General features: G+C 72.2%; 218 protein-coding genes and 2 pseudogenes (1 of these 220 only partly in view). 129 read left to right on the top strand and 91 right to left on the bottom strand.

What is annotated here, in order from left to right; genetic code table 11:
• Nucleotides 1–793: the 3' portion of a LysR family transcriptional regulator gene (locus tag ACIA6C_RS08385; protein ID WP_361129496.1), read on the top strand. 134 nt of this gene lie to the left of the window's left edge; 793 of the gene's 927 nt are visible here — the last part of the coding sequence; its start codon lies beyond the left edge, outside the window; the stop codon is at nt 791–793.
• Here ACIA6C_RS08385 and ACIA6C_RS08380 read toward each other — a convergent pair.
• From ACIA6C_RS08380 to ACIA6C_RS08370, 3 genes are all read right to left on the bottom strand, one after another.
• Complete coding sequence (locus ACIA6C_RS08380; protein ID WP_399273769.1) at nt 744–1,898, bottom strand: LuxR C-terminal-related transcriptional regulator; 1,155 nt, start codon at nt 1,896–1,898, stop codon at nt 744–746. The genes ACIA6C_RS08385 and ACIA6C_RS08380 overlap by 50 nt on opposite strands.
• Nucleotides 1,899–2,167: 269 nt before the next feature.
• A complete protein-coding gene (locus ACIA6C_RS08375) occupies nt 2,168–2,536 on the bottom strand; it encodes a cupin domain-containing protein (RefSeq protein WP_361129490.1) in 369 nt (122 codons plus the stop codon).
• A gap of 92 nt (nt 2,537–2,628) precedes the next feature.
• On the bottom strand, nt 2,629–3,342 hold the full coding sequence (locus ACIA6C_RS08370; RefSeq protein WP_399273767.1) for an alpha/beta hydrolase: 714 nt from the start codon (nt 3,340–3,342) through the stop codon (nt 2,629–2,631).
• Between the two features lie 114 nt (nt 3,343–3,456).
• Here ACIA6C_RS08370 and ACIA6C_RS08365 point away from each other — a divergent pair, with 114 nt between their 5' ends.
• The 3 genes from ACIA6C_RS08365 to ACIA6C_RS08355 all read left to right on the top strand — a co-directional run bounded on the left by ACIA6C_RS08365 (nt 3,457) and on the right by ACIA6C_RS08355 (nt 5,938).
• Nucleotides 3,457–4,605 carry an adenosine deaminase gene (locus ACIA6C_RS08365; protein ID WP_361129487.1) on the top strand — a complete coding sequence of 383 codons (1,149 nt, stop codon included), beginning with the start codon at nt 3,457–3,459 and terminating at the stop codon, nt 4,603–4,605.
• Between the two features lie 138 nt (nt 4,606–4,743).
• On the top strand, nt 4,744–5,007 hold the full coding sequence (locus ACIA6C_RS08360; RefSeq protein ID WP_361129484.1) for a hypothetical protein: 264 nt from the start codon (nt 4,744–4,746) through the stop codon (nt 5,005–5,007).
• Between the two features lie 154 nt (nt 5,008–5,161).
• Nucleotides 5,162–5,938 (top strand): hypothetical protein, encoded by a 777-nt coding sequence (locus tag ACIA6C_RS08355; RefSeq protein WP_361129482.1) that lies wholly within the window; start codon nt 5,162–5,164, stop codon nt 5,936–5,938.
• A 27-nt stretch (nt 5,939–5,965) separates the two neighbouring features.
• Here the strand turns inward: ACIA6C_RS08355 and ACIA6C_RS08350 are convergent, their stop codons facing one another.
• The 5 genes from ACIA6C_RS08350 to ACIA6C_RS08330 all read right to left on the bottom strand — a co-directional run bounded on the left by ACIA6C_RS08350 (nt 5,966) and on the right by ACIA6C_RS08330 (nt 9,195).
• On the bottom strand, nt 5,966–6,178 hold the full coding sequence (locus tag ACIA6C_RS08350) for a PspC domain-containing protein (protein WP_361129479.1): 213 nt from the start codon (nt 6,176–6,178) through the stop codon (nt 5,966–5,968).
• A 41-nt stretch (nt 6,179–6,219) separates the two neighbouring features.
• Nucleotides 6,220–6,780: a VanZ family protein gene (locus tag ACIA6C_RS08345; protein ID WP_366082936.1), complete on the bottom strand. Its 561-nt coding sequence runs from the start codon at nt 6,778–6,780 to the stop codon at nt 6,220–6,222.
• 63 nt (nt 6,781–6,843) lie between these two features.
• On the bottom strand, nt 6,844–7,470 hold the full coding sequence (locus ACIA6C_RS08340; protein WP_399273763.1) for a PH domain-containing protein: 627 nt from the start codon (nt 7,468–7,470) through the stop codon (nt 6,844–6,846).
• Nucleotides 7,471–7,495: 25 nt separating this feature from the next.
• The gene (locus ACIA6C_RS08335) at nt 7,496–8,101 is read right to left on the bottom strand and encodes a class F sortase (RefSeq protein ID WP_399273761.1); all 606 of its coding nucleotides are present in this window, start codon (nt 8,099–8,101) and stop codon (nt 7,496–7,498) included.
• An 83-nt stretch (nt 8,102–8,184) separates the two neighbouring features.
• Nucleotides 8,185–9,195 carry a hypothetical protein gene (locus ACIA6C_RS08330; RefSeq protein ID WP_399273759.1) on the bottom strand — a complete coding sequence of 337 codons (1,011 nt, stop codon included), beginning with the start codon at nt 9,193–9,195 and terminating at the stop codon, nt 8,185–8,187.
• Between the two features lie 307 nt (nt 9,196–9,502).
• Between ACIA6C_RS08330 and deoC the strand changes: the two genes are divergently transcribed.
• From deoC to ACIA6C_RS08315, 3 genes are read left to right on the top strand one after another with little or no spacing between them, the layout of a single operon-like run.
• Entirely contained in the window at nt 9,503–10,465 is a 963-nt protein-coding gene (gene deoC, locus ACIA6C_RS08325) for a deoxyribose-phosphate aldolase (RefSeq protein ID WP_329202401.1), read from the top strand.
• A gap of 5 nt (nt 10,466–10,470) precedes the next feature.
• Nucleotides 10,471–11,907, top strand: a complete 1,437-nt coding sequence (locus tag ACIA6C_RS08320) for an aldehyde dehydrogenase family protein (RefSeq protein ID WP_361129464.1) — start codon at nt 10,471–10,473, stop codon at nt 11,905–11,907.
• Nucleotides 11,900–12,811 carry an aldehyde dehydrogenase family protein gene (locus ACIA6C_RS08315; RefSeq protein ID WP_399273756.1) on the top strand — a complete coding sequence of 304 codons (912 nt, stop codon included), beginning with the start codon at nt 11,900–11,902 and terminating at the stop codon, nt 12,809–12,811. Before ACIA6C_RS08320 ends, ACIA6C_RS08315 begins: the two co-directional genes overlap by 8 nt.
• Nucleotides 12,812–12,931: 120 nt before the next feature.
• Here the strand turns inward: ACIA6C_RS08315 and ACIA6C_RS08310 are convergent, their stop codons facing one another.
• Nucleotides 12,932–13,258 (bottom strand): hypothetical protein, encoded by a 327-nt coding sequence (locus ACIA6C_RS08310; protein ID WP_399273754.1) that lies wholly within the window; start codon nt 13,256–13,258, stop codon nt 12,932–12,934.
• Between the two features lie 181 nt (nt 13,259–13,439).
• Here ACIA6C_RS08310 and ACIA6C_RS08305 point away from each other — a divergent pair, with 181 nt between their 5' ends.
• Complete coding sequence (locus ACIA6C_RS08305) at nt 13,440–14,072, top strand: uridine kinase (RefSeq protein ID WP_399273752.1); 633 nt, start codon at nt 13,440–13,442, stop codon at nt 14,070–14,072.
• 571 nt (nt 14,073–14,643) lie between these two features.
• Here the strand turns inward: ACIA6C_RS08305 and ACIA6C_RS08300 are convergent.
• Nucleotides 14,644–15,336 carry a SigE family RNA polymerase sigma factor gene (locus ACIA6C_RS08300; RefSeq protein ID WP_361129452.1) on the bottom strand — a complete coding sequence of 231 codons (693 nt, stop codon included), beginning with the start codon at nt 15,334–15,336 and terminating at the stop codon, nt 14,644–14,646.
• 171 nt (nt 15,337–15,507) lie between these two features.
• On the opposite strand from ACIA6C_RS08300, the gene afsQ1 reads away from it, so the two are divergent.
• The 3 genes from afsQ1 to ACIA6C_RS08285 are packed head-to-tail and all read left to right on the top strand — an operon-like array spanning nt 15,508 to nt 18,324.
• Nucleotides 15,508–16,185 carry a two-component system response regulator AfsQ1 gene (gene afsQ1 / locus ACIA6C_RS08295; protein ID WP_180291024.1) on the top strand — a complete coding sequence of 226 codons (678 nt, stop codon included), beginning with the start codon at nt 15,508–15,510 and terminating at the stop codon, nt 16,183–16,185.
• The gene (locus tag ACIA6C_RS08290; RefSeq protein ID WP_361129449.1) at nt 16,182–17,675 is read left to right on the top strand and encodes a HAMP domain-containing sensor histidine kinase; all 1,494 of its coding nucleotides are present in this window, start codon (nt 16,182–16,184) and stop codon (nt 17,673–17,675) included. Before afsQ1 ends, ACIA6C_RS08290 begins: the two co-directional genes overlap by 4 nt.
• Nucleotides 17,665–18,324: a hypothetical protein gene (locus ACIA6C_RS08285; RefSeq protein WP_399273749.1), complete on the top strand. Its 660-nt coding sequence runs from the start codon at nt 17,665–17,667 to the stop codon at nt 18,322–18,324. The genes ACIA6C_RS08290 and ACIA6C_RS08285 overlap by 11 nt, the downstream gene beginning before the upstream one ends.
• A gap of 258 nt (nt 18,325–18,582) precedes the next feature.
• Here the strand turns inward: ACIA6C_RS08285 and ACIA6C_RS08280 are convergent, their stop codons facing one another.
• The 3 genes from ACIA6C_RS08280 to ACIA6C_RS08270 all read right to left on the bottom strand — a co-directional run bounded on the left by ACIA6C_RS08280 (nt 18,583) and on the right by ACIA6C_RS08270 (nt 21,616).
• Complete coding sequence (locus ACIA6C_RS08280; RefSeq protein ID WP_361129844.1) at nt 18,583–20,223, bottom strand: phospho-sugar mutase; 1,641 nt, start codon at nt 20,221–20,223, stop codon at nt 18,583–18,585.
• A gap of 37 nt (nt 20,224–20,260) precedes the next feature.
• On the bottom strand, nt 20,261–21,067 hold the full coding sequence (locus ACIA6C_RS08275) for a purine-nucleoside phosphorylase (RefSeq protein ID WP_329197751.1): 807 nt from the start codon (nt 21,065–21,067) through the stop codon (nt 20,261–20,263).
• A gap of 111 nt (nt 21,068–21,178) precedes the next feature.
• Nucleotides 21,179–21,616 (bottom strand): gamma-glutamylcyclotransferase, encoded by a 438-nt coding sequence (locus ACIA6C_RS08270; protein ID WP_136217134.1) that lies wholly within the window; start codon nt 21,614–21,616, stop codon nt 21,179–21,181.
• 221 nt (nt 21,617–21,837) lie between these two features.
• On the opposite strand from ACIA6C_RS08270, the gene ACIA6C_RS08265 reads away from it, so the two are divergent.
• Nucleotides 21,838–23,277 (top strand): NAD(P)H-quinone dehydrogenase, encoded by a 1,440-nt coding sequence (locus tag ACIA6C_RS08265; protein ID WP_361129437.1) that lies wholly within the window; start codon nt 21,838–21,840, stop codon nt 23,275–23,277.
• Nucleotides 23,278–23,452: 175 nt separating this feature from the next.
• A complete protein-coding gene (locus tag ACIA6C_RS08260; RefSeq protein ID WP_361129434.1) occupies nt 23,453–24,406 on the top strand; it encodes a DeoR/GlpR family DNA-binding transcription regulator in 954 nt (317 codons plus the stop codon).
• Between the two features lie 242 nt (nt 24,407–24,648).
• Here ACIA6C_RS08260 and ACIA6C_RS08255 read toward each other — a convergent pair whose 3' ends face one another.
• Complete coding sequence (locus ACIA6C_RS08255; protein ID WP_399273746.1) at nt 24,649–26,412, bottom strand: acetyl/propionyl/methylcrotonyl-CoA carboxylase subunit alpha; 1,764 nt, start codon at nt 26,410–26,412, stop codon at nt 24,649–24,651.
• Nucleotides 26,413–26,802: 390 nt separating this feature from the next.
• Between ACIA6C_RS08255 and ACIA6C_RS08250 the strand changes: the two genes are divergently transcribed.
• Complete coding sequence (locus tag ACIA6C_RS08250) at nt 26,803–27,264, top strand: hypothetical protein (RefSeq protein WP_399273744.1); 462 nt, start codon at nt 26,803–26,805, stop codon at nt 27,262–27,264.
• Here the strand turns inward: ACIA6C_RS08250 and ACIA6C_RS08245 are convergent.
• The 4 genes from ACIA6C_RS08245 to ACIA6C_RS08230 form a co-directional block, all read right to left on the bottom strand.
• Nucleotides 27,245–27,853: a Maf family protein gene (locus ACIA6C_RS08245; protein WP_399273742.1), complete on the bottom strand. Its 609-nt coding sequence runs from the start codon at nt 27,851–27,853 to the stop codon at nt 27,245–27,247. The two genes, ACIA6C_RS08250 and ACIA6C_RS08245, sit on opposite strands and share 20 nt — an antisense overlap.
• A 64-nt stretch (nt 27,854–27,917) precedes the next feature.
• Nucleotides 27,918–28,052, bottom strand: a complete 135-nt coding sequence (mmpB, locus tag ACIA6C_RS08240) for a morphogenic membrane protein MmpB (RefSeq protein WP_361129422.1) — start codon at nt 28,050–28,052, stop codon at nt 27,918–27,920.
• Between the two features lie 149 nt (nt 28,053–28,201).
• Nucleotides 28,202–28,408, bottom strand: a complete 207-nt coding sequence (locus tag ACIA6C_RS08235; RefSeq protein WP_361129841.1) for an acyl-CoA carboxylase epsilon subunit — start codon at nt 28,406–28,408, stop codon at nt 28,202–28,204.
• A 15-nt stretch (nt 28,409–28,423) separates the two neighbouring features.
• The gene (locus tag ACIA6C_RS08230; RefSeq protein ID WP_361129419.1) at nt 28,424–30,019 is read right to left on the bottom strand and encodes an acyl-CoA carboxylase subunit beta; all 1,596 of its coding nucleotides are present in this window, start codon (nt 30,017–30,019) and stop codon (nt 28,424–28,426) included.
• Nucleotides 30,020–30,149: 130 nt separating this feature from the next.
• On the opposite strand from ACIA6C_RS08230, the gene ACIA6C_RS08225 reads away from it, so the two are divergent.
• The 5 genes from ACIA6C_RS08225 (at nt 30,150) to hutH (ending at nt 36,055) form a co-directional block, all read left to right on the top strand.
• Nucleotides 30,150–31,025: a biotin--[acetyl-CoA-carboxylase] ligase gene (locus ACIA6C_RS08225; RefSeq protein WP_399273740.1), complete on the top strand. Its 876-nt coding sequence runs from the start codon at nt 30,150–30,152 to the stop codon at nt 31,023–31,025.
• 166 nt (nt 31,026–31,191) lie between these two features.
• Nucleotides 31,192–32,367, top strand: coding sequence for an adenylate/guanylate cyclase domain-containing protein (locus tag ACIA6C_RS08220; protein WP_361129414.1), 1,176 nt, complete (start codon nt 31,192–31,194; stop codon nt 32,365–32,367).
• Nucleotides 32,368–32,408: 41 nt separating this feature from the next.
• Nucleotides 32,409–33,209 carry an enoyl-CoA hydratase-related protein gene (locus ACIA6C_RS08215; RefSeq protein WP_366081683.1) on the top strand — a complete coding sequence of 267 codons (801 nt, stop codon included), beginning with the start codon at nt 32,409–32,411 and terminating at the stop codon, nt 33,207–33,209.
• 117 nt (nt 33,210–33,326) lie between these two features.
• A complete protein-coding gene (locus tag ACIA6C_RS08210; RefSeq protein ID WP_330261700.1) occupies nt 33,327–34,439 on the top strand; it encodes a GGDEF domain-containing protein in 1,113 nt (370 codons plus the stop codon).
• A gap of 74 nt (nt 34,440–34,513) precedes the next feature.
• Nucleotides 34,514–36,055, top strand: a complete 1,542-nt coding sequence (gene hutH / locus ACIA6C_RS08205; RefSeq protein WP_399274528.1) for a histidine ammonia-lyase — start codon at nt 34,514–34,516, stop codon at nt 36,053–36,055.
• 114 nt (nt 36,056–36,169) lie between these two features.
• Here hutH and ACIA6C_RS08200 read toward each other — a convergent pair whose 3' ends face one another.
• Nucleotides 36,170–36,547 carry a hypothetical protein gene (locus ACIA6C_RS08200; protein WP_399273737.1) on the bottom strand — a complete coding sequence of 126 codons (378 nt, stop codon included), beginning with the start codon at nt 36,545–36,547 and terminating at the stop codon, nt 36,170–36,172.
• 165 nt (nt 36,548–36,712) lie between these two features.
• Here ACIA6C_RS08200 and ACIA6C_RS08195 point away from each other — a divergent pair, with 165 nt between their 5' ends.
• The 4 genes from ACIA6C_RS08195 to ACIA6C_RS08180 all read left to right on the top strand — a co-directional run bounded on the left by ACIA6C_RS08195 (nt 36,713) and on the right by ACIA6C_RS08180 (nt 40,849).
• Nucleotides 36,713–37,000 carry a hypothetical protein gene (locus tag ACIA6C_RS08195; RefSeq protein WP_361129408.1) on the top strand — a complete coding sequence of 96 codons (288 nt, stop codon included), beginning with the start codon at nt 36,713–36,715 and terminating at the stop codon, nt 36,998–37,000.
• A 146-nt stretch (nt 37,001–37,146) separates the two neighbouring features.
• The gene (locus tag ACIA6C_RS08190; RefSeq protein WP_399273735.1) at nt 37,147–38,418 is read left to right on the top strand and encodes an Ig-like domain-containing protein; all 1,272 of its coding nucleotides are present in this window, start codon (nt 37,147–37,149) and stop codon (nt 38,416–38,418) included.
• Between the two features lie 168 nt (nt 38,419–38,586).
• Complete coding sequence (locus tag ACIA6C_RS08185) at nt 38,587–40,074, top strand: ABC transporter permease (protein ID WP_399273733.1); 1,488 nt, start codon at nt 38,587–38,589, stop codon at nt 40,072–40,074.
• Between the two features lie 97 nt (nt 40,075–40,171).
• Nucleotides 40,172–40,849, top strand: a complete 678-nt coding sequence (locus tag ACIA6C_RS08180) for an ABC transporter ATP-binding protein (RefSeq protein ID WP_361129400.1) — start codon at nt 40,172–40,174, stop codon at nt 40,847–40,849.
• A 31-nt stretch (nt 40,850–40,880) separates the two neighbouring features.
• Here the strand turns inward: ACIA6C_RS08180 and ACIA6C_RS08175 are convergent, their stop codons facing one another.
• Nucleotides 40,881–41,777 carry a helix-turn-helix domain-containing protein gene (locus ACIA6C_RS08175; RefSeq protein ID WP_399273731.1) on the bottom strand — a complete coding sequence of 299 codons (897 nt, stop codon included), beginning with the start codon at nt 41,775–41,777 and terminating at the stop codon, nt 40,881–40,883.
• A gap of 148 nt (nt 41,778–41,925) precedes the next feature.
• Here ACIA6C_RS08175 and ACIA6C_RS08170 point away from each other — a divergent pair, with 148 nt between their 5' ends.
• Nucleotides 41,926–42,990 carry an NAD(P)-dependent alcohol dehydrogenase gene (locus ACIA6C_RS08170; RefSeq protein WP_399273729.1) on the top strand — a complete coding sequence of 355 codons (1,065 nt, stop codon included), beginning with the start codon at nt 41,926–41,928 and terminating at the stop codon, nt 42,988–42,990.
• Nucleotides 42,991–43,018: 28 nt separating this feature from the next.
• On the opposite strand, the gene msrA is transcribed toward ACIA6C_RS08170, so the two are convergent.
• Nucleotides 43,019–43,684, bottom strand: coding sequence for a peptide-methionine (S)-S-oxide reductase MsrA (gene msrA / locus ACIA6C_RS08165; protein ID WP_399273727.1), 666 nt, complete (start codon nt 43,682–43,684; stop codon nt 43,019–43,021).
• A 56-nt stretch (nt 43,685–43,740) separates the two neighbouring features.
• Nucleotides 43,741–44,847 (bottom strand): hypothetical protein, encoded by a 1,107-nt coding sequence (locus ACIA6C_RS08160; protein WP_399273725.1) that lies wholly within the window; start codon nt 44,845–44,847, stop codon nt 43,741–43,743.
• Between the two features lie 101 nt (nt 44,848–44,948).
• Here ACIA6C_RS08160 and ACIA6C_RS08155 point away from each other — a divergent pair, with 101 nt between their 5' ends.
• A complete protein-coding gene (locus tag ACIA6C_RS08155) occupies nt 44,949–46,106 on the top strand; it encodes a cystathionine gamma-synthase (protein WP_361129386.1) in 1,158 nt (385 codons plus the stop codon).
• Nucleotides 46,107–46,180: 74 nt separating this feature from the next.
• Here ACIA6C_RS08155 and ACIA6C_RS08150 read toward each other — a convergent pair whose 3' ends face one another.
• The 3 genes from ACIA6C_RS08150 to ACIA6C_RS08140 all read right to left on the bottom strand — a co-directional run bounded on the left by ACIA6C_RS08150 (nt 46,181) and on the right by ACIA6C_RS08140 (nt 47,483).
• Nucleotides 46,181–46,435: a hypothetical protein gene (locus ACIA6C_RS08150; protein ID WP_399273723.1), complete on the bottom strand. Its 255-nt coding sequence runs from the start codon at nt 46,433–46,435 to the stop codon at nt 46,181–46,183.
• Nucleotides 46,432–46,881, bottom strand: coding sequence for a sigma factor-like helix-turn-helix DNA-binding protein (locus ACIA6C_RS08145; protein WP_399273721.1), 450 nt, complete (start codon nt 46,879–46,881; stop codon nt 46,432–46,434). Before ACIA6C_RS08145 ends, ACIA6C_RS08150 begins: the two co-directional genes overlap by 4 nt.
• 80 nt (nt 46,882–46,961) lie before the next feature.
• The gene (locus ACIA6C_RS08140; RefSeq protein ID WP_361129378.1) at nt 46,962–47,483 is read right to left on the bottom strand and encodes a MarR family transcriptional regulator; all 522 of its coding nucleotides are present in this window, start codon (nt 47,481–47,483) and stop codon (nt 46,962–46,964) included.
• Nucleotides 47,484–47,705: 222 nt separating this feature from the next.
• On the opposite strand from ACIA6C_RS08140, the gene ilvA reads away from it, so the two are divergent.
• The 3 genes from ilvA to ACIA6C_RS08125 all read left to right on the top strand — a co-directional run bounded on the left by ilvA (nt 47,706) and on the right by ACIA6C_RS08125 (nt 50,976).
• A complete protein-coding gene (ilvA, locus tag ACIA6C_RS08135; protein ID WP_361129375.1) occupies nt 47,706–48,941 on the top strand; it encodes a threonine ammonia-lyase in 1,236 nt (411 codons plus the stop codon).
• A gap of 95 nt (nt 48,942–49,036) precedes the next feature.
• Complete coding sequence (locus ACIA6C_RS08130) at nt 49,037–50,119, top strand: ATP-binding cassette domain-containing protein (protein WP_399273718.1); 1,083 nt, start codon at nt 49,037–49,039, stop codon at nt 50,117–50,119.
• Nucleotides 50,116–50,976: an ABC transporter permease gene (locus ACIA6C_RS08125; protein ID WP_361129369.1), complete on the top strand. Its 861-nt coding sequence runs from the start codon at nt 50,116–50,118 to the stop codon at nt 50,974–50,976. Before ACIA6C_RS08130 ends, ACIA6C_RS08125 begins: the two co-directional genes overlap by 4 nt.
• Before the next feature lie 128 nt (nt 50,977–51,104).
• Here ACIA6C_RS08125 and greA read toward each other — a convergent pair whose 3' ends face one another.
• Both greA and ACIA6C_RS08115 read right to left on the bottom strand, forming a co-directional pair.
• Nucleotides 51,105–51,602 (bottom strand): transcription elongation factor GreA, encoded by a 498-nt coding sequence (gene greA, locus ACIA6C_RS08120; protein WP_329197808.1) that lies wholly within the window; start codon nt 51,600–51,602, stop codon nt 51,105–51,107.
• Between the two features lie 214 nt (nt 51,603–51,816).
• Entirely contained in the window at nt 51,817–52,227 is a 411-nt protein-coding gene (locus ACIA6C_RS08115; protein ID WP_399273716.1) for a DUF4307 domain-containing protein, read from the bottom strand.
• 133 nt (nt 52,228–52,360) lie between these two features.
• Here ACIA6C_RS08115 and mca point away from each other — a divergent pair, with 133 nt between their 5' ends.
• Nucleotides 52,361–53,242, top strand: coding sequence for a mycothiol conjugate amidase Mca (gene mca / locus ACIA6C_RS08110; protein WP_361129363.1), 882 nt, complete (start codon nt 52,361–52,363; stop codon nt 53,240–53,242).
• Between the two features lie 2 nt (nt 53,243–53,244).
• Nucleotides 53,245–53,469, top strand: coding sequence for a hypothetical protein (locus tag ACIA6C_RS08105; protein ID WP_361129360.1), 225 nt, complete (start codon nt 53,245–53,247; stop codon nt 53,467–53,469).
• A gap of 126 nt (nt 53,470–53,595) precedes the next feature.
• Here the strand turns inward: ACIA6C_RS08105 and ACIA6C_RS08100 are convergent, their stop codons facing one another.
• The 3 genes from ACIA6C_RS08100 to ACIA6C_RS08090 all read right to left on the bottom strand — a co-directional run bounded on the left by ACIA6C_RS08100 (nt 53,596) and on the right by ACIA6C_RS08090 (nt 57,794).
• Nucleotides 53,596–56,841: a tetratricopeptide repeat protein gene (locus ACIA6C_RS08100; protein WP_399273713.1), complete on the bottom strand. Its 3,246-nt coding sequence runs from the start codon at nt 56,839–56,841 to the stop codon at nt 53,596–53,598.
• Between the two features lie 276 nt (nt 56,842–57,117).
• Complete coding sequence (locus ACIA6C_RS08095; protein ID WP_399273711.1) at nt 57,118–57,525, bottom strand: PIN domain-containing protein; 408 nt, start codon at nt 57,523–57,525, stop codon at nt 57,118–57,120.
• Nucleotides 57,522–57,794, bottom strand: coding sequence for a hypothetical protein (locus ACIA6C_RS08090; protein ID WP_399273709.1), 273 nt, complete (start codon nt 57,792–57,794; stop codon nt 57,522–57,524). Before ACIA6C_RS08090 ends, ACIA6C_RS08095 begins: the two co-directional genes overlap by 4 nt.
• Before the next feature lie 411 nt (nt 57,795–58,205).
• Between ACIA6C_RS08090 and ACIA6C_RS08085 the strand changes: the two genes are divergently transcribed.
• Nucleotides 58,206–60,257, top strand: a complete 2,052-nt coding sequence (locus tag ACIA6C_RS08085) for a thioredoxin domain-containing protein (protein ID WP_399273707.1) — start codon at nt 58,206–58,208, stop codon at nt 60,255–60,257.
• A 129-nt stretch (nt 60,258–60,386) separates the two neighbouring features.
• On the opposite strand, the gene ACIA6C_RS08080 is transcribed toward ACIA6C_RS08085, so the two are convergent.
• Entirely contained in the window at nt 60,387–61,079 is a 693-nt protein-coding gene (locus tag ACIA6C_RS08080) for a hemolysin III family protein (RefSeq protein ID WP_399273705.1), read from the bottom strand.
• Between the two features lie 220 nt (nt 61,080–61,299).
• On the opposite strand from ACIA6C_RS08080, the gene ACIA6C_RS08075 reads away from it, so the two are divergent.
• From ACIA6C_RS08075 to ACIA6C_RS08065, 3 genes are all read left to right on the top strand, one after another.
• Entirely contained in the window at nt 61,300–63,129 is a 1,830-nt protein-coding gene (locus tag ACIA6C_RS08075) for a phosphoenolpyruvate carboxykinase (GTP) (RefSeq protein ID WP_399273703.1), read from the top strand.
• 262 nt (nt 63,130–63,391) lie between these two features.
• The gene (locus ACIA6C_RS08070) at nt 63,392–63,793 is read left to right on the top strand and encodes a hypothetical protein (RefSeq protein ID WP_399273701.1); all 402 of its coding nucleotides are present in this window, start codon (nt 63,392–63,394) and stop codon (nt 63,791–63,793) included.
• Between the two features lie 209 nt (nt 63,794–64,002).
• Entirely contained in the window at nt 64,003–64,599 is a 597-nt protein-coding gene (locus ACIA6C_RS08065) for a hypothetical protein (RefSeq protein WP_399273699.1), read from the top strand.
• Nucleotides 64,600–64,768: 169 nt separating this feature from the next.
• On the opposite strand, the gene ACIA6C_RS08060 is transcribed toward ACIA6C_RS08065, so the two are convergent.
• The 7 genes from ACIA6C_RS08060 to ACIA6C_RS08030 form a co-directional block, all read right to left on the bottom strand.
• Nucleotides 64,769–65,161 carry a hypothetical protein gene (locus ACIA6C_RS08060; protein ID WP_361129334.1) on the bottom strand — a complete coding sequence of 131 codons (393 nt, stop codon included), beginning with the start codon at nt 65,159–65,161 and terminating at the stop codon, nt 64,769–64,771.
• Nucleotides 65,162–65,317: 156 nt separating this feature from the next.
• The gene (locus tag ACIA6C_RS08055; protein WP_399273697.1) at nt 65,318–66,529 is read right to left on the bottom strand and encodes a pyridoxal phosphate-dependent aminotransferase; all 1,212 of its coding nucleotides are present in this window, start codon (nt 66,527–66,529) and stop codon (nt 65,318–65,320) included.
• Nucleotides 66,530–66,784: 255 nt separating this feature from the next.
• The gene (locus tag ACIA6C_RS08050; protein WP_399273695.1) at nt 66,785–67,267 is read right to left on the bottom strand and encodes a nitroreductase/quinone reductase family protein; all 483 of its coding nucleotides are present in this window, start codon (nt 67,265–67,267) and stop codon (nt 66,785–66,787) included.
• A 151-nt stretch (nt 67,268–67,418) separates the two neighbouring features.
• Nucleotides 67,419–67,613, bottom strand: coding sequence for a hypothetical protein (locus ACIA6C_RS08045; RefSeq protein WP_399273693.1), 195 nt, complete (start codon nt 67,611–67,613; stop codon nt 67,419–67,421).
• Between the two features lie 104 nt (nt 67,614–67,717).
• Nucleotides 67,718–68,728, bottom strand: a complete 1,011-nt coding sequence (locus ACIA6C_RS08040) for a YdcF family protein (RefSeq protein WP_366081371.1) — start codon at nt 68,726–68,728, stop codon at nt 67,718–67,720.
• 54 nt (nt 68,729–68,782) lie between these two features.
• On the bottom strand, nt 68,783–70,345 hold the full coding sequence (locus ACIA6C_RS08035) for an amidohydrolase family protein (RefSeq protein WP_399273691.1): 1,563 nt from the start codon (nt 70,343–70,345) through the stop codon (nt 68,783–68,785).
• 7 nt (nt 70,346–70,352) lie between these two features.
• Nucleotides 70,353–71,633, bottom strand: a complete 1,281-nt coding sequence (locus ACIA6C_RS08030; RefSeq protein ID WP_399273689.1) for an amino acid deaminase — start codon at nt 71,631–71,633, stop codon at nt 70,353–70,355.
• Nucleotides 71,634–71,827: 194 nt separating this feature from the next.
• Here ACIA6C_RS08030 and ACIA6C_RS08025 point away from each other — a divergent pair, with 194 nt between their 5' ends.
• Nucleotides 71,828–72,238, top strand: coding sequence for a RidA family protein (locus ACIA6C_RS08025; RefSeq protein ID WP_399273687.1), 411 nt, complete (start codon nt 71,828–71,830; stop codon nt 72,236–72,238).
• Nucleotides 72,239–72,328: 90 nt separating this feature from the next.
• Here the strand turns inward: ACIA6C_RS08025 and ACIA6C_RS08020 are convergent, their stop codons facing one another.
• Together ACIA6C_RS08020 and ACIA6C_RS08015 are read right to left on the bottom strand one after the other, a co-directional pair.
• On the bottom strand, nt 72,329–73,666 hold the full coding sequence (locus ACIA6C_RS08020; RefSeq protein WP_361129311.1) for a M14 family metallopeptidase: 1,338 nt from the start codon (nt 73,664–73,666) through the stop codon (nt 72,329–72,331).
• 138 nt (nt 73,667–73,804) lie between these two features.
• Nucleotides 73,805–75,499 carry a glycoside hydrolase family 18 protein gene (locus ACIA6C_RS08015; protein ID WP_366081376.1) on the bottom strand — a complete coding sequence of 565 codons (1,695 nt, stop codon included), beginning with the start codon at nt 75,497–75,499 and terminating at the stop codon, nt 73,805–73,807.
• A 359-nt stretch (nt 75,500–75,858) separates the two neighbouring features.
• Between ACIA6C_RS08015 and ACIA6C_RS08010 the strand changes: the two genes are divergently transcribed.
• The 15 genes from ACIA6C_RS08010 to ACIA6C_RS07940 all read left to right on the top strand — a co-directional run bounded on the left by ACIA6C_RS08010 (nt 75,859) and on the right by ACIA6C_RS07940 (nt 87,719).
• Nucleotides 75,859–76,770 (top strand): hypothetical protein, encoded by a 912-nt coding sequence (locus ACIA6C_RS08010; protein WP_399273684.1) that lies wholly within the window; start codon nt 75,859–75,861, stop codon nt 76,768–76,770.
• A 40-nt stretch (nt 76,771–76,810) separates the two neighbouring features.
• Nucleotides 76,811–77,512 carry a Flp pilus assembly protein CpaB gene (gene cpaB / locus ACIA6C_RS08005; RefSeq protein WP_366081378.1) on the top strand — a complete coding sequence of 234 codons (702 nt, stop codon included), beginning with the start codon at nt 76,811–76,813 and terminating at the stop codon, nt 77,510–77,512.
• A 7-nt stretch (nt 77,513–77,519) separates the two neighbouring features.
• Nucleotides 77,520–78,785: a CpaE family protein gene (locus tag ACIA6C_RS08000; protein ID WP_399273682.1), complete on the top strand. Its 1,266-nt coding sequence runs from the start codon at nt 77,520–77,522 to the stop codon at nt 78,783–78,785.
• A 34-nt stretch (nt 78,786–78,819) separates the two neighbouring features.
• Nucleotides 78,820–79,158: a TadE family protein gene (locus ACIA6C_RS07995; RefSeq protein WP_399273680.1), complete on the top strand. Its 339-nt coding sequence runs from the start codon at nt 78,820–78,822 to the stop codon at nt 79,156–79,158.
• A 1-nt stretch (nt 79,159) separates the two neighbouring features.
• Nucleotides 79,160–79,531: a TadE/TadG family type IV pilus assembly protein gene (locus ACIA6C_RS07990; protein WP_399273678.1), complete on the top strand. Its 372-nt coding sequence runs from the start codon at nt 79,160–79,162 to the stop codon at nt 79,529–79,531.
• A 1-nt stretch (nt 79,532) separates the two neighbouring features.
• A complete protein-coding gene (locus ACIA6C_RS07985) occupies nt 79,533–80,888 on the top strand; it encodes a CpaF family protein (protein WP_361129290.1) in 1,356 nt (451 codons plus the stop codon).
• On the top strand, nt 80,885–81,823 hold the full coding sequence (locus tag ACIA6C_RS07980; RefSeq protein ID WP_399273676.1) for a type II secretion system F family protein: 939 nt from the start codon (nt 80,885–80,887) through the stop codon (nt 81,821–81,823). The genes ACIA6C_RS07985 and ACIA6C_RS07980 overlap by 4 nt, the downstream gene beginning before the upstream one ends.
• Nucleotides 81,824–81,833: 10 nt before the next feature.
• Nucleotides 81,834–82,727 carry a DUF5936 domain-containing protein gene (locus tag ACIA6C_RS07975; RefSeq protein WP_399273674.1) on the top strand — a complete coding sequence of 298 codons (894 nt, stop codon included), beginning with the start codon at nt 81,834–81,836 and terminating at the stop codon, nt 82,725–82,727.
• A gap of 3 nt (nt 82,728–82,730) precedes the next feature.
• Nucleotides 82,731–83,948: a sensor histidine kinase gene (locus ACIA6C_RS07970; RefSeq protein WP_399273671.1), complete on the top strand. Its 1,218-nt coding sequence runs from the start codon at nt 82,731–82,733 to the stop codon at nt 83,946–83,948.
• On the top strand, nt 83,948–84,634 hold the full coding sequence (locus ACIA6C_RS07965; RefSeq protein ID WP_399273669.1) for a response regulator: 687 nt from the start codon (nt 83,948–83,950) through the stop codon (nt 84,632–84,634). The genes ACIA6C_RS07970 and ACIA6C_RS07965 overlap by 1 nt, the downstream gene beginning before the upstream one ends.
• A gap of 110 nt (nt 84,635–84,744) precedes the next feature.
• Nucleotides 84,745–84,945 carry a hypothetical protein gene (locus tag ACIA6C_RS07960; protein WP_399273667.1) on the top strand — a complete coding sequence of 67 codons (201 nt, stop codon included), beginning with the start codon at nt 84,745–84,747 and terminating at the stop codon, nt 84,943–84,945.
• Nucleotides 84,942–85,553 (top strand): pilus assembly protein TadG-related protein, encoded by a 612-nt coding sequence (locus tag ACIA6C_RS07955; protein ID WP_399273666.1) that lies wholly within the window; start codon nt 84,942–84,944, stop codon nt 85,551–85,553. Before ACIA6C_RS07960 ends, ACIA6C_RS07955 begins: the two co-directional genes overlap by 4 nt.
• A 483-nt stretch (nt 85,554–86,036) precedes the next feature.
• A complete protein-coding gene (locus tag ACIA6C_RS07950; RefSeq protein ID WP_399273664.1) occupies nt 86,037–86,165 on the top strand; it encodes a hypothetical protein in 129 nt (42 codons plus the stop codon).
• Nucleotides 86,166–86,169: 4 nt separating this feature from the next.
• On the top strand, nt 86,170–86,805 hold the full coding sequence (locus tag ACIA6C_RS07945) for an OmpA family protein (protein ID WP_399273662.1): 636 nt from the start codon (nt 86,170–86,172) through the stop codon (nt 86,803–86,805).
• Between the two features lie 113 nt (nt 86,806–86,918).
• A complete protein-coding gene (locus tag ACIA6C_RS07940; protein WP_399273660.1) occupies nt 86,919–87,719 on the top strand; it encodes an alpha/beta fold hydrolase in 801 nt (266 codons plus the stop codon).
• A 77-nt stretch (nt 87,720–87,796) separates the two neighbouring features.
• On the opposite strand, the gene ACIA6C_RS07935 is transcribed toward ACIA6C_RS07940, so the two are convergent.
• Complete coding sequence (locus ACIA6C_RS07935) at nt 87,797–88,378, bottom strand: TetR/AcrR family transcriptional regulator (RefSeq protein ID WP_399273658.1); 582 nt, start codon at nt 88,376–88,378, stop codon at nt 87,797–87,799.
• Nucleotides 88,379–88,500: 122 nt separating this feature from the next.
• On the opposite strand from ACIA6C_RS07935, the gene ACIA6C_RS07930 reads away from it, so the two are divergent.
• The 3 genes from ACIA6C_RS07930 (at nt 88,501) to ACIA6C_RS07920 (ending at nt 91,970) form a co-directional block, all read left to right on the top strand.
• Complete coding sequence (locus ACIA6C_RS07930; RefSeq protein ID WP_399273656.1) at nt 88,501–90,084, top strand: MDR family MFS transporter; 1,584 nt, start codon at nt 88,501–88,503, stop codon at nt 90,082–90,084.
• A 222-nt stretch (nt 90,085–90,306) separates the two neighbouring features.
• On the top strand, nt 90,307–91,125 hold the full coding sequence (locus tag ACIA6C_RS07925; RefSeq protein ID WP_399273654.1) for a polysaccharide deacetylase family protein: 819 nt from the start codon (nt 90,307–90,309) through the stop codon (nt 91,123–91,125).
• Nucleotides 91,126–91,343: 218 nt separating this feature from the next.
• Complete coding sequence (locus ACIA6C_RS07920) at nt 91,344–91,970, top strand: hypothetical protein (RefSeq protein WP_366081788.1); 627 nt, start codon at nt 91,344–91,346, stop codon at nt 91,968–91,970.
• A gap of 207 nt (nt 91,971–92,177) precedes the next feature.
• Here ACIA6C_RS07920 and ACIA6C_RS07915 read toward each other — a convergent pair whose 3' ends face one another.
• The 3 genes from ACIA6C_RS07915 to ACIA6C_RS07905 form a co-directional block, all read right to left on the bottom strand.
• A complete protein-coding gene (locus tag ACIA6C_RS07915) occupies nt 92,178–93,449 on the bottom strand; it encodes an extracellular solute-binding protein (protein WP_399274526.1) in 1,272 nt (423 codons plus the stop codon).
• Between the two features lie 290 nt (nt 93,450–93,739).
• Nucleotides 93,740–94,357, bottom strand: coding sequence for an SMI1/KNR4 family protein (locus ACIA6C_RS07910; RefSeq protein ID WP_361129244.1), 618 nt, complete (start codon nt 94,355–94,357; stop codon nt 93,740–93,742).
• A 59-nt stretch (nt 94,358–94,416) separates the two neighbouring features.
• The gene (locus ACIA6C_RS07905) at nt 94,417–94,725 is read right to left on the bottom strand and encodes a DUF192 domain-containing protein (RefSeq protein WP_399274524.1); all 309 of its coding nucleotides are present in this window, start codon (nt 94,723–94,725) and stop codon (nt 94,417–94,419) included.
• 296 nt (nt 94,726–95,021) lie between these two features.
• Here ACIA6C_RS07905 and ACIA6C_RS07900 point away from each other — a divergent pair, with 296 nt between their 5' ends.
• On the top strand, nt 95,022–96,053 hold the full coding sequence (locus ACIA6C_RS07900) for a prepilin peptidase (protein WP_399273651.1): 1,032 nt from the start codon (nt 95,022–95,024) through the stop codon (nt 96,051–96,053).
• Nucleotides 96,054–96,217: 164 nt separating this feature from the next.
• On the opposite strand, the gene mgrA is transcribed toward ACIA6C_RS07900, so the two are convergent.
• A complete protein-coding gene (gene mgrA, locus ACIA6C_RS07895) occupies nt 96,218–97,255 on the bottom strand; it encodes an L-glyceraldehyde 3-phosphate reductase (protein WP_399273649.1) in 1,038 nt (345 codons plus the stop codon).
• Between the two features lie 127 nt (nt 97,256–97,382).
• On the opposite strand from mgrA, the gene ACIA6C_RS07890 reads away from it, so the two are divergent.
• The 4 genes from ACIA6C_RS07890 (at nt 97,383) to ACIA6C_RS07875 (ending at nt 102,403) form a co-directional block, all read left to right on the top strand.
• Nucleotides 97,383–98,144, top strand: coding sequence for an isoprenyl transferase (locus ACIA6C_RS07890; RefSeq protein ID WP_361129235.1), 762 nt, complete (start codon nt 97,383–97,385; stop codon nt 98,142–98,144).
• A 328-nt stretch (nt 98,145–98,472) separates the two neighbouring features.
• Nucleotides 98,473–99,789, top strand: a complete 1,317-nt coding sequence (locus tag ACIA6C_RS07885; RefSeq protein ID WP_329197895.1) for a PhoH family protein — start codon at nt 98,473–98,475, stop codon at nt 99,787–99,789.
• A gap of 436 nt (nt 99,790–100,225) precedes the next feature.
• Entirely contained in the window at nt 100,226–100,933 is a 708-nt protein-coding gene (locus ACIA6C_RS07880) for a transglycosylase SLT domain-containing protein (protein WP_399273647.1), read from the top strand.
• A 132-nt stretch (nt 100,934–101,065) separates the two neighbouring features.
• Nucleotides 101,066–102,403, top strand: coding sequence for an AI-2E family transporter (locus ACIA6C_RS07875; RefSeq protein ID WP_399273645.1), 1,338 nt, complete (start codon nt 101,066–101,068; stop codon nt 102,401–102,403).
• Between the two features lie 59 nt (nt 102,404–102,462).
• Here ACIA6C_RS07875 and ACIA6C_RS07870 read toward each other — a convergent pair whose 3' ends face one another.
• Both ACIA6C_RS07870 and ACIA6C_RS07865 read right to left on the bottom strand, forming a co-directional pair.
• Entirely contained in the window at nt 102,463–102,999 is a 537-nt protein-coding gene (locus tag ACIA6C_RS07870; protein ID WP_366082467.1) for an alkyl hydroperoxide reductase, read from the bottom strand.
• A gap of 2 nt (nt 103,000–103,001) precedes the next feature.
• Nucleotides 103,002–103,556 carry a peroxiredoxin gene (locus tag ACIA6C_RS07865; protein WP_030159560.1) on the bottom strand — a complete coding sequence of 185 codons (555 nt, stop codon included), beginning with the start codon at nt 103,554–103,556 and terminating at the stop codon, nt 103,002–103,004.
• A gap of 135 nt (nt 103,557–103,691) precedes the next feature.
• Between ACIA6C_RS07865 and ACIA6C_RS07860 the strand changes: the two genes are divergently transcribed.
• Nucleotides 103,692–104,672 (top strand): hydrogen peroxide-inducible genes activator, encoded by a 981-nt coding sequence (locus ACIA6C_RS07860; RefSeq protein ID WP_399273642.1) that lies wholly within the window; start codon nt 103,692–103,694, stop codon nt 104,670–104,672.
• A gap of 26 nt (nt 104,673–104,698) precedes the next feature.
• Here ACIA6C_RS07860 and ACIA6C_RS07855 read toward each other — a convergent pair whose 3' ends face one another.
• Both ACIA6C_RS07855 and ACIA6C_RS07850 read right to left on the bottom strand, forming a co-directional pair.
• Nucleotides 104,699–104,977 (bottom strand): hypothetical protein, encoded by a 279-nt coding sequence (locus tag ACIA6C_RS07855; protein WP_361129222.1) that lies wholly within the window; start codon nt 104,975–104,977, stop codon nt 104,699–104,701.
• Complete coding sequence (locus tag ACIA6C_RS07850) at nt 104,974–105,906, bottom strand: SPFH domain-containing protein (RefSeq protein ID WP_399273640.1); 933 nt, start codon at nt 105,904–105,906, stop codon at nt 104,974–104,976. The genes ACIA6C_RS07855 and ACIA6C_RS07850 overlap by 4 nt, the downstream gene beginning before the upstream one ends.
• Nucleotides 105,907–106,148: 242 nt before the next feature.
• On the opposite strand from ACIA6C_RS07850, the gene ACIA6C_RS07845 reads away from it, so the two are divergent.
• Nucleotides 106,149–108,434, top strand: a complete 2,286-nt coding sequence (locus ACIA6C_RS07845; RefSeq protein ID WP_399273638.1) for a transglycosylase domain-containing protein — start codon at nt 106,149–106,151, stop codon at nt 108,432–108,434.
• A 79-nt stretch (nt 108,435–108,513) separates the two neighbouring features.
• Here ACIA6C_RS07845 and ACIA6C_RS07840 read toward each other — a convergent pair whose 3' ends face one another.
• The 3 genes from ACIA6C_RS07840 to ACIA6C_RS07830 all read right to left on the bottom strand — a co-directional run bounded on the left by ACIA6C_RS07840 (nt 108,514) and on the right by ACIA6C_RS07830 (nt 113,140).
• On the bottom strand, nt 108,514–110,673 hold the full coding sequence (locus ACIA6C_RS07840; RefSeq protein ID WP_399273636.1) for a SpoIIE family protein phosphatase: 2,160 nt from the start codon (nt 110,671–110,673) through the stop codon (nt 108,514–108,516).
• Between the two features lie 229 nt (nt 110,674–110,902).
• Nucleotides 110,903–111,622, bottom strand: a complete 720-nt coding sequence (locus tag ACIA6C_RS07835; protein WP_399273634.1) for a DUF402 domain-containing protein — start codon at nt 111,620–111,622, stop codon at nt 110,903–110,905.
• 102 nt (nt 111,623–111,724) lie between these two features.
• Complete coding sequence (locus ACIA6C_RS07830) at nt 111,725–113,140, bottom strand: class II fumarate hydratase (RefSeq protein ID WP_399273632.1); 1,416 nt, start codon at nt 113,138–113,140, stop codon at nt 111,725–111,727.
• A 107-nt stretch (nt 113,141–113,247) separates the two neighbouring features.
• Here ACIA6C_RS07830 and ACIA6C_RS07825 point away from each other — a divergent pair, with 107 nt between their 5' ends.
• A complete protein-coding gene (locus ACIA6C_RS07825) occupies nt 113,248–114,777 on the top strand; it encodes a ricin-type beta-trefoil lectin domain protein (protein WP_399273630.1) in 1,530 nt (509 codons plus the stop codon).
• Nucleotides 114,778–114,861: 84 nt separating this feature from the next.
• Here the strand turns inward: ACIA6C_RS07825 and ACIA6C_RS07820 are convergent, their stop codons facing one another.
• On the bottom strand, nt 114,862–115,644 hold the full coding sequence (locus tag ACIA6C_RS07820) for a glycerophosphodiester phosphodiesterase (RefSeq protein WP_399273628.1): 783 nt from the start codon (nt 115,642–115,644) through the stop codon (nt 114,862–114,864).
• A gap of 122 nt (nt 115,645–115,766) precedes the next feature.
• Complete coding sequence (locus ACIA6C_RS07815) at nt 115,767–117,434, bottom strand: fumarate hydratase (protein ID WP_361129198.1); 1,668 nt, start codon at nt 117,432–117,434, stop codon at nt 115,767–115,769.
• 171 nt (nt 117,435–117,605) lie between these two features.
• Between ACIA6C_RS07815 and ACIA6C_RS07810 the strand changes: the two genes are divergently transcribed.
• Nucleotides 117,606–118,292 (top strand): DUF1707 domain-containing protein, encoded by a 687-nt coding sequence (locus ACIA6C_RS07810; RefSeq protein ID WP_399273626.1) that lies wholly within the window; start codon nt 117,606–117,608, stop codon nt 118,290–118,292.
• Nucleotides 118,293–118,526: 234 nt separating this feature from the next.
• Nucleotides 118,527–118,925: a WhiB family transcriptional regulator gene (locus tag ACIA6C_RS07805; RefSeq protein WP_399273624.1), complete on the top strand. Its 399-nt coding sequence runs from the start codon at nt 118,527–118,529 to the stop codon at nt 118,923–118,925.
• 177 nt (nt 118,926–119,102) lie between these two features.
• On the opposite strand, the gene glpX is transcribed toward ACIA6C_RS07805, so the two are convergent.
• The gene (gene glpX / locus ACIA6C_RS07800) at nt 119,103–120,134 is read right to left on the bottom strand and encodes a class II fructose-bisphosphatase (protein WP_361129192.1); all 1,032 of its coding nucleotides are present in this window, start codon (nt 120,132–120,134) and stop codon (nt 119,103–119,105) included.
• Nucleotides 120,135–120,358: 224 nt separating this feature from the next.
• On the opposite strand from glpX, the gene ACIA6C_RS07795 reads away from it, so the two are divergent.
• Complete coding sequence (locus tag ACIA6C_RS07795; RefSeq protein ID WP_361129823.1) at nt 120,359–120,877, top strand: DUF4245 domain-containing protein; 519 nt, start codon at nt 120,359–120,361, stop codon at nt 120,875–120,877.
• Nucleotides 120,878–121,010: 133 nt separating this feature from the next.
• Here the strand turns inward: ACIA6C_RS07795 and ACIA6C_RS07790 are convergent, their stop codons facing one another.
• The 4 genes from ACIA6C_RS07790 to ACIA6C_RS07775 all read right to left on the bottom strand — a co-directional run bounded on the left by ACIA6C_RS07790 (nt 121,011) and on the right by ACIA6C_RS07775 (nt 124,678).
• Nucleotides 121,011–121,601, bottom strand: a complete 591-nt coding sequence (locus tag ACIA6C_RS07790) for a malonic semialdehyde reductase (protein WP_361129189.1) — start codon at nt 121,599–121,601, stop codon at nt 121,011–121,013.
• Between the two features lie 96 nt (nt 121,602–121,697).
• Nucleotides 121,698–121,922: an exodeoxyribonuclease VII small subunit gene (locus ACIA6C_RS07785; protein ID WP_361129186.1), complete on the bottom strand. Its 225-nt coding sequence runs from the start codon at nt 121,920–121,922 to the stop codon at nt 121,698–121,700.
• Between the two features lie 80 nt (nt 121,923–122,002).
• Entirely contained in the window at nt 122,003–123,250 is a 1,248-nt protein-coding gene (xseA, locus tag ACIA6C_RS07780) for an exodeoxyribonuclease VII large subunit (RefSeq protein WP_399273621.1), read from the bottom strand.
• A 9-nt stretch (nt 123,251–123,259) separates the two neighbouring features.
• Nucleotides 123,260–124,678: an APC family permease gene (locus ACIA6C_RS07775; RefSeq protein WP_399273619.1), complete on the bottom strand. Its 1,419-nt coding sequence runs from the start codon at nt 124,676–124,678 to the stop codon at nt 123,260–123,262.
• Between the two features lie 86 nt (nt 124,679–124,764).
• Between ACIA6C_RS07775 and ACIA6C_RS07770 the strand changes: the two genes are divergently transcribed.
• Nucleotides 124,765–125,796, top strand: a complete 1,032-nt coding sequence (locus ACIA6C_RS07770; protein ID WP_399273617.1) for a 4-hydroxy-3-methylbut-2-enyl diphosphate reductase — start codon at nt 124,765–124,767, stop codon at nt 125,794–125,796.
• A gap of 33 nt (nt 125,797–125,829) precedes the next feature.
• Nucleotides 125,830–126,582: a polyphosphate--glucose phosphotransferase gene (gene ppgK, locus ACIA6C_RS07765; protein ID WP_399273615.1), complete on the top strand. Its 753-nt coding sequence runs from the start codon at nt 125,830–125,832 to the stop codon at nt 126,580–126,582.
• A 32-nt stretch (nt 126,583–126,614) separates the two neighbouring features.
• On the opposite strand, the gene ACIA6C_RS07760 is transcribed toward ppgK, so the two are convergent.
• Nucleotides 126,615–127,133, bottom strand: coding sequence for a DUF6542 domain-containing protein (locus ACIA6C_RS07760; RefSeq protein WP_399273613.1), 519 nt, complete (start codon nt 127,131–127,133; stop codon nt 126,615–126,617).
• Nucleotides 127,134–127,268: 135 nt separating this feature from the next.
• Between ACIA6C_RS07760 and ychF the strand changes: the two genes are divergently transcribed.
• Nucleotides 127,269–128,357, top strand: coding sequence for a redox-regulated ATPase YchF (ychF, locus tag ACIA6C_RS07755; RefSeq protein WP_361129170.1), 1,089 nt, complete (start codon nt 127,269–127,271; stop codon nt 128,355–128,357).
• A 133-nt stretch (nt 128,358–128,490) separates the two neighbouring features.
• Here ychF and ACIA6C_RS07750 read toward each other — a convergent pair whose 3' ends face one another.
• Nucleotides 128,491–128,754: a type II toxin-antitoxin system RelE/ParE family toxin gene (locus tag ACIA6C_RS07750; RefSeq protein ID WP_399273610.1), complete on the bottom strand. Its 264-nt coding sequence runs from the start codon at nt 128,752–128,754 to the stop codon at nt 128,491–128,493.
• Nucleotides 128,747–129,016 carry a type II toxin-antitoxin system Phd/YefM family antitoxin gene (locus tag ACIA6C_RS07745; protein ID WP_399273608.1) on the bottom strand — a complete coding sequence of 90 codons (270 nt, stop codon included), beginning with the start codon at nt 129,014–129,016 and terminating at the stop codon, nt 128,747–128,749. The genes ACIA6C_RS07750 and ACIA6C_RS07745 overlap by 8 nt, the downstream gene beginning before the upstream one ends.
• A 121-nt stretch (nt 129,017–129,137) precedes the next feature.
• Here ACIA6C_RS07745 and ACIA6C_RS07740 point away from each other — a divergent pair.
• The 3 genes and pseudogenes from ACIA6C_RS07740 to ACIA6C_RS07730 form a co-directional block, all read left to right on the top strand.
• Nucleotides 129,138–129,308, top strand: a pseudogene (locus tag ACIA6C_RS07740) (type II toxin-antitoxin system Phd/YefM family antitoxin); the annotation flags it as partial.
• Entirely contained in the window at nt 129,305–129,559 is a 255-nt protein-coding gene (locus tag ACIA6C_RS07735; protein WP_399273606.1) for a Txe/YoeB family addiction module toxin, read from the top strand. The pseudogene ACIA6C_RS07740 and the gene ACIA6C_RS07735, both read left to right, overlap by 4 nt.
• 52 nt (nt 129,560–129,611) lie before the next feature.
• Entirely contained in the window at nt 129,612–130,307 is a 696-nt protein-coding gene (locus tag ACIA6C_RS07730) for a hypothetical protein (RefSeq protein ID WP_399273604.1), read from the top strand.
• Between the two features lie 45 nt (nt 130,308–130,352).
• Here the strand turns inward: ACIA6C_RS07730 and ACIA6C_RS07725 are convergent, their stop codons facing one another.
• Nucleotides 130,353–131,387, bottom strand: coding sequence for an SMP-30/gluconolactonase/LRE family protein (locus tag ACIA6C_RS07725; protein ID WP_399273602.1), 1,035 nt, complete (start codon nt 131,385–131,387; stop codon nt 130,353–130,355).
• Between the two features lie 94 nt (nt 131,388–131,481).
• On the opposite strand from ACIA6C_RS07725, the gene ACIA6C_RS07720 reads away from it, so the two are divergent.
• From ACIA6C_RS07720 to ACIA6C_RS07705, 4 genes are all read left to right on the top strand, one after another.
• Nucleotides 131,482–131,919 (top strand): MarR family winged helix-turn-helix transcriptional regulator, encoded by a 438-nt coding sequence (locus tag ACIA6C_RS07720; RefSeq protein WP_399273600.1) that lies wholly within the window; start codon nt 131,482–131,484, stop codon nt 131,917–131,919.
• 144 nt (nt 131,920–132,063) lie between these two features.
• Entirely contained in the window at nt 132,064–133,221 is a 1,158-nt protein-coding gene (locus ACIA6C_RS07715) for an alpha/beta hydrolase (RefSeq protein WP_399273599.1), read from the top strand.
• Between the two features lie 259 nt (nt 133,222–133,480).
• Nucleotides 133,481–134,668 carry an alpha/beta hydrolase gene (locus tag ACIA6C_RS07710; RefSeq protein ID WP_399273597.1) on the top strand — a complete coding sequence of 396 codons (1,188 nt, stop codon included), beginning with the start codon at nt 133,481–133,483 and terminating at the stop codon, nt 134,666–134,668.
• A gap of 8 nt (nt 134,669–134,676) precedes the next feature.
• Nucleotides 134,677–135,462, top strand: a complete 786-nt coding sequence (locus tag ACIA6C_RS07705) for a trypsin-like peptidase domain-containing protein (RefSeq protein ID WP_361129155.1) — start codon at nt 134,677–134,679, stop codon at nt 135,460–135,462.
• Nucleotides 135,463–135,470: 8 nt separating this feature from the next.
• On the opposite strand, the gene ACIA6C_RS07700 is transcribed toward ACIA6C_RS07705, so the two are convergent.
• The 3 genes from ACIA6C_RS07700 to ACIA6C_RS07690 form a co-directional block, all read right to left on the bottom strand.
• Entirely contained in the window at nt 135,471–136,364 is an 894-nt protein-coding gene (locus ACIA6C_RS07700) for an EamA family transporter (RefSeq protein WP_399273595.1), read from the bottom strand.
• Between the two features lie 30 nt (nt 136,365–136,394).
• Nucleotides 136,395–137,204, bottom strand: coding sequence for an isocitrate lyase/phosphoenolpyruvate mutase family protein (locus ACIA6C_RS07695; RefSeq protein ID WP_399273593.1), 810 nt, complete (start codon nt 137,202–137,204; stop codon nt 136,395–136,397).
• A 236-nt stretch (nt 137,205–137,440) separates the two neighbouring features.
• Entirely contained in the window at nt 137,441–138,559 is a 1,119-nt protein-coding gene (locus ACIA6C_RS07690; protein WP_399273591.1) for a pyridoxal-phosphate dependent enzyme, read from the bottom strand.
• 116 nt (nt 138,560–138,675) lie between these two features.
• Between ACIA6C_RS07690 and ACIA6C_RS07685 the strand changes: the two genes are divergently transcribed.
• The 6 genes from ACIA6C_RS07685 (at nt 138,676) to ACIA6C_RS07660 (ending at nt 145,067) form a co-directional block, all read left to right on the top strand.
• A complete protein-coding gene (locus ACIA6C_RS07685; RefSeq protein ID WP_399273589.1) occupies nt 138,676–139,845 on the top strand; it encodes a DUF4190 domain-containing protein in 1,170 nt (389 codons plus the stop codon).
• A gap of 141 nt (nt 139,846–139,986) precedes the next feature.
• Nucleotides 139,987–140,739 (top strand): GntR family transcriptional regulator, encoded by a 753-nt coding sequence (locus ACIA6C_RS07680; protein ID WP_361129140.1) that lies wholly within the window; start codon nt 139,987–139,989, stop codon nt 140,737–140,739.
• Nucleotides 140,740–140,976: 237 nt separating this feature from the next.
• Nucleotides 140,977–141,171, top strand: coding sequence for an SPOR domain-containing protein (locus ACIA6C_RS07675; protein WP_361129137.1), 195 nt, complete (start codon nt 140,977–140,979; stop codon nt 141,169–141,171).
• Between the two features lie 95 nt (nt 141,172–141,266).
• A complete protein-coding gene (locus tag ACIA6C_RS07670; RefSeq protein ID WP_366081299.1) occupies nt 141,267–141,671 on the top strand; it encodes a (deoxy)nucleoside triphosphate pyrophosphohydrolase in 405 nt (134 codons plus the stop codon).
• Between the two features lie 193 nt (nt 141,672–141,864).
• Nucleotides 141,865–142,293 (top strand): ATP-binding protein, encoded by a 429-nt coding sequence (locus ACIA6C_RS07665; protein WP_399273586.1) that lies wholly within the window; start codon nt 141,865–141,867, stop codon nt 142,291–142,293.
• 158 nt (nt 142,294–142,451) lie between these two features.
• Entirely contained in the window at nt 142,452–145,067 is a 2,616-nt protein-coding gene (locus ACIA6C_RS07660; RefSeq protein WP_399274522.1) for a SpoIIE family protein phosphatase, read from the top strand.
• A gap of 143 nt (nt 145,068–145,210) precedes the next feature.
• Here ACIA6C_RS07660 and ACIA6C_RS07655 read toward each other — a convergent pair whose 3' ends face one another.
• From ACIA6C_RS07655 to ACIA6C_RS07640, 4 genes are all read right to left on the bottom strand, one after another.
• Nucleotides 145,211–145,984, bottom strand: coding sequence for a succinate dehydrogenase/fumarate reductase iron-sulfur subunit (locus ACIA6C_RS07655; RefSeq protein WP_366082519.1), 774 nt, complete (start codon nt 145,982–145,984; stop codon nt 145,211–145,213).
• Nucleotides 145,981–147,909 (bottom strand): fumarate reductase/succinate dehydrogenase flavoprotein subunit, encoded by a 1,929-nt coding sequence (locus ACIA6C_RS07650; RefSeq protein ID WP_399273584.1) that lies wholly within the window; start codon nt 147,907–147,909, stop codon nt 145,981–145,983. Before ACIA6C_RS07650 ends, ACIA6C_RS07655 begins: the two co-directional genes overlap by 4 nt.
• 1 nt (nt 147,910) lies before the next feature.
• Nucleotides 147,911–148,747, bottom strand: coding sequence for a hypothetical protein (locus tag ACIA6C_RS07645; protein WP_366082517.1), 837 nt, complete (start codon nt 148,745–148,747; stop codon nt 147,911–147,913).
• A 103-nt stretch (nt 148,748–148,850) separates the two neighbouring features.
• Entirely contained in the window at nt 148,851–149,072 is a 222-nt protein-coding gene (locus ACIA6C_RS07640; RefSeq protein WP_361129119.1) for a hypothetical protein, read from the bottom strand.
• 379 nt (nt 149,073–149,451) lie between these two features.
• On the opposite strand from ACIA6C_RS07640, the gene ACIA6C_RS07635 reads away from it, so the two are divergent.
• The 21 genes from ACIA6C_RS07635 to ACIA6C_RS07535 all read left to right on the top strand — a co-directional run bounded on the left by ACIA6C_RS07635 (nt 149,452) and on the right by ACIA6C_RS07535 (nt 175,448).
• Complete coding sequence (locus ACIA6C_RS07635) at nt 149,452–151,920, top strand: ABC transporter substrate-binding protein (protein ID WP_399273581.1); 2,469 nt, start codon at nt 149,452–149,454, stop codon at nt 151,918–151,920.
• A 371-nt stretch (nt 151,921–152,291) separates the two neighbouring features.
• Entirely contained in the window at nt 152,292–154,196 is a 1,905-nt protein-coding gene (gene typA, locus ACIA6C_RS07630; protein ID WP_361129114.1) for a translational GTPase TypA, read from the top strand.
• 433 nt (nt 154,197–154,629) lie between these two features.
• A complete protein-coding gene (locus ACIA6C_RS07625) occupies nt 154,630–156,270 on the top strand; it encodes an ABC transporter substrate-binding protein (protein WP_399273579.1) in 1,641 nt (546 codons plus the stop codon).
• A 171-nt stretch (nt 156,271–156,441) separates the two neighbouring features.
• On the top strand, nt 156,442–157,365 hold the full coding sequence (locus ACIA6C_RS07620) for an ABC transporter permease (RefSeq protein ID WP_361129109.1): 924 nt from the start codon (nt 156,442–156,444) through the stop codon (nt 157,363–157,365).
• A 31-nt stretch (nt 157,366–157,396) separates the two neighbouring features.
• Nucleotides 157,397–158,317, top strand: coding sequence for an ABC transporter permease (locus ACIA6C_RS07615; RefSeq protein ID WP_361129107.1), 921 nt, complete (start codon nt 157,397–157,399; stop codon nt 158,315–158,317).
• Between the two features lie 17 nt (nt 158,318–158,334).
• The gene (locus tag ACIA6C_RS07610; RefSeq protein ID WP_399273576.1) at nt 158,335–159,390 is read left to right on the top strand and encodes an ABC transporter ATP-binding protein; all 1,056 of its coding nucleotides are present in this window, start codon (nt 158,335–158,337) and stop codon (nt 159,388–159,390) included.
• Nucleotides 159,383–160,528 carry a dipeptide ABC transporter ATP-binding protein gene (locus ACIA6C_RS07605; protein WP_366082512.1) on the top strand — a complete coding sequence of 382 codons (1,146 nt, stop codon included), beginning with the start codon at nt 159,383–159,385 and terminating at the stop codon, nt 160,526–160,528. Before ACIA6C_RS07610 ends, ACIA6C_RS07605 begins: the two co-directional genes overlap by 8 nt.
• Before the next feature lie 133 nt (nt 160,529–160,661).
• A complete protein-coding gene (locus ACIA6C_RS07600) occupies nt 160,662–161,600 on the top strand; it encodes a GNAT family N-acetyltransferase (protein WP_399273574.1) in 939 nt (312 codons plus the stop codon).
• 105 nt (nt 161,601–161,705) lie between these two features.
• Nucleotides 161,706–163,334 (top strand): ABC transporter substrate-binding protein, encoded by a 1,629-nt coding sequence (locus tag ACIA6C_RS07595; RefSeq protein WP_399273572.1) that lies wholly within the window; start codon nt 161,706–161,708, stop codon nt 163,332–163,334.
• 30 nt (nt 163,335–163,364) lie between these two features.
• Nucleotides 163,365–164,288: an ABC transporter permease gene (locus ACIA6C_RS07590; protein ID WP_361129092.1), complete on the top strand. Its 924-nt coding sequence runs from the start codon at nt 163,365–163,367 to the stop codon at nt 164,286–164,288.
• Nucleotides 164,281–165,282, top strand: coding sequence for an ABC transporter permease (locus tag ACIA6C_RS07585; RefSeq protein ID WP_366083272.1), 1,002 nt, complete (start codon nt 164,281–164,283; stop codon nt 165,280–165,282). The genes ACIA6C_RS07590 and ACIA6C_RS07585 overlap by 8 nt, the downstream gene beginning before the upstream one ends.
• Nucleotides 165,283–165,294: 12 nt before the next feature.
• On the top strand, nt 165,295–166,278 hold the full coding sequence (locus ACIA6C_RS07580; protein WP_399273569.1) for an ABC transporter ATP-binding protein: 984 nt from the start codon (nt 165,295–165,297) through the stop codon (nt 166,276–166,278).
• Entirely contained in the window at nt 166,271–167,368 is a 1,098-nt protein-coding gene (locus ACIA6C_RS07575; RefSeq protein WP_399273567.1) for an ABC transporter ATP-binding protein, read from the top strand. The genes ACIA6C_RS07580 and ACIA6C_RS07575 overlap by 8 nt, the downstream gene beginning before the upstream one ends.
• A gap of 336 nt (nt 167,369–167,704) precedes the next feature.
• On the top strand, nt 167,705–167,899 hold the full coding sequence (locus ACIA6C_RS07570) for a hypothetical protein (protein WP_030226073.1): 195 nt from the start codon (nt 167,705–167,707) through the stop codon (nt 167,897–167,899).
• A 23-nt stretch (nt 167,900–167,922) separates the two neighbouring features.
• Nucleotides 167,923–168,828, top strand: coding sequence for an N-acetyl-1-D-myo-inositol-2-amino-2-deoxy-alpha-D-glucopyranoside deacetylase (gene mshB, locus ACIA6C_RS07565; protein ID WP_399273565.1), 906 nt, complete (start codon nt 167,923–167,925; stop codon nt 168,826–168,828).
• On the top strand, nt 168,825–169,208 hold the full coding sequence (locus tag ACIA6C_RS07560; protein ID WP_366083530.1) for a DUF6113 family protein: 384 nt from the start codon (nt 168,825–168,827) through the stop codon (nt 169,206–169,208). The genes mshB and ACIA6C_RS07560 overlap by 4 nt, the downstream gene beginning before the upstream one ends.
• A 357-nt stretch (nt 169,209–169,565) precedes the next feature.
• Nucleotides 169,566–171,593, top strand: coding sequence for a hypothetical protein (locus ACIA6C_RS07555; RefSeq protein WP_399273562.1), 2,028 nt, complete (start codon nt 169,566–169,568; stop codon nt 171,591–171,593).
• Between the two features lie 178 nt (nt 171,594–171,771).
• Nucleotides 171,772–172,731, top strand: coding sequence for an ABC transporter ATP-binding protein (locus ACIA6C_RS07550; RefSeq protein WP_366082949.1), 960 nt, complete (start codon nt 171,772–171,774; stop codon nt 172,729–172,731).
• On the top strand, nt 172,728–173,480 hold the full coding sequence (locus ACIA6C_RS07545) for an ABC transporter permease (protein WP_399273560.1): 753 nt from the start codon (nt 172,728–172,730) through the stop codon (nt 173,478–173,480). The genes ACIA6C_RS07550 and ACIA6C_RS07545 overlap by 4 nt, the downstream gene beginning before the upstream one ends.
• Before the next feature lie 41 nt (nt 173,481–173,521).
• A complete protein-coding gene (locus ACIA6C_RS07540) occupies nt 173,522–174,667 on the top strand; it encodes a sensor histidine kinase (RefSeq protein WP_399274520.1) in 1,146 nt (381 codons plus the stop codon).
• 163 nt (nt 174,668–174,830) lie between these two features.
• Nucleotides 174,831–175,448, top strand: coding sequence for a response regulator transcription factor (locus ACIA6C_RS07535; RefSeq protein ID WP_361129063.1), 618 nt, complete (start codon nt 174,831–174,833; stop codon nt 175,446–175,448).
• Between the two features lie 34 nt (nt 175,449–175,482).
• Here ACIA6C_RS07535 and ACIA6C_RS07530 read toward each other — a convergent pair whose 3' ends face one another.
• Together ACIA6C_RS07530 and ACIA6C_RS07525 are read right to left on the bottom strand one after the other, a co-directional pair.
• Nucleotides 175,483–176,373: a transglutaminase-like domain-containing protein gene (locus tag ACIA6C_RS07530; protein ID WP_399273558.1), complete on the bottom strand. Its 891-nt coding sequence runs from the start codon at nt 176,371–176,373 to the stop codon at nt 175,483–175,485.
• Nucleotides 176,271–177,254, bottom strand: coding sequence for a GNAT family N-acetyltransferase (locus ACIA6C_RS07525; RefSeq protein WP_399273556.1), 984 nt, complete (start codon nt 177,252–177,254; stop codon nt 176,271–176,273). Before ACIA6C_RS07525 ends, ACIA6C_RS07530 begins: the two co-directional genes overlap by 103 nt.
• Nucleotides 177,255–177,371: 117 nt before the next feature.
• On the opposite strand from ACIA6C_RS07525, the gene fdxA reads away from it, so the two are divergent.
• A complete protein-coding gene (gene fdxA / locus ACIA6C_RS07520; protein WP_030291119.1) occupies nt 177,372–177,698 on the top strand; it encodes a ferredoxin in 327 nt (108 codons plus the stop codon).
• 178 nt (nt 177,699–177,876) lie between these two features.
• Nucleotides 177,877–178,974, top strand: coding sequence for a succinyldiaminopimelate transaminase (gene dapC / locus ACIA6C_RS07515; RefSeq protein WP_361129055.1), 1,098 nt, complete (start codon nt 177,877–177,879; stop codon nt 178,972–178,974).
• Nucleotides 178,975–179,077: 103 nt separating this feature from the next.
• On the opposite strand, the gene ACIA6C_RS07510 is transcribed toward dapC, so the two are convergent.
• Both ACIA6C_RS07510 and ACIA6C_RS07505 read right to left on the bottom strand, forming a co-directional pair.
• The gene (locus tag ACIA6C_RS07510; RefSeq protein ID WP_399273554.1) at nt 179,078–179,452 is read right to left on the bottom strand and encodes an ATP-binding protein; all 375 of its coding nucleotides are present in this window, start codon (nt 179,450–179,452) and stop codon (nt 179,078–179,080) included.
• 253 nt (nt 179,453–179,705) lie between these two features.
• Complete coding sequence (locus tag ACIA6C_RS07505) at nt 179,706–180,665, bottom strand: hypothetical protein (protein ID WP_399273552.1); 960 nt, start codon at nt 180,663–180,665, stop codon at nt 179,706–179,708.
• Between the two features lie 109 nt (nt 180,666–180,774).
• Between ACIA6C_RS07505 and dapE the strand changes: the two genes are divergently transcribed.
• Entirely contained in the window at nt 180,775–181,854 is a 1,080-nt protein-coding gene (gene dapE, locus ACIA6C_RS07500) for a succinyl-diaminopimelate desuccinylase (protein WP_361129046.1), read from the top strand.
• Nucleotides 181,855–181,918: 64 nt separating this feature from the next.
• Nucleotides 181,919–182,668 (top strand): annotated as a pseudogene (locus ACIA6C_RS07495) (TIGR00730 family Rossman fold protein); the annotation flags it as partial.
• Nucleotides 182,669–182,768: 100 nt separating this feature from the next.
• On the opposite strand, the gene folP reads toward ACIA6C_RS07495, so the two are convergent.
• On the bottom strand, nt 182,769–183,629 hold the full coding sequence (gene folP / locus ACIA6C_RS07490) for a dihydropteroate synthase (protein ID WP_361129043.1): 861 nt from the start codon (nt 183,627–183,629) through the stop codon (nt 182,769–182,771).
• Nucleotides 183,630–183,711: 82 nt separating this feature from the next.
• Here folP and ACIA6C_RS07485 point away from each other — a divergent pair, with 82 nt between their 5' ends.
• Both ACIA6C_RS07485 and ACIA6C_RS07480 read left to right on the top strand, forming a co-directional pair.
• On the top strand, nt 183,712–184,035 hold the full coding sequence (locus ACIA6C_RS07485; RefSeq protein WP_399273549.1) for a DivIVA domain-containing protein: 324 nt from the start codon (nt 183,712–183,714) through the stop codon (nt 184,033–184,035).
• Nucleotides 184,032–184,613 carry a DNA-3-methyladenine glycosylase I gene (locus ACIA6C_RS07480; protein ID WP_361129040.1) on the top strand — a complete coding sequence of 194 codons (582 nt, stop codon included), beginning with the start codon at nt 184,032–184,034 and terminating at the stop codon, nt 184,611–184,613. The genes ACIA6C_RS07485 and ACIA6C_RS07480 overlap by 4 nt, the downstream gene beginning before the upstream one ends.
• 73 nt (nt 184,614–184,686) lie before the next feature.
• Here ACIA6C_RS07480 and ACIA6C_RS07475 read toward each other — a convergent pair whose 3' ends face one another.
• Nucleotides 184,687–185,490 carry an enoyl-CoA hydratase/isomerase family protein gene (locus ACIA6C_RS07475; RefSeq protein WP_399273547.1) on the bottom strand — a complete coding sequence of 268 codons (804 nt, stop codon included), beginning with the start codon at nt 185,488–185,490 and terminating at the stop codon, nt 184,687–184,689.
• A gap of 331 nt (nt 185,491–185,821) precedes the next feature.
• Here ACIA6C_RS07475 and ACIA6C_RS07470 point away from each other — a divergent pair, with 331 nt between their 5' ends.
• Nucleotides 185,822–185,989, top strand: a complete 168-nt coding sequence (locus tag ACIA6C_RS07470; RefSeq protein ID WP_003966491.1) for a DUF3117 domain-containing protein — start codon at nt 185,822–185,824, stop codon at nt 185,987–185,989.
• 102 nt (nt 185,990–186,091) lie between these two features.
• On the opposite strand, the gene ACIA6C_RS07465 is transcribed toward ACIA6C_RS07470, so the two are convergent.
• A complete protein-coding gene (locus tag ACIA6C_RS07465) occupies nt 186,092–186,754 on the bottom strand; it encodes a class I SAM-dependent methyltransferase (RefSeq protein WP_329198019.1) in 663 nt (220 codons plus the stop codon).
• 189 nt (nt 186,755–186,943) lie between these two features.
• Between ACIA6C_RS07465 and sigE the strand changes: the two genes are divergently transcribed.
• The 5 genes from sigE to ACIA6C_RS07440 all read left to right on the top strand — a co-directional run bounded on the left by sigE (nt 186,944) and on the right by ACIA6C_RS07440 (nt 191,312).
• Nucleotides 186,944–187,723, top strand: a complete 780-nt coding sequence (sigE, locus tag ACIA6C_RS07460; protein ID WP_361129034.1) for an RNA polymerase sigma factor SigE — start codon at nt 186,944–186,946, stop codon at nt 187,721–187,723.
• Nucleotides 187,720–188,358 (top strand): anti-sigma factor family protein, encoded by a 639-nt coding sequence (locus tag ACIA6C_RS07455; protein WP_399273544.1) that lies wholly within the window; start codon nt 187,720–187,722, stop codon nt 188,356–188,358. The genes sigE and ACIA6C_RS07455 overlap by 4 nt, the downstream gene beginning before the upstream one ends.
• 111 nt (nt 188,359–188,469) lie before the next feature.
• Nucleotides 188,470–189,831, top strand: a complete 1,362-nt coding sequence (locus tag ACIA6C_RS07450) for a trypsin-like peptidase domain-containing protein (RefSeq protein ID WP_399273542.1) — start codon at nt 188,470–188,472, stop codon at nt 189,829–189,831.
• Nucleotides 189,832–189,981: 150 nt separating this feature from the next.
• Nucleotides 189,982–190,431, top strand: coding sequence for a sec-independent translocase (locus tag ACIA6C_RS07445; protein WP_399273540.1), 450 nt, complete (start codon nt 189,982–189,984; stop codon nt 190,429–190,431).
• Between the two features lie 146 nt (nt 190,432–190,577).
• Nucleotides 190,578–191,312: a hypothetical protein gene (locus tag ACIA6C_RS07440; protein WP_361129026.1), complete on the top strand. Its 735-nt coding sequence runs from the start codon at nt 190,578–190,580 to the stop codon at nt 191,310–191,312.
• Between the two features lie 128 nt (nt 191,313–191,440).
• Here the strand turns inward: ACIA6C_RS07440 and ACIA6C_RS07435 are convergent, their stop codons facing one another.
• The 3 genes from ACIA6C_RS07435 to ACIA6C_RS07425 all read right to left on the bottom strand — a co-directional run bounded on the left by ACIA6C_RS07435 (nt 191,441) and on the right by ACIA6C_RS07425 (nt 194,600).
• On the bottom strand, nt 191,441–192,556 hold the full coding sequence (locus ACIA6C_RS07435; protein WP_361129808.1) for a P-loop NTPase: 1,116 nt from the start codon (nt 192,554–192,556) through the stop codon (nt 191,441–191,443).
• A gap of 87 nt (nt 192,557–192,643) precedes the next feature.
• Nucleotides 192,644–193,195, bottom strand: a complete 552-nt coding sequence (locus ACIA6C_RS07430; protein ID WP_229873538.1) for a DUF1003 domain-containing protein — start codon at nt 193,193–193,195, stop codon at nt 192,644–192,646.
• A 133-nt stretch (nt 193,196–193,328) separates the two neighbouring features.
• On the bottom strand, nt 193,329–194,600 hold the full coding sequence (locus tag ACIA6C_RS07425) for a magnesium transporter MgtE N-terminal domain-containing protein (protein ID WP_361129023.1): 1,272 nt from the start codon (nt 194,598–194,600) through the stop codon (nt 193,329–193,331).
• Between the two features lie 212 nt (nt 194,601–194,812).
• On the opposite strand from ACIA6C_RS07425, the gene ACIA6C_RS07420 reads away from it, so the two are divergent.
• Nucleotides 194,813–195,607 (top strand): hypothetical protein, encoded by a 795-nt coding sequence (locus ACIA6C_RS07420; protein ID WP_399273538.1) that lies wholly within the window; start codon nt 194,813–194,815, stop codon nt 195,605–195,607.
• Between the two features lie 117 nt (nt 195,608–195,724).
• Here ACIA6C_RS07420 and ACIA6C_RS07415 read toward each other — a convergent pair whose 3' ends face one another.
• Together ACIA6C_RS07415 and ACIA6C_RS07410 are read right to left on the bottom strand one after the other, a co-directional pair.
• A complete protein-coding gene (locus tag ACIA6C_RS07415; protein ID WP_399273536.1) occupies nt 195,725–196,237 on the bottom strand; it encodes a hypothetical protein in 513 nt (170 codons plus the stop codon).
• A 31-nt stretch (nt 196,238–196,268) separates the two neighbouring features.
• On the bottom strand, nt 196,269–197,393 hold the full coding sequence (locus tag ACIA6C_RS07410) for a magnesium and cobalt transport protein CorA (RefSeq protein ID WP_399273534.1): 1,125 nt from the start codon (nt 197,391–197,393) through the stop codon (nt 196,269–196,271).
• 408 nt (nt 197,394–197,801) lie between these two features.
• Here ACIA6C_RS07410 and ACIA6C_RS07405 point away from each other — a divergent pair, with 408 nt between their 5' ends.
• The 4 genes from ACIA6C_RS07405 to ACIA6C_RS07390 all read left to right on the top strand — a co-directional run bounded on the left by ACIA6C_RS07405 (nt 197,802) and on the right by ACIA6C_RS07390 (nt 201,283).
• A complete protein-coding gene (locus ACIA6C_RS07405) occupies nt 197,802–198,386 on the top strand; it encodes a suppressor of fused domain protein (RefSeq protein WP_190183294.1) in 585 nt (194 codons plus the stop codon).
• Nucleotides 198,387–198,474: 88 nt separating this feature from the next.
• On the top strand, nt 198,475–199,116 hold the full coding sequence (locus tag ACIA6C_RS07400; protein WP_329198040.1) for a DUF6758 family protein: 642 nt from the start codon (nt 198,475–198,477) through the stop codon (nt 199,114–199,116).
• A gap of 637 nt (nt 199,117–199,753) precedes the next feature.
• Nucleotides 199,754–200,623 carry a PHP domain-containing protein gene (locus tag ACIA6C_RS07395; RefSeq protein WP_399273531.1) on the top strand — a complete coding sequence of 290 codons (870 nt, stop codon included), beginning with the start codon at nt 199,754–199,756 and terminating at the stop codon, nt 200,621–200,623.
• Nucleotides 200,624–200,680: 57 nt separating this feature from the next.
• Nucleotides 200,681–201,283: a MarC family protein gene (locus ACIA6C_RS07390; RefSeq protein ID WP_399273529.1), complete on the top strand. Its 603-nt coding sequence runs from the start codon at nt 200,681–200,683 to the stop codon at nt 201,281–201,283.
• Nucleotides 201,284–201,393: 110 nt separating this feature from the next.
• On the opposite strand, the gene ACIA6C_RS07385 is transcribed toward ACIA6C_RS07390, so the two are convergent.
• The 3 genes from ACIA6C_RS07385 to ACIA6C_RS07375 all read right to left on the bottom strand — a co-directional run bounded on the left by ACIA6C_RS07385 (nt 201,394) and on the right by ACIA6C_RS07375 (nt 204,713).
• Nucleotides 201,394–201,546 carry a hypothetical protein gene (locus ACIA6C_RS07385; protein WP_168714059.1) on the bottom strand — a complete coding sequence of 51 codons (153 nt, stop codon included), beginning with the start codon at nt 201,544–201,546 and terminating at the stop codon, nt 201,394–201,396.
• A 91-nt stretch (nt 201,547–201,637) separates the two neighbouring features.
• Entirely contained in the window at nt 201,638–202,510 is an 873-nt protein-coding gene (locus ACIA6C_RS07380) for an alpha/beta fold hydrolase (RefSeq protein ID WP_399273527.1), read from the bottom strand.
• A gap of 97 nt (nt 202,511–202,607) precedes the next feature.
• Nucleotides 202,608–204,713, bottom strand: a complete 2,106-nt coding sequence (locus ACIA6C_RS07375) for a DEAD/DEAH box helicase (RefSeq protein ID WP_399273525.1) — start codon at nt 204,711–204,713, stop codon at nt 202,608–202,610.
• 455 nt (nt 204,714–205,168) lie between these two features.
• Between ACIA6C_RS07375 and ACIA6C_RS07370 the strand changes: the two genes are divergently transcribed.
• On the top strand, nt 205,169–205,927 hold the full coding sequence (locus ACIA6C_RS07370; protein ID WP_329198047.1) for a ferritin-like fold-containing protein: 759 nt from the start codon (nt 205,169–205,171) through the stop codon (nt 205,925–205,927).
• A 147-nt stretch (nt 205,928–206,074) separates the two neighbouring features.
• On the opposite strand, the gene ACIA6C_RS07365 is transcribed toward ACIA6C_RS07370, so the two are convergent.
• The 4 genes from ACIA6C_RS07365 to ACIA6C_RS07350 all read right to left on the bottom strand — a co-directional run bounded on the left by ACIA6C_RS07365 (nt 206,075) and on the right by ACIA6C_RS07350 (nt 207,882).
• Complete coding sequence (locus tag ACIA6C_RS07365) at nt 206,075–206,377, bottom strand: hypothetical protein (RefSeq protein WP_366082794.1); 303 nt, start codon at nt 206,375–206,377, stop codon at nt 206,075–206,077.
• Nucleotides 206,378–206,517: 140 nt separating this feature from the next.
• A complete protein-coding gene (locus tag ACIA6C_RS07360) occupies nt 206,518–206,745 on the bottom strand; it encodes a DUF3107 domain-containing protein (protein ID WP_361128997.1) in 228 nt (75 codons plus the stop codon).
• Between the two features lie 146 nt (nt 206,746–206,891).
• Entirely contained in the window at nt 206,892–207,530 is a 639-nt protein-coding gene (locus tag ACIA6C_RS07355) for a TetR/AcrR family transcriptional regulator (RefSeq protein WP_361128994.1), read from the bottom strand.
• 136 nt (nt 207,531–207,666) lie between these two features.
• A complete protein-coding gene (locus ACIA6C_RS07350; RefSeq protein WP_329198055.1) occupies nt 207,667–207,882 on the bottom strand; it encodes a hypothetical protein in 216 nt (71 codons plus the stop codon).
• A 122-nt stretch (nt 207,883–208,004) separates the two neighbouring features.
• Here ACIA6C_RS07350 and ACIA6C_RS07345 point away from each other — a divergent pair, with 122 nt between their 5' ends.
• From ACIA6C_RS07345 to moeZ, 7 genes are all read left to right on the top strand, one after another.
• Nucleotides 208,005–209,114 carry an alpha/beta fold hydrolase gene (locus ACIA6C_RS07345; protein ID WP_399273521.1) on the top strand — a complete coding sequence of 370 codons (1,110 nt, stop codon included), beginning with the start codon at nt 208,005–208,007 and terminating at the stop codon, nt 209,112–209,114.
• 5 nt (nt 209,115–209,119) lie between these two features.
• Complete coding sequence (locus ACIA6C_RS07340) at nt 209,120–210,403, top strand: DUF3152 domain-containing protein (RefSeq protein WP_399273519.1); 1,284 nt, start codon at nt 209,120–209,122, stop codon at nt 210,401–210,403.
• A 208-nt stretch (nt 210,404–210,611) separates the two neighbouring features.
• Nucleotides 210,612–212,336: a DUF3492 domain-containing protein gene (locus tag ACIA6C_RS07335; RefSeq protein WP_399273517.1), complete on the top strand. Its 1,725-nt coding sequence runs from the start codon at nt 210,612–210,614 to the stop codon at nt 212,334–212,336.
• Nucleotides 212,333–213,229 (top strand): hypothetical protein, encoded by an 897-nt coding sequence (locus tag ACIA6C_RS07330; protein ID WP_399273515.1) that lies wholly within the window; start codon nt 212,333–212,335, stop codon nt 213,227–213,229. Before ACIA6C_RS07335 ends, ACIA6C_RS07330 begins: the two co-directional genes overlap by 4 nt.
• 102 nt (nt 213,230–213,331) lie before the next feature.
• Nucleotides 213,332–214,342, top strand: coding sequence for an NAD-dependent epimerase/dehydratase (locus ACIA6C_RS07325; RefSeq protein WP_361128979.1), 1,011 nt, complete (start codon nt 213,332–213,334; stop codon nt 214,340–214,342).
• Entirely contained in the window at nt 214,330–215,112 is a 783-nt protein-coding gene (locus tag ACIA6C_RS07320; protein WP_399273513.1) for a spherulation-specific family 4 protein, read from the top strand. Before ACIA6C_RS07325 ends, ACIA6C_RS07320 begins: the two co-directional genes overlap by 13 nt.
• 78 nt (nt 215,113–215,190) lie before the next feature.
• Nucleotides 215,191–216,369, top strand: a complete 1,179-nt coding sequence (moeZ, locus tag ACIA6C_RS07315; RefSeq protein ID WP_136213940.1) for an adenylyltransferase/sulfurtransferase MoeZ — start codon at nt 215,191–215,193, stop codon at nt 216,367–216,369.
• 107 nt (nt 216,370–216,476) lie between these two features.
• On the opposite strand, the gene ACIA6C_RS07310 is transcribed toward moeZ, so the two are convergent.
• On the bottom strand, nt 216,477–218,084 hold the full coding sequence (locus ACIA6C_RS07310) for an alpha/beta hydrolase (RefSeq protein WP_399273511.1): 1,608 nt from the start codon (nt 218,082–218,084) through the stop codon (nt 216,477–216,479).
• Nucleotides 218,085–218,177: 93 nt separating this feature from the next.
• On the opposite strand from ACIA6C_RS07310, the gene ACIA6C_RS07305 reads away from it, so the two are divergent.
• Complete coding sequence (locus ACIA6C_RS07305) at nt 218,178–218,888, top strand: MerR family transcriptional regulator (protein ID WP_399273509.1); 711 nt, start codon at nt 218,178–218,180, stop codon at nt 218,886–218,888.
• A gap of 271 nt (nt 218,889–219,159) precedes the next feature.
• On the opposite strand, the gene ACIA6C_RS07300 is transcribed toward ACIA6C_RS07305, so the two are convergent.
• Entirely contained in the window at nt 219,160–222,012 is a 2,853-nt protein-coding gene (locus ACIA6C_RS07300; protein WP_399273507.1) for a YbhN family protein, read from the bottom strand.
• 119 nt (nt 222,013–222,131) lie between these two features.
• On the opposite strand from ACIA6C_RS07300, the gene ACIA6C_RS07295 reads away from it, so the two are divergent.
• Complete coding sequence (locus ACIA6C_RS07295; protein WP_366082532.1) at nt 222,132–222,479, top strand: MGMT family protein; 348 nt, start codon at nt 222,132–222,134, stop codon at nt 222,477–222,479.
• Nucleotides 222,480–222,830: 351 nt separating this feature from the next.
• The coding region (locus ACIA6C_RS07290) for a UvrD-helicase domain-containing protein (RefSeq protein WP_399274518.1) at nt 222,831–224,550 on the top strand (1,720 nt) is incomplete at its 3' end.

Raw genomic sequence — 224,550 nt, 5'->3', positions numbered from 1 at the left:
CCGGGCCATGGTCCGCCTCGAACAGGACCTGGCCGTCACCCTGTTCGCCCGCAAGGGCCGCACCGTCGCCCTCACCACCGCCGGGCGCACCTTCCTCGCCTCCGCCCGGCGGGCGCTCGGTGAGATCGCCCGCGCCGCCGAATCCGTGCAGCAGGACGCCGACCCGGCCTCCGGCAAGGTCGCCTTCGGCTTCCTGCACACCCTGGGTTCCGAGACCGTTCCCGGCCTGATCCGCGCCTTCCGCGCCGACCACCCGAGGATCCGCTTCTCCCTCGTGCAGAACTACGGCGAGGCCATGCTGGAGCGGCTGCGGGCCGGGGAACTCGACCTCTGCCTGACCTCCCCGCTCCCCGACGCCCCCGACCTGGTGGCCCGCCGGCTCGACGAACAACGGCTGCGCCTGGTCGTGCCCGACGACCACCGCCTCGCGGGCCGCAAGCGCATCCGCCTCGCCGAGGCCGCCGAGGAAACCTTCGTCACCCTGGAGCCGGGCTACGGGCTGCGCCGCATCACCGACGACCTGTGCGCGGAAGCGGGGTTCACCCCGAGGGTCGCCTTCGAGGGCGAGGAGGCGGAGACCCTGCGCGGTCTCGTCGCCGCCGGTCTCGGCGTGGCCCTGCTGCCGCCGCCCGCCGTGGCCCGCCCCGGCGTGGTGGAGCTGACCGTGACGGCGCCCCGCGCGGTCCGTGAGATCGGCGTCGCGTGGCTCGACGGACACCCGGACACGCCTCCGGTGGCCGAGTTCAAGCGGTTCCTGCTGTCCCGTCGGGGCCGGCTGCTTCCCGAGCCGTGAAGGGGACGCCCGCGCCCGGAGGGGGCCCGGCCGTCGCGGCGGGCAGCCCGGCCACCGGTCCGGCGGACGGCCCGGCGGACGGCCCGGCCGACGGCCGCGTCGTCGTCCCGGTCGACAGCAAGTACCCGGCCTGGAAGCGGGACTTGGCGCCGACGGCCCGCATGATCCCGGCGATGTGCCGTTGGCAGGTCCGCTCCGACATGCCCAGCCGGCGCGCGATCACCTTGTCCTCCAGCCCCTCCGCCAGCAGCCGTACGATCGTCCGCCGCAGCTCGTCCGTCAGCGAGCGGGCCGCGTCCGGACCCACCGTCACGGGGAAGGGCTCGGCCGCCACCCAGGACCGTTCGAACGCCGCCTTCATGAAGTGCACGACGTTCGGCTCGCGCACCACCAGCGCCGCCCCGCTGCGGTCCGGCACCTCCATCAGCCCCGTGCGGCCGTCGAAGACCAGCATCCGCATCAGCCCGTCGCCGAGGGTGCGGACCTGCGCGCCCAGCGCCGTCACCCGTTCCACGTAGGCCGCGGTCGGGCGCGAGTAGCGGGCCGTGTGCTGGTAGACGGTCCGCATCCGCACCCCGCGCGCCAGCAGCGCCTCGTCCCGCCCGATCGCCTCCTCCAGCGACTCCGGCGGCCGGCCCCCGCCGGGCTGCGAGGTCAGCAGTTCGCACTCGGCGCCCGCCGCGAGCTCCGCGATCAGGCCCCGTACCGCCCCGAGGTCGGTCACCAGCTCCAGGTGACCCGACCCGCTCGGGTCCCGGCGCGCGGCCCCCGCCTCGTAGGCCGGGACCAGCTCCTCCAGCCGTCCGCGCAGCCGGTCCATCTCGTCGTGCGTCTCCCGCACGAGCAGCGCCAGGGGGGCCAGGGCCCGGGCCGCGGCCGCCCGGGGAGCCACCGCGCTCCACCGCTCCGGGCCCGGACCGGGAGCCCGTTGCAGCAGGTGGGCGGCGGACAGCTCGGTGAGGGCGGTACCCGCGCGCGCACCCAGGGCCGCGACGGCCTCCTCGGCCGCGAAGGCGCGCCGCTCCACGGCGTACGCGTACAGGCGCCGCGCGGCGGGACTCAGCCCGTCGCCCCGGGCGCTCCCTTCGAGGTCGTCGGCCGGCATGAACCCATTTCTCCCTGTGGGTGGGGTTTTGTAAACCCCTCGTATTCCCGCAAGGCGGCAAGACGATGCCTGGCCGTGGCCCTGGGGCGCATGCCGGAACGGCACAGTGGGGTGCGGCCCGAGGGGAAGGGCCAGGGGGAAAGCAGCGGAAGACGCGCCGGACCGGCCGTGGCCGTCCGACCGTGAGGGGGCGGATCGGCGGGCCCGGGCCGGGCCGGCGCGTCGCCCGTCGTCGTGGCAGGCCGTTGTCGCGGGCCTTGCGGTCGGTTTCAGCCGGACGGCTTCGCGTAGTCCTTGAAGCCGGTCCAGTCGACGGCGACCACCGGCTCGTCGCCCACGACCCAGGCGTCGTGCCCGGGCGCGATCTGCATGTAGTCGCCGGGGCCGTACTCCTCGCTCGCGCCGTCGTCCATGACGACCTTCATCCGGCCGCTCACCATGTACCCGGTGTGCGCGGCCTGGCAGCTGTCCGTGCCGGCGAGCGGCTTGATGTGCTCCGACCAGCGCCAGCCGGGCTCGAAGACGGCGCGGCCGACCGAGCCGCCCTCCGTCTGGATGACGTCCAGCCGGCCCTTGCCGTCCTGGAACGGACGCGTCTCGTCCGCGTCGTCGAAGTTCTTGCGCAGGATCTGGGCCATGCCAGGTCACCTCCCGTGGAAGAAACCCCCGAGGCCAACCACCCGAGTCCACTTCCCACTTTACGCGCGCACGGCGCCGCGGGCCGGGCGGATCAGCCCCGCAGCGAGCGCCCGAACCCCGAGGCCAGCGGCATCCGCAGGCCCAGCGGCGGAGGCGCGGCGAGCGCGTCCGTCACCGGCCGCGAGTACCGCCCCGAGAACATCGCGCCGAGGACGAAGTCGACGCCCAGGGCTACCACTTCCGCCTGGTGCTCGCGCAGCCGGTGCCCGTCCGAATGCACCTCGAACCGGCACGTGGAACGATTCGCCTTCTTCGCCCGCGCCGCCAGCAGGAAGGACGACTCCGGGTCGCAGCGCCCGTCGTCGGTCCCGTGCACGATCAGCACCTGCCGCCCGGCGAGCTGCTTCACCGGCTCGGGGGAGTCCGGGGCCCCGTCGGTGGAGGGGGCCAGCGCCAGCACCGCCTGCACGGCCTCGTGCCCGGCCGCCCGCAGCGCCGCCAGGCCGCCGGCGTCGTACCCCGCCAGGCAGACCGGCACGTCCCCGTACCTGCGTACCGCCTCGTCCGCCGCCCACCGGGCGTCGTCCTCGCGGGCGCCCGCCCCGTGCAGCACCGGGTGCGCGGCCAGGCCCTGCGCCCCGCCCGCCCGGGCCAGCGCCCGCGCGAGCGGACGCAGCGGACCGGGGGAGAATCTGGACCCCCCGGGGAGCAGGAGCACCACACCACTGACCGTCGAGACCGAGCCGTTCGCGCCGGCCGCCCGCCCGAGGCGGGCACCGCGCGCCGGCGGCGCATGCTGTGCCATGGCGGAACAGTCTCAGACTGACAGGTGTACGCCACCCCTCCGTACGGTCACTGTTACGTATCGACGGTTCACGCCGACCCCGCGCTCTACGCGCGTAGGAGCTAGAGTGCCCAGATGACGAGCGACACCCCGAACCTGCCCACCCCGGATCAGATCCGCCGTGCCCCCAAGGTGCTCCTCCACGACCACCTCGACGGTGGCCTGCGCCCCGGGACCATCATCGAGCTGGCCCGCGAGGTCGGCTACGAGAACCTCCCCGAGACCGACGCCGACAAGCTGGGCGTCTGGTTCCGGGAAGCCGCAGACTCCGGCTCCCTGCCGCGCTACCTGGAGACGTTCGCGCACACCTGCGCCGTCATGCAGACGAAGGCGGCGCTCTTCCGCGTCGCCGCCGAGTGCGCCGAGGACCTGGCCGAGGACGGCGTCGTGTACGCCGAGATCCGCTACGCCCCCGAGCAGCACCTGGAAGCCGGCCTGACCCTCGAAGAGGTCGTCGAGGCGGTGAACGACGGCTTCCGCGAGGGCGAGCGCCGTGCGAAGGCGAACGGCCACCGCATCCGCATCGGGGCCCTGCTGACCGCGATGCGCCACGCGGCCCGCGCGCTGGAGATCGCCGAGCTGGCCAACCGCTACCGCGACAACGGCGTGGTCGGCTTCGACATCGCCGGCGCCGAGGCCGGGTTCCCCCCCACCCGCCACCTCGACGCCTTCGAGTACCTCAAGCGCGAGAACAACCACTTCACGATCCACGCGGGCGAGGCCTTCGGCCTGCCGTCGATCTGGCAGGCCCTGCAGTGGTGCGGCGCCGACCGCCTGGGTCACGGCGTGAAGATCATCGACGACATCGAGGTCTCCGCCGACGGCTCCGTGAAGCTGGGCCGCCTGGCGTCCTACGTCCGGGACAAGCGCATCCCCCTGGAGATGTGCCCGACCTCGAACCTGCAGACGGCCGCCGCCGCCTCGTACGCCGAGCACCCGATCGGCCTGCTGCGCAAGCTGCACTTCCGCCTGACCGTCAACACCGACAACCGGCTGATGAGCGGTACCAGCATGAGCCGCGAGTTCGAGCACCTGGTCGAGACGTTCGGTTACACGCTGGAGGACATGCAGTGGTTCACCGTCAATGCGATGAAGTCCGCGTTCATTCCTTTCGATGAACGACTTGCGATGATCAACGACGTGATCAAGCCGGGCTACGCGGAGCTCAAGTCCGAATGGCTGTTCCGGCAGACCGCTTCGACCAGCGGTTCCGTCTCGGCTTAGGCCAGGGCGTGACATGAGCGGGGCGTCCGGGAAGAGTCATTCCCGGACGCTTTCTCATATCTAAGGATGTTTGCGGGTCGGGGTTTGAAGTGACTAGTTTGCGGAGCCGCTCAATTCCCCGTCGCAAGGACGATTTTGATGAAGAAGTCAGCTGCCAAGACGCTCGGTGTCGCCGCCCTGGGTGCCGCCTTCGCCGCCGTCGCCGCCGGTTCCGCCTCCGCCGCCGTCCCGGCCGTCGGCCTGACCGACGCGCTGGGCACCGCCACCGGCGCCGTCCAGGGGCTCACCAGCCAGCAGCACATGGGTGCCAAGGAAGGCCAGGACGCGAGCGACCCGGGCGAGGCGCTCGGCACGGTCACCAGCCTCCTCGGCGGTGTGCCGCTCAGCAACCTCGGCAGCTGACGCGCAGGCCCTGCCCGTACGCGTAATCCGCACGTGTGATCCGCACGGGCGCACCCGTGGCGCACACCCTTTCGACCAGGTGTGCGCCACGTCGCGCGGTGTGCCACGATCACCGGCAACTGCCCGCCGAAGCAAGGTGTTTGGGGACTCGGTCATGCGCATGAAGGCACGGTTCACGGCACGGCGGCGGACACGGACGGCGAGCGCCGTCCTACTGCCCGCCCTGCTCCTCGCCGCCACGGGTTGCGGCGGCGCCGCGGACGACCCCGGCGCGGCGCCCGACGCGAAGGGCTCCGCGGCCCCGCGCGCCACGGCCACGCCCCCCGCAGGCCCGGCCACGCCGGCCTCCCCGAAGGCCGCCGCGAGCAGGCTGGAGCGCGCCGCCCTGGAACCGGGCGACCTCGACGGCTACCAGATCTCCGCGCAGGGCAAGAACCCCAACGCCCCTTCCGGCCAGCCCCAGGCCGACCGGAAGGCGTGCCAGCCCCTCGCCGACGTCATGGGCGACAAGCCCGACCCGGCCGCACGGGAGACCGTCAACCGCGGCCTCGGCTCGCAGAAGCAGGTCGGCCTCGCCATCTCCGCCTCCGTCAGCTCCTATGCCGAAGCCGACGCCAAGCGGCTGATGGACCGGCTGCGCGACGCGGTGGCCGAATGCGGTACGGGTTTCTCCGCCACCGTCCAGAAGCAGACCGGCAGCTACCGCGACGTGAAGCCCGTCGCCTACAAGACCGGTGGCGACGAGAACGTCAGCTGGACCACCACCGCCGTCGCCGCGGGCGTCTCGGCGCAGGTCCACCTCGTCGTCGTGCGCCAGGGCGACACCGTCGTGCGGCTGATGGCCCTGAACGTGGCCGATGCCGCGAAGAAGGCGCAGCTGCCGCAAGAGGTGGCGGACAAGCAGCTCGAAAAGGTCCGCAAGGCCGGCTGAGCGGACGCGCGGGCGGCCGGGGGCCGGCTACCAGGCGGTCTGCGCCGAGCCCGCGCCCTGCTTGTCGTTCGGCAGCAGCAGCCACAGCGCCAGGTAGATCAGGAACTGCGGGCCGGGCAGCAGGCACGACAGGACGAAGATGATCCGCATCGTCCGGGCCCGCATTCCGAAGCGTCGCGCGAGACCGGCGCAGACGCCACCGATCATCCGTCCGTCACGGGGGCGGGTAATCGCGCTCATGGGTTTCTCCTCGTATCTCGGAACCGCTTTCTTGCGATGCCTCAATACTCGCGGGGAACCGCCGAAAGGACCTCGGTCCAGGGGCTCACCTCGACCCTGGTAATTCTCGGGGTGGGCCCCTGAGAGCGCCGCAGCCTGGCCCTGAGGGCCGGCACCACCGCCGCGTGCACGAGCAGTACACCGGCCGTGTTCAGCAGCACCGAGTCGACGTCGACGACCTGCCCCGGAACCCCGCTCTGGAGCATCGCGATGCTCAGCGAGATCAGCGCGGCCGCGGCTCCCGTACGGGCGAGCGAGGACCACGCCGCCAGCGGTGACCTCGCGAGCCGCCCGCCGGCCAGCGGCAGCAGCACCCCGAGCGGGGCCAGCAGGGCGAGTCCCCCGCCGATCCGCCGGGCCGCCTCCAGGGGTCCGTACGCCAGATCGGCGCGGATGCCCTCCAGCGGGGTCAGGTTCGCGGCCGCCGCCCACGGCACGTCCAGCGGCCGCAGGGTCAGCCAGCCGACGAGGAGGAGGTGGGCGGCCAGCAGGGCCCCGCCGAGGAGCCGGAGCCGGAGGTGGATGGCTGTGGCGGCGTTGTCGCCTGCCTCAAGACGCTGCACACCTGCGAGGACGCAGCCCCCGGTGGCTGCGGTTCCGCTCCGCTCCGGTGTGACGGGACCCACCTACCGCAGCGCCAGCAGCACGATCAGCAGCACCGCGCCCGCCGCCGCCGGCGCGATGACCTCGTACGACCACCGCACCTCGACCCCGCCCTGGGCGCCCTCGCGGGCCGCCCCGCGTTCGGCCAGCTCCTGCAGCTCGTCCACGACCTTGTCGGCGAGGGCCCGCTGCGGCCCCTGGGAGACCGCGCCCGCCGGCTGTGCGCCGCCGGCGGCCGTCTTGACGCCCCGGCCGTGCAGGCGCTGCGCCTTCTTGCGCTCCCGCAGGGACACCGGGACCGACCACAGCTGGTACTTCTCGCCCTCGGCCAGCACCTCCGCCGAATATCCGGCGCGCACCGCGTCCACGCGGGCCCAGGGCAGCTCGATGACCCGGAAGGGGTTGCGGACCCGCATCCGGTCGTCGTTGGCGAAGACGGCCGGCCGGATGGTGAACGCGACGGTCAGCGGCACGGCGCACAGCGCGACGGCCAGGCCGATCCAGCGCGTGCTGCCGTCCCCGTACACGACGGCGTCCCCGCACAGCCACACGATCAGCGCGAGGGTCAGGACCCCGGTCACGACGGCCATGGACGAGCGGTAGACGCGATCGGCGTAGACCGGCTCGTCAGGGGGCTGCTGGCTGCTCATGCGCCCGATTCTGCCTCACGCCGTCTCAGCCGACGAGATCGGCGTACAAGATGATGTTGTCGGGCCGGTGGCCGTCGGTGAGCTCGCCGCCGCAGGTGATGACGCGCAGCTCCGGACGGGTGGTGTTCCCGTACACCTTGGCGGTGGGGAAGGCCTTCTTGCCGACCTGCTCCAGCTCGCGCACCCGGAAGACCGCGGTGCTGCCGTCGGCCCGGCCGACGCTGATCAGGTCGCCGGTGCGGACGCGCGAGACGTCCTTGAGCACGCCGGGCCCGCGGGCGGTGTCGAAGTGCCCGATCAGCACGGCCGGACCGGTCTCGCCGGGGGTGACGCCCTTGGTGTACCAGCCGATCTTGTCCCCGTCGGAGACCGAGGGCACCTCGACGGTGCCGTCGGCGGCGAGGCCGAGCCGCAGCACGGGGGAGGCGTCCACCCCGGCCGAGGGGATGCGCACGCGTACGGGCGCGGAAGCCGGCAGGGGCGCGGCCGGTGCCCCCACCGCCGGGGCGGCCGCGGGGGTGATGGCCGGCGGCGCGGCCGGGACGGGGGCGGCGGTGGTGGCGCCGCCGCAACCGGTCAGGGCGGCGGCGAGGAGTGCGGCGGCCAGGAGCGGGCGTACGCGGTGGTTCATCGGGGCTCCGGGAAAACGAGGGCCGGCGGGCCACCGCGGAGGTGGCCCGCCGGAGGGCAGGACGAGGGGACGTGCCGTGCGCGTCAGCGCTGGGCGCGGCGGCGGATCAGGAAGGCGGCCCCGACCGCGGCCAGCACGGCGGCGAGTCCGGCGCCGACGGCCATGGTGGTGGTGTTGCCCGTGTCCTCGGCGGCGATCTCCGCTCCGGCGGCGACCCCGCCCTGGGGCACGACCACGGTCTGCGCCCCCGTCTGCGGCTTCACGTCGGCGACCGGCTCGACGCTGATCCGGGAGGCCGGCTTGGCGGCGGCCGTGGCGGTGGCGGTGGCGGACGGGGTGGCCTTCGGCGCGGGCTCGTCGGCGCCCTGGTCCTCGGTGACCTTGTAGTCCGGCTTGCAGCCCTTGGGCAGGGCCGGGAAGGAGGTGTGGCCGAGCGGCGTGTCGCCGCCCTGGGCCTTCCACTCGAAGGTGGGCGCGGCGCCGCTCGGGTTGACGATCCGGGCGATGATGCCGTCGGACGCGCGCAGCGCCGGGAAGGTGCGGTCCAGGTGGCGCCAGTTGTCGTCGACGTCCGTGCGGATGGTGACCGCCGGGCCCGCGGTGGACATCGACACGTCGGCGAAGAAGGCCCCGCCGAGGGCGACCGACTTGGCCGCGGTCCCGCAGACCGGGCCGGCCTTGCCCTTCGGCAGCGGGTAGGACTTGGCCACCCCGTCCGTGGTGACGACGAGCACCGGGGCGGCCGTGTCCGCCTTGCTGAGCGCCAGTTCCAGACCGTTGGCCGTCAGGGCCGGGTGCGCGCGGTCCACCACCGCCACCACGCGGAGGATGTAGTTGTCTCCCGGCTTCCAGTTCGGGCCGACCACGCGGATCCAGGCCTCGGGGCCCTCGGCCTTGTTGCGCAGCACCGCGACCAGACCCTTGCCGATGTAGACCGGCTCGCCCGTGTAGCGGCTGTCTTCCGACGCCGACCCGGTGGCCGCGGCCCCGGCAGGGGTCTGCGGGGCGGGCGCGGCGAGCGCCGTCGCGGCCGGCGCGAGCAGGGCGCCGGCGAGGGCGGCGGTGACGATCGAGGTGCGGACGGCGGAACGCATAACGACTCCAGGAAGCATTGTCGCGGGAAGGTGGAGAGTCGCATGCCCCTTTTTCTCTACGGGTTCTCTGCCGAGGCTTTCATCCGGTGAGGTCTGGCGGGCTGCTGAAGAGAAATTTACGGATCTTGTGCGACCGGATCGTGGGGTTCCTGTCCGCGCCGTGTAACAGGAAAAGCGGAGGTCAGCGGTCCGCTGGGCGGCCCGCGGCCGGACGCGTACCGCGCCCGGCTGCGGAGGGCCGCGCACAGAGGTGCACCGGCGGGGGGTGACAGGTCGCTACGCGCGTAGATATGCTCATCTGGTGACCATGCCCACCACCCTCACCGCATTCGCTGACGTGACGACGTCCGACAGCGCGCTGCGCCGCTTCCTGCACGGGCTGCCCGGCGTAGACGCAGTCGGACTGGAGGCCCGCGCGGCCTCCCTCGGCACCCGCTCGATCAAGACGACGGCCAAGGCGTACGCCATCGACCTGGCCATCTCGATGATCGACCTGACCACGCTTGAGGGTGCGGACACCCCGGGCAAGGTGCGGGCGCTCTCCGCCAAGGCCGTCAACCCCGACCCGACCGACCGGACGACGCCCATGACCGCCGCGGTCTGCGTCTACCCGGACATGGTGGCGACCGCCAAGGCCGCCCTGAACGGCGCCGACGTCAAGGTGGCGTCCGTCGCGACCGCCTTCCCGGCCGGCCGCGCCGCCCTGCCCGTCAAGCTCGCCGACACCCGGGACGCCGTCGCCGCCGGGGCAGACGAGATCGACATGGTCATCGACCGTGGCGCCTTCCTCGCCGGCCGCTACCTGGAGACGTACGAGCTGATCAAGGCCGTCAAGGAGGCGTGCGTCCGTGAGGACGGCAGCGCCGCCCGGCTGAAGGTCATCTTCGAGACCGGCGAGCTGTCGACCTACGACAACATCCGCCGCGCCTCCTGGATCGGCATGCTCGCGGGCGCCGACTTCATCAAGACCTCCACCGGCAAGGTCGGCGTCAACGCCACCCCCGCCAACACCCTGCTCATGCTCGAAGCCGTACGCGACTTCAAGGAGCAGACTGGAATCCAGATCGGCGTGAAGCCGGCCGGCGGCATCCGCACCACCAAGGACGCGATCAAGTTCCTGGTCCTGGTCAACGAGACCGTGGGCGAGGACTGGCTGAGCAACCACTGGTTCCGCTTCGGCGCCTCCAGCCTGCTCAACGACCTGCTGATGCAGCGCCAGAAGCTGAGCACCGGCCGTTACTCCGGTCCCGACTACGTGACGGTGGACTGATCACCATGGCATCCCTTTTCGAGTACGCACCGGCCCCCGAGTCGCGTTCCGTCGTGGACATCGCGCCCTCGTACGGGCTCTTCATCGACGGCGAGTTCACCGACGCCGCCGACGGCAAGGTCTTCAAGACCGTCTCGCCGTCGTCCGAGGAGGTCCTCTCCGAGGTCGCCCAGGCCGGCGCCGCCGATGTCGACCGCGCCGTCAAGGCCGCCCGCAAGGCCTTCGAGAAGTGGTCCGCGCTGCCGGGCTCCGAGCGCGCCAAGTACCTCTTCCGCATCGCCCGGATCATCCAGGAGCGCAGCCGCGAGCTGGCCGTCCTGGAGACCCTGGACAACGGCAAGCCGATCAAGGAGACCCGCGACGCGGACCTCCCCCTGGTCGCCGCGCACTTCTTCTACTACGCGGGCTGGGCCGACAAGCTCGACCACGCCGGCTACGGCGCGAACCCGCGCCCGCTCGGCGTCGCCGGCCAGGTCATCCCCTGGAACTTCCCGCTGCTGATGCTCGCGTGGAAGATCGCCCCCGCGCTCGCCACCGGCAACACGGTCGTCCTCAAGCCCGCCGAGACCACCCCGCTGTCCGCCCTGTTCTTCGCGGACATCTGCCGCCAGGCCGGACTGCCCAAGGGCGTCGTCAACATCCTCACCGGATACGGCGACGCGGGCGCGGCCCTCGTCGAGCACCCCGACGTCAACAAGGTCGCCTTCACCGGTTCCACGGCCGTGGGCAAGAAGATCGCCCGCCACGTCGCCGGCACCGACAAGAAGGTCACCCTGGAGCTGGGCGGCAAGGGCGCCAACATCGTCTTCGACGACGCCCCCATCGACCAGGCCGTCGAGGGCATCGTGACCGGCATCTTCTTCAACCAGGGCCAGGTCTGCTGCGCGGGCTCGCGCCTGCTGGTCCAGGAGTCGATCCACGACGAGCTGCTGGACTCCCTCAAGCGCCGCCTCTCGACGCTGCGCCTCGGCGACCCGCTCGACAAGAACACCGACATCGGCGCGATCAACTCCGCCGAGCAGCTGGCCCGGATCACCGCGCTCGCCGACACCGGCGAGGCCGAGGGCGCCGAGCGCTGGTCCCCGGCGTGCGAGCTGCCGTCCTCCGGCTACTGGTTCGCGCCGACGCTGTTCACCAACGTCACCCAGGCGCACACCGTCGCCCGCGACGAGATCTTCGGCCCGGTGCTGTCCGTGCTGACCTTCCGTACGCCCGACGAGGCCGTGGCGAAGGCCAACAACAGCCAGTACGGCCTGTCCGCCGGCATCTGGACGGAGAAGGGCTCCCGCATCCTCGCGGTCGCGAACAAGCTCCGCGCGGGTGTGGTGTGGGCCAACACGTTCAACAAGTTCGACCCGACCTCGCCCTTCGGCGGCTACAAGGAGTCGGGCTTCGGCCGCGAGGGCGGTCGCCACGGCCTGGAGGCTTACCTCGATGTCTGAGTCGACGACCCGTCTGAACGTCTTCAAGACCTACAAGCTGTACGTCGGGGGCAAGTTCCCCCGCTCCGAGAGCGGCCGGGTGTACGAAGTGACGGCGAAAACATCGTCGGGTGGCAAGGGCAAGTGGCTGGCCAACGCCCCCCTGTCCTCCCGCAAGGACGCGCGCGACGCGGTCGTCGCCGCCCGCAAGGCCTTCGGCGGCTGGTCGGGCGCGACCGCGTACAACCGCGGTCAGGTCCTCTACCGCATCGCCGAGATGCTGGAGGGCCGCCGGGAGCAGTTCGTCCGCGAGGTCGGCGAGGCCGAGGGGCTGTCCAAGTCCAAGGCCGCTGCCGTCGTGGACGCGGCCGTCGACCGCTGGGTCTGGTACGCGGGCTGGACCGACAAGATCGGCCAGGTCGTGGGCGCCGCCAACCCGGTCGCGGGTCCGTTCTTCAACCTGTCCACGCCGGAGCCGACCGGTGTCGTCACCGTCGTCGCGCCCCAGGACTCGTCGTTCCTGGGTCTGGTCTCGGTGGTCGCGCCGGTCATCGCGACGGGCAACACCGCCGTGGTGATCGCCTCGGAGGAGTCCCCGCTGCCCGCCCTGTCGCTGGGCGAGGTGCTGGCGACGTCCGACCTGCCGGGCGGTGTCGTGAACATCCTGTCCGGCAAGGCCGCCGAGATGGGCCCGCACCTGGCCTCCCACCAGGACGTCAACGCGATCGACCTGGCGGGCGCCGACCCGGCGCTGGCCAAGGAGCTGGAGATCGCCGCGGCCGACAACCTCAAGCGCGTCCTGCGTCCACAGCCTGTGGACGACTGGACCGCGGACCCGGGCACGTCGCGCATGACGGCGTTCCTGGAGACCAAGACGGTCTGGCACCCCACGGGTTCGCTGGGCGCGTCGGGCTCCTCGTACTAGGAGCACCAGGCGTACGAGGAGTACCGGGAACCCCAGGAGTACGGGGAGCACCGGGAGTACTCGGAGCGCCGCGCGAGAACCGGCCCCGGCAGCGTCCCCCGCGCTGCCGGGGCCTTTCCGTCACTCCCCTGCGGGCAGCAGCGGGCCCAGGAGCGAGCCCGCGGCGGCGGTGGGCAGTTCACCGACCGAGGGGCCCTGGGTCAGGACGCCGGTGACCATGGTCGTGCCGACGGCCGGGAAGTCCGCGACCTTGGTGCCCACGCCGTTGTCGAGTGGGTCCACGCCGGTGTGGGCGAGCGGGTTCACCTTCAGGTTCGCGATCGGGTCGGTGACGCCGGCCAGGGCCGCCGGGACGGAGAGTTCGCCCGCTTGAGCGCCGCCGGCGGCCATCGTCAGGGCCGCACCGGCCATCGAGAGGGTCAGGCCTGCGGTACGGAGTGCTGCCATGAGGATCCCGCCTTGGTCTGTCGTAGTCGCGTGCGCACGCAGCGTAGTGGAGGGCCGGGCCGGGTTTCCAACCGGCGGTCCGCGGGGGCCGGGTGTGCCGTGGGCCACCGCGTGTGAGAGTGCTCGCAGGACCCGTCACCGATGTACCGATACGACAGGTGATGGTTCACACTGGTGTCCCGTGAGCTCCTCCTCTCCCCTCCCCACCCGCGTCGTCCTGCTGACCGGACCCTCGGGCTCCGGCAAGTCCTCGCTCGCGGCCCGCTCGGGCCTGCCGGTGCTGCGCCTGGACGACTTCTACAAGGAGGGCGACGACCCGACGCTGCCGCTGGTGGAGGGCAGTACCGACATCGACTGGGACTCGCCGCTGTCGTGGGACGCGGAGGCGGCGGTGGCCGCGATCGAGGAACTGTGCGCGGCGGGGCGTACCGAGGTGCCGGTGTACTCCATCGCCACGTCCTCGCGGACGGGGTCGGAGACGCTGGACATCGCCCGGACGCCGCTGTTCATCGCGGAGGGGATCTTCGCCGCCGACATCGTGGCCCGGTGCCAGGAGCTGGGGCTGCTGGCGGACGCGATCTGCCTGCGGGGGCGGCCTTCGACGACGTTCCGCCGACGGCTGGCGCGGGACCTGCGGGAGGGGCGCAAGTCGGTTCCGTTCCTGCTGCGCAGGGGGTGGCGGCTGATGCGGGCGGAGCGGGGGATCGTGGCCCGGCACACCGCGCTCGGCGCGTACGCCTGCTCCCGCGACGAGGCCCTCGGCCGGCTGGCCGCCTCCGCGGCGGGCCGCCACCGCACCCCGACCCCGGCCTAGCACTGCCCCGGGGAACCACCCGGCCTCCCCCCGTCCGGATTCCGCCGCCGCCCCCTCCGCCCCCTCCGGGCCGGCGATCCCGCCCCGCCCGCGCGGCTCCGCCGCATCACCCCGGTTCTGCGCCTCGGTGCCTCGGCGTCTGCGCCGCGCCACCCCGGCCTCGCGGCTCCACCGCGGTGCGTTCTGGCGCCGGGGCGCATGTTTCAGCCTCGCCGGCGTTTGAGGCGCGGGGTCTGGGGCGGAGCCCCAGGGAACCCGGCTCCGCCGGGCACCGGGCTCTGCCCGGACCCGCGCCTCAGGCTCCCCCGGCCACCGCTGGGAGGCGCCCCGCGCGGCTGGAGTTGGCCGGCGGCCCGGGTTGGCCTGCGGGGCGGTCGGCCTGTGAGGCCGGAGGCTGCGGCCGTGCCGGGCAGAGCCGCGGGGCGGCGGGGTGGGGCTCGGACGCCGGCCAGGCGCACGGCATGCGAAGAGGCGGGATCATGCGGACCCCCGACCGCTTGATCCCGCCTCTTCCCCCCGCGGCCCCCGCCCCACCCCCGTGGGACGGGCCCCCTCGGCCCGATGGTCTTCGTCAGGCGACGAGTTCCCCGAAGGACTCCGCCTCGTCCCGGCCGAAGCTCAGGACGTCGTCCTCGCGCAGCCTCCGCAGCGACCGCCAGATGCTGGACTTCACCGTGCCGACGCTGATGCCGAGGATCTCCGCGATCTCCGGGTCCGTGCGGCCCTCGTAGTACCGCAGCACCAGCATCGTCCGCTGCGGCTCCGGGATCCGGGTCAGCGCCTGCCACAGCACCGCCCGCAGCTCCGTACCCCGCATCGCGTCCGTGTCCGAGGCCGTCTCCGGCAGCTCCTCCGTCGGGTACTCGTTCAGCTTCCGCCGACGCCACGCGCTGATGTGCAGGTTCGTCATCGTGCGCCGCAGGTACCCGCCGACCGCCGCCTTGTCGCTGATCCGGTCCCAGGCCCGGTACGTCGAGAACAGCGCGCTCTGCAGCAGGTCCTCCGCCTCGTACCGGTCGCCGGTGAGGTGGAACGCCGTCGCGAACAGCGCCGCGCGCCGTTCCTGGACGTACGCGGTGAATTCCGCCTCCGAGGAGGACGGCTTCGCCGGAGCGGGAACCGCCTGGTAGGTGTTCGCGTCAATGGCTACAGGATGCGTCGGCCGCTGACGGGCGACCGTCGCCGTACGGACACCCGCCCGGCGGTTCGCATCGTGCAGCCGCGTGACGACCGCGCTGGTCGTGGTGCTGTGCAGCGTGTTCATCTCGCGCCCCCCGTCGTGGAGTCTGCTTCGGTCCGTCTCTGGTGAGAAGCCTGCCCCGCCGACTTAACCGCGGTGTCCTGCGACTGTCACAGCCCTGTCACAGCGGCCCGCCGTCGCGTCCCCGTACGGCGGACGGTCGAGTCCCGACGGCTGATGGGACAGAATGAGCCCGTGCCTTTCCTGTTGCTGATCGAGGACGACGACGCCATCCGCACGGCCCTCGAACTCTCCCTGTCCCGCCAGGGCCACCGTGTGGCCACCGCGGCGACGGGCGAGGACGGCCTGAAACTGCTGCGCGAGCAGCGGCCGGACCTGATCGTGCTGGACGTGATGCTGCCCGGGATCGACGGCTTCGAGGTGTGCCGGCGGATCCGGCGCACCGACCAGCTGCCGATCATCCTGCTGACCGCGCGCAGCGACGACATCGACGTGGTGGTCGGGCTTGAGTCCGGAGCCGATGACTACGTTGTCAAACCCGTCCAGGGCCGGGTGCTCGACGCCCGCATCCGGGCCGTGCTGCGCCGCGGCGAACGCGAAGCCAGTGACTCCGCCGTGTTCGGGTCCCTGGTCATCGACCGCGCCGCCATGACGGTGACGAAGAACGGCGAGGACCTCCAACTCACCCCGACCGAGCTGCGCCTGCTGCTGGAGCTCAGCCGCAGGCCCGGCCAGGCGCTGTCGCGGCAGCAGTTGCTGCGCCTGGTCTGGGAGCACGACTACCTCGGTGACTCGCGCCTCGTCGACGCCTGCGTGCAGCGGCTGCGCGCGAAGGTCGAGGAGGTCCCCTCCTCGCCCACGCTGATCCGTACGGTCCGCGGCGTCGGCTACCGCCTGGACTCCCCGCAGTGACCAAGCAGTTCCTGCGGGGAGTGTTCGCGGGCCGGCGCTGGACCAGCCTGCGGCTGCGGCTCCTCGTGGTGTTCGCCCTCGTCGCGCTGACGGCCGCCGTGTCCGCCTCCGGGATCGCCTACTGGCTCAACCGCGAGGCGGTGCTCACCCGTACCCAGGACGCGGCCCTCGGCGACTTCCGCCAGGAGATGCAGAACCGGGCCGCTGCGCTGCCCGCCGACCCGACGCCGGACGAGTTGCAGCGCACCGCCGAGCTGATGGCGGGCAGCAGCCCCGGGTACAGCGTGCTGCTGGTGGAGGAGCGGAAAGACGGCCGCAAGGTGTTCGGCGCGGCGGGCCCCGACTCCTTCGGGCTGGGCGACGTACCCAAATCCCTCCAGAACGCCGTGAACGACCGGCAGAAGACGACGGCCGCCAACGACGCCGAGTACCACATGTACTGGCAGCGCACGAAGCCGCACGGCAACCCGTACCTGGTGGGCGGCACACGGATCGTGGGCGGCGGGCCGACGGGCTACATGTACAAGTCCCTCGCGCAGGAACGGGACGACCTCAACGCGCTCGGCTGGTCGCTGACCATCGCCACGGGTCTCGCGCTGCTCGGATCCGCGCTGCTGGCGCAGGCCGCGGCCCGGACCGTGCTCAAGCCCGTACAACGGCTGGGGGACGCGGCGCGCCGGCTCGGGGAGGGCGAACTGGACCACCGGCTCGACGTGTCGGGGACCGACGAACTCGCCGACCTGTCGCACACCTTCAACAAGACGGCGGAGGCGCTGGAGAAGAAGGTCGCCGACATGAGCGCCCGGGAGGAGGCCAGCCGGCGCTTCGTCGCGGACATGTCGCACGAACTGCGCACACCGCTCACGGCCTTGACGGCGGTCGCCGAGGTGCTGGAGGAGGAGGTCGACGACCTCGATCCGATGATCGCACCGGCGGTGGCGCTGGTGGTCAGCGAGACCCGGCGGCTGAACGACCTGGTGGAGAACCTGATGGAGGTCACCCGCTTCGACGCGGGGACGGCGCGCCTCGTACTGGACGACGTGGACGTCGCCGACCAGGTCACGGCCTGTATCGACGCGCGGGCGTGGCTGGACGCCGTGGAACTGGACGCGGAGCGCGGGATCGTGGTGCGGCTCGACCCGCGGCGGCTCGACGTGATCCTTGCCAACCTCATCGGCAACGCGCTCAAGCACGGCGGTTCGCCGGTGCGGGTGTCGGTGCGGGTGGAGGGGGAGTGGCTGCTGATCGTGGTCAAGGACAACGGCCCGGGCATTCCGGAGGAGGTGCTGCCGCACGTCTTCGACCGGTTCTACAAGGCGAGCGCGTCCCGGCCGAAGTCGGACGGGAGCGGGCTGGGCCTGTCCATCGCGATGGAGAACGCGCACATCCACGGCGGTGACATCACGGCCGCGAACGGCAGCGAGGGCGGGGCGATGTTCACGCTGCGGCTGCCGGTGGACGTGGGGAAGGTGATCGCCGGTGAGGCGTAGGACTGGGCGGGGTGCGGCGCGCGGCGCGGGGCGGACCGCGGGGCTGCTGCTGACGGCGGCCGTGACGGTGGCCGGCGTCGGCGGCTGCGGGATCCGGGCGACGACCGTGCCGGTGGACGTGGGCGCGGCGCCGTCGCGGGTGTCGTGCGACACCCCGGCGCAGCCGGGCGGGCAGCAGCCGAGCGGGGTGCCGGGGTTCCGGGCCACGGTGGAGCTGGTGTGCGGGTCCCAGCTGGTGGGCGTGGAACGGGTGGTCCCCGTGCCCGAGAAGCGGCCGGCGCGCGACCCGGTGGTGCTGGCGGCGCAGGCGCTGCTGGAGGCGCTGGAGCGGGAGCCGTCGGCGCAGGAGCGGGACGCCGGATTCTCGACCGGGGTCCCGAACGGGCTGTCGGCGGTGCCGACGCGGCCGGGCGACCCGGCGGGGACGGTGCGGCTGAGCCGGAAGCCGGAGGACCTGCCGCCGGTGGCGCTGTCGCAGGTCGTGTGCACGATGGCGGACAGCGAGGCGGTGTCGGCGGGGCCGGGGCCGGTGGTCCTGGGCGGGCCGGACGCGGATCCGCCGAGGGCGTGGGAGTGCAGTGACGCCGTCCGCTCCAGGCCGGAGTCGGTGCCGACGCTGGGGGACGTGGTCCGCCCGTCGCCTTCCTGACGCGCCGTGCCCCGGGACGCTCCGGCCCGCCGCCCCGGACCCTTCGGCTGACCCGCCGCGTCCCCGGGCCCGACGAGGCCGGGCGTGCGGCCGTGACGCCCGTCATCGTGCGACCCTGCCGCCGACGGCAAGGCCGACCCCGGCAGGCGGGGAGCCCGGTATGAAACGGCGACGGCCCCCCGGGCCGGGGAGGCGCGGGGGGCCGGGTGGGCGTGCGGGGACTGCCGGGGCGCCCGGGGGACGGGCGCGCCGGGCGGGTCAGATGCCCATGGCCGCCGAGAGGTCCTTCTTGATCGCATCCAGGATCTCCTGGCCGCGGGTGCGGGACGGAGCGAGGTCGGAGGCTTCGGAGACCGGGACCACGACCTCCAGGTAGCACTTGAGCTTCGGCTCCGTGCCCGACGGCCGGACGATCACACGGGCCCGGTAGTCGCCCTCCAGGTAGTAGCGCAGGCCGTCCGTGGGGGGCAGCGCCTGCGTGCCGTGGCTGAGGTCTTCGGCCGAGGTGACCCGCAGCCCCGCCAGGGACACCGGCGGCTGCGCGCGCAGGGCAGCCATCGCGGAGGCGATGACCGACAGGTCCGAGACCCGTACCGAGAGCTGGTCGGTGGCGTGCAGGCCGTGGGCCATCGCCAGGTCGTCCAGCAGGTCGCTCAGGGTGCGGCCCTGCTCCTTGAGCTCCGAGGCGAGTTCGGCGATCAGCAGGGCGGCGGTGATGCCGTCCTTGTCGCGGACGCCCTCGGGGTCCACGCAGTAGCCGAGCGCCTCCTCGTAGCCGTAGCGCAGGCCCTCGACGCGGGAGATCCACTTGAAGCCGGTGAGCGTCTCCTCGTAGGGGAGGCCCGCCGCGTCCGCGATCCGGCCCAGGAGGCTGGAGGAGACGATGGACTCGGCGAAGACGCCGCGGACGCCCTTGTGGACCAGGTGGGCGGCCAGGAGCGCGCCGACCTCGTCGCCGCGGAGCATCCGCCAGCCGCCGTCGTCCGGGACGGCCACCGCGCAGCGGTCGGCGTCCGGGTCGTTGGCGATGACGATGTCCGGGTTCACCTCGGCGGCCTTCGCGAAGGACAGGTCCATCGCGCCCGGCTCCTCCGGGTTGGGGAAGGCGACCGTCGGGAAGGCGGGGTCCGGTTCCGCCTGCTCGGCCACCAGCACCGGGGTGGGGAAGCCGTGCCGGGCGAAGGCGGCCGTCACGACGTCCTTGCCGACGCCGTGCATGGCCGTGTAGACGGTCCGCACGCCCCGGGGGGAGCCGGGGGTCAAGACGGCGTCCGTACGGGCCAGGTAGGCCTCCAGGACCTCGTCGCCGAGGTCCTCCCAGCCGGACTCGGGGCGCGGTACGGAGGCGAGGGTCGTGATCCGCCCGATCTCCGCCGCGATCTCGGCGTCCGCCGGGGAGACGATCTGGGAGCCGTCGCCGAGGTAGACCTTGTAGCCGTTGTCCCGGGGCGGGTTGTGGCTCGCGGTCACCTCGACGCCGGCGACGGCGCCCAGGTGCCTTATGGCGTACGCGAGGACGGGCGTCGGCAGGGGGCGGGGCAGGACGGCCGCCCGCAGACCGGCGCCGGTCATGACGGCCGCGGTGTCACGGGCGAAGTCCGCCGACTTGTAGCGCGCGTCGTAGCCGACGACGACCAGGCCGCCGGCGTGGCCCTGGGCCTTGAGGTAGGCCGCGAGGCCCGCCGCGGCCCGGATGACCACGGCGCGGTTCATCCGCATCGGGCCCGCGCCCAGCTCGCCGCGGAGCCCGGCGGTGCCGAACTGCAGCATGCCGGAGAAGCGGTCCGCGAGTTCCGCGGTGTCGCCCGCCTCGACGAGCTCGGCGAGTTCGGCCGCCGTCTGCGGGTCCGGGTCCTCGGCCAGCCACGCCCGGGCCCGGGTGATCAGGTCGTCCTGCACTTCCTGCACTACTTCCGCCTTACCTCTCGTACGGTCCTCAGATGCGGGCGAGGACCTGGGTCAGCAGCTTGCCCATGCGCGAGGCCGAGTCACGGCCGGCCTGGAGCACCTCTTCGTGGTTCAGCGGCTCGCCGGACAGGCCCGCCGCCAGGTTGGTGACCAGGGAGATGCCGAGCACCTCGGCGCCGGCCTCACGGGCGGCGATGGCCTCCAGGACGGTGGACATGCCGACCAGGTCCGCGCCCATGACGCGGATCATGTTGATCTCGGCCGGGGTCTCGTAGTGCGGGCCGGGGAACTGGACGTAGACGCCCTCTTCGAGGGTCTCGTCGATCTCCTTGCACAGCGCGCGCAGGCGCGGCGAGTAGAGGTCGGTGAGGTCCACGAAGTTGGCGCCGACGATCGGCGAGGTGGCCGTCAGGTTGAGGTGGTCGCTGATCAGGACCGGCTGGCCGGGCTTCATGCCCTCGCGCAGGCCGCCGCAGCCGTTGGTCAGCACGACGGTCTTGCAGCCGGCGGCGACGGCGGTACGGACGCCGTGGGCGACGGCGGCGACGCCGCGGCCCTCGTAGAAGTGGGTCCGGCCGAGGAAGAGCAGCGCGCGCTTGTCGCCGATCTTGTACGAGCGGATCTTGCCGCCGTGGCCCTCGACGGCGGGCGGCGGGAAGCCGGGCAGCTCGGTGACCGGGAACTCGGCCTCGGGCGCACCGAGCGCCTCTGCGGCGGGGGCCCAGCCGGAGCCCATGACGAGGGCGACATCGTGGGTTTCGGCGCCGGTCAGCTCGCGCAGGCGGGCGGCCGCGGCGGTGGCGTCGGCGAAGGGGTCGGTTACAGATGCGTTCACGCTGACGAGCGTAACCGTTCCTGGCCTACGCGCGTAGATGGCACAGGTCACGGTGTTCGGATCGTTGCCTTGTCGTTTCCACCGAAATGACACCCGGTGGCCGCAGGGGCCTCAGCAGGGGCGCTTGCGCAGTTCCATCACGTAGTCGTGCGGCGCGCCCGCCGACTCGGCCGCGTCCGCGATCTCGCCGAGGTAGCGCGCGGAGGGCAGGCCGCCCTCGTAGCCGTTCAGCACGTACACCCAGGCGGCCTCCTCGCCGTCCAGGGTGTGCACCCGGATCCGCATCCGGCGGTAGATGTCGAGCCCGACGCCCTCCCAGCGGTCCATCGAGTCCTCGTCGAGCGGCGCGATGTCGTACAGGGCGACGAAGACCTGCTGGCGGGGCGCTTCCACGATCGTGGCGAGGGCGCCCTCCCAGCCCATCTGCTCGCCGCCGAAGGTCAGCCGCCAGTCGTTGATCCAGCCCGTGCCGCGCAGCGGCGAATGCGGAGCGCGGCGCGTCATCAGCCGCGGGTCGAGGTTGCCGGCGTACGCGGCGTAGAGCGACATGAGGTCGAGGGTACGGGAGGGGCGGCCCGGGCGGCGTGCCCAGGCGGATGACCGGGGGCCGGCCACAGGATGACCGGTTCGGCGGAGCCGATGGCGGGACCGGGCGTGAAGCACCTTGAAGCGTGCGGGACAATGGGGCACGGAATGCATCCCCCGGGGAGACCCCCCGGAAGCCCCGGCCGGGGCGGCAGCCGGCCGGGTAGACGTGAGGCGGAGTTTTCGTGACCCGGATCGTGATCATCGGCGGCGGACCCGGCGGGTATGAGGCGGCCCTCGTAGGGGCTCAGCTCGGCGCGGAGGTGACCGTCGTGGACTGCGACGGACTCGGCGGCGCCTCGGTACTGACCGACTGCGTGCCCTCCAAGACCCTCATCGCGACCGCCGAGGTCATGACGACCTTCGACTCGTCGTACGAGGAGCTCGGCATCGTCGTCGCGGATGACACGCCGCACATCGAGCAGGCCGCGCGCGTCGTCGGCGTCGACCTCGGCAAGGTGAACCGGCGCGTCAAGCGCCTCGCGCTCGCCCAGTCGCACGACATCACGGCCTCCGTCACCCGGGCGGGCGCACGCGTCATGCGCGGCCGCGGCAAGCTCGGCGGCCCGCAGGGCATCGACGGCACCAGGGACGTCATCGTCACCGCGGCCGACGGCTCCGAGACGATCCTGACCGCCGACGCGGTGCTGATCGCGACCGGCGGCCACCCCCGCGAGATCCCCGACGCGATGCCCGACGGCGAGCGCATCCTCAACTGGACCCAGGTCTACGACCTCGACGAGCTCCCCGAAGAGCTCATCGTCGTCGGCTCCGGTGTGACCGGCGCCGAGTTCGCCGGCGCCTACCAGGCCCTCGGCTCCCGCGTGACCCTGGTGTCCTCGCGCGACCGGGTGCTGCCGGGCGAGGACCCCGACGCCGCCGCCGTCCTGGAGGACGTCTTCCGCCGCCGCGGCATGAACGTCATCGGCCGCTCCCGCGCCGAGTCCGCCAAGCGGGTCGGCGACCGGGTCGAGGTCACCCTCTCCGACGGCCGGGTCATCAGCGGCACCCACTGCCTGATGGCGGTCGGCGCCGTCCCCAACACCCAGGGCATGAACCTGGAGGAGTCCGGAGTCCGGCTCAAGGAGTCCGGGCACATCTGGACGGACAAGGTGTCGCGCACGTCCTCGCCGGGCGTGTACGCCGCCGGTGACGTGACCGGCGTCTTCGCGCTGGCGTCCGTCGCCGCCATGCAGGGCCGGATCGCGATGTACCACTTCCTCGGGGACGCGGTCGCCCCGCTGAACCTCAAGACGGTCTCCTCGAACGTCTTCACCGACCCCGAGATCGCCACCGTCGGCTACACCCAGGCCGACGTGGACGCCGGCAAGATCGACGCCCGCGTCGTGAAGCTCCCGCTGCTGCGCAACGCACGGGCGAAGATGCAGGGCATCCGGGACGGCTTCGTGAAGCTGTTCTGCCGCCCCGGCACCGGCATCGTGGTCGGCGGCGTGGTCGTCGCGCCGCGCGCCAGCGAGCTCATCCACCCCATCTCGATCGCGGTGGACAACAACCTGACGGTCGAGCAGATCGCAAACGCGTTCACGGTGTACCCCTCCCTGTCCGGCTCGATCGCCGAGGTGGCGCGCCAGTTGCACACCCGCAAGGTCGCCGGGGAGGCGTAACCGCCGCGAACCGCCCTGTTCCACAAGGGATTTGGGGCGACGGGAGGGGCCGGAGCGCACTGTTCACGCAACTGTCCGGCCGCGTATACCACTTGTCGCCCCACCTTATGGACAACTTCGGTATTCCGGCGGAAGGAGCTGAAAGCAGTCGGTCGTCCGGGTTACTGTCAGTTTCGTGTTCGCTGCAGAACGTCGCCAATTGATCCTCGAAATGGTGCGGGCCAACGGAGCGGTATCGCTCCGTGAGCTCGCCCGCGTCGTCCAGACCTCCGAAGTGACCGTACGGCGGGACGTGCGGGCACTGGAGGCAGAAGGACTCCTCGACCGCCGGCACGGCGGTGCGGTCTTGCCGGGCGGTTTCACGCGGGAGTCCGGCTTTCCGCAAAAGTCCCATCTCGCCACCGCGGAGAAGACAGCCATCGCGGACGTCGCGGCCGGCCTCGTCGAAGAGGGCGAGGCCGTCGTCGTCGGCGCGGGTACCACCACCCAGGAGCTGGCCCGCCGGCTCGCGCGGGTGCCCGGGCTGACCGTGGTCACCAACTCGCTGCTCGTCGCCCAGGCGCTGGCCCATGCCAACCGGGTCGAAGTGGTGATGACCGGCGGGACCCTGCGCGGCTCCAACTACGCGCTCGTAGGCAGCGGCGCCGAGCAGTCCCTCCAGGGGCTGCGGGTGTCGCGGGCCTTCCTGAGCGGGAGCGGCCTGACGGCCGAGCGCGGCCTGTCCACGTCCAACATGCTCTCCGCGAGCGTGGATCGGGCACTGGTGCAGGCGGCCGCGGAGGTGGTGGTCCTCGCCGACCACACCAAGCTGGGCACCGACACCATGTTCCAGACCGTGCCGACGGACGTCATGACACGGCTGGTGACCGACGAGCCGCCGCCGCACGACGACCGGGCCGCCACCGAACTCCAGGCGCTGGCCGACCAGGGCGTGCAGATCACGGTGGCGGGCGGCGCGACGGCCTCCGGCGGCGAGGGGATGGCGGGGCGCCGGCCCCGGCGCGAGTCGCCCCTCCCGGTGCAGCGGCGCGGCGGTCCGACGGCGCAGCTGCGCAGCGCGCCCGCCTCGATGCTGGAGCAGGCCGCTGCCGGGGACCGGCCCCGGGTCGCGGACATGCGCCGGCGCTGAGCGGGAGGCCGGCGGTGCGGTGGGCGCCTACCTCGCCGCTGTGCAAGGGCCTGCGGCCGCACCGGCGTTCGCGGGACCACGTCCCGCACGGCGCGCCCGGAACCCCGCCGACAGTCCCTGGGCGCCCCGGCGCGGCGTGATCTGCCCCGGGGCGGTGCCGGGGCACGTCCCGGGACCCGTACCCGGGCCCCGTGCACGCGAAGGCCCCCGCCCGACCGGACGGGGGCCTTCGCGATGGGGCGTCAGTCCTTGATCTCGCAGATCACCGCGCCCGAGGTGAGGCTGGCGCCCACCTCGGCGGACAGGCCGACGACCGTGCCGGAGCGGTGCGCGTTCAGCGGCTGCTCCATCTTCATGGCCTCCAGGACGACGATCAGGTCGCCCTCGTTGACCTGCTGGCCCTCTTCCACGGCGACCTTGACGATCGTGCCCTGCATCGGCGACGCCAGGGTGTCGCCCGAGGCGGCCGGCCCCGACTTCTTCGCGGCGCGGCGCTTCGGCTTGGCACCGCCCGCCGCGGCCGTGCGGGCCAGCGTCATGCCCAGCGAGGACGGGAGGGAGACCTCCAGCCGCTTGCCGCCGACCTCGACCACCACGGTCTCGCGGCCGGGCTCCTCGTCGGCCTCCTCGGCGGCGGGCGCCGTGAAGGCCGGGATCTCGTTGACGAACTCGGTCTCGATCCACCGCGTGTGGATCTTGAACGGGGTGCCGTCGGCCGGGGCGAACGCCGGGTCGGCGACGACCGCGCGGTGGAACGGGATGGCGGTGGCCATGCCCTCCACCTCGAACTCCGCCAGGGCGCGGGCGGCACGCTGGAGGGCCTGCTCGCGGGTGGCACCCGTGACGATCAGCTTGGCCAGCAGGGAGTCCCACGCCGGGCCGATGACCGAGCCGGACTCGACACCGGCGTCCAGGCGGACACCGGGGCCCGAGGGCGCGGCAAACTTCGTCACCGTGCCCGGGGCCGGCAGGAAGCCGCGGCCCGGGTCCTCGCCGTTGATGCGGAACTCGAAGGAGTGGCCGCGCAGCTGCGGGTCGTCGTAGCCGAGCGCCTCGCCGTCGGCGATGCGGAACATCTCGCGCACGAGGTCGATGCCGGCGACCTCCTCGGTGACCGGGTGCTCGACCTGGAGGCGGGTGTTGACCTCCAGGAAGGAGATGGTGCCGTCGGTCCCGACGAGGAACTCGACGGTGCCCGCACCCTGGTAGCCGGCCTCCTTGAGGATCGCCTTGGACGCCGCGTACAGCTCGGCGTTCTGCGCCTCGGTGAGGAACGGCGCGGGCGCCTCCTCGACGAGCTTCTGGTGGCGGCGCTGGAGCGAGCAGTCACGGGTGGAGACGACCACCACGTTGCCGTGCGAGTCGGCCAGGCACTGCGTCTCGACGTGGCGCGGCTTGTCGAGGTAGCGCTCCACGAAGCACTCGCCCCGGCCGAACGCGGCTACGGCCTCGCGCACGGCGGAGTCGTACAGCTCCGGGACCTCTTCGAGGGTGCGGGCGACCTTGAGACCGCGACCGCCGCCGCCGAAGGCGGCCTTGATCGCGATGGGCAGGCCGTGCTCCTTGGCGAAGGCCACGACCTCGTCGGCCCCGGACACCGGGTCCGGGGTGCCGGCCACCAGCGGGGCGCCGGCGCGCTGGGCGATGTGACGGGCGGCGACCTTGTCACCGAGGTCGCGGATGGCCTGCGGCGGCGGGCCGATCCAGGTCAGGCCCGCGTCGATGACGGCCTGGGCGAAGTCCGCGTTCTCGGACAGGAAGCCGTATCCGGGGTGGATGGCGTCAGCACCGGAGTCGGCTGCTGCCTGGAGGACCTTCTTGATGTCCAGGTAGCTGGCGGCCGGGGTGTCACCGCCCAACGCGAACGCTTCGTCTGCCGCGCGGACGTGCAGCGCGTCCCGGTCCGGGTCGGCGTAGACGGCTACGCTCGCGATCCCGGCATCCCGGCAGGCACGGGCAACGCGGACAGCGATTTCGCCACGGTTGGCGATGAGCACCTTGCGCACGATGGCTCCTCCTAGAAACAAGCTGAGTTTAGGGACAGCTGACACGGCCTTTCGACCCCTATCCGCAGGTGAGCTTCCCCACACAGAGCGTGATAGCGAGGCTTGCCCGAGCCCAGAAACCCTTGTGTCGCCCCAGGTCAGGGAGATCCCCGACTGCACAGTAACCCCGTCGCGCAGCCGAGGTCTCTGTTCACCGGGTCAGCGGCCCCTGGTGAATCTTTGTGGAGTCCCTACGAACGGCCTATGCATTCTTTGCGTGAGAGCCGTCACGCGGGCCCGTCCGCAACCAAGCTGCCCGCACCCCTTGTCCACACGTTTACCCATGAGTAGCCTCCAGGCGTCGAACAGGCTTCTGGATCCCGGCCTGTGGCTTCTGGGGATGGGGGCGTCGTGCTGCGCAGACTCGTGGCCGCACTGGCCGCGATCGTGCTCGTCGTGGAAGCGGCGGTGCTCGTACTCGTGCACGTCGTGCTGGCGAAGGCGACGCAGAACCAGTCGATGTCGATCGCCGGCAGCGACCCCGACCTCATGGCCCGGGCGACCTACGGCCTCGGGGCGGTGATGGGCGCCTTCCTGCTGCTCTGCGCCGTCCTGCTGGCCGTCACCGCCGTACGGGACCGGGCGCCCGGCCGCTTCGCCCGCGTCGTCCTGGTGGTCGCCGCCGTCACCCACGCGGTGCTCGGCGCCCTCGCCCTCGGACTGGTGGGCTGGGGCGCCTTCGCCGCCTTGATGGTGATCCTGTGCCTGCTCGTACTGGCGCTGGTGCTCTACGCCCTGCCGCCCGTGGGGGGCCAGGACGTCCAAGGCGCCCCGCCGGCCGGACCGGGGGAGCTCAGGCCCACAAATCCGTGATGGACACGCCCAGTTCGGCCAGCAGCGAGCGCAGCAGGGGCAGGGAGATCCCGATCACGTTGCCGTGGTCCCCGTCGATGCCGTCGATGAAGGGCGCCGACAGGCCGTCCAGGGTGAAGGCGCCCGCCACGTGCAGCGGCTCGCCGCTGGCCACGTACGCGGCCACCTCCGCGTCCGTCGGCTCGCCGAAGCGGACCGTCGTGGACGCCGTGGCCGAAACCTGACGGCCGCTCGCCGTGTCGATCACGCAGTGCCCGGTGCGCAGCACCCCGGCCCGGCCGCGCATCGACTTCCAGCGGGCCGTGGCCTCCTCGGCGTCGGCCGGCTTGCCGAGGGCCTCCCCGTCCAGCTCCAGTACGGAGTCGCAGCCGATCACCAGCGCCCCCGCGGCCTCGTCCAGGGCCGCCACCACGGCGGCCTTCGCCTCGGCCAGCGCCAGCGCCAGCTCGGACGGCGTGTCGGCGGAGAGGGCGTCCTCGTCGAAGCCGCTGACGATCACGTGCGGGGCGAGCCCGGCCTGGCGCAGCAGGTTCAGCCGGGCGGGCGAAGCGGAGGCGAGGACGACGGAGCGGGGCGCGGCAGCAGTCATGCCAGCCATCGTAGGGGCCTGCGGGCGGGCGCGCGGACGGCTCCCCAGGGGCCCGGGCCGGGCCTCAGAACGGGCCCACGCCGAGGACGTACACCACGACGATCATGGCGAGGGCGAGCACCACGATCAGCCGCCGCAGCATGTCTTGCGCGTCGCGCATGTCCTTCGGCGGCTCGTCCTTCGGGTCTGACCAGAGCATCCTCCGATCCTTGCCCCACGCAGGACGGTGGCGCCTGAGTACGCGTACTCAGGCGCCACCGTCCGTTCACGCCATCTTCGCGGCGGCGAACCCTGTGCGGACCCGCCCCCTGCGATCCGGCCCTCTGCGCGGGCTCTGCGACCCGTCCCTCACACGGGCCAGTACGTGCGCCCCCAGGCGCGCGGACCCGGCTGCGGCAGCGTCCGCCGCGCCACCCGCGCGGGCGCCGACCACTCGTCCGCGACCCCGGGCGCGCCCGACGGCGCGGAAGCCAGCGCCGCCGCGCGCGCTTGGACCACCGCCAGTGCGGCGGCCAGCTCCTCCGGCGTCGGATTCCCCTTGACGACCTTGATCACCACAGGACTGACCTCCTAGAGGGGGATGTTGCCGTGCTTCTTCGGGGGCAGGGACTCCCGCTTGGTCCGCAGCTGCCGCAGCCCCTTCACCACGTGTGCCCGGGTCTCCGACGGCATGGCCACCGCGTCGATGTACCCGCGCTCGGCGGCGGTGTACGGGTTCAGCAGGGTGTCCTCGTACTCGGCGATCAGCCGGGCCCGCGTCTCCTCCCCCTGTCCGGCGGCCTCGGCCTCGGCGATCGTGCGGCGGTGCAGGATGTTCACCGCGCCCTGCGCGCCCATGACGGCGATCTGCGCGGTCGGCCAGGCCAGGTTCAGGTCCGCGCCGAGGTGCTTGGAGCCCATGACGTCGTACGCGCCGCCGAACGCCTTGCGGGTGATGACGGTGATCAGGGGGACGGTGGCCTCGGCGTAGGCGTAGATCAGCTTCGCGCCGCGCCGGATGATTCCGTTGTACTCCTGGTCGGTGCCCGGCAGGAAGCCCGGTACGTCGACGAACGTCAGCACCGGGATGTTGAAGGCGTCGCAGGTCCGCACGAAGCGGGCGGCCTTCTCGGAGGCGTTGATGTCCAGGCAGCCGGCGAACTGCATCGGCTGGTTCGCGACGACGCCCACCGGGTGGCCCTCGACGCGGCCGAAGCCGGTGAGGATGTTCGGCGCGAACAGCGACTGCGTCTCCAGGAACTCGCCGTCGTCCACGACGTGCTCGATCACGGTGTGCATGTCGTACGGCTGGTTCGCGCTGTCCGGGATCAGTACGTCGAGTTCGCGGTCGAGGTCGCTGACCTCGGTGTCCGCCTCTTCCGGGAAGGCGGGCGCCTCGGAGAGGTTGTTGGACGGCAGGTAGGCGAGGAGGGACTTGACGTACTCGATGGCGTCCTTCTCGTCCCCGGCCATGTGGTGGGCGACACCCGAGGTGGAGTTGTGGGTGCGCGCGCCGCCGAGCTCCTCGAAGCCCACGTCCTCGCCGGTGACCGTCTTGATGACGTCCGGGCCGGTGATGAACATGTGCGAGGTCTGGTCGACCATCACGGTGAAGTCGGTGATGGCGGGGGAGTACACGGCGCCGCCGGCGCAGGGGCCCACGACGAGGCTGATCTGCGGGATGACGCCCGACGCGTGGACGTTGCGGCGGAAGATCTCGCCGTACATGCCGAGCGCGCTGACGCCCTCCTGGATGCGGGCGCCGCCGGAGTCGTTGATGCCGATGACCGGGCAGCCCGTCTTCAGCGCGAAGTCCATCACCTTGATGATCTTCTGGCCGTAGACCTCGCCGAGGGCCCCGCCGAAGACGGTGAAGTCCTGCGAGAACACGGCCACCGGCCGCCCGTCGACCGTGCCGTAGCCGGTCACGACGCCGTCGCCGTAGGGGCGGGTCTGCTCCAGTCCGAAGTTGGTCGAGCGGTGCCGGGCGAACTCGTCGAGCTCGACGAAGGACCCCTCGTCCAGCAGCAGACCGATCCGCTCACGGGCCGTCAGCTTCCCCTTGGCGTGCTGCTTCTCCACCGCCCGCGCGGACCCGGCGTGAGTGGCTTCGTCGATCCGGCGCTGCAGATCCGCGATCTTCCCCGCGGTCGTGTGCATGTCGATCGGCTCTGAGGGTTGTGACATCGGGGCGCGGCTCCCTGTGTGGTGTCAAGTGCCTGGTCAATTGATGGACTGCTGCTGGCTACTCGTGCGTAGCGTATCGGCGGGCATGGCGCTCGGCAGTGCGGCGTTTGACACACCTACTGTGGGTTGCATGACGCCAACAGATGCATCAGGAGGAACTCCCTCGGGAGCTTCCGCGGGACGTTGGTCCAGCCTGGACCGGCCGCCGTTGAACGCCGCCGTTTTGCGGCGCCATCTCGTGGGGGAGGGGTTGTGGCGTTCGCTGGAGGTGGTTTCGTCCACCGGGTCCACGAACACCGACCTCGCCGCGCGGGCCGCGGAGCTGGAGGAGGGGGCCGTGCTCGTCGCCGAGGAGCAGAGCGCCGGCCGGGGGCGGCTGGACCGGAGCTGGGTGGCGCCCGCCCGGTCCGGGCTGTTCTTCTCGGTGCTGCTCAAGCCCGGCCCCGGGGTCCCCGAGGAGCGGTGGGGGTGGCTGACCCTGCTCGCCGGGGTGGCCACCGCGACCGGGCTGTCGCGTGCGGCGGGCGTGGACACCGCCCTCAAGTGGCCCAACGACCTGCTGGTCACCATCGAGGGCGAGGAACGCAAGACGGGCGGCATCCTCTCCGAGCGCGTCGCTGACGGGGTCGTCGTCGGCATCGGGCTGAACGTCACCCTCACCGAGGACGAGCTGCCCGTCGACACCGCGGGCTCCCTCGCCCTGGCCAAGGCCACCGTCACCGACCGGGAACCGCTGCTCAAGGCCGTACTGCGCTCCCTGGAGCAGTGGTACGAGACCTGGCGCGCGGCCGGCGGCGACCCGGCGGCCAGCGGTCTGCAGGAGACGTACGCGGCGGGCTGCGCGACGCTGGGCCGGCACGTCCGGGCGGACCTGCCCGGCGGCCGCACGATCACCGGGACGGCCGAAGCGGTCGACGCGGACGGGCGGCTCGTGATCCGCACGGCGGAGGACGAGCGGCTGGCCGTGGGGGCCGGGGACGTGGTCCACCTGCGGTCGATCCGGTAGCGGCCCGGAGGCCCGGTCGGGCGCGCCGAGCGGGGAGTGAGCTACGGCACACCTGCCGTATGGTTTTGGGGGCAGCACCCAGCGGTAGCCGGCGGAGATCCCGGTCATGCGGTGATCAACCGGTTCGGTAGTCGGAATTGCGTACGGAATGGACAGGAGGCGGCCCTTGACCGTCGACGACCCTACGTCCGGCGCGTCCGGGTCCGGGTCCGGCGCGGGTGCGACCCAGGCCGGTTCGGGCGGCACCCCGATCGGGCGGGACCAGCACACTCCCCACCACGAGGTGGACCACACGGTCCAGCCGACGGCCGACCCGCTGGCCATCCGCCTGGAGCAGCTGATCCTGGGTGCCGAGCGCCGCTACACCCCCTTCCAGGCCGCCCGCAGCGCCGGGGTGTCGATGGAGCTCGCCTCCCGTTTCTGGCGGGCCATGGGCTTCGCGGACATCGGCCAGGCCAAGGCCCTCACCGAGGCGGACGTCCTGGCGCTGCGCCGGCTCGCCGGTCTGGTGGAGGCCGGGCTGCTGAGCGAGCCGATGGCGGTGCAGGTCGCGCGGTCCACCGGACAGACCACCGCCCGGCTGGCCGAATGGCAGATCGACTCCTTCCTGGAGGGGCTGACGGAGCCGCCGGAGCCGGGCATGACCCGGACGGAGGTCACGTACCCGCTGGTCGAGCTGCTGCTGCCGGAGCTGGAGGAGTTCCTCGTCTACGTGTGGCGGCGCCAGCTGGCGGCCGCGACCGGCCGCGTGGTGCAGGTGGCCGACGACGAGGAGATGGTCGACCGGCGCCTCGCGGTGGGCTTCGCGGACCTGGTGGGCTTCACCCGGCTGACCCGTCGGCTGGAGGAGGAGGAGCTCGGCGAGCTGGTCGAGGCCTTCGAGACGACGGCGGCGGACCTGATCGCCGCGCACGGCGGACGGCTGATCAAGACGCTGGGCGACGAGGTGCTGTACGCGGCGGACGACGCGGCGACGGCGGCGGAGATCGCGATGCGGCTGATCGAGACGATGGAGGCGGACCCGCAGATGCCCGAGCTGCGGGTGGGGATCGCCTTCGGGACGGTGACGACCCGGATGGGCGACGTCTTCGGGACGACGGTGAACCTGGCCAGCCGGCTGACGTCCATAGCCCCCAAGGACGCGGTGCTGGTGGACGGGGCCATGGCCGAGGAACTCGGCCGGACGGGCGCCGCGCCGGTCTCCGAGAAGGAGTCCGAGTCGGAGGAGGGCGGCGGGACCTATCGGTTCGCGCTCCAGCCGATGTGGCAGCGTCCGGTGCGCGGGCTCGGGGTCGTGGAGCCCTGGTCGCTGACGCGGCGGACCCCTAGGATCCCCGGGTAACGTTCGTTAACCGGGAGGGCTGTCCTGTGGCGTCGAAGAGCGTGGCGGCGGAGACCGTGGAGTCGGAGTTCCTGGCCGTGCGCCGGCATGAGGACGGGGTCGTGGAGTTGGTCCTGGACCGGCCCAAGGCGATGAACGCGGTGTCCACGGGCATGGCCCGGGCCATCGGGGACGCGTGCGCGCGGCTCGCGGCGGACGCCTCGGTACGGGTGGTCGTGCTGTCCTCGGCGGTGGACCGGGCGTTCTGCGTGGGCGCCGACCTCAAGGAGCGCAACGCGATGTCGGACGCCGAGCTGGTACGCCAGCGGCCGACGACCCGGGGTGCGTACGGGGGCGTGCTGGAGCTCCCGATGCCGACGATCGCGGCCGTGCACGGCTTCGCGCTCGGCGGCGGCTTCGAGCTGGCGCTGGCCTGTGACGTGATCGTGGCCGACGAGACCGCGGTGGTCGGCCTGCCGGAGGTGTCGGTCGGGGTGATCCCGGGCGGCGGCGGCACGCAGCTGCTGCCCCGGCGGGTCGGTGCGGCCCGCGCGGCGGAGCTCGTTTTCACGGCGCGCCGGGTGGAGGCCGCGGAGGCGCTGGAGCTGGGTCTGGTGGACTCGGTGGTCGCGGCGGGCACGGACCGCGCGGAGGCGCTGGCGCTGGCGGCCCGGATGGCGGCGAACTCGCCGGTCGGGCTGCGGGCGGCGAAGCGGGCGCTGCGGCTGGGTCACGGGATGGACCTGGCGGCCGGTCTGGAGATCGAGGACGCGGCGTGGCGGACGGTGGCCTTCTCCGGCGACCGGGCCGAGGGCGTGGCGGCGTTCAACGAGAAGCGCAAGCCGCAGTGGCCGGGCGTGTAGCCGGACGCGTGGGCGGCGGACGGGCCCGGACGGGGCCGGGCGGGCGCCGGGGCGTCGCCGGACAGGTAGATCGCGGCGATTGTCACCAAATCGGATAGAACTCCCTAACCTGTTGTGATGGGAGTTGACGGGCGGCTTCGGGCCGTCGTGGGCCTCGCGCAGGCGATGGCGGCGGCGTGCGCGCCACGGGACAGCGTGCGGGCGGCCGCGCGGGGCGCCCGGCTGGCCATGGACGGGTCGTTCGCCGCCATCTCCGCCTGGGAGCGCGAGCACGGCCGGCTGCGCGTCCTCGTGAACGAGGGCGAGCGGCGGGCGGGCGAGGAGGAGTTCCCCGAGGACGAGTCCTACCCCGTCCACGAGTTCCCCGAGATCACCGAGTTCCTGCACGAGCGCTGGGTCGGCGGCGCCGGCCCCCACGCCTGGGTCGAGGCCGCGGGCGGCGGCCGCCCGGGCCGGCGCGGCGAAGCGCTGCGCCGGCGCGGACGCGGCACCTGCGTGGTCGCGCCGATCGTGCTCAGCGGCCGGGCCTGGGGGGAGCTGTACGTCGCCCGGGACGAGGGCCTGCCCGACTTCGACGAGGACGACGCGGAGTTCGCGACCGTACTGGCCGCCGTCGTGGCCGCCGGGCTCGCGCAGAACGAACGCCTCGAAGAGGCCAGGCGCCTGGCGTTCACCGATCCGCTGACGGGACTGGCCAACCGGCGGGCCGTCGACATGCGGCTCGACGAGGCCCTGGAGGAGCACCGGCGCAGCGGGGCCGTGGTCAGCCTCGTCGTCTGCGACCTGAACGGGCTCAAGCGGGTCAATGACACCCTCGGGCACGCCATGGGCGACCGGCTGCTGGAGCGGTTCGGGTCCGTACTGAGCCTGTGCGGGGCCATACTGCCCGGCGCGCTCGTGGCCAGGCTCGGCGGAGACGAGTTCTGCCTGGTCAGCGTCGGTCCGTCGGCGGACGAGGTGGTGCGGGTCACCGAGGAGGTGTGCCTGCGCGCCGCCGAGCTGGAGCTGGGCGAGGGGGTGGCCTGCGGGGTCGCCTCGACGGGGGACCCGATCGGGCCGGTGAAGTCCTCGCGGCGGTTGTTCCGGCTCGCCGACGCGGCCCAGTACAAGGCCAAGGCCGCCCGCTCCCGGGGGCCCGTGGTGGCCGGCCGGGACAGCGCGGTGGTGCGTCTCGCCGACGCCGCCCAGGCGGGCAGGGGGGAGCGGCGCCGGTTCCGCGGCAGGGCGTAGCAGCCTGTGACGACTGGTCCACCAAGTCGCTAGTGACATGAAGAGATTCAGTCCGTAGGGTGCTGAATATGGATATGCACACTGTCGTGGTGGGAACGTCCGGGACCACCGCCGAGGACGTCATCGCCGTCGCCCGCGGCAACGCGCGGGTCGAGCTGTCCGGCGAGGCGCTGGACGCCCTGGCCCGCGCCCGCGAGATCGTCGACGCGCTCGCCGCCAAGCCCGAGCCGGTCTACGGGGTGTCGACCGGCTTCGGTGCCCTCGCCTCCCGGCACATCAGCCCCGAGCTGCGCGCCCAGCTCCAGCGCAACATCGTCCGCTCCCACGCCGCCGGCATGGGCCCGCGCGTCGAGCGCGAGGTCGTGCGCGCCCTGATGTTCCTGCGCCTCAAGACCGTGGCCTCCGGGTACACCGGCGTCCGGCCCTCCGTCGCGCAGACGATGGCCGACGTACTGAACGCCGGGATCACGCCGGTCGTGCACGAGTACGGCTCCCTCGGCTGCTCCGGCGACCTCGCCCCGCTCTCGCACTGCGCCCTCACCCTCATGGGCGAGGGCGACGCCGAGGGCCCCGACGGGGTCGTGCGCCCCGCGGGCGAGCTGCTCGCCGAAGCCGGGATCGAGCCGGTCGAGCTGCGCGAGAAGGAGGGCCTGGCCCTCCTCAACGGCACCGACGGCATGCTCGGCATGCTGATCATGGCCCTCGCCGACCTCGGCAAGCTGTACACCTCCGCCGACATCACCGCCGCGCTGACCCTGGAGGCGCTGCTCGGCACCGAGAAGGTGCTCGCGCCCGAGCTGCACGCCATCCGTCCGCACCCCGGCCAGGGCGCCTCCGCCGCCAACATGGCCGCCGTCCTGGAGGGCTCGGGCCTGGTCCGCCACTACCAGGAGGAGACCGCCCCGCGCGTCCAGGACGCCTACTCGGTGCGCTGCGCCCCGCAGGTCGCCGGCGCCGGACGCGACACCATGGCGCACGCCGCCCTGGTGGCCTCGCGCGAGCTCGCCTCGGCCGTCGACAACCCGGTGGTGCTGCCCGACGGGCGGGTCGAGTCCAACGGCAACTTCCACGGCGCGCCCGTGGCGTACGTACTGGACTTCCTGGCCATCGCCGCCGCCGACCTCGGCTCCATCGCCGAGCGCCGCACCGACCGGCTGCTCGACAAGAACCGCTCGCACGGCCTGCCGCCGTTCCTGGCGGACGACGCCGGTGTCGACTCCGGTCTGATGATCGCCCAGTACACGCAGGCCGCGCTGGTCAGCGAGATGAAGCGGCTCGCGGTCCCCGCCTCCGCCGACTCGATCCCCTCCTCCGCCATGCAGGAGGACCACGTCTCCATGGGCTGGTCGGGCGCGCGCAAGCTCCGTACCGCGATCGACAACCTGACCCGGATCGTCGCGATCGAGCTGTACGCGGCCACCCGCGCCATCGAGCTGCGCCACGGGCTCACCCCGTCCCCGGCCAGCCGGGCCGCCATCGCGGCGGTGCGGGAGGCGGGCGTCCAGGGCCCCGGGCCGGATCGTTTCCTCGCGCCCGACCTGGCCGCCGCCGAGGCGTTCGTGCGTTCCGGTGCCCTCGTCGACGCCGTGGAGGCGGTCACGGGTCCGCTCGCCTGAGCGTGACGTGACGTGACGTGACATGACATGACTGAAAGGGCCGCGCCCGGGGTTTCCCGGGCGCGGCCCTTTCACGTGCTCCGGCGTGCTCCGGCGGCCTGTCGCCCGCGCCGGCTACTGCGTGCGTGAGCGGCGTACGGAGAAGACCACGAAGCCGGCTCCCACGCCCAGGAAGAGCGTGCCGCCCAGCAGGTAGGGGCTGGTGTCGACGCTGCCGGTGTCGGCGAGCGAGAGGGGCAGGGCGGCGGCCTCCTGGGCCGTCGAGGTGTTGACGACCGCGGCGGCGGGCGTGAGCGTGGCCCGGTTCTCCTGGGCGGGCCGGGCTTCCTGGCCGGTCTGGCCGGGCTCGTCGGAAAGGCTCCGCTGGTAGGACGGGCCGGAACGGCTCGGCGCCTGGTCCGGTGCGGTGGCGTTCGCCGAGGGCACGAACCAGAGGGCGGCGAGGAGGGTGGTCGCTCCGAGAGCGGTGAGCAGCGATCGACGTGCGGACACGGTGCGATCCCCCTTGTGGCAGCAGCGAATTGGCCGTGTGCGCCGATGCTAGTGAAAGGGGCGGGTCGTGGGAAAGTCGGGACAGGTTCCGGGCTTACTCTCCGTCGTATGAACTCTTCTGACACCTCACGGTACGTACGACTTCGGGTGGATTTGGTCCTTGAAGTGACCGACACCACAGCGCTCACGGGTGCCGCCCTCGCGCACATCAAGGCCGACGAGTTCATGCCGGACGAGGAGCGCGGCCACGCCGAGTCGGCGGTGGGCGAGGACGAGTCGGAGGCCCTGGCCTACCTGGTCGACCCCACCGACCTGGTCGCGGAGATCCCCGGCGTGGATCTGGCGCAGGCCTCCTGGAGCAGTGAGCCCGTCGAATACGACCCCGAGTCCATGGAGTGGGACATGGACGAGGAAGATGGGGACTTCGACGAAGAGGTGACCGGCAACGCCTGACCGTGTGGTTGCACACATCCCAACGGAATGTGGAACCGAAACGGGTCATTCACGCGTTGTCACAACCGTGGGCAGGGGGCATGGCCCCCTGCCCGGTGGGTACCTTTCAGCGGCAGCTGGGAGGGAGCTCGGGGGTTCCGGCAACGATGGAGTGGCGTGTGAGGACGGACAGCAAGCGGCGGAAGAGGTCCCTGGTGGCCATTTCCGCCGTCCTCGGTGGCGTACTGGTGCTTTCGGCGTGTGACGACGGAGGTGACCAGCCAAAGGGCAGCGGCCAGGCCTCGGCCAAGTCGCAGGCCGATGTCGACGCCGCGGCGGCGAAGGACGCCTCGAAGGCCCGAATAGCCATCACGCCCAAGGACGGCGCCACCAACATCGGCCTGAACGACGCCACGAGCGTGACCGTCAGTGACGGCACCCTCACCAAGGTCGAGCTCAAGAGCTCCGACGGCGCGGACGTCCCGGGCAAGATAGCCGCCGACGGCAAGAGCTGGAAGCCGGACGCCGCCCTCAAGCGCTCCACCAAGTACGCCGTGTCGGCGAGCGCCAAGGACGAGGCGGGCCACGAGGCGCACGAGAACGCCTCCTTCACCACCGTCTCCCCGGAGAACAGCTTCATCGGCTCGTTCGTGCCGGACGAGGGCCAGACCGTCGGCGTGGGCATGCCGGTCTCGATCACCTTCAACAAGCCGATCAAGGACCAGAAGGCCGTCCAGGCCGCCATCAACGTCTCCTCCAGCAGCGGCCAGGAAGTCGTCGGCCACTGGTTCGACGCGCAGCGCCTGGACTTCCGCCCGGAGCAGTACTGGCAGGCGAACTCCACCGTGACGCTCAAGCTCGCGCTGGACGGCGTCCAGGGCGCCCCGGGCGTCAAGGGCGTCCAGAGCAAGACCGTCACCTTCAAGATCGGCCGGAGCCAGGTCTCCACGGTCGACGTGAAGACCAAGAAGATGACGGTCACCCGCGACGGCCAGGTCATCAAGACCATCCCGATCTCGGCCGGCTCCCCGGCGAACCCGACGTACAACGGCCAGATGGTCATCTCCGAGAAGTTCAAGGAGACCCGGATGGACGGCGCCACCGTCGGCTTCAAGAACGGCGAGGGCAAGGGCGAGTACGACATCAAGGACGTCCCGCACGCGATGCGGCTGTCGACCTCGGGCACGTTCATCCACGGCAACTACTGGGGATCGGACTCGATCTTCGGCAGCGTCAACACCAGCCACGGCTGCGTCGGTCTGAACGACACCCAGGGCGCCAACGACCCGAACACGGCGGGCGCGTGGTTCTTCGACAACTCGCTCATCGGCGACGTGGTCACCGTGGTCAACTCCCCGGACAAGACCATCAAGCCCGACAACGGCCTCAACGGCTGGAACATGAGCTGGGCGGAGTGGAAGGCCGGCTCCTCCTCCTGACGCGTCCGCGCGCATGCGCGGACGGCTGACGGACGGACGGACGGGCAGACGCCCTGGGCGTGTGTGAACGGCGGGGAACCCTGACGGGTTCCCCGCCGTTCGCCGTTCTCATCCGACTCTTACCTGCGGCTTACCCGGCCATCAGGGGCGCTGCCTACGTTCGGCGCCATGTTCTTCACCTACCTGCGGCGCGAGTTGCGCCGCCGCCGCAAGGCGGCGCTGGTCGTCGCGTCCGGCCTCGCCCTCGGCATCGCCCTCGTCATCGTCGTCAACTCCGTTTCGGCGGGCATGTCCCAGGCCCAGGGCAAGGTCCTGCAGTCCCTCTACGGACTGGGCACCGACATGACCGTCACCAAGGCCCAGCCGCCGCAGGGGCAGGGCGGCGACGCCGGCCGCCCGCGCTTCAAGTTCGACGCCCGCGGCGAGGGCGACGCGGACGCCGACGCCCAGCAGAGCCGTGACCTGGTCATGCCCCAGGGCTTCCAGACCCTCGACTCCGCGACCGTGGCCAAGGTGGCCGGACAGGACGGCGTCGCCCGGGCGGTCGGCGGCCTCAGCCTCCAGGTGATGAAGGTCAACGGGCAGTTCAAGCGCGGCGAGTTCCGCAGGGGCCAGGGTGGCGGGGCGGCGGGCGGTACGGCCGGCAAGCCGGGCGCGGGCGGTGGCGGGAACACCGTCGAGGGCGGTGGCGCCGACTTCGACGTCAACTCCTTCTCCGTGTACGGCACGGACGTCACCCAGCCGGAGCTGGGCCCGCTGACCACCTCCAAGATCACCTCAGGTCGCGGTTTCGCGGCGGGCGACAAGGACGCGGCCGTCACCGTCGTCGACAGCGCCTACGCCAAGAAGAACAACCTGGCCGTCGGCTCCGAACTCACCGTCAAGAACACCCCCTTCAAGGTCCTCGGCATCGCCACCGCCGACAGCGGGGACGCCACCGCCAACCTCTACGTGCCCCTGCACCAGGCCCAGACGCTCGCCGAGACCCCCGACAAGATCACCACGGTCTACGTCCAGGCCAAGGACTCCCAGGCCATCGGCTCCGTCAAGCAGGCCATCCAGAAGAACGTCCCCGACACCACCGTCACCACCTCCGCCGACCTGGCCGACACCGTCTCCGGCTCGCTGTCCACCGCCGCCTCGCTCGCCTCCACCGTCGGCAGCTGGCTCTCGTACGTCGTGCTCGCCGCCGCCTTCCTCGTCGCCGGGCTGCTCACCTCCTCCGCCGTCTCGCGGCGCGTGCGGGAGTTCGGCACCCTCAAGGCGCTCGGCTGGAAGAGCCGCCGCGTCACCCTCCAGGTCGCCGGGGAAGCCCTGGTCAACGGTCTGATCGGCGGGGTCCTCGGCATCGGGGTCGGCCTGGGCGCCGCCTACGCGATCACCGCGGCCAGCCCCACCCTCACCGCCCGGCTGGCGGGCGCCGCAGGCCGCGCGGGCATGCGGGCCGGCGGGCAGGGCGGATTCGGCGGCGGGATGCGCGCCGCCCGCCAGGGCGCCGGCAAGGCGCTCGACGTGGCCCTCACCGCGCCCGTGTCCCTGTCGGTCATCGGCCTGGCCGTTGCCCTCGCCGTGGCGGGCGGCCTGATCGCGGGCGGCTTCGGCGGCTGGCGGGCGTCGCGGCTGCGGCCGGCGGACGCGCTGCGCCGCGTCGAATAGCCCGCACGGCCCGCACGGCCCGCACAGCCCGCAGGCCCGACCTCCCCCCATTCCTGATCTTCCTGATCGAGTTTTCTGATCGAGCGAGGCAAACGAGATGTACCAGCTCAGCGGAGTCACCAAGCGCTACCGGCGCGGCAAGCAGAGCGTCGACGCGCTCGCCGGCGTGGACCTCACCATCGAGGACGGCGGCCGGCTCGTCATTCAAGGCCCCACCGGAGGCGGCAAGTCCACCCTGCTCCAGATGCTCGGCGCCCTCGACCGGCCGACCGAGGGCCAGGTCGTCCTCGACGGCCTGGACCTGGCGACCGTCTCCGAGGCCCGGCTCACCCGGGTCCGCGCCGAGACCATCGGCTTCGTCTTCCAGTCCTTCAACCTGATCCCGACACTGACGGCGCAGGAGAACGTCGAAACGGCCCTCGTCCCTCTCGGACTGGGGGCGCGCGAGCGGCGTGCGCGGGCGGCCGAGGCGCTGGAGTCGGTCGGTCTCGGCGAACGCACGGGCCACCTGCCCGGTGAGATGTCCGGCGGCCAGCAGCAGCGCGTGGCGATCGCGCGTGCCCTGGTCAAGCGGCCGAAGGTGCTGCTGGCCGACGAGCCGACCGGCAACCTGGACGAGTCGATGCGCGACGAGGTCATGGACCTGCTCGAAGGGCTGTGGAAGGAACACGGCCTGACCTTCGTCATGGTCACGCACGACAGCGCGCTCGCGAAGCGGGCGCCGCGCGTGGCGACGATCCGCAAGGGGCGGGTGACGGTGACGGAAAACCCCTGAGCACACCGACCGGGACGGGACCGGGCGGCCGCTACTGCCCTGCGGGCTCGGACGTCCCCACGGCCGGCGACGGGGCCGGGCCCGCCGCCGACCAGGACGACAGCAGGCGCAGCGCGTCCGCCGACGGGGAGCCCGGCGCGGCGTGGAAGGTGATCAGGGACTGCTCGGAGTCGTCCGGCAAGGCCAGCGTCTCGAACGCCAGGCTCAGGTCGCCCACCAGGGGGTGCCGCAGCCGCTTCACGCCGTGCGTCTTGTCGTCCGCCACCGTGTGCGCGGCCCACAGCCGCCGGAACTCCTCGCTCTTCACCGACAACTCCCCGACGAGCGCGGAGAGTTGCTCGTCCTCGGGGTGCCGGCCCGCGTACAGGCGCAGGTAGCTCACCACCTGGCAGGCCCGGCACTCCCACTCCGCGTACAGCTCGGCCGTCGCCGGATCGAGGAACACCATCCGGACCAGGTTCCGCTCCTGCGCGGGCAGCGCGCCGAAGTCGCCGAACACCGCGGTCGCCATCCGGTTCCAGGCCAGCACGTCCTGACGCCGGCCCACCAGGTACGCCGGTACGCCCTCCATCGCGTCCAGCAGCACGCGCAGCTCCGGGCGGACCTGCTCCGGGCGCCGCGAGGGGCGGCGCCGGCGCGGCCGCGGGCTTGCCAGACGGGTCAGGTGCGCCGACTCGGTGCCGTCCAGACGCAGGGCCCGCGCGATCGCGTCCAGTACGTCCGCCGACACGTTCTGCCCGTGGCCCTGCTCCAGGCGCGTGTAGTACGCCACCGACACGCCCGCCAGCTGCGCCAGTTCCTCCCGGCGCAGGCCGGGCACCCTGCGGTGGCGCCCGTAGTCCGGCAGGCCCACGTCCTCGGGGCGCAGGCGGGCCCGGCGGGAGCGGAGGAACTCGCCCAGTTCGGCGCGCTGATCAAGCTGGTCCATACCGCCAGTATCGCCGGGCGGCGGACCGCCAGGCTGACCCCGCCAGTGGTAGGACCAGCGGTCCTATGCTCCGCAGGGGGCTGGGTGGGCGCCGCGGCCCCGGGCATCGTGGAGCGCACCGCACCACGGAACTCAGGAGAAGCAGCGCATGTCCGCCACTCAGCACACCCCGCTCACCCAGGTCGCCGCGTACGCCGCCCCCGCACCCAAGGCTCCGCTGGAGCGCACCACCATCGCGCGCCGCGCGGTGGGCGAGCACGACGTGCTCATCGACATCAAGTACGCCGGCATCTGCCACTCCGACATCCACCAGGTCACCGACGGCTGGGGCGAGGGCATCTACCCCATGGTCCCCGGCCACGAGATCGCCGGCGTCGTCACCGAGGTCGGCGCGGGAGTCACCAGGTTCGCGGTCGGCGACCGTGTCGGCGTCGGCTGCTTCGTCGACTCCTGCCGCAGCTGCGAGTACTGCCTGCGCGGCCAGGAGCAGTACTGCGTCCAGGGGATGACCGGCACCTACAACGCCCTCGGCAAGGACGGGCAGCCCACCTACGGCGGTTACTCCACCCACATCGTGGTGGACGAGAACTACACCGTCCGCATCCCCGACGGTCTGGACCTCGACGTCGCCGCGCCGCTGCTGTGCGCGGGCATCACCCTCTATTCGCCGCTGCGGCACTGGCAGGCGGGCCCCGGCAAGAAGGTCGCGATCGTCGGCCTCGGCGGGCTGGGCCACATGGGCGTGAAGATCGCGCACGCGCTGGGCGCGGAGGTCACCGTCCTGTCCCAGTCCCTGCGCAAGAAGGAGGACGGCCTCAAGCTGGGCGCCGCCCACTACTACGCGACCAACGACGAGCGCACCTTCGAGGAGCTCGCCGGCACCTTCGACCTGATCGTCTCCACCGTCTCCGCCCCGCTGGCCCTCGACGGGTACCTCGCCCTGCTCAAGGTCGACGGCGCCTTCGTGAACGTCGGAGCCCCGGAGGAGCCGGTCTCGCTGAACCTGTTCTCGGTCATCGGCGGCCGCAAGACCGTCGCCGGCTCCATGATCGGCGGCATCGCCGAGACGCAGGAGATGCTCGACTTCTGCGCCGGGCACGGCCTCGGCGCAGAGATCGAAGTCATCGCTGCCGACGCGGTCAACGAGGCGTACGAGCGGGTCCGGGCCAGCGACGTCCGCTACCGCTTCGTGATCGACACCTCCACCATCTGACCGGCCGGGCCGCCGTCGGCCGCCTCACTCAGGCGTCGGCGGCGGCCACGCCGATGGGGCAGGACACGCCCGTGCCGCCGATCCCGCAGTAGCCGGACGGGTTCTTGTCGAGGTACTGCTGGTGGTGGGCTTCCGCGGGCCAGAAGGGGCGCTCCGACGCCGGGAGGACGGCCGTGGTGATCTCCCCGTGGCCGGCGGCGGTGAGGACGCGCTGGTAGGCGGCACGGGACGCCTCGGCCTCCGCCTGCTGGGCGGGGGAGTGGGTGTAGATCGCCGAGCGGTACTGGGTGCCGACGTCGTTGCCCTGGCGGAAGCCCTGGGTGGGGTCGTGGGACTCCCAGAACAGCTTGAGGAGCGCGGCGTAGGAGACCTGCGACGGGTCGAAGACGACCCGGACGACCTCGGTGTGGCCGGTCAGGCCCGAGCACACCTCCTCGTACGTCGGGTTCTGCGTGAAACCGCCCTGGTAGCCGGCCAGGGTCGTCCACACCCCGGGCGTCTGCCAGAACTTGCGCTCCGCACCCCAGAAACAGCCCAGCCCGAAGTCGGCCACGGCCAGGTGCCCGGGGTAGGGGCCGGAGAGCGGGTTGCCGAGCACCGTGTGCACGGCCGGCACGTCGAAGAGGGGCTCGGGACGGCCCTTGAGGGCCTCCTCGTGGGTGGGGAGCTCGGGCGTACGGCGGTACGAGAACATGGATTCCCTCCTAGTGGTCTCCGTTCAACGGCCGGGGGCGGGCCGGGATTCCCCGGTCAGTGGGGCAGGGTCGCCGGGGAGCCGCCGTTGGCCTCGTAGCCCGCGACCGCCAGGGCGCGGTGGATCGCGTACGCGGCCGCCGGGTCCGGCGAAGCCGACCAGGGAAGGGCGCCCACGCAGCCGTCCACGTGCCGCACCTGCTCCATCGCCTCCGCCCAGCGCTCCATCCGCACCAGGAACCACAGCAGCATGTGCCGTACGTGCGCCAGCACAGGGTCGTCCGGGCGCGCCGACCCCACCGCGTACAGCGCCCCCTCCACCGCCCGGGTCACCACCGCGCTGCGCCAGAACGTCGACACCATCTGCACCTCCGGCAGGTGCTCGTACACCGCGAACAGCGGCAGCGCCGCCAGCAGCGAGCCCTGCGGGGCGCGGGCCGCCGCCGCGTGCGCGAACGCGTCGGCCTTCTCCCGCGAGCCGTGCCACTTCTCGCACCAGTAGTTCAGCGCGGCCAGGTGCGCGCCCATGTGCGCCGGCGCCACGTCGATGACCTTCGCCCACAGCGCGTCGTACTCCGCCTCCGAGTACCCGAGCCCCCGGCCGACCGCCAGCTCCGTGATGAACGGGACCGGGTCGCCCGGCGCCAGCAGCGCCGCCCGGCCGCACGCCTCCCGGGCCTCCTCCAGGATGATCCGGTGGTCCCTGGAGCCCACCCCGCCCGAGTGCCGCCACGCCTGCTGCACCAGCAGCTCCGCGTGCACCTGCGCGCCGCCCGCGTCCTTCGGGGCGTCGAGCCGCCACGCCTTGAGCCACAGCGCGCCCTGCCCCGGACGCTCCGCGAGCTCCAGCGCGGCCGCGCCGCCGAAGGCCTGGACGCGCTGCCAGCGCAGCTCCCCGGCCGCCGGGGTGCCGGCCAGCAGCTGCGAGGCGGCCTGCCAGCCGCCGGTGCGGCCCACGTTCTCCAAGGCGTCCATCAGGTCCTCGTCGGGCCCGGGCACCCGTACGTCGAGGTCCTCCTGCCGGTCGAATCCGTAGTCCGCGGGGTCGGCGGCGTCGGGGCTCGCGGGCGAGACCAGCCGCACACCGCCCCGCCTGCGCCGGATGTACGGGCCGAGGGCGGCCACGACCAGCCCGACCGCGATCAGGAACCACAGAATCTCCATGACCCCAGCGAACCAGACGCACCCGCACCGGCGCGAATGCCCTCCCCGGGCCGCCCGGCCCGGCAGGACCCCGGGGCCGTGCGGGGCATAGCATCTGCCACATGAGCGACGACAGCCACGAGCACCAGAGCTTCGAGACCCGCGCGATCCACGCGGGCAACACGGCGGACCCGCTGACCGGCGCGGTCGTGCCCCCGATCTACCAGGTGTCCACGTACAAGCAGGACGGCGTCGGCGGCCTGCGCGGCGGCTACGAGTACAGCCGCAGCGCCAACCCGACCCGCACCGCCCTGGAGGAGAACCTCGCGGCACTGGAGGGCGGCCGGCGCGGCCTGGCCTTCGCGTCCGGGCTCGCCGCCGAGGACTGCCTCCTGCGTACGCTGCTGGCCCCGGGCGACCACGTGGTCATCCCCAACGACGCCTACGGCGGCACCTTCCGCCTCTTCGCGAAGGTCGTCTCCCGCTGGGGCGTCGAGTGGTCGGTGGCCGACACCTCCGACGCGGACTCCATCCGCGCGGCGCTGACCCCGAAGACCAAGGTCATCTGGGTCGAGACCCCCTCGAACCCGCTGCTCGGCATCACCGACATCGCCATGGTGGCCGACATCGCGCGCACCGCCGGGGCCAAGCTGGTCGTCGACAACACCTTCGCCTCGCCCTACCTGCAGCAGCCGCTGGCGCTGGGCGCCGACGTGGTCGTGCACTCCCTGACGAAGTACATGGGCGGCCACTCCGACGTCGTCGGCGGCGCGCTCGTCACCGCCGACGCGGCGCTGGGCGAGGAACTGGCCTACCACCAGAACGCGATGGGCGCCGTCGCGGGCCCCTTCGACTCCTGGATCGTGCTGCGCGGCATCAAGACCCTCGCCGTGCGCATGGACCGGCACGCCGAGAACGCCGCCAAGATCGTGGAGGTGCTCAAGCGGCACCCGAAGGTCACCAAGGTCCTCTACCCGGGCCTGCCCGAGCACCCGGGTCACGAGATCGCCGCCAAGCAGATGCGCAACTTCGGCGGCATGATCTCGTTCCAGGTCGAGGGCGGCGAGGAGGCGGCCGTCGCCGTCTGCAACCGGGCGAAGCTCTTCACCCTGGGCGAGTCCCTCGGCGGCGTCGAGTCCCTCATCGAGCACCCCGGCCGGATGACCCACGCCTCCGTCGTCGGATCGGCGCTGGAGGTCCCCTCGGACCTGATCCGCCTGTCGGTCGGCATCGAGAACGCCGACGACCTGGTCGCGGACCTGACGCAGGCCCTGGGCTAGGGCCTGTCGCCACAGTCCCTCCGGGGAGTCGCCGGGCGCGGCCACCCCTGGGTCACCGACGGCGCCGGGCGGTGCTACCAGCCCTCCAGGGGCGGGGAGACACCGCTCGGCGGCGTCACCCACGGACGGGTCACGACGGCCCACACCGTGAAGGCCGCGGCCGCCGCGAACAGCAGCGCCCAGCCGAACCGCCGCACCGCCCGGTAGCGGCGCAGCAGCCGGGCCCCGCGAGCCGCCGCGGCCGCCGCCAGCCCGGCCGGCACCGGCGGGTGCGGGCCCTCCAGCAGCTGCCTGACCTGCGCCTCCTTGGGATCGGGGAACCCGCTCACGCCGCGGTTCCCCCGCCGGCCGCGGCGGCGCGCAGCTTGGCCAGCGCCCCTGCGCGCAGCGCCTGCACCCGCTCGGCCGAGAGCCCCAGCTGCGCGGCCGTGACCTCCTCCGCGACGCCCTCGTAGACCCGCAGCACCAGCACGAGCCGCTCCTTCGGGCTCAGCGCCGCCAGGATCCCCGTGCCGGCGTCCTGCCGCCAGGCGGTGCGGGCGTACGCGGCGCACAACCGGCGGCGCGTGAACTCGTACGGGTCGTCCGCCCGCAGCCTGTGCCACTGCGCGTACGTACGGGCCAGCGCGCCCGCGAGGAGACGGCGCGCGGTGGGCGGATCGGTCTCGGGCTCGCCCGTCAGCAGGACCGCGACATGCAGGAGCCGGCCCGCCGCGCCCGCGACGAACGCCTCGAACTCCGTGAAGGTCCCCGTCCGGTGGTCCACAGCCCCCATGGCCACATGGTGCGGCCGGGGGGACCACCCCGGTCAAGGGGTGGGACGCGGCCGGATGCGCGGGCGCCCGGCCGGCGGGTTCAGGACGCGGGGCCCGCGTCCGCGACGGAGGCCATCAGCTCCGACAGCGACACGTTGAACCGGGTCAGCAGCCCGGTGAACGCCTCGCGTTCTTTCTCCGTCCAGTCCTGCGTCACCCGCGCCATCAGCTCCCGCCGCGAGGAACGCACCTCCTCCAGCCGCGCCAGCCCGCGCGGGGACAGCGCGAGCACCACGGCCCGGCCGTCCTCGGGGTGGGAGGTGCGCTTGACCAGGCCGGCGTCGACGAGCGGGGCGACCTGCCGGGTGACGGTGGAGGAGTCGATGCCCATGCCGCCCGCGAGCGCCTTGACGCCCATGGGCCCTTCCAGGTCCAGCCGGTTCAGCAGCAGGTAGGCGGCGCGGTCCATCGAGTTGCGGGCCTGGCCCACCCCACCGAGGCGGGTCTGCTCCGCCCGGCGGGCGAAGACCGCCACCTGGTGCTGGAGCGCGTCGAGGAGACCGGCTTCGGCGGGCGTTTCGGCCGGCGTGGACAGGTCGGAACTGGCCGGGATGGAGGGCATGGCCGTGGGCTCTCTTCGCGTGGGTCCGACAAGGATGGGGGACAGAGTACGCGGCCCCACGGCGGCCCGTACGCCCCGTCCGAGAACCGTGTTCCGGGGCTCGGTCCGGCTCCGGGACGCCCGCAGCCCGACTCACCGGTCCTACGTGCCCGTACCGCTCGTTCCTCCCGGTCTCCCGCGCGAAGGCAGGGCGCGCGGGCGGGGTGCTGCGAGACTGGCGGCATGAACTACCGCGTCCCCCAGCCCGTGCCGCAGGTCATCCTCGACGATGTGCGGGGCGCCCAGAAGATGCTGTCGGGCGTCTCGCGGGTGACCCCGATGGAGGGCAGCCGCCACCTGTCCGCCCTCACCGGCTCCCCCGTGCACTTCAAGTGCGAGAACCTCCAGCGGACGGGTTCCTTCAAGCTGCGCGGGGCGTACGTGCGCATCGCCGGGCTGCGCCCCGAGCAGCGGGCGGCGGGGGTCGTCGCGGCCAGTGCCGGCAACCACGCGCAGGGCGTGGCCCTGGCCTCCTCCCTGCTCGGGGTCCGCTCGACGGTGTTCATGCCCGTCGGCGCTCCCCTGCCGAAGGTCGCCGCGACCCAGGAGTACGGCGCCGAGGTACGGCTGCACGGACAGGTCGTCGACGAGACCCTCGCCGCCGCCCAGGAGTACGCGGACCGCACCGGGGCGGTGTTCATCCACCCCTTCGACCACCGCGACATCATCGCCGGCCAGGGCACGGTCGGTCTGGAGGTCCTGGAGCAGTGCCCGGAGGTGCGGACCATCCTGGTCGGCGTCGGCGGCGGCGGGCTGGCCGCGGGGATCGCGGTCGCGGTGAAGGCGCTGCGCCCGGACGTGCGGGTCGTCGGCGTACAGGCGGCGGGCGCGGCCGCGTACCCGCCCTCGCTCAAGGCCGGGCACCCCGTGTCGGTCGACAACCCGGTCACGATGGCGGACGGCATCAGGGTCGGCCGCCCCGGCGACGTCCCCTTCCACATCATCGGCGAACTGCTCGACGAGGTCCGCACGGTGTCGGAGGACGCACTCTCCAGCGCCCTGCTGCTGTGCCTGGAGCGGGCCAAGCTCGTCGTCGAGCCGGCAGGGTGCAGCCCGGTCGCCGCCCTGCTGAGCGAGCCCGAACTGTACGGCGGCGGCCCGGTCGTCGCCGTGCTGTCGGGCGGCAACATCGACCCGCTGCTGCTCCAGCGGATCCTGCGCCACGGCATGGCGGCGGCGGGCCGCTACCTGTCGCTGCGGTTGCGCGTCGCGGACCGGCCGGGGGCGTTGGCCGGGCTGCTGGGGGTGCTGTCGACGGTGGACGCGAACGTGCTGGACGTGAGCCACGTGCGGACCGACCCGCGTCTCGGTCTCACGGAGGTGGAGGTCGAACTGCACCTGGAGACCAAGGGACCCGAGCACTGCACGGAGGTCGCGCGGTCGCTGCACGCGGCGGGCTACACGGTCATCGGCGGCTGAGCCGGGGCGCCACTTGTGCGGAAGCCCGGGCGGCGACCGCGCCCCGACCATAGGATTTGCCGAGGAAACACCTGATCCGTACAGGGAGACTCCTTATGCCAGGCGCCATCTACGCCGAAGGCCTGGTGAAGACCTTCGGCGACGTACGGGCACTGGACGGCGTGGACCTCGATGTCCCGGAAGGAACCGTTCTGGGCCTCCTCGGTCCGAACGGCGCGGGCAAGACCACGGCCGTGCGCGTCCTCACCACGCTGCTCCGGCCCGACAGCGGCAAGGCCTTCGTCGCCGGGATCGACGTGCTCAAGCACCCCAACGAAGTGCGCCGCTCCATCGGCCTCTCCGGCCAGTTCGCGGCCGTCGACGAGTACCTCACCGGCCGCGAGAACCTCCAGATGGTGGGCCGGCTCTACCAGATGAGCTCCAGGGCGGCCAAGGCCCGCGCCGCCGAACTCCTCGACCGCTTCCACCTCGCCGACGCCGCCGACCGCACGGCCAAGACCTACTCCGGCGGCATGCGCAGGCGCCTGGACCTCGCCGCCGCACTCGTGGTCCGCCCGCCGGTGATGTTCATGGACGAGCCGACCACCGGCCTCGACCCCCGCAACCGCCAGCAGCTGTGGGACGTCATCCAGGAACTCGTGGCCGGCGGCACCACATTGCTGCTCACCACCCAGTACCTGGAAGAGGCCGACCACCTCGCGCACGACATCTGCGTGGTCGACCACGGCAAGGTCATCGCCCGCGGCACCTCCGACCAGCTCAAGGCGCAGACCGGCGGCGAACGCGTCGAGGTCGTGGTCCACGAACGGGACCACATGGCCGAGGCCCGCGCCGTCCTCGCCGGCTTCGGCAAGGGCGAGACCACCGTCGAGGAACACACCCGCAAGCTGACCGTCCCGGTCACCGGCGGAGCCAAGCTGCTCGCCGAGGTCATCCGCGAACTCGACGGACGCGGGATCGAGATCGACGACATCGGCCTGCGCCGCCCCACCCTGGACGACGTCTTCATCTCCCTCACCGGCCACGCGGCCCAGCCGGCGGACCCGGCGGACCCGGCGGACCCGGCGGACCCGGCGGACCCGGCGGACCCGGCGGCGAACGGCGCCGAACCGGCCGACGCGGACCCCGCCGACGCGAAGGGCCGCAAGGGCAAGGCACGCAAGGAGGCCGTGAAGTGAGCGCCACCACCTCCCCGGTTCCGCCGCTCGCGGCGCCCCGCCCGCGCGGCGGCATCGTCCAGGGCGTCAAGGACTCGCTGGTCATCGCCAAACGGAACCTCATCCGGATGTCCCGCATACCCGAGATGATCATCTTCGGTGTGATCCAGCCGGTCATGTTCGTCGTGCTGTTCAGCTACGTCTTCGGCGGATCGATCAGCGTCGGCGGCAGCACCTCGCCCGCCGCCTACCGCGAGTTCCTCATGGCCGGCATCTTCGCCCAGACCGTCACCTTCGCCACGGCCGGCGCCGGCGCGGGCATCGCCGACGACATGCACAAGGGCCTCATCGACCGGTTCCGCTCGCTGCCCATGGCCCGCGGCGCCGTCCTGACCGGCCGCACCCTCGCCGACCTCGTCCAGACCACCCTCACGGTGATCGTCCTCGCCGTGGTCGCCCTGATCGTCGGCTGGCGCACCCACGAGAACCTCGGCAAGGTCCTGGCCGGCTTCGGCCTGCTGCTCCTGCTCGGCTACGCCTTCTCCTGGATCGGCGCGCTCATCGGCCTGTCCGTGCGCACCCCGGAGGCGGCCACCTCCGGCGGGCTGATCTGGCTCTTCCCGCTCACGTTCATCTCGAACGCCTTCGTGCCCTCCGACAACATGCCGGCCTTCCTGCGGCACATCGCGGAGTGGAACCCGTTCAGCGCGACCGTCCAGGCGGCCCGCGAACTGTTCGGCAACCTGCCGCCCGGCTACCAGGCGCCCGCGGCGTGGCCGATGCAGCACGCGGTCCTCGCGTCCGTCCTGTGGTCGGTGCTGATCATCGTGGTGTTCCGCACGCTCGCCGTCCGCAAGTACCGCTCGGCGACGGCGTAGGCACGTACCGCTCGGCGACGGCGTGGGCACGCTCCCCGCCGGACGCGCGAACGCCCGGCCGGAATGTCCCGGCCGGGCGTCCACGCGTCTCCCGGGACCGAAACGTCCCGGATGAAGGCAGGGGGTGATCAGCCGCTGAACGGCTTGACGTCGAGGATCTTGACGGCCGCCTTCTTGCCGTTCGGCAGCTCGTACTCGGCGTTCTCGCCGATCGTCTTGCCCATCACGCCCATGCCCAGCGGCGACTGCGGGGAGTACGTCTCGAAGTCCGAGGACGCGTACTCGCGCGAGGCCAGCAGGAACTCCATGGTGTCGTCCTCGTCGCCGTCGAAGGCGATCTTGACGAGGGTGCCGGGGGCCACCACGCCGTCGGAGGCGGGCGCGGTGCCGACCTTGGCGTTCTCCAGCAGCTGCGTCAGCTGGCGCACGCGCAGCTCCTGCTTGCCCTGCTCCTCCTTGGCCGCGTGGTAGCCGCCGTTCTCCCGGAGGTCGCCCTCTTCGCGCGCGGCCGCGATCTTCGCCGCGATCTCCGTGCGGGCAGGACCAGAGAGGTAGTCCAGCTCCGCCTTCAGCTGGTCGTACGCCGCCTGGGTCAGCCAGGTGACGCTCTCGCTCGTCTGGGTCACGGGTGCTCCTCGTCGGTACAGGGGACTACAAAGCCGCCAGCGGCGGACGAAACCACGAGCCTAACAATTCGGGAAGAAAAGGGGGAGGACACCTTCCGTATGAAGTGTGTCATCGCCAGTCACCGAGCCGCCCGCGCGGCCGGTCACGGGGCGTCCGCGCGGGGGTCAGGAAGCCCCCGCGCACCGGCCGCGTCGCCTTGCGGCGGCCGCCGGGTCAGCTCGCGGGAGCCTCCTGGCAGCCCACCAGCTCCACCATCGTCGCGCGCCCGGTGGTCTTGAGCGAGACGACCTCGTCCACGCGCGTGTCGCGCTGGGCGAAGGTGAAATCGGCCCGGCCGACCTCGCTGTGGTCCTTGTCCTGGGAGCTGAGGGTGCACACCCCGGTCACACCGGAATCCTTGCGGACCTCCAGGTGGACCTTCACCTCGCTCGCGGAGACGATCTGGAACTTGATCACCTCGGCGGTGACGCTCTGACCGGCGACGTAGTCCCAGCCGATCCAGCCGACGACACCCAGCAACGCCACCCCGAGCACGGAGCCCACGATCTTGAGCTTCCGGTCCGCCCGCTCGTCCGCCGAACGGCCGTACCGGCCTTCGGGCAGTCCCTCGCGCACCGTGCTCATCGACCGATCCTTTCGAGAGGGCCCAGCGGGCCGGGGAGCGGCACCGCCGCCGGATCCCACCCCAGGAATTTTCCGTCCCCCGATTCGGTCACTATAGAAGCCTTCGCCCTGACGAATCACAGAGGATCCTGTCTTGACCGAGCAGCTTCGACTGATGGCCGTCCATGCCCACCCCGACGACGAGTCGAGCAAGGGCGCGGCCACCATGGCCAAGTACGTGTCCGAGGGGGTGCCGGTGCTCGTCGTGACCTGCACCGGTGGCGAGCGCGGCTCGATCCTGAACCCCAAGCTCCAGGGTGACAAGTACATCGAGGAGCACATCCACGAGGTGCGCGCGAAGGAGATGGACGAGGCACGCGAGATCCTCGGCATCGAGCAGGAGTGGCTGGGCTACGTCGACTCCGGCCTGCCCGAGGGCGACCCGCTGCCGCCGCTGCCCGAGGGCTGCTTCGCGCTCGCCGACGTCGAGGAGGCCGCAGGCCGCCTGGTGAAGAAGATCCGCGCCTTCCGGCCGCAGGTCATCACCACGTACGACGAGAACGGCGGGTACCCGCACCCCGACCACATCATGACCCACAAGGTCACCATGGTCGCCTTCGACGGCGCGGCCGACACCGAGAAGTTCCCCGAGGCCGAGTTCGGCCCCGCCTACCAGCCGCAGAAGCTCTACTACAACCAGGGCTTCAACAAGCCGCGCACCATCGCCCTGCACGAGGCGCTGCTCGCGCGCGGCCTGGAGTCCCCCTACGGGGAGTGGCTGGAGCGCTGGAAGGAGTTCGAGCGCAAGGAGCGGACGCTGACCACCCACGTCCCCTGCGCCGACTTCTTCGAGATCCGCGACAAGGCGCTCATCGCGCACGCCACGCAGATCGACCCCGACGGCGGCTGGTTCCGCGTCCCGATGGACATCCAGCGGGAGGTCTGGCCCACCGAGGAGTACGAGCTGGCGAAGTCGTTCGTGGACACTTCCCTCCCCGAGTCCGACCTCTTCGCGGGCATCCGGGAGAATGCGTAGCTATGAGCGCTACGCAGGCAGCAGTCACCCAGCTCCTTCCGCTGGCCGCCGACACCTTCGACAAGAACAAGGTGACGCCCGGGCTCCTGGGCTTCATCGTGTTCGCCGCCCTCGCCCTCGGGGTGTGGGGCCTGATGAAGTCCATGAGCCGGCACATGGGCCGGGTCGACTTCCAGGAGGCGCCCGAGCCGGCCGCCTCCGCCGCCACGGAGACCCGCACGCCGTAACGGCAGCCGCCCCCGGCCGCGCCGTGGTGTCCCGGCGCCCGCCCGGGCGCCGGGACACCACGGCGCGAGGTGGTGACGCCCGTGCGGCGCCGGGCCCCCGCGCCCTGGCCCCGCCGGCGGGCGGGGTCACGGCACCCGCACGCCCATGACCTCCCGTGAGTGGAGGTTCGGCACCAGGCCCAGGCGCCACGCCTGCCAGCCCTCCGCCGGATCCACGCCCCGGCCCGCGATCACCGCGTACGACTCCAGGCAGTCCGCCAGCCGGCCGTCCCGCAGCGGATGCGGGGCCGCCGACAGCCGGGCCAGTTCCGCCGCCGCCTCCTGCGGATCGCCCGCAGCGGCGTACGGCAGCAGCGTGCAGCGCAGGAAGCGGGCCCAGTCCTCGCCGCGCAGGTCCCCGTACGACACGAACAGCCGCGCGGCCTCCTCGCACAGCACCACGGCCTGCGGCACCCGCGCGTTGCCCGCGTCGATCACCGCCAGCTCCAGGCACGTCCACGCCTCGCCGTGCGCCAGGCCGATCCGCCGGAAGTCCGCGCGCGCGTCCACCAGCAGCTGCCGGGCGTAGCCGGAGTTGCGCAGGTTCCCCGTCTGCGCCGCCCGCTGGTCGCGGGTCACCCGGCCCGAGTGGTGCCGGGCGTGCGCCAGCCCGTACACGTCCCGCATCCGCGAGAACATCGCCCGGGCCCGCTCCAGCTCCCGCACCGCCGCGTCGCGCTGACCGCCCTCCTCCAACGCCTGCCCGAGGTAGTACAGCGTCCACGCCTCACCCCGCGCGTCCTCGGCGAGCCGGTGACGGGACAGCGCGTCCCGCAGCCGCTCCAGCGCCGGATCCGGATCGCCCGCGACGACCCGGGCCCGTCCCAGCTGCGTCAGCGCCCACGCCTCACCGCGGTCGTCGCGGGTGCGCCCGTACAGCTCCAGGGCCAGGCCCAGCTCCTCCTCCGCCCGCTCCACCCCGCCCAGACGCAGGTGCACCTGCCCCAGCTGCAAGTGCGCCCACGCCTCCCCGTGCACGCTCTCGCTGTCCCGGTGCAGCTCCAGCGAACGCTCCAGCAGGGCCAGCGCCTCCGCCAGCAGCCCCCGGTCCCGCTCCACCGCCGCCAGCGCGTGCAGACCCCACGCGCGGTCGCCGGCCAGGTCGTCCCCCTCCTGCAGGGCCAGCGCCTCGCGGAGCCGGGCCGCCGCCTCCGGCAGATTGCCCTGGTGGTGCAGCGTGATCCCGAGCGAGACCAGCGCCATCGCCGCGCCGGCCTCCTGCCTGGCCTCCATGTACTGGTCGACCACCGACGTCAGCGTCGTGCGGGCCTTGTCCAGGTCCCCGAGCTGGCGCGCCGCGATACCCGTACGCCACTGCACCGAACGCGCGAGCCGCCCGTCCGGGCCGGGCCGGCCGGCCTCCACCGCCCGGGCCAGCTCGTTGATCTCCCCGAGCCGGTACAGGTCCCCGCGCAGCAGGCAGAAGTCGCAGAGCGCGCCCAGCAGGTCCAGTACCGCCTGCTGGTCGACGTCCTGCGAGTGCCGCAGCGCGGCCGTGATGAAGCTCGACTCGTCGTCCAGCCAGCGCAGCGCCGCGTCGAGGGAGGCGAAGCCGTGACCGCCGAAGTGGTGGGCGCGCGTCGACGTCTTCCCGTCGACCATCCGGATCACCGAGTCCGCTAGGTGCGCGTAGTTGCGGATCAGCCGCTCGTGCGCGGCCGCGGCCTGCGCCCGGTCCTCGTCCGCCGCGAGCCGCGCCGCCGCGTACGCGCGCACCGCGTCGTGCATCCGGTACCGCTCGCCGCGTACGTGGTCCAGCAGCCCGGCGTCCGCCAGCTCGCGCAACAGCCGCCCGGCCGCCGCCGGATCGGCGTCGATGAGCGCGGCCGCCGCCGACGGGCCGAGCGAGGCCCGCCCCGCCAGGGTCAGGCGCCGCAGCAGCCGGCGCCGCTCCTCGGGCATGCGTGCGTAGGCCACAGCCAGCGCCGCTTCGAGCCCCGCTCCCGCCGGGCCCGGCGCCGTCACCGGACCCAGCGGGGCCAGCACGCGCAGCGCGAGCGGCAGCCCCGCGCCGAGCTCCAGCAGCGCCTCCTGCGCCGCCTGCGCTTCCTGCGCCTCCTCGCCGTGCACGACCCCGCCGGCCTCCGCCGCCGCCCGGACCAGCTCGGCCGCCTCCGACCGGGCCAGCCGCGTCACCGGCAGCTGGTGCACCCACGCCGCGAGGTCCGACGGCAGCTCCAGCGGCCCCGGCGCCGTCACCAGCACCAGGCTCTCCGACCGCTCCGGGACCAGCGCGCGGACCTGCGCCGGATCCACCGCGTCGTCCAGCACCACCGTCACCGGCTGCCCCTGCAGGTGCTGGTGGTACAGCTCGCCGAGCCGCCGCACCTGCTGCTCCGCCGACGCGCCCTCCCGGAACAGCAACTGCTCGCGCGGCGCCCCGAGCCGGTTCAGCAGGTGCAGCAGCGCCTCCCGCGTCGGCAGCGGGGCCTGGCCCGCCTCGGCCGCCCCGCCCCGCAGGTCCACCACGCACGCGCCCCGGAACTGGTCCCGCAGCGCGTGCGCCGCCCGCAACGCCAGGGCCGTACGGCCCGACCCCGGCTCGCCGTGCAGCACCACGACCACCGGCCGGGTCTCCGTACCGGCCCGGGCCGCCTGGACCCACTGCACGATCCGGGCCAGCTCCGCCCGCCGCCCCGCGAACACCGCCTCCGACTGCGGGAGCTGCCCGAACGACTGCTCCAGCGCGCTACGCCGACGGGCCTGCGCACTGCGGTCCGTACCGCGCAGCGCGGGCCCGCTCCCGCCCGGCTGCTTCGCGAGGCCCACCACACCGCCGCCCGCCGCGACCGGGCCGCGCGAGCCGGTGCGCACCGCCGCCGCCACCAGCCGCTGCCGCTCCAGGAACGGGCGGATCCCGCGCACCTCCAGCACCGACAGCCACTGCAACCGCAGTTGCTCGGCGCCGCCCGGCCGGCCCAGGACGCCGGCCCGCCGGTTCGCGGCCGGCAGGTGCAGGGCCGTCACCTTGGCCACCGTCGCCGCGGCCCCGGCAACGCCCGCGGTCAGCCCGGCGCCGAGGGCGGTCCCGGCCGCCGCGCCGAGGGCCAGGTCGGCCGCGGCGGCGGCCACCGCGGCGACCCCGGTCACCAGCAGGGCGGTGGAGGTGTTCGCCCGCCGGAACGCCTCGGCCAGGGACTCCTCCCCGGCGGCCGCCTCGTCCAGCGCCCGCACGTACGCCTCGTACTCCTCGGCTGCGGCCGCCGCGATCTGCTCCAGCGCCTCCCGCCCCCGCGCGAGGAGCGCCGCCTTGTCCACCGGCCCCCGCCGCGCCTCCTCCTCCACGGCCCGCTCCAACAGCCGCTCGGCCTCACCACGATGACCATCCCGCATCGGCGTCCCCCTCCCAGCGCTCCGGCAACGACCCCCAAGTCTCCTGCGCGCCCCCTACCCGTGCGAGCAATCTGAGCTATTTCAGAGCCAGTTGCCCCCCACACCCCCCACCCCGCGCATATATCCACCCCACTGCCCGTGCCGCGGGCCGGGGACGCGGGCCCTGCGCCATCAGCGGCCGACTCGTCCGAGCGGGGGAGTGCCGGTGCTGCTGAGCGTCGGCTGTTCGAGTTGCCACTGGTGCCAGTGAATTCGCAGACGGATCTGTCCGCGGCCTCACACCTCTTTGATGATCACGCGGTCCCCGCAGAGCTTCGACCAGTCGTCGCGGTCGGATGTCAGGACGATCACGGGGGCCGGGGCCCTGAGCGCGAGTGCGGCGACGAGGGCGTCGATGGCGTACTTGTGCCCGTGCAGCCCGCCGGCGTCCCGAAGTAGCGCTACCGCAGTCAAGGAATCTTCCTGGCTGACCGGTTCCACCCGTAGCCGGGAGAGCACCCACCTCAAACGTGCCAGATCGGTCTTCCCCTGCGCGGCTTCGACGATGGTCAGCACAGACACGATGACGGGCACCCCGACCTGCCGCGATGCCTCGATGCGAGCTGCCGTCTTCCGGTCATTGCGCAGGAGCAGGGACAGCGCCTCCGAGTCGAGCACCAGAGAGCGGGCAGGCTGCTCCTTCACGCGGTGCCCCGTGCGATGTTCCGCGCGTCCTCTTCACCGAAGAGTTCGCGACGAGCAGTTTCGATCTCCTGCTCTGTGAGCGCGCCGTGTTCCTCTTCGTGTGACGCCACGATCTCGGCGAGGCCATCCATGGCGAGCTGGTGCCTGACAGCCTCGGTGATGTAGCTGGACAGCCCGCGGCGACCTGTTCGAGCGCGGAGCTCACTGACCAGCTCGGCGGGCATGGAGACGGAGATGTTCTCGGTGGTCCCGGCTCGGGTCGGCTTCATGGATCCAGTGTAAGACAACTTCTATTACATGCGATAGGTTCTCCGTACCTCATTGCTTCTCCCTGTGAAGGGGGATCGACTACAACGTCAGCCGCGCCTTCTCGCAGCCGATCGCCGGCGCGTCGGCGGTCTTGAAACAGCCGCCGTGCAGCCTCGCCGGCGTCGTGTGGACCGACGTCGGCGAGGCCGCGCAGGATTCCAGGACCGAGTCCGAACGCGAATGGATCGGGCGGAGGCGGTGAGTTCGCCCAGCCGCGGTCCCAACTGGTCGCGGATGTAGCAGCCGATTGCTGAGACCGGGTGCGCGTCCTGCTGGAGCCGGGCCGCGGGTACCGCCCGCAGCCTCGTGTGGTCGCCTGGACCGTTGTGCCGCGCGCAGGACTCGTCGCCCTCGTGCGCGAGGATGGCTCCATGTCGAACCGCCTCGCCCATGAGACCTCGCCGTATCTGCTGCAGCACGCCGACAACCCCGTCGACTGGTGGCCCTGGTCCCCGGAGGCGTTCGCGCAGGCGCGGGAGCGGGGGGTGCCCGTCCTGCTCAGCGTCGGGTACAGCAGCTGCCACTGGTGTCACGTGATGGCGCACGAATCGTTCGAGGACGAGCCGACCGCCGCGTACATGAACGAGCACTTCGTGAACATCAAGGTGGACCGCGAGGAGCGGCCCGACGTCGACGCCGTCTACATGGAGGCGGTGCAGGCGGCGACCGGGCAGGGCGGCTGGCCCATGACCGTCTTCCTGACGCCCGACGCCGAGCCGTTCTACTTCGGCACCTACTACCCGCCCGAGCCGCGGCACGGGATGCCCTCCTTCACGCAGATCCTCCAGGGCGTGTCCGCCGCCTGGGGCGATCGCCGCGAGGAGGTGGCCGATGTCGCCCAGCGCGTCGTGCGGGACCTCGCCGGGCGCAAGCTCGACTACGGGAAGGCGGGCGCGCCCGGTGGCGAGGAGCTGGCGCAGGCGCTGCTCGCGCTGACGCGGGAGTACGACGCCACCCGCGGCGGGTTCGGCGGCGCGCCGAAGTTCCCGCCGTCCATGGTGCTGGAGTTCCTGCTGCGCCACCACGCCCGCACCGGCTCCGAAGGCGCCCTCCAGATGGCGGCCGACACCTGCGAGGCCATGGCCCGCGGCGGGATCTACGACCAGCTCGGCGGCGGGTTCGCCCGCTACTCGGTGGACCGGGACTGGGTCGTGCCGCACTTCGAGAAGATGCTCTACGACAACGCGCTGCTCTGCCGGGTCTACGCGCACCTGTGGCGGGCCACCGGATCGGACCTCGCGCGGCGCGTCGCGCTGGAGACCGCCGACTTCATGGTCCGCGAGCTGCGCACCCGCGAGGGCGGGTTCGCCTCCGCGCTCGACGCCGACAGCGAGGACCCGGCCAGCGGCAAGCACGTCGAGGGGGCGTACTACGCCTGGACCCCCGCGCAGCTGACCGAGGTGCTCGGGGAGGACGACGGGGCGCTGGCCGCCGTGTACTTCGGGGTCGGCGACGAGGGGAACTTCGAGCACGGCACCTCCGTGCTGACCCTGCCGCAGGAGGGACCCGTCCTGGACGCGGCGAAGGCGGCCGGGATCAGGGAGCGGCTGCTCGCCGCGCGGGTGCGGCGTCCGGCACCGGGCCGGGACGACAAGGTGGTCGCCGCCTGGAACGGGCTGGCCATCGCGGCGCTCGCCGAGTGCGGGGCGTACTTCGAGCGGCCCGACCTGATCGAGCGGGCCACCGAGGCCGCCGACCTCCTGGTGCGGGTGCACATGGACGGCAAGGCCCGTCTGGCGCGGACCAGCAGGGACGGCCGGGTGGGCGCCAACGCGGGGGTCCTGGAGGACTACGGCGACGTCGCGGAGGGCTTCCTCGCGCTGGGGGCCGTCACCGGCGAGGGGGTCTGGCTGGAGTTCGCCGGGTTCCTTCTCGACCTGGTGCTGGACCGCTTCACCGCGGAGGACGGCTCCCTGTACGACACCGCACACGACGCCGAGCAGCTGATCCGGCGTCCCCAGGACCCCACGGACACCGCGGCGCCCTCCGGTTGGACGGCCGCCGCCGGGGCGCTGCTGTCGTACGCCGCGCACACCGGATCCGAGGCGCACCGTACGGCGGCCGAGCGGGCGCTGGGTGTGGTGCACGCCCTCGGGCCGCGCGTGCCGCGGTTCATCGGGCACGGGCTGGCGGTCGCCGAGGCGCTGCTGGACGGGCCGCGCGAGGTGGCCGTCGTGGGGCAGCCGGACGATCCGGCGACGGCCGCGCTGCACCGGACGGCGCTGCTGGGGACGGCGCCGGGGGCGGTGGTGGCGGTGGGCCCGCCCCAGGGGACGGACGGCGCCGGGGAGTTCCCGCTGCTGACCGGCCGGGGTGTGGTCGAGGGCCGGCCGGCCGCGTACGTGTGCCGGCACTTCGTCTGTGCGCGGCCCACGACGGAACCGGCCGAGCTCGCGGAACAGTTGGGCCCGGTCACGCCCTGACGGTCACGCCCTGACGGTCACGCCCTGACGGTCACGCCCTGACGGTCCCGCCCCGACGGTCATGCCCTGACGGTCCCGCCCCGACGGTCATGCCCTGACGGTCATGCCCCGACCGTCAGGGCATGACCGTCAGTGCTGGTACGCGGCGATCGAGATGCCGACGTAGTGCGCGACGAACGCGGCGAGCGTCAGCGAGTGGAACACCTCGTGGAAGCCGAAGAAGCGGGGTGAGGGGTTGGGGCGCTTCATCCCGTAGATGACGCCCCCGATGCTGTAGAGCAGGCCGCCGGCGATCACGAGGACCAGGACCGCGATGCCGCCGGTCCGCAGGAAGTCGGGCAGGAAGAAGACGGCCGCCCAGCCCATCGCTATGTAGCAGGGCGTGTACAGCCACCGCGGCGCGCCGACCCAGAAGACGCGGAAGGCGATCCCGGCCGCCGCGGCGATCCAGACCGCCCACAGGAGCGTCCGTCCGGTGGAGGCGGGGAGGAGGAGCACCGTCAGCGGGGTATAGGTGCCTGCGATGATCAGGAAGATGTTGGCGTGATCGAGCCGCCGCAGCACGGCCTCGCCCCGCGGCCCCCAGGTGCCGCGGTGGTAGACGGCGCTCACGCCGAAGAGCAGGCAGGCCGTCAGTACATAGACACCACAGGCCAGTCGGGCCTTGGTGGTGTCGGTGAACGCCATCAGTACGAGGCCCGCGACGACCACGGCCGGGAACATTCCGGTGTGCAGCCAACCGCGCATGAGCGGCTTGAGTTCCGCTGGTCCCACCGGAGCCTGAGGGGCTGTTTCGGCCACGGCGGAGGCGTCAGAAGTCATACCGCACATGCTACCTACGGGTCCGTAGGTTTCCGTTAATGCTCTTTACGGAAGATTGACGGGAGTGGCGATGCTCACGTGAGAAGCCCTCTGGACATATGCGCATACGCACCGGATGATCAGATGAGTGCGGTCGGCACCGGATGAGCGGAGCGCGAAGCGTCCGGGTCGCAGCCCCCACGGGGCATACACCAAACAAACCCCTCAACAAGGAGCAATCGTGGCGCGCGACAACGCGGCTCCCACCACTTCCGTCCCGACGAACCACACGGAGCTCATTTCCTGGGTCGATGAGATCGCGGCCCTCACCGAGCCGGACCAGGTCGTCTGGTGCGACGGCTCCGAGGCCGAGTACGAGCGCCTGTGCGAGGAGCTCGTCTCCAAGGGCACGTTCAGGAAGCTCGACCCGGCCAAGCGCCCGAACTCGTACTACGCCGCCTCCGACCCGTCCGACGTCGCGCGCGTCGAGGACCGGACCTTCATCTGCTCCGAGAAGGAGGAGGACGCGGGCCCGACCAACCACTGGAAGGCCCCTTCCGAGATGAAGGAGCTGTTCGCGGGGGAGAAGGGGATCTTCCGCGGTTCCATGAAGGGCCGCACGATGTACGTCGTGCCCTTCTGCATGGGCCCCCTCGGCTCCGAGCTCTCCGCGATCGGCGTCGAGATCACCGACTCCGCCTACGTCGCCGTCGCCATGCGCACCATGACCCGCATGGGCAAGGCCGTCCTCGACGAGCTGGGCACCGACGGGTTCTTCGTCAAGGCCGTCCACACCCTCGGCGCTCCGCTCGCCGAGGGCGAGGCCGACGTCCCGTGGCCGTGCAACACCACCAAGTACATCTCGCACTTCCCGGAGACCCGCGAGATCTGGTCCTACGGCTCCGGCTACGGCGGCAACGCGCTGCTCGGCAAGAAGTGCTACGCGCTGCGCATCGCCTCCGTCATGGCCCGCGACGAGGGCTGGCTCGCCGAGCACATGCTGATCCTCAAGCTCACCCCGCCGCAGGGCGAGGCGAAGTACGTCGCGGCCGCGTTCCCGTCCGCCTGTGGCAAGACCAACCTCGCCATGCTGGAGCCCACGATCCCCGGCTGGACGGTCGAGACCATCGGCGACGACATCGCCTGGATGCGGTTCGGTGAGGACGGCCGCCTCTACGCGATCAACCCCGAGGCCGGCTTCTTCGGCGTCGCGCCCGGCACCGGCGAGCACACCAACGCCAACGCGATGAAGACGATGTACGCGAACACCGTCTTCACCAACGTCGCGCTCACCCCGGACGGCTCCGACGTCTGGTGGGAGGGCATGACCGAGGAGCCCCCGGCCGAGCTCATCGACTGGAAGGGCAACGCCTGGACCCCGGCGTCCGGGACGCCGGCCGCCCACCCCAACGCCCGCTTCGCCGTCCCGGCCTCGCAGTGCCCGACGATCGCCCCCGAGTGGGAGGACCCCAAGGGCGTCCCGGTCTCGGCGATCCTCTTCGGCGGCCGCCGCGCCTCCGCCGTGCCGCTGGTGACCGAGTCCTTCGACTGGAACCACGGCGTCTTCATCGGCTCGAACATCGCCTCCGAGAAGACCGCCGCCGCCGAGGGCAAGGTCGGCGAGCTGCGCCGCGACCCGTTCGCCATGCTGCCGTTCTGCGGCTACAACATGGGCGACTACATGGGCCACTGGGTCGACGTGGCCAAGGGCAAGGACCAGTCCAAGCTCCCGAAGATCTACTACGTGAACTGGTTCCGCAAGAACGACGCGGGCAAGTTCGTGTGGCCCGGCTTCGGCGAGAACAGCCGCGTCCTCAAGTGGATCGTCGAGCGCCTCGACGGCAAGGCCGCCGGCGTCGAGACCCCCATTGGCATCCTGCCGACCAAGGACTCCCTCGACCTGGACGGCCTGGACCTCCCCGAGGCCGACCTGGACTTCCTGCTCACCGTCGACAAGGAGGTCTGGCGCGACGAGGCCTCCCTGGTCCCCGAGCACCTGAACACCTACGGCGACCACACGCCGAAGGAACTGTGGGACCAGTACCACGCGCTGGTCGAGCGCCTGGGCTGAGGCCCCTGATCCCCGCGGTCCCCTGATCTTGCAGGGGTGATCGCGGGCTCAGGACCGGCCCCGGTCCTGCGGCTACGTCGTACGCGTCTGCCGACGGCGGGCCTCCGCTTCCCGGAGGCCCGCCGTCACGCGTTCCGCCTCGTCTGCACGCACTCGGGGACATGCGGCAAGCCGAGGACGCGTCCCACGGATGCGGGCTTCGAAATGCTGTGTGGGCCCGCGGGTGCTGGTGGGCCGGGCGGGCGCCGGGGAGGATCGGGCCATGGGCGTGAGCGCGTTGAAGTGGCAGGGCTGGCTGGTCGGCCTGGTGGTGCTGGCCGGACTCCTGGTGTTCGCCCCGCTGGGGCTGTACGTGTGGGCGAGCGGCGGCGACGGTGCGCGTGCGGCCGTGGCGCCGCCGGACGTACGGATCACCGAGTGCCGCATCGACCCGCCGAGCCGGCGCGTGGTGGCGGTGGTCGAGGGCCGGGGTACGGGCTCGTACGTGGTCACGGTCGAGTTCCGCGACAGCCCGCCCCCCGCCCCGGACGCCCGCACCGCCCGCGCCCTCGCCGCCCTCCCGGGCCTCACCCCCGACACCGCGTCCCGCACGGAAGTCATCGGCCCGGTCTGGCCCCCGTCGACCCGGCCGTGGTGCGGGGTGGCGGGGGTCGGGCCGGGGTGAGCGGCGGGTACGGCGAGCGGGGTTGCGGGCGGCCCGTCCCGGGGACCGTCCGGGCGCGGCTGATCGCCGAACGGTGCTCGGATCGGCGTGGTGGAATTGCTATCGTCACGGAGGTCGATCGCTCAGGGGGAATCGTGCAGGATCCGTCGCAATACCCGTCGCAACATCCGGCGCCGCCGCCGTACTTGCCGTCGGCCGCGTCGGTACCCGTGTCCACGGGCCGCTCCCATGCCAAGCTCTGGGCGGCCGGGGCCGCCGTGGTCAGCGCGATCGCGGGTGTGGCGAGCGCCATCGCCGCCTTCTCCAACGGCTCGCCGCCGCCTGCGCCTTCGGCGGTACCGCCCGCCTCGTCGGTGACCGTTGCGAGCCAGCCCCCGGCCGGTGGCACCGCCTCGTCGGGCGCCGGGTCCTCGGCTGCCGGGTCGACGGCCGGCTCCGTCCGGTGGACCGGCAAGGTGGTCCTCGGGCTGGAGGGCATCGACCTCAACACGATCCCGCCGCAGAGCGCCAAGTCCGGCTTCGGCATCCGCCCCGCGGCCGGGCGCAGCGGCGAGAGCTCGATGGAGGTCAAGGGCACCGTCGCACTGTGGACCAATGCCGAGGCCCCCACCGCCCAGGGCTGCAGGGACCTGTTGGCGACCCAGTCGCGTTCCAACGTGACGGTGGCCGAGGGGGACGTCGTGTGCCTGGTCAACGAGAAGTCCCCGATCGGTGTCCTCAAGGTCACCGGGACCCGCTCCAACGAAGGCTCGTACGGCCTGGTCGAAGGCGAACTCACCACCTGGAACCTGCGCCCCTCCAGCTGATCGGCCCAACGCCCGTGGCGCCGGCCGCCGTTGCCGGAAGGCGGCGGCCACGGTCGGCCGGCGCACGCCGGGACACGGGGAACGCGGGGGGACCGGGTGCGCCGCACCCCCGCCGCGTGGACGTACGTGGCGCCCGGTCCGGAGCCTCCGCGGCCCCGGACCGGGGCCGTCAGAGGGCGCCGGCCCGGTCCTGGGACTCCAGGGCGGCGGCGTGGGCGTCCATGCGCTCGGCGGCGAGGATCGCGACGGTGGTGTCGGCCCGGGACGCGGCGACGAGCAGCGCCCGGCCTGCGAGGTCGTGGGCCCGCCGGTGCAGGTCGGCGGGGTTCGACGGCTGCCCGTGGGCCGCCCGCGCGGGGCGGGCCCCGCGCAGCCGTGTGACCTGGTCGGCGATGCGGGCGGCGGCGTCGCCGAGCCCGAGTTCGTCGGTGACGGCCAGCAGCGCCGCGAGGTGCCCGGCGAGCTGGATGTCCAGGGCTTCGCCGCGGCTGCGGTGCGGGTAGTCGGTGCGGCCGCCGGCCATGCGGTGGACGACCGACTTGGTGCGGATCGGCTCGTACATGAGGAGGCCTCCTGCGGGGTCAGGAGACCATCCTACATTGGATCCGTTCTAAAGTTGTGCTCGATCCGGCGAGACTCGAGTCTCCGGCGAGCCGGGAGCGATCCTGGAGCCGCGGGTGCGGTCCCGGAGCCCGCCGGAGCGGGCCCCCCGGCGCGCTCAGAGCTGCCCGTAGCCGTCCAGGAAGTTGCCGATCCGGGTGACCGCGTCCGCCAGGTCCTTGGCGTTCGGCAGCGTGACGATCCGGAAGTGGTCGGGTTCGGGCCAGTTGAAGCCCGTGCCGTGCACGACCATGATCTTCTCGGCCCGCAGCAGGTCGAGGACCATCTGCCGGTCGTCCTTGATCTTGTAGACCGCCGGGTCCAGCTTCGGGAACAGGTACAGCGCGCCCTTGGGCTTCACGCAACTGATGCCGGGGATCTGCGTCAGCAGGTCGTAGGCCGCGTCGCGCTGTTCGCGCAGCCGGCCGCCCGGCAGCACGAGGTCGTTGATCGACTGCCGGCCGCCGAGCGCGGTGGCCACGGCGTGCTGGGAGGGCATGTTGGCGCACAGCCGCATGTTCGCCAGGATCGTCAGACCCTCGATGTACGAGGAGGCGTGCTTCTTGGGGCCGCAGACCGCCATCCAGCCGGCCCGGTAGCCGGCGACGCGGTAGTTCTTCGAGAGCCCGTTGAAGGTGAGGGTCAGCACGTCCGGCGCGATGGCGGCGGTGTTGGTGTGGGTGGCCCCGTCGTACAGGATCCGGTCGTAGATCTCGTCCGAGCAGACGACCAGGTCGTGGCGGCGCGCGATGTCGGTCAGGCCGCGCAGCATCTCGTCGTCGTAGACGGCGCCGGTCGGGTTGTTCGGGTTGATGATCACGAGGGCGCGGGTGCGGTCGGTGATCTTGCGCTCGATGTCCGCGAGGTCCGGCATCCAGTCGGACTGCTCGTCGCACCGGTAGTGCACGGCCGTGCCGCCGGCGAGGCTGACCGAGGCCGTCCACAGCGGGTAGTCCGGTGCCGGGACCAGTACCTCGTCCCCGTCGTCCAGCAGTGCCTGCATCGACATCTGGATCAGCTCGGAGACGCCGTTGCCGAGGTAGACGTCCTCGACGTCCAGCTCGATTCCCTTGGTCTGGTAGTGCTGCATGACCGCGCGCCGCGCGGAGAGCAGCCCCTTCGCGTCCCCGTAGCCGTGGGCGGTGCCCAGGTTGCGGAGCATGTCCTCAAGGATCTCCGGCGGGCACTCGAAGCCGAAGGCCGCGGGGTTGCCGGTGTTCAGCTTGAGGATGCGATGACCTGCCGCTTCGAGCCGCATCGCCTCTTCGAGGACGGGGCCGCGGATCTCGTAGCAGACATTGGCGAGTTTCGTTGACTGGATCACCTGCATGACGGGAGCTTACGGTCCCCGCGCCGCCCGCGCCGCTTTATTCCGGCACCGGCTACGCGGCCGCTTTGCCCCGTTTCGGGAGATGCGGAGGCCAAGCCGCGCGCCCTCCTTGGAAACCCTGGCCGAGCCCCCGCTCCACCCTGCGGAACGCCCACCGCCGAAACCGGCCGGCCGCGCAGGTGTTGCGCGGATCACCCCGCCCGGTGGGGGAGCGGCCGGCAGGGCCACGCTCGCCCGGCGGGGGCCGGGCCACCCCTACGGGTGGGCGAGCCGGTCCAGGATCACGAGCGGCACCTCGCGGGGCGCCGCGGCCGCCTGGTGGTCCTCGTACGCGGGCCAGAGCGCGGTCAGCGCCTCCCAGTACGTCTCCCGCTCCACCGCGTCCGCCGTGCGGGCCGTCGCCTGGAAGGAGAGGGCGCCGACCTGGAGCCGCACCTCGGGGTGCGCGACGAGGTGCGCGTACCACTGCGGGGCCGGGTCGCCCGGCACAGGGCCGGCGGCCACGACCAGGTGGCGGCCGCCGTCGCGGGCGTAGACCAGCGGGGTGCGCACGGTGCGGTGCCGCTCGCGGTCGACCGTGGTGAGCAGCAGGGTCGGGATCCCGTGCCAGAGATGGCCGTCGAGGCCCCCCGAAGCGACATAGGCCCGTACGTGGTCCAGGGCGCGGCCCGGCCGGGGATCGGCGGGGTGGTCCCAGTCGACGGTGAGGGTCTGCGACTGGGTGACGGTCTGCAACACGGCGTCCTCCGGCTTCGGCCCCCCGGGGTCCCCCGGCGGCCTAACGACGCCGGGCGCCGCGTGGTTTCGCCCGGCGCGCCGCACAAGAGCGCCGCCCCCGGTCCGGCCGGGTGGCGCGGGCCGGGAGCGGCGTCGTGGACCTGCCCCGTGTCTACGGCAGGTAGCGTTCGATCACCGACGGCCCCTCGCGCTCGATCATCTTCCGGGCCTTCTCGACCCGCTCCGGAGTCGGGTCGGCGCCCGTCGCCATGACGAGGTCCTCGGGGTCGTAAGGCCGCTCGCCGCCGGTCCACAGCTTGGACGGGCGGTCGTCGGTCTGGGGCTGCTGGTCCGATTCACGTTCCATCGCGTACCTCCTCGGGGGTGTCCCCGTTTCCCATCATCCTCCGATGGGCACGCCATGAGCGCACGTCGACCGACACATCGCGGCGAATCGGCGCGAAACCGACCTCAGTGCACCACCAGCGTCAGCACCACGCCCAGCGCGAGCAGCGACCCGCACACGGCCAGGTTGACCCGCTTGTGCTCCATGAACACCGCAGCGAACTCGCGGATCGTCGCGCTCGGCCAGAAGTACGCGGCTGTCGGCGAACCCACCACCTGCCCGTTGACCCCGGCCTTGCGGGCCATCATCGCCGCCCGGAAGGCGTGGAAGTTGTTGGTCACGACCACGCACCTGTACCCCGGCGTGGCCCCGGCCATGATGGCCGCGCTGAGGGAGAGGTTCTCCTCCGTCGTACGGGAGCGGTCCTCCAGCCGCACGTGCTCCGCGGGGACGCCCTCCGCGACCAGCCAGTCCGCCATGGCGCGCGCCTCGGCGACCTTCTCGTCCGAGCCCTTCCCGCCCGACGGCAGCAGCACCGGCGTCCGGCCGCCCCGGGCGCGCTGGGCCTCGTAGATCTGCTTGCCCTTGCGCAGCCGGGAGGCCAGCAGGGGCGGCACCCGGTCGCCGCACACCAGGCCGGAGCCCAGCATGACCACGTAGTCGACGTCGCCGCGCACCTTGATCCGGCCGTAGAGGTAGGCGTACGCGAGGAAGCAGAGGAAGAGGAACGAGACGTAGGCGGCGACCATGACCACCATCGCGGTCATCCCGGCCAGCTTGCCCGAGCCGCTCAGCACGGTGACGAGTGCCAGCGCGAGCACCCCGAAGATCGCGAGGCCGGCCAGCAGCGACAGCAGGTTGCCGAGGCTGCGGCCCTCCTTGCGCACCATCGTCACGCCGTTGGCGAGGAGGAAGCAGGCGAGCGCCACCACCCCGAGCGCCGGCAGCAGCAGCACGGCGAGCACCAGGGGCACCGCGAGGGCCTGTGGCAGCTGCGCGATCCGCGAGAGCAGCGCCAGCGCCAGGCTGACGAATGTCAGCCCCAGCAGGACCGCGTTGCGAAAGCGCCGCCTGTCCTCGCGCACACTCAGGCAGAGGAAGACGAACAGCACTGCGGCCGGGGCGAAAGCGATCATGCCGGTCATCGTAGGCGCCGCCGGTGAACGGTCCCGGGCCCAGGGCCACGGCCCCTACGGCGGCGTCCTGCGGATCGCGCGCCCGGCGAGCACGTCCGTCCTGCGCCCGTCGCGCATCACGAAGCGGCCGTCGATCAGGACGTGCGGGATTCCGGTGGGCAGCACCCGCGGGTTCTCGTACGTCGACCCCGCGGCCACCGTGTCCGCGTCGAAGAGCACCAGGTCGGCGCGGTAGCCGGCGCGGACCAGGCCCCGGTCGGGCAGGCGCAGCCGGGCCGCCGGACGGCCCGCGAGGTGCGCCACGCACTCCTCCAGCGACAGCACGCCCAGCTCGCGCACGTACCGGCCGAGGTAGTGCGCGAAGGTGCCGTACGCCCTCGGGTGGGGCTTCGCGCCCTGGAGGATGCCGTCGGAACCGCCGGTGTGCGCGGGGTGGCGCATGATCGCCCGGACGTTCTCCTCGTGGCCCACGTGCTGCAGGACGGTGGGCCGCAGCCGGTCCCCGAGCAGCAGTCGGCGCGCCTGCTCCCAGTCGCGCAGGCGGGTGCCGACGTACGCGCCGAAGGCGGGGTTCACCACTCCGGACACCTCGACCGCCGACCAGTCCACCGGAACCCCGTGGCAGCCGTCGGAGCCGGTCACCTCCAGCGCGTGCCGGATCCGTGCGGCCTCGCAGTCGTCGCGGAGCCGGTCGAGCACGGCTTCGGGGCCGCCCGCGCCCGCCCAGCTCGGCAGCAGGGCGGCGAGGGTGGTGCAGCCGGGGGTGTACGGGTAGCTGTCGAGGGTCAGGTCGACGCCCTCGGCCGAGGCCCGGTCGAGGAGGGCCAGGAGCTCCCCGGCCCGGCCCCGGTTCTCGGCGAAGTTCATGGTGGCGTGCGCCAGGTGCAGGGCGCAGTCCGTCCCGCGGGCCAGGGCGATCATCTCGGCGTAGGCGGCCAGGGCGCCGCGCCCGTACGAGCGGTGGTGTGGGCAGTAGTAGCCGCCGTGCCGGGCCACCACCCGGCACAGCTCGCCCAGTTCGGCGCCGTCGGCGTACATGCCGGGCGTGTAGGTGAGACCGGAGGACATGCCGACGGCGCCTTCGGCCAGGCCCTCGGCGACGAGCGTCCGCATCCGGTCGAGCTCGGCGGGGGTGGCCGGGCGGTCGTCCCAGCCGACCGCGTACGCGCGCACGGTGCCCTGCGGCACGAGGTAGGCGGCGTTGACCGCGATGCCGGTGGAGTCGAGCCGGTCCAGGTACCCGCCGACGGTGCGCCAGTCGAAGTCGATGTCGTCCCCGGGGCCGTTCCAGCCCGCGATCGCCGCCCGGACCCCGGCGAGGGTGCGGTCGTCGGCGGGCGCGTAGGACAGGCCGTCCTGGCCGAGGACCTCCAGCGTCACGCCCTGGGCGGCCTTCGCGCTGTGGTCCGGATCGCGCAGCAGGGCCAGGTCGCTGTGGGCGTGCATGTCCACGAAGCCCGGGGCCAGCACCAGGCCGTCGGCGTCGAGGGTGCGCCGGCCGCCCGCCCGGATCCGGCCGATCGCCTCGATCCGGCCCTCGTGGACGGCGACGTCCGCGGTGTACGGGGGGCCGCCCGTGCCGTCCACGACGCGGGCCCCCCGGATCACCAGGTCCACGCCGCGCCTAGAAGAAGGTGCGGACGTAGTCGCCGACCGTGCCGTCCGACTCCACCAAGGGGATCAGCGGCCACTTCTCGAAGATGGTGCAGGGGTGGGACATGCCCAGCGCCACCCAGTCGCCCACCTGGAGGTCGTCGGCGGAGTCGGTCTCCAGCCAGGCGTGCTGGTCGGAGAGTTTGACCACCCGGATCCCGGTGGCGGGCCGCTCCACGCCGTCGAGCGGGTCCCGCACCAGCTCCGCCTCGGGCAGCCCGAGGTCGTAGGCGATGTCCCGCTTGCCGGCGTTGACGAAGGCCTGGGTGGGGGAGGGGCGGGAGACGACCTGCGTCCACAGCCGGAACGCGGGGCGCAGCCCGCCCTCCTCGGGGTGGCGGTTGAAGGGCGTCAGGCGGGTGTACCAGCCGTGGTCGTGGGAGACGTACGCGCCCGAGCGCAGGAGCCGCAGCGTCGGCCGGGACAGCTCCGGCAGCTCCGCGAACACGTCGGCGACGGCGTCGAACCAGGACGAGCCGCCCGCGCTGACGACGATCTCCTCCAGGTCCGCGGAGAACCGGCCCGCCTTGTCGAACTCGACGGCGAGGCCGGTGAGCCGGCGCAGGTACGCGTGCACGGAGTCCGGACCGGCGTCCGGCACCTCCGCCTCGTACCCGGCGACGCCGACCAGGCGCAGGGCCTCGCTCTGCGCGACGGCGTCGGCGACGGCGCGGCAGTCGTCCTCGGTACGGGCGCCCGTGCGGGCACCCTCCCCGGCGCCGAGTTCCACGACGACGTCGACGGTGGCGCCCCGGCCCGCGAGGGCCCGGTCCATCAGCCGCACGCCGCGCACGGAGTCGACGTAGCAGACGAAGCGGAACGAGGGGTCGGCGGCGAGTTCCGCGGCGACCCAGTGCAGGGCGGCGGGGTCGACGAGCTCGTTCGCGAGGAAGATCCGCCGGATGCCGAACGCGCGGTAGACGCGGGCCTGGTGCGGCACGGCAGCCGTGATGCCCCAGGCGCCGTGCTCCAGCTGGCGCCGGAACAGCTGCGGGGCCATGCAGGTCTTGCCGTGCGGGGCGAAGGACAGCCCGTGGCGCTGGGCGTAGGTCTCCAGTGCGGCCAGGTTGTGGGCGAGCGCGTCCGCGTCGAGGGTGAGGACGGGGGTGGTGAAGCCGCCCGTGAACAGGTCGCGGCGCTCGGCGGCCAGCTGACCCACGGTCAGGGCGGAGCGCTCCGCGTCCGGAGGGAGGCCCTTGAACCGGTGGTCCACCGGTTCGTCGGCGAGCCGTCGGACTGCGTCGCTGCCCATGCGGAATCCTCTCGCGTCGCGTGGTGCGCGACGTTCGTTGCAGGTGGTACCCGTTGCTGTCTAACATCCCCGTTGACGACGGGGCAACGGGGGCCGGTTCCCGACGCCGCTGCGGCGACGGGCCGTACGAGGGCCGCACGAGGGCCGTACGGGACCCTACGAGCGACCGTACGAGCCACACAGGAAGGCGCCCCATGACCGAGAAGACCGCCGTCACGCCCGAGACCCACAACGCCCCGCCCGCGAGGTTCTCGCACGGCGTGCGCAAGGGGAACATCCTCCAGGTCGCGGGCCAGGTCGGCTATCTGCCGCACGTGGAGGGGCAACCGGCCACCCTCGCCGGCCCGTCGCTGCGCGAGCAGACGCTGCGGACGCTGGAGAACGTCCGCAGCGTCCTGGAGGCGGGCGGCGCGAGCTGGGAGGACGCGGTGATGATCCGCGTCTACCTCACCGACACCGGGCACTTCGCCGAGATGAACGAGATCTACGACGCGTATTTCGAGGAGCAGGGCATCAAGGAGGCCCCGGCCGCACGCACCACGGTCTACGTGGGCCTGCCCGCCGGGATGCTGGTCGAGATCGACGCTCTGGCCGTCCTCGGTTAGTCCCGCAGGCCGTCCCCGGACGGGCCCGCGCGAAGGGCGCCCCCCTGGCGGTGGGGCGCCCCCGCCTTTCCGGTCACGCACCGGAAAGGGCTAGGCGCAGTACTGCGCCTCCTTGCCGATCGAGCGGTACATGCAGTCCGCGTTCTCCAGCAGCTGGAGCACGGCTTCCCGGTTGCGCGCCGTCTCGCGGTCGATCACCTCGTCGGGCGGGTAGAAGCCGCCCCCGCCGCCGGTGTCGCTCGGGTACATCTCGAAGGTGTAGGCGAAGACCTTCTGGTCGCCCCACAGCCAGTCGTCGATCGTCCCGTCCGTGATGTACAGGTCGCTCGACTGCTCGGCCGTGTAGCCGTTGCTGGCCGCCATGCCGGTGCCGATCTTCTTGTAGGCGGCGAGGTCGTCGGCGGTCATGCCGGGCGCCGTGTCGTTGTACGTCCAGCCGAACGGCCACATGACCAGCTCGCTGTAGGTGTGGAAGTCGATGGCGGCCTTGATCTGCTGCTTGCCGCCCACCACGCGGCTGCGGACGAAGTCCGCGACGACCTTCACCTCGGGCGCCGACTCGCCGGCCGTGCCGCGGTAGGTCTCGGAGCTCTTGCTGCCGCTGGAGCCGCCGCAGCAGCCCCACTTGTAGTTCCAGTTCCGGTTCAGGTCCGTGCCGACGTAGGAGGAGCCGGAGTTGGGCTGCCGGTTCTTGCGCCAGGAGCGGTAGGAGCCGGAGGCGATGTCGTACTCGCCGCCGTCGGGGTTGAGGTCCGGGACGATCCAGATCTCGCGGCTGTTGACCAGGTTGGTGACGCGGGCGTCGGAGCCGTACTTGGAGCCGAACTCCTTGAGCAGGTACAGCGCCATTTCCACGGTCAGGTGCTCACGGGCGTGCTGGTGGTGCGTGAAGAGCACCTCGGGCTCGGCCTCGTCGGTCCCGACGTTGTCGCTGATCTTGATCGCGATGATGTCCCGGCCCTGGTACGACTTCCCGATGACCTGCTTGCTCATGATCGAGGGGTACTGGGCGATGCGCTGGTTGATCTCCGCCGTGGCCTCGGCGTAGTTGTGGTAATTCGAGTCGGCGGACGGGAAGTCGTTCACCCCCGTGGCCACGCCGCCCAGCGAGCGGTCGGGCGGCCCGGGCAGCGGGGTGATCCGGTAGCCGAGCGCGCGCAGGTTCCTGGCCTGGGCGGGGTCCGCGCTGACGACGACGGAGCGGGCGTCCACCTCGTCGATCGAGACGCCGGTGCGCAGCAGGGCGGTGCGTTCGGCCGCCGTGGCAGGGCCCTGGACCTCGTACTGGGCGATGGACTCGTCCTGGGTGGCGGTCGAGGGGCTGGGTGGTGGGGCGGCCGTCGCGCTCATCCCGTAGGCGGGTGCGCCGAGCGCGAGGGCCAGCAGGGCCGCCGTGACGGCGGCCCTGCGAGGATTGTGGAGCCGCATGCGTCCTCCTGGGTGGGAGTGTGGGGGTAGCCGTGCGGACGCGCACAGCGTGCTCTCATGGCATGTCCGGGTCAAGAATCCGAAACCGGCCAAAAGCGGTCGGGCCGGTCGGTCACCGGTCACCCCCACACGTACCGCCTAGGGGAGCGCGTGGACCTTCGGACCCACCGTGTCGGACCAAGCGCTACCCGCCTTGGCGTCCCAGTTGGTCGACCAGGTCATCGCGCCGCGCAGCCCGGGATAGGTCCTCGACGGTTTGAAGGAACCGCAGTTCGTGCCGCGCGCCAGGCAGTCCAGGGCGTTGTTCACGACGGCCGGCGAGACGTAGCCGCTGCCCGCGCCGCTGGGCGAGGCGGGGACCCCCAGGCCCACCTGCGAGGGGTCGAGGCCGCCCTCCAGCTGGATGCAGGCGAGGGCCGTCAGGAAGTCCACCGTCCCCTGGGAGTAGACCTTGCCGTCACAGCCGTTCATCGAGCCGCTGTTGTAGTACTGCATGTTGACGACGGTCAGGATGTCCTTCACGTTCAGCGCCGTCTTGAAATAGCCGCCCGCCGTCGACTGCATGTCGATCGTCTGAGGCGCCATCGTGAGCACGAACGAGGACCCGGCCTTCGCGGACAGCGAGCGCAGCGCCTGCGTCATGTACGTCGGGTTCAGCCCGTTCTCCAGGTCGATGTCAATGCCGCTGAACCCGTACTCCTGCATCAGCGCGTACGCCGAGTTCGCCAGGTTGTTCGCGGAGGCGGAGTCGTTGACCGAGATGGTGCCCTTCTCGCCGCCGATCGAGAGGACGACCGACTTCCCGGCCGCCTTCTTCGCCGCGATGTCCGCCTTGAACTGCGCCGGCGTGTACCCGCCGAGACCGGCCGAGTCCAGGGTGAAGGAGATGGCGCCGGGTGTGGTCGTGGCGTCGGCGAAGGAGACGGCGATGATGTCGTACTGCGCGGAGACGTCCGAGATCCTCTGGACCGTCGCGCCGTTGTTGAAGTTCTGCCAGTAGCCCGTCAGGGCGTGCCGGGGCACCGCCGGGTTGGGGTTCGGGCTACCGCCGCCCGTCGTGGTCCCGGTCACCGCCGCCGACCTCGGGCCCTCGCCCGCCGCGTTGTACGCGCTCACCTGGAGCGCGTACGAGGTGGCGGCGGCGAGCCCGGTGAGCTGCACGGGGGAGGCGGTGACGGTGCGGACGCGGACGCCGTCCTGATACACGTAATAGCCGCTCGCCCCGCTGACCGCGTTCCACGAAAGGGTGAGGGCGTTCGCGCTCTGACCGGAAACGGCGGCCCCCGAGGGCGCCCCCGGAACGCCGGGACCGGGATCGGTGCCGCCGCCCCCGTCCGGGCCGAAGACGCTGAACTCGTCCACGGTGTAGGCCGGCTGGCCGTACCAGCCGTGCGTCCAGACGGTGACGCGGGTGGTGCCGGGTCCGGTGGAGAAGGTGGTGGACAGCTTCTGCCAGCCGCCGCCCGAGCCGGGGGTCCAGGTGGACACGTCCTGCGTGCCGGTCCCGGTCGCGCCGAGGTACACGTACGAGCCCTGCACCTGCGCGCTGAGCGTGTACGTGGAATTCGGCTTGACCGTGACGGTCTGGGAGCACTGGGCGTTGTCCTGGCCGGCCGGGGTGGCCCTCAGAGCGCCGGAGCCCGAGAAGACGGGGGAGGTGACGGCGGCGCCGCTGCCGCCCGAGCAGGACCAGTCGGCCAGGCCGGACTCGAAGCCTCCGTTACGGGCGACATTGACGTCGGCGGCTTGTGCCGTACCGGCGGTGACGGCGGTCAGGGCGCCGGCGGCGAGCGCGGCGGCGAGGGGCAGGGCGAGGGAGCGTATGCGGTTCACGAGGGCTCCGGTGGGGGGAGAGGGGGATGTGAACGGGGTGACGGGGGCGTGTGGGGGACCCCGGGAGCCAAGTTGGTCCAGACCAATCCCGGTGTCAAGCCTCTTGTCAATGTGGCCTGAAATCAGCGCAGTTCCCCCGGTCGTCAGGTCCCCGTTGTCCCGGTTTCCGGCCACCTGTGACATGTGCTCGCGGCACGGGAATCACCAAGGCCCTGCCCCGCCGCGGACGACGCGGATATGGTGCTGACGCAGGGGGGAAGTGCGCTGGCCGTGTGCGGTCGCGCCGTTCGTACGCGGAGGTGAAGGCCGCGTGACGGGCGGGCGGGGCCGCGGTGTACGGGGTGAACGGGGGGATTCGCGTGCCGACCGCCATTGCTGTCACCAGCGCCGACCTGGTGCTGCCGGCCTCCGACCGGCACACCCCCGGCGCCGCCGTGCTGCGCCCGCCCGGACAGGTCGACCTCGAAGGCGCGCTCGCCGAGACCACCGCCCTGCTGGAGGCGAACGGCCACCTCGTGGTCGTCGTACCGTCCTGGCTCCCGGCCGCCACCGTGCGGCGGCTGCACACCGTACGGGCCATCCTGGAGACTGACCGCATGGCACTGGTCGAGGCCGACCTGCCGCCCCTGGCCGTCGCCCTGCTGGTGCGTCAGCTGCGCCAGCTCAGCGTCTGCGAGTTCAGCCCCGGGGTCATCGCCTCGGCGGCCCGGCTGCTGTCCCACTACATCTACGCGGGCGCCCTGCTGGGCAGCGTCGCCAGACTGGACCGGGTGCCGGTCGGGCTCAAGGCGCACGCCCGCTCCTGGTCGCCCGGCGCCCAGTTCGCCGTACTCGCGCACCCCACGCCCCATCTGGCCAGGCTGGTGCCCCCGGCCTCCTCCGGCGCGCACGCGGGCGGCGCCGCCGTACTGCCGCCCGGCCCCGGCTTCGTCACGCACCTCACCTTCGCCCGCGGCCAGCTCGCCTCCGACTGGGTGGCGGGCGAACTGGCGCCCGCCTGGCAGGTCGCCGGCGTCATGGAGAACCCGCTGCCCGCCGACTCGGCCGCCTGGTGGGCGACGCCGAAGCTCGTCGAGTTCGCCGCCGCGATCCCGGACCCGTCCGTGCTCTACCAGCTCGTCGCCTCGGTCCGCCGCGAGGAGTGCCGCTGGTGCGGCATGGAGCTCATCGGCGACCGCTGCGGCTTCTGCTCGGCCCCGCTGACCGCGCCGCCACCGGCGCCGCCGCCCGCCGCCGGGCAGGGTGCCGCACCGCCCAGATCCCGACTCTGACCGGCCCGAACGAACGAAGAACGGCGAGGTAGTACGGCTCATGAACTCACGCCAGCGCCGCGGCGTCATCCTGCTGCTGCTGTCCGTCCTGTGCGCGCTCGCGGCGTTCGCCGGGGTCCTCGTGGTGATCGGCGACGTCAACTCCAAGGTCGGGTCCGAGGTCGTCGCCTACCGCGTGAAGGGGGACATCGCCCCGTACAGCCCCCTGGGCGCGGGCCAGTTCGAGGAGGTGAAGGTCCCCAAGCGGTGGCTGTCCGAGACCGCCGTCACCGACCTCGGCGACCTCAAGGGAAAGATCGCCCTCACCACGCTCAAGAAGGGCTCCCTCCTCCAGGAGGACATGTTCGTCGACAAGCCCCAGCTCCAGCCGGGCGAGCAGGAGATCGCGATCATGATCGACGCCGCGACCGGGGTGGCGGGCAAGATCACCTCCGGCGCCAAGGTCAACATCATCGCCACCTTCAAGGGCGCCAAGGACACCGATCCCTCCCGCTCGGTGATCATCGTCGCCAACGCCCGCGTCCTGAACGTCGGCAAACTCACCCCCCTCGACAAGGACAGCGACAAGAAGGGCCCCGCCGAGGCGGTCCCGATCACCTTCGCCCTGAACACCAAGGACACCCAGCGCGTCGCGTACGCCGAGTCGTTCGCGGAGCACGTACGGCTGGCCCTGGTGGCCCCCGGCACCGAGTCGGCCCCCGGCCCGGGCGACCGTACGTACACCCTCGACGGGGACAAGTGAGGCCCGGATGAGCACCCGAATCCTCCCCGCGGCCGGCGACCCGGACGCCGCCCGCCTCATCGCCACCCTCCTGGGCCGGCTCCCCGCCGCCGAATCGGCCGGGCCCGTCCCCGACTCGACCACCCTGCTCGACACGCTGGCGCGGCTCGCCGCCGAGTCCGTCGACGCACTGCCCGAGGTCGTCCTCGTCCACGAGCGGATCGGCCCGCTGCCCGCCCTGGAACTCGTCCGGGAGGTCGCCCTGCGCTTCCCGGCGGTCGGTGTGGTCCTGCTGTCGTCCGACGCCGGGCCCGCCCTGTTCTCCGCCGCCATGGACTCCGGCGCGCGGGGCCTGATCGGACTGCCCGTCGCCTACGAGGAACTCGCCGCCCGCGTCCAGGCCGCCGCCCAGTGGTCCGTGGGCGTACGGCGCCACCTGGGCGGGGGCCAGCAGCAGCCGGCCGGTCCCGGCGGCCGGGTGGTGACCGTCGCCGGAGCCAAGGGCGGCGTCGGGACCACCTTCGCGGCGGTGCAGTTCGCCCTGGCCGCGGCCGCCTCGGGGCGGCGTACGGCCCTGGTGGACCTGGACCTCCAGGCCGGGGACGTGGGCTCGTACCTCGACGTGCAGTTCCGTCGCTCCGTCGCCGACCTCGCCGGGATCCAGGACATCTCCCCCCGGGTCCTCCAGGACGCCGTGTACGACGACCGCACCGGGCTCGCGCTGCTGCTGGCCCCGGGCGACGGCGAACGGGGCGAGGAGGTCGACGAACGGGCCGCCCGGCTCGTCATCGCCGCCCTGCGCGCCCGCTACGAGCTGGTCGTCATCGACTGCGGGACCCAGGTCACCGGGGCCAACGCGGCCGCCGTGGAACTCGCCGAGGTGGCGGTCCTGGTCACCACCCCGGACGTGGTCGCGGTACGGGCCGCCAAGCGGCTGGTCCGGATGTGGGAGCGGCTCCAGGTCCGCAAGGCCGAGGACACCGTGATGGTCGTCAACCGCTGGAGCAGGCACACCGAGATCCAGCCCGCCCTGATCGAGAAGATCACCGGGACCCGGGTCACCAGCACCCCGGTCCCCGCCGCCTTCAAGGAGCTCCAGGCGGTGGTGGACGCGGGCCGCGTCCAGGACCTCGACAACCGCTCGACGGTCAAGCAGGCTCTGTGGAAGCTGGCGGGGGAACTCGGCCTGCTGTCCGCCCCGGCCACCGCCACCGCCGAATCCCCCTCCGCCGAACTGGCCGTACGGGCGGCGGCCGGACCACTGGCCCGGCTCCGCCGGGGCCGGGAGGGGTGAGGCCGTGGCCGCGCGGAGCCGGGACCGTGGACAGGTGGCCGTCGAGTTCGTCGGTGTGGTGCCGCTGATCCTGCTGCTCGTCGCGGCGGTGTGGGAGTGCGTCCTGATCGGGTACGCGTTCTCGCTGGCCGGCAACGCGGCCGACGAGGCGGCGCGGGTGGGCGCGGTGCACGGGGACTCCGCCTGCCAGACGGCGGCGCGCCGGCACATCGGGAGCGCCTGGGCCGTCGAGGTGGACTGCGCGAACGCGGGGGACCTCTACAAGGCGACCGTGAGGCTCCACGTCCCCGTGCTGTTCCCCGGACTCGACACCGGCGTTCCCGTCACCGGCGAGGGCGGCTCGTCACAGGAGCAGGACAGGGGAGGGGAGTGAGATGAGGCGGACCCGGCAGGCCGGCACGGCCGACCGGGGCCAAGTGGCCCTGGAGTACATCGGCTTCATCCCCATCCTGCTCTTCGTCGCGCTGTGCGGCATCCAGCTCGGCTGGGTGGGCTACGTCCACCAGCAGGCCGAGACGGCGGCGCGCACGGCGGCCCGGGTGGAGGCCCGCAAGCCGGGGGCGGGGGAGGCGGCGGGCCACGCGGCCATCCGCTCCGGGCTCGCGGCCGAGATCGCGGTGTCCTCCGGCGGGGACGCGGTCACGGCCACCGTCTCCATCCCGGTCACCTCCCTCATCCCCGGCCTCGGGCTCGACCCCGCCAGGGCCACCGCCGTCATGCCCAACGACGACCCGAAGGGACCCTGACGTGAGCCTGCGTTCCCGGGTCGGCACCCCCGACGACCGCCACAACCCGCGCGAGGACGGCCGGCTGGTCTCCTCCTACCGCGCGAAGCTGCTGGAGGAGATCGACCTCGCCGAGATGTCGGCGCTCGCGCCCGCCGAGCGCCGGGCCCGGCTGGAGCGCGTACTCGGCCACATCATCAGCCGCGAGGGCCCGGTCCTCTCCACCGTCGAACGCGCCCAGCTCATCCGCCGCGTCGTCGACGAAGCGCTCGGCCTCGGCGTCCTCGAACCGCTCCTCGAAGACCCGTCGATCTCCGAGATCATGGTCAACGGCCCGGACCAGATCTTCGTGGAGCGCGCCGGCCGCGTCGAACAACTGCCGCTGCGCTTCGCCTCGCACGAGCAGCTCATGCAGACCATCGAGCGCATCGTCTCCACCGTCAACCGCCGCGTGGACGAGGCCAATCCGATGGTCGACGCCCGGCTGCCCAGCGGTGAGCGCGTCAACGTGATCATCCCGCCGCTCTCCCTCACCGGCGCCACGCTCACCATCCGGCGCTTCCCGCGCGCGTTCACCCTGCACGAGATGATCAGCCTGGGCTCGCTGGACGAGCAGATGCTGCTCCTGCTGTCCGGCCTGGTGCAGGCGAAGACGAACGTGATCGTCTCCGGGGCCACCGGCACCGGCAAGACCACCCTCCTCAACGCCCTCTCCGGCCTGATCCCCGAGGGCGAGCGGATCATCACCATCGAGGACTCGGCCGAACTCCAGCTCCAGCAGGCGCACGTGATCCGCCTCGAATCCCGCCCCGCCAACGTCGAGGGCAGCGGCCGGATCACCATCCGCGACCTCGTGCGCAACTCCCTGCGCATGCGCCCCGACCGCATCATCGTCGGCGAGGTGCGTGGCGGCGAGACCCTCGACATGCTCCAGGCCATGTCCACCGGCCACGACGGCTCCCTGGCCACCGTCCACGCCAACAGCGCCGAGGACGCCCTGCTGCGCCTGCAGACCCTGGCGTCCATGTCCGAGGTGGAGATCCCGTTCGAGGCGCTCCAGGACCAGATCAACAGCGCGGTGAACGTCGTCGTCCAGCTCACCCGCTTCGGCGACGGCTCGCGCCGCATCACCGAGATCTCCATCCTCGACTCGCACGGCCGCGAACCCTTCCGGATCATCACCGTGTGCCGGTTCGCCGCCCGCCCGATGGGCCCGGACGGCCGCGTGCACGGCCACTTCGAGTACTACCCGCTGCCGCGCCCGATCGCCGACCGCCTCTACATGAACAACCAGCCGATCCCGCAGGCCTTCGGAGTCGCCCTGTCCGACGACCAGCTCGCCGCCCGTACCGCTCGGACCACCCGGACCGTCCTGTGAACCCTCTGATCCTCCTCACCCTCGGCGCCACGCTGCTCGCCTGCCTGCTCGTGGTCCTCGGCGTACACGCCTACGCCGCCGGCCGCGCCCAGCGCGCCGCCCTCATCGAACGCCTCTCCGCGAGCGGCGCCCCGGAGCCCCTGGGCCGACGGCGCCGCTTCCGCGGGGTCGACCGGCGTCTGCGCCGCACCCGGCTGGGCCGCCGGATCGAGGTGAAGCTGGCGACCACCGGCCTGGACCTCACCCCGGGCGAGTTCTTCGTCTACATGCTGATGTCCGTGGCCGGGGTCTGGCTCGTCTCGTCTTCCCTGCTGGCCCCGTTCTTCGGCCCGGTGGCGGGCCTGATCGGGCTGTGGGCGGGCAACGCCTTCCTCAACTGGCAGCGCACGCGCCGCACGGAGCGGTTCATCAACCAGCTGCCCGAACTCGCCCGCATCCTCGCCAACGCCACGCAGGCCGGGCTGGCGCTGCGTACGGCCATCGGCATGGCGGCGGAGGAACTGGAGGCCCCGGCGGGCGAGGAACTCGGCCGCGTCGCCGACCGCCTCGCCGTCGGCCACTCCATCGAGGAGTCCCTGGGCGAGCTGACCGAACGCCTGCCCTCGCGCGAACTCGTCGTCCTCGTCTCCACCCTGGTGCTGTCCGCCCGCGCGGGCGGCGCGCTCGTGGGGAGCCTGCGCAACCTCACGGTGACGCTGGAACAGCGCAAGGAGACGCGCAGGGAGATCCGTACGCAGCTCTCGCAGGTGACGGTGACGGCGTACCTCGTACCCGCGATCGGGCTCGGGTCGCTGCTGCTCGTGGACATGATGATGCCGGGCGCCCTGGACCGCATGACGGGCGCGTTCATCGGGCAGACGGCCGTCGTCATCGCCCTCGGCCTGTTCACCCTCGGATTCGTCCTCATCCGCCGGCTCTCGAAGATCGACGTGTGAGGGGGACGACGTGACCGCACTGCTGCTCGCCGCGGCCCTCGGGCTGTCGGTCTTCGGCGCCCTGTACGGGGTCCGCCTCTACCGCGCCGACGTCAAACTCCCCAGCGACCTCGCCCTCGCCCTCGAAGTCGGAGCGACCCGCACCACGGCCGTCGGCTCCCTCGTCGACCGCATGGGCATCCGCTGGGCCCCCCTGGTGCTGCGGCTGATGGGCCCGGACCGGGTGGCCCGCAAGCGCCGCCAGATCGACATGGCGGGCAACCCGGCCGGCCTGACCATCGACCGGTACGCGGCCCGGCGCGCGGTCTACGGGTTCCTCGGCGCGCTCGGCGCCGTCGCGATGCTGGTCAACGGGCAGCTGGTGGCCGCCCTGCTCATGGTCGCCTTCGGCCTGTTCTGGATCGAGGCGGGCCTGTGGTCGGCGATCCGAGTGCGCCGGGACCACATCGAGCGGACACTGCCGGACTTCCTGGACGTGCTGGCGGTCGTCGTCAGCGCCGGGCTCGGCTTCCGGCAGGCGCTGGAGCGGGTCGCTGGCAAGTACGAGGGGCCCTGGTCGGACGAGATCCGCATCACCCTCCAGCAGATGGACATGGGTGTCAGCCGCCGCCAGGCCTTCGACGAGCTGCGCCGGCGCAACGACTCCGAGCAGGTGGCGCAGTTCGTGACCGCGCTCCAGCAGGGCGAGGAGCTGGGCTCGCCGATCGTGGAGACGCTGATCGCGATCGCGGAGGACATGCGCCGCACCGACGCGCAGAACGCCCGCCGACGGGCCGCGCGGGCGGTCCCGAAGGCCACCTTCACCGTCACGATGTTCATGCTGCCGGGCACGCTGATCCTGCTCGTGTGCGGGTTCGTGTACGGGGCGGACATCGACTTCGGCGCCCTGTTCGGGAGCGGGTGAGCCATGGCCGCCACGATCGGCTTCGCACCCCCGGCCGCACGAGGCACCGCGGAACCGGCCCCTCCGATCGCCCTCCAGGTGAACGCGCTGCAGGCGCTGTGCCGCCAGGTCTTCGCGTTCCGGATGGTGCTGCTCGGCCTGGGCGCGCCCGTGGCCCTCGGCCGCACCGCGCCCGGCGGCCCCGTGTACCTGGTGGGCGGCGCGGTCCTGCTCACCTTCATGCTGTCCTACGTCCTGTTCCGCGACTGGGAGCGCTTCGGGCCGCTGCTGGTGCGCCACCGCTGGCTGCTGGCCGTGGACATGGCGTTCAGCGCGCTGCTCCTGATCACCGCCACCCCCGCGTCCCCGCTGGGCCCGCTCTCGCTCGGCACACCGCTGCTCGCCGGCCTGGTCTACGGGTGGCGCGGCTCGGCGGTGTACGCGGCCGCGCAGGCGGCGGTGGTGGCGGCCGTCACCGGCGGGTTCACGCTCGCCGTGCTGTGCCTGGTGGCGGGCGCGGCGGGAGCCTCGCTACGGGACTTCCTCTTCCGCTTCGGGGCGGCGAGCCAGGCCCTGACGCAGACCCGGGCGCGGCTGGCGGTGGCCGAAGCCGTACGGGCCGAACGGGAGCGCCTGGCCCGCGAGATGCACGACTCGGTGTCGAAGACCCTGCACGGCCTGGCCCTGTCCGCCGACGCCCTCTCCCGCACCGCCGCCGACGCCGCCGCGGCCGACCCGCAGACCACCCGCCGCCAGGCGCGGGCGGTGGCGGAGGCGGCCCGCCGGGCGGCGGCCGAGTCGCGGGAGCTGCTGACGGACCTGCGCCGGAACCTGGACACCCCGGGCGTCTCGCCGGCGGCGGAGCTGCGGGCGCTGGCGGCCGGGCGCGCGGAGCTCCGTATCGCGGGGCCGCTGCCGCTGCTCCCGTCGGCCGTCGCCGGGCACCTTCTGGCGGTGGCCGCGGAGGCCCTGGAGAACGCCCGGCGCCACGCGTGCGCGTCCCGGGTCGTGGTGGAAGCGGCGGTGTCCGGCCCGGCCCTGACCCTGACCGTCGAGGACGACGGCCGGGGCCTGCCGCCCGGCGGGGTCGACGTCCCCGCCCTGGCGCAGGCCGGCCACTACGGTCTGCTCGGCATGACGGAGCGCGCGGCGACCATCGGGGCGGACCTGCGCGTCGGCCCCCGCCCGGACGGCGGCCCGGGCACCCGGGTACGGCTCGACCTCCCCCTCGGGAGCCCGTGATGCCCCCGCTGCGGATCCTGATCGCCGACGACAACCCCGTCGTCCGGGCGGGCCTGGCCGCCCTGCTGGCGACCGCCGAGGGCCTGGAGGTCACCGCCCAGGCGGCGGACGGCCGCGAGGCGCTGAACCTGACCCGCCTCCACCGGCCCGACGTGGTCCTGCTCGACGTCCGGATGCCGGGCGTCGACGGCATCTCGGCCCTGCCGCACCTCGTCCGGCTGGCGCCGGTCCTGATGCTGACGTACAGCCAGGAGGCGGAGGTCGTCCGGGAGGCCCTGCTCCTGGGCGCGGGCGGCTACCTCGTCCACGGCGAATTCACCCCGGACCACCTGATCCGGGCCGTCCACGACACCCACGCCGGCCGCGCCCACCTCACCCCGACGGCGGCGAACGCCCTCCTCGCGGAACTCCGGGCCTCTTCGCAAACGCAACCAGTTGTGGCACAGTCTTCTCAGCGACTCGTCAACCACATGGCGTACGGCCTGAGTTCGCGGGAGGAGGAGGTCATGGATCTGATCGCGTCCGGGATGAACAACCAGCAGATCGCGGCGGCCTGTTTCATCAGCGAGAAGACGGTCAAGAACCACATCAACCGCATCTTCGCGAAGCTCCGGACCACCACCCGCAGCGAAGCGATAGCCCACTGGCTGGGAACGGCCCGTCCAGGAGTGACCGGCCATGGGTAGACGCCTGACGCAGTGGGTCCGTATTTGGGCCCCGGGACCCTTGGTCACCACTGCTGACTCCCCGTACATTCCGCCCATCGACAGCGGCACCGGCCCGGGAGGAAACCCCCATGTCACACAACACCCTGGCAAGGATGCGGAAGCGGTACACCGGCAAGACCCCAAGGGACCGCGGCCAAACGGCCTTCGAGTACCTGGGCATCATCCTGGTGGTCGTGGTCATCATCGGCGCGATTGTTGGCACAGGCATCGGGCAGGACATCACAAACAAGATCAAGTCCCAGGTTGCGAGTATCACTGCCGGCAAATGAGTGGGGACAGACTGGGTGACCGGGGGCAGGCATTTCCCATCTATGCCGTCGTGGTGGTGGGCCTGTTGTTCGCTGCGTTCGCGTTCTTCGCGGTGGCACAGGCGGCTGTCACGCGCAGCGATGCGCAGGGTGCCGCCGATGCCGCGGCGTTGGCGGCGGCCAAGGACGCCCGCGATCACTTGGCTGCGGGGCTCGTTCTTGCTGATCTCCAGCCCGAGGACTGGGCTGAGGTCCTCAACGGCAGGCTGTTCGATCCGGGGGGCGCCTGTGGGAAGGCCAGTAGCTTCGCGGAGCAGAACGGTGCGAAGGCTTCTTCGTGCACCGTTTCTGACCTCCGCTTCATGGTGGTGGTCGAGACGCGGAGATCCGTTGGAATCTCGGTGGTTCCTGGAACTGATGTGCAGCACGCTATCGCTGACGCGACCGCAGTAATCGAGCCGCGTTGCCACTTGGGTCGATCCTCTCTGCCTGCCGAGGGGAGCGCCCCCGGGCGCGGTCCTGTGAACATCGCCTGCAAGGGAGGGAAGGAGATTAGCTTCGACCCTTCGAAACCGGATCAGTGGCGCGTGTTAGGGACAGACCTCTTCGATGTGCGACTGACCGACTGACTGTGAATGACGGACAAGGAAGCTTCCTACATGAGGATTCGGCACACGGTGAAGGTCCGTGCTGGTGCTGCTGTAGCGGTTGCGGTGGCACTCGCTCTCACGTTGGCCGGATGCGGTGGCGGTGGGGAGAACCGCAGAGGACCGTCGACGCCACCGGCCTCACAACCCCAAGCGGGCAACTCGCAGAACGCTGCTCCCTCGGCGACAGCCACTCCGACGCAGGTTATCGCCACGGCGAACGGGGAGGGCGGCATGGTCCTATCGATCAATTCGGTAACCCGCGATGCCGGGGGCTTCCTCACGGTGAGTGGTCAGCTTAAGAACATGGGGGCCACCCCATTTGTGAACACCACGGCCTGGCGCGGCAATGAACTCACCGCCAGCGGCACGTCTATCGCTGGCGTTTCGTTGACCGACAAAGCAGGAAAGAAGCGGTACTACGTCCTACGGGATACGGACGGGAGGTGCCTATGCACGACAGGAGTGTCCACGATCGAGGGCGGCCAGACCGTCCCCTTCTTCGCCCAGTTCCCGGCACCTCCGTCCACGACCACGGAGGTGGACTTCAACCTCCCCACCTTCGCCACGGCCACCGTCAAAATCTCCGGGTGACCCCATGACCACACGCCACCGCGTCTCCGCCGCGACCGCCGTCGCCGGCCTCGTCATCGCCGGCGCCCACATCCTCGGCGCGACCACCGCGTACGCCGACGACATCAAGCCCTCCGTGCCGCCCGGGACCGAGCCCTCCGCCGCCGCGCCCGTGGCCATCGACTCCAACGCGCCCGGGCTCAAGATCCCGCAGGGCGGGACCCTCGCCCCCGTCAAGGTGCTCGACATCGCCGAGGTCGTCGAGGACCTCGGCGGGGAGCAGCGGCGGCAGGAGACCAACCAGACCGTCATGATGGCCCTGCAGGCCGAGGTGCTGTTCCCCGAGGACAGCGCCGTCTTCAACGCCCAGGCCGCCGCCCGCATCCAGGCCATCGCGCAGGAGATCAACCAGCAGAAGGCCACCCGCGTACGGGTCTTCGGGTTCACCGACGACCAGGGCACCTACGAGCACGGCAAGGAACTGTCCAAGCAGCGCGCAGACGCCGTGCAGGCGGAGCTCGCGAAGACGGTGACCAGTCCCGGGGTCATCTTCGACGTCCGCGGTTACAGCGAGGACTACCCGATCGCCGACAACGGCACCGAAGAGGGCCGCAAGAAGAACCGCCGGGTCGAGGTCACCTTCCCCCGCAGCGAGAAGTAGGTCGCCCTGCCACCCCCTGACGAAGGCCGCCACACGGGCTAACGGCGCGTGTGAGCCGTGGCATCCCGAGGTATGTGTCCCGGCGGACCTACCGGCGGATCAGGAGACTCGGCATGCCACGGACCCGGGTGAACGGCGTGGAACTGTTCTACGAGGTCACGGGCGAGGGCGACCCCCTCGTGCTGGTCCACGGGTCCTGGGTCGACCACCACACCTGGCGCCTGGTCGCCCCGCGCCTGGCCCGCTCGTACCGGGTGGTGGTCTACGACCGTCGCGGTCACAGCGGCAGTGAGCGCCCGCCCGGCCAGGGCACCCGCACCCAGGACGAGGACGACCTCGCCGCGCTCATCGAGACCCTGGACCTCGCCCCGGCCTACGTCGCGGGAGGTTCCTTCGGCGGGTCCACCGTCCTCGGCCTCGCCGCCCGCCGCCCCGACCTGTTCCGCGCCCTCGCCGCCCACGAGCCCCCGCTGCTGGGGCTGGTCGAGGGCGATCAGGAGGCGCAAGCCGCCCGCCTGCGCCTGGACGCCGTCTTCGCGGACATCCGCGGCGGCGACCACGCGGCCGCGGCCCGGCGCTTCGTGGAAGAGGTGGTCTCCGGGCCGGGCGAGTGGGGCAGGGTGCCGGAGTCGATCCGCGAGACGTTCGTCGCCAACGCCCCCACCTTCCTCGACGAGCAGTCGGACCCGGCCTGGGCCATGATCGACCTCCCGCGCCTCGCCGCCTGCTACACCGGCCCCGCCCTGCTGACCAGGGGCAGCGCGGGCATGCCCTGGTTCCCCGGGATCGTCGCCAAGCTCGGCAAAGCGCTGCGCGGGTCGCGGGTCGTCACCCTGGTGGGCGCCGGTCACGTCCCCCACCTCACGCACCCGGACGCCTACGTCGACACCCTCACCGGGTTCCTGCGGTCGTAGGGTCCCCGCCCGCGGCCGGTGCGGACGGGGGTAGCCCGCCTGACGGGCTCCGGCGGGCTCCGGCGGGCTCCGGCGGTCTACGGCAGGTGGTGGTGGGCCTGGGTGATGAGGTCCGTCGCGACTTCCAGGGCCGCTTTACGGGTCTCCTCGGGGTCGCCCTCCACGTGCTGGAGGAACATCATCCCGGCATGCAGGGTGAACAGCGCGCTGATGCAGCGGACTTGGTCGGCCAGGGGGGCGTCCTGCGCCCTGAGGAGTTCCACCAGGGAGAAGAGCCGCTTCTTCATGGTGTCGCCGATGCTGAGCTCCCGCACCGTCGCCTGGTTCTCCTGCATGAAGCGGTAGAGCGAGGTTCCCGCCGCCATCGCCTCGCTGTAGCGGCGCAGCACCTCACGCTTGGTCTCCAGCGTGCGCGGCTCGCCCCCGGCCCAGCTGATCAGGTCGTCGATGGGCTGGGTCAGGTCCTCGAAGACGCTGATGATGATGTCTTCCTTGGTCTTGAAGTGGTAGTACAGCGCCGCCTTCGTGACGTCGAGCCGCTCGGCGATCTCGCGCAGCGACGTCTTCTCGTACCCCTGCTCGGCGAAGAGCTCCAGCGCGACGTCCTGGATGCGCTGGCGCGTGTTCCCGCGCCGCTGGTGCGGACTGCTGCTGGACATGACTCTCCCCAAGAAACTTACTTGACGCCCGGCTAGTGACGCGTCTACCTTCACCAGTGTAGTGAACTAGCCGGGCGGCAAGTAAGTGGCCGGGTGCGGAAAGTGCCAGGGGAGTGGACGACATGGTGGAGATGACGAAAAATACGGAGAACTCCGGGGAGGTGAAGCCCCGCAGCGTCCGCGTCGTGCTCATGGCCCTCATGATCGCGATGCTGCTGGCCATGCTCGACAACATGATCATCGGTACGGCGATGCCGACGATAGTAGGCGAGCTCGGCGGGCTGGAGCACCTGTCCTGGGTGGTCACGGCGTACACGCTGGCCACCGCGGCCTCCACGCCCATCTGGGGCAAGGTCGGCGACATGTACGGGCGCAAGGGCTCGTTCCTCACCTCCATCGTGATCTTCCTGATCGGTTCCGCCCTCAGCGGCATGGCCCAGGACATGGGTCAGCTGATCGGTTTCCGCGCGATCCAGGGCCTGGGCGCCGGCGGTCTGATGGTCGGCGTCATGGCGATCATCGGCGACCTGATCCCGCCCCGCGAGCGCGGCAAGTACCAGGGCATGATGGCCGGCGTCATGGCCCTCGCCATGATCGGCGGCCCGCTGGTCGGCGGCACCATCACCGACCACATGGGCTGGCGCTGGTCCTTCTACATCAACCTCCCGCTCGGCGCCGTGGCGCTGGCGATGGTGAGCGCGGTCCTGCACCTGCCCAAGAAGAAGGCGCAAGGCAAGATCGACTACCTGGGCGCGGCCCTGCTGACCCTCGCGATCACCTCCACCGTGCTGGTCACCACCTGGGGCGGGACCGAGTACGCCTGGGGTTCCGGTGAGATCATCGGCCTGATCGTCGTCGGCGTCGTCGCGATCGCCGCGTTCCTCTTCGCCGAAACCAAGGCCGCCGAGCCCGTCATGCCGCTGCACATCTTCCGCAGCCGCAACTTCACCCTCATGTCGGTGATCGGCTTCCTCGTCGGCTTCGCGATGTTCGGTGGCGTGCTCTACCTGCCGCTGTTCCAGCAGGCCGTGCAGGGCGCCTCCGCCACCAACTCGGGCCTGCTGCTCCTGCCGATGCTGCTCTCGATGATGGTCGTCTCGCTGATCGCGGGCCGCGTCACCACCAGCACCGGCAAGTACAAGATCTTCCCGATCGTCGGCGGCGCGCTCATGGTCGTCGGGCTCTTCCTGCTCGCCACGATGGACACCGACACCACCCGACTGGTCTCCGGCCTGTACATGGCGGTGCTCGGCGCCGGGCTCGGCTTCCTGATGCAGATCACGATGCTGGTCGCGCAGAACAGCGTGGACATGAAGGACATGGGCGTCGCCTCGTCCTCCGCCACCCTCTTCCGTACGCTCGGCGGTTCATTCGGCGTGGCCCTGATGGGGTCGCTGTTCACCTCGCAGGTCACCGACACCATGACCGACCGGCTTGGCCCGGCCGCTGCCGCCAACGCGGGCTCGGCGCAGCTCGACGCGGCCAGCCTGGCCAAGCTGCCCGCGGTGATGCGCGAGGCCTACCAGCACGCGGTCGCCGCCGGTACGCACTCGGCCTTCCTGCTCGGCGCGGCCATCGCCGTACTGGGCTTCCTGGTGGCCTGGTTCGTCAAGGAGGTCCCGCTGCGGGGCGCGGGTCCGGCCGCGGCCGGCGCCGGTGAGGGCGGCAAGGCCGCCCAGGCTCCGCAGGAGTCCCTCGCCCACTGAGCGGACGGCCTCATGAAAGCCCGGCCCCGGGGATCCGCCGATCTCCCGGGGCCGGGCTTTTTGCGTGCCCAACTCCCCTTCGGAACAGGGACGATCACCGACGAAGGCCGCGGACGCGGGAGCCTGACACCCTCTCGGGCGGAACTCCTCAGCGGCGGCGGACGTCATGATCTATGGACGGAACACACAAAGCGGACGCGATGCGGGGAGTTGAAACGGCTCATGGGGTTCACGGCAGGCGCACGGCGGCGGGGGAGGACGACGGCCCGGCCGGCCATCGCGACGGTGGCGGCGGCCGCGGCCGTCGCGGCGACGGTCTGGGGCGCGACGACCCTCGGCGGACCGGCCCAGGACGGCCCCCGGGCGGACGGGGGACCGTCCGCCGCGCCAGGAGGCCAGACCGCCCCCCAGGAGATGTCCCGGCACGTACCCGAGGGCATAGCCCACGCCTCCGAGGGCGGAGCGCGGGCCGTCAACATCACCGTCGACGACGGGCCCGACCCCCGCTGGACCCCGCAGGTCCTCGACGTGCTCAAGCGGCACGACGTGAAGGCCACCTTCTGCATGATCGGGCCGCAGGCCGAGGCCCGCCCCGACCTGGTCAGGGAGGTCGTCGCGGCGGGCCACCGGCTCTGTGACCACACCGCCTCGCACGACACGGCGATGGACAAGAAGCCCGCCGCCTACCAGCAGGAGCAGATCCTGGCCGCGAAGCGGCAGATAGAGCGGGCGGCCGGCGGTGCGGGCGAGGTGGAGTACTACCGGGCGCCCGGCGGCGCGTTCACCCCGCAGAGCCGCCGTCTCGCCGCCGAGAACGGCATGCGCCCGCTCGGCTGGAACGTCGACAGCAAGGACTTCGCCAAGCCGGGCGTCGCGGCGATCGTGGCCACCGTCAAGCGGGAGACGAAGAACGGGCCGACCCTGCTCTTCCACGACGGCGGAGGCAACCGCTCCCAGACGGTCCAAGCCCTCGACCAGGTGCTCGACTGGCTCGCCGACCAGGGCCGGCCGACCGGCTTCCCGGTCCGCACCGCGCCCTGACCCGCGACCGGGGGCCGCGCCCCGCACCGCGCCCTGACCCGCGACCGGGGCCGCGCCCCGACCTACGATCCGCACCGCGCCGCGGCCCAACTGGCGCTCATCGGCTGGTATGCCCGGTGTCCGCGGATCCGTCACCCCCGCGTCCGGCTCCGGGGCCCTTACGGGTGAACGCGCGCGCGGCGTCGTTCCGGCCCGCCCCGGGCCTGCGTTGGTCGGGCATGAACCGCAGCCGCACCGCCGCCCTCGCTCTCTCCGCCGCCTTGGCGGCCCTCGCCCCGGCCCTCGGCCAGTCCGCCGCCACCGCCGCCCAGGGCACCTACCTCCAGGACCCGGGAGGCGGCGAGAAGGCAATGAAGTCGATGTGGACGAAGGACGACATGCACAAGGTGGAGGCCCAGTTCCGCCTCTACCCGAACATCCAGTACAAGACCGTCAGGCGGACCGAATCCAAGGGCGGCCAGCAGTGGGAGCGCGACGTTCCCGACCCCAAGACGCTGGCCTGGATGCCCTCGTACGAGTTCGCGTGGTCGGTCGCCGACTCCCAGCTCGTCAAGAAGGCGGTGACGACGAAGGACGGGAAGCACCCGATCGTCCTGCACGCCGTGCTGCTCACCCCCGGCCGGGCCAAGGCGGCGGAGGTGGACCAGGAGTTGACCGGCCGGCCCGCCACGGGCCGGGTCAAGGTACCGGGCGGGAAGCGGATCGCCTGCGACACCGGTCGGTACACGGTGGAGTGGTCGGTCACCCGCTCCGGCTACGGGACGCTCCGGGGAACGCTGCCCTGGGATTCCGGCTGCGAGCAGTACCGTACGGCGTTCTCGGACGACAACGGGCACATCAAGTAGAACGGGCCGCAGCGGGCCGGGTTCGGAAGGCCGGCCGCCCGCGCGCACCTTGTGGGTGGTCGCAGGGCGGCTGGGCCGCGGCCTCGGATCAAGGGCCGTGGAAGCCATGATGCCGCATGGGGTGGGTGGGGCGTGCGGCGTGCGGTGTGCGGCGCGGTGTGCGGCGCGGCGTGCGGTGAAGAGCGCGGTGGGGACCGCGTATCCCGCTCAGTGCTTCTTGCGGGCCGCGGCCGCTTTGGCGGCGATGTCCTCCAGGACGCTCTTCGCGTCACCCGTCGGTTCCACCGCACGGCCGATGTTGCGCTTGATGGTGTCGCTGACCGTCACCCAGGACGGGTCGTTCACCGGGTACAGCTGGGCGCCGCGCAGCGCGGTCAGGAAGTCCTGGTCGGTCTTGTCGAGACCGCCGCCGGCCGGGGTGCGGGAGGCGCTGACGGTCGCGGGGAGCAGGTGGTAGCGGCTCGCGAAGTCCGACAGGTTCTTGTCCTGGTAGACGAAGTCCAGGAACTTGCCGATCTCCGCTCCCTTGCCGTTCTGCTTGAACGCCATCATCCAGTCCGCCACGCCGACGGTCGGCGGGGTCTCGCCCGACGCGAGCGTGTCCGAGACCGGCATGGGGACGGTGCCGACGCTGATGCCCTTGGCGCGCGCCTCGTAGGCGAGCGAGGGGTAGCCGTTGACCATGCCGACCTCGCCGCGCAGGAAGGCGGCGAACGCGTCGGCACGGTTGACCTGCGACGGAGCGACGGGTCCGGTCAGACCGGGGGTGACCAGGTTGTCCTTGACCCACTTGAAGGTCTGGATGTTCTGGTCCGACGCGAGGCTGTAGTTGCCGCTGCTGTCGGCGTAGCCGCCGCCGTTGCTCAGCTCCCAGATCAGCGCCTCCGCGTGCGCCTCCTCCGGGCCGAGCGGCAGGGCGTACGGGACCTTCACCCCCTTTTCCCTGAGGGCCTTGGCGTCGGCCTTGAGGTCGTTCCACGTCTTGGGGGCCGTGATGCCGGCCTGCTTGAACAGGCCCTCGTTGTAGAACAGGAGACGGCTGCTCGCCACGAAGGGCAGGCCGTAGAGGGTGTTGCCGACCGAACCGGCCTCGGCGAGGGGCTGGAGGAAGTTCGCCTCGGCGGTGATGGCGAGGAGTTCGTCGGCGGTATAGAGCTTGCCCTGCGCCGCGAAGTCCGAGTACGAGCCCATGAGTGCCATGTCCGGCGCATTGCCGGCCTTGACCATGCGGGAGACCTCGCGGTCGATGTCGGCCCACGGAAGCAGCTGCACCTCGACCTTGATGCCGGGATTGGCGGCGGTGAAGTCGTGCGTCACCTTGTCCCAGTACACCTTGGAACTCGTGGCCGGACTGTCGCCGTATTCCGCGGCGACCAGGCGCAGCGTGCCGCTGTCACCTGCGCCGCCGTCGGAGCTGCCACAGCCTGCGAGAGGTATCAATAGGCCGATTACGGCCGCACCGGCGGCTGGGCCGAACATTCTTCGTCGCACGGGTGGATTCCCCTGAGTTTCTTCTGATTCCCGGTGTTACTTATGAGTTACTCCGGGCCGAGGTGTCCCTTCATGGCCCGTTGGCCGGAATTCTCTCCTGACGGCAGGGTGGTTGGTCCCATTGGGGCGGCAGTTGTGGGCAATGCTCCAACTGGCCTTATTCCTTATGGTGTTTTCCGATATGCCATCCGGAATCTGGACGCGCGTAGACATGGCGAAAAGCCCGTTTCCGAGGGGAAACGGGCCGGACGGGGCGGAAAAGGGAAGGGTGGCGGGGACTAGTCGGCGAAGTCGCCCGCGTACGGGTCGGGCTCGCCCGTCTCGGGGTTGCGGCCCTCCTGCCAGCGGCGCTGGGCCTTGCGCCAGTGCACGAAGCTGAGGTGCCCGCTGTCCCAGAAGGTGATGCTCACGGGGCTGACGTCGAACTCGTCGGAGCAGAGCCGGTAGAGGAATTCGGCCATTCCGTACGGGTAGAGGGCGAACGGGTCCGCGGTGTGCCGTCCGACGACGAGGACCGGCCACCGGTCCGGGTCGGGGTCGTCGGTCAGCCAGCACAGGATGTCGGAGCCGCCGGTCACGCCCCAGGCGATGATCGACTCGGGGTCCACGTCGAAGGCGGCCCGGCCGCCCTCGGCCTCCCACACCTGCCGGGCGTTCTCGGTCTCCTCGGCCATCTCTGCGGGGGCCCACTGGAGACCGGGCTTCGGGAGCGGCAGCAGGATGCCCGCCTCGCCGTTGATGGAGCCGGAGCCGAAACGGCCCATGAACGCGATGAAATCGGCCGGGAACCGGGTCCCCCAGGCCGCCTCCGCGGCGGGCCAGTCGATGTCCTCGTCGGCGCCATGGGTCGCGGGCATGATCTGCTCCAGCGCCTTGACCGCAACGTTCTCCGTCATGCCGCTCCCCTGCCACCCCAGCTCAACCGCCCCAACCTACCCCCGGGGCGTCGCGTCGCCTAGCGGTCGCCCCGCTCGGGGGTCTCGACTTCCAGCCGGGTGCCGGGGCGCAGGTTCCACTCCGTCATGGCGCCGGCCGCGGCCTCCAGGACGTGCCGGGAGCGCAGGCGGGGCAGGCCGAGGCGGCCGGGGGGCATCGTGGTCACGGCGATCACGGTGAGGTTCCGGTCGAGGTGGGCCACGTCGATGGGGAAGCGCATCCGGAAGGTGTGGACACTGGCGGCGGGGGTCAGCAGCAGGGCCCCGGTGATCTGGTCCCGGCCGAGCAGACCGCGGGTGCGGGCCCGGTACGAGGCCGCGATCTCCAGCGGGACTTCGAGCGGGACCCCGGGCGCGACCTCGGGGAGCGGGACCTCCGGCCGGCCCGGTTCGGCGCGGGCCGGTTCGGCGCGGCCCGGTTCGGCGCGGGCCGGTTCGGCGCGGGCCGGATCCGCGGGCCGGGTCCCGGGCCCGGCTCCCGACGGGCCGTAGACCTTGAGGGTGGCTTCGCCGTCCGTCCAGTGCCGCCTGATCGCCATGCCCGTCAGGGTAGGCGCCGATGCGTCCCGGCCGATGGGCCCCCGGGCCCATGTCCCCGCCGCCCGCGGGGGCCTACGGTCGGCGGATGGGCCTGGCCGTGATCATCCTCGCCGCCGTCTACGGTGTGACCGGGGGGTTGCTGCTGCCCCGCGCCGCCTACCGGCTGTCCGTGGAGCCGGACCGGCCCTGGCGGGACCGCTGCCCCGAAGGCCACCCGCTGCCCGGCTGGCTCGGCCTCGCCCGCTGCCGGGGCGGCCTCGACAGCCCGGCGGCCCCGGAAGCCCCCTGCGCCCCGGCCGGTCCGCCGGCCCAACCCGAGACCCCCGCAGCCCCCGCACCGCCCCACCCTGACGCCCCGGTGGCCCCCGCACCGGTCCGCCCCGACACCCCCGTGTCCCCCGGATCGGCCCACCCTGACGCCCCGGCCGGTCCGCCGGCCCAACCCGAGACCCCCGCAGCCCCCGCACCGCCCCACCCTGACGCCCCGGCGACCCCCGCACCGGTCCGCCCTGACGCCCCGGCGCCCTCCGTACGGACGCCCTCCGTACGGACGGCACCCGTGCGGTCGCATGCGTACGGGCCCTCCTCCGTCCGCACCGCCGCGCTGAGCGGCGCGGTCTGTGCCGCCCTCGCCGCGGCCGGCGGCCCGCGCCCCGAGGTGGCCGTCTTCGTGGCGCTCGCGCCCGCGCTCGTCCTGCTCGCCCTCGTGGACCTCGCCGTGCACCGGCTGCCCGACCCGCTGACCCTGCCGCTCGCCGCGCTCACCGCCGCCCTGCTCGGCGGCGCGGCCCTGCTGCCCGGCGCCGCCGGGTCGTGGCGGCTCGCCCTGCTCGGCGGGGCGGCGCTCGGGGCCTCGTACCTCGTGCTGTTCCTGATCAACCCCGCCGGGATGGGCTTCGGCGACGTCAAGCTGGCGCTCTCGCTCGGGGTCGCTCTTGGGTGGTACGGGTGGGGGGTATGGATCGCCGGGGCTTTCCTCGGCTTCCTCTACGGCGCCGCGTACGGCCTCGCCCTTGTGCTGCGCGGCCGCGGCGGACTCAAGGCGGCCATCCCGTTCGGCCCCTTCATGGCCGCCGGCGCCTTCACCGGAATGCTGCTGGGCGGATTCGGAGCGTAATCATTTCGCGCCGATGCACGCAGGACGCTTTACGAAGGGTTATGGTGGAACCCCCCCCTCGGGCCGGTCCGTATCCCCCCCACGGACCGGCCCGTTTTTCGTTTTTCGCCGCCCCCGCGGGCACCGCCGCGAAAGCGCAGGTCAGTGCCGCGGAGGAGGAGGCCTCAGCCCCGCTGGGCCCAGATGTTCGTCCCCGGGGTCGAAACGGCGTAGGAGTCGATCTCCTCCAGCTCCTGCGCGCTCAGCGGCGGACCGGCCAGCGCGGCCACGTTCTCCTCCAGCTGCGCCACGCTCGACGCGCCGATCAGCGCCGAGGTCATCCGGCTGTCCCGGAGCACCCACTTCAGCGCCAGCTGCGCCAGCGACTGCCCGCGCCGGCCCGCGATGTCGTTCAGGCCGTTGAGCCGCCGCATCACGTCGTCCGAGAGCAGGCCCGGATCCAGCGACTTGCCCTGGGTGGCCCGCGAGCCCTCGGGGATGCCCTTGAGGTACTTGCCCGTCAGGAGCCCCTGCGCGAGCGGCACGAAGGAGATGCAGCCCATGCCGGCCTCCTCCAGGACGTCCAGCAGCCCGTCCTCCTCCGTCCAGCGGTTGATCATGGAGTAGGAGGGCTGGTGGATGAGGGGACGTACGCCCATCTCCACGAGGATCCGCGCCGCCTGCGCCGTCTGCTCCGCCGTGTACGAGGAGACGCCGACGTAGAGCGCCTTGCCCTGCTGCACCGCGGACGCCAGGGCGCCCATGGTCTCCTCCAGCGGGGTCTCGGGGTCGAAGCGGTGCGAGTAGAAGATGTCGACGTAGTCGACGCCCATCCGCCGCAGCGAGGCGTCGAGCGAGCCGAGCAGGTACTTGCGGCTGCCCCATTCGCCGTACGGGCCTTCGTGCATGAAGTAGCCGGCCTTGGTGGAGAGCACCAGTTCCTCGCGGTGGGACGCGAAGTCCTGCGCGAAGACCTTGCCGAAGTTCAGCTCGGCCGAACCGGGCGGCGGCCCGTAGTTGTTGGCGAGGTCGAAGTGGGTGACGCCGAGGTCGAAGGCGCGGCGCAGGATGGAGCGCTGCGAGTCCAGCGACTTGTCGTCGCCGAAGTTGTGCCACAGGCCGAGGGAGACGGCGGGGAGTTTGAGGCCGCTGCGGCCGGTGCGGCGGTACTCCATGGAGTCGTAGCGCGAGGGCTCTGCCCGATAGGGATTGGTATCAGTCACGTTGTCCTCCCTATCACGGACCTGTGACCGGCCGAGTTGGGTACCCGATCCCGGCGCGCAGTAATGTGGCGGCTCGGGGGTAGGGACCGCAATCCGCACGGGGGACGCACGGAGGGGCTGGAAGATCGTGAAGCTGCGCGACCTGGTGTACAGGCTCTACGCACGCCGGGTGGAAGGCCGCCTCGACCACGACGCGTCGCCCAAGCACATCGGCGTGATCCTGGACGGGAACCGGCGCTGGGCGAAGGCGTCCGGAGGCACGACGGAGCAGGGCCACCAGGCCGGTGCCGACAAGATCTCGGAGATGCTCGGCTGGTGCACCGAGACGGACGTCGAGGTCGTCACCCTGTGGATGCTCTCCACGGACAACCTGGACCGGCCGGAGGTCGAGCTCCGTCCGCTGCTCAACATCATCGAGAACACGGTGCGGGGCCTCGCCGCGGACGGCCGCTGGCGGGTCCACCACGTCGGCAACCTGGACATCCTCCCCGCCGGGACCCAGACGGTGCTCAAGGAGGCCGAGCAGGCCACGCACGACGTCGACGGGATACTCGTCAACGTCGCGGTGGGCTACGGCGGCCGGCAGGAGATCGCCGACGCGGTCCGTTCGCTGCTGCTGGAGCACGCCGAGAAGGGCACCTCGTTCGAGGAGCTCGCCGAGGTCCTGGACATCGACCACATCGCCGAGCACCTCTACACGCGCGGCCAGCCCGACCCCGACCTGGTGATCCGCACCAGCGGCGAGCAGCGGTTGTCCGGTTTCATGCTGTGGCAGAGCGCGCATTCGGAGTACTACTTCTGCGAGGTCTTCTGGCCGGCCTTCCGCAAGGTCGACTTCCTGCGGGCCCTGCGCGACTACGCCGCGCGCCACCGCCGGTACGGCACCTGAGCCGCGGGACCTGACGCCCCCTCGGGCCCGTCCGGGGGACTCCCCCCGCCGTCGCGAAGCCTTCACCAGCGGTTCACCGAGCGTCCGTCATATGCCATGGCATGGGCGCACCGGTTCGAGGGCATACCCCTAGCAGGTCGACGCCCGATCCACGGGTGTCGAGTCTCAGCGGACGGCATGGGGCCGTCCGCCCGGGAGGCCCTTTGCACCAGGACGCGCGTGCGGTTCGCACGGACGTAGTGGAGGGCCGGAAATCGGCCCGCGCATGGGTGCCGATGACCGGTCCGGTCTTCATGGCCCGACCTCTTCCGAGGGGGTACGTCCTTCCGTGGTGACCAGCACAAAGCGCCGCCTGCCCGACAGGCGGACCTACGTCCTCGACACCAGCGTCCTGCTGGCAGACCCCAACGCGGTATCCCGCTTCGAGGAGCACGAGGTCGTGCTCCCGATCGTGGTGATCACCGAGCTGGAGGCCAAGAGGCACCATCCCGAACTCGGCTACTTCGCGCGCCAGGCCCTGCGCCTGCTCGACGACTTCCGGGTCCGCTACGGTCGCCTCGACGCCCCCATCCCGCTGGGCGATCTGGGCGGAACCCTGCGCGTCGAACTCAACCACTCCGACCCCGGCGTCCTGCCGGCGGGCTTCCGGCTCGGGGACAACGACTCCCGCATCCTGGCCGTCGCCCGCAACCTCCAGGCCGAGGGCTACGACGTCACGGTGGTCTCGAAGGACCTGCCGCTGCGCATCAAGGCCTCCTCCGTGGGGCTGCTCGCCGAGGAGTACCGGGCCGAGCTCGCGATCACCGACAGCGGCTGGACCGGCATGAGCGAGCTCGCGCTCTCCGGGGAGCAGGTCGACCTGCTCTTCTCGGAGGAGCGGCTCTACGTTCCGGAGGCCGCCGAACTGCCGGTGCACACCGGGCTCGTCCTCCAGTCGGAGCGCGGCAAGGCGCTCGGCCGGGTCACGGCGGACGGCAACGTCCGCCTCGTACGCGGCGACCGCGAGGCCTTCGGGCTGCACGGCCGCAGCGCCGAGCAGCGCATCGCGCTGGACCTGCTGCTCGATCCCGAGATCGGGATCCTCTCCATGGGCGGCCGGGCGGGCACCGGCAAGTCGGCGCTGGCGCTGTGCGCGGGCCTGGAGGCGGTGCTGGAGCGCAGGCAGCACCAGAAGGTGATGGTCTTCCGGCCGCTGTACGCGGTGGGCGGGCAGGACCTCGGCTACCTGCCGGGCGACGCCGCCGAGAAGATGAGCCCCTGGGCGCAGGCGGTCTTCGACACCCTCTCCTCCGTCGCCGGGCGGGAGGTCATCGAGGAGGTGCTCAACCGCGGGATGCTGGAGGTCCTGCCGCTCACGCACATCCGGGGCCGTTCGCTGCACGACGCCTTCGTGATCGTGGACGAGGCGCAGTCGTTGGAGCGCAACGTCCTGCTGACCGTGCTGTCCCGGATCGGCGCCAACTCGCGGGTCGTCCTGACCCACGACGTCGCCCAGCGGGACAACTTGAGGGTCGGCCGGTACGACGGGGTGGTCGCGGTCGTTGAAAAGCTCAAGGGCCACCCGCTGTTCGCGCACGTCACGCTGACGCGTTCCGAGCGCTCCCCGATCGCCGCGCTCGTCACCGAGATGCTGGAGGCGCTGTGACGGGGGCCGCCGCCCGTCGGCCCTGACGGTCAAAAGGGGCAGAAAGCCCATAGGTGCACGATGAGTTGGCGCCGCCCGGCAAAGGTCCAGCAGCCTAGCCGGGCGGCGCCGTGCTGCACAGGCCTTCCCCGGAATACGGGGCGTCCGGGCAGGTGTGACCTTTCCCACGCAACGTGGAATTGCCCTGCGGCGTCGCGGTCCGGCAGAGTCTGCTTTCCGTCAGGCCCCGCATACGGCACTTCTGTACCTCTCGCGAGGTACGCGCACACCAACAACTCCAGAGTCGGTCGCCGTATGCCGCCCGAGTCAGACGGCAGCCCCCGCGAGGGAGTTGCCCCGGGTCCGCGCCTCCAGTGACCGCAGATTCATGGAGGCCAGTGTGAGGGGCACTATTGCGCCCGCGCGGTCACTGCGGACGCTGCTGGAAGGACACCGTGTGAGCCGGATCTCGGTCCGGGGGTTCGCAGTGGCTTCGGCCACCGCGGTCACCACCGTCGGCGCAGTCGTAGGCGTTGCAGCGGGCGACGCCACCCCGAACGACCTCGAAACGACCGCCGCCGGAACGACTCTCCTCACTGACATCCCGGTCGGCGACCAGGCGCAGGTCCAGAGCGCGTCCCTGACGCAGCAGGCCGACGCCATCGCCCACGCCGCCGACGCCGACGCCAAGCGATCGGCCGAGGAAGCGGCACGCATCCAGGCGGCGCAGGACGCCAAGGCGAAGAAGACGGACGCCGAGGCCGCGGAGAAGAAGAAGCAGGCCGAAGCGGAGGCGAAGAAGCGCGACGCGGAGCAGGTCGCCAGCCGCTCCGCGACGCGCAGCGCCGGGGACTTCGCCGTCCAGGGCTCCTACACGGTCGCCCAGGTCAAGGAGATCGCCCGGCAGATCGTGCCGGCCGGCCAGTTCCAGTGCTTCTCCAACATCATCAACGAGGAATCGACCTGGAACTACCAGGCCGTGAACTCCTCCTCGGGCGCCTACGGCCTCGTCCAGGCCCTGCCCGGCTCCAAGATGGCCTCGGCCGGCGCCGACTGGCGCACCAACCCGGCCACGCAGATCGAGTGGGGCCTGGGCTACATGAACGACCGGTACGGCAGCCCGTGCAGCGCTTGGAGCTTCCACCAGGCCAACGGCTGGTACTGAGCCTCCACGCCGCTCCGGGGAACCCGGATGCGGAGAACGACTTCGGGAAGCCCCGCACCGTCCTACGGTGCGGGGCTCCCGCGCGTGTACGGTCGGGCGAGTGTGTCCGCGGGCGGGGGGAAAGGGAAAGACATGACGAACAGGGCAGGCTGGCTCGGCCGGATCGGCAGAGGGCTCAGCCAGATCGGCGCGCGTCTCGACGAACGGCGGGCCGAAGTCGAGGCGGAGACCGCCGTCGACGTGCCCGTCCCCGTCCCGGTCGCGGTCGACGGGCCGGTGCCCACGACCGTGATCGCCCCCGGCGGTGACTCCGGCTGGCGGGAGCGGCCCGACCCGGTGACGGTCATCCCGTGGGGCATGAGGGTCGCCGCGGAGGCCAGCTGGCGGCTGCTGCTGCTGGCCGGGATGCTCTGGGTGCTGATGAAGGTGATCAGCGAGGTCCGTCTCGTCGTCCTCGCCTTCTCCGCCGCCCTGCTGGTCACCGCGCTGCTCCAGCCCTTCGTGGTGCGGCTGCGGCGGCTCGGGCTGCCGCGCGGGCTCGCCACGGCCGTGACCGCGATCCTCGGCTTCGTCGTGATCGGCCTGGTCGGCTGGTTCGTGGTCTGGCAGGTGATGGAGAACCTCGACACCCTCTCCGCCCGGGTGCGCGAGGGCATCGACGAACTCAAACTGTGGTTGCTGGACAGTCCGTTCCACGTCACCGAGAAGCAGATCAACGACATCGCCAAGAGCCTCACCGACACCATCGGCACCAACACCGAGCAGATCACCTCCGCCGGTCTGCAAGGCGTGACGGTGCTCGTCGAGGTGCTGACGGGCATCCTGCTGTCGATGTTCTCGACGCTCTTCCTGCTCTACGACGGCAAGCGCATCTGGACGTGGGTGCTCGGCCTGGTCCCGCGCGCGGCCCGCCCCGGGGTCGCCGGCGCCGGTCCGCGCGCCTGGCGCACGCTGACCGCCTACGTGCGGGGGACCGTGCTCGTCGCCCTCATCGACGCCGTGTTCATCGGCCTCGGGCTGTACTTCCTCGACGTCACGATGGCGGTGCCGCTCGCCGTCTTCATCTTCCTGTTCGCCTTCATCCCGCTCGTCGGCGCGGTCGTCTCCGGCGCCCTGGCCGTCGTGGTGGCCCTGGTGACGCAGGGGCCGTTCATCGCGCTGATGGTCCTCGCGGTGGTGCTGGCGGTGCAGCAGTTGGAGGGGCACGTGCTCCAGCCGTTCATCCTGGGCCGGGCCGTACGGGTGCACCCGCTCGCGGTGGTGCTGGCGGTGGCGGCCGGCGGGATGGTCGCCGGGATCGGCGGCGCGGTGGTCGCCGTACCGCTGGTTGCCGTCACCAACACCGTGGTGGTGTTCCTGCGGGCGTACTCGCGCGACCAGCAGCGGGCGGCGACCGCGGCGACGGGCCCGGGCCCGCACGGCGCCACGGCCCTGCCGCGCGCCGAGCCGGAAGAGGGCGCCGACGCGTAGGGCCCCCGCGGCCGGTGACGGCTGCGGGGGCCCTGGGGCTCGTACGCGTACGAGGGTGCCTACTCGGCGGCGAGGGCTTCCTCGGCGTCGAGGGTGACGGCGACGGCCTGGATCACCGAGGCGATCTTGAAGGCCTCCTGGACCGTCTCGCGGCCGACACCGGCCTTGCGCAGCACCTGCTCGTGCGAGTCGAGGCACTGGCCGCAGCCGTTGATCGCGGAGACCGCGAGCGACCACAGCTCGAAGTCGACCTTCTCCACGCCCGGGTTGCCGATGACGTTCATCCGCAGGCCCGCGCGCAGGGTGCCGTACTCCGGGTCGGACAGCAGGTGCCGGGTCCGGTAGAAGACGTTGTTCATCGCCATGACCGCGGCCGCGGACTTGGCGGCCGTGTACGCCTCCGGCGACAGGGCCGCCTTCGCCTCCGGCTCCAGCTCACGCAGGACGCGCGGGGAGCGGGCGGCGATCGCGCAGGCCAGGACGGTGCCCCACAGCTGCTGCTGCGGCAGGTCGCTGTTGCCGATGACCGAACCGAGGTTCAGTTTCAGGTCCTTGGCGAAGTCCGGGACGGCGGCCTTGAGGGAGTCGAGGGACATCGTCACTCACCGGCCAGCAGCGCGCCGGCGTCCAGGGTGCCCTCGCCCTTGTTCCAGTTGCAGGGGCACAGCTCGTCGGTCTGCAGGGCGTCGAGGACCCGCAGGACCTCCTTGGGGTTACGGCCCACGGAGCCGGCGGTCACCATCGTGAACTGGATCTCGTTGTTCTGGTCGACGATGAAGACCGCGCGCTGCGCGAAGCCGTCCTCGCCCTGCACGCCACAGGCCTGCATGAGCTCGTGCTTGGAGTCGGCCAGCATCGGGAAGGGCAGGTCACGCAGGTCGGCGTGGTCCTTGCGCCAGGCGTGGTGGACGAACTCGGAGTCGCCGGAGACGCCGAGGATCTGGGCGTCGCGGTCCTGGAACTCCTCGTTGAGCTTGCCGAAGGCGGCGATCTCGGTCGGGCAGACGAAGGTGAAGTCCTTCGGCCAGAAGAACACCACGCGCCACTTGCCCTCGTAGGTCTTGTGGTCGATCTGGGCGAACTCGCTGCCGGCTTCGAGCGAGACGCAGGCGGTCAGATCGTAGGTGGGGAACTTGTCACCGACAGTGAGCACGTGCTCTCCTTGCGGACAGGAAAGTAACCCTTTTGGGGGCTTTCCAAGGGGGTTGGACGGATCTCACATGCTGGCACAGCTGCATTGATTACAGAAATAGCTACTCTTGTGCCTGGTGATCGGAGGTACCTATCAGTGGCTATCGGTAATAGGGGAGCGAAGCTCGCGCCGAAGAACGGTTCGGCCCGGCAGGCGACGCTGGCCCAGCTGCGCGCCTTCACGGCCGTCGCCGAGCACCTGCACTTCCGCGACGCCGCCGCGGCGATCGGGATGAGCCAGCCGGCCCTGTCGGGGGCCGTCTCCGCGCTGGAGGAGGCCCTCGGCGTGCAGTTGCTGGAGCGCACCACCCGCAAGGTGCTGCTCTCCCCGGCCGGCGAGCGGATCGCCGCCCGGGCGCGCGCCGTGCTCGACGCGATGGGAGCCCTGCTGGAGGAGTCCGAGGCGGTGCGTGCGCCCTTCACCGGGATGCTGCGGCTCGGCGTGATCCCCACCGTCGCCCCGTACCTGCTGCCGACCGTGCTCGGGCTGTTCCACCGCCGCTACCCCGGCATGGACCTCCAGGTGCACGAGGAGCAGACGGCCTCGCTGCTGGAGGGGCTGGCCGGCGGACGGCTCGACCTGCTGCTGCTCGCGGTGCCGCTCGGTGTCCCCGGGGTCACCGAACTCCCGCTCTTCGACGAGGACTTCGTGCTGCTCGCACCCCGGGAGCACCCCCTCGCCGGGCGCAGGGACATCCCGCGCGAGGAACTGCGCGAGCTCCAGCTGCTGTTGCTCGACGAGGGCCACTGCCTGCGGGACCAGGCCCTGGACATCTGCCGGGAGGCCGGGCGCACGGCCGGGGCGGACGTCACCACCACCGCCGCCGGGCTCTCCACGCTCGTGCAGCTCGTCGCCGGGGGGCTCGGGGTGACGCTGCTGCCGCGCACGGCGCTGCGCCTGGAGACCGCCCGCAACGAATACCTGGCCACCGGCTACTTCGCCGAGCCGGCCCCCTCGCGGCGCATCGCGCTGGCCATGCGGACGGGCACGGCCCGCCAGGAGGAGTTCACGGCGATCGCCGCCTCGCTGCGCGAAGCCGTACGACCGCTGCCGGTCTGGCCGACCGACCAGGCCTGAGCCGGCCCCCGCACCCGCCGGCCCGTTCAGGACTCGGGGTCGGCCCGGGGCCGGCCGCGGGGCCGGATCGGCGCCGCGCCGCCCGGCAGCCGGCCCGACTCGGCGAGGGCGCGCCGGAGTAGGAACTCGATCTGGGCGTTGGCGCTGCGCAGCTCCTCGCCCGCCCAGCGCGCCAGCGCCTCGTACACCTGCGGGTCCAGCCGCAGCAGCACCTGCTTGCGCGCCTGGCGCCCCGCACGCGCGCCCCGCTCCGGCTCCTCGGCCGGGCCGGGTCCGGAGCGGGGCGCGTCGCCGGCCGGGCTCACTGGTAGAGCGTGCCGGTGTTGAGGACGGGCTGGGCCGCGCGGTCGCCGCACAGGACCACCATCAGGTTCGACACCATGGAGGCCTTGCGCTCCGGGTCCAGGTCCACGATGTCCTCCTCCGCCAGGCGGGTCAGGGCCAGCTCCACCATGCCCACCGCACCCTCCACGATCTCCCGGCGGGCCGCCACCACGGCCCCGGCCTGCTGGCGCTGGAGCATCGCGGAGGCGATCTCGGGAGCGTACGCGAGATGCGTGAAGCGGGACTCGATGATGTGCACGCCCGCGGCTTCCACGCGGGTCGAGAGCTCGTCCGCCAGTTTGCGGGTGATCTCCTCGGCGTTGCCGCGCAGCGAGAGACCGCCCTCTTCGTGGGCGTCGTAGGGGTACTCGATGGCGATGTGCCGCACGGCCGTCTCGGTCTGCGTCTCGACGAACTCGGTGAAGTCCTGGACCTCGAACACCGCGCGGGCGGTGTCCTCCACCCGCCACACCACGACCGCCGCCAGCTCGATGGGGTTGCCGTACGCGTCGTTGACCTTGAGGACGTTCGTCTCGTGGTTGCGGACGCGGGTGGAGACCTTCTCCCGGCTGGTCAGCGGGTTGACCCAGCGCAGCCCCTCGGTCCGGATCGTCCCCCGGTAGCGGCCGAAGAGCTGGACCACCCGCGCCTGCCCGGGGGCGATCGTGTTGAGCCCGCTCATCGCGAAGAAGGCCGAGACGCCGAGCAGGATGCCCACCACGATCAGCGTGACCTTGAGGGCGTCCGCTTGCGTCATCGAGCCGAGGACCACCAGGCCGACACCGCCCGCGAGGCCTGCGAGACCGAGCAGCAGGGCCGGCCCGCCGCCGATGCTGTGAGCGGTGAACTCCCTTATCCCGCTGGGTGATCCGTCGATCGCGCCGGATCCAGTGGCCGGTGCAGTGGTCATGGTACGCCCCCGTTTGTCGGTGATGCCCGGCCCGGTTCGACCGGAGCTTCTAGCAAAGTGATATCACTTTTTTCCTCCGCCGCAACCCTCGGGGCCTCAAGTGCGTCGGTTCCAGTGATGTGGGTGCTGATTCTCACGTCCGAAATGACCGGAATTGATCAGGGTTAGCCAACCTTTGTCACAGCCTGCGGTGTTAGTTTTCTGAGCTGACGTCGGGGGGGTAATCGAGCGGAGCGGGAGCGATGGGCCGAGCAGAAGCGCGACGGGCGCAGCAGCAGCGCGGTGCGCGGAAGGCACCGAGCGGGCGCCCAAGCGGGCGCGCGGGCAAGGCGTCCGGTAAACGCACCGGCATACGCCGCTTCTTCACGTGGAAGAAGATCCTCGGCGCCTTCTTCGGGACGATCCTGCTCCTGGTGGCGGGGGCGGTCGCCGCCTACTTCATGGTGGAGCCGCCGGACCCGCGCAACGACGCGGTGCTCCAGAGCAACACCTACAAGTACGCCGACGGCTCGATCATGGCGCGCACGGGTGAGAAGAACCGTGTCATCGTCCCGCTCGACAAGATCCCCGAGGACGTGCGGACGGCGTTCATCGCCATCGAGAACAAGTCCTTCTACAAGGACAGCGGCGTCGACCTGATGGGCGTGGGCCGCGGCCTGTTCAACACCCTGCGCGGCAAGGGCACGGCCGGCGGTTCGACGATCACCCAGCAGTACGTCAAGAACTACTACCTCACCCAGGACCAGTCGGCGTCCCGTAAGCTCCGCGAGCTGGTGATCGCCATCAAGGTCGACCAGCGCATGTCGAAGGACGACATCCTCGCCGGCTACCTCAACACCAACTTCTACGGCCGCAACGCCTACGGCATCCAGGCCGCGGCCCAGGCCTTCTACGGCGTCGACGCCGACAAGCTGACCCTCGCGCAGGGCGCGTACCTCGCCGCCGTCATCCAGGCCCCCAGCCAGTACGACCTGGCGTTCGCGGGCCCCAACGGCAGGCACCTGGTGAACGTCCGCTTCAACGCCGTGCTCGACAACATGGTCGAGATGGGCAAGCTGGACCCCGCCACGCGCAAGACGATCCAGCTGCCGGAGCCCATCAAGCCCAGGCCCGCCCCCGGGATGGACGGCCAGAAGGGCTACCTGATCCAGGCCGCCAACGCCGAGCTGAACGCCCACGGCGTCAAGGACGAAGCGATCGCGGCCGGCGGCTGGACCCTCACGCTCAACATCGACAAGAAGAAGCAGGCCGCCCTGGAGAAGGCGGTCCAGGACAAGCTGGAGTCCCAGCTCCAGCGCAAGAACGTCGAGGAGCGGCCCCAGGACCAGAGCGTGCAGGCCGGTGCCACCTCGGTGGACCCGAAGACCGGCGCGATCGTGGCCATGTACGGCGGCACGGGCCTGAACGAGAAGTACAACAGCAACGCGCTGCGCAAGGACTACCAGCCCGGCTCGACCTTCAAGCCGATCGTGCTGGCCACCGCGCTGGAGACCGGGGCGACCACCCAGGACGGCCGCAAGATCACCCCGAACACGCTCTACGACGGCACCAGCAAGCGCCCGGTCGTCGGCAGTTCGGTCCCCTTCGCCCCGCAGAACCAGGACGACCACAACTACGGCAACCCGATGCTCACGGTCCAGGAGGCCACCAACTCCTCCGTGAACTCCGTCTACGCCCAGATGATCGTGGACACCAAGCCGGCCAGCGTGAAGAAGCAGGCGCTCGCCCTCGGCATGCAGGACCGCGAGGGCTGGCCCGAGGACAAGCCGGCCATGTCGCTGGGCACCATGAGCGCCGACACCGTGGAGATGGCCGGCGTCTACGCCACCTTCGACAACCACGGCAAGAAGGTCACCCCGACCATCGTCAAGAAGGCCGAGCGCAAGGACGCCACCTACAACCCGGGCAGCCCCATCGGCGGCCAGGTCCTCAGCCGCAAGACCGCCGACACCGTCACGAAGGTGCTCACCGGAGTGGTCGACAACGGCTCCGGCAACGCCGTGAAGAGCGATGCCTACGAGGCCGCGGGCAAGACCGGTACCACCGAGTCCAATGTGGCGGCCTGGTTCACGGGCTACACGCCGGAGCTCGTGACCGTCGTCGCGATGTTCGGCGAGGACCCCAACAGCCACGGCCAGGTCACCCTGACCGGTACCGCCGGCGGTGGCCGCGCCGGTGGCTCCAGCTTCCCCGCCGAGATCTGGAAGGCGTACACCACCTCCGTCCTCAGCGGTGTGAGCACGGACGAGTTCGACCTGTCGGACGCGGACATGGGCCCCGTCCAGGCGCCCACCCGCAGCGCCGCGCCCACCAAGGACCCGAGCCCGACCGCCGGCACCACCGGGGCCACCAAGTCGCCGACGAACACCGTCAGCCCGACGAAGACCGCCGACCCGACCGGCCACACCAAGGACCCGACGAAGACGGCCGACCCGACCAAGCCGACGAAGGACCCGACGAAGACCGCGGATCCGACGAAGTCGTTCCTCTTCCCGCCGCCTCCGCAGGAGCAGCAGCGACAGCCCTGACGGGCCGGAGAGCGGACAACGGAAAACCGCCCCGTGACGTGATCGTCGCGGGGCGGCTGCGTTTCCCGGCCGGACTGCCTCAGCCGGAGTCGCCGCGGGGCAGCGTGAGTTCGAACCACACGACCTTCCCGCTGCTCAGCCGGGTGGCACCCCACCGGCGGGCCATACGGTTGACGAGGAACAGGCCACGGCCGCCCTCGTCCGTCTCCCGGGCCCGGCGCTGGCGGGGCAGCTGCGGGGAGTCGTCGCCGACCTCGCAGCGCAGCACGTCCGTCCTGAGCAGACGCAGGGTCACGGGCCGCTCCGCGTACCGGACGGCGTTGGTGACCACCTCGCTGACCAGCAGTTCGAGGGAGTCCTGCAGCTCCTCCAGGCCCCAACGGGCCAGTGCCCGGCGGGCGAAGCGGCGGGCCCGGCCGGGAGCGGTCTCCTCCGGGTCCAGGAACCAGTACGCCACGTCACTGGGCGCGATCCCGTCGAAGCGGGCCGCCAGCAGCGCGATGTCGTCGTCCCGGTCACCGGGACCGAGCATGTCCAGCACGTCGTCGCACAGCGCCTCCAGCGGCGGCGGGTGGTCCACGCCGGTCAGCTGCGCCGTGGTGGCCAGCCGCTCCCGCAGCTGCTCGATGCCGGTCCAGACGTCGCGGAGCCGGGACTCCACCAGCCCGTCGGTGTACAGCAGCAGGGTGGCGCCCGCCGGGGCGTCCAGCTCCACCGCCTCGAAGTCCACGCCGCCGACGCCGATGGGGGCGCCCGGCGGTACGCGCAGCACCTCGGCGCGGCCGCCCAGGTGCAGGAGCACCGGCGGGGGGTGGCCGGCGTTGGCGATGGTGATCCGGTGCGAGACGGGGTCGTAGACCGCGTACAGGCAGGTCGCCATCCGGTCGGAACCCAGGCGCTGGGCCTGCTCGTCCAGGTGGTGCAGGACCTCCGCGGGCGGCAGGTCGAGCTGCGCGAGGGTCTGCGCGGTGGTGCGCAGCTGCCCCATGATCGCGGCGGAGGTCATGGAGTGGCCCATGACGTCGCCGACGACCAGCGCGACCCGGCTGCCGGGCAGCGGTATGGCGTCGTACCAGTCGCCGCCCACCCGGGCCGTCTCGGCGGCCGGCAGGTAACGGGAGGCGAGGCGGACCCCGGTGGGCTGGGGGAGGCTGTCGGGGAGCATGGTGCGCTGGAGTTCGTCGGCGATGTACGCCTCGCGGCCGTACAGCACCGCCTTGTCGATGCCGAGCGCCGTGTGCGTGGCCAGCTGCGCCGCCACCAGCAGGTCGTTGGTCTCGAAGGCGGGCCGCTCCGGGGTGCGCAGGAACACCGCCGCGCCGATCACCCGGCGCCGTCCGCGCAACGGCGCGAGGATCGCCCGCTGCCCGCGCGGTACGGGGTGGTCGCCGCCCAGCAGCTCCGACAGGGCGTCCGTCGCGGCGACGGAGGACCCGAACACGGGGCGGACGCCGCGCAGCACCTCGGCGAGCGGGCCGCCCGGCCGGATCTCGCACAGCTCGGAGGCGGGCAGGTCGCCCTGCGGGCCGACCAGCGGCAGCCGGCTGAAGTCGAGTTCCCCGCCCGACCCGGCGGCCCCGGCGAACTCGCCGGCCGTCAGGTCGTCCAGGGGCCGGAGCCGGTCGGTGCGGCGCAGCCTTAAGACGACCGGGCCGACGGGACGCTCGTCACCGACCGGCAGCGGATCGCGCAGGTAGACGAGGATGGCGTCGGAGAAGGTCGGCACGGTGGCCCGGCACAGGCCGAGCACGATCTCGTCCAGGTCGATGCCGCGCGCGATCCGGCGGGTGGCCGCGCCGACGAAGCGCAGCCGGTCGCCCTCGCGGCGCGATGCGGTGACCTCCGCCGAGGCGGCGCCGCCCGGGCCGCCGGAACCGGCCGGGGCGCCTCCCGCGCCGCCCACCGCGGGCGTCCCGTCGACGGCCGGACGGGCGCCGCCGCCCGCACCGATCCCGCTTCCCGCACCGATGCCGCCGCTCGCACCGCTGCCGCTTCCCGCACCGATGCCGCTTCCCGCACCGCTGCCGCCGCCCTTGCCGGCGACGCCGCCCCGCGGCCGGGGCAGTCCGGCGGACCGGCCGGGCGCTCGGGCGCCGTCCGGGTCACCGGCCGCGTTCTGGGCATGCGTGCGCACGGCCTCGGCGGCCACGATCGGGGCCTTGCCGTGGCCGGCGTCATCCGTACCTCCGCCGGAGGCGACGGGCTGCGGGCCCTCCTGGGAGGTGGGGTACTCCGTCACGCGTGGATTTCCGTCCGTTTGCGCTCGATGTGCGCTGCACTCAACTCGGTTCAGTCGCGGTATACCCGCTCAGCGGCAGGGGCACCACCGCCCCGCGGTTCCGCGTCCCGCTCGTTACCTCACCTCGCGTCGGTCCGGCACCAAGTCCCCTGCGCTGCACGTCGATTACGGCTGTCGAGCCCGGCGGAGGACGATCCTACGGTTGAACCCCGGGGGCGCATCAAGGGTCTCATGACGTCATATGCGCCGGGGTGCGGTCCCAGTCCTCCGGCAGTACCGGAACCGGCCAACGTGGATCGGGGCGCCAGTCCTGCCAGCCGTCGCGGAACGGCGGGCCCCACTCCTTGACGGCCTCCACGGCCGCGCGGCCCGCATCCTGCACCCGGCGCGCCAGCGGGGGGTCCACCAGCCCGACCCGCCGCGCCTGCGCGAACTCGTCCTCGTCGCGCCACACCCAGCTGCGGTCGGGGTACACGCAGATGTCGAGGAAATGGTCCACGGAGTCCACCCCGGCCGCCCACCGGGTCCGGGGTTCCTCCAGGTTGACGTACCAGTTCTTGAACCGCCAGCCGTGCTCCCAGAACAGCCACACCGACCACGGCTCCCCGGGCCGGGCCAGTTTCAGCACCCCGGCCCCGAACCAGCGCGAGCGCACGGTGGTCCGGGGCGCGGTGTAGCGGGTGGCGAGGGGCTCCTCGTGCACGGGCGTCCCGTCGGCGAGCACCGGCTTGACGCATTCGGTGCCGGGCGCCATCCACACCGCCAGCAGCTCGGCCGTGTCCCGCACCACCGTCACCGGCCGGCAGATGTGCACCGGGCCCGTGCGGCCCGGGGCGGGGTCGCGGTAGCGCCACAGGATCTGCTCCCCGGGCGCCCAGCGCGTGTCCGGCGCCCCGTCGTGCGTGCCGCCCTGTGCGTCGCCGTCCCCGCGGCCTCCGGTACCTGTCATGCGCAGATCTTAGGGCGGGGGCCCCTCCTTGTGCTGCGGTGCAGGTCACGGCCTCGTCCGGGGACGGGAATCGACCGGATCCGGCCCCCGTCCCCCGGGCGTTCAGGGCCGGGTCATGCGCAGCACGTCCAGCGCCTCGTCCATCTGGGCGAGGGTGAGCGCGCCCTGTTCGACGTAGCCGGATTCGAGCACGACCTCCCGGATCGTCTTGCGCTCCGCCAGGGCCCGCTTGGCCACCTTGGCGGCCTCCTCGTAGCCGATGTAGCGGTTCAGCGGGGTCACCACCGAGGGCGAGGACTCCGCGTACTCCCTGGCCCGCTCGGAGTTGGCGGTGATCCCGTCCACCGTCCGGTCGGCCAGCAGCCGGCTCGCGTTGCCCAGCAGACGGATCGATTCGAGCAGGTTCCGGGCCATCAGCGGGATCATCACGTTGAGCTCGAAGTTGCCGGACGCGCCCGCGACGGCGACCGCCGCGTCGTTGCCCGTCACCTGCGCGGCCACCATCAGGACGGCCTCCGGGATGACCGGATTGACCTTCCCCGGCATGATCGAGGACCCCGGCTGGAGATCCGGGAGATTGATTTCGGCCAATCCGGTGCGCGGACCCGAAGCCATCCAGCGCAGATCGTTGCAGATCTTGGTGAGGGAGACGGCGACCGTACGGAGCATCCCCGAGGTCTCCACCAGTGCGTCCCGGGCACCCTGGGCCTCGAAGTGGTCCCGCGCCTCGGTCAGCGGCAGTCCCGTCGCGGCGGCCACCTCCGCGATCACCGCGGCGGAGAAGCCGGGCGGGGTGTTGATACCGGTGCCCACCGCCGTGCCGCCCAGGGGCAGTTCGGCGAGCCGGGGCAGGGCCGCGCGCAACCGCTCGACGCCGTGGCGCACCTGGGCCGCGTATCCGCCGAACTCCTGGCCGAGGGTGACCGGCGTCGCGTCCATCAGGTGGGTGCGCCCGGCCTTGACCACCTCCGCGAACTCGGCGGACTTCCGCTCCAGCGCGGCGGCGAGGTGTTCCAGCGCCGGGATCAGCTCACCGGTGACGGCGGCGGTCGCCGCGATGTGCACGGAGGAGGGGAAGACGTCGTTGGAGCTCTGCGAGGCGTTGACGTCGTCGTTCGGGTGCACCGGGCGGCCGAGCCGCTCGCTCGCCAGCGTGGCGATCACCTCGTTGGTGTTCATGTTGGACGAGGTCCCCGACCCGGTCTGGAACACGTCGACGGGGAAGTGCTCGTCCCAGCGGCCGTCGGCGACCTCCTCGGCGGCGGAGCGGATCGCCTGGGCGACGTCCTCGTCCAGGACGCCGAGCCGGGCGTTCACCAGCGCGGCCGCCGCCTTCACGCGGGCCAGCGCGGCGATGTGGGCGCGCTCCAGCCGCTGGCCGGACACGGGGAAGTTCTCCACCGCGCGCTGGGTCTGGGCCCGCCATTTGGCGTGCGCGGGGACCCGTACCTCGCCCATGGAGTCGTGCTCGATCCGGAACTCGGCCGGACGCTCCTGGGGCTTCTGATCATCGGTCATGTTCGGTGCCTCCTCAAAAAGTTGAGCAATTGTCTTGTTAGAAGTGTTCCCAACTCCCCTACCGGCCAGTAAATACCGGGGGTAACACTGATATCGGGGAGGCGTTCATGGCACGTGCACGTACGAAACCCAGGCTCAGATCTACCTTCGCCGCCGTCGCGGCGATCGCGGCCGCCCTCGGGGGCGTCACCGCCATCACCCCCATGGCCCAGGCCGCACCCGCCGCCGGAGCGGCCGCCACCCCCCTCTCGCCCGAACTGGAAGCCATCCGGGCGGCCGAGGCCACCAAGATCTACGGGGACCCGGCCATCCGCCCGGTCGCCGACCGCAAGACCGGCCTGATCTCGCTCGGGGACAGCGAGATCTCGGGCGAGGGCGTCGGCAACTACGACCCCGCCACCAACACGTCCACCAACCAGTGCCACCGCTCGCCCGACTCCGCGATCCACCGCACCGGCATCCCGGCCGACCTCACCTTCAACGTCGCCTGCTCCGGCGGGTACACCGGAAACATCCGGATCGGCGGCACCAAGCAGTACCCCGACGAGCTGGTCCAGAGCGACAACCTCGCCATCAAGGCCCGCAACACCCGGATCAAGATGGTGCTGCTGGTCGCCGGCGCCAACGACGACCTCCAGTTCGGCCCCGTCATGACGGACTGCGTCACCCGCTGGGTCCTCAGCCAGGGCACCTGCGAGCCCAAGTACGGCCCCGGCTGGCAGGCCCGCGTCGACGGTCTGAAGCCCAAGGTGGAGGCGACCGTCGCGGACCTCAAGACGGTCATGCGCGAAGCCGGTTACGCCGACTCCGACTACAAACTGGTCGTCATGGGCTACCCGAGCCCCATCGGCCCCGACTTCAACGACAACCCGGGCTTCCCCGGCAAACTCCCGGGAGGCTGCGCCGGCTACGACTCCGACGCCGCCTGGGGCCGCAACTACGCGGTACCCACGTTCGAGAAGGGCATGCGCGAGGCGGCCCTCGCCTCCGGCGCCGTCTACCTGGACGACTCGCGGCTCTTCCACGGCCACGAGGTGTGCATGGAGGACACCTGGGCCCGCGGCCTCTACCTCGACCTCGGGGACCACTTCCCCTGGGACGAGAACACCGCCCGGCAGTCCTTCCACCCCAACTACCGCGGCCACGGAGCCTTCGCCTCCTGCCTGACCCAGCTCTACGACTCCGGCCTGCGCGAAGCCTCCTGCGCCGACCCGGCGAGCACGGGCACCCCGGTCCTGACCGCCGGCGCCTGGGACTCCCTCTACAAGCCCCTCAAGAACGAGGCCACCGGCAACTGCCTGGACACCTTCGGCGGCTCCAGCGCCAACGACACCAAGGTGGTCGGCTGGGACTGCCACGGCGGCCGCAACCAGGGCTGGTGGTACGACACCACGCGCAAGGCCCTGCACACCGAACTGACCCAGGACCGCTGCCTGGACGCACCCGGAGCCAACTACGGCAACGGCACCGCCCTGATCATCTACAACTGCCACGGCGGGGCGAACCAGCAGTTCGTCCGCGACGGCGCCACCCTGCGCCCCGCGGCCGCAACCGGCATGTGCCTGACCGTCGCCGCCCCGCACGAACCGCTGCGCCTGCAGACCTGCAACGGCTCGCCCAACCAGCGCTTCGTCTGACCGCCCCGTACACCCCCCACACCCGGCCGGTCCCCGGCCGGGTGTCCTCATCGCCGCCCCTCAACGCCGCTGCGGCCGCACCGGCTACCGCGGCCGAGCCGGCCGGCCCACGAGGTCACGTACCTGCCGGGGCCGGTTGGTGATCAGCGTGTCGACGCCCAGACGCAGGCACAGCTCCACGTCCTCGGGCTCGTCCACCGTCCACACCCGCACCGCGAGCCCCTTGGCCTGCAACCGCCCCACCAGCCCCGGGTCACGCCGCACCAGGTCGATGCCCGGGCCCGCGTGCGTGGCGTACGGCGGGCGCGGGGGGCGAAGCGTCCGCTCGATCAGGTACACGGCGGGCAGGCCGGGCGCGAGCCGGTGCAACCGGGCCAGGGCGGTCCGCGAGAAGCTCATCACCTCGACGAGGCCGTCCTTGCCGTCGGCGAGCCCGTGCTCCTTGAGCACCCGTACGAGCTCGGCCTCCAGCCGGCCGCCCGCGCGGGTCGGGTGCTTGGTCTCCACGGCCAGTCCGACGGGCCGGCCGGCGGAAAGCGCCTCCTTGAGCAGGTCCTCGAAGAGCAGCACCTGCGCCCCGCGGTGCTCCTCACCCTTCCACCCGCCGAAGTCGAGCGCGGCCAGCTCCTCGTAGGTCATGGCGGAGACGACCCCGCGCCCGTCCGAGGTCCGCTCCACCCGCCGGTCGTGCACGCACACCAGCCGCCCGTCGGCGCTCAGCCGTACGTCGCACTCCAGTGCGTCGGCCCCGTCGGCGATGGCCTGCCGGTACGCGGCCAGCGTGTGCTCGGGGTGCTCGGACGAGGCCCCGCGATGGGCGATGACGCGTACCGTGCGGCCGGTGCGGAGGGGGGACGTCACAGTCATACGGGGATCCTTGCGAACCGGAGTGAACGGGAAGCCACCTCCCCGCCACCCCGACGTTAACCGACCCGCGCCCCGCCCCACGGCCGCGCCCCGCCCGCACCGGGCGGGGCGTCCCGCTCCGCTCAGCCGAGGCCCGGGCCGCGGACCGGGATGTGGGTGAAGGTGGGCTCCGGGGCCGGGTTCTGGAAGAAGTCGTTGCCCTTGTCGTCGACGACGATGAAGGCCGGGAAGTCCTCGACCTCGATCTTCCAGACCGCCTCCATGCCGAGCTCCTCGTACTCCAGGACCTCGACCTTCTTGATGCAGTCCTGGGCGAGGCGCGCGGCCGGGCCGCCGATCGAGCCGAGGTAGAAGCCGCCGTGCGCACCGCAGGCGTCCGTCACCTGCTGCGAGCGGTTGCCCTTGGCCAGCATGACCTTGGAGCCGCCCGCCGCCTGGAACTGCTCGACGTAGGAGTCCATGCGTCCGGCGGTGGTCGGGCCGAAGGAGCCGGAGGCGTAGCCCTCGGGGGTCTTGGCGGGGCCGGCGTAGTAGACCGGGTGGTCCTTGAGGTACTGCGGCATGCCCTCGCCCGCGTCCAGCCGCTCCTTGATCTTGGCGTGCGCGATGTCGCGCGCCACGACCAGCGGTCCGGTCAGGCTCAGGCGGGTCTTGACCGGGTGCTTGGTCAGGGTCGCCAGGATCTCGTCCATCGGCTGGTTCAGGTCGATGGAGACGACGTCCGCCGATTCGGCGAGGTGCTCGTCGGTGGTGTCCGGCAGGAAGCGGGCGGGGTCGCGCTCCAGCTGCTCCAGGAAGACGCCCTCGGCGGTGATCTTGGCGACCGCCTGGCGGTCGGCCGAGCAGGAGACGGCGATGGCGACCGGCAGGGACGCGCCGTGGCGCGGCAGGCGGACCACGCGCACGTCGTGGCAGAAGTACTTGCCGCCGAACTGCGCGCCGATGCCGATCTTCTGCGTCAGCTCGAAGACCTGCTGTTCGAGGTCGAGGTCGCGGAAGCCGTGGCCGAGGGGGGAGCCCTCCGTGGGCAGCTCGTCGAGGTAGTGGGCCGAGGCGTACTTGGCCGTCTTGAGCGCGTGTTCCGCCGAGGTGCCGCCGACCACGATCGCGAGGTGGTAGGGCGGGCAGGCAGCCGTGCCCAGCGAGCGGATCTTCTCCTCCAGGAACTTCATCATGGAGCCCTCGTTGAGGACCGCCTTCGTCTCCTGGTACAGGAAGGACTTGTTGGCGCTGCCGCCGCCCTTCGCCATGAAGAGGAACTTGTACGCGCCGCCGTCGGTCGCGTACAGCTCGATCTGCGCGGGCAGGTTCGAGCCGGTGTTCTTCTCCTCCCACATGGTCAGCGGGGCCATCTGCGAGTAGCGCAGGTTCAGTCGCGTGTACGCGTCGTAGATCCCGCGCGAGAGGGCCGCCTCGTCGCCGCCCTCGGTCAGGACGTTCTGGCCGCGCTTGCCCATCACGATCGCGGTGCCCGTGTCCTGGCACATCGGGAGCACGCCGGCGGCCGCGATGTTCGCGTTCTTGAGCAGGTCGAGGGCGACGAACTTGTCGTTCGAGGAGGCCTCGGGGTCGTCGATGATCCGGCGCAGCTGCGCGAGGTGCGCGGGGCGCAGGAAGTGCTGGATGTCGTGGATGGCCTCTTCGGCCAGCTTGCGCAGCGCCTCGGGCTCGACCTTGAGGAACGTACGGCCGTCGGCCTCGAAGGTGGAGACGCCTTCGGAGGTCACCAGCCGGTAGGGGGTGGTGTCCTCGCCCAAGGGCAGCAGGTCGGTGTACGCGAACTCCGGCATCGTGGCCATTCCTCACTCGGCAGACAGCACTGACGAACTATTGGCAGCGCAGTCCACCAGCGTAGGACCTCCCCGGACGGCTGTGCTTGTGAGGTAAGGCTCACTGGTTCGGGCCGGCGCCCGCGAGCCGGGGGAGTATCGCGATCTATCGTGTTTCGCTATGCTGGCGGTGTGGACTTGGAAAAGCACCCCGCCGCCCCTGCCGCGCCCGCCGTCCCCCCGGTCGTCGAGCTGCGCGCCTCCGACGCCGACCGGGACCGGATCGCACAGATCCTCGCCGACGCCCTGGCCGAAGGCCGGCTGACCGCCGAGGAGCACTCCGACCGCCTGGACTCCCTCTACGCCGTGAAGACGGTCGGGGAACTGGACGTGCTCGTACGCGACCTCCCCGCGGCCCACGGCGCCGCCTGGGCGCCCGCCGCGAGCGCGCCCGCGCCGGTGCCCGCCGCCGGGCCGCCGGGCGCCGCGGCGGAGACGGTGCTGGCCGTCTGCAGTTCCGCCGCGCGCAAGGGCCGCTGGCGCCCGGGGGCGCACATCCGGGCGATCTCGGTCCTCGGCGACGTCTCCCTCGACCTGACCGAGGCGGTGTTCGCGCAGCAGGTCACCGAGATCAACGTGAACTGCGTCCTCGGCAACGTCGACATCATCGTCCCGGAGAACGTGACGCTGCGCGGCTACGGCGGCGGCGTGCTCGGCAACTTCGAGGTGACCGACGAGAGTTCCGCGGGGGCCGACCCGCAGGCGCCGGTGGTGATCGTGCGCGGCTTCGCACTGCTGGGCAACATCGAGGCCCGGCCCAAGCGCGGCTCGCGGGTCGCGGACCTGGCGCGCAAGCTGCGCGGGCGGCCGGGCGCCTGACCGCGCGGGCGCCTGAACGCGGGGGCGTCCGAAGGCTCGGGCGCCCGCGCGCGGGGGCGCCCGGACTGCCGGACGCCGCGGCCCGGTGACCGGCAGGCGTGGGGGCGGAGGGACGCGTTTCGGTCGAAGTTCGGTGGAGCGGCCGACGCGCGGCACGCAGTGCTTAGGGGCACGCACAGCGGGTAGGGACTGACGCATCGTCTCTCGCTCGCGTTACGTCGTCAGGAGTAGACCGTGCCGCATCCGCCGCATCAGTCCCTGCAGGTAGCCGCCGTCAAGACGCTCCAGGCGCGTCCGTCCGCCGTGCCGAGGCCGCGGGTGCCGGCGAGGGAAGAGGACGGCCCATGGCATGCGGAGGCGGTGTGCCGCAGGGACGAGGCGGGGCTGTTCTTCGCCCCCTCCAAGGAGCCCACCGCGGCGCGGCTCGCCCGTGAGGAAGCCGCCAAGCGGGTCTGCGCGCGGTGCCCGGTGATGGTCGCCTGCCGCGAGCACGCACTTCTACAGCCCGAGCCCTACGGGGTCTGGGGCGGACTGACCGCCGCCGAGCGGCGCGTCGTGCTCGCCCGGCGCCGGCGCCGGGCCGCGGAGCTCCGCCAGGCCGGCGGGGCGGGACCGGTCGCGGCCGCGGGCTGAGCAGGGGCCGCCGGCGCGGTGGGCCCCTCCGTACGGCTGCGTACGAAGAACGTGAGCGGACAGAACGCGCGTGGGGCGGTCCTCCACCAGGAGGACCGCCCCACGCGCGTTGCCGGCCGGGCGAGGACGCGGCAGCCCGCTCCCGGGCCGCCCCGAGCCCGCCCCTGAGGCGTGCTCCTACCGGGCGTGGTGGAAGTCGATCGCGCTGTAGGCGCGCAGCTTCGACAGCCGGTGGGTGGAGTCGATCTGCCGGATCGTGCCCGACTTCGACCGCATGACCAGCGAGGACGTGGTCGCGGTCTCCGAGCGGTAGTGGACGCCGCGCAGCAGCTCGCCGTCCGTGATGCCGGTGGCGACGAAGAAGACGTTGTCGCCGGAGACCAGGTCGTTGGTGTGCAGGACGCGGTCCAGGTCGTGGCCGGCGTCGAGGGCCTTCTGGCGCTCGGCGTCGTCCTTCGGCCACAGCTTGCCCTGGATCGTTCCGCCCAGGCACTTGATGGCGCAGGCCGAGATGATGCCCTCGGGGGTGCCGCCGATGCCGAGGAGCAGGTCGACGCCGGTGCCCTCGCGCACGGCCATGACCGAGCCCGCGACGTCGCCGTCCGAGATGAACTTGATGCGGGCGCCGGTCTCGCGGATCTCCTTGACGATGCCCTCGTGGCGGGGGCGGTCCAGGATGACCACGGTGACGTCCTCGACGGCCATGTTCTTGGCCTTGGCGACGCGGCGGATGTTGACCGAGACGGGCGCGTTGATGTCGACGAAGTCGGCGGCCTCGGGGCCGGTGACCAGCTTCTCCATGTAGAAGACCGCCGACGGGTCGAACATGGTGCCGCGGTCGGCGGCGGCCAGGACGGCGATGGCGTTCGGCATGCCCTTGGCGTTCAGGGTGGTGCCGTCGATCGGGTCCACGGCGATGTCGACCTCGGCACCGGTGCCGTCGCCGACCCGCTCGCCGTTGAAGAGCATCGGTGCTTCGTCCTTCTCGCCCTCGCCGATGACGACGACGCCGTTCATCGAGACGGTGGAGATCAGGGTGCGCATGGCGTTGACCGCCGCGCCGTCCGCGCCGAGCTTGTCGCCGCGGCCCACCCAGCGGCCGGCGGCCATGGCGGCGGCTTCGGTGACCCGGACGAGTTCCAGGGCGAGGTTGCGGTCGGGGGCCTCCGGGGAGACTTCGAGCTGGGGCGGCAGGTTGTGCTCGGTCATCGGAGCGCACCTTTCTGTACGACGACGGCCGGGATGTGAGGGTGTTCGAACTCTATCGGTACGTCGACATATTGAGCAGAGCGGGTCACTTATGAGCGGAATATCGGTCAGGTTGTTGGCCTGAGCGGACATCTTGCGCCTCGTCGGCGGCTCCGCCGGGGCGCCGCGCCCTACCCCGGCGGTGATCGTTCCCACTCATGCGGGACTATGGAGCCGTGGCAGGTATGAAGGGCAAGCAGACGGTCTTGGACATGGTCCGGTCGCTGGCGGTGATCGGTGTCGTCGTGGCGGGGGTCTACATGTTCGTCCCGCATGACGAGAACGCCGACCCGACGCACGTGGTCGACTACCGGGTGGAGACGGCGACGGCCCGGCGCGCGGCCCCGTACCCGGTCGCGGCGCCCGTGGGGCTGCCGGCCGAGTGGCGGGCGACCTCCGTGTCCTTCGAGCGCAAGAACGCGAACGCCTGGCACCTGGGCTTCCTCGATCCGGACAAGCAGTACGTGGCGGTGGAGCAGTCCAGCGACGCGTCCGCGAAGAACATCGCCAAGGTGACCCAGCAGGCGAAGCCCACCGGGCAGTCGCAGCAGGTCGGCGACCAGAGCTGGGAGCGCTGGGACGGCGACAAGTACGACGCGCTGGTGCGCCAGGAGCAGGGCCACGTCACGGTGGTGACGGGGACGGTCTCCTTCGAGCAGCTCGGCGCGATGGCGTCGGCGCTGGAGTACAAGCAGGGTCAGTAGCCGCCCGGCGGACACCGCGCGGCCGCCGCTGCGGCGGCCGCGCGGTGACGCAACCGCCCCGGCGGACATGCGAGAGGCCGCCCACCCCGGGATCCGGGGCGGGCGGCCTCTGGCGTTGCTGCGGGGGCCGGGCTCAGACGGTCGTGATGACCTGGTCGAACTCCAGGCGCGGGGAGCGCGGGAACCAGGCGTCCTCGCCCGGCTTGCCGATGTTGACGACCATCAGCGGGGTGTGGTCGTCGTCCAGGAACTCCTTCTGGACACCGTCGAAGTCCAGACCCGTCATCGGGCCGGCGGCCAGGCCGGCGGCGCGGACGCCGATGATGAAGTAGCCGGCCTGCAGCGCGGCGTTCAGCAGGGCGGCCTGCTCGCGGACCGGGCGCTCGGAGAAGAACGCGTCCTTGGCCTGCGGGAAGTGCGGGAGCAGCTGCGGCAGCTCCTCGTGGAACTCGTTGTCGGCGGAGAGGATCGCGACCAGCGGGGCGGAGGCGGTCTTGGCCTGGTTGCCCTCGGCCATGTGCTTCACCAGGCGCTGGCGGGCCTCGGGGGAGCGGACCAGGGTGATGCGCAGGGGCGTCTGGTTGAAGGCGGTGGGGCCGTACTTCACCAGGTCGTAGATCGCCTGGACCTGCTCCTCGGTCACCGGCTCGTCCGAGAAGGTGTTGGCGGTACGGGCCTCGCGGAACAGCAGGTCCTGAGCGGCGGCGTCGAGAACGAGAGACATCGGAAAGCCTTCTTCTATGCGGAGGTGGAGCGCGATATCTGCGACTCTACCCAGAGATAGATGAATTTTCAACTAAATCTGTCGGGGTGACCGGGATCACTCGGCGTCCTCCTCGCTCCGGTCCCGCTCGGCGAGGGCCGAATCCAGGCGCGCCCGCGCGCCTTCCAGCCAGTGCCGGCACACCTTCGCCAGCTCCTCGCCCCGTTCCCAGAGCGCGAGCGAGTCCTCCAGCGAGGTCCCGCCGGCCTCCAGCTTGCGGACGACCTCGATGAGCTCGTCCCGGGCCTGCTCGTAACCCAGCGCCGTGTCGGCCTCAGTCATTCCCGTACCACCTTCTGTGCATCAACTCGGGTCCTGCTTGAATTCCGGTGCAGCGGATCGTGCGGTGAGCCGACGCCCCGTCAATCGGCGTCCGCCGGGGCCCCTCGGTCGGCCCCCGCCCCGGCTGCCACGCGTACGGAGAACTCCCCGGCCGCCACCCTGGCGCGCAGGGCGTCCCCCGGTCCGACCTCCTCCGGCGAACGCACCACGTGCCCGTCGGCCCGCTGGAGCACCGCGTACCCGCGCTCCAGGGTCGCCGCCGGGGACAGCGCCACCACCCGGGCCCGGGTGTGGGTGAGCTCCGAGTCCGCCCGGTCCAGCAGGTGCCCCAGCGTTCGCCGGCTGCGCGCCAGCAGCGCCTCCACCTCCGCCTCACGGGTCTCCACCATCCGCCGCGGGTGCACGAACACCGGCCGGCCGAGGGCGTGGGCGAGCCCGCGCTCCTCCCGGTCGAGCAGCCCGCGCAGCGCGCGCAGCCCCCGGCCCTGGAGCTGGCGTACCCGCTCCAGCTCCTCGCCGACGTCCGGGACCACCTTCTTCGCCGCGTCGGTGGGCGTGGAGGCCCGCAGGTCCGCGACCAGGTCCAGCAGGGGGGAGTCCGGCTCGTGCCCGATCGCCGACACGACGGGGGTCCGGGCGGCCGCGACCGTCCGCACGACCTCTTCGTCGGAGAAGGGCAGCAGGTCCTCCACGCTCCCGCCGCCGCGCGCCACGATGATCACGTCGACCTCGTCCATGGCGTCGAGTTCCCTGACCGCCCGGATCACCTGGGGCACCGCGTTCACCCCCTGGACGGCGACGTTGCGCACCTCGAAGCGGACCGCCGGCCACCGGCGCCGCGCGTTCTCCAGCACGTCCCGCTCGGCCGCCGACGCCCGGCCCACCACCAGCCCGATCAGCTGCGGCAGGAACGGCAGCGGCCGCTTGCGGTCCGGCGCGAACAGGCCCTCGGAGGCCAGCGAGCGCTTGAGCTTCTCCAGGCGCGCCAGCAGCTCACCGATGCCGACCGGCCGTATCTCCGTCGCCCGCAGCGACAGCTGCCCGCGCGGCGCGTACCACTCCGGCTTGGCCCGTACGACGACGCGCGCGCCCTCGGAAACGATGTCCGCGACGTCGTCGTAGACCTGCCGGAAGCAGGTGACGCTGAGCGAGATGTCGTGCGACGGGTCGCGCAGCGTCAGGAAGACCACCCCCGCCCCCGGCCGCCGGGACAGCTGCGTGATCTGCCCCTCCACCCACACCTGACCGAGCCGGTCGATCCAGCCCCCGATGAGCCGGGACACCTGACCGACCGGCAGCGGCGCCTCGGCCGACGTATTCAGACCCATGCAGGCAGGCTAGCCGCCCGCGCCGACACCGGGGCCCGGACCGGCACCCGCGCCGGGCCCGGGGCCCGCCGCCCCCTGCCGCCCGCGCCGGCCCCTCTGGGCCACCAGTACCCCCAGCCCCACCACCAGCCACACGGCCCCCACCAGCTGCGCCGTCCAGGCCGCCTCGACGATCACCGCGACGGTCACCGCCGCGCCGAGCACCGGGACCACCAGGTGCACCCACCAGTTCGGGGCCCCGGATGCGCGGCGTACGACGAACCACCCCACCACCGAGGCGTGCAGCAGCGTGAACGCCACCAGCGCCCCGATGTCCACCACCGACACCAGCTGGTCCAGGCCGTCGTCACGCCGGGCCGCCCACACCGCCGCCACCAGCGTCACCGTCGCCGCCACCAGCAGGGCCGCCCGGGGCGTCCCGTCCGAGGTCCCCGCCAGGGCCCGCGGCAGCCGCCGCTCCCGGGCCATCGCGAACACCAGCCGGCCCGCGGCCGCCTGCCCCGCCAGCGCCGCGAAGGCGGCCCCGATCGCCTTGCTCGCCGCGACCAGGTCGTGCAGCCAGGTTCCGGCCGCCGACTCCACCGCGGTGTAGAACGCCGTCCCCTGCAGCGACGGGTCGGCCGCCAGCTCCGCGGACGACACGGGCATCAGCAGCGCCGCCAGGTAGCTCTGCACCACGAACAGCACCCCGGCCAGCGCCAGGCAGAACAGCACCGCCCGCGCGACCCGCTCCGAGCCCCCGGTCACCTCCTCCGCGAAGGAGGCGATGGCGTCGAAGCCCAGGTACGACAGGACGGCGACCGACACCGCGCCCAGCACCGCGGCCGCCGAGAAGCCCAGCGAGCCGTCCCCCGTCAGCGGGGACAGCCAGCCACGCCGCGCCCCGCCCCCGGCCAGCACCGTCACCGCCGCGACCACGAACACCAGCAGCACCAGGATCTCCATCGCCAGCACGGCGAAGCCGACGCGCGCGGCCGCCCGTACGCCCCACAGGTTCAGCAGGGTCGTCACCACCACCGCCAGCGCCGTCCACACCCACCGGGAGACCTCCGGGACCAGGGCGTTCATCGCGATCCCGGAGAAGAGGTAGGCGACCGCCGGGATCAGCAGGTAGTCCAGCATCGCCATCCACCCCGCGATCAGCCCGGCCCCCTCGCCCAGCCCCCGGCGGGCGTACGTGAACACCGACCCGGCCCGCGGCGCCACCCGCACCATCTGAGCGTAGGAGGAGGCGGTGAAGGCCATCGCGACGGTCGCGGCGAGGTAGACCAGGGCGACCGCGCCGTGCGACGTGGCGTCGAGCGTCCCGAAGACCCCGACCGGTGCCATCGGGGCGATGAAGAGCAGCCCGTAGACGACCAGGTCCCGGAAGCCGAGGGTCCGCCGCAGGGCGGTGGGGGCCGTGGGGGTGCCCGTCGCGGACGCCATCGTTCCTCCGGGGGATAGCCGGTACGTACGTGCGACCCAGTCTGTGCCGAACGGGCGACGACCGGCCTGCCGGAGACCCCCGTACGATGGAGCACATGACTGCTCCCGCCCCTGCTCCCGCTTCCCGCCGCGTCCTGCTCGCCGCCCCGCGCGGCTACTGCGCGGGAGTCGACCGAGCCGTGATCGCCGTCGAGAAAGCCCTTGAGCAGTACGGCGCGCCGGTCTACGTACGCCACGAGATCGTGCACAACAAGTACGTGGTGCAGACGCTGGAGAAGAAGGGCGCCATCTTCGTCGAGCGGACGGAGGAGGTACCCGAGGGCTCCATCGTCATGTTCTCCGCGCACGGCGTGGCCCCCGTGGTCCACGAGGAGGCGGCGCGCGGCAAGCTCGCGACGATCGACGCGACCTGCCCGCTGGTCACCAAGGTGCACAAGGAAGCCATCCGGTACGCGAACGAGGACTTCGACATCCTCCTCATCGGCCACGAGGGCCACGAGGAGGTCATCGGCACCTCCGGCGAGGCCCCCGACCACATCACGATCGTGGACGGCCCGCACGACGTGGAGAAGGTGACCGTCCGGGACGAGTCGAAGGTCGTCTGGCTGTCGCAGACCACCCTCTCGGTGGACGAGACGATGGAGACGGTCGACGCGCTCAAGACCAAGTTCCCGCTGCTGGTCTCGCCGCCGAGCGACGACATCTGCTACGCCACCTCCAACCGGCAGGCCGCCGTGAAGCAGATGGGCGCCGACTCCGACCTGGTCATCGTCGTCGGCTCCAAGAACTCCTCGAACTCCATCCGCCTGGTCGAGGTCGCCCTGGACGCGGGCGCGGGCGCCGCGTACCTCGTGGACTTCGCCAGCGAGATCGACGAGGCCTGGCTGGAGGGCGTCACCACGGTCGGTCTGACCTCGGGCGCCTCGGTGCCGGAGGTACTGGTCGAAGAGGTGCTGGAGTGGCTGGCGCAGCGCGGCTTCGGCGACGTGGAGATCGTCAAGACGGCCGAGGAGTCGATCGTCTTCTCGCTGCCGAAGGAGCTGCGCCGTGATCTGCGCGCCGAAGCGGCCGAGCTGATCGCCGGACGCGGCGGGGCCGCGAAGACCGCCGACGAGTAGGCCACGGGCCGCGCCGTTCTCTACGGTGGTCCCATGGAGATCTTCGGCGTGGACATCGGCGGAACCGGCATCAAGGGCGCTCCCGTGGACCTGGACCGCGGCGAGCCGGTGCACGAACGCCTCAAACTTCCGACACCGCACCCGGCCACCCCCGAGGGGGTGGCCGACGTCGTGGTCGAGGTCGTCCGCCACTTCGAGTGGGACGGCCCGGTCGGCGTCACCTTCCCGGGCGTCGTCACGGACGGCGTCACGCGCACCGCGGCCAACATGGACCCCGCCTGGGTCGGCATGGACACGGCGGGCCTGCTCACGAGCCGGCTCGGCGGCCGCCCGGTGACGGTGCTGAACGACGCGGACGCGGCCGGGGTCGCCGAGATGACGTACGGCGCCGGCCGCGGCCGGGGCGGCACGGTCATCCTGCTGACGCTGGGCACGGGCATCGGCAGCGCCCTCTTCACGGACGGCCGGCTGGTGGCGAACACCGAGCTGGGGCACCTGGAGCTGCACGGGCACGACGCGGAGAAGCGGGCCTCGGTGAAGGCCAAGGAGGACGCGGACATGACCTGGGAGCGCTGGGCGCGGCGCGTACAGAAGTACCTGGCGCACGTGGAGATGCTGTTCTCGCCGCAGCTGTTCATCATCGGCGGCGGCGTCAGCCGCAAGCCCGACAAGTTCCTCCCGCTGATCGAGGGCATCCGGGCGGAGATCGTCCCGGCGCAGCTGCAGAACAACGCAGGCATCGTCGGCGCGGCGATGGCGGCCCGGCCGGCCCGGCCGGCGGCGTAGGCCGGCATCGGGGGCGGTTGCCCGGGACCCGTCTAGGCCGTGCGCCTGGGCAACCGCCGCTTCCCGATCAGCACGGCCTTGCGCACCAGCGCGATCAGCGCGGCGATCACGGTGCCCGCGTACAGCCAGCCGGCGTGCAGGGACAGGGCCGACACGATGCCCATCAGCTCCCCGCCGAAGCCGCCCGAGCCCCCCGAGACGGGCCAGACCCCCACGGCGAAGGCGATCGGCACGGACACCGGCGCGGTGATCAGGTCCGCCGGGCGCACCCAGAGCGCGGTGGCGGCGGCAACGGGCAGGAACAGCAGCCCGTACGCGAACAGCGAGGAGCCGAACAGCAGCCAGTCGATCCCCCCGACCAGCACCATCGCGGCGCAGGCGAACAGCCCCCCGCCGAGTCCGGTCAGCCGGGGCCGGGGCAGCCGTCGTACGGGCGCCGGCCGCGGAGACGGGGACGTCCGGGGCCGGCGCACGGGGCGCTTCGTCCCGTACCGCTCCCCGCTGCCGTACCGCTTCGCGCTTCCGTACTGCTCCACCCTGTATGGCTCCACCCCACCAAACTAGGCGGGAGGGGCCCTCCCGGGCGGCCTGGACACGCGTACATCGAGTGCCACTCAGCGGAAAGTAAACTGTCAGGTGGCCCATCCCCGGGCCGCCGCCCCCTCCAGCTACGGGAAGTCGCCAACGTGTCGCTCACGATCGGAATCGTCGGCCTGCCGAATGTCGGCAAGTCGACCCTGTTCAACGCCCTGACCAAGAACGACGTGCTGGCGGCCAACTACCCGTTCGCCACCATCGAGCCGAACGTCGGCGTCGTCGGTGTCCCGGACCCCCGTCTGGCCGTCCTCGCGGGCATCTTCGGCTCGCAGAAGGTCCTCCCGGCGACGGTCGACTTCGTCGACATCGCGGGCATCGTGCGCGGCGCGTCGGAGGGCGAGGGCCTCGGCAACAAGTTCCTCGCGAACATCCGCGAGTCGGACGCGATCTGCCAGGTCATCCGCGCCTTCAAGGACGAGAACGTCGTCCACGTCGACGGCAAGGTGTCGCCCAAGGACGACATCGAGACGATCAACACGGAGCTGATCCTCGCCGACCTCCAGTCGATCGAGAAGGCGGTGCCGCGCCTGACGAAGGAGTCCCGCCTCCAGAAGGAGAAGGTCGCGGTCCTGGCCGCGGTCACCGAGGCGCAGAAGATCCTCGAAGCCGGCGACACCCTCTTCTCGAAGGGCATCACCAAGGGCACCGAGAAGGGCGACCTCCTCCACGAGCTGCACCTGCTGACCACGAAGCCGTTCCTGTACGTCTTCAACGTCGACGAGGACGAGCTGACGGACGACGCCTTCAAGGCGGAGCAGAGCGCCCTGGTCGCCCCGGCCGAGGCCATCTTCCTGAACGCGAAGCTGGAGCAGGACCTCTCGGAGCTGGACGAGGACGAAGCCCTGGAGCTCCTCCAGTCGGTGGGCCAGCAGGAGCCCGGCCTCGCCACCCTCGGCCGCGTCGGCTTCGACACCCTCGGCCTGCAGACCTACCTGACGGCCGGCCCGAAGGAAACCCGCGCCTGGACCATCAAGAAGGGCGCCACCGCCCCGGAGGCGGCCGGCGTCATCCACACCGACTTCCAGCGCGGCTTCATCAAGGCGGAGGTCATCTCCTTCGCCGACCTGGTCGAATGCGGCTCGGTCACCGAAGCCCGCGCCAAGGGCAAGGCCCGCATGGAGGGCAAGGACTACGTCATGCAGGACGGCGACGTGGTCGAGTTCCGCTTCAACGTCTGAGCGGGTGAAGTAACACCACGTCATTGACGGGTAAACATGCGGGTCAGAAGGGGTCGGACGCTGTCGAGTCCGACCCCTTCGCCGTCACCGTGCCGGATGGGTGCTGGATGTTCTGACGCAGGGTCAGCGGCAATCAGGTCTCGTAAACGGTAGACCTGTGTCCCGCATGGATGGCCCACACCACGAGCTCTCCGTTGTCGATCGTGTAGACGACCCGGTAGTCGCCGACTCGCAGCCGGCGGCGTTCCGGCTGTGACACGAGCGCGGTGGTGTTGAACCCGAGGGGATCGCTCTCCAGCTCGGTCAGCTTGGCCAGGATGCGCAGCGCCATGTCGCGAGGGATCTTCCGAAGCTCGGCCTGCGCCTCCGGTCGGAAGACGGTCCGGTACTCACTCACCGCGCGCCAGCGTCTCCCTCATGATGTCCTCGATCGGGATGCCCAGCGCCGGGTTGGCCATGCGCTCGTCGATGATCCGGTTGATCTCGCGCTCTTCCCACTCCTGGTACTCGCGCAGCACCTCGATGGAGACGACGGCGGCGACTTCCTTGCCCCGACGCGTGATGACCGTGGGTACGTCGTCGCGGTCCGCACGCTCCACGACTTCCGCCAGATGGGCGCGCACGTCGCGGATGGACTCTACGGGCAGCGGCTGCGTCATGCGCTCAAGCGCACCGAGTGTGCCATGTGTACACAACCTTGGTAGGGCCCGCCTCCTCGGAGACGGGCCCTGGGCTTTTTCCCATGCCGGGATGGTGCTGGGGTAGCCGACAGTCCGTCAGGTCTCAGCCGAGGACTATGCGGCGCTGTGCGAGGGCTCGTACCTGCTGCGCTCGCCGGCGAACGCTCGCCGGTTGCTCAAGGCGTACGAGAACGCCCTGGCCCGCGTCAAAGTGTCGGAGCGGGAGCTGATCGATCCGGATTCGGCAGACGCGGGTGCGGGTGCCGCGTGAGGCTTGTCTTTGCGGATCAGGGCTGGGAGGACTACACGTCCTGGCTCAAGAACGACCGCAAGATGCCCGCCCGGATCAACCAGCTCATCGAGGACGTCAGGCGCGACCCGTTCACGGGTATCGGCAAGCCTGAGCCGTTGAAGTACCACTTGCCCGGGGCGTGGTCGCGGCGGATCGACGACGAGCACCGCCTCGTTTACCCGGTGACGGACAAGGAGATCATCATCTTCGCGGCCCGGTACCGCTACTGACCGCCCGTGCCGGCGGAGTCGGTTGCCGCACCTCGACGCAGGAGGACAGCAAGTGACCAGCCATGACTCCTTCGCGGACGGCGGGATCCGGGACCCCTTCGACACGGTGCGGCGCGCACTGTGGATCGGCGGCGGGCAGTGGGCCGGAAAGTCGACCGTGGCCCGGCTCCTGGCCGTCCGATACGGCGTCACCGCGTATCACTACGACTACCACGACGCGCGCGGTCACAACGATCGCCGGATCGCCCGTCGCGTCGCCCTCGGTGAGCCCGCCACCGAACCCGACCCCGACGCGGTGTGGGTCCACTCCTCCCCGGAAGAGATGGCAGCCGAGACCCTGGCCGGCTTCCCGGGCCGGTTCGAGTGGGCCCTGGACGACCTGCGCGCGCTCGTCTCGGGCCACCCGATCATCGCCGAGGGGTGGGGACTGCGGCCCGAGCTGGTCGCACCCGTCATCGACTCACCGCGTCGGATGGTCGTCATGGTGCCCACGCCGGAGTTCCGGCGGCACCAGGTCCGCGAACTGCCCCGAGCTGCCTCGCTCGGGCACCGCGTCAGCGATCCGGTCCGGGCCCAGGCCAACCGCCTCGCCCGGGACCGCCTCGTCGCGGAGGACGCCGTCCGCGCTGCCCGCCGGCTCGGCATCCGCGTGATCGAGGTCGACGGTTCCCGCGGTGCCGCCGCGGTCGCGGAGCTCGTCGCCGACCACTTCGGCCCCTACCTCCCGCCAGAGCACCGCGAGGCTTGATCACCACGAGCGGTCGGGCGCGCCGCCTCGCGCCGGCACGGCAGGTCAGAGGCCGCGGATCGAGGCCACCGTGAACGTGGTGGGGGTGCCGGTCGAGGGGGTCATGGGGCCGTCCTTGTCGAACTGGGAGCGGACGACCAGGGTGCGGCCCGCGGTGTGGGTGAGGGTGGTCGGGATCTGGAGGGCGGGGTCCGTCAGGGTGCGGGTGAGGCGGGCCGCCGTGCCGGCCGGGGTGAGCTGCCAGCGGGTCAGGGTGTTGGTGACGTTGTGGGCCACGCGCAGGACGCCGCCGGGGGAGAGCTGGAGGCCGTCCCCGTGCTTGAGGTCGCCGCCGTGCAGGGTCACGCGGGACAGGGCGCCCGTGAGGAGGTCGATGCGGTGGAGGTCTCCGGCGGTCATGTCGACGGTCAGCAGGAATCGGCCCGCCGGGTCGGCGACGATGCCGTTCAGCGAGGTACTGCCCGCCGACGACGGGTCGATCCGGCCGCTCAGGTCGTACGCCACCTCCAGGGGGCCGGACCCGGCGGCCAGCCGTGCCGGGGTGACCCGGTAGACCACCGCGCGGAGGCTGTCGGTGAGGTAGGCCGTGCCGTCCGGGGTGAGCGCGAGGTCGTTGACGAACGACGGGGCGCCGGCCGGGGTCTCGAAGTGGGCGAGGCGGGTCCCGGTACGGGTGTCGTACACCGCGACGCCCTTGGTGGAGTCGGTGACCCACAGGCGGCCGCGGGCGTCGACGGAGAGGCCGTTCGCGGTGTGGCGCCCGTCGGTCCCGGCCGGGAGGAAGACCTCGGCCGTGCCCTGGCCGGGGCGGGCGCGGTAGACGGTGCCGTCCGCGTACGAGCCGACGTAGACCGTGCCCGTACGGGGGTCGGAGGTTATGCCCTCGGGGTAGACCTTGGCGCCGGGCAGGACGAAGGCGGTGGAGAGCCGGGAAGCGGGGGCCGCGTCGGCCGGGGCGGCGTCGGCCGGGGCAGCGGCAGCAGGGGCAGCGTCGGCAGGGGCCGCGCCCAGGGCGAGGACCGTGGTGAGGGCGGCGGCGAGGGGTGCGGCCTTGGAGATGAACCGTGCGGAGAAGCGCATCTGCGCGTGTCCTCTTCTGTGTGCACTCGACTGATCGTGTGGGAACGAATCTAAGTTAGAGCTCTAATGAGTGCAAGGGGCCTAGGATGTGGGGATGACGTCCATGCCCGCCCAGGAGCGCATCGGCTCGCACATCAAGCGCGCCGAGCAGGCGCTCCTCGCGGCGAAGAACACGGCGTGCAAGCCCGCCGCAGTAACGGTTCCGCAGTACGCCGCCCTGCTCTGGCTCGCGGAGAAGCCGGGCATCTCCGCCGCCGCGCTCTCGCGCCTGTGCGGGGTGACGCCGCCGACGATGAACACCGTGCTGAAGAACCTCCAGGAACGCGGGTTCATCGAGCGGACGCCGCACGAGTGGCACGGCAACGTGCTGGAGACCCGGCTCACCGAGCAGGGCCGGACCGCGATGGAGCTGGCGGACGCCGGCGCGGTGCGGGTGGAGCGGGTGTTGGCGGCCGAGTTCAGCGGTGAGGAGCGGGAGCGGCTCATCGAGCTGCTGGGGCGGTGCGCACAGGTCCTCGACGCCTTGAAGTGAGGCGCCCCCCGAGGGGCGGCCGGCGGCTGCGGTTCCCCGGTTTTTGATCGTGCCGCAACCCCCGGCAGGATGCGTACATCAGCACGAGGTGAGCCCGGGTCGGCCCGGGCCTGCCCACCCCGTTCGGCGTTCGGAGCGAAGACCGTGCCCCAGTACCCCCAGAGCCCGCGGTCCCTGGACGCGGCCGCCGAGGCCCCCGCGCCCGAGCGGTCCCGTCGCGCGGTGTGGATCAGCGCCGGCCTCGCCTTCGCCCTGGTCCTCGGGGGCGGCGGCTTCGCCGCCTGGAAGTTCGAGTGGTTCTCCGGCAACGGGCGGGCCGTCACCTTCGGCAGGACCGCCCCGTCCGCAGGGAACGGCGACGGCAAGGCGCGGCAGAGCCCGCAGCCGCAGGCCCCGCAGGCCCCGCAGGCCCCGTCGGCCCCGGCGGTGCCCACCGGCGACCCGGACGTGCTCATGGAGGCCGGCCCGCGGTCGGGCTTCAAGCAGACCGCCAAGCTGGACGACGGGACGGTCATCGCCAAGACGCGCCTCGCGGGCGCCAAGTCCGGGTTCGAGGGCGACGTCTGGGTCTGGACGCCCAAGGAGTACAGCGACCCGAAGTACGCCAAGAGCGCCTTCCCGGTCCTGATCTCGCTGCCCGGCGGCAACGGCTTCCCCACCAACTACTGGTCCGACCGCAGCCTCGGCCTCCAGAAGGCGATCGAGGAGGGGGTGGCCGCCGGCACCAGCCTGCCGTTCATCCTGATCATGCCGGTGCTCAACCCGGACAACAAGTACTACTACGACGGCTCGGACATCCCCGGTCAGCCGAAGATGGGCACCTGGCTCGCCGAGGACGTCCCGGACTTCACCCGCGCCAACTTCCGCACGTACAAGTCCCGCGACGGCTGGGCCTTCATGGGCTCCTCCTCGGGCGGTTTCGTGGGCATGAAGCAGGTCCTCCAGCACCCGGACCGGTTCAAGGCCGTGATCGCCAGCGGCGGGGAGATAGTTCCCGACTCCCCGCTCTGGAAGGGCCACCAGGCGGAGATGGACGAGAACAACCCGGAGAAGCTCGCCAAGAAGCTGATCGACAGCAACGGACCGGACGTCTACATCAACTTCCAGGTCGGCACGAAGGAGACCGGCAAGGACCGGATGCTGCGCTTCCAGCGCGAGTTCGGCACGGGCCCGGTCAAGACGACCATCCACGACATCCAGAACGGCGAACACAACGGCTGGCATTACGTCAGGGGGATGAAGGAAAGCTCCCTGGAGTGGATCAGCAAGGTGCTCAAGGGCCCCGAGCCCGCGGCGGGCTAGTCGGCCGGTCGGACTCCGCTCCACCACCCGCTGCCAGCGCAAATGGCCGCCGTGCCGCTCCCGGGGGGCGGTCTCGCGGCCCGGCGCCGGCACCCGGGGCCCGCACGCGGGCGTCCGTCCCCCGCGTGGCTCTCACCACGTCGCAACCGTCCCAGGCAACCCATAGCGTCGTTCACACCTCTGTAAGGGGTGTAAGGGGGACCTATCGGTCCGACCCGCGCTCGCGACGGGCGCCGGAGAGGGAACGGGACAAGAATCCGTGCAGCAAGACCAGCAAGGCGACGCCGGCCCGACGACCGCCGGCCCGACGACCATCGGTGCGGCCACCAGCGGAACGGTCACGAGCGGTGCGGCCACGAGCGGAACGGTCACGAGCGGCCCGACGACCACCGGTGCGGCCCCGAGCGGGATCGCCCGTCGGCGCCGCCGGCTGATCCTCCTGGGCGGCGGCCTGGCCCTCGCCCTCGTCGCGGGGGGCGGCGTGGCGGCGTACGAGACCGGCTTCTTCTCCGGCGTGGGCGAACCGGTCGCCTTCGGCAAGACCCAGGAGACCGCCGCGGCCGTCGTGGACATGCCCAAGGGGGTCCGCATGCCCACCGGCCCGAAGGCCGCGTTCGTACGCGCCGCCCGGCTGCCCGACGGCACCCAGATCGCCAAGACCACCCTGACCGGCGCGAAGTCCGGCTTCACGGGCGACGTGTGGGTGTGGGTGCCGAAGGAGTACGACGAGCCGAGGTACGCCAAGAGCGCCTTCCCGGTCCTGATCTCGCTGCCCGGCGGCCGCGGCTACCCCACCAACTACTGGGGCACCGGCCCGGGCCTCGGCCTCCAGAAGGCCGTCGCCGACGGGGCGAAGGCCGGCACCAGCCTGCCGTTCATCCTGGTCATGCCGGTGATCAACGCCGACACCAAGCACCACTACGACGGCTCCGACATCCCCGGCCAGCCCAAGATGGGCACCTGGATGGCCGATGACGTCCCGGACTTCACCAAGGCCAATTTCCGCACCTTCACCTCCCGCGACGGGTGGGCCTTCATGGGCTCCTCCTCGGGCGGCTTCGGCGCCTTCAAGCACGTCCTCAAGTACCCCGACCGCTTCAAGGCCGCCATCGCGAGCGGCGTGGACATCGTGCCCGACTCCCCGCTCTGGAAGGGCCACCAGGCGGAGATGGACGAGAACAACCCCGAGAAGCTCGCCCAGGAGCTGATCGAGGCGGGCGGCCCGGACGTCTACGTCAACTTTCAGATCGGCACCAAGGAGAGCGGCCGCGACCTCGTCGAGAAGTTCATGCGGCAGTACGGGAAGGGCCCCGTGCACACCCGGCTCCAGGTGATCCAGGATGGCGAGCACAATGGCAAGTCGTACGTGCGCGGCATGCGGGAGGGTTCCTTGGAGTGGATCAGCAAGGTGATGCTTGCGCCGACCCCCGACCCCTACGTGCCGTGAGCCCGGCGGTGAAGGGACGCGCCGTCGTCGCCGCGCTGGCCGCCGCCGGGCTCGCGGCGGTGTTCGGCGTCGCGTTCGTCGAGGCGACGGGCGACCGGGCGGTGCTCCCCTTCCCCGCCGTCGGGGTCCTGATGGCCAACGGGGAGCACTGGTGCACGGCCAGCGTCGTCGACAGCCCCAAGGGCAACGTCGTCGCCACCGCCGCGCACTGCGTGGCCCCCGCCGGCGAGGACGGACAGCCGGGCGAGGTCGCGCACGACGGCCTGGCCATCGGTGAGCTCGCCTTCGCCCCCGCCTTCTACGGCGCGGGCCGGGGCACCCAGCCCCTCGGGCTGTGGAAGGTGCGGTCCGTCCACGTCGACGACCGCTGGACGAAATGGGGCGACGAGACCGCCGACTTCGCCTTCCTCACCGTCGAGCCCGACGAGGACGGCCGCAGCGTCCAGGACCGGGTCGGCCGCGCCGAGGCGCCGAAGCCCGACTGGACCTCCGGGTACGAACGGGAGGTCACCGTCGTCGGCTACCCGGAGCCCGACCGCAACCCGCAGAACAAGCCGGTCTCCTGCACGACGCAGACCCGCCACGACGAGGACGACCCCGCCATGCTGTACATCAGCTGCTCGGGCTTCTGGACGGGCACCAGCGGCAGTCCCTGGATCGCGGACCGGGGCGGTCCCGGCCGCCCGGGCCGCCTGATCGGGGTGCTCAGCGGCGGCGACACGGACGTGGACTCCACGGCCGCGCTGTACGACGAACGGGCGAAGGCCCTGTACGACCGGGCGGCGCGCGGCTGACCCGCGCCTCAGCCGCGTTCGGTGCTCACGATCAGGCCCACCCCCGCCACCACGATCGCCCCGCCGGTCACGATCGGCCAGGTCAGCGGCTCGTCCAGGATCAGCGAGCCCAGCGCGACGGCGACGACCGGATTGACGTAGGCGTACGTGGCCACCAGCGACAGCGGCGCCGAGCCGAGCAGCCACACGTACGAGGTGAAGGCGACGAGCGAGCCGAAGACCACGAGGTAGCCGAGTGCCAGCCACGAGGCGGTGGAGAACTCCGACGGGCTCAGGGCGTGCTGCTCACCCCTGGCGAGACCGGTGAGGACGCCGCCGGTCCCGCCCGCGAGCATCTGGTACGCGCTGCCCGCGAACGGATTGGCGGGCAGCGCAAGCTTGGAGGAGGAGAACGAGCCGAGCGCCCACAGCACCGAGGCGGTCAGCACCAGCAGCACCCCCGCCGGACGGACCTCCCCTCCGAACGCGGGGCTGGTCAGCACCGCCAGGCCGGCCAGCCCCAGCAGCACCCCGGCCACGGTGCGGACCGGCGGCCGGTCCCCGGTGGCGGCCCGCAGCACCACGAGCCACACCGGCACGGCGGCGATCAGCAGGGCGGCGAGGCCGGAGGGGACCCAGGTCTCACCGAGCACGACCAGGCCGTTGCCGCCGAGGACCAGCAGGAGCCCCACCAGCACCGCCGAACCGAGCTGCGCACGGGTGACGCGCAGCGCGGACGGGCCGAAGCGCCAGACGACGATGCCGGTCAGCAGGAGCCCGGCCGTGATGAACCGGGCCCCGGCCGAGAGGAACGGCGGCATCGTCTGCACGACGACGCGGATGGCGAGGTAGGTCGACCCCCACAGGACGTACACGAGGGTGAGGGCGATCCAGACCGAGCCGGAGATCTTCGATGTGCGCACGTCGCGAGCCTACGGTGCTGCGCCCGGGGTTCAGCCCTTGAGCAGGGCGTTCAGCTCGCCGTACGGGAGGGAGCCGGAGAGCGTGTCGTAGGTGCCGGCGGCGAGCAGTTCCTCGGTGGCGCGGCGGACGACGGCGTACGCGGCCTCGGCCACGCCGGACCCGAGGCTGACGCGGGCCGCGCCGAGGGCGCCCAGCTCGGCGACGGTCGGGGCGCCGGGGCCGACGAGGACGTTGAGCGGGGCGTCGATGCCCTTGGCGAGTTCGGCGATGGTGGCGGGGTCGGTGACGCCCGGGACGAAGATGCCGGAGGCGCCGGCGCGGAGGTAGGCGGCGGCGCGGGTGAGGGTCTCGTCGAGGCGGGTGTGCGGTTCGCCGAGGCCGAAGAGGTACGTGTCCACGCGGGCGTTGATGAAGAGCGGGATCCCGGCGGCTTCGGCGGCGGCGCGGGCGGCGGCGATGCGGTCGGCGTGGTCGGCGGGGGCGCGGTTGCCGTCCTCGATGTTGATCCCGACCGCGCCGGCGGCCAGGACGCCGGTGACGGTCTCGCCGATGCCGGCGGGGTCGGCGGCGAAGCCGCCCTCGATGTCGGCGGTGACGGGCACGGAGACGGCGGCGGCCACGCGGGCGATGAGGTCGAGCGCGCGGTCGCGGGCGAGGGCGTCGCCGTCGGGCGCGCCGAGGGACCAGGCGACGCCGGCGCTGGTGGTGGCCACGGCCGCGGCCCCGGCGGCCTCGACGATGCGGGCGCTGGCGACGTCCCAGGCGTTGGCGAGGGCCAGCGGGGCGGCGGGGGTGTGGAGAGCGGCGAACGCGGTGGCGGTGGCGGTGGTGGCTGTCATGGGGCCAGTCCACCAGAGGGCGGGCGGCGGGGGCTGGCCATTTTCGGACGGAGTCGTCGGGGTGCCGCCCGGGGTGCCGCGCCGCCGCCCGGGGCGGCACCCCGGGCCGCCCCGGGCTCCGGGGGAGGCAGCCGGGCGGCTCCGGCGGGGAGTGCCCCGCCTCGCTCTGCCCCGGCGACGGCTGGAGGTGCCCCAGCGGACCCGAGTCGGGCACGCGGGGCCGGGCCGGCCGCGCCTCAGGCGGAGGCGGGCGGCTCGGCCGGACCGGAGGTGGCTGCCCCGCAGAGGGGGAGGACCGCCGTGCGGGACCGGAGGGGGCCGGCGGGGGAGGAGACCGCCGCCCAGCAGGCGGCCGCCGTGGGTTCGACCGAGAGGCCTCGCCGGGCGAGGTCGGCGCGGGCCGCGCGGAGCCGGTCGTCCGGCACCGTCACGATGGCGCCGCCCGACTCGCGGACCGCCGCCAGGATCTGCCGGGCCCGCGGCGGGGCCGGGATCGCGATGCCCTCCGCCAGGGTCGGCCGCTGCGCCACGGGTTCCGCCTCCTGCGCGCCCGCCGCGAACGCCGCCGCCAGCGGGGCCACGGCCTCGGCCTGCACCCCGATCAGCGCCGGCGGCCGCACCCCGCGCCGCGACAGCTCCGCCACCGCCAGCGCCGCGCCCAGCAGCAGCGTGCCGTTGCCCACCGGAACCACCAGCACCTCGGGGAGCCGCCCCCCGAGCTGCTCCCAGACCTCGTACACGTACGTCTTCGTCCCGTGCAGGAAGTACGGGTTGAAGACATGGCTCGCGTAGAAGACTCCCGGCTCGTCGGCGGCTTCCCGCGCCGCCCGCGCCGCGGCCTCGCGCCCGCCCGGCACGACCCGGACGGCCGCGCCGTGCGCCCGCATCCTCTCGGTCTTCTTCTGCGAGGTGCCCTCCGGCACGAAGACCTCACACCTCAGCCCGGCGCGCGCGCAGTACGCGGCGAACGCCGTGCCCGCGTTGCCGCTGCTGTCCGCGACCACCCGCTGCGGACCGAGCCTGCGGGCCAGTTCCACCAGCATCACCGCGCCCCGGTCCTTGAAGGACAGCGTCGGCATCAGGAAGTCGAGCTTCGCCTGGATCCGGTCCGTCAGCGGCACCAGCGGGGTGTGCCCCTCGCCGAGCGAGACGGGGATCTGCCCCGACAGCGGCAGCGCGGGCCCGTACCGCCACAACGACCACGGACCGGCCGCCGGTTCCAAAGGTGCGGCCGGGTCCGGCGTGAAGTCGAGGTCCCAGGGGCCGCCGCACGCCGGGCAGCACCAGCGCGCGCTCTCCACGTCCGCCCGTGTTCCGTCCAAGGGGCATACGTAGCCCGGCAGTTCAGGGGTCATGTGAGGATGCTACGTGTCGGCGGCCGCCCCACCGCCGACCGCGGTCGCCCGGCCTCGTACGATGCGCGCATTCGTTCGCACCCCGCGCGCCCTTGTGTATGGAGCACCCGCACCCCGTGACCACTCCGCCCCCGCCGTTCCCGCCCACCGGTCCGGGTCACCACTGGCCCCCGCCGTCCCCGCCGTCGGTGTGGGGCTCGCCCGCGGCGGCCCCGCTGCCGCCCGCCCTCAACGGCTTCGCGGCCGCCTCGCTGCCGGTCGGCCTGCTCTGCCTGCCGCCGCTGGGCGTGGTCCTCGCCGTCGTCGCGCTGGTGCAGATCGCGCGCAAGGGCGACCGCGGCAGGGCGTTGGCCGTGGTGGGCCTGGTGGTGTCCCTGGTGATGAGCGCGGCTCTGGTGTACGCCACGGGCCGCTACGCCGACCCCTTCTTCCGGCGCCTGGGCTCGGCGAGTGCCCGCGCGCACGTCGAGGGCCGGCTGACGGACATGGACGCGCTGCGGGCCGGCGACTGTTTCAACGTCCCCGGCGGAGACCTGCTCGCCGAGCGCACCGTCGCGTACCGGACGGCCTGCGCGGGCGTGCACCACGCGGAGGTGACGTCCTCGGGCCCCCTGCAGGACGGCTCGTTCCCCGGTGCGGAGCGGCTCAAGGAGCAGGCCACGGCCGCGTGCTGGAAGGCGCAGGACGCGTACGCCATGGACAGCTGGGCGGTGCCCGACTATGCCGAGATGTACTACTTCGCCCCTTCGCGCGAGGCGTGGCGGCTCGGCGACCGGCGGCTGGTGTGCGTCATCGGCACCTCGTCCCAGGAGCACCGGGGCAGCCTGCGCATGGACGAGAGGGTCCTGAGGCCGGACCAGGTGACGTTCCTGCGGGCGATGAACGCGGCCGACCAGGCGATGGGGCGCGAGCCCGAGGAAGACGTCGACGGCGCCTTCGCGCAGTACCGGAGCTGGGCGCGGGAGGTCGAGGCGGCGCTGGGCGAGGAGGCGCGGATGCTCGGTGCCGTCCCGTCGGCGCGCCCGGAGGCGGCCGCCGCGGCCGCGGTGCGGCTCCGGGAGGTCGAGGCGGCGCGCAAGGAGTGGCGGCGGGCGGGGGCGGCGACGACCCCGGACCAGTTCCAGGAGGCGTGGGACCGGGCGGTCGAGGTGATGACGATCGACTCGGAGAAGGCGTTGCGCGGGGCATACGGGCTCTCGACGGAGGTTCCGCAGTGGCTGCGGCCGGGCCCGGGCGGTCCGGGTGGCGGCGGTCCCGCGAGGGGTCCGTCGTCCGAGCGGGTGTGACAGCGCGCCGGTGCGTAACGCACGGTAATGGGTTTGAGTGACCAGGCTTCATCACTTCGGGTGAAACTCTGGCCCTTGGTTGCGGCGCACAACCATCGGTTGCCAGGCTGTAGCTGTCTGTCAACCTGATGGGAGTGGCCAGTGACTTTCGGTGAGCAGCCGGCCTATCTGCGCGTCGCCGGGGATCTGCGACAGAAGATCGTCGATGGGTCCCTGCCCCCGCACGCCCGGCTCCCCTCGCAGGCCCGTATCCGCGAGGAGTACGGGGTGTCCGACACCGTCGCGCTGGAGGCCCGCAAGGTGCTGATGGCGGAGGGGCTCGTGGAGGGCCGCTCCGGCTCCGGGACGTACGTGCGCGAACAGCCGGTGCCGCGCCGGGTCGCCCGCTCCGGCTACCGGACCGGCGGCCCGTCCACTCCGTTCCGCCAGGAGCAGGCGGACGCGGGGGCCCGCGGCACGTGGGAATCGAGCAGCGAACAGGCGGACGCCCCGCCGGAGATCGCCAAGCGGCTGGGCGTCGCGCCGGGGGACAGGGTCATGCGGACGCGGTACGTCTTCCGCGATGCGGGGGAGGCGATGATGCTCTCCACCTCCTGGGAGCCGCTGGCCGTGACCGGCCGGACCCCGGTGATGCTGCCCGAGGAGGGCCCGCTGGCCGGGTCCGGGGTGGTGGAGCGGATGGCCGCGATCGACGTGGTCGTGGACAACGTGGTGGAGGAGGTCGGGGCGCGGCCGGGCCTCGCGGAGGAGATCGCCCTGCTGGGCGGCGTCCCGGGGCACGTGGTCCTGGTGGTGGGCCGCACCTACTACGCCTCCGGGCTGGCCGTCGAGACCGCCGACGTGGTGGTCCCTGCGGACCGCTACCGGCTGGCCTACCACCTGCCCGTGCGGTAGCCCGCGGCCCGGCTCGCGCTCCGCGCGCGACACCGCCGGGTGGTGCGCCGTGTGACTCCGCGGTACTGGACGTGCGCCGGTGCACGCGCGGTGTGTTCGTACGCGTGGCCGGATGCGTACGCCCGCCAGGTGCCTCTTCGTGAAAAACCGTATCCGCTCAGTAAAGGTCGGGCGTAAGCTCCGGCATATGCGCAGTGCGGTTTCCCGGGCAGGCACATCGGCGGAGGGTGAAACGCGATGAACGACAGCGGTGCCCTGCTCTCATGGCTGGTCATACGTCAGGACGACAACGGCAACCGCTACCGGGTGGGCCGGTACGCCTCCGAGGCCGAGGCCCAGAAGGTGGCCGACAGCCTCGAAGACCGAGGACACAAGCAGCTCTACTGGGTCGAGCGGGTCGGTCAGGACACCCCGACCGCCACGACGAACTGAGTGGCGAACTGAGCGGCGGACCGAACGAGGAACGGGCGGGAACCGGTGGCGAACCGGGTGCCGGCCATGTCGGCGCCCTGACATAGGCTCCGCCCATGACTGTACGCGTGGTCGTGGGCGGAGCCCTCTGTCATGACGGGCGCCTGCTGGCGGCCCGGCGCAGTGCGCCCCCCGAGGTGGCCGGCCGGTGGGAACTCCCGGGCGGGAAGGCCGAACCGGGCGAGACGGTCCCCGAGGCGCTGGTGCGCGAACTGCGCGAGGAGCTCGGCGTGGAGACCGAGGCGCTGGAGCGGATCCCGGGAGAGTGGCCGGTCAGGCCCGGCCTGGTCCTGCACGTGTGGACGGCCCGGCTGCTGTCCGGGGTCCCGGAGCCGCTGGAGGACCACGACGAACTGCGCTGGCTAGGCCCGGACGAGCTGGACTCGGTGGACTGGCTCGACCAGGACCGCCCGGCCGTCGCGGAAGCCGGCCGCCGCCTGTCCCTCCGCGGGCGCGACTGAGGGCACTTCGGGGGCTTCCCTTCGCCGAGGGGCGCACGGCGGCTCACGCTGTAGGCCGTCTGCGCCACAGTGCGCCGGTGGGTGGAGGAACGGGTGGTACGACGCCTCGGATATCGGGTATGTCGCTATTAATCCCTATCTCGTCTCCGAAACGTCCCTGCTGAACCCGACTGGGGTCGCCGCGGCCCGGGAAGTGATCGGCGTGATCGACACAGACGGTGAGTGCGCCGAGTGGGCCTTCCCGGCCGAGCCCGGTTCCGTCCGCACCGCTCGCCACGCCGTGCGCGGAAAGCTCCGAGCCTGGGGTCTGGACTCCGTGGGCGACGTGACCGTCCTGCTGGTCAGCGAGCTGGTGACCAACTCGCTGCGCTACGCATCCGGCCCCATCGGCGTCCGCCTGGAGCGGCGCGGACCCGACGCGGGCGACACCGCCGCGGGCCCGGCGCTTATCGTGGAGGTTTCCGATCCGCTTCCGGATCCGCCCCGCGAACGGGTCGCCGACCCCGACGACGAGGGAGGCCGGGGGCTGCACCTCGTTGCCGTCTCGGCGCAGCGCTGGGGCACCCGGCACGGGAAGTCGGGCAAGACCGTGTGGTTCGAGTTGGCACTTCCTGGTGAGTAACAAGGAGAAGGGTGGCCGACCACCATCCACAATGGCTCAAAAACAACGGGACCTTTTTGTGATCGTGAACGCCGTGCCGTCCCGGGCCGTGGTGCTGAATACTTCGGTCATGGCCGGTCCGGTTGCGGTGAGCTGGAGGGGACGGTCGCGTGAGCGAGATACCTGCACAGGCACATCAGGCCCGCGAGCGCGGGGAGACGTGGCACGACTCCCTGTGGCACAGCAGCCCGCCTGGCTCGATATATGACTACATAAGGGTCGCCTCCTTCTCGATCGGGCCGGACGGTCTCATCGACCAGTGGAGTCTGCGCGCCGAGGAGCTGTTCGGCCTGACCGCCGCCCAGGCGGTGGGACGCGACCCGGTCGACGCCTTCATGCCGCCGGAGCTGCGGGCCGGCGGTCACCGCAAGGTCGCCGAGATCCTCGACGGCGAGGAGTGGACCGGCCTCATCCCCTTCCGCGTCCCCGGCGGGGACGGTGCGCACGGCGTCGCCGAGATCTACGTGATGCCCACCCGCACGGAGACGGGCCGGCGGGCCGCCCTGTGCGTCGTCGTCGACGTACGCGCGCTGCGCCGGATCGAATCCGATCTCGCCGCCTCACAGGCCATATTCGGTCAATCTCCCTTCGGCTTCCTGCTGTTCGGCACGGACCTCACGGTGCAGCGGGCGAACCGCCGCTTCGCGACCGTCTTCGGCGGCGCGGCCGAGGAGCACCGGGGCCGCACGGTCCACGACTACCTGCCGCCGCACGAGGCCGACCGGATGGCCGAGGCCCTGCGGCGGGTGCTGGAGACCGGCGAGTCCGTCAACGACCTGCGGATCACCGGCGCCACCCCGCGCAGCCGCGAGGACCGCCACTGGTCGATCAACCTCTACCGGGTGCACGACGGCACCGGCGCCCCCATCGGTGTCGCGGGGATCGGCATCGACGTCACCCGCCGCCACCTCGCCGCCCGTGAAGCCGCCGGGGTCCGGCGCAACCTCGCCCTCCTCAACGAGGCCGGGCACCGGATCGGCAACTCCCTCGACCTGGAGACCACCGCCCGCGAACTCCTCGACGTCACCGTCCCCGGCTTCTGCGACCTGGCCGCGGTCGACCTCTACCAAGGGCTGCTGCTCGGCGACGACGACCGCCCCGCCCGGCCGCAGGGGCGGCGGCGGGAGCTGCCGGCCGTGCCCGGGCAGGGCTCCGGGCGTGCGCCGTCCGCGCCGCTGCGGCGGGTGGCCTTCGCCTCCGCCGTGTCCGACGCCCCGCTGTCGGGGCCGGGGGCGCCGGTCTGCGTGGGCGAGATCCACCGCTACCCGGCCGGGTCGCCGGGCGCGCTGGCCCTGCGGACGGCCAGGCCCCGTCTCGTCGAGGGCGGCGGGAGCGAGGACCTCGTGCAGTCGACGCTGGTCGTTCCGATGCTCGCCCACGACACGGTGGTCGGACTCGCCCAGTTCTCCCGTGCCAAGGGCAGCGAACCCTTCGGCGAACGCGACCGGGCCGTCGCGGTGGAACTCGCCGCGCGGGCCGCCGTCTGCATCGACAACGCCCGCCTCTACCGGCGCGAGCACGAACGGGCACTGATCCTCCAGCGGAGCCTGCTGCCCCCCGGCGACCCCGAGGCGGCCGGCCTGGACATCGCCTGCCGCTACCTGCCCGGCAACGCGGCGACCGAGGTCGGCGGCGACTGGTTCGACGTCATCGAACTGCCCGGGCACCGCACGGCGCTGGTCGTCGGGGACGTGATGGGCCGGGGGCTGCGCGCCGCCGTCGCGATGGGCGAACTGCGGACCGCCGTACGGACACTGGCCCTGCTGGACCTGGAGCCGGCCGAGGTGCTCTCCGCACTGGACGAGGTCGCCCGCGGCCTCGGCGCACCCGGAGGGGCACAGCAGGCCTCGCGCGCGGCGCTGCACTCGCGCGACGCCGACCGTTCGGAGGTCTACCTCGCCACCTGCGTCTACGCCGTCTACGACCCGGTGACCAGGCGCTGCACCATCGCCAACGCCGGCCACATGCCCCCGGTCCTGGTCGAACCCCCCGAGGAGGGCGTCGCGCCCCGGCCCGGGCTGCTGCTGGAGGTGCCGCCCGGGATGCCGCTGGGCGTGGGTGGCGAACCGTTCGAGGAGGTGGAGATCGACCTCCCCGAGGGGTCGCTGCTCGCCCTGTACACCGACGGGCTCGTCGAATCGCGGGACCACCCGCTGGAAGAGGGCCTGAGCGGGCTGCGCGAGGCGCTGGCCGACCCGGCGCGCCCGCTGGAGGAGGTCTGCGACCACGTGCTGAACACCCTGGAGACCCGGCACGGCGAGGACGACATCGCGCTGCTGATGGCACGGGTGCAGGGGCTTCCCGTGGACGCCGTCGGGGACTGGCAGCTGCCGCGCGAGGCCCGGTCGGTGGGACGCGCCCGGGAACTGGCGCGGGCGAAGCTGCCGGCGTGGGGCCTGGAGGGGCTGCTGGACACCACCGAGCTGCTGGTGAGCGAGCTGGTGACCAACGCCCTGCGGTACGGGGAGGGGGAGATCCGGCTGCGGCTGCTGCTGGACCGCACCCTGGTCTGCGAGGTGTGGGACGCGAACCTGGCGCAGCCGCGCCGGCGCCGGGCCCGCGACACCGACGAGGGCGGTCGCGGGCTCCAGCTCGTCGGGCTGCTGTCCGCCGGGTGGGGCACGCGGCGGACCCACCGGGGCAAGACGGTGTGGTTCGAACTCCCGCTGCCCGGCGCGGCCGCGGAACCGGTGACCGAGCTGTCGGCGGAGCAGCTGCTCGGCATGTACGGGTGAGCGGGTACGGGTGACCCCCGCCCGCACCGCGGGTGACCCCGCCCGCACCGCGGGTGCCCCCTGACTCCACGTCGACGACGTTTCCCCAGGGGGCGTGTGGTCCTGCCGAGTGAACAGCGGGGCCCTGGGCCGAAAGAGACGGCCTAGGCCTCCGAGCGCCTGCGGATCTTGTTGCCCAGCCACACCAGCGGGTCGTACTTGCGGTCCACCGCCCGCTCCTTCAACGGGATCAGCGCGTTGTCGGTGATCTTGATGCCCTCGGGGCAGACCTCCGTACAGCACTTGGTGATGTTGCAGTAGCCCAGCCCGTGTTCCTCCTGCGCCGTGCGCTTGCGGTCCAGTCCCTCCCCGGCGGCCGCGTCCAGCGGATGCATGTCCAGCTCCGCGACCCGCATCAGGAACCGCGGGCCGGCGAAGGCGCTCTTGTTCTCCTCGTGGTCACGCACCACATGGCAGGTGTCCTGGCACAGGAAGCACTCGATGCACTTGCGGAACTCCTGCGAGCGCTCCACGTCCACCTGCTGCATCCGGTACGCACCCGCGGCGACCCCGGGCGGCGGCACGAAGGCCGGGACCTCCCGCGCCTTGGAGTAGTTGAAGGACACGTCCGTCACCAGGTCGCGGATCACAGGGAAGGCCCGCAGCGGGGTCACCGTGATGGTCTCCTCCCGCGAGAAGGTCGACATGCGGGTCATGCACATCAGCCGCGGCCGGCCGTTGACCTCCGCGCTGCACGAGCCGCACTTGCCCGCCTTGCAGTTCCAGCGGACGGCGAGGTCCGAGGCCTGCGTGGCCTGCAAGCGGTGGACGATGTCCAGCACCACCTCGCCGTCGTTCACCTCGACGGTGAAGTCCCGCAGCCCACCGCCCTCCGCGTCGCCCCGCCAGATCCGGAAGCGGGCGTCGTAGGTAGTCACTCGTAGAGCTCCTCTTCGGCGAGGTACTTGGCCAGCTCGTCCTTCTCGAAGAGGGCGAGCAGATCAGGGCGGATGGGTTCGGTACGGGTCCGCTCCAGCCGGATCCGGTCCGCGTCCGGGCCGTCGTCGGGCGCGGGTTCCACGAGCCGGCACAGCAGGTTCACCGGCCGCCAGTCCCGCTCCATCGACGGGCAGTCCTCGCGGGTGTGCCCGCCGCGGCTCTCCGTGCGCTCCAGGGCGGCCCGGGCCACGCACTCGCTGACCAGCAGCATGTTCCGCAGGTCCAGCGCCAGGTGCCAGCCCGGGTTGAACTGGCGGTGTCCCTCGACCCCGGCCCGGGCGGCCCGCGCCCGCAGACCGCGCAGCCGCTCCAGCGCCTCGGCCATCTCGCCCTCGCGGCGGATGATGCCGACCAGGTCGTTCATCGTCGTCTGGAGCTCCTGGTGGAGCGTGTACGGGTTCTCCGCGCCCTCGTCGGCGTGGAAGGGCGCCAGCGCCTCGGCGGCCGCGGCGTCCACGTCCGCCTGGGAGACAACCGGGGGAGCGGCCAGGGCGGAGGCGTACTGCGCCGCGTGCAGCCCCGCCCGCCGGCCGAACACCAGCAGGTCGGAGAGGGAGTTGCCGCCGAGCCGGTTCGAGCCGTGCATGCCGCCCGCGACCTCGCCGGCGGCGAACAGGCCCGGTACGCCCGGGGTGGCGGCGGTGTCCGACTCGACGGCGATCCCGCCCATCACGTAGTGGCAGGTCGGGCCGACCTCCATCGCCTCGGCGGTGATGTCCACGTCCGCCAGCTCCTTGAACTGGTGGTACATCGACGGCAGCCGCCGCTTGATGGTCTCGGCGGGCATCCGCGTGGACACGTCCAGGAACACCCCGCCGTGCGGCGACCCGCGGCCGGCCTTGACCTCGGAGTTGATGGCCCGGGCCACCTCGTCGCGCGGCAGCAGCTCGGGCGGGCGCCGGTTGTTGTCCGGGTCCTCGTACCAGCGGTCGCCCTCGTCCTCGGTCTGCGCGTACTTCTCCTTGAAGACGTCCGGGATGTAGTCGAACATGAACCGCTTGCCCTCGCTGTTGCGCAGCACCCCGCCGTCGCCGCGCACCGACTCGGTGACGAGGATGCCCTTCACCGAGGGCGGCCAGACCATTCCGGTCGGGTGGAACTGCACGAACTCCATGTTCAGCAGCGGCGCCCCGGCGAGCAGGGCCAGCGCGTGGCCGTCCCCGGTGTACTCCCAGGAGTTGGAGGTCGTCTTGAAGGACTTGCCGATCCCGCCCGTGGCCAGTACCACCGCCGGGGCCTCCAGCACGAAGAACCGGCCCGTCTCGCGCTCGTAGCAGAAGGCCCCCGAGACCCTCGGCCCGGCGTCGGAGCCGCCGGCGGACCCGGTCTTCAAGACCCGGGTGACCGTGCACTCCTGGAAGACCTTGAGCCGGGCCTCGTAATCCCCGTACTCCTTGAAGTCCTCCTGCTGGAGCGCCACGATCTTCTGCTGGAGGGTGCGGATCAGCTCCAGGCCGGTGCGGTCCCCTACGTGGGCGAGGCGCGGGTACTCGTGGCCGCCGAAGTTGCGCTGCGAGATCTTGCCGTCGGGCGTCCGGTCGAACAGGGCGCCCCAGGTCTCCAGCTCCCAGACCCGGTCGGGCGCCTCCTTCGCGTGCAGCTCCGCCATGCGCCACTGGTTGAGGAACTTTCCCCCGCGCATGGTGTCGCGGAAGTGCACCTGCCAGTTGTCGCCCTCGTTGACGTTGCCCATGGAGGCGGCGATCCCGCCCTCCGCCATCACGGTGTGGGCCTTGCCGAAGAGGGACTTGCAGATCACGGCCGTGCGGGCGCCGCGTTCGCGGGCCTCGATCGCGGCCCGCAGCCCGGCGCCGCCCGCGCCGACCACGACCACGTCCCACTGCTGCCGGTCGACTTGAGCCATGTCAGAAGATCCTCGGGTCGGTGAAGGCGCCGCTGGCCACCAGGTAGACGTACAGGTCGCACAGGGCGACGCTGATCAGCGAGGCCCACGCCAGCTGCATGTGGCGGGCGTTCAGCCGGCTCACCCAGCCCCACAGCCGGTAGCGGACGGGATGCTTGGAGAAGTGCTTGAGACGGCCGCCGATGATGTGCCGGCAGGAGTGGCACGAGAGGGTGTAGGCCCAGATCAGCACGATGTTGACGAGGAACACCAGTGTGCCGAGGCCCATGTGGCCCCACTCGTAGCGGTCGTTGCGGAAGGTCAGCGCCGTGTCGTACGTGAGGATCGCCGCGACCGGCAGCGCCGCGTAGAAGAAGTACCGGTGCAGGTTCTGCAGGATCAGCGGGAACCGGGTCTCGCCCGTGTACGCGCTGTGCGGCTCGGCGACGGCGCAGGCCGGCGGCGAGGCCCAGAAGCCCCGGTAGTAGGCCTTGCGGTAGTAGTAGCAGGTCAGCCGGAAGCCGAGCGGGAAGATCAGGATCAGCAGGGCGGGGGACAGGCCCCACCAGCTGCCGAACACGTCCAGGTTGGGCCCGCCGCGCATCACCTTGCAGTTCTCCGCCAGGCAGGGGGAGTAGAAGGGCGAGACGTACGGGGCCGCGTAGTAGTCGGCGTTCGCGAACGCCCGCCAGGTCGAGTACGCGATGAAGGCGAGCAGTCCGGCGGCGGTGCCGGCGGGTGAGAGCCACCACCGGTCGGTCCGCAGGTGGCGGGCCGCGATCGCGGCCCGCGAGGGTCCGTGGACGCCGCCGGCCCGCGGGGGCCGGTGGGATGGGGGCAAGTCCGTGCCTGTGGCCAAGGGGGACTCCGGGTGGAGTGATGAGGGGTGGCCCGGGAGACCCGGCCGCGCGCTGCGTCGGCCGGGTCGGATGGGGTGTGGATGTGCGGGGGAGTATGCCGGGTCAGGGCGCCCGGCGGTCACGGGCGCCGAGGCCCTCGTCGTCGGAATCCGTCCACAGCGAGCTGTCGTACGGGGTGTCCGGGACGGTGACCATGCCCTCCCGGGCGGCGGGCCCGGAGGCGGCCGGGCCCTGGCGGGCGACGTCGCGCTCCAGCCGCTCGACCGAGCGGACCAGCTCGTTCAGGTTCCGTCGTACGGCGGTCAAATCGTCTTGCAGGGACATGAGGTGCCCTCACTTCCGCGCGTGCGGTGGCATTGCTCCTGGGCGCCTGCGAGTGTCGCCCTTCCCGTCCCCCGTTGTGAAGGGACGTGCAGCGATTGCGGGCGCACAGGCGCGATGTGTGCGCCCCTCCCTGCCCCCATTCTCATCCCTCGAACGGGGGAACGCCCGTGCGGCGATCGCCGGGATCACCCCCCTGACGCAAGCCGGATTGGTCCGCACGGGTGGGGTTCGCGGCGTGGCGCGGGTCCCCTCCGGGGCACTCGGAGCGCCGTCGATTTCAGTGGGTTTCGCACGCAGTGTGATCAGCTCCATATACCGCCAAATTGATCAAGCCCCACGCTCAGGCTCACCCCCACGCCCCGCCCCGGAGGTACCACCCATGACCCAGAGAAGGCGCAGGTCCTTGGCGCTCCTGACCTCGGGAGTCCTCGCACTGCCGCTGCTCGCGGGCTGCGGCGCGGGTGAAGACGAGGGCGGTCCGGTGGCGGCCGGCCAGGACATCGCCGCGACGGCCCGCGACCGGGTCGCCGACGGCGGGGTGCTGCGCTGGGCCGTCGACACCCTGCCGGACACCCTGAACACCTTCCAGGCCGACGCCGACGCCACCACCTCCAGGATCGCGGGGGCGGTGCTGCCGCAGCTGTTCACGCTCGACGACAAGGGACGGCCGGTGGCCGATCCCGACTACCTGGAGAAGGCGGAGATCGTCGCCCGCGAGCCCAAGCAGGTCGTCCTGTACAAGCTGAACCAGCAGGCGGTGTGGAGCGACGGCCGGGAGATCGGCGCCGCCGACTTCGTCGCCCAGTGGCGGGCCTTGAACGGCAAGGACTCGGCGTACTGGACCGCGCGCAACGCGGGCTACGACCGGATCGAGAAGATCGAGCGCGGCAAGAGCGACCTGGAGGTGAAGGTCACCTTCGCCAAGCCGTACACCGACTGGCGCTCGCTGTTCAGCCCGCTCTACCCGAAGCAGGTCACCGGCACCCCCGAGTCCTTCAACGAGGGTGCGCGCGGCGCCCTCAAGGTCACCGCCGGACCCTTCAACCTCGGCACCATCGACAAGAAGACCGGCACCGCGGCGCTGACCCGCAACGCCCGCTGGTGGGGCCGGCCGGCCAAGCTGGACAGCCTCGTGCTGACCGCCGTGCCGCGCTCCGAGCGTCCGGCCGCCCTGGCCGCGGGCCGCCTCGACCTGGCGGAGATCGACCGCGCGGGCGCCGACCGGATCGCCCTCGCCCACCGGGACGCGGGCAACCCGGGCGGCGCCCACGGCCCCGGCGCCTCCGTGACGGCCGCGGAGGCCACCTTGTCCTGGGCGATCGCCTACGGCGCCGATGAGAACCGGGCCCGGGAGGAACAGGAGAACCGGGCCAGGAACGCGGACGCGGCCAAGAAGTACGCCGACGAGCAGGCGGCCCTGCGCGGCTTCACCGTCCGCAAGTCCCTGGAGCCGGCCTACACGCAGCTGGCCATGAACGGAGCCTCCGGGCCCCTGTCCGACGAGCGGGTCAGGCGCGCGGTGGCCCGGGCCATCGACCGCAAGGCCCTCGCCGAGACCGTGCTCAAGCCGCTCGGACTGCCCGCGAAGCCCGTCGGCAGCCACCTGGCGCTGGCCGGGCAGCGCGCGTACGCCGACAACAGCGACGCCCTCGGCGGCCAGGACACCCAGGCCGCGCAGGCGCTGCTCGCCGACGCCGGCTGGCACCGGGGCGGGAAGATCAAGGAGCCGGCGGCCAAGGCCGGCCCGGAGGGCGAGGAGGGGGTCGTGAAGGACGACGGCAAGACCCCCGCCGGGCCGGGCACCGGCAACGACGGCCTGTACATCGTCGGCCAGGACGACCGCAACGGGGACGACAGGCCCGCGGCCGCCGGCCGGGCCCGGGCCGGCGGCCCCGGCGACCACCGGACCCACGGCGGCCTGCGGCGCGCGGGCATGCTGCCCGCCGAGGCGAGTCTGCCCGAGGGCCTCTACGCCCCGGACGGGGAGATCGCGGACGCGGACCGCTTCGCACCGGACGCCACCGCCGGCCGGCCCTCGCCGGTGCTGGCCCCGGCCCCGCTCGCGGCCCAGCAGGAGCAGGCCCTGCTGGCCCAGGCGGCGAAGGTGGTGGACGACGCGAAGCGGGCGGCGGCGGCCCGGGACGGCGAGGAGGGCGCTGACGCCAAGGACCCCGCCGACGGCGCGGACGCGAAGGGCTCGGCCGATGCGAAGGACCCCGGGCAGGCCCCGGCGAAGGTCAGCCCCGCCCCGGCGGCCCCGGCCAGGCAGAACCGGGCCGGAGCCCCGCTCGTCAAGGACGGCAAGCCGCTGACCCTGCGGTTCGTGCTCCCCTCGGGCCCCGGTTCGCAGGCCCTGCGGACGGTGGGCGAGCGGATCTCCCAGATGCTCCAGAAGGTCGGCATCCAGACCGAGCTGACCAAGGTCGCCGACGAGAGCTTCTTCAAGGACCACATCGCCTCGGGCCAGTACGACCTGGCCCTCTACTCCTGGCCCGCGACCGCCTACCCCGCCACCGACGCCCGGCCCATCTTCGCCAAGCCGGCCCCGGCCGCGGACGGATCGCTGCTCGTGGAGCAGAACTACACCCGGGTGGGCACCGACCACATCGACCAGCTCTTCGACCAGGCGCTGGGCGAGCTGGACGAGGACCAGTCCCGCGAGCTGATCCGCAAGGCGGACGCCCGGATCTGGGCCGCCGCGGGATCCATCCCGCTCTACCAGCGCCCGGAGCTGGTGGCCGTCAAGCCGAACCTGGTCAACGCGGGCGCCTTCGGCCTCGGCACCCCCCGCTTCCAGGACATCGGGTGGAAGAAGCCGGACGCCTCCGGCGCGAAGGACAAGAAGTAGGAAGGTACGGGAACCAGCCGGGAGCACACGGGGAAGAAGTGGTGACAAAGAGGTGCCGAGCGGGTTGACCCGCGGGTCACAAGCTCAGATGTGACTCAATTGCCTTGCCCGCCGGACACCCGGCGGGCAAGGTCGTGCATACCCGTTGACCCGCATAAATCCCAGGTGGATGCGGGCGACTGCCGAGGCCGCGGCACCCCACTCCACACCCGGCCCCGCTCAGTCGTCCGGCCTCTTGACAGACCCCACGGCAGGCGGTTCCCGCCATTCGACGTACGATGGGGTAAGGCCGTGGCAGGTTTCCGCCCGGCTCAAGGCTCGCGTGCCGGACCGTACGCGTCGCCATCCACGATCCCGGGAGAAGCGCCGAAGTGCCCACGCGCCACGACATCCGTAACGTCGCCATCGTCGCCCACGTCGACCATGGCAAGACGACCATCGTCGATGCCATGCTCAAGCAGGCCGGTGCCTTCGCCGCCCACCAGCACCTCGACGACCGCATGATGGACTCGAACGACCTGGAGCGTGAGAAGGGCATCACGATCCTCGCCAAGAACACGGCGGTGAAGTACCACCCCAAGGACGGCGGGGCGCCCATCACGATCAACATCATCGACACCCCCGGCCACGCCGACTTCGGTGGTGAGGTCGAGCGCGGTCTGTCGATGGTGGACGCGGTCGTCCTGCTGGTGGACGCCTCCGAGGGTCCGCTGCCCCAGACCCGTTTCGTCCTGCGCAAGGCCCTGCAGGCGAAGATGCCGGTCATCCTCTGCATCAACAAGACCGACCGCCCGGACTCCCGGATCGACGACGTCGTCAACGAGACGTACGACCTCTTCCTGGACCTGGACGCCACCGAGGAGCAGATCGAGTTCCCGATCGTCTACGCCTGCGGCCGTGACGGCATCGCCTCGCTGACCAAGCCGGAGGACGGCACCGTCCCCGCGGACAGCGACAGCCTGGAGCCGTTCTTCTCCACCATCCTGGAGCACGTCCCCGCCCCGGTGTACGACGAGGAGGCCCCCCTCCAGGCCCACGTCACCAACCTGGACGCCGACAACTTCCTCGGCCGCATCGCGCTCCTGCGCGTCGAGCAGGGCGAGCTGCGCAAGGGCCAGACCGTCACGTGGATCAAGCGTGACGGCACCCAGTCGAACGTCCGCATCACCGAGCTGATGATGACCGAGGCGCTCACCCGCAAGCCGGCCGAGGTGGCGGGCCCCGGTGACATCTGCGCCGTCGCCGGTATTCCGGACATCATGATCGGCGAGACGCTGGCCGACCCGGAGAACCCGATCGCGCTGCCGCTGATCTCGGTCGACGAGCCGGCGATCTCGATGACCATCGGTACGAACACCTCCCCGCTGGTCGGCCGCGGCGGCACGGGCAAGGGCGCGGACGCGAAGTCCGCGGTCAAGGACCGCAAGGTCACCGCCCGTCAGGTCAAGGACCGTCTGGACCGCGAGCTGGTCGGCAACGTCTCGCTCCGCGTCCTCGACACCGAGCGCCCGGACGCCTGGGAGGTCCAGGGCCGTGGTGAGCTCGCGCTCGCCATCCTGGTCGAGCAGATGCGCCGCGAGGGCTTCGAGCTGACCATCGGCAAGCCGCAGGTCGTCACGCAGGTGATCGACGGCAAGGTGCACGAGCCGGTCGAGCGCATGACGATCGACGTCCCCGAGGAGCACATGGGCGCCGTCACGCAGCTCATGGGCATCCGCAAGGGCCGCATGGACAACATGTCGAACCACGGCTCCGGCTGGGTGCGCATGGAGTTCGTCGTCCCGTCGCGCGGCCTCATCGGCTTCCGCACGGAGTTCCTGACGAACACCCGCGGTACGGGTATCGCCCACTCGATCCACGAGGGCCACGAGCCGTGGTTCGGCCCGCTGGTGACCCGCAACAACGGTTCGCTGGTCGCCGACCGCGCCGGTGCGGTCACGCCCTTCGCGATGATCAACCTCCAGGAGCGCGGTGTGCTGTTCACCGAGCCGGGCACCGAGGTGTACGAGGGCATGATCGTCGGTGAGAACTCGCGCTCCGACGACATGGACGTGAACATCACCAAGGAGAAGAAGCTCACCAACATGCGTGCGGCTTCCGCGGACAACACCGAGAACGTGGTGCCGCCCCGCAAGCTCTCCCTGGAGCAGTCCCTGGAGTTCTGCCGCGACGACGAGTGCGTCGAGGTGACCCCGGAGGCGGTCCGCATCCGCAAGGTCGTCCTGGACCAGAAGGAGCGCTCGCGCACCGCGTCGCGCGCCAAGTCCGGTAAGTGACACCGCGATTGGCGGAGCCCCGCTGCGGCGGCTGAAAGCCGATCGGTCGACCGGCCCCTTCCCTCACATGTCCGTGAGGGGAGGGGCTGTTCGCTTTTGTCAAGCGGATTTGCCGCCCCCGGCGTCCGCATACCGACCGCGACACACCGGATGGTGAGCCAACCGTCCGTTTCGCACGTGTCTGTCTCCTATCCGTTTGTCCGGATTTCGGGTTTTCGCCATGCGGTGATGTTGTGAAAACGAGACCCCGTAAGTGTGGTTTACGGTCTGGGTGTCGCCGAGGATGGCTCCATTGAGCTCGGGTCAATGGGTCACACGCTGTGGGGAGCGTCGACTCACGAGCACACCGATGGGACCGGAATTCGCTGTCAGGGGTGTCAGCGGGGGACGGGCCCTTCACTATCGACAGTGACTCCTGAGGAGGCAATTACCCATGCGCGGAGCAACGAGCGCCAAGTGGGTCGTGGGTGCCGTCATCGTGGCGATGTCTGCCACGGCGTGTGGCGGTGGCGACAACAAGGCCGGTGGCGAGTCAGGCGGTACGTTCCGCTTCGGCATCACCGAGCCGACCGCCATCGACCCCGTGAACGCACAGGAGTCGGAGGGCATCGTCATCGCCCGCGCGCTCTTCACCGGGCTGTACGACACGTCCAACGACGGCAAGCTGATCCCGAAGCTGGCCGAGTCCGGCACGCCGAGCGACGACGGCAAGACCTGGACGTTCAAGATCAAGGGCGGCACCAAGTTCACCAACGGTGAGCCGGTCGACGCCGAGGCCTTCGTCCGTGGCTGGACCCGCGTCACCGCCAAGGCGTCCGCCTCCGACGTCTCGTACCACATGGCCGACATCGTCGGTTACGAGGACCTGCACAGCGGCAAGAGCGACAAGTTCGCGGGCCTGACGGCCGTGGACGCGACCACCCTCAAGGTGGAGCTGTCCATCCCGGACTTCGAGTTCGTCAAGAAGACCGCGCACTCCGTCTTCAGCCCCGTGCCGAAGGTGGCCGGCGCCGGCGACAACAAGGCGTTCAACGACCAGCCCATCGGCAACGGCGCGTTCAAGATGACGAGCCCGTGGCAGCACAACACGTCGATCACGCTGGTCCGCAACGACGACTACGGCCTGGAGAAGGCGCACCTCGCCAAGGTCGAGGCGAAGATCCTGAACCCGGCCAACGGCTCCACCCTGGAGTACCAGGGCTTCCAGTCGGGTCAGTTCGACTACGCCCGTATGCCCACGCCGCAGCTGACCGCGGCCAAGGCCAAGTACGACCCGCAGGGCGAGTGGATCTCCGGTGACTTCTCCGGCATCAACTACCTGAACATCTTCAACCAGAACCCGCCGTTCAACAACGCGGACGCGCGCAAGGCGATCTCGTACGCGATCGACCGCGAGGCGATCGCCAAGGGCGTCTTCCAGGGTCTGCAGAAGCCGGCCACGGCCTTCCTGCCGCCGTCGTTCGCCGACGTCTACCAGGCCGGTGTCTGCACCTCCTGCGTCAAGCAGGACGTGGCGAAGGCCAAGGAGTACGCCGAGAAGGGCGGCCTCAAGCCGGGCACCGTCGTCAACTTCGGCTACAACACCGGCGCCGGCCACGAAGAGTGGGTCCAGGCCGTCGCGCAGCAGCTCAAGGACGTCCTCGGCCTCGAGGTCAAGCTGGACGGCAAGCCGTTCAAGGAGGCGCTCGCCACCCAGCAGGACAAGGCGACCTCCGGTCTGTGGCGTCAGGCGTGGACCGCCGACTACCCGACCGCGGACAACTTCATGACCCCGCTGCTGAGCACCACCGGCATCGGCGAGGACCCGGCGACCGGCAAGGCGCAGGGCGACAACCGCGGCCGTTACTCCAACCCGGAGTTCGACAAGCTGCTCGTCACGGCCAAGGCCACCAAGGACGACGCCGCGCGCGCCGCGCTGTACAAGCAGGCCGAGAAGCTCGCGGTCGACACCGACCAGGGCGTCATCCCGCTGTGGCAGCGCTCGCAGTACCGCCTGGTCAACAGCAAGAAGTTCAAGAACATCAAGATGGACTTCTACGAGGACCCGAACCTCGCGGAGATCTCGCTCAAGTAGCGGCCCCTCCACACACAGCAGGTAAGCGAAGGCCGTGGGGGCGGAGCACATTCCTCTCTCCACGGCCTTCGTTCAGTCACGGGCGCACCCCTCTACCGGCGCCCGGCGGCGGCCCCTCTCCCGATCGGATGATGCCGCCCATTCCCACGCTCAGTATGTGAAGGAGGCATCGTGGGCAGATATGTGATCCGCCGGCTCGGGCAGATGGTGGTCGTCCTCTTCGGTGCGACGGTTGTGCTCTTCTGCTGTCTGTTCGTCCTCCCCGGCGACCCCGTGGGTTCGCTCGGCGGTGACAAGGCCCGCGACCCGGCTGTCGTCGAACAGCTCAGGGAGCGCTACGGACTCAACGATCCGCTCCCCGTCCAGTACGGGAACTTCGTGAAGAACCTGGCCCAGGGTGACCTCGGCGAGGACTTCACCCAGCGCCGACCGGTGACGGAGATCCTGCAGCCCAAGCTCGTCAACACCGCCGAGCTGGCCGTCACCGCCATCGTCATCGACATCGTGATCGGCCTCCTGGCGGGCCTGGTCGCGGCGCTGTTCAGATACTCGTTCTGGGACGTGCTGATCACGTTGCTCACGACGATGGCCGTCGGATTCCCGTCCTTCGTCATCGGCATGGTGCTGCAGAAGGCGTTCGTGGTGGAGCTGCCCTGGTTCCCCCTGATCTCCGACGGATCGTTCAACTCCCTGATCCTTCCCGCCTTCACCCTGGCGATCCTCGACGCCGCACTGGTCGCCCGCCTCATGCGCGGCACCATGCTGGAGGTGCTGCGCGCCGACTACGTCAAGACGGCCATCGCCAAGGGTCTGCCCCGGCGGACGGTGCTCTTCAAGCATGTGATGCGCAACTCGATCATCCCGGTCGTCACCTACCTGGGCATCTCGTTCGGAACGCTGCTCGGCGGTGCGCTCATCACCGAGGCGATCTTCAACTGGGACGGCATCGGACTCGCGCTCGTGCAAGCGGTCCAGCAGCAGAACAACCCGATCATCATCGGCGTGGTGAGCTTCGGCGTCGCCGTGTTCGTTCTGCTCAACCTGATCGTCGACCTCTTGTACGCGGTCCTCGACCCGCGCATCCGTCTCGCCTGATTCCAGGCAGCCTGTTCTAGGAGTCACACCCATGTCCGAGCTCACCAAGAGCACAGCTGGGGCGGGGCCCGCTCAAACGGCGCCGGCAGCCCCCGCCGAGCCGGCGATCGCCCGCGTCACGCAGTGGGGCGAGATCCGCCACCGCTTCCTGGCCAACAAGCTCGCAGTCATCGGCCTCGTACTGGTCGCGCTGCTCTTCCTCACGGCGATATTCGCCCCCCTGCTGTCCCCGCACGACCCGTACGCCCAGGACCTGACCAACACGCTGCAGGGCCCGGGCGGCGACCACCTGCTCGGCACCGACGCGCTCGGCCGCGACCAGCTCTCGCGCATCCTCTACGGCAGCCGCATCGCCGTCGTCGTCGGTCTCGCCTCGATCTTCCTGGCCTGCGTCATCGGCATCGTCGTCGGCGCGCTGGCCGGTTACTTCGGCCGCGGCACCGACTCGGTGCTGATGCGCATCGCCGACGTCTTCTTCGCCTTCCCGCTGCTCATCGGCGCCATCGTGATCATCATCGTGATGGGCCGCGGAGTGACACCGGTGATCATCTCGTTGGCCGTGTTCTCGTGGCCGACGGTCTCGCGACTGCTGCGCAGCTCGATCCTGTCGGTCCGTGAGGCCGACTACGTGCTGGCGGCGCGCGCCCTGGGTGCCAACACCCGCCGGATCATCCTGCGTCACATCCTTCCCAACTCCATCGCCGCCGTGATGGCCTACGCCGCCTTCAACGTCGGCGGCGCCATCGTGGCCGAGGCCTCGCTGTCCTTCCTGGGCGTGGGCGTGAGCCCGGAGGTCCCGGAGTGGGGCAACATGCTCGCCGCCGCCAAGGACTTCATGGGCGTCAAGGACTACCTCTGGACGTACCCCAGCATCGCGATCGTGCTGACGGTTCTCGGCTTCGTTTTCGTTGGTGACGGGCTCCGCGACGCCCTTGACCCGAAGCTGCGCTAGAAGGGCGGCACCATCACATGACTACTTCAAGCATCACCGCAGAAGTGCCCCGCCAGAGGGGTGAGGGCGCCGAGGGTCCCGTTCTCGAAGTGCGCGACCTGCACGTCGAGTTCAAGACCCGCGAAGGCGTCGTCAGGGCCGTCAACGGCGTCAACTACAGCGTGTCCTCGGGCGAGACGCTGGCCGTGCTCGGCGAGTCCGGCTCCGGCAAGTCCGTCACCGCGCAGGCGATCATGGGCATCCTCGACTCGCCCCCCGGGCGGGTCTCCAAGGGAGAGATCCTCTTCCACGGTCAGGACATCCTCCAGCTCCCGGAGAGCGAGCGGCGCAAGCTGCGCGGTCCCAAGATGGCGATGATCTTCCAGGACGCGCTGTCGGCACTGAACCCGGTCTTCTCCGTCGGCAACCAGCTGGGCGAGATGTTCCGCGTCCACCAGGGCATGTCGAAGAAGGACGCCAAGGCCAAGGCCATCGAGCTGATGGACCGGGTGAAGATCCCGGCGGCCCGCAGCCGGGTCAACGACTACCCGCACCAGTTCTCCGGCGGTATGCGTCAGCGCATCATGATCGCCATGGCGCTGGCCCTGGAGCCGGACCTGATCATCGCGGACGAGCCCACCACGGCGCTCGACGTGACGGTCCAGGCCCAGGTCATGGACCTGCTGGCGGACCTGCAGCGCGAGTACAACATGGGTCTGATCCTGATCACCCACGACCTCGGCGTCGTCGCCGACGTGGCGGACAAGATCGCCGTGATGTACGCGGGCCGCATCGTCGAGCAGGCTCCGATCCACGAGCTGTACAAGCGCCCCGCGCACCCGTACACCCGAGGGCTGCTGGACTCGATCCCGCGCCTGGACCAGAAGGGCCAGGAGCTCTACGCGATCAAGGGTCTGCCGCCCAACCTGCTCAAGACCCCCTCCGGCTGCGCCTTCAACCCGCGCTGCCCGAAGGCGCAGGACATCTGCCGCACCGAGGTCCCGGCCCTGCTGCCGGTGACCGAGCGGGACGGCACCGAACTGGTCGGTCGCGGCAGCGCCTGCCACTTCCGGGAGGAGCAGCTCCATGGCTGAGTTGGACAAGAAGGATGACGCCGTGGACGCGACCCCCGGCATCAGCGAGGTCGACGTCGTCGACGCGGCGAGCGAGACGGCGGCCCTGGCCGCCATCGAGGCGCCCGTCGACCGGGGCGAGCCGATCCTGCAGGTGCGCAACCTGGTCAAGCACTTCCCGCTGACCCAGGGCATCCTGTTCAAGAAGCAGATCGGCGCCGTCCGCGCGGTCGACGGGGTCTCCTTCGACCTGCACCAGGGCGAGACCCTCGGCATCGTCGGCGAGTCGGGCTGCGGCAAGTCGACCGTCGCCAAGCTCCTGATGCTGCTGGAGACGGCGACGTCCGGCGAGGTCTTCTACAAGGGCACGGACATCACCAAGCTGTCGGGCAGGGCCCTCAAGGCCGTGCGCCGCAACATCCAGATGGTGTTCCAGGACCCGTACACCTCGCTGAACCCGCGCATGACGGTCGGCGACATCATCGGCGAGCCGTTCGAGATCCACCCCGAGGTGGCCCCCAAGGGAGACCGGCGCCGCAAGGTCCAGGAACTCCTGGACGTGGTCGGCCTGAACCCGGAGTACATCAACCGGTACCCGCACCAGTTCTCCGGCGGCCAGCGCCAGCGCATCGGCATCGCCCGCGGCCTCGCGCTCAACCCGGAGATCATCATCTGCGACGAGCCGGTCTCCGCGCTCGACGTGTCGGTGCAGGCGCAGGTCATCAACCTGATGGCGAAGCTGCAGGACGAGTTCAACCTCTCCTACATCTTCATCGCGCACGACCTGTCGATCGTCCGGCACATCTCGGACCGCGTCGGCGTCATGTACCTGGGCAAGATGGCCGAGATCGGCACCGACACCCAGATCTACGACCACCCGACGCACCCGTACACGCAGGCGCTGCTGTCGGCCGTCCCGGTCCCCGACCCGGAGGCCCGCGAGGGCCGCGAGCGGATCATCCTCACCGGTGACGTCCCGTCGCCGGCCAACCCGCCGTCGGGCTGCCGCTTCCGCACCCGCTGCTGGAAGGCCGAGGACAAGTGCGCGACCGAGGAGCCGCTGCTGGCGATCCCGCAGCGCTTCAAGAGCGTGGACAGCCCGGCCGCACACGAGTCGGCCTGCCACTTCGCGGAGGAGAAGGCCGTCCTGGCCGTCTGATCCCGCGAGGCGTACGTTCACCGGGCGCGCCCGGCACCGGAATCCTCCGGCGCCGGGCGCGCCCGCGTTCGCGGCCCGGGTACTCGGGCGAAGGCGGTTGCGGCCGCGCCGGGGTCCGGCCGAGAGTGTCCGGATGACCGACACGCTGACCGTCCGCCCCGCCGGGCCGGGGGACGCCGCCGACATCTGCGCGCTGCTCAACGCCGTCGACGTGATCGAGATCGGCAGACCGGAGACGGACCTCGGCAGTGTCGAGGCCGACCTCCACCACCCCCGAATGCACCTCGCCACCGACTCCTGGCTCGCCTTCCGGGGCGGCCGGCCCGTCGCCTACGCGCTGGTCCGGGCCGACTCAGGGCCCGGCAGGGTCGAGGGCGACCACTCCGTCCTGCCCGGCCACACCGGGGCGGCCGTGCGGCTGTTGGAACTGATGGAGGTCCGGGCGCGCCGGATGGCGGGCGCCGACCGGGACGCCGTCCTGCACATCCGGCTGAACGCGGAACCCACCCTCCACCCCGGCGTCCTCGCCCGGCGCGGCTATCGCACGGTGCGCCGCCACCAGGTCTTGACCCGCCGGCTGGACCGGGCCGCGGACCCGGCGCCACGGCCCCCGGCCGGGCTGACGCTGCGTCACTGCGGCACGGACGAGGCCGACCGGCGGCGGGCCCACGCCCTGGTGGAGGAGACCTTCGCCGCGCACTTCGGGCACGTGGAGCGGGCGTACGGGCCCTGGTTGGACCACCTGGACGCCCGCGAGCTGGACTGGAGCCTGGTCTGGATCGCGGCCCTGCCCGCGCTGGGCGACGTAGCCGTCCTCCTCACCCGCGACGACCGCACCGGCATGGCCTGGATCAACCACCTGGGCGTACGCGAGGACGTACGGGGGCGGGGCATCGGCGGCTTCCTGCTGCGCCACGCCTTCGCCGCCTACGCCCGCCGCGGCCGGAACACCATAGGCCTCGGCGTCGACACCGGCAACGAGACCGGCGCGTTGGAGCTCTACGAGGCGCACGGCATGCGGCTGCACTACGCCGACGACACGTGGGAGCTCCGTTTGCACCCACAGGGGTGACGCGCGCGTATCGCCCGGGTGCAATCGGTCCAACCATGAGTGCACAGGGCCCCACCTGGGGTGACATTGGGGCCTACGTGAGTCTTGGGACCTAGGAGGCACTCCATGCGCGGAGCCACCCACGTCAAGTGGGCCGCATGCGCGGCGGCCGTCGCCCTCGCGGCGACGGCCTGCGGCGGCGGAAGCGACAGCGGCGGGGGCGGCGGAGACGCGGGCATCGTCAGCTCCTCCTGGGGTGACCCGCAGAACCCGCTGGAGCCGGCCAACACCAACGAGGTGCAGGGCGGCAAGGTCCTCGACATGCTCTTCCGGGGCCTCAAGCGGTACGACCCGAAGACGGGCGAGGCCGTCAACATGCTCGCCGACAAGATCGACACGACCGACAGCCAGCACTTCACCATCACCTTGAAGGACGGCTGGAAGTTCAGCAACGACGAGCCGGTCACCGCCCAGTCCTTCGTCGACGCCTGGAACTACGCGGCGGACGTGCGCAACAAGCAGAACAACGCGCCCTTCTTCGCCGACATCGTCGGATACGCCGACCTGCACCCCGCCTCCGGCGAACCGAAGGCCAAGACGATGTCCGGGCTGGTCGTCAAGGATCCCAAGACCTTCACGGTCGCCTTGAAGGCGAAGTTCTCCACCTGGCCCGAGACCCTCGGCTACCAGGCCTTCTCCCCGCTGCCCAAGTCCTTCTTCACCGACCACGCGGCCTGGCTGGACAAGCCCGTGGGCAACGGCCCGTACACGGTGGACTCCTACACCAAGGGCACCGGCATGAAGCTGCGCAAGTGGGACGGCTACCCGGGCCCGGACAAGGCGCAGAACGGCGGTGTGGACCTCAAGGTCTACACCGACAACAACACCGCCTACACCGACCTGATCTCCGGCAACCTCGACCTCGTCGACGACGTGCCCGCGCAGCAGCTCAAGAACGTCAAGAACGACCTCGGGGACCGCTACATCAACCAGCCGGCCCTCATCATCCAGACCCTCACCTTCCCGCTGTACGACGAGAACTGGGGCAAGCCGGGGATGGAGAAGGTCCGCCAGGGCATCTCCCGCGCCATCAACCGCGACGAGATCACCAAGCAGATCTTCCGCGAGACCCGCACCCCCGCCAAGGACTGGACCTCCCCGGCCCTCGGCGCCAAGGGCGGCTTCAAGGACGTCTGCGGCAACCTGTGCATGTACGACCCCGCTGCGGCCAAGAAGATGGTCCAGGACGCCGGCGGGGTGCCGGGCGGCAAGATCACGCTGACCTCCAACGTCGACACCGGCTCCCACCGCGAGTGGATGGACGCCGTCTGCAACAGCATCAACAACGCCCTCGGCGAAGGCCCGGTCTGCACCGTCAACCCGGTCGGCACCTTCGCCGACTTCCGCAACCAGCAGAGCGCCTTCAAGCTGACCGGCCCCTTCCGCTCCGGCTGGCAGGCCGACTACCCGCTGATCCAGAACTTCCTCCAGCCGCTCTACTTCACCGGCGCCTCCTCGAACTACGGCAAGTTCAGCAACCCGGAGTTCGACAAGCTGATCGACGAGGCCAACCAGGAGAGCGACACGGCCAAGGCCATCACCAAGTTCCAGGACGCCGAGAAGATCCTCGGCGAGCAGATGCCGTCCATCCCGCTCTGGTACCAGAACGGCAGCGCCGGGCACTCGGAGCGGATCTCCGACGTCACCCTCAACCAGTTCAGCGTCCCGGTCTACAACGAGATCAAGGTCAGCTGACCCGCCTTCGGACCGATCCTGGAGCAGTCCATGGGACGTTATGTGATCCGGCGGCTGCTCCAGATGATCCCGGTGTTCATCGGCAGCACGTTCCTGATCTTCTTCATGGTGTACGCGCTCGGTGACCCCGTCGCCGCCCTCTTCGGCGACAAGGCGCCCGACCCCGCCACCGCCGCCCGCATCCGCAAGGACCTCTTCCTCGACCAGCCCCTGTGGAAGCAGTACCTGCACTACATGGGGCAGATCTTCCAGGGCGACTTCGGCACCGCCTTCAACGGCCAGAAGGTCACCGAGCTGATGTCCACGGCGTTCCCCGTCACCCTGCGCCTGACCATCGTCGCCATCGTCATCGAGATCATCGTCGGGATCGGCCTCGGCGTGGTCAGCGGACTGCGCCGGGGCAAGGCCGTCGACACCAGCCTGCTGGTGCTCACCCTGGTCGTGATCTCCGTGCCCACCTTCGTGACGGGCTACCTCCTGCAGTTCCTCCTCGGTGTCCAATGGGGCTGGGTCCGGCCCACCGTCTCCGCCGATGCCCCCTTCGACGAGCTGATCCTGCCCGGGGTCGTCCTCGCGCTCGTCTCCCTCGCCTACGTCACCCGGCTCTCGCGCACCTCCATCGCCGAGAACGTCAAGGCCGACTACGTCCGCACGGCCGTCGCCAAGGGCCTGCCGCGCAGGCGCGTCATCACCCGGCACCTGCTGCGCAACTCGCTCATCCCCGTCGTCACCTTCATCGGCACCGACATCGGCGCCCTGATGGGCGGCGCCATCGTCACGGAGCGGATCTTCAACATCCACGGCGTCGGCTACCAGCTCTACCAGGGCATCCTGCGCAACAACTCCCCGACTGTGGTCGGCTTCGTGACGATCCTCGTCATCGTCTTCCTGCTCGCCAACCTGCTCGTCGACCTGCTCTACGCGGTCCTGGACCCGAGGATCCGTTATGCCTGAGCACTACGACCCGCTCCAGCCCGGCGACAACGAAGTCATCGCGCCGACCGGACAGGGAGGAGCCATGGACCTGGCCCTGGAAGAGGGCGAAAGCCTGGAGAGGCCGCCGGGCGACAGCGGTACCGGCGCGGGCAGCGGCCCGCAGGAGCCGGCCCGCTCCCTGTGGTCGGACGCCTGGCACCAGCTTCGCCGCAACCCCGTCTTCGTGGTCTCCGCGCTGCTGATCCTGTTCCTCGTCCTCATCGCGATCTGGCCGCAGCTCATCGCGAGCGGCGACCCGCTGCACTGCGAGCTGTCGAAGTCGCAGCAGGGCCCCGCCCCCGGCCACCCCTTCGGCTACGACACCCAGGGCTGCGACGTGTACACCCGTACCGTCTACGGGGCCCGCGCCTCCATCACCGTCGGCGTCTGCGCCACCCTCGGGGCCGCGCTGCTCGGCTCGGCGCTCGGCGGGCTGGCCGGCTTCTTCGGCGGCTGGGGCGACGCGCTGCTGTCCCGGACCGCCGACATCTTCTTCGGCATCCCCGTCGTGCTCGGCGGCCTGGTCTTCCTGTCCGTCGTCACCAGCACCACGGTGTGGCCCGTCGTCGGATTCATCGTGCTGCTCGGCTGGCCCCAGCTCGCCCGTATCGCCCGCGGATCGGTGATCACCGCCAAGCAGAACGACTACGTGCAGGCCGCCCGGGCCCTCGGCGCCGGCAACACGCGGATGCTGCTGCGGCACGTCGCGCCCAACGCCGTGGCCCCCGTCATCGTCGTCGCCACCATCGCCCTGGGCACCTACATCGCCCTGGAAGCCACCCTGTCGTTCCTCGGGGTGGGCCTGCGCCCGCCGACCGTCTCCTGGGGCATCGACATCTCCAACGCCGCCTCGCAGATCCGCAACGCCCCGCACATGCTGCTCTACCCGGCGGGAGCGCTGAGCCTGACCGTGCTGGCCTTCATCATGCTCGGCGACGCGGTGCGCGACGCCCTCGACCCCAAGCTGCGCTGAGGAGCCCCACCCATGCTGCTCGAAGTGCGCGACCTGCACGTGGAGTTCACGACCCGCGACGGGGTCGCCAAAGCCGTCAACGGCGTCGACTACTCGGTGGACGCGGGCGAGACCCTCGCCGTGCTCGGCGAGTCCGGCTCCGGCAAGTCGGTGACCGCGCAGGCCGTCATGGGCATCCTCGACATGCCGCCGGGCCGGATCGCGGGCGGCGAGATCCTCTTCCGGGGCAAGGACCTGCTCAGGATGAAGGAGGAGGAGCGCCGCAAGATCCGCGGGAACGAAATGGCCATGATCTTCCAGGACGCCCTCTCCTCCCTGAACCCCGTACTGAGCGTCGGCGCCCAGCTCGGCGAGATGTACGAGGTCCACCGCGGCCTCTCGCGCAAGGCCGCCAGGGCCAAGGCGGTCGAGCTGATGGACCGGGTGAAGATCCCGGCGGCCAGGGAGCGAGTGGGCGACTACCCGCACCAGTTCTCCGGCGGCATGCGCCAGCGCATCATGATCGCCATGGCGCTGGCCCTGGAACCCGCGCTGATCATCGCGGACGAGCCCACCACCGCCCTGGACGTCACGGTCCAGGCCCAGGTCATGGACCTGCTCGCGGAGCTCCAGCGCGAACTGAACATGGGGCTCATCCTGATCACCCACGACCTCGGCGTCGTCGCCGACGTGGCCGACAAGATCGCCGTCATGTACGCCGGCCGGATCGTCGAATCGGCCCCCGTCCACGAGATCTACGCCGCCCCCGCCCATCCGTACACCCGGGGGCTGCTGGACTCGATCCCGCGCCTGGACCAGAAGGGCCAGGAGCTCTACGCCATCAAGGGGCTGCCGCCCAACCTGCTGCACATCCCGCCCGGCTGCGCCTTCAACCCGCGCTGCCCCATGGCGCAGCCCGTCTGCCGCACCGACGTCCCGCCGCTGTACGAGGTCACCGAGTCGCCCGTGCCGCGCACCACCGCCTGCCACTTCTGGAAGGAATGCCTGCATGCCTGAGCCGATCCTGGAGGTGAAGGAGCTGGTCAAGCACTACCCGCTGACCCAGGGCATCCTCTTCAAGCGGCAGATCGGCGCGGTCAGGGCGGTGGACGGCGTCTCCTTCGACCTGCACCAGGGCGAGACCCTCGGCATCGTCGGCGAGTCGGGCTGCGGCAAGTCCACCGTCGCCAAGATGCTGGTCAACCTGGAGCGGCCGACAGCCGGGACGATCTCGTACAAGGGCGAGGACATCACCCGGCTCTCGGCGCGCGCCCTCAAGGCCGTGCGCCGCAACATCCAGATGGTGTTCCAGGACCCATACACCTCGCTGAACCCGCGCATGACGGTCGGCGACATCATCGGCGAGCCGTTCGAGATCCACCCCGAGGTGGCCCCCAAGGGAGACCGGCGCCGCAAAGTGCGGGAACTCCTGGACGTGGTCGGCCTGAACCCGGAGTACATCAACCGGTACCCGCACCAGTTCTCCGGCGGCCAGCGCCAGCGCATCGGCATCGCCCGCGGCCTGGCCCTGCGGCCGGAGGTCATCGTCGCGGACGAGCCCGTCTCCGCCCTGGACGTCTCGGTCCAGGCGCAGGTCGTCAACCTGCTGGAGCGCCTCCAAGACGAATTCAGCCTGTCCTACGTGTTCATCGCGCACGACCTGTCGATCGTCCGGCACATCTCGGACCGGGTCGGTGTCATGTACCTGGGCCGCATCGTGGAGATCGGCACCGACACCGAGATCTACGAGCACCCCACCCACCCCTACACGCAGGCGCTGCTCTCGGCCGTGCCCGTGCCCGACCCGCGCGCCCGGGCGGTGCGCGAGCGGATCATCCTGAGCGGCGACGTCCCGTCCCCGGCCAACCCGCCGTCGGGGTGCCGCTTCCGCACGCGCTGCTGGAAGGCCCAGGAGCGGTGCGCGGTGGAGGTGCCGCCGCTCGCGGTGCCCGAGTGGTTCGCGTCCGGGCCGAGGGCGCATCCGTCGGCCTGTCACTTCGCGGCGGAGAAGCAGGTGGTTCCGGTGACGGCCCCGCCGCCGAGCCCGCCGCCGGTCGCGCCGCGGACGGGGCTCACGAAGGGGGAGCAGCCCCCCGAGGACCGATGATTTCAGGCCACCCCCGAGCGTACGTCCGAATATCTCTCCGGTCGCCGCAACTCCGCTTGATTCGGGGCGACTTGAGCGCATCTGCCCCGAGATATCGGCCCGGTGGCCTGTTGCCCGTGTGGCCGCGGGGGCCGGGGCGGCCGACCGGGCGGGCGTACGGCCCGCCCGGGCGGGCTCCCCGTGCCCCTGCCCGTGCGCGGCGTGCGCCTTTCGTGCTGCCGGAATTCGATCGATGCGCTGGTACGGATAGTTATGATCCGTAGCGCACGGTGGGTATGAGTCAGCTGTGCACGAGTACGCGTACCCGATGTCCGCTCGACGTGGAGGTGAAACGCCGTGGCACTCTCGATCTCGGCCGTGGTGCTGCTGGCGATCGTCGTCTTCCTGCTGGTGCGGAGGTCGGGGTTGAAGGCGGGACACGCCTTCGTCTGTGTGCTCCTCGGCTTCTACCTGGCGAGTTCGACCATCGCGCCCACCCTCAGCCAGCTGACGTCCAACGTGGCGAGCATGATCAGTGGCCTCAAGCTGTAGGGCCCAGCTCGTAGGCTGACCCCATGAACGGTCTTCCCGCCCGTCGTCTGCTCCTCGTGCACGCGCACCCGGACGACGAGTCGATCAACAACGGCGTCACCATGGCCAAGTACGCGGCCGAGGGCGTCCACGTCGCGCTGGTGACCTGCACCCTCGGCGAGGAGGGCGAGGTCATCCCGCCCGCCGTCGCCCACCTGGCGCCCGACCGCGACGACACCCTCGGCGCGCACCGGGTCGGCGAGCTCGCCGCCGCCATGAAGGAACTGGGCGTCAGCGACCACAGGTTCCTCGGCGGCCCGGGCCGCTTCCGGGACTCCGGGATGATGGGCGCCGAGCAGAACCACCGGCCCGGCGCCTTCTGGTCCACCGAAGTGGACGAGGCCGCCGCGTTCCTCGTGGAGGTCATCCGCGAGCTGCGGCCGCAGGTGCTCGTCACCTACGACCCCGACGGCGGATACGGCCACCCCGACCACATCCAGGCGCACCGGGTCGCCACGCGCGCCGCCGAACTCGCGGCGGAGACCACGTACCGGCGTGACCTCGGGGATCCGTACGAGATCCGCAAGGTCTACTGGAACCGGGTGCCGCGGTCCGTGGTCGAGGAGGGCTTCGAGCGGCTCCGCGCGGCCGGTGCGGCGGTGCCCTTCCCGGGTGTCGCGTCCCCGCAGGACGTGCCGGGCGTCGTCCCGGACGAGCGGATCACCGCCGAGATCGGCGACGAGGACGGCCGGGACGCGTTCGTGCGGGCCAAGGCCGCCGCGATGCGGGCGCACGCCACGCAGATCACCGTGGACGGCCCCTTCTTCGCCCTGTCGAACGACCTGGCCCAGCCGCTCTTCGCGCGCGAGTACTACGAACTCGTCGCGGGGGAGCCGGGCGCCCCGGAAGGCGAGCGGGAGCACGACCTGTTCGCGGGGGTGACGGCATGACCGGGACGCTGACCCCCGGGCGGATCGCCGCTCTCCTCGGCCTGCTCGCCGCCGGGGCGGTGACGGGTGCGGCCGGATGGCTCGTGGTCGACCTCTGGTTCCCCGGCGGGCTGCTGCTGGCGCTGCTCGCCCTCTTCGGGGTGTTCCTCGCCGGGCGGCTCGCGACCGGGACCGGGCTGGGGGTGGGCGCGGCGGCGGCCGGCTGGTTCCTGGTGTACGTACTGCTCAGCCTGCCGCGCCCCGAAGGGGACTTCCTGCTCGGTTCGTCCGGAATCGGGCTGTACGCCTACCTTTTGGGCGGGGTCGTCGTCGCTGTGATCTGCGCCACGATGAAGGGCGGCCCCGACCGGCCGGTTTCGGCCGCGGGCGGCAGGCGCTGACGTGCTGTCGGACTCGGCCGGGCTCTGATCGGGGACGGCTTGAGGCGGTTTGACGGTCCGTGTAAGGGTGGCCCCCGGAAGCGCAAGAGGAATCCCTGATTCCCGACGGACAGTTGCGCGCGCCGGGCGGCCAGTATGGTGGACGGGCCGCCGAGCTGCCCGCGCAAGGTTGACGGGCGGCGGAGCCAACCGGGAGAACCTGCCTTGAGTCGTGAAACTGACAGTTCGTCCCCCGGGCCCCAAGGGCACGGTGGAGCCGCCTACCCTTCGGGCACGCCGCCGTATGGAACCGGCCGGAATCCGTCCACGACCGAGCCACCCGGGCCTGGCGCGGCGACCGCCACGGAGGAGAACCCTGTGACTTCGAAGCCGTCCACGCCCGACTCCGACGGGCCGAAGACCGAGACCACCCTGACGACCCGGATCCGGATCAACATCCCCGGGTCGCGGCCGATCCCGCCCGTCGTCGTGCGCAAGCCGGTGAAGGACGCCGAGGGGTCCGCGCCGTCGCGGTCCGGCGCGCCCGAGGACGCGGCCGGTCAGGCGTCCGGCCCGGCCCCGGCGCCGTCCGCCGGTCCGCAGGGCGGGGCAGGAGCAGGAGCGGGGGCCGGGGCGCAGTCGCCGCCCGCGCCGCTGCCCGTGCGCAACCCCGCGGCCTCCCAGGCCGGCCGGGCGCAGGCCCAGGGCGGCGGCTCGGACGAGACCTCCAGCAACTGGTTCGCGCCGCGCAAGACGGGCGCGACCCCGCCGGCGGGCGTACGGACCGAATCCGGGCCGACGCCGGGGGGCGCGGGCTACGGCCCGGCTTCCGGCGGCGCGCCCGCGGGGCAGGCCGGTCCGGTGGCGTCCGGGTCGGTCGGGTCCGGGTCCGCGGGGGCGGGTCCGGCGGGGTCCGGCGCGCCCGAAGGGCCCCGGTCCGGAGGAGTGCCGCGGCCGCAGGGCCCCGCGTCCGGCTACGGCTCCGACCGGGGGTTCCCGCCCGGTCCGGCCGCCCCGGGATCGCCCCAGGGGTACCCGGAGTTCGACAACGGCCCGTCCACCGAGGCGTTCCCGGCCTACGAGGAACCCGCGCCGCAGGCCGGGCCCGCCGGGCCGACCAGTGGCCCCGCGTTCGGTACCGCCCCCGTGCGCGCCGACGACGCGCCGCGCTGGCCCGGGCCGGAGGCGCCGCCGGCGGGCGGCCCGTACCCGGGCGGCCCGCAGCAGGGGTCCCCGGTGCCCGGGGACCCGTTCGCCGGGGACCCCTTCGCCGGTGGGCCCGGGTCCGACGGCCCGGCGCCCGGGGATGCGTTCCCCGGCGGCACGTTCCCCGGCCCGCGGCCCGAGGGGACCCCTCCGCTGCCCGGCGGCGCGTTCCCCGGTGGCCCCGGACCGGTCGTGCCGACGGCTGCCCCGCAGCCGCCGAAGCAGGCGAGGCCGGCCCCCAAGGCCCCCGCGAAGCCCGCCAAGAAGCGCTCCAAGCTCGTCATGGCCGGCGGCGGCCTCATCGCCCTGCTCGGCGTGGCCTACGGCGCCGGGCTGCTCCTGAACCACTCCGACGTCCCCAAGGGCACCACCGTCCTCGGCGTCGACATCAGCGGCAGCCGTGACGAGGCCGTCACCAGGCTCCAGGCCGTCTTCGGCACGCGCGCCTCCGCCCCGCTCCAGTTCACGGTCGGCGGCAAGCAGGTCGAGCTGAAACCCGACAAGGCCGGGCTGACCCTCGACACCCAGACCACCGTCCGCAACGCCACGGGCAGCGACTACAACCCCGTCACCGTCATCGGCTCCCTGCTCGGCCGGTCACGCACCGCAGAAGCGGTGATGCCCGTGGACGAGGAGAAGCTGCGGGTCGCGCTCCAGCAACTGGCGGGCAGCGCGGGCACGGCCACCGAGGGCACGATCAAGTTCGACACCGGCAAGCCCGTAGCCGTCCCCGGACAGGCGGGCACCAGCCTGGACGTCGACGGTTCCATCGACCCGGTGATCAAGGCCTTCCGCAACACCATCGCCAGCGGCAAGGCCACCCCCGTCGAACTGCCCACCGCCACCCGGGAACCGTCCATCGACCAGGCCGAACTGAACCGGGCCATGAAGGAGTTCGCGGAACCCGCGATGTCCGGCATCGCCACCGTCAAGGCGGGCAGCAAGTCCATCGCGTTCGGCGCCAAGACGCTGCCCAAGATCCTCAGCATGTCGCCCGTCCAGGGGCACCTCGTCGAGAAGTACGACCTCGAAGCGTTGAAGGCCGCCTACAGCGACACCTTCGACGGGATCCAGATCGCCCGGGGCAACGGCGCGAAGACCGCCGTCACCCCGCAGGACGTCGCGGGCGCCCTCGGCAAGGCCCTGCGCGGCAAGACGCCCGCGGAGCGGATCGCGGTCATCGACACGGACGCCAACTGAACCCGGACTGCTGAAACCGCAAGGCCGAAGCCCCTGCCGGCCCTCTCGCACGAGAGGGCCGGCAGGGGCTTCGGCGTGGGCCCGGCGCACCGTCACATCTGCCGCATGACAGCTGTCATGCGGCAGTCACGACGGGAGACACTGACGCGGACACCGCGCGGCGGGCCAATCTTGAGCCATGAAGACGACGACCGCGACGCACACAGCCGCCGCCACGGGCCCCGGAGCCGCCACCGGTTCCGTGGTGAGCTTCCAGAACGTGACCAAGAGCTACGGCGCCGTCCGTGCAGTCGACGGCCTGTCCCTCGACCTGCACCCGGGCGAGACCGTCGCTCTGCTCGGCCCCAACGGCGCCGGCAAGTCCTCCACCCTCGACCTCCTGCTGGGGCTGCGCCCGGCCGACTCCGGGGCCGTCCGGCTGTTCGGGACCACGCCCCGCGAGGCGATAGCCGCCGGGCGGGTCGGGGCCATGCTCCAGACCGGCGGGCTGATGGAGGAAGTGACCGTCCGCGAGATAGTCGCCCTCACCTGTGCGCTGCACCCCCGCCCGTACCCGGTCGAAGACGTGCTCAGCCGCGCCGGGATCTCCGACATAGCGGGCCGCCTCGTCAACAAGCTCTCCGGTGGCCAGGAGCAGCGCGTGCGCTTCGCTCTCGCCACCGCCGGGGACAACGAGCTGATCGTGCTGGACGAACCGACGACCGGCATGGACGTCACCTCCCGCCAGGCCTTCTGGGCCACCATGCGGGAACAGGCCGCGCGGGGCCGCACCGTCCTCTTCGCCACGCACTACCTGGAGGAGGCGGACGCGATAGCCGACCGCGTCCTGGTCCTCAGCAAGGGCCGGCTCCTCGCCGACGGCACCGCCGCCGAGATCAAGGCCAAGGCCGGCGCCCGCCGGATCGCCTTCGACCTCGCGGACGGCCAGGTCGACGAGCAGGCGCTGCGCGCCCTGCCGCACCTCACCTCCTACGAGCGGCACGGCGAAACCGTGAAGCTCCAGTCACGCGACGCCGACGCGACCGTGCACGCCGTCTACTCCCTGGGGCTCTACCCACGGAACCTGGAAGTCGCCGGGCTGGGCCTGGAACAGGCCTTCATCGCCCTCACCGAGGCCGAGGAGGCCGACGCATCATGACCACCGGAACGCTCAAGCTCGTCAAGCTCGAAGTCACCCGCGCCCTGCGCAACAAGAAGTACCTGTTCTTCACCGTCCTCTATCCGGCCGCGCTCTTCCTGATGCTCGGCGGCACCCTGAACGGCACGACCAAGGTCATGGGCACGAACCTGGCCATGCCCGCCTTCTACATGGTCGCCATGGCCTCCTTCGGCGCCCTGACCGCCGTCCTCATGGGCAACAGCGAGCGAATAGCCAAGGAGCGTGAGGCGGGCTGGGTCCGCCAGCTGCGCCTGACCTCCCTGCCGGGCCGCGGCTACGTCCTGGCCAAGACCGCCAGCGCCGGCGTGCTGTCCCTGCCCGCCATCCTCGTCGTCTTCGCCGTGGCCGCCCTGGTCAAGGGAGTACGGTTCGACGCCTGGCAGTGGCTGGCCCTCACGGGCTCCATCTGGGCCGGCAGCCTCGTCTTCGCCGCCCTCGGCGTGGCCCTCGGCTACCTGGCCAGCGGCGACACCGTCCGCCCCATCACCATGCTGTTCTACTTCGGCCTCTCCATCCTCGGCGGCCTGTGGATGCCGACCGCCGCCTTCCCGCAGTGGCTGCGCGACATCTGCGAGTGGCTGCCGACCCACGCCTATGCCGGGCTCGGCCAGGCGATAGAACTGGGTGGCGCGCCCCACATGAAGGACGTGGCGATACTCGCGGTCTACTTCGTACTGTTCACTGGTGCTGCCGCCTGGCTGTACCGGAAGGACTCGTTGAAGGCGTGACGACGCAAGTGACCAGAGCGGCCAGATTCATGAACGACAGCATGACGGGCGTGGACGCCGGCCCGAGGGTGGGCATGCGCCCCGAGACCCGGCGCCACAAGATCGTCAAGTCGATGTGGATCAGCCTGTGGCTGTTCTACCTCAGCGCCCCCGTCACCGATCTGGTCAGCGGCGGACACAGCCTGCAGGCCCGGCTGCTCGGCGGCCTGGGCCTCGCGGCCTTCGTCGCCTGGTACCTGGCCCTGGTCTTCCGCACCGCCCGGGAGAGCGAGGTGCGCTGGCTGCTGATCTCGGTCGCCGCCCTCTCCGCCCAGGCGACGATCCTGTCGCTGAGCCTGGGCCGCGAGTGGCTCGTCCTCTTCGTCTACGTCTCCATCTCCTCCGGCGCCGCCCTGCCGGGAGGCATCTCCCGCTGGACGGTGCCGGCCGCGACCGCGCTGCTGACGGCGACGTCCCTCGCGGTGCCGGGCGGCGACGCGTACCTGGCCGGCCTGCTGATCCCGGCCGTGATGGGCGGCTACGCGATGGTCGGCATCCGCGCGATGATCCGTACCACCATCGAACTGCGCGAGGCCCGGGCGACCGTGGCGCAGCTCGCGGCCAACGAGGAACGCCTGCGGATGGCCCGGGACCTGCACGACCTGCTCGGGCACTCGCTGTCGCTGATCACGCTCAAGAGCGAACTGGCGGGCCGGATGCTGCCGGACCGCCCCGAGCTCGCCGCCCAGCAGGTGGCCGACATCGAGCAGGTCAGCCGGCAGGCGCTGGTCGACGTACGGGAAGCGGTGAGCGGCTACCGGCGGCCGACCCTGCCGGGCGAACTGGCCGGGGCGCGCACCGCCCTGACCGCGGCGGGCGTCCTCGCCGACCTGCCCACGGACGTCCCGGACGACCTCCCGCAGGAGGTGGAATCGGCGCTCGCGTGGTCATTGCGCGAGGCGGTGACGAACGCGGTACGGCACAGCGGCGCCAAACGCTGCACGATCACCCTCGGCGTCCGCCAGACCCTCGCCGGCAAGATGGTCGAACTGACCGTCTTCGACGACGGCGCGGGCGGCGCGGCAGTCCCCGGCAACGGCCTGACCGGCCTGACGGAGCGCCTGCAGGCCGTGGGCGGCACCCTGGAGGCGGGCCCGGTGGGCAGGACCGGCTTCCGGCTGCTGGCCCGCGTCCCCCTGGTGCTGTGACCGGAAAGGTCAACCGGGTCGCGGCGCCCGGCACGGCACCTCTCCGCGTTGTCGGACCACGGAGGTACGTCCAGTACGAGCCGCGGCCCTCCGCCTTGCGATGCGCCGCACCGAACACCGCGACCCGGCAAACCTTCCCGGCCACAGCACTAGGATCTGAATCATGACGCCACGGCCCATCCGGATCCTCCTCGCCGAGGACCAGTCCATGGTTCGTGAGGCCCTCGCCGCGCTGCTCGGCCTGGAGCCGGACATCGAGGTGCTGGCCCAAGTCGCCCGCGGGGACGAGGTGCTTCCGGCGGCCCGCGCACACGACGTGAACGTGGCGCTGCTCGACATCGAGATGCCGGGCATGACCGGCATCGAGGCGGCCGCCGTCCTGCGGGACGCCCTGCCGGACCTGCGGATCGTCATCCTGACCACCTTCGGCCGCCCCGGCTACCTCCGCGGGGCGATGGAGGCGGGGGCGTCGGCGTTCCTCGTGAAGGACGCCCCGGCCGCACAGTTGGCGGAGGCGGTGCGCAAGGTCCTCACGGGCGAGCGCGTCATCGACCCGACCCTGGCGGCGGCAGCCCTCGCCGAAGGGGCGAACCCGCTGACCGACCGCGAGCGGGAGGTGCTGCGCGCGGCGGAGTTCGGCGCGACCAACGCGGAACTCGCGGCCCGGCTGCACCTGTCGCAGGGCACCGTGCGCAACTACCTCTCGACGGCGATCCAGAAGCTGGCCGCCCGCAACCGCGCCGAAGCCGTCCGCGTGGCCCGCGAGAAGGGCTGGCTGTAGCAGCCGCCGGAGCGCGGACGGCCGGTGCGGCGGGTCAGTTCAGCAGTGCGCGGGCCGAGAGGGCCTCCGCGCGGACGCGGGCCGCCGCAGCCGCGTCCACGGCGCCGACCACCTCCGCGTACGCTTCCAGCTCCGCCGCGCCCGCCACGAACTGCCCCCGCTCCACCAGCACCCGGGCCCGCTCGTACCGCAGCGAAGCCGGGTGGGAGGGCAGGAGCAGCGACAGGTCCAGCGCCCACAGCGCGACCCCCGACTGCTCGGGCCGGGTGGCGGCCCAGGCCCGGATGTTGTTCAGGATCCGCAGCACGATGTCCAGCGTCCGGGCCGGCGTCCGCGGCCCGCCCGCCGGCTCCGCCGGACCCGCCCCGAGCGGGGCGCCGCCCGCGAACGGGTCCACCACGACCCCCTCCTCCGGATCCCCGAAACCCACCACGAAGTGGCCCGGCAGCCCCAGCCCGTACACGGGAGCACCCGCGCGCCGCGCCACCTCCAGCCACACGACGGACAGCAGGATCGGCAGGCCCCGGCGGCGCAGCAGCACCTCGTGCAGCAGCGAGGACGACAGCCGGTCGTAGTCAGCCGGAGTGCCGTGGAAACCGAGCCGGCCGCCCAGCAGTTCCGCCACCGCGGACGCCCACGCCGCCCCGCCCTGCAGCCCGTACGGCAGCATCCCCGCGAGCCGGTCCAGCTCGATCTGCGCCCGGTCCATGGCCCGTTCGTCCAGCTCCGGGTCCGCCTCGGTCGCCAGCAGCAGGCACAGCAGCGCTAGGTCCGGCCGCTCCGAGCGGGCCTCTGCGGCGAACCGGGCCCGCCCTTCGGCGCTCACGCCGCCGCCCGGAAGTGGTGGTAGGAATGGTGCGTCGCGAAGCCCATCCCGTCGTACAGGGCCCGCGCCCCCGCGTTGCCGGCCTCCACCTGGAGCCATGCCGCCGAGGCGCCCTCGTCCAGCGCCCGCCGGGCCAGCGCCGTCATCACCGCCGTCGCGAGGCCCCCGCGCCGCTGAGCGGGATCGACCTCGACCGCCGCGAACCCGGCCCAGCGGCCGTCCACGACCACGCGCCCGATCGCCCGTCCGGGCAGCGTCGCGAACCACACCGAGGGCCCGGCGACCAGCACCCTCCGGGCCACCTCGGGGTCGTCGACCCGCCCGTACCGCCCGAGCCACTCCTCGTCGGGCGCGCGGGTCAGCCGTACCGCGCACGCGGCGGCGGCCTCCACGTCCGCGATCGGGGCCAGCGCCGCGGTGCGGACCTCCGCCGAGACCTCGTTCACCCAGCCCCGGCGCTCCAGCTCCGCGCACAGCCGCTCCTGGGTGCCGAGCGCGCCGGTCGCGGCCTGCACGTACGCCGGAAGGCGACGTTCCGCGTACCAGGAGGTCACTCGCGCGAGTGCTTCGCCCAGGGGTATCCCGGGGTCACCCAGCGCGAGGGCGGAGTTGGCCCGCCGGGTGAATCCCGCGGCCGCCCGCAAGGTCCACTCGCCCAGCGGCTCGTTCTCCAGCGCCTGCCAGGCCCGTGCGGTGACCCGGGACAACTCCTCGAAAGACGCTTTAGGCCCCTTGCGCCGGGCGGGCGCCGGAGGGACGATCTTGCCTGCTACCAGCGTCGATTCCGCGATGTGGACGGACCGCCCGTCCTTGCGTGTGATCGTGAGCACACCCCCGGTCCAGGATGTGAGAACCCCGACCGTGTCCATGAACGAGGGGAGCTCGCTCCGGTCCGCCTCCACCCGTCGCACAGAAACCCGTTTACCCACGTCAGCCGGGGTAATACGAATCTCCAGCAGTCCACCGGCAGTGATTTCCACAGCTCTGTCCGCCCCTCCTGTTCGGATCGTGCCCGGGAACGGAGATACTAGGCGTGGGCATCGACGACGCCGCGCTCCCGCGCGATATGGAAAGCCCTACCGAGGAGGAACGAGAGCGTGACCTACGTCATCGCGGAGCCTTGTGTCGACGTCAAGGACAAGGCATGCATCGAAGAGTGCCCCGTCGACTGCATCTACGAGGGCCAGCGGTCCTTGTACATCCACCCGGACGAATGCGTCGACTGTGGTGCGTGTGAGCCGGTCTGCCCGGTCGAGGCCATCTTCTACGAGGACGACACCCCGGAGGAGTGGAAGGACTACTACAAGGCGAACGTCGAGTTCTTCGACGAGCTCGGTTCGCCCGGTGGCGCCTCGAAGCTCGGCCTGATCGAGCGGGACCACCCCTTCATCGCAGCGCTGCCGCCGATGGGCGAGGGCCACTGACGGCCGTCGCCCCGGCGCGGTGAGCTTCGGTCCCGTACGGCCCCGTGCCGCGCGGGACCGAGCCGTTTCGCGCGCCGCGGTCCGTACACGGGCCGGTGGCGCGGACCTGCCGCGGGCAGGCAGCCGTCAGCAGCCGGCAGGCAGCAGGACAAGTAGCGAGCAGAGAGCAGAGAGCACCGTGGCCGCAGTTTCCGCCCGTCTTCCCGCCTTCCCCTGGGACAAGCTGGAGCCGTACAAGGCGACGGCGGCCGCCCACGCGGACGGCATCGTCGACCTGTCGGTCGGCACTCCCGTCGACCCGGTGCCCGAGCTGATCCGCAGCGCGCTCGTCGCCGCCGCCGACTCCCCGGGCTACCCGACGGTGTGGGGGACGGCCGCACTGCGCGACGCGATCACGGGCTGGCTGCGCGGGCGCCTCGGGGCGAGCGCCGCCGGGCACCGCAACGTCCTGCCGGTGGTCGGCTCCAAGGAGCTCGTGGCGTGGCTGCCGACCCAGCTGGGGCTGGGCGCCGGCGACAAGGTCGCCTACCCCCGCCTCGCCTACCCGACCTACGAGGTCGGCGCGCGGCTGTGCGGAGCGGAGCCGGTGGTCTACGACGACCCGACCGAGCTCGACCCGGCGGGCGTGAAGCTGCTGTGGCTCAACTCCCCCTCCAACCCCACCGGCCGGGTCCTTCCGAAGGAAGAGCTGATCCGGATCGTGGCCTGGGCGCGCGAGCACGGGATCCTCGTCTTCAGCGACGAGTGCTACCTGGAGCTGGGCTGGGAGGCCGACCCCGTCTCCGTCCTGCACGACGAGGTGTGCGGCGGCTCCTACGAGGGCATCGTCGCCGTCCACTCGCTGTCCAAGCGGTCCAACCTGGCGGGCTACCGGGCGGCGTTCATCGCCGGTGACGCGGACGTGCTCGGCGAGCTGCTGGAGATCCGCAAGCACGGCGGCATGATGACCCCGGCGCCGGTCCAGGCCGCCGTCGTCGCGGCGCTGGGCGACGACGCGCACGTGGAGGAGCAGCGGGGGCGCTACGCCGCCCGCCGCGAGGCGCTGCGCGGGGCCCTGGAGGCCCACGGCTTCCGCATCGAGCACAGCGAGGCCAGCCTGTACCTGTGGGCGACCCGCGACGAGCCCTGCTGGCAGACGGTGGCCTACCTCGCCGGGCTGGGCATCCTGGTCGCGCCGGGCGACTTCTACGGAGAGGCGGGCGCGAACTTCGTCCGCGTCGCCTTCACCGCCACCGACGAGCGGGTCGAGGCCGCCGTCAAGCGGCTCGGCGCGTAGGCAAAGGCCCGGAACCGGACCACCAGGTCCGGATCCGGGCCGGAACAGCCCGAGGGGCCGGGAGTGCGCACTCCCGGCCCCTCGGCGTTCCCGCGGCGGCGGGTCAGTGGCCGAGACCGCCCAGCGGCACGGCGTTCAGCGGCAGCTCCGGCGCGGCGGGCAGCCCCGAGGTGGGCGCCGCGGGGAGGGCCGAGGTCGGCAGGCCCGAGGTCGGCAGGCCGGCCAGCAGCGGGCCGGCCGCCTCGGTCAGCTGGGCGGGGGCGGCCTTCGCCGCGGTGCCCGTGGCCGTGGCGGTGGCGTCACCGGCGGCGTCGCCCACGGTGGCGGTGGCGGCGTCCGGAGAGGTGAGCGCGCCCAGCTGCGGCACGGACTCCAGGCCCGCGGCGCTCGCCGCGCCGGCCGCACCGACCACGGGAGCTGTCCCGGCTGCGAGAAGCAGCGCGGCACGGGCGATCCGACGGGTCAGGGGGAGGGACATGATGCTCCTAAGCGGTAGCGGCTGAGTACGCCGGTACAACCGCTCCCGGGGCGGCCCAAGTTGCGGACCCGGTGGGTAAAGGATCGGTAACGCATCGTTTAATCGGGTTCCGCGACAACCGCATCGGACGCGCGCCGACCAGGCCTTCCGCCCCGTCCGCGCCCCCGGGCGCCCCCGCGCCGGTCACCCCCGGGCGGGGGACGTGCCGCACACCCGAGCGGTATCCGGGCCGGGGGGCGGTTCACAGCGGGGATCAGCGGTGCACGAAGATCCGTACCTCGTCCGCCTGCGTGGTGCGCGGCTGCGGCGCACCGGGCCGCGTGGACGCGGCGCGCTCCTGCTGCCACTTGCCCTGCGCCTCGCCCGCCGTCCAGCCCCGGGAGGCGTACGAGACCCGGGCGATGCCCATGTCGCCGGAGTGCGCCACCGCCCAGTACGCCACCACCCGCGCGCGCCGGAACGCCGCTTCGGCGGAGCCCTGCGGCTGCCCGACGGTGATCTCCGCCTCCGGGGCGCCCGCGCCCTCCTTCGCGGGGGCGGGTGCGCCGGCGGCGTCCACCCGCACCTGCTTGCCGAAGATCCGCACCAACTCCGCCCGCACCTGCTCCGGCCGTCCGGGCCCGGTGGGCGCCGGCCCGCCGCAGATGACGGAACCGCCACCCGCGAAGGCCGCCGTCAGGACGGTCGCGTTCGGCTCGTGCTTCGCGTACGCCTGCGGGAAACCGCTGAGCTGCACCTCCTGCGCGGCCTCCGTCAGCGGCAGCTGCGCCCAGCCCCTCACCTCCAGCAGCCGGTCGTAGAAGATCCCCGCCGCGTACACCGGGTCGCGGATCTCCTGCGGCGTGCCCCACCCCTGCGAGGGACGCTGCTGGAACAGCCCGAGCGAGTCCCGGTCGCCGTGGTCGAGGTTGCGCAGCCCTGACTCCTGCATGGCGGTGGCCAGCGCGATGGTGACCGCCCGGTCCGGGACGCCCTTCGCCACGCCGACGGCGGCTATCGTCGCCGCGTTCCCGGCCTGCTCCGGCGACATCTCGTACGTACCGCTGCCGCCCTGCTCCCCGGGCGCGCCGGCCGTGCAGTGCGGGGCGCCACCACCGCCGTTGGACTCGTACTGCACGACGAGGTAGCCGCCGAGCGCGAGCAGAACGAGCAGACCGGCGACCTTGAGCAGCGGTCGGCGGCGGCGCGGGCTGGGGTGATCGGTGGGGGACACGCGGCCCACCGTACTTGAGCCGCGCGACATGATCACCGGGCCCTCGCCGGACCCGTCCACCCGCCGGACCGGCCGGGCCGCCCCACCGCCCGCGCGTTAGGGTCGGCTCATGTCCGAATCCGAGCTGGACCTCACCCTGGACGCTGCCGAGCTGACCGCCCGGCTCGTCGACATCCCTTCCGTGAGCGGCGACGAGAAGGTCCTCGCCGACCTCGTGGAGCACGCGCTGCGCGGCCTGCCGCACCTGACGGTCGACCGCTTCGGGAACAACGTCGTGGCCCGCACGAACCTCGGCCGCGCCGAGCGCGTCGTGCTCGCCGGCCACCTCGACACGGTCCCGATCGCCGACAACGTGCCCTCCCGCCTGGACGAGAACGACGTCCTGTGGGGCTGCGGCACCACGGACATGAAGTCCGGCGTAGCCGTCCAGCTGCGCATCGCGGCGACCGTGCCCCGGCCCAACCGGGACCTCACCTTCGTGTTCTACGACCAGGAGGAGGTGGCCGCCGACCTCAACGGTCTCGGCAAGGTCGCCGAGGCCCACCCCGACTGGCTGCGCGGCGACTTCGCGGTCCTGCTGGAGCCGTCGAACGCCGAGGTCGAGGGCGGCTGCCAGGGCACCCTGCGCGTGCTGCTGCGCACCGCCGGCGAGCGCGCCCACTCCGCGCGCAGCTGGATGGGCTCCAACGCCATCCACGGCGCGGCCCCGATCCTCGCGCGGCTCGCGGCGTACGAGGCGCGCAGGCCGGTCATCGACGGCCTGGAGTACCACGAGGGCCTCAACGCGGTGCGCATCGAGGGCGGCGTCGCCAACAACGTCATCCCGGACTCCTGCACGGTGACGGTCAACTTCCGCTATGCGCCGGACCGGAGCAAGGAAGAGGCGCTGGCGCACGTGAAGGAGGTCTTCGAAGGCTGCGACATCGCCGAGTTCGTGGTCGACGACTTCTCCGGCGGCGCCCTCCCGGGCCTGTCCCACCCGGCGGCCGCGGCCTTCATGGAGGCGGTCGGCGGACGCGCCATGCCCAAGTTCGGCTGGACGGACGTGGCCCGGTTCAGCGCGCTGGGCGTCCCGGCGGTCAACTACGGGCCGGGCGACGCGCTGCTGGCGCACAAGGTCGACGAGCGGGTCGAGACGAAGGCGATCCTGCACTGCGAGGAGCGACTCCGCGCCTGGCTGACCTCCTGAATTCCGCTTGCCGTCACCTTCGTGCGCCTAACCTGATCGAACGATCAGCTGGAGGGAGCACATCATGGGCAACCCCGAACGTTCCGCTCGTCGGCCCGAGGAGCAGCAGCTCGGGCCGGTGCTGCGCAGGCGGAGCCAGGTGCAGGCGGGAAGTACGACGGACCAGCGGCTGCTGGACTCCGCCGGGCCCTCCGAGTGGGTGCACACCGATCCCTGGCGGGTCCTGCGCATCCAGTCGGAGTTCATCGAGGGGTTCGGCACGCTGGCGGAGCTGCCGCCGGCGATCAGCGTGTTCGGATCGGCCCGCACCCCGGAGGACTCGCCGGAGTACGAGGCGGGCGTGCGGATCGGGCACGCGCTCGTCGACGCCGGCTTCGCCGTCATCACCGGCGGCGGCCCGGGCGCGATGGAGGCGGCCAACAAGGGCGCCCGGGAGGCGGGCGGGATCTCGGTCGGGCTGGGCATCGAGCTGCCCTTCGAGCAGGGGCTGAACCAGCACGTCGACCTGGGGCTGAACTTCCGGTACTTCTTCGTGCGCAAGACGATGTTCGTGAAGTACAGCCAGGGCTTCGTGGTGCTGCCCGGCGGGCTCGGCACGCTGGACGAGATGTTCGAGGCGCTGACCCTGGTCCAGACGCAGAAGATCACCCGCTTCCCGATCGTGCTCTTCGGCACGGAGTACTGGGGCGGACTGGTCGACTGGCTCCGGAACACCGTCATCGCGCAGGGCAAGGCGTCCGAGTACGACCTGTGCCTCTTCCACGTGACGGACGACGTGGAGGAGGCCGTGACGCTGGTCAGCAAGGAGGTCGGCGAGGGTACGAACGAACGCGCCGCCCGCGCCGCGACCGAAGAGGCCGCCCGGGAGGCGGGCGACTAGCCGCCCCGGACGCCGGATCCGGCCGCATGGCCGCTCAGGCGAGTCCCCGGCGGGCGACCGCCGGGGGCCGGTGGCCCTGGATGGACGCCACCATGTCGAGGACCTGCCGGGTCTCGGCGACCTCGTGCACGCGGTAGACCTGCGCGCCGAGCCAGGCCGAGACGGCCGTGGTGGCGAGGGTGCCGAGCAGACGTTCCTTCACCGGCTTGTCGAGGGTCTCGCCGACGAAGTCCTTGTTGGACAGCGACACCAGCACCGGCCAGCCCGTAGCGGTCATCTCGCCGAGCCGCCGGGTCGCCTCCAGGGAGTGGCGGGTGTTCTTCCCGAAGTCGTGACCCGGGTCGATCATGATGGCGTCGCGGCGCACGCCGAGCGCGGCGGCCCGCTCGGCGAGGCCGACCGTGACCCGCAGGACGTCCGCCATCACGTCGTCGTACGCGATCCGGTGCGGCCGGGTACGCGGCTCGACCCCGCCCGCGTGGGTGCAGACCAGCCCGGCGCCGTAACGGGCCGCGACCTCTGCCAGCTTGGGGTCGACCCCGCCCCACGCGTCGTTCAGGACGTCGGCGCCGGCCTCGCACACCGCTTCGCCGACCTCGTGCCGCCAGGTGTCCACACTGATCACCACCTCGGGGTGGCGGCGGCGCACCTCGGCCACGAAGCCGACCGTACGGCGGGCCTCCTCGGCCGCGTCGACGTGCTCGCCGGGGCCCGCCTTGACCCCGCCGATGTCGATGATCGCCGCTCCCTCGGCCACCGCCTGCGCGACCCGCTCCAGCGCGGGCTCGTCGTGGAACGTTGCGCCCTGGTCGTAGAAGGAGTCCGGGGTCCGGTTCACGATGGCCATGATCACCGGCTCGTGGGTGTCGAACTCGCGCCTGCCCAGTCGCAGCATCCTGGTCTTTCCTCCTTCGGCGGCCCTCGCGCCTCGCCTGCGACCTTAACCTGGTGGCCGGAGTCTCTCAGGGGAGTTGATCGTGTTCTGGTTCTTGCTGATCGCGCTGGTCGTGGTCGTCGCCGCGGTCACCCTCGCGGTGGTCGGCGGAGGTTCGCAGGCCGTGCTGCCCGAGGCGGAGCCGGACCGGGTGGCCGACTCCCTGCCGGAATCCCGGCCGGTGGTACGGGCCGACATCGACGCCCTGCGGCTGCCGGTCGCGCCGCGCGGCTACCGGATGGCCGAGGTGGACGACGTACTGGACCGGCTGGCGGCCGAGCTGGCCGAGCGGGACGCGCGGATCGCGGAGCTGACCGCCGCCGTCTCGGCCCACGGCCGCGTCGACCTCACGAAGGAGGACCGGTGAGCGGCGCTCCGGCGACGGCCGGCCCGGACGGGATCCTGCGCTGCCCGTGGGCGCTGTCGGCGCCGGAGTACATCGCCTACCACGACACGGAGTGGGGCCGCCCGGTCCACGGGGACGACGCGCTGTACGAGCGGCTGTGCCTGGAGGCGTTCCAGTCGGGGCTGTCCTGGATCACGATCCTGCGGCGGCGCGAGGGCTTCCGGAAGGCCTTCGCCGACTTCCGGATCGAGGAGGTCGCGCGGTTCGACGGGAGCGACGCGGAGCGGCTGATGCTGGACGCCGGGATCATCCGCAACCGGATGAAGATCGAGGCGACGCTCGCGAACGCGAAGGTGCTCGCGCAGTGGGCGCCGGGCGAGTTGGAGGCGCTGATCTGGTCGCACGCCCCCGAGCCGGGCAAGGCGCCCAAGACGCTCGCGGACGTCCCGGCGGTGACCCCGCAGTCCACGGCGCTCGCCAAGGCGCTCAAGAAGGCGGGTATCCGCTTCGTCGGGCCGACGACGGCGTACGCACTGATGCAGGCCTGCGGCCTGGTCGACGACCACCTCGCGGCCTGCGGTTTCCGGCACGTGACGTGACGTAAGCGACCTGACCTGACCTGACCTGACCTGACCGTCCGGGCGGCCGACGGCGGCCGCCCGGACGCCCGCGTCAGCGGCCCAGGTACTTCGGGGGCTGCTTCGCGAGGAACGCCTCGACCGCGATGGCGTGGTCCGCGGAGGCGCCCGCGCGGGTCTGGAGCACGTCCTCGTGGGCCAGGGCCTCCGCCAGCGAGTGGGACGCCCCGTAGGCGAGGGACTCCTTGAGGGCCGCGTAGGCGACGGTCGGGCCCGAGGCGAGGGTCCGCGCCACCGACTCCGCCTCCGCGGCCAGCGCCTCCGACGGGACGACGCGGTTCGCGATGCCGAGCTCGTACGCCTCCTGCGCCTTGACCGAGCGCGGGAACAGCAGCAGGTCCGAGGCGCGGGAGGCGCCGATCAGCCGCGGCAGGGTCCAGGAGACGCCCGAGTCGGCGGTCAGCGCCACCCCGGCGAAGGAGGTGTTGAAGGACGCCGTGTCGGCCACGACCCGGAAGTCCGCCGCGAGCGCGAATCCGAAGCCGGCCCCCGCCGCGACCCCGTTCACGCCCGCCACCACGGGCTTGGGCATCTCCGTCAGGGCCCGCACGATCGGGTTGTAGTGCTCGGCGACCGTGCTCATCGTCAGCGAGGAGCCGCTGTCGCGGTCGGCCGCGAGGTTTCCGATGTGCTCCTTGAGGTCCTGGCCGACGCAGAAGGCCCGGTTCCCGGCCGCCGTGAGCAGGACCGCCCGTACCTGCGGATCGGCCGCGGCCGCCCGGACCGCGTCGCGCAGGGCGACCTTGGCCTCCGTGTTCATCGCGTTCATCGCGTCGGGACGGTTGATCGTGATGGTGGCGAGTCCGTCGGTCACTTCGTAGAGCACGCTGTCGGCCATGGCGGGGGTCCCCCTTCGTCGCGGGCTTGGCTACCGGCCGGTACCGGCCGGTGCAAGGGCCAGCATGGCGGACCGGGCGCGCACCGGGCATGTGATGTGCGTCAAAGAAGGAGGGGGCCGCCCGCCGGGCGCAGCGGCGAAGTATCGCAGGCGGATCCCCGAAATGAGTGGTTTTGGTCAAGCGCGTTGCACAAGCGTTCCCCGCCGATGTTGGTCATCGGGTGCTGACATGCGGGATAATGGCTGGGAAGCAATGTGTTCGATGCCGGGTACTAGGCGCCTGAATGGGGCCGTCGGCGACGATGAGCTGGTTTCAGGAAGGGGAACGAGCATGGCGGCCATGAAGCCGCGGACGGGCGACGGCCCGCTCGAGGTCACCAAGGAGGGGCGAGGCATCGTCATGCGCGTACCGCTCGAAGGCGGCGGTCGGCTCGTCGTCGAGCTGACTCCGGACGAGGCGGACGCCCTGGGTGACGCCCTGAAGAAGGTCGTCGGCTGATCCCCCGAGGACGCTGACAGGCACTTCGCCTGACGAGACTCCACACCGCCCCGGCCGCCTCGTGCGGCCGGGGCGGTGTCGTACCCGCCCACGGGCCGCGGGTCAGCGGCGGACCGCGCACAGCAGGCCGTCACCCACCGGGAGCAGCGCGGCCTCCAGGGCCGGGCTCTCGCGCACGCTGCGCAGCAGCTCGCGGACCCGGAGCACCTCCACCGGCTGGGCGGCGGAGTCGACGGTGCGGCCGTCGGAGAAGACGCCTTCGAAGCACACCAGGCCGCCCGGCCGCAGCAGCCGCAACGATTCGGCGAGGTAGTCGAGGGACTCGGTGGGGTCCCCGTCGCAGAAGACGAGGTCGTAGCCGCCGTCGGCGAGCCGCGGCAGTACGTCCAGGGCGCGGCCCGGGATGAAGCGGGCCCGGTTGCCCGCGAAGCCGGCGGCACGGAAGGCCTGGCGGGCGAACGCCTGCCGGTCCGGCTCCGGGTCGACGGTGGTCAGCACCCCGTCCGGGCGCATCCCGTACAGGAGGTGGATGCCGGAGACCCCGGTCCCGGTGCCGATCTCCGCCACCGCCTTGGCGTCGGCGGTCGCGGCCAGCAGGCGCAGCGCGGCCCCGGTGCCCGGGGAGACGGAGCGCAGCCCCGCTTCCCTGGACCGGTCGCGGGCCCATCGCAGAGCGTCGTCCTCGGCGACAAACGCGTCGGCGAACGCCCAGCTCGTCTGCCGGTTGCCGCTAATGACCCTCTCCTGTCCCCATAGTTGGCGCAACGGTGACTGTATCCGTTGACGTCGGGAACCCGCAGATGGGACCGGGCGTTGGGAGGAGTAGACGCGGGACGCATGCGGGATAGAGGGGACGGCGGAGGGCAGATCGGCAATCGGGGAGCCCGCGGACCCATAAGACTCGTGCAAAGTTACTGCAAAAATACTTATCCGGAGCTGACGGGAGGGGTGGCTATGGTAGGGGCTCCACTGGACACCACCAGAGCCGATAGGGGAGGTGCGGCTGCGCCTACGGATCGTGGAGGCGTATTCCGACGTCTCTTCTGGTCGGCAGGTGAGCCGAAATCCGTGACCGAGACTGCTGACCGCTTCCACACCGCCGACACCGCAACCACCGCGACCTTTGCCGCCGAAGCGGGACCGCAGCCGTGGACGCCTCCCTCCTGGGAGGAGATCGTCAGCACGCACAGCGCGCGGGTCTACCGCCTCGCCTACCGCCTGACGGGCAACCAGCACGACGCCGAGGACCTGACGCAGGAGGTCTTCGTCCGCGTCTTCCGCTCGCTGTCCACGTACACGCCCGGCACGTTCGAGGGCTGGCTGCACCGCATCACCACCAACCTCTTCCTGGACATGGTCCGCCGCAAGCAGCGGATCCGGTTCGACGCGCTCGCCGACGACGCCGCCGAGCGGCTGCCCAGCCGTGAGCCGTCCCCCCAGCAGGTGCTCCACGACACCCACTTCGACGCGGACGTGCAGCAGGCGCTGGACACCCTCGCGCCCGAGTTCCGCGCGGCCGTCGTGCTCTGCGACATCGAGGGCCTGTCGTACGAGGAGATCGCCGCGACGCTCGGCGTGAAGCTCGGCACCGTGCGCAGCCGTATCCACCGAGGCCGCTCGCACCTGCGCAAGGCGCTCAAGCACCGGTCTCCCGAGGCCCGCGCGGAGCAGCGCGCGCTGGCGGGCGCGGCGGTGGGCGCCCCCGGCGCCGGGGGAGAGGGCGGAACCGAGTGAGCGGAGAACGACCTTCCCCCGCCGAACAGCACCTGGGCGACCGTCTCGCCGCCCTGGTCGACGGGGAGCTGAGCCACGACGCCCGCGAGCGGGTGCTCGCGCATCTGGCGACCTGTCCCAAGTGCAAGGCCGAAGCCGACGCCCAGCGCCGGCTCAAGACCATGTTCGTGGAGAGCGCGCCCCCGCCGCTGTCCGCGGGGCTGCTCGCCCGGCTGCAGGGCCTGCCCGGTGGTGATCCCGGGGGCCCTTCCTCCGGGGCGCCGGGTGGCGGCGCCCCCACGGCGACCTTCGGGTACGTGGCTCCGGCCGCGCCGCGCGAAGCGCTCCGTATCCATGAGGTCGGCCGCGCCCACGAGCCGGGCCGCCCCAGACGCCGGTTCGCGTTCGTCGCGGCCGGCGCGGTCTCGCTCGCCGCGCTCGCGCTGGGCGGCGCCCTGCCGCTGGATCCCGTCGAGCCGGGCGGCTCGCGGGGCGAGGCTCCCGCCGCGCGGCCCGAGCCGTACGTGCCGCTGACCGACGCGGTGGTCCGCGACCGGCTCCCGAGCGCCGGTGTGCTGCCCACCTTCGCGCCCAGGGGGGTGCTGAACCCCTCCGCGCCGGTCTCGGCCCGACCGGCCGTGTCCCTGGCGCACTGACGGCGGGGCCGCAGGCGTCGGGCCGAGGGCGGACCTGGTTGAATCGGCGCCAGTGGCGCCGTCCGGCGGTGCGACAGCTTGTGGAAGTCCGCCAGCCGCGGGGGAGCGCCCATGTCCGACAGCCAGCACACCGATCCGGTCCCGGCGGCGCCCCGCTGGTGGAGCCGCCCCGAGGGCCGAGCGGAGGTGCCGGCGGCGCGCTCGGCCGAGCCGCAGCAGGCATCCGTACCGGCCGCCGGGCGGGAGCAGGCGCCCGTACCGGCCGCCGGGCGGGAGCAGGCGCCCGTACCGGCCGCCGGGCCCCGCTACGACCCGTGGGCGGCCGTCCCCTTGCAGCCGGCCGATCCGGGGCGGGCCCCCCGCCCCGGGCCGCGGATGTGGCAGCTCGTGGCCGTCGGCGTCATCACGGCGCTCCTCGCCGGAGGCATCGGCGGCTACGTCGGCGTCCTCACGGAACGCCGCGGCAACACCCGCCTCCAACTCCCGCAGGCCGCCGCCGACCACAAGGGCCGCGCCCCCGAGAGCGTGGCCGGGATCGCCGCCACCGCCCTGCCCGGCGTGGTCACCCTGCACGTCAGCAGCGCCGGCGGCAGCGGCAGTACGGGTACCGGCTTCGTACTCGACGGCGAGGGCCACATCCTCACCAACAACCACGTCGTCGCCGACGCCAAGGACATAACGGTCACTTTCAGTACGGGCGACAGTGTTCCCGCCGAACTGGTGGGCCGCGACGGCGGCTACGACCTGGCCGTGGTCAAGGTCAGCGGAGTACGGGGGCTGCGCCCACTGGCCCTCGGCAACTCCGAGAGCGTGCGGGTCGGCGACCCGGTGGTGGCCATCGGCGCGCCGTTCGACCTCTCCAACACCGTCACCGCCGGGATCATCAGCGCCACCGGGCGCCCCATCACCGCCGGCGGAGACAAGGGCGACGGCAGCGACGTCAGCTACGTCGACGCCCTCCAGACGGACGCCCCCATCAACCCCGGGAACTCCGGCGGCCCGCTCCTGGACTCGCAGGCCCACGTGATCGGCATCAACAGCGCCATCCGCGGCGCGGACAAGGCCCAGGACGGGGACGAGGGCGCCCGCCAGAGCGGCAGCATCGGCCTCGGCTTCGCCATCCCCGTCAACCAGGGCAAGCGGGTGGCCGAGGAACTGATCCGCACCGGCCGCGCCACGCACCCCGTCATCGGCGTCACCCTGGACATGCAGTACACCGGCGACGGAGCGCGGGTCGGGACCAAGGGCGAGGACGGCAAGCCGTCGGTCGTCGCGGGCGGCCCGGGCGCCCGGGCCGGGATCAAGGCGGGCGACGTGATCACCAAGGTGGACGGACAGCGCGTGCACGGCGGTGACGAGCTGATCATCAAGATCCGCGCCCACCGCCCCGGTGACGCGCTGGGCCTCACGGTGCTGCGCGCGGGCCAGGAGCACACGCTGGAGGTGGTCCTCGGCTCGTCCGCCGGATCGTGACCGCCGGGGCGCCGGGACACGGCGCACGGGGCCGAAAGCAGGACCCGGGGGGCCGCCCGACGCGATCGGGGGCCTCCTGACGTAGGGGCATCGGGGCGGGGCCGGGTACCGTTGTGGGGCCGGACGTGGAAAGAGCCGAGGAGCGGCAAGGTGTTCAACGACATAGGCGCACTCGAAGTGGTCACGATCGTGGTGCTCGCCATCCTCGTCTTCGGCCCGGACAAGCTGCCGAAGGTGATCCAGGACGTCAGCGGGGTCATCCGCAAGATCCGGTCGTTCTCGGACAGCGCCAAGCAGGACATCCGCTCCGAACTGGGCCCGGAGTTCAAGGACTTCGAGTTCGAGGACCTCAACCCCAAGACCTTCATCCGCAAGCATCTGGCGGAGAACGAGGACCTCCGGGAGATCCGCACCAGCTTCGACCTCCGCAAGGAGCTGAGCGAGGTCACGGACGCCGTCAACGGCAAGGACACGCAGCCCGGCCCGGCCGCCTCCGCGGCCGCCGCCACGCCCGTCGCCGGCACCGGTCCGGACCTGCTCAAGAAGCCCGCCGCGCCCGCCGCCGAACAGCGCACGCCTTTCGACGCCGACGCCACGTAGGCCGTGCCGGGCCACTGCCTGCCCGGTGATCCGGGACCGGATGGCTATTCTCTCCATCTGTCCGGACGCAGGGCACCCGAGGATGGGATCCCCCCGCGAAGCGAGGGGAGGGCCGTTCCGGACCCCACGGAACGAGAGGCGCCCAGATGGAGACGACCAGCAGCCGCGTAGGGGCACAGCCCGCGGAAGCCACCGCCGAGGCCCCCGCCGCCGCACCACAACCCACCCCGGAGCCCGAGCGGCCCCCCGCACCGCAGTCCCAGGAGCAGCCCGCGCCCCAGCCGGCGGCCCGCCGGGCGGTCGACGGCTACCTGAGGGCCGACTTCCCCTGGTACGGGCTGGACGGGGCCTTCACCGGCCCCCGCTGGCTCATGCAGGTGGGGGCGGCCGCCGACGGCACCGTCGAACACGGCTCCACCGGCCACGGGGACGAGCCCTCCGCCCGGGGCGAGATCGCCACCGGAGAGAAGGAACGCTTCGCGGTGGTGATCACCGTGGCGAGCAACCCCCTGCGCCGCAGCGGCGACGGCACCGGCGTCCTGGAGGCCACCTCGGTCGCCTCCGCCGCCTGGCTGGCCGGCTCGGGCCTGCTCGCGTACAGCTGGCCCGGCCAGATGGACCACACCCTGCGCAACGACTGGCTCGACCAGCAGACCGAAGCGGCCTGGGAACTCGCCGACGACCTCGACGGCGCCGACTGGTCGACGCTGTCGCTGCCGGTCGACGGGGAGCCGACCACCTTCCACTACCGCGAGTCCGAATTCGGCTGGGTGCTCGCCGGCTCTACCAGGGCGGGCGTGCACCTGGGCGCGTACGGGCGCGGGATGAGCGCGTACGGCCTCGGCTTCTCGGCCATCTCCGACCTCGGCGCGTACGCGTAGCCGCGCGGAAGACGAGCGGAAGACGAGCGGCACCGCGGACCGGAGTCCGCGGTGCCGCGTCCACACGTCTCACCGCCTCAAGGCCCCACTGCTTCGGGCCTTACGGCATACGGCCTCGCGGCCCCGCCTCAGAACTTGTTGCGCGGCGTGATCCCCAGCGACATGCCCGACAGGCCGCGGGCGCGCCCGCCCAGCTTCCCGGCGATCGCGCGCAGCGCCGCACCCGCCGGCGAGTCGGGGTCGGACAGGACGACGGGCTTGCCGTCGTCGCCGCCCTCGCGCAGCCGCACGTCGATCGGGATGGTGCCCAGCACCGGCACGCTCGCGCCGACCGTCTTCGTGAGGCCGTCGGCCACCTTCTGGCCGCCGCCGGAGCCGAACACGTCGACCATCTCGTCGCAGTGCGGGCAGGGCAGGCCCGACATGTTCTCGACGACACCGACGATCTTCTGGTGGGTCTGCACGGCGATCGAGCCGGCCCGCTCGGCGACCTCGGCCGCGGCCTGCTGCGGCGTGGTCACGACCAGGATCTCGGCGTTCGGCACCAGCTGCGCCACGGAGATCGCGATGTCACCCGTGCCCGGCGGCAGGTCGAGCAGCAGGACGTCCAGGTCGCCCCAGAAGACGTCCGCGAGGAACTGCTGGAGCGCCCGGTGCAGCATCGGACCGCGCCAGACGACCGGCGCGTTGCCCGGGGTGAACATGCCGATGGAGATGACCTTCACGCCGTGCGCCGACGGCGGCATGATCATGTTCTCGACCTGGGTGGGCCGGCCGTCCACGCCCAGCATGCGCGGCACGCTGTGGCCGTAGATGTCCGCGTCCACGACGCCGACCTTGAGGCCGTCCGCAGCCATCGCCGCGGCCAGGTTGACGGTGACGGAGGACTTGCCGACGCCGCCCTTGCCGGACGCGACCGCGTACACGCGGGTCAGCGAACCCGGCTTGGCGAAGGGCACCTCCCGCTCGGCGGTGCCGCCGCGCAGGGTGGCGGCGAGGTCCTTGCGCTGCTCGTCGCTCATCACGTCGAGGGTGACCGCGACGGAGGTGACGCCCTCGACGCGCTCGACGGCCTCGGTGACGTTCTTGGTGATGGTCTCGCGCATGGGACAGCCCGACACCGTCAGGTAGACCGTGACCGCGACCGCGCCGCCGTCGCCGATCTCCACCGATTTGACCATGCCGAGGTCGGTGATCGGCTTGTGGATCTCGGGGTCGTTCACCGTCGCCAGCGCGTCCAGGATCGCGTCCTGCCCAGGCGCAGCGGCGGAGCTTGTGTCGGTAGCCATGCCCCGATGGTACGGCTCGGTAGCACGCCGCCGGTAAGCCCGTCAGCGGTCGCCTTCGTCACGTTCGGGCGGGAGCAGCCGCCGCTCGTCCATCTCCTTGATCAGGTCCTGGAACTCCGAGCGGATCCAGTCGCGCGTCGCGACCTCGCCGAGGCCCATCCGCAGCGAGGCGATCTCGCGCGTCAGGTACTCCGTGTCGGCGATGGAGCGCTCGTTCTGTTTGCGGTCCTGCTCCAGGTTGACCCGGTCCCGGTCGTCCTGCCGGTTCTGCGCGAGCAGGATCAGCGGGGCCGCGTACGAGGCCTGGAGGGAGAGCATCAGCGTCAGGAAGATGAAGGGGTACTTGTCGAAGCGCAGGTGGTCCGGCGCGAAGACGTTCCACAGCACCCAGGCGATGATGACGATCGTCATCCAGACGATGAAGCGGCCCGTGCCGAGGAACCGGGCGACCCGCTCCGAGAGCCGCCCGAACGCCTCCGGGTCGTACACGGGCAGCAGCCGCCGCCGGTCGCTGCGCGGCTGGTCCAGCCGCGCCCGCGGTGAGCGCGTCAGCGCGCTCGCCCCGGTCGCGGATGCGGCCGTCTTGGCCCGCAGCCGCTCGGTGATCTCTTCCTCCCGCCCCGTCAGGCCCTGTTCGCGCGCGTACTCGCGGGCGTGCTCGCGCGCCAGCTCGCGCCGCACGCGCGTCTGCTCACGGCGCCGTTCGCGCGCCGGGTCACGCCGCCGTTCAGTGCCCACGTACGGCCTCCTCGGAGTGGAAGTCCGTCTCCCGCCAGTCGTCCGGCAGCAGGTGGTCGAGCACGTCGTCCACGGTCACCGCGCCCAGCAGCGAGCCGCTCTCGTCCACCACGGGCACCGCGACCATGTTGTACGCGGCCAGGTAGCTGGTGACCACCGGCAGCGAGGCGTCCGGCCGCAGCGGCGGCAGGTCCGTGTCCACGATCGAGCTGATCAGGGTGAACGGCGGATCGCGCAGCAGCCGCTGGAAGTGCACCGTCCCCAGGTACTTGCCCGTCGGCGTCTCGTCCGGCGGCCGGCACACGTACACCTGCGCCGCCAGCGCGGGGGAGAGGTCCGACTGCCGGACCCGGGCCAGCGCGTCCGCGACCGTCGCGTCCGGGCGGAGCACGATCGGCTCCGTGGTCATCAGACCGCCCGCCGTGCGCTCCTCGTACGACATCAGGCGCCGCACGTCCGCCGCGTCGTCCGGCTTCATGAGCGTCAGCAGCCGCTCCTTGTCGTCCTCGGGGAGCTCGGACAGCAGGTCCGCCGCGTCGTCCGGGTCCATCGCCTCCAGGACGTCGGCCGCCCGCTCCTCCTTGAGCTTGCCGAGGATCTCCACCTGCTCGTCCTCCGGCAGCTCCTCCATGACATCGGCGAGCCGGTCGTCGTCCAGGGCGCTGGCCACCTCGGCGCGCCGCTTCGGCGTCAGGTGGTGCAGGACGTTCGCCACGTCCGCCGGGCGCATCTGCTCGAAGGTGGCGACCAGGTTCTCGGCGCCCTGACCCTCCTCCTCCAGGGAGAACCCGGTCACCGCCGACCACTCGACGGTCAGGGTCTCGCCGCGGCGGCGCAGCGCGCCGCTCTTGCCCTTGCGGACGAAGATGCGGTCGATCTCCCAGTCGCGGCGGGCCGGCAGCTGCTGGATGGCCACGTCCAGGACGGTGACCTCCTCGCCGGTCGACACCAGCTTCACCCGGCGGTCCAGCAGCTCGCCGAGGATCAGCCGCTCGGTGGGGCGCTGCTCGAAGCGCCGCATGTTGACGACCCCGGTCGTGATGACCTGCCCGGACTCCACGCCCGTCACCCGGGTCATGGGCAGGAAGATCCGCCGTCGGCTGACCACCTCGACCACCAGGCCCAGCAGCCGCGGGGGCCGCCCGCCGACGCGCAGCATGGCGACGAGGTCGCGCACCCGGCCCACCTGGTCGCCGTTGGGGTCGAAGACGGGCACCCCCGACAGATGCGAAACGAAGATCCGCGGGGCGCCAGCAGCCATCCGAGCGCCTCCTAGAACGAGTACCGACCGTCGATCAACAGTCCTGCCGAGCCTCAGGCTAGCCCGTGGGCCCGGAAGGCGTCCTGGTGGGGCCGTCGGACGGCGTCCGTACGGGGCCGGGCGGCCGGGGTGGCGCCCGCGGGCGCGGCCGTCGCGGGAGGGGCGGGTACGCTGCCTGCTGCCCCAGACGACCGACCGGGAGGCACCCGCACGTGACCGCCTACTTCCCCGCCGCGCGCCTGCGCCGGGCCGCCTTCATCGGCGCGCTGTGCGCGGGCCTCACCGTCACCGTCACGGGCTGCGGCGGCAGCGAGGACCCCGACAAGGGCACCAACGGCGTCGGCAAGCTGCCCGCCGACCAGATCGAGGCGAAGGCGAAGGCGGCGGCCACAGCGGCGAGCTCGGTGCACCTGTCGGGCTCGGTGGTCACCGGCGGCAAGACCTTCACCCTCGACATGCGCCTCAAGGGCGACGGCGGTTCCGGCGAGGTCAAGTCCCAGCAGGACACCTTCCAGGTGCTGCGCATCGGCGAGCAGCTGTACTTGAAGGCGAACGCCGCCTTCTGGGGGAAGTCCGACTCGGCCGGGAAGCTCGGCGACAAGTTCGTGAAGGTGCCCCAGAGCGACCCCACGTACAAGCAGTTCCGCGGCTTCACCGACATGCACGTCCTGCTCGACGGGCTCCTCGGCCTCGACGGCAAGCTCACCAAAGCCCCCTACGGCAAGGTCGGGCACGGCCGCGTGGTGCCGGTCCTCGCGGCGGGCGGCAAGGGCGGGCGGCTCTCGGTGTCCCTGGAGGGGACCCCGTACCCGCTCCTCATGGAACGCGCGGGCGGCGCCGGGCGGGTGGAACTCGCGGAGTGGGGCCAGAGCTTCCAGCTGAGCGCGCCCGCGCAGGACCAGACGGTGGATTACGGTTCCCAGCTGCCCACCACCAAGGACGCGAGCGGCGCCACGCCCGCACCGGGCAAGAGCTCCGGTCAGGGCTCCGACCCCACTGGGGGCTGACCCGCCGAGCCCGGGCCGTCCGCCCCGCGACCGGCAGCCGTGCCCCGGCGACCCGCCCCGCGACCCGGCAGTCGCGCCCCGGCCCCGCGTCTCCGGCCGGCCCGGAAGGGCGTGCTCCTAGCGGGCCGCCCTCTTCCGCTTGAGCAGGAGCTTCGGCAGCCCGGCCGGGATCTCCCGGCGTGTGATCGCCGGGGTGGGCAGCGGGGGCGCGGCCAGCGACCCGCCCGGCAGGGCGTCCCGTACCGCTGCCGGCTCCAGCCGCAGCAGCCGGCACTCCCGCGCCCACCGCTCCGTCATCCGCTCGGCGTCAGGCGCGTTCAGCCGCTTGCCCTTGAGCTCCGCGACCGCCGCCTGCCACGCCTCGCCGCCCGGAGCGAGCTCCCGGACCGTGGCCGTCCAAGCGACCAGCCGGCCGCCCTTGTCCTTGCTGCGCACCGTCACCTCGGCGGAACCGCCGTCCGCGAGCCCCGGGAACGGCTGCTCGCCGGGGCCGTCGCCCACGACGTGGGCGGCGCCGTCCACCCAGGCGTGCCACAGGGCCCGGTCGGCCCCGGAGCCCCGGACCCAGATGAGCCCGGACTTCTTGGTGGCCTCCTCGACGAGGGCCAGGTCGAGCGCGCTGAGAGTCATGCGCACAGGGTAGCCAGGCCCGCGGGGGCCGCTACAGCCAGCCGTTGCGGCGCAGGGCGCGGTGGATGGTGAGGCAGGCCCCCGCGATGGCGGTCATCACCATCGGATAGCCGTAGCGCCAGTGCAGCTCCGGCATGTGCTCGAAGTTCATCCCGTACACGCCGCAGATCATCGTCGGCACCGCGATGATCGCCGCCCACGAGGTGATCTTGCGCATGTCCTCGTTCTGCGCGACCGACGCCTGCGCGAGGCTGGCCTGGAGGATCGAGTTCAGCAGCTCGTCGAAGCCGACGACCTGCTCGTGCACCCGCGCCAGGTGGTCGGCGACGTCGCGGAAGTACTTCTGGATGCCGGGGTCCACCAGCCGCATCGGGCGCTCGCTGAGCAGTTCCATCGGCCGCAGCAGCGGGGAGACCGCCCGCTTGAACTCCAGCACCTCGCGCTTGAGCTGGTAGATGCGGCCCGCGTCGCCGCCGCGGCCGCTGCCCTTGGCGGGCGCCGCGAAGACCGCGCTCTCCACCTCGTCGATGTCGTCCTGCACGGCCGCCGCGACCGCGATGTAGCCGTCGACGACGTGGTCGGCGAGGGAGTGCAGCACCGCCGAAGGGCCCCGGGCCAGCAGTTCGGTGTCGTCCTGGAGGCGGTGGCGCAGGCCCCTGAGGGAGCCCTGGCCACCGTGCCGGACGGTGATGACGAAGTCCGGGCCGGTGAAGCACATCACCTCGCCGGTCTCCACGACCTCGCTGGTGGCGGTCAGTTCGGTGTGCTCGACGTAGTGGATCGTCTTGAAGACGGTGAACAGGGTGTCGTCGTAGCGCTCCAGCTTCGGCCGCTGGTGCGCGTGCACGGCGTCCTCCACGGCGAGCGGGTGCAGCCCGAAGGTGGCGGCGATCCCGGCGAACTCCGCCTCGGTGGGCTCGTGCAGGCCGATCCAGGCGAAGCCGCCGTCCTCGCGGACCCGGCGGATCGCCTCACGGGGCGTCAGGCACGCCGTGCCGGGCTCGCGCGGTTCGCGCCGTCCGTCACGGTAGACGGCGCAGTCGACCACCGCGCTGCTCGCGGACGGGTCACGGGTGGTGTCGTAGCCGGGCTGTGCGGGAGTGGACCGGCGCAGGGCCGGACGGACGGCGGCACGGAGGTAGGGCAGCATCGACATGGCAGGCTCCTTCGCGCGCACGGCTGCGGACCGTACGGGTGGGAGGCCCTCCGTAGCTGCGCACGGGCAGTCAGCCCCGGGCAGACGGAGGGAAACAGGACGGAGAGGACAAACGTTCTGCCGTCGCTCTTCTACTGACCTTCCGGCGCCCGGAAGGTCACCGGGGGAAGATCACAGGGGGCGCGGAACGCCCGGCATAGAAGTGGAAGAGCGATTGGTACTGCACGATCGACTTCGATCCATCGCAGCCCCACCTCCTCCGGCCGGTCCCCCGTGAGGGACGTCCTGTCGCCCGGACCCTGGAAACAACGCGTCTGCGTGCGGTCCCGACCAGCTGTCAACACTATCAGCCGACGGATGGTCAGGACCGCGCCTTTACCCGCCGGATACGAGTTCTATGCTCGCTCCATGGCAGAAATTCTCGCCCTTGTGGAGGCCCGGCTGCGCACCGCGTTCGGCGAACCCGACGCCCGCGCCGCCGTCACCTTCCTCGGCACCGACCGCATCGAGGTACTCCGTTTCGCCGAGGGCGACCTCGTGCGGTACGCGACCCTCGGCATGTCCGCGCACCCGATGACCGACCCGACCGCCGTGGTCGCCGACCCGCTGCGCGGCCCGCGCGCCGAGCTGGTGCTGACCGTGCGGGCGGGGCTGGCGCCCACCGACAAGCTGCTGCGCCCGCTCGCCGTGCTGGCCGCGTCCCCGATGGTCGAGGGGCTGGTCGTGGCGCCCGGCGCCTCGCTGGACGTGGGCGAACCACTGTGGGAGGGCGCGCCGTTCAGCTCGGTCCTGGTCGCCGAACCGGGCGGGCTGGTGGAGGACCTCGTACTGGACGAACCGCTGGAGCCGGTGCGGTTCCTGCCGCTGCTCCCGATGACGGCCAACGAGGCCGCCTGGAAGCGGGTGCACGGCGCGGCCGCCCTCCAGGAACGCTGGCTCGCGCGCGGCACGGATCTGCGGGATCCTCTGCGTACGGCCGTCGCACTGGACTGAGCTCCCGCCGCCCGGGGTACGGATGGATGGCATCCGGACGGGTGAGCGTGCCTTGACGGGGCGCCGGGCGGGGAGGAGCGTGCTTCTTATGAGGGGCGAACCGAGTTGCCCGAAGTGCGGTGGCCGGGTCCGAGCGCCCGGTCTTTTCGCCGACTCCTGGCAGTGCGCGGTGCACGGCGCCGTCCATCCCCTACAGCCTGTGATTCCGCCCAGCGTCGAAGGCCTGGGCGTCATAGTGCACCGGGCGCACGTACCGGTGTGGATGCCGTGGCCCCTGCCGGTGGGGTGGCTGTTCACCGGCGTCGCCGCCGCGGGGGACGACCGCAGCGGGGGCCGCGCCACCGCCGTCGCCTGCTCGGGTCCCGGGCCGCTCGGCGGAATGGGGGAGCTGGTGCTCGTCGCCGAGGAACTCGGGGTCGGCCTCGGCGCGCGGTACGCCGGGATCGACGCACCCGACCCCGGCCCCTACATGGACGTCTCCGCGCCGCCGCACGCCAAGGTCGTCGCGGCCGGCCGGCCGACCCCGCTGTGGCACGTCAAGGGTGCCCCCGACGACCGGGCCGTGTTCGCGGGCGAGGCGCGCGGGCTGTGGCTGTGGGCGGTGGTCTGGCCGGAGCAGACGGGTCTGCTCATGTACGACGAACTCGTCCTCACGGACCTGCGCGAGGCGGGCGCCGAGGTCGAACTGGTCCCCTGCGGCGCACTGAGCCCCCGCATCCTCTCCTCCTGACGCACCGCCCGCCCGACTCGCCCCCGGGGACTCCCCGGCACCCCCGGCCGGATGGCGCACCGGCTGCCGGTTTCCCAGGCCCGCATCGACGCTCAGGGCACGCGTGCCCCCCACGCCCACCCCCACGGGAGGCCCGCGAGAGCCAGTGGCAGGCACCACCGCGAGCGCCGACCCGGGCCCTTGGCCGACGGTCGTAGTCCGGCGCGGCCGCGCGATGCGGGAAAGCCCCAGGGTCTGCCCGGCAACTCCGGCCCGGCGTTCGTCGGGGCCAGCGGCACGCGCCAGCGCGAGCGCCGACCCCCAGCCCTTGGCCGGAGCCCGCGCGCCGGCGCGAACAGCAGGATGCCCCCGGGCCGGCCGTACGAGCGGGGCTCGGGGTCCGGGGCGGAGCCCCGGGGAACGGAGGAAGGGCGGGTAGGGGACCGCCCCGCGCAGCGGCCCACCCGCAGCCCCGGGCGGCCGGGGCCGCCCCGCCCCGGCCGCCCGGGGCCCCGCGGCAGCCGGGGGCGCCCTGCCCCGCCCCGGCGGCCCGGCAGCCGACACCCGCCCCGTCCCGCGTTCGCGCACGTCAAGGCCCGGCCAGGGGCGGGGGTACCCTTGAGTGTCCCCCGTACGTCCCGAACCCTGGAGCTTGGCTGTGCGCATCGACCTGCACGCCCACTCCACGGCTTCGGACGGCACCGACACCCCCGCCGAGCTGGTGCGGAACGCGGCCGCCGCCGGGCTGGACGTCGTCGCGCTGACCGACCACGACACCGTCGGCGGGTACGCCGAGGCCATCGCGGCCCTGCCACAGGGGCTCACCCTCGTCACCGGCGCCGAGCTCAGCTGCCGGCTCGACGGCACCGGGGTGCACATGCTCGCCTACCTCTTCGACCCCGAAGAGCCCGAGCTGCACGCCGAGCGGGAGTTGGTCCACGACGACCGCACCCCCCGCGCCCAGGCCATGATCGGCAAGCTCCGGGCGCTCGGCGTGGACATCACCTGGGAGCAGGTCGCCCGGATCGCCGGCGCCGGCTCCGTGGGCCGGCCGCACATCGCCACCGCCCTCGTCGAACTCGGCGTCGTGCCCACCGTCTCCGACGCGTTCACGCCCGACTGGCTCGCCGACGGCGGCCGCGCGTACGCGGAGAAGCACGAGCTCGACCCCTTCGACGCGATCCGCCTGGTGAAGGCGGCCGGCGGGGTCACCGTCCTCGCCCACCCCGCCGCCGTCAAGCGCGGCGTCTGCGTGCCGGAGAGCGCCCTCGCCGAACTGGCGGCGGCCGGACTGGACGGCATAGAGGTCGACCACATGGACCACGACGCCGCGACGCGCGCCCGGCTGCGGGGCCTCGCGGACGACCTGGGCCTGCTGACGACCGGGTCCAGCGACTACCACGGCAGCCGCAAGACCTGCCGCCTCGGCGAGTACACCACCGACCCCGAGATCTACGGCGAGATCACGCGCCGCGCCACCGGGGCGTTCCCCGTCCCCGGTGCCGGTGGACGGCGCCACGAGGGCTGAGCCCTCGCCCCTCCCCACTCTTCTTCGCTACACCCCTCTCTCCTGCAAGGCACCACTGTGTTTGATTTCGCCGTCTTCGGATCCCTATTTCTCACGCTTTTCGTGATTATGGACCCCCCGGGGATCACGCCGATCTTCCTCGCCCTGACCTCCGGCCGCGCCGCCAAGGTGCAGCGCCGCATGGCCTGGCAGGCCGTCTGCGTGGCCTTCGGAGTCATCGCCGTGTTCGGTATCTGCGGTCAGCAGATCCTCGACTACCTGCACGTCTCCGTGCCGGCGCTGATGATCGCGGGCGGGCTGCTCCTCCTGCTCATCGCGCTGGACCTGCTCACCGGCAAGACGGACGAGCCCAAGCAGACCAAGGACGTGAACGTGGCGCTCGTGCCGCTCGGCATGCCGCTGCTGGCGGGGCCGGGTGCGATCGTCTCCGTCATCCTGGCCGTCCAGAAGGCCGGCGGCTTCGGCGGGCAGGTCTCGGTCTGGTCGGCGATCATCGCCATGCACGTCGTTCTGTGGATCACCATGCGCTACTCGCTGGTGATCATCCGAGTGATCAAGGACGGCGGCGTGGTCCTGGTGACGCGCCTCGCCGGCATGATGCTGTCGGCGATCGCCGTCCAGCAGATCATCAACGGCGTGCTCCAGGTCGTGCACGCCTGAGGCTCCGGCGGCCCGCAGCGCGCCGCCCCGCACATGCGAATGCCCCGCACCGGTCCGGTGCGGGGCATTACGTCGTCTGTCGCGTAACAGTGGGCAATCGCGCGAGCGGCTCAGTTGGACGCGGTCTCGGCCGGTCGGATCAGAATGCGCTGGCCCACAGAGGCGGCGTGCTGCACGATCCGGTTGACGGAGGCCGCGTCCACGACGGTGCTGTCCACGGCGCTTCCGTTGACATCGTCCAGGCGCAGAATCTCGAAGCGCACGGGCTTCTCCCTTCGTCAGTGTTTCTCTTGCACTGGCATAACGAAGTGTAAGCCGCAAACATTCCCTACGCTAAGGAAATTTTTTCACTCGCTAACGACCGGATGCCGTCCCTGCCGGGTCCGCACCCCAGAAGGCGGCCAATGCACCCGCCGTGACCTGCGGGTTCTCGGCATTAGGGGAGTGTTCCGCGTCCTCGACGACGACTCGCGCCGCCCTCAAGCGCCGCGCCATCTCGTCCATCAGCGGCACCGGCCAGGCGTAGTCGACCTCCCCCGACAGGACCAGCTTGCGCAGCGGCACCTGCGCCAGCTCCGCCACCCGGTCGGGTTCGGAGATCAGCACCCGCCCCGTGCCGATCAGCTGCTCGGGCACCGTCGCCAGCCACCGCTCACGCAGGAAGCCCGCCAGCTCGGGGGCGTCGGGCGTGGCGTTCGGCGGGTCCTGGGCGCGCATCGCGTCCCACACCGCCGCCATGTCGTCGCGCAGCGTCTCCAACGCCGCGATCAGCAGCTTCGTACGGGCCTGCTGGTGCTCGTTGATCGCGGCCGGCCCGCTGCTCATCAGGGTGAGGGAGGCGAAGGGCGCGGCGTCGCGCAGCACGGCCGCGCGGGAGATCAGACCGCCGAGCGAATGGCCGACGAGGTGCACCGGCCCGGTGTCCAGCGCCTGGGCCTGGGCCAGCAGGTCCCGGGCCAGCTCCTCGCACCCGTACGCGGCCTCGTCGCGCGGGCCCGGACTCTCGTGCTGGCCCCGCCCGTCGACCGCGATCACCCGGTACCCGGCGGCGGCCAGCGGCTCCAGCAGGCCGATGAAGTCCTCCTTGCTGCCCGTGAAGCCGGGGACCAGCAGGGCCGTGCCGTTCAGCGGCTCGCCCGCCTCGTGCACGGCGAACTCCCCGCGCGCGGTCCCGAGGCGGTACGCGCGGGCGACGGACGGCAGGGTCAGGCGGGGCGGCTTGCTCATGGGCCCGAGGTTACCGGCCCGTAGTGTCCGGTACAGCCCCTGGTACGCGAACGGCCCCGGTCCCCTCCGAAGAGGGGACCGGGGCCGTGGAGCGGTATTACGCCTCCGGCGTCGGCGCGACGGCCTTGCGGGTCCGCGTGCGCTTCGGCTTGGCGGGAGCCTCCTCCGCGGCGGCGCCGGCGGGCGCCTCCACGGCGGCGGCCTTGCGGGTCCGGGTGCGCTTGGGCTTGACCGGGGCCTCCTCGGCCACCGCAGCGGCCTCGGGCGCCGCCTCGGTCGCCACGGGGGCGGCCTCGGCGACCTTGCGGGTCCGGGTGCGCTTGGGCTTGACCGGGGCCTCCTCGGCCACCGCAGCGGCCTCGGGCGCCGCTTCGGTCGCCACGGGGGCGGCCTCGGCGACCTTGCGGGTCCGGGTGCGCTTCGGCTTGACCGGAGCCTCCTCCGCGACCGCGGCCGGAGCGCTGACCACGACGGCTTCGGCGACGGCCTCGGCCACCGGAGCCACGGCCTTGCGGGTCCGGGTGCGGCGGGCCGGGGCAGGCTCCACCGGCGGGGCCATCTGGAAGTCGGGCTCCGCGGCGGACGGGGCCACGGCCCGGCGGACCGGGCGGCGCGCCGGCCGGACGGGCTCGACGGCCGCAGCCATCTGGAAGTCCGGCTCCGGGGCGGCGGTGGGCGCCTCGGCGACCGGGGTCGCCGCGGCGGCGTTCGCCGAAGGCGCGGCCGCACGGGTCCGGCGCCGACGCGGCCTGCGCGGCTCATCGGCGGCCGGAGTGGCAACGGCCGGAGCCGCGGCGGCGGGGGCCGAAGCGGCGGGCGCCTCAGCGACGGGGGTCACCGCGGCGGCCGCGGCCACCGTCTCGGCGGCGCCCGTCTCGGCACCACCGCGCGTACGGCGGCGCTGGCGCGGGGTCCGCGTACGGGCCGGACGCTCCTCGGCCGGCGCGGCCGCGGCCGGGCCGCGACCGCCACGACCACCGCGGCCGCCGGTCTCGCCCAGGTCCTCCAGCTGCTCGGCCTTCAAGCCCTCCCGGGTGCGCTCGGCACGCGGCAGGACGCCCTTGGTCCCGGCCGGGATGTTCAGCTCCTCGAACAGGTGCGGGGACGTGGAGTACGTCTCGACCGGCTCGTGGAAGTCCAGCTCCAGCGCCTTGTTGATCAGCTGCCAGCGCGGGATGTCGTCCCAGTCGACCAGGGTGACGGCGATGCCCTTGTTGCCCGCGCGACCGGTACGGCCGACGCGGTGCAGGAAGGTCTTCTCGTCCTCCGGCGCCTGGTAGTTGATGACGTGGGTCACACCCTCGACGTCGATGCCGCGCGCGGCCACGTCGGTGCACACCAGCACGTCGACCTTGCCGTTGCGGAACGCCCGCAGCGCCTGCTCGCGGGCGCCCTGGCCCAGGTCGCCGTGGACGGCGCCGGAGGCGAAGCCGCGCTTCTCCAGCTGCTCGGCGATGTCGGCCGCCGTGCGCTTCGTACGGCAGAAGATCATGGCCAGGCCACGGCCCTCGGCCTGGAGGATGCGGGAGACGAGCTCCGGCTTGTCCATGTTGTGCGCACGGAAGACGTGCTGCTTGATGTTGGCGACGGTCACGCCCTCGCCCTCGGGGGAGGTGGCGCGGATGTGCGTCGGCTGCGACATGTACCGGCGGGCCAGGCCGATGACCGCGCCCGGCATGGTCGCCGAGAACAGCATGGTCTGGCGCTTCGGCGGCAGGTAGTTGATGATCTTCTCGACATCGGGCAGGAAGCCCAGGTCGAGCATCTCGTCGGCCTCGTCCAGGACGAGGGCCTTGACGTGGGACAGGTCCAGCTTGCGCTGGCCGGCCAGGTCGAGGAGACGGCCCGGGGTGCCGACGATGATGTCGACGCCCTTCTTGAGGGCCTCGACCTGCGGCTCGTACGCGCGGCCGCCGTATATGGCGAGGACGCGGACGTTACGGACCTTGCCCGCGGTCAGCAGGTCGTTGGTGACCTGCGTGCACAGCTCGCGGGTGGGAACCACCACGAGCGCCTGCGGGGCGTCGGTCAGCTGGTCGGGCCGGGCCCGGCCCGCCTCGACGTCGGCGGGGACGGTGACGCGCTCCAGCAGCGGAAGGCCGAAACCGAGCGTCTTGCCGGTTCCGGTCTTGGCCTGGCCGATGACGTCCGAGCCGGAAAGGGCTACGGGGAGGGTCATCTCCTGGATCGGGAAGGGGGTCACGATGCCGACGGCCTCAAGGGCTTCGGCGGTCTCGGGGAGGATCCCGAGTTCACGGAACGTAGTCAGGGTGCTGCCTCTTCTGTGAGACGCGGCGCGAGGCGGCGAGGGGGGTCGTACCGTGCCGGGCTTGCAGTACTACACCCACCCACGTTCGGGCGGGCCGTACAAAGCTGCGCGGGACCACTAGCCTTCGCTCAAGCGCTTCTGCCGCTGAGGGGGCCCCTCGTGCAGGCGGTACGTATGAACGTACGCACCACACAGAGGGCGGTCGGGTGGAGCCGATCGGGCCACCGACCGGGCATCCTCATTCGGATGGCCCGCCGAGTTTCCGGCAGGCGCATTACCACTGTACCCCGGAATCGCGCAGCTGTGTCGGGTGAATTCACCTGGTAGTCGCGTTTAGGTGGACTGAGCAGGTGGTTCACGGCGGGTTTCGGCGGGCTATTGTGCGGTGCATGTCGACCGTAGAAAACGCATCGCCCGCCGACGACGGCACCCCCGCGGAGGCGGCCGGAATCGCCGCCCAGGACTGGGCTACCGCCTCGGCCTCACCGCAGTACCGGGCAGCCGTCGTGGACCTGCTCGGCGCGCTCGCGTACGGAGAACTCGCGGCGTTCGAGCGCCTGGCCGAGGACGCGAAGCTCGCGCCCACGCTTTCCGACAAGGCCGAACTGGCCAAGATGGCCTCCGCCGAGTTCCACCACTTCGAGCGGCTCCGCGACCGGCTGTCGGCGATCGACGCCGAGCCCACCGCCGCGATGGAGCCCTTCGCCAAGGGCGTCGACGACTTCCACCGCCAGACCGCCCCTTCGGACTGGCTGGAAGGCCTGGTCAAGGCGTACGTCGGCGACTCCATCGCCAGCGACTTCTACCGCGAGGTCGCCACCCACCTGGACACCGACACCCGCGCCCTCGTGGTCGGCGTGCTCGACGACACCGGCCACGGCGGCTTCGCCGTCGAGAAGGTGCGCGCCGCGATCGAGGCCGACCCGCGCGTCGGCGGCCGGCTCGCGCTGTGGGCCCGCCGGCTGATGGGCGAGGCGCTCTCGCAGGCCCAGCGCGTGGTCGCCGAACGCGACGCGCTGTCGACCATGCTGGTCGGCGGTGTCGACGGGATGGCGGCCGGCTTCGACCTCGCGGCGGTCGGCGAGATGTTCACCCGTATCACCAAGGCCCACACCAAGCGGATGGCGGCCCTCGGCCTCGCCGCCTGAGCCGCCCGAGAACGCGCCCGGCCCCAGAGCGGGATCCCCGCCCGGGGCCGACGTGCTCGTGCGGTGCCCGGCGGTCTGCGGGTCAGTCCCGCGTGGCCTGCGGGTCAGCCCCGCGTGGCCTGCGGACCGGCCCCGCGCGGTCGCGGGTCAGCCCCGCGTAGGAAGCGAAAACGGAGGCCGCCTGCGGGACCGGCCGGATCCCCCGGCGGGCCGGAGCAGCAGCGACAGCACCACCGCGGACACCATCACGGACCCCAGCAGCGTCGCCGCCAGCGTGTTGTGCCCGGGGCCCAGCGACATGTGCGTCAGGTACGCCCCGAACAGCGCCCCCGCCACCCCGCTCACCAGCACCGTTCTGGAAGAAGGCAACCGCTCCCCGAGCGCGCGCACGGCCGCCCCGGCAAGAGCTAGTCCCAGCAGACCGGAGCCGAGCGCTTCCATCAGCAGCATGAGGTCCCTTCCCTACGTCGGCGGGCGTTTCCGGGGTGCAGCAGTGCGCTCCTACCCGAAGCGGAAGAAAGGGAAACGGCCCGGCGGATCCATCCGCCGGGCCGTCACTCTCGGTCTGCCTGGAACCGGGGTCACGCCCCTCAGAGCGCGCCGAAGCCCACCCTGCGCCCGCTCGGCTCGCCCAGGTCGACGTACGACAGGCGGTCGGACGGCACCAGGACCTTGCGGCCCTTGGCGTCGGTCAGGCTCAGCAGCGGCACCGTGCCGGACAGCGCCGCCGTGACGATGCCCTCCAGCTCCTCGGCGCTCAGGTCGCTCTCCAGCACGATCTCCCGGGGTGCGTGCTGCACGCCGATCTTGACCTCCACGGCTTTGTCCCTCCGACGATCCGGTTCGCGCGATCAGCCGCGCCGTACCCGGTCCACATTAGCCCGGAGAGGGGACACGATCGGCTCGCGGCGGACACGCTCGCAGCGAACAGCGGCCCCCGGCGCGGCAGGCCCGCGCCCCGGCCTCAGCCCTCGGTGCCGTGCAGCGGGAAACCGGCGATGCCGCGCCAGGCGAGCGAGGTCAGCAGACCCACCGCGGTGTCGCGGGCGACCGGGCTCTCGCTCGACAGCCAGTACCGGGCCACGACCTGCGAGACACCGCCCAGACCCACCGCCAGCAGCATCGACTCGTCCTTCGACAGGCCGGTGTCCTCCGCGATGACGTCGGAGATCGCCTCGGCGCACTGGAGCGAGACCCGGTCGACGCGCTCGCGCACCGCCGGCTCGTTCGTCAGGTCCGACTCGAACACCAGCCGGAACGCGCCGCCCTCGTCCTCCACGTACGCGAAGTAGGCGTCCATGGTCGCCTCGACGCGCAGCTTGTTGTCGGTCGTCGACTCCAGCGCCGTGCGCACCGCCAGCAGCAGCGCCTCGCAGTGCTGGTCCAGCAGCGCGAGGTAGAGGTCGAGCTTGCCGGGGAAGTGCTGGTAGAGGACTGGCTTGCTGACACCCGCGCGCTCGGCGATGTCGTCCATCGCCGCCGCGTGGTACCCCTGCGCGACGAAAACCTCCTGGGCCGCGCCCAGGAGCTGGTTGCGTCGGGCGCGGCGCGGCAGTCGCGTGCCCCGGGGACGCGCTGCGTCCGTCTGCTCGATGGCTGTCACGCCGCCTCCCACTTTCTCTAAGAACACACTGCGCTCTGCGCCGCGCCGCCATCGTACTTTTCGGTAACCGAATCTGGTGGGTTCAGGCCGAGTTTTCTCGCTGTACGGACCACTCCCGACCGACCGGACACGCTGGTCAGCGGTAGTCGTCCTCGTCCAGCGGGACCACCCGTGCCTGCTCGAAGGCGTCTCCGTCGGTGGCCTCGTCCCGGTCCACACCGGTCGGCCGGTCGTCGTCGTGCGGCTGGACGTCGGTGTGCTGCTCCGCGGCATCCGCCTCGGGCGTCTCCGGGTCGGGAAACTCCCGGAGCTCCTCCTGGAAACTGTCCGGTTCGGCAGGATCGACCGTCATACCGCTCCCCTCGCCTTCGCTCGTCTCCCTATGAGCCTAGGAGGATCGCGGTTACGCCGCCAGGTGGTCCTGTGACCGCCGACACAAGGGGCCGGGTGTGATCGTCTCGTAACATTGCCCCCATGTCTTCGACGGAGCTGCCGGGTGTGAAGGCCGCAGCCGAGCTGACCTCCCAGGTGGGGGGCGCCCGGGTGGCCGAGGGGGAGCGGCTGCGCACGGCCCCGCTGTCCGGCCTGGAGCTGAACGTACGTTTCCGGCCACCTGTACGGGAAGGACTGCCGCCCGCCCTGTTCGTGCACGGGCTCGGCGGTTCCTCGCAGAACTGGTCGGCGCTCATGGAGCAGCTGGCCGGCGACGTGGACTGCGAAGCGGTCGACCTGCCCGGGTTCGGCTGGTCACCGCCGCCCGCCGACCGGGACTACTCCGTCACCGGCCTGGCCCGCGTGGTCATCCGCTACCTGGACGCCGCCGGACGCGGGCCGGTGCACCTGTTCGGGAACTCCCTGGGCGGCGCCGTCTCCACCCGGGTGGCGGCCGTGCGGCCCGACCTCGTACGGACCCTGACGCTGGTTTCGCCCGCGCTGCCGGAGCTGCGCGTACAGCGGTCGGCGGTGCCCACCGCCCTGCTGGCGCTGCCCGGAGTCGCCACCCTGTTCGGCCGCCTCACCCGCGGCATGAGCGCGGAACAGCGCACCAGGGGGGTGACGGCCCTCTGTTACGGAGACCCCTCACGGGTGACGTCGGAGGGCTTCGAGGCCGCCGTCGAGGAGATGGAACGGCGGATGGCCCTGCCGTACTTCTGGGACGCGATGACCCGCTCGTCGCGCGGCATCGTCGACGCCTACACCCTCGGTGGCCAGCACGGACTGTGGCGGCAGGCGCAGCGGGTGCTCGCGCCGACCCTGCTGATCTACGGCGGCCGCGACCAGCTCGTCTCGTTCCGCAAGGCGCACAAGGCGGCCGCGGCCTTCCGCGGTTCACGGCTGCTGAGTCTGCCCGAGGCGGGCCACGTGGCGATGATGGAGTACCCGGAGGTGGTTGCCACGGCCTTCCGGGAACTGATGCGGGACACCGAACGCGCGCGCCAGACTGCTGCCGGGAAGCAGACGGCCGGGCTCACGGCCGGGCGGCCGGAAGAACCCGGCCCGCGCGGACCGAACGAGCAGCGCGAACAGAGCGAGCAGAGCGAAGACACGGCAGACACGGCAGACATCGAAGACGGCAGAGGCTGAGACGAGTGGGACGACATAGTCGCAAGGGCTCCGCCCCCACCAGGCCCGCGCCGTCGGTGGAGTCCGCGCCGGACGAGCGCCCGCGGGAATCCGTCCGGGGCCCGGCGCACGGCGCCGCCTTCGACGCGTTCGGCTCCGTCGCACCGCCCCGCGAGGAGCGGCCGGCCGGGCATCCCGAACAGCGGGAGCCCGGTGGCGCATGGGGCTCCGGGCCGTCGACCGGCACCGGCATCGCGTACGGGGACTGGCGCGGGGTGCCGCGGGTGCGCGTGGTGGCGCCGCCTGCCGGACGGGACGGCGACACCCCGGCGTTCGGCACCCCCGTGGTCGTCTTCCCCGGGCCCCGTACCCCGCCCGTCGCGCCGGAGCGCGGACCCGAACCGCGGACGCCCGAACCGCAGACGCCCGAACCGCAGACCCGGCCGGAACCGCTGACGGCGCCCGAGCCGGAGCCCGCGCCCGGGTCCGGCCGCGGCACGAAGATCCGTACCTACACCGGCATGGCCGCGGCGGCCGTGACCACCGTGCTCGCCGTCGTCGTGGCCGGGCAGGTGGCCGGCCGGAGCGACGGCGACACCGGTCCGGTCCGGGCCGCCGCGGGCAGCGCCAAGGACCGGCCGGTCGCCGGGCAGTCGCCGGCGTCACGCTCCGAGGGCCGGGCAACGCCCGAGGTGGTCCCGGCGGAGCTGACCTACGAGCAGAAGATGGCCCAGCAGCTGCCGATCGACGCGAAGCTGACCGGTACGGGCCTCTTCGACACCGTCCCGGGCATCGCCAAGGCCCCGGGCAAGGGGAAGCTGATGCGGTACCGGGTCGACGTGGAGCAGGGGCTGGGCCTGGACCCCCAGTTGTTCGCGGAGGCGGTGCAACGCACCCTCAACGACCCGCGCAGCTGGGCGCACAACGGGGAGATGACCTTCGAGCGGGTCCCGGGCGGCGAGGCCGACTTCGTGATCACCCTCGCGAGCCCCGGCACCACCGGTGTGTGGTGCGCCAAATCCGGGCTGGACACCACCGTCGACAACGTCTCCTGCGACTCCGCGGCGACCGAACGCGTGATGATCAACGCGTTCCGCTGGGCCCAGGGTTCCCCGACCTACGGCGCGGACCAGATGTTCGCCTACCGCCAGATGCTCATCAACCACGAGGTCGGGCACCGACTGGGACACGGTCACGTCAACTGCCGCACGCCGGGAGCGCTCGCCCCGATCATGCAGCAGCAGACGAAGTCCCTCGACATCGACAACATCGCCTGCAAACCCAACCCCTGGGTGTATCCCGGCAATTGACGCCCGCCGAACGACGGACCGGGCGCGGCCGGTGCCTTTTTAGCGCGCTCGAACGCGGTCCGCAGGCGAAAGTTACGACTCTTCACCCCTTCCGGTGGCGCGATGGACAACCGTCCGTCGCGCCTTCGGCATATCGGCTTGAGTTCTCCCGCGGCGGGTCGACGGACCGACGGAGACCGCCTGTAACGGGAGATCGGGGGTGCCACTCGTGCGGATCGGACTGCTCACGGAAGGTGGTTATCCGTATGCGTCAGGAGAGGCCGGAGCGTGGTGCGACCGGCTCGTGCGCGGACTGCCGCAGCACGCGTTCGAGCTCTACGCGCTGAGCCGCAGCGCCGAACAGGAAGGGCGCGGCCGCGTGCCGCTGCCCGGCAACGCCACCCTGGTGCGGACCGCCTCGCTGTGGGCCCCCGCCGACGACGGGCGCCGCCCCTCCCGGCGCGAGCGCCGTCGGTTCGCCGACTGCTTCGGCGACCTGGTCCGCGGGATCTGCGCGGGCGAGGCCGGCCCCTTCGCCGCCGGGCTGTACGGACTGGCCGAACTCGCCCGCGAGCAGGGCGGGCTGTCCGCCGCCCTGCGCTCGGAAACCGCCGTACGGGCGGTGGAGGCGGGCTGCCGCGCACCGGGTGCGGGCCGCGCCCTTCAGGCCGCCCGGGTCCCGGACCTGCTGGAGTTCGTGGACGAACTGGAGCGCCTCCTGCGGCCCTTGTCCCTCGACTGGTACGGGGACCTCGGCCGGGTCGACGTGTGCCACGCCACCGCCGGCGGGACCGCGGCGCTCCCCGGACTGCTGACCAAACGCTTCTTCGGGGTCCCGCTGCTGGTCACCGAGTACGGGGTGCGGCTGCGGGCCCACTACCTGGAGCACTCCCCGGACCAGCGCCCCGCCGTACGCGCCCTCCTGGCGGCCTTCCACGGCCGCCTGGCCGCCGAGATCTATGCCCGGGCCGACCTGCTCACCCCCGGGAACGCCCACGCACGCCGCTGGCAGGAGCGGTGCGGGGCCGCACGGGAGCGGGTGCGCACGGTCCACCCGGGGATGGAGGCGGACCGATTCGCCACCGTCGGGGAGGACCCCGGCTGCGGAGACCCGGACACGCTCGTGTGGGTCGGCCGGATAGAGCCGGCCAAGGACCTCGTCGCCCTGCTGCACGCCTTCGCCGAGGTGCGCAGGGCCGAGCCGCAAACGCGGCTGCGGATCTTCGCCACCGCCGCGGTCCCCGGCTACCTGGCCGAATGCCGCTCCCTGGCCGCGCAGCTCTTCCCCGACGAGGCCGCCGACGCGATCACGATGGGGGAGAGTCCGGTCACCTTCGAGGGGATCGGCGGACCCGAGGCCCCGTCGGCGGCCGACGCCTACGGGGCGGGGCGGGTGGTGCTGCTGTCCTCGGTGATCGAGGGGTTCCCGCTCACCCTCGCCGAAGCGATGTTCTGCGGCCGGGCCACCGTCTCCACCGACGTGGGCGCGGTGTGCGAGGTCATCGGCGGGACCGGCCTGGTGGTACCGCCGCGCAACCCCAAGGCCCTGGCCGAGGCCTGCCTGTCGCTGCTCCGGGACCCCGAGCGGGCGCAGCGGCTCGGAGCGGCCGCCCGGGCGCGGGCCCTGGAACTGTTCACCGTCGAGCAGAACGTGGCCGCGTTCAGCGACCTCTACCTGCTCCTGCTCGCCCAGGGCCCGGCCCGGTCCGGAGGGGGGATCCCCTTCGCCCAGCCGCCGGAGGCGCGGGTCCCGGGGCACTGGACGACGCCGACCTGGGCGACGGTGCCCGAAGCCGCCGCGGAACCGCCGCCGGAGCCCGCGCCCGCGCCGGCGTCCGGGCCCGCGCCGGCGTCCGCGGCTCCGCCCGCTCCCGTGCCGGGACGGGACGCTGTGCCCGAGCCCCTGCCCGCCCCTCTGGCCGGGTCCGCGTCGGCTGCGGAGGCGGCGGCATGACCCTCGACGACACCGGGCTGCGGCCCGACCCTGCGGCCGCCCCGCGCCGGCGGGCCGCCGGGGACCCCGTCAAGGCGCTGCTGCACAGCCACCGCGACCTGTGCGAACGCGCCGTCGACCCGCTGGAGATCGCCGCCGGGCTCGAAGCCCACGGCATCACCGACCGCACCGCCGCGCGCTTTCGGCACCGGGACGTCTTCTCCCTCGCCGAGGAGCTCTACGCCCGCACCCCGCGCGGCGAGACCCGGGCCGTGCGGGCCCCGGCCGGCGCCGTCACCCCGGGCGCGCTGCGCCGCTTCGGCTGCGCCCTGCTGCCCGGAGCCGTCGCGCTCGGGGCCGTCGCCGCCCGCCTGCCGTGGGCCGGCGCCGTCGCGGTGGCCGTCACCGTCGCCGCGCTCGTGTGGCCCGGGCGGACCGCCGGGGGGCGGTTCCCCGGCCTGTCGCACCTGCTCGCGGCGGCCGCCGTCGGCTGGGCCGTCCAGCGGCACGGCCCCGCCCTCGGCGTCGCCCTCGCCCTGGCCGTGGCCCCCGGGCACCTGGCCGCCACCGCCTTCGCGGCGCGTGCCCGGCGCGGCCTGGCCGGGAGCCGGGTCCTGGAGGACTTCGCCGCCGGGGTGCGGCCGCTGCTGGTCGCCGCCGTCGCCGCTTTCACCGCGGCCGCCGCGGGGGCCGCCGTACTCGCCTCGGCACCGCCGGCCGTGGCCGTCCCCCTCGCGGCGCTGCTCTTCCTGACCCGGGTGCTGCTCGCCCACGGTGCGCACCGGGCGCCCGTCGCGGCCGCCCTGGCGGTGGCCCTCGTACCGGTCCCGGCGGCCCCGCTCGCCGCCGCCGCGGGACTCCTCGTACACGCCGTCTTCGCGCTGTCCCGTGCGTCCGCACACGCGCGTCCCTGAGCCCTTCGGACACCGACGCCGGAGCGCCGTACCCCTACCACCCCACCCAGACCCAAGGAGAAACAGGATGACCGGCCAGCCAACCAACCAAGGGGCCGCGCGATGAGGGTGCTGCTGATCGGAGCCAACGGATACCTCGGCCGCTACGTCGCCGACCGGCTGCTCGCCGACCCCGCCGTACAGCTCACCGCGCTCGGCCGGGGCGACGACGCCGACGTCCGCTTCGACCTCGCCACCGGCAGCCCGGGGGCCCTCACCCGGTTCCTGGACGCCGTCCACCCGGGCGTCGTCATCAACTGCGCGGGCGCCACCCGCGGCGGCGCCCGCGAGCTGACCCGTCACAACACCGTGGCCGTCGCCACCATCTGCGAGTCGCTGCGCCGCAGCGGCTGCGGGGCCCGGCTCGTCCAGCTGGGCTGCGCCGCCGAGTACGGGCCCAGCCAGCCCGGATCCTCCACGGCCGAGGACGCCGTCCCGAGACCGGGCGGACCGTACGGCGTCAGCAAGCTCGCCGCGACCGAGCTGGTGCTCGGCTCCGGGCTGGACGCTGTCGTACTGCGGATCTTCTCGCCCGTCGGCCCCGGCACGCCCGCCGGATCCCCCCTCGGCCGGCTCGCCGAGGCCATGCGGCGGGCCATGCAGTCCGGCGACGGGGAGCTCAAGCTCAGTGGGCTCGGGGTGCAGCGCGACTTCGTCGACGTGCGCGACGTGGCCCGGGCGGTGCACGCGGCCTCCCTCTCCGCCGCCCAGGGCGTCGTCAACATCGGCACCGGCCGTGCGGTCCGGCTGCGCGACGCGGCGGCCGTACTGGCCCGGGTCGCGGGATACGGCGGCTCCCTGCACGAACTGGACGTACCGCACGGCGGCGCGCAGCACCCGCTCTCGCACGGGCACCCGGGACGCCCGCAGGGCCTGCCCGCCATCGGCTCCCCGCGCGCCGAGGCCACGGCCGAGCAGCTCGCCGCCGCCCCCCAGGCCCCGTACCCCGACGGCTGCGGGAGCTGGCAGCAGGCCGACGTCCGCACCGCCCGCGACCGGCTCGGCTGGCGGCCCCGGATCAACCTGGAGGAGTCCCTGGCCGACATCTGGATGGAGGCGGCGTGCCGCATCTGACGACGCCGCCCCAGGCCGCCGCGACCGGGGCGGCCCGCCTGGGCCTGGGCACCCCCGGCTACGCGCACCCGCTGCTCGCCCCCGTGGAGTGGGCCGAGCTGACCCGGCCCGGGACGCCGCTGCACTGGGCGGTGCTCAACGTCGCGGACGGCCCGGGCGGCCGGCCCGACGCGCACTGCGCGGAGGCGGCCGCGCGGCTGCGCGACGCGGGCGACCCGGCCGGCTCGGGAGGCTCGGCCGGCCCGGGACGCCGTCTCCTCGGCCGTCTCGCCATGCGGGACGGGGCGCGGTCGTTCGCGGAGCTGATCGGCGACGCCCACCGCTTCCGGGACTGGTACGGGGTCGGCGGCTTCTACCTGGCCGACACCCCGGCGGACCGGGAGGACCTGCCCTCGGTGCGCCGCGTGGTGGACGCCCTGCGCGGCCTCGGCGAGGGTCTCCGTATCGTGCTGGACCACGGCACCCACCCCTACGAGGGGTTCGCGGAGACCGCCGACCAGCTGGTCACCTTCTCCGGTGCCTGGGCCGATTACCGCTGGTCGCTGGTGGCGGAGTGGACGGCCGAGTACCCGCCGGAGCTCTTCTGCCACCTGGTGCACGGGGTGCCGCGCACCCACCTGGACGAGGCGCTGCGGATCGCCCGCTGGCAGGGCGCCGGGACGGTCTGGTTCACCGACCGGCGCGGGGCCTGCGACCGTGACCCCTGGGCGTCGATGCCCGGGTACTGGGACGAAATCGTCTCGCGGATCGGACCGGGTGTCTCGGAATGAAGAAGGGCGTGGCAGTGTTACGGGAGAGAACAGCCTACAAATGCTCCCCGCGTCCGCGGGGATGACCCTGGAGTCCCCGTGTCGCTGCCACCCCTGGTCGAGCCAGCAGCTGAGCTCACCGTTGACGAGGTCCGCCGGTACTCGCGTCACCTGATCATCCCCGACGTCGGGATGGACGGCCAGAAGCGCCTCAAGAACGCCAAGGTGCTGGCCGTCGGCGCCGGCGGCCTCGGCTCGCCCGCCCTCATGTACCTGGCCGCGGCCGGCGTCGGCACGCTGGGCATCGTGGAGTTCGACGAGGTCGACGAGTCGAACCTCCAGCGCCAGATCATCCACAGCCAGGCGGACATCGGCCGTTCGAAGGCCGAGTCGGCCCGTGACAGCGTGCTGGGCATCAACCCGTACGTGAACGTGGTCCTTCACGAAGAGCGGCTCGAAGCCGAGAACGTGATGGAGATCTTCAGCCAGTACGACCTCATCGTCGACGGCACGGACAACTTCGCCACCCGCTACCTGGTCAACGACGCCTGCGTGCTGCTGAACAAGCCGTACGTGTGGGGCTCCATCTACCGCTTCGACGGCCAGGCCTCCGTCTTCTGGTCCGAGCACGGGCCCTGCTACCGCTGCCTGTACCCGGAGCCGCCGCCGCCGGGCATGGTCCCGAGCTGCGCCGAGGGCGGCGTGCTGGGCGTGCTCTGCGCGTCCATCGGCTCCATCCAGGTCACCGAGGCGATCAAGGTCCTCACGGGTGTCGGCGAGCCGCTGGTCGGCCGCCTGATGATCTACGACGCCCTGGAGATGCAGTACCGCCAGGTCAAGGTCCGCAAGGACCCCGACTGCGCCGTCTGCGGTCCGAACGCGACCGTCACCGAGCTCATCGACTACGAGGCCTTCTGCGGCGTCGTGTCGGAGGAGGCCCAGGAGGCGGCGGCCGGTTCGACGATCACTCCCAAGCAGCTCAAGGAGTGGATCGACAGCGACGAGCCGATCGAGATCATCGACGTCCGCGAGAAGAACGAGTACGAGATCGTCTCGATCCCGGGCGCGAGGCTGATCCCCAAGGGCGAGTTCCTGATGGGCACGGCCCTCCAGGACCTCCCGCAGGACAAGCGCATCGTCTTGCATTGCAAGACGGGTGTCCGCAGTGCGGAAGTCCTCGCGGTCTTGAAGTCCGCGGGCTTCTCCGACGCGGTGCACGTCGGCGGCGGAGTCATCGGCTGGGTCCACCAGATCGAGCCGGAGAAGCCGGTCTACTGATCCGTCCACACGCCGAGGGGCCGTACCGCGCACGCGCGCGGTGCGGCCCCCTCGGCGTGTACGGCCGCGGCCGTGGCAGCTGCGGTCGCGGCGGCGGCCGTTGCTGCTCAGGCGTCGCCGGCGTCGCCCGGCTGCTCCGGCAGCGACGGCCGGGCCGACGGGTTCTGGCTCGGGGTGCAGACCTTGCCCGCGCCCGGCACCTTCCCGTCCAGCAGGTAGGCGTTCGTCGTCTGCTGCACGCACGGGTCGCCGCTGTTGTACGCGCCGTGCCCCTGGCCCTTGTACGTCAGCTCCACGCCGACGCCGGGGCCGAGCCGCTCCACCATCTTGCGCGCGCCCTCGTACGGCGTCGCCGGGTCGCCGGTGTTGCCGATCACCAGGATCGGGGCGGAACCGCGGGCGGAGACGTCCGGAGTGTCCCAGGCACCCGCGACCGGCCAGTCCGTGCAGCTCATCAGCGCCCAGCCGAGGAAGTCGCCGAAGACGGGCGAAGCCGAACGGAACTGCGGCAGCTTCGACTTCGTCTGCGCCAGCGTGAAGCGCTGCTTGGAGTCGGCGCAGTTGATCGCCGTGTTCGCCGCCCCGATGTTGCTGTAGCGGCCCTGCTGGTCACGGCCGTTGAGGGCGTCCGACAGCGCCATCAGCAACTGCCCCTGCCCGCCCTCGGCCTCGTCCAGCCCCTGTTCCAGCAGGGGCCAGAGCTCCTTGGAGTAGAGCGCCTGGGCGATGCCGTTGGTGGCGGCGGAATCGGTGAGCTGCCGGCCGGGGAGGCCGGGGATCGGCTTGGCCGCCAGCTGCTTCTGGAGCCGGGTGACGTTCTCCTCGATCTCCTTCGCGGTGCTGCCCTGGAGGCGGCAGGCGTCACCGCGGTTCACACAGTCCTGAGCGAAGTTGTCGAGCGCCAGCTGGAAGCCCTTTGCCTGGCCGAGCGCTCCCTGCTCCGAGGTCTGGCTCGGGTCCACCACGGCGTCGAAGACGGCCCGGCCGACGTTCTTCGGGAAGAGGTGGGCGTAGACCCCGCCGAGTTCGGTCCCGTAGGAGATGCCGAAGTAGTTCAGCTTCTCGTCGCCGAGCGCCTGGCGGATCCGGTCCATGTCGCGGGCGGCGTTCTCGGTGCCGACGTGAGGCAGGACCTTGCCGGAGTTGCGCTCGCAGGCCTGCCGGTACCGCTGGATGTTGTCGACGAACGTCTTCTCCTGCTGCGGCGTCGCGGGCGTGGAGTCCGAGGCGTAGTACGCGTCCAGCTGCCGGTCGTCCTCGCAGCGCACGGGGGCGCTGCGGCCCACGCCGCGCGGGTCGAAGCTGACCAGGTCGTAGCGGGAGCGCAGCGCCTCGTACTCCTTGGCGGCGCCCGGAAGGGTGGTGATGCCGGAGCCGCCGGGGCCGCCGAAGTTGAAGAGGAGGGAGCCGATGCGCTTGTCCTTGTCGCGCGCCTTGGCTCGGATCAGGGCCAGTTGAATCGTTTCTCCCTCGGGTTTGGCGTAATCGAGGGGCACGTCGATGGTGGCGCACTGCCAGTCCTTGCCGGGGGCCTGCCCGCCGCCCTCGGCGGCGGTGGGGGCGTCGCACTCCCCCCATTTCAGGGCCTTGGGGGCGTTGCTGCCTGAGGTCGGCTTGTCCTTCTCCTTGCCGTCGCCGGAGGAACAGGCGCTGGCGGTGAGCAGCGCGGCGGTGACGGCTGCGGCGGCGGTGACCCGCAGTGCGTTGGTCGGCATGTACCCCATCCTGTGGTCGGACGGGCCGCGGCGCGCGGGTGATGGGCCGTTCGGGGGTGTGCGGGGCGGGGCCGGACGTGGTCACCTGTATCCATGGAACACGCCCAGTGGGTCGGGATCGGCGAAGCCGCCGCCCTGACCGGTACGACGCCGAACGTCATCCGGCACCTGCACCGGAGCGGGCTGCTGCCGGAGCCCGAGCGGGGCCCGGGCGAGCGCCGGCGGTACGGGTACGAGGACGTCGTCCGCATCATGTGGGTGCGGGGGATGACCGAACTGGGGACGCCGCCGACCGAGGTCCGGGCGGCCATGGAGCGCGCGGCGGCCGGGCGGGGCGATCTGCTGGCGGAGCTGGAGGCGGCGCTGGAGCGGCAGCGGGAACGGGCCCGCACGCTGCTGTCGACGGTACGCCGCCTGCGCGCCTGCGGAAGCGACCTGCGACTGGCGTCGTCCCAGCCCCCGTCGCCGGCGAGGGGGCACCGCGCGACCGCCCTGCACCCGCGGCTGCAGGCGGAGCAGCGCCGGCTGGAGCTGGAGATCGAGGTGCTCTCCGACCCGCAGTTCCCGCCGGACGACCCGCGCGTCGTCGCGCTGGCCCACGACTTCTCGGTCCACCTGCTGGCCCTGGAGGCGGCGGAACGCGCGGCGGACTTCCCGGAGCCGGACTTCATCGACTCCCCGCCCGGCCCCGCCACCCCGCTGCCGGCTTCCCTCCCCCTGCCGCCCACGATGTCCCCGGCCCTGTCCCGCCTGGCCCAACTCCTCACCTCCCACCACTCCCCGGCCGCCCGGGACCCCGGCTGACAGGGGACTCCGGCCGCCCGGGGACTTCCGGCCGCCCGGGACCGTGGCCGACGGGGACTCCGGCCGGCGCGGGGACTCAGGCTGACCGGGACGTGGCCGCCCGGGACCCCGGGCGCCCCGGGGACCCAGGCTGAAGCGGACCGTGGCCGTCGGGGCCCCGGCCGACCGGGGCCCGTCGCGCCGGACGCGTTGCCGGGGGAGCGCAGGGGCCGGGGCGGGCGCGGGCGAGCCGATGGTCCCGGCCCGGGGAGGATCCGTACGACCCGCGGAGCTAGATGGCTTCCTTGCGGGTCAGGAAGTTGAACGACAGCCAGCCCGGCAGGACCGGGAGCCAGAAGGTCATCAGGCGGAACAGGAGCACCGCCGAGATGGCGACCTCCTTCTCCAGCCCCGCCGCGATCAGGCCCAGCGTCAGCGTCGTCTCCACGGCGCCGATGCCGCCCGGCGTCGGCGCCGCCGACCCCAGCGCGTTGCCCGCCAGGAAGACCACCGCGATGCTCGCGTAGCTGATGGCCTGCCCGCCGCCGAACGCGCGGATCGACGCGTCCAGGCACATCACGAAGCACGCCGTCAGCAGCAGCATCCCGCCGATGCCCGTCATCAGCTTCTGCGGCCGCTGGAGCACGTCCAGCATCCGCGGCACCACGCCCGCGAACAGCGCCCGTACCCGCGTCACGACGAACTTCCGCAGGAACGGCACCGCCGTCACCACCAGCACCAGCACCGCGACCGTCAGCAGACCCGCGATGACCGTCCTCGACGGCGTCATCTCCGGGGTCTTCTCCGTCCCCGTCAGGTAACCGAAGGACAGCAGCAGCAGGACGTGGCTGGCCAGGCCGAACAGCTGCGAGGCACCCACACTCGCCACCGCCAGCCCCGGCCGCACACCGGCCCGCTGGAGGAAGCGCGTGTTCAGCGCGACACCGCCCACCGCCGCCGGGGCCACCAGCTTCACGAACGACCCGGCCACCTGAGCCACCACCGTCCGCCGGAACGACACCCGCTCCGGTACGAAGCCCAGCAGGCTCATCGCCGCGGCGAAGTAGCTGAGCGCCGAGAAGGCCAGAGCCGCCCCCACCCAGCCCCACTGGGCCTGCCCGACGATGGTCGCGAAGTCGACGTGGGCCAGCTGCGTGAGCAGGAAGTACGCCCCGAACGCCCCCGCGATGAACGAGACCAGCGTGCGCGGCCGGATCCGCTCCAGCCGGGCCGGCTCCACCGGCGCCTGCGGGCGGATCAGCAGCACCTGCCGGCGGATCTGGCTCAGCAGGTCCTCCTCGCGGGCCCCGTCGAGCGCGTCGTCCAGCGCCCGCTTCTCCGCCTTCCGGTCGGCCGCCGGGCTCGCGGCGGAGTCCGCCTCGCGCGCCGCCTTCGCCGCCCGCGAGGACTCCAGTACCGCCTCCCGCTCCCGGTCGGCCCGCTCCCGCGCCAGCCTGCGCAGCGTCGCCCGCGTCGAGCGGCTCAGCGCGATCGGCTGGAGCAGCGGCAGGCAGTCCGCCACCGCGTCCGGGCCGAGCACCGACACCGCCGAGGCGACCGACCGCTCCGCGCCGACCCGCAGGCCGAGCGTGGTCAGCAGCTGTGCGATGTCCATCCGCAGGACCAGGTCGCCGGCCGCGATCTCACCGCCCCGCAGGTCGGTGAGGATCACATTGCCGGAACGATCCACCACCAGGGCGTCCCCGGTGAGCCGCCGGTGCGCGATCCGCCGCGACTGCAGCGCCCGCACCTGCTCCCACGCGTTGCGCGTCAGCTCGTCGGTGATCTCCTCGTCGTGGAGGGAGTCCAGCGTCCGGCCGCCCAGGTGCTCGTACACGAGCATCACGGCGTCCGGCCCGAGTTCGGAGGTCGCGATCAGCTTCGGCGCGTTGGCCCCGGCCGCGATGGCGGCGTACGCGAGGAGGGCCTCCTGCTCCAGCGCCTGGCGCAGCGACTGCAGGCTGCGCCGGGTCGTGATGCCGCGCAGGGTGAGCCGGCGCCAGACCCGGTAGAAGAAGCCCTGCGCCTGCTGCTCCCGGTCGACGACGGTGACGTCCAGCGGCGGCCCGTCCTCCAGCGTCACGTGGTACCGGCGGCCCCGGTCGCTGACCTCGGAGGTCTCGGCGCTGTCCGGCGCCTCGGCGCGCATCGCGCTCACCGGCTGGAAGCCGACCCGGCGGAGCCCGGCGAGCAGGTTCTGCCCGGTGGGGCGGACGTTCGGGGAGCCGACCGCGTACAGCGTCCCGTACGCGACGCTCCAGCCGATCAGCACGGTCAGGATGATCGAGAAGGGCGTCGTGTAACCGCTGACCAGCATCGCGAAGGCGTCGAGCAGCAGGACGACCCACAGCGCGACCCGCCAGCGGGGGCGGCGGGTCATCCCGACGGCGGTCATGTAGGCGATGACGGGCGCGAGGTAGCCGTGCACCGGGTCGGTGAGGGTGCCGCCGACGCCGGTGGCGCGGGTCAGGGCGTCCTGGATCGTCCCGGGGGCGGCCTGGGAGACCCAGAGGTCGGTGGCGAGGGTCACGCCGTGCGCGAGGACCGCGGCGAGTACGCCGTCGGCGATGCGCAGACCGTCGCGCTTGATCAGCCGTTCGATGGCGAAGGCGACGGGCACGAGCAGTACGGCGATGCTCGACACCAGACCGGCGACCTTGATCAGTACGTCGGGTGCCTGGCCGGTGCCGTTGGAGATGTCCTGTTCGAGGCCGGCGGTGGTGCCGTGGGCGAAGGCGGAGATGCCGAGGACGACGGCGATGCCGAGGATGCCGACCAGGAGCCGGACGAGGTCGGAGGGCCGGTGGACGCGGGCGGCGAGGAGCGGCTCGTCGACCTCCACGCGGTCGGCGTCCGTCGGGGTGTGGCCGTGCGGACGCTCGGGGCTGTCGAGACCGTCGGCCTCGGCCTCGGCCTCGGCTTTGGGCTTGTCCTTGGCGCCGGGGACGTCGTCGACCTCGCCGGGTCGGCCGTCACCGCCGTCGAGGCCGCGGTCGCCACCCTTGCCGACGGGCTCCGGGCCCGGCTCCCGGCGGTCGTCGCGGGGCGTGTCTGGGCGTGCGCCGTCGTCCGACGTCGCGCCGTCGGGAGGGCTCACACCCTGCTCCTTCGCCGTCACTTCCGTCTCTTCTTGATCACGTATCACCAGTCACCGCCCGGAAGATGGTGGCACGGACCGGCGTACGCGCGGGGCAGCAGGGTGCGCGCCGGTGCGGAAGGAAACCTTCCACGGTGCTGTCGGTGGCGTGCGGCACCATGGTCCGGATGAGCGCAGAACTGCCCGAGTACGCGGAGCGGGTGCTGGAGGTGGCCGAGCGGATTCCGCCCGGCCGGGTGATGACGTACGGGGACGTCGCGGAGTGGCTCGGCGCGGGCGGACCACGCCAAGTCGGCCGCGTCATGGCCCTGTACGGCGGCGCCGTGCCCTGGTGGCGCGTGGTGCGCGCGGACGGACGGCCGCTGCCGGGCAGCGAGCACCGGGCCCTGGAGCACTACCGGGCCGAGGGCACACCGCTGCGCGAGAGCGCCGGCGGCGAGCCGCGGCTGGTGATGCGGCGGGCGCGCTGGGACGGCCGGGACGGACGTGACGGAGGCGACGAGGCTCACATCTGACAGCTTCGGCCATTGATGGCCCTGGCGGGAGGCCGAAGCCTCGTACGGGGGACGACACGAGGGGCCCGCGGGGCGATGTCCGGTCCCCGCCGAGGGCTGCGGGACGACTGCGGCGGGCGGTGCCGGTGGCGTAGCGTTGCCTCTTCGGCCGTCCCGCCCGGTGCGGCCGCGAGCGACGCCCCGGGCGCACCGCCCCGCGCGCCCGACGCACCCGTACCAGCCGAAACACCCGTACCACCCGCAGACCCACCAGGACCGGCACCCCACGTGATCACCTCCCCCTCCGACCGCTCAGAGCGGCGTACGCGTACCTCCGACGCGTACCGCCTGGTGCGCACCGGGCCGGAACGGGTGGCTCCCCCTGTCCTGGACGCAGCGCAACGGGCGGTGGTTGAGCACACCGGCGGACCTCTGCTGGTGCTGGCCGGGCCGGGTACCGGCAAGACCACCACGCTCATCGAGGCGGCGGCCGCCCGGGTCGAGGCGGGGACCGACCCGGCCCGCATCCTGATCCTGACCTTCAGCCGCAAGGCGGCCGTCGAACTGCGCGACCGGGCCGCCCTGCGGCTGGGCGGTGCCCGCGCCCCGCAGGCCACCACCTTCCACTCCTTCTGCTACGGCCTGGTCCGCGCCCACCAGGACACCGACCTCTTCGCCGACCCGCTGCGGCTGCTGTCCGGACCGGAGCAGGACGTGATGGTCCGCGCCCTGCTGGAGGGCCAGCGCCGGATCCGCTCCATCCGCTGGCCGGACGACCTGCGGGCCGCGCTGACCACCCGGGGTTTCGCGGACGAGGTCCGGGCCGTCCTGGCCCGCGCACGAGAGCTGGGCCTGGGACCGGACGCCCTGTCGGACTTCGCCGACCGCATCGGCCGCCCCGACTGGAAGGCGGCGGCCGCGTTCCTCTCCGAGTACCTCGACGTCCTGGACCTCCAGGGCGCCCTGGACTACGCGGAGCTCCTGCACCGCGCGGTGCTCCTCGCCGAGCGCACGCCCGCCCTGGCCTCCGCGTACGACGTGATCTACGTCGACGAGTACCAGGACACGGACGCCTCGCAGCTGCGGCTGCTGCGCGCGCTGAACGGGCCGGGCGGCACGCTGGTCGCCTTCGGCGACCCGGACCAGTCGATCTACGCGTTCCGGGGCGCCGACATCAACAACATCCTCGACTTCGAGGGCTCCTTCCCGGGCGCGCAGGTACGGGCCCTGACGGTCGGCCGGCGCTCGGCCGCCGCCCTGCTGGCCGCCACCCGCCTGCTGACCACCCGCATGCCGGTGCCGCGCCTGCCGTCGGCCGCCGTCCGGGCGCACCGGGCGCTGGAGCCCGTACGGGAGGGGGGCCGGGTGGAGGTGTACACCTACCCGACGGCCGGCGCCGAGCTCGACAACATCGCCGACATCCTGCGGCGCGCCCACCTCGAGGACGGCGTGCCGTGGCGGGACATGGCCGTCCTGGTCCGCGCCGGCGGCCGCACGCTCCCGGCGATGCGGCGCGCGCTGATCTCGGCCGGAGTCCCGGCGGAGACGGACGGCACGGACACCCCCCTCCGCCACGAGCCCGCCGTCGCCCCCCTCCTGACCGCCCTCCGCCTCACGGCGACGGCCGCCACCTCCCCCCCTACGCTGCCCACCCAAGCCCCGTCCGAGCCCGCCGACGCCCCGGGTACCGCGGCCCTCTCAGGGGCCGGCTCCGCCGAGGCACCGGCCCCGGTTTCCGAGCCCGCCGATGCCCCGGCGCTGTCCGCCCAAGCCCCGTCCGACCCTGCCGACGCGCCGGCGCTGCCCGCCCGAGCCCCGGGTGCCGCCGCCACTCCCAGGGCCGGCTCCGCCGAAGCACCGGCCCCGGTTTCCGAGCCCGCCGACGCATCCGCCCTGGCGGGAGACGCCGGTTCGGGCGCCCCCGGCCCCGCGCTGCCGGCGGGGGCCGGGTCGGCCGACGAGGCCGTCTCGGCGGTGCCGGGCGGAGCCCCGGCCGAGCCCGCCGACGCCCCGGGTACCGCGGCCCTCTCCGGGGCCGGCTCTGCCGAAGCACTGGCCCCGGTTTCCGAGCCCGCCGACGCATCCGCCCTGG

It is taken from the genome of Streptomyces sp. NPDC051578, assembly GCF_044454045.1.
GTDB lineage: Bacteria > Actinomycetota > Actinomycetes > Streptomycetales > Streptomycetaceae > Streptomyces.
Note: the sequence above shows the minus strand (reverse complement) of the source record. Positions and strands in the feature narration are given on the sequence as shown.

Coding starts and splice junctions, on each gene's coding strand:
- ACIA6C_RS08190 (WP_399273735.1), top strand. CDS start 37,147: ATGGAGTGGCGTGTGAGGACGGACAGCAAGCGGCGGAAGAGGTCCCTG.
- ACIA6C_RS08040 (WP_366081371.1), bottom strand. CDS start 68,728: ATGATCGCTTTCGCCCCGGCCGCAGTGCTGTTCGTCTTCCTCTGCCTG.
- ACIA6C_RS08085 (WP_399273707.1), top strand. CDS start 58,206: ATGTCGAACCGCCTCGCCCATGAGACCTCGCCGTATCTGCTGCAGCAC.
- ACIA6C_RS07870 (WP_366082467.1), bottom strand. CDS start 102,999: ATGTCCCTCGACTCCCTCAAGGCCGCCGTCCCGGACTTCGCCAAGGAC.
- hutH (WP_399274528.1), top strand. CDS start 34,514: ATGCACACTGTCGTGGTGGGAACGTCCGGGACCACCGCCGAGGACGTC.
- ACIA6C_RS07835 (WP_399273634.1), bottom strand. CDS start 111,622: ATGACAGGTACCGGAGGCCGCGGGGACGGCGACGCACAGGGCGGCACG.
- ACIA6C_RS07600 (WP_399273574.1), top strand. CDS start 160,662: ATGACCGACACGCTGACCGTCCGCCCCGCCGGGCCGGGGGACGCCGCC.
- ACIA6C_RS07820 (WP_399273628.1), bottom strand. CDS start 115,644: ATGACTGTGACGTCCCCCCTCCGCACCGGCCGCACGGTACGCGTCATC.
- ACIA6C_RS07380 (WP_399273527.1), bottom strand. CDS start 202,510: ATGAGCAAGCCGCCCCGCCTGACCCTGCCGTCCGTCGCCCGCGCGTAC.
- ACIA6C_RS07675 (WP_361129137.1), top strand. CDS start 140,977: ATGAACGACAGCGGTGCCCTGCTCTCATGGCTGGTCATACGTCAGGAC.
- ACIA6C_RS07815 (WP_361129198.1), bottom strand. CDS start 117,434: ATGCCGGAGTTCGCGTACACCGACCTGCTGCCCTTGGGCGAGGACACC.
- ACIA6C_RS07540 (WP_399274520.1), top strand. CDS start 173,522: ATGACGGGCGTGGACGCCGGCCCGAGGGTGGGCATGCGCCCCGAGACC.
- ACIA6C_RS08370 (WP_399273767.1), bottom strand. CDS start 3,342: ATGGCACAGCATGCGCCGCCGGCGCGCGGTGCCCGCCTCGGGCGGGCG.
- ACIA6C_RS08245 (WP_399273742.1), bottom strand. CDS start 27,853: ATGACTGCTGCCGCGCCCCGCTCCGTCGTCCTCGCCTCCGCTTCGCCC.
- ACIA6C_RS08210 (WP_330261700.1), top strand. CDS start 33,327: ATGGGAGTTGACGGGCGGCTTCGGGCCGTCGTGGGCCTCGCGCAGGCG.
- ACIA6C_RS08185 (WP_399273733.1), top strand. CDS start 38,587: ATGTTCTTCACCTACCTGCGGCGCGAGTTGCGCCGCCGCCGCAAGGCG.
- ACIA6C_RS07305 (WP_399273509.1), top strand. CDS start 218,178: ATGGAACACGCCCAGTGGGTCGGGATCGGCGAAGCCGCCGCCCTGACC.
- ACIA6C_RS07475 (WP_399273547.1), bottom strand. CDS start 185,490: ATGGCCGACAGCGTGCTCTACGAAGTGACCGACGGACTCGCCACCATC.
- ACIA6C_RS08020 (WP_361129311.1), bottom strand. CDS start 73,666: ATGCGGCTCCACAATCCTCGCAGGGCCGCCGTCACGGCGGCCCTGCTG.
- ACIA6C_RS07845 (WP_399273638.1), top strand. CDS start 106,149: ATGGGCCGAGCAGAAGCGCGACGGGCGCAGCAGCAGCGCGGTGCGCGG.
- ACIA6C_RS08270 (WP_136217134.1), bottom strand. CDS start 21,616: ATGTCGCTCTACGCCGCGTACGCCGGCAACCTCGACCCGCGGCTGATG.
- ACIA6C_RS07970 (WP_399273671.1), top strand. CDS start 82,731: ATGGCCGCCACGATCGGCTTCGCACCCCCGGCCGCACGAGGCACCGCG.
- ACIA6C_RS07770 (WP_399273617.1), top strand. CDS start 124,765: ATGGAGCACATGACTGCTCCCGCCCCTGCTCCCGCTTCCCGCCGCGTC.
- ilvA (WP_361129375.1), top strand. CDS start 47,706: ATGAACTACCGCGTCCCCCAGCCCGTGCCGCAGGTCATCCTCGACGAT.
- ACIA6C_RS08060 (WP_361129334.1), bottom strand. CDS start 65,161: ATGTACGAGCCGATCCGCACCAAGTCGGTCGTCCACCGCATGGCCGGC.
- ACIA6C_RS07790 (WP_361129189.1), bottom strand. CDS start 121,601: ATGTCTCTCGTTCTCGACGCCGCCGCTCAGGACCTGCTGTTCCGCGAG.
- ACIA6C_RS07450 (WP_399273542.1), top strand. CDS start 188,470: ATGTCCGACAGCCAGCACACCGATCCGGTCCCGGCGGCGCCCCGCTGG.
- ACIA6C_RS08310 (WP_399273754.1), bottom strand. CDS start 13,258: ATGGCAGCACTCCGTACCGCAGGCCTGACCCTCTCGATGGCCGGTGCG.
- ACIA6C_RS08140 (WP_361129378.1), bottom strand. CDS start 47,483: ATGCCCTCCATCCCGGCCAGTTCCGACCTGTCCACGCCGGCCGAAACG.
- ACIA6C_RS07650 (WP_399273584.1), bottom strand. CDS start 147,909: ATGGCTCAAGTCGACCGGCAGCAGTGGGACGTGGTCGTGGTCGGCGCG.
- ACIA6C_RS07295 (WP_366082532.1), top strand. CDS start 222,132: ATGAGCGCAGAACTGCCCGAGTACGCGGAGCGGGTGCTGGAGGTGGCC.
- ACIA6C_RS08360 (WP_361129484.1), top strand. CDS start 4,744: ATGAAGAAGTCAGCTGCCAAGACGCTCGGTGTCGCCGCCCTGGGTGCC.
- ACIA6C_RS07850 (WP_399273640.1), bottom strand. CDS start 105,906: ATGACCACTGCACCGGCCACTGGATCCGGCGCGATCGACGGATCACCC.
- ACIA6C_RS07635 (WP_399273581.1), top strand. CDS start 149,452: ATGACCCAGAGAAGGCGCAGGTCCTTGGCGCTCCTGACCTCGGGAGTC.
- ACIA6C_RS07545 (WP_399273560.1), top strand. CDS start 172,728: ATGACCACCGGAACGCTCAAGCTCGTCAAGCTCGAAGTCACCCGCGCC.
- ACIA6C_RS07825 (WP_399273630.1), top strand. CDS start 113,248: ATGGCACGTGCACGTACGAAACCCAGGCTCAGATCTACCTTCGCCGCC.
- ACIA6C_RS08375 (WP_361129490.1), bottom strand. CDS start 2,536: ATGGCCCAGATCCTGCGCAAGAACTTCGACGACGCGGACGAGACGCGT.
- ACIA6C_RS08090 (WP_399273709.1), bottom strand. CDS start 57,794: ATGAAGCCGACCCGAGCCGGGACCACCGAGAACATCTCCGTCTCCATG.
- ACIA6C_RS07440 (WP_361129026.1), top strand. CDS start 190,578: ATGGAGACGACCAGCAGCCGCGTAGGGGCACAGCCCGCGGAAGCCACC.
- ACIA6C_RS07830 (WP_399273632.1), bottom strand. CDS start 113,140: ATGACCGATGATCAGAAGCCCCAGGAGCGTCCGGCCGAGTTCCGGATC.
- ACIA6C_RS07410 (WP_399273534.1), bottom strand. CDS start 197,393: ATGTCGATGCTGCCCTACCTCCGTGCCGCCGTCCGTCCGGCCCTGCGC.
- ACIA6C_RS08340 (WP_399273763.1), bottom strand. CDS start 7,470: ATGAGCAGCCAGCAGCCCCCTGACGAGCCGGTCTACGCCGATCGCGTC.
- ACIA6C_RS08105 (WP_361129360.1), top strand. CDS start 53,245: ATGAGCGCTACGCAGGCAGCAGTCACCCAGCTCCTTCCGCTGGCCGCC.
- ACIA6C_RS07605 (WP_366082512.1), top strand. CDS start 159,383: ATGGCTGAGTTGGACAAGAAGGATGACGCCGTGGACGCGACCCCCGGC.
- ACIA6C_RS07785 (WP_361129186.1), bottom strand. CDS start 121,922: ATGACTGAGGCCGACACGGCGCTGGGTTACGAGCAGGCCCGGGACGAG.
- ACIA6C_RS07775 (WP_399273619.1), bottom strand. CDS start 124,678: ATGGCGTCCGCGACGGGCACCCCCACGGCCCCCACCGCCCTGCGGCGG.
- ACIA6C_RS07575 (WP_399273567.1), top strand. CDS start 166,271: ATGCCTGAGCCGATCCTGGAGGTGAAGGAGCTGGTCAAGCACTACCCG.
- ACIA6C_RS07955 (WP_399273666.1), top strand. CDS start 84,942: ATGAGTGGGGACAGACTGGGTGACCGGGGGCAGGCATTTCCCATCTAT.
- xseA (WP_399273621.1), bottom strand. CDS start 123,250: ATGGGTCTGAATACGTCGGCCGAGGCGCCGCTGCCGGTCGGTCAGGTG.
- ACIA6C_RS08315 (WP_399273756.1), top strand. CDS start 11,900: ATGTCTGAGTCGACGACCCGTCTGAACGTCTTCAAGACCTACAAGCTG.
- ACIA6C_RS07720 (WP_399273600.1), top strand. CDS start 131,482: ATGACGTCCATGCCCGCCCAGGAGCGCATCGGCTCGCACATCAAGCGC.
- ACIA6C_RS08175 (WP_399273731.1), bottom strand. CDS start 41,777: ATGGACCAGCTTGATCAGCGCGCCGAACTGGGCGAGTTCCTCCGCTCC.
- ACIA6C_RS08225 (WP_399273740.1), top strand. CDS start 30,150: ATGACGCCAACAGATGCATCAGGAGGAACTCCCTCGGGAGCTTCCGCG.
- ACIA6C_RS08230 (WP_361129419.1), bottom strand. CDS start 30,019: ATGTCACAACCCTCAGAGCCGATCGACATGCACACGACCGCGGGGAAG.
- ACIA6C_RS07875 (WP_399273645.1), top strand. CDS start 101,066: ATGACGAACAGGGCAGGCTGGCTCGGCCGGATCGGCAGAGGGCTCAGC.
- ACIA6C_RS07615 (WP_361129107.1), top strand. CDS start 157,397: ATGTCCGAGCTCACCAAGAGCACAGCTGGGGCGGGGCCCGCTCAAACG.
- ACIA6C_RS08355 (WP_361129482.1), top strand. CDS start 5,162: ATGCGCATGAAGGCACGGTTCACGGCACGGCGGCGGACACGGACGGCG.
- cpaB (WP_366081378.1), top strand. CDS start 76,811: ATGAACTCACGCCAGCGCCGCGGCGTCATCCTGCTGCTGCTGTCCGTC.
- ACIA6C_RS08030 (WP_399273689.1), bottom strand. CDS start 71,633: ATGGGCAGCGACGCAGTCCGACGGCTCGCCGACGAACCGGTGGACCAC.
- ACIA6C_RS07590 (WP_361129092.1), top strand. CDS start 163,365: ATGGGACGTTATGTGATCCGGCGGCTGCTCCAGATGATCCCGGTGTTC.
- ACIA6C_RS08180 (WP_361129400.1), top strand. CDS start 40,172: ATGTACCAGCTCAGCGGAGTCACCAAGCGCTACCGGCGCGGCAAGCAG.
- ACIA6C_RS07550 (WP_366082949.1), top strand. CDS start 171,772: ATGAAGACGACGACCGCGACGCACACAGCCGCCGCCACGGGCCCCGGA.
- dapE (WP_361129046.1), top strand. CDS start 180,775: ATGTCCGAATCCGAGCTGGACCTCACCCTGGACGCTGCCGAGCTGACC.
- ACIA6C_RS07350 (WP_329198055.1), bottom strand. CDS start 207,882: ATGACGGTCGATCCTGCCGAACCGGACAGTTTCCAGGAGGAGCTCCGG.
- ACIA6C_RS07560 (WP_366083530.1), top strand. CDS start 168,825: ATGACCGGGACGCTGACCCCCGGGCGGATCGCCGCTCTCCTCGGCCTG.
- ACIA6C_RS07405 (WP_190183294.1), top strand. CDS start 197,802: ATGGCAGAAATTCTCGCCCTTGTGGAGGCCCGGCTGCGCACCGCGTTC.
- ACIA6C_RS07595 (WP_399273572.1), top strand. CDS start 161,706: ATGCGCGGAGCCACCCACGTCAAGTGGGCCGCATGCGCGGCGGCCGTC.
- ACIA6C_RS08335 (WP_399273761.1), bottom strand. CDS start 8,101: ATGAACCACCGCGTACGCCCGCTCCTGGCCGCCGCACTCCTCGCCGCC.
- ACIA6C_RS08350 (WP_361129479.1), bottom strand. CDS start 6,178: ATGAGCGCGATTACCCGCCCCCGTGACGGACGGATGATCGGTGGCGTC.
- ACIA6C_RS07510 (WP_399273554.1), bottom strand. CDS start 179,452: ATGTCCCTCCCCCTGACCCGTCGGATCGCCCGTGCCGCGCTGCTTCTC.
- ACIA6C_RS07900 (WP_399273651.1), top strand. CDS start 95,022: ATGGGCCTGGCCGTGATCATCCTCGCCGCCGTCTACGGTGTGACCGGG.
- ACIA6C_RS08160 (WP_399273725.1), bottom strand. CDS start 44,847: ATGGAGATTCTGTGGTTCCTGATCGCGGTCGGGCTGGTCGTGGCCGCC.
- ACIA6C_RS08080 (WP_399273705.1), bottom strand. CDS start 61,079: ATGACTTCTGACGCCTCCGCCGTGGCCGAAACAGCCCCTCAGGCTCCG.
- ACIA6C_RS08055 (WP_399273697.1), bottom strand. CDS start 66,529: ATGCAGGTGATCCAGTCAACGAAACTCGCCAATGTCTGCTACGAGATC.
- ACIA6C_RS07365 (WP_366082794.1), bottom strand. CDS start 206,377: ATGCTGCTGATGGAAGCGCTCGGCTCCGGTCTGCTGGGACTAGCTCTT.
- ACIA6C_RS07610 (WP_399273576.1), top strand. CDS start 158,335: ATGACTACTTCAAGCATCACCGCAGAAGTGCCCCGCCAGAGGGGTGAG.
- ACIA6C_RS08115 (WP_399273716.1), bottom strand. CDS start 52,227: ATGAGCACGGTGCGCGAGGGACTGCCCGAAGGCCGGTACGGCCGTTCG.
- ACIA6C_RS08155 (WP_361129386.1), top strand. CDS start 44,949: ATGAGCGACGACAGCCACGAGCACCAGAGCTTCGAGACCCGCGCGATC.
- ACIA6C_RS07345 (WP_399273521.1), top strand. CDS start 208,005: ATGTCTTCGACGGAGCTGCCGGGTGTGAAGGCCGCAGCCGAGCTGACC.
- ACIA6C_RS07965 (WP_399273669.1), top strand. CDS start 83,948: ATGCCCCCGCTGCGGATCCTGATCGCCGACGACAACCCCGTCGTCCGG.
- ACIA6C_RS08045 (WP_399273693.1), bottom strand. CDS start 67,613: ATGGAACGTGAATCGGACCAGCAGCCCCAGACCGACGACCGCCCGTCC.
- ACIA6C_RS07915 (WP_399274526.1), bottom strand. CDS start 93,449: ATGTTCGGCCCAGCCGCCGGTGCGGCCGTAATCGGCCTATTGATACCT.
- ACIA6C_RS08130 (WP_399273718.1), top strand. CDS start 49,037: ATGCCAGGCGCCATCTACGCCGAAGGCCTGGTGAAGACCTTCGGCGAC.
- ACIA6C_RS08170 (WP_399273729.1), top strand. CDS start 41,926: ATGTCCGCCACTCAGCACACCCCGCTCACCCAGGTCGCCGCGTACGCC.
- msrA (WP_399273727.1), bottom strand. CDS start 43,684: ATGTTCTCGTACCGCCGTACGCCCGAGCTCCCCACCCACGAGGAGGCC.
- sigE (WP_361129034.1), top strand. CDS start 186,944: ATGGTAGGGGCTCCACTGGACACCACCAGAGCCGATAGGGGAGGTGCG.
- ACIA6C_RS07935 (WP_399273658.1), bottom strand. CDS start 88,378: ATGTCCAGCAGCAGTCCGCACCAGCGGCGCGGGAACACGCGCCAGCGC.
- deoC (WP_329202401.1), top strand. CDS start 9,503: ATGCCCACCACCCTCACCGCATTCGCTGACGTGACGACGTCCGACAGC.
- ACIA6C_RS07585 (WP_366083272.1), top strand. CDS start 164,281: ATGCCTGAGCACTACGACCCGCTCCAGCCCGGCGACAACGAAGTCATC.
- ACIA6C_RS07425 (WP_361129023.1), bottom strand. CDS start 194,600: ATGGCTGCTGGCGCCCCGCGGATCTTCGTTTCGCATCTGTCGGGGGTG.
- ACIA6C_RS07530 (WP_399273558.1), bottom strand. CDS start 176,373: ATGGCTCCAGGTGGAGGCCGGCAACGCGGGGGCGCGGGCCCTGTACGA.
- ACIA6C_RS07925 (WP_399273654.1), top strand. CDS start 90,307: ATGGGGTTCACGGCAGGCGCACGGCGGCGGGGGAGGACGACGGCCCGG.
- ACIA6C_RS08025 (WP_399273687.1), top strand. CDS start 71,828: ATGACCGAGAAGACCGCCGTCACGCCCGAGACCCACAACGCCCCGCCC.
- ACIA6C_RS08365 (WP_361129487.1), top strand. CDS start 3,457: ATGACGAGCGACACCCCGAACCTGCCCACCCCGGATCAGATCCGCCGT.
- ACIA6C_RS07945 (WP_399273662.1), top strand. CDS start 86,170: ATGACCACACGCCACCGCGTCTCCGCCGCGACCGCCGTCGCCGGCCTC.
- ACIA6C_RS07695 (WP_399273593.1), bottom strand. CDS start 137,204: ATGACAGCCACCACCGCCACCGCCACCGCGTTCGCCGCTCTCCACACC.
- mshB (WP_399273565.1), top strand. CDS start 167,923: ATGAACGGTCTTCCCGCCCGTCGTCTGCTCCTCGTGCACGCGCACCCG.
- ACIA6C_RS08330 (WP_399273759.1), bottom strand. CDS start 9,195: ATGCGTTCCGCCGTCCGCACCTCGATCGTCACCGCCGCCCTCGCCGGC.
- ACIA6C_RS08000 (WP_399273682.1), top strand. CDS start 77,520: ATGAGCACCCGAATCCTCCCCGCGGCCGGCGACCCGGACGCCGCCCGC.
- ACIA6C_RS07725 (WP_399273602.1), bottom strand. CDS start 131,387: ATGCGCTTCTCCGCACGGTTCATCTCCAAGGCCGCACCCCTCGCCGCC.
- ACIA6C_RS07920 (WP_366081788.1), top strand. CDS start 91,344: ATGAACCGCAGCCGCACCGCCGCCCTCGCTCTCTCCGCCGCCTTGGCG.
- glpX (WP_361129192.1), bottom strand. CDS start 120,134: ATGACCGAGCACAACCTGCCGCCCCAGCTCGAAGTCTCCCCGGAGGCC.
- ACIA6C_RS07325 (WP_361128979.1), top strand. CDS start 213,332: ATGAGGGTGCTGCTGATCGGAGCCAACGGATACCTCGGCCGCTACGTC.
- ACIA6C_RS07990 (WP_399273678.1), top strand. CDS start 79,160: ATGAGGCGGACCCGGCAGGCCGGCACGGCCGACCGGGGCCAAGTGGCC.
- ACIA6C_RS07370 (WP_329198047.1), top strand. CDS start 205,169: ATGTCGACCGTAGAAAACGCATCGCCCGCCGACGACGGCACCCCCGCG.
- ACIA6C_RS08070 (WP_399273701.1), top strand. CDS start 63,392: ATGGGCGTGAGCGCGTTGAAGTGGCAGGGCTGGCTGGTCGGCCTGGTG.
- ACIA6C_RS07580 (WP_399273569.1), top strand. CDS start 165,295: ATGCTGCTCGAAGTGCGCGACCTGCACGTGGAGTTCACGACCCGCGAC.
- ACIA6C_RS07910 (WP_361129244.1), bottom strand. CDS start 94,357: ATGACGGAGAACGTTGCGGTCAAGGCGCTGGAGCAGATCATGCCCGCG.
- folP (WP_361129043.1), bottom strand. CDS start 183,629: ATGCTGCGACTGGGCAGGCGCGAGTTCGACACCCACGAGCCGGTGATC.
- ACIA6C_RS07795 (WP_361129823.1), top strand. CDS start 120,359: ATGAAGGGCAAGCAGACGGTCTTGGACATGGTCCGGTCGCTGGCGGTG.
- ACIA6C_RS07745 (WP_399273608.1), bottom strand. CDS start 129,016: ATGACGCAGCCGCTGCCCGTAGAGTCCATCCGCGACGTGCGCGCCCAT.
- ACIA6C_RS07960 (WP_399273667.1), top strand. CDS start 84,745: ATGTCACACAACACCCTGGCAAGGATGCGGAAGCGGTACACCGGCAAG.
- ACIA6C_RS07415 (WP_399273536.1), bottom strand. CDS start 196,237: ATGACTCTCAGCGCGCTCGACCTGGCCCTCGTCGAGGAGGCCACCAAG.
- ACIA6C_RS07535 (WP_361129063.1), top strand. CDS start 174,831: ATGACGCCACGGCCCATCCGGATCCTCCTCGCCGAGGACCAGTCCATG.
- ACIA6C_RS07940 (WP_399273660.1), top strand. CDS start 86,919: ATGCCACGGACCCGGGTGAACGGCGTGGAACTGTTCTACGAGGTCACG.
- ACIA6C_RS07930 (WP_399273656.1), top strand. CDS start 88,501: ATGGTGGAGATGACGAAAAATACGGAGAACTCCGGGGAGGTGAAGCCC.
- ACIA6C_RS07310 (WP_399273511.1), bottom strand. CDS start 218,084: ATGCCGACCAACGCACTGCGGGTCACCGCCGCCGCAGCCGTCACCGCC.
- ACIA6C_RS07640 (WP_361129119.1), bottom strand. CDS start 149,072: ATGTCCCTGCAAGACGATTTGACCGCCGTACGACGGAACCTGAACGAG.
- ACIA6C_RS08380 (WP_399273769.1), bottom strand. CDS start 1,898: ATGCCGGCCGACGACCTCGAAGGGAGCGCCCGGGGCGACGGGCTGAGT.
- ppgK (WP_399273615.1), top strand. CDS start 125,830: ATGGAGATCTTCGGCGTGGACATCGGCGGAACCGGCATCAAGGGCGCT.
- ACIA6C_RS08100 (WP_399273713.1), bottom strand. CDS start 56,841: ATGCGGGATGGTCATCGTGGTGAGGCCGAGCGGCTGTTGGAGCGGGCC.
- ACIA6C_RS07470 (WP_003966491.1), top strand. CDS start 185,822: ATGGCGGCCATGAAGCCGCGGACGGGCGACGGCCCGCTCGAGGTCACC.
- mmpB (WP_361129422.1), bottom strand. CDS start 28,052: ATGCTCTGGTCAGACCCGAAGGACGAGCCGCCGAAGGACATGCGCGAC.
- ACIA6C_RS08300 (WP_361129452.1), bottom strand. CDS start 15,336: ATGAACACGCTGCACAGCACCACGACCAGCGCGGTCGTCACGCGGCTG.
- ACIA6C_RS07625 (WP_399273579.1), top strand. CDS start 154,630: ATGCGCGGAGCAACGAGCGCCAAGTGGGTCGTGGGTGCCGTCATCGTG.
- ACIA6C_RS07670 (WP_366081299.1), top strand. CDS start 141,267: ATGACTGTACGCGTGGTCGTGGGCGGAGCCCTCTGTCATGACGGGCGC.
- ACIA6C_RS07690 (WP_399273591.1), bottom strand. CDS start 138,559: ATGACCCCTGAACTGCCGGGCTACGTATGCCCCTTGGACGGAACACGG.
- ACIA6C_RS08145 (WP_399273721.1), bottom strand. CDS start 46,881: ATGGGGGCTGTGGACCACCGGACGGGGACCTTCACGGAGTTCGAGGCG.
- ACIA6C_RS08320 (WP_361129464.1), top strand. CDS start 10,471: ATGGCATCCCTTTTCGAGTACGCACCGGCCCCCGAGTCGCGTTCCGTC.
- ACIA6C_RS07400 (WP_329198040.1), top strand. CDS start 198,475: ATGAGGGGCGAACCGAGTTGCCCGAAGTGCGGTGGCCGGGTCCGAGCG.
- ACIA6C_RS07330 (WP_399273515.1), top strand. CDS start 212,333: ATGACCCTCGACGACACCGGGCTGCGGCCCGACCCTGCGGCCGCCCCG.